We start from the raw sequence: 230,686 nt of genomic DNA on the forward strand, positions 1-230,686 counted from the left end.
CTGCTGTTCGGCTTGCTGATGGGCAGCAACCAGGCACTGGCCTATTGCTGGGACGAAATGGCCCGGCGACACGATCTGGAACCTGAGTTGTTGCAGGCCATCGCTGCGGTAGAGTCGGGTTACCGCTCCCAGGCCATGAACTACACCAACCGCAACGGCACGCGTGATATCGGCCTGATGCAGATCAACAGCATCCACCTGCCGCGTTTGCTCAAGCAGGGCATTACCGAAGAGCGTCTGCTGAACGAGCCCTGCCTGTCAGTGGAGGTCGGTGCCTCGATCCTGGCTGAGTTTATCCAGCGTTTCGGATATAACTGGACGGCGGTGGGTGCCTACAACGTCGGGCCGGGTTCAGGCCCGCAGCGTGAGGCACTACGCCTGCGGTACGCGGAAAGGATCTGGGTGCGTTATGAAGCGCTGGTTTCGCAGCGTCAATGAGATCAGCGCGGCGCGCCTCGCATGCGGCCCGCCACCCCGGCTATAATCGGCGCCACCTTTTGCCGCCATCCGAGTCTAGCCCGCCCATGTATACCTTGGCCCGCCAGCTGTTGTTCAAACTCTCCCCGGAAACCTCCCACGATCTGTCCCTGGACCTGATCGGTGCCGGTGGCCGCCTGGGACTCAATGGCCTGGTATGCAAGGCGCCGGCGAAAATGCCGGTGTCGGTGATGGGGCTGGATTTCCCTAACCCGGTCGGCCTGGCAGCCGGCCTGGACAAGAACGGCGCGGCCATCGATGGGTTCGCGCAGCTGGGGTTCGGCTTTGTCGAAATCGGCACCGTGACCCCGCGGCCACAACCGGGCAATCCCAAACCACGCATTTTCCGCTTGCCGGAAGCCGAGGCGATCATCAATCGCATGGGTTTCAACAATCTGGGCGTCGACCATCTGCTGGCGCGGGTCCAGGCGGCGAAGTACACAGGCATCCTTGGTATCAACATTGGCAAGAACTTCGATACGCCGGTTGAGCGCGCGGTGGATGACTACCTGATCTGCCTGGACAAGGTCTATGCCCACGCCAGCTATGTCACCGTCAACGTCAGCTCGCCGAATACGCCGGGCCTGCGCAGCCTGCAATTTGGTGACTCCCTCAAGCAACTGCTCGAAGCCTTGCGCCAACGCCAGGAAGATCTGGCCGTGCGCCACGGCAAGCGCGTGCCTTTGGCGATCAAGATCGCGCCGGACATGAGCGATGAAGAAACCGTGCTGGTGGCCCAGGCCCTGGTGGAGTCGGGGATGGACGCAGTGATTGCAACCAACACTACCCTCAGCCGCGTGGGCGTCGAAGGCCTGGCTCATGGTGACGAGGCGGGCGGCCTGTCGGGCGCGCCGGTGCGGGACAAGAGCACCCATATCGTCAAGGTGCTGGCGGCCGAGTTGGCTGGGCGTTTGCCGATCATCGCGGTGGGCGGTATCACCGAAGGCAAGCACGCTGCCGAAAAGATCGCGGCTGGCGCGAGCCTGGTGCAGTTGTATTCAGGGTTTATCTACAAGGGGCCGGCGCTGATACGCCAGTCGGTGGATGCCATCGCTGCCTTGCGCTGATGCAAACGCTAATCGGCAGGTAATAAAAAGGGCTCCATAAAGGAGCCCTGGGCCGAAGCCCGCCGCCCGGATGGGGCGCGCGTGGTTAAGTCGTTACATATTCAGAGGTGTGTGTCGGAATTTAAGTGCCCTGATTAGCCGACGGCGTGAAGTTCGTTGAGTCTGTGGATGCCCGCAGTGCCAGTCATACCGTCCCAGTTGTCGCCGCGTCCTTCTCGCCAGCCGTTGATCCAGGCTTGGCGTACCGACGGTAGAGTAAATGGGCAAAGCTCACGGGATTTTCCATGAACACCATATTGATATCCGCGTAAAAATGCTCTTTCCAACGGATCACGCTTAAGTCTTCTCATAGGGTGTTTCCCTCACTTGTTGACTGTCTAGATATCCTTCGGCCTTGTCCAAGGCCGGGCAGAGTTTTTCTGCCGTTGGTGGGCTCGCTGCCGGCGTGGCGAGCCGATGTGTCGGCGTCGTACGGCGCCAACCTGTGTTGAGTTCTAACCAATAGGTCACATGGATTCAATGATCGTTTTGTCATAAGCACGTAACGATAACGATGCTATAGCCATAAGCTGGAATGGCTTTTCGTCCCTTTTATTGGGCAAAGCCAGCTATGATGTGCCCTGCAAAGAGAAAGGGTTTAATTCTTTAGTGAGAATTTCCGCCTGTTGCAGTCGGTTATTATTCGACGAAGGGTCAGAATATTTCGTTTTGTTGCGGATGTAATCGCTAAAAAGTTCTCTCTGCCCCGTCAATAAAGGCCCGAGGGCCCGTCAGACGGGGTGGGACGGCACATTCGTGCCACGCGAGCACTCTTCAAGAAAAGTGCTTGATTGAAAACCGAGCCGGCGATGCGTCGCCCGTTCATTTATTGCTGAAAAGCCTGGAATGCCCCATGTCGGACCGTTTTGAACTCTTCCTCACTTGCCCCAAGGGCCTCGAAGGCCTGCTGATCGAGGAAGCCGTCGGGCTTGGCCTTGAGGAAGCCCGCGAGCACACCTCAGCTGTGCGCGGCATGGCCGACATGGAAACCGCCTATCGCCTGTGCCTGTGGTCACGCCTGGCCAACCGTGTGCTGCTGGTGCTCAAGCGCTTCCCGATGAAGGACGCCGAAGACCTCTACCATGGTGTGCTGGATATCGAATGGGCCGACCACATGGTGCCCGATGGCAGCCTGGCGGTGGAGTTCAGCGGTCATGGCTCGGGCATCGACAACACCCACTTCGGCGCGCTGAAGGTCAAGGATGCGATTGTCGACAAGCTGCGCACCCCGACCGGCGAACGTCCGTCCATCGACAAAATCAACCCGGACCTGCGCATTCACCTGCGCCTGGACCGTGGCGAAGCGATCCTGTCCCTGGATCTGTCCGGCCACAGCCTGCACCAGCGCGGCTACCGCCTGCAGCAGGGCGCGGCACCGTTGAAGGAGAACCTGGCGGCAGCGATTTTGATCCGCGCCGGCTGGCCACGCATTGCCGCCGAAGGCGGCGCGCTGACTGACCCGATGTGCGGCGTCGGCACCTTCCTGGTCGAAGGCGCGATGATCGCCGCCGACATGGCCCCCAACCTCAACCGCGAACTGTGGGGCTTCACCACCTGGCTGGGCCACGTCCCGGCGCTGTGGAAGAAGCTGCACAGCGAGGCCACCGAACGCGCGGCCATCGGCATGAACAAACCGCCGTTGTGGGTACGCGGCTACGAAGCTGACCCACGCCTGATCCAGCCGGCACGCAACAACATCGAGCGCGCTGGCCTGAGCCATTGGATCAAGGTGTACCAGGGCGAAGTCGGCACCTTCGAGCCGCGCCCGGACCAGAACCAGAAAGGCCTGGTGATCTGCAACCCGCCCTACGGCGAGCGCCTGGGTGACGAAGCCAGCCTGTTGTACCTCTACCAGAACCTCGGCGAGCGCCTGCGCCAGGCCTGCATGGGCTGGGAAGCGGCGGTGTTCACCGGCGCGCCGGACCTGGGCAAGCGCATGGGCATCCGCAGTCACAAGCAGTATTCCTTCTGGAACGGCGCATTGCCGTGCAAATTGCTGCTGATCAAGGTCAACCCGGATCAGTTCGTCACCGGCGAGCGCCGTACCCCGGAACAGCGCCAGGCCGAGCGTGAGCAAGCGGCTTACGACCAGGCCCCGACCGAGCCGGTAGAGCGCCAGTACAACAAGAACGGCAACCCGATCAAGCCGGCCCCGGCGCCTGTGGTAGAACAGGCGCGCTTGAGCGAAGGCGGGCAGATGTTTGCCAACCGCCTGCAAAAGAACCTCAAGCTCTTGGGCAAATGGGCCAAGCGTGAAGGCGTGGATTGCTACCGTGTGTATGACGCTGACATGCCTGAATACTCCATGGCTATCGACCTGTACCACGATTGGGTGCACGTGCAGGAGTACGCCGCGCCGAAATCCATCGACCCGGAAAAAGCCTCGGCCCGCATGTTCGATGCCCTGGCAGCGATTCCCCAGGCACTCAACGTCGACAAGAGCCGCGTGGTGGTCAAGCGTCGTGAGCGCCAGAGCGGTACCAAGCAATACGAACGCCAGAGCGCCCAGGGCAAGTTTACCGAAGTCAGTGAAGGCGGCGTGAAGTTGCTGGTCAACCTCACCGACTACCTGGATACCGGCCTGTTCCTCGATCACCGCCCGATGCGCATGCGTATCCAGAAGGAAGCGGCGGGCAAGCGCTTCCTCAACCTGTACTGCTACACCGCCACCGCCAGTGTGCACGCCGCCAAGGGAGGTGCGCGCAGCACCACCAGCGTAGACCTGTCCAAGACCTACCTGGACTGGGCGCGTCGCAACTTCTCGCTCAACGGTTTCTCCGACAAAAACCGGCTGGAGCAGGGTGACGTCATGGCATGGCTGGAGGCCAGCCGCGATGAGTTCGATATGATTTTCATCGACCCGCCGACCTTCTCCAACTCCAAGCGCATGGAAGGCATCTTCGACGTGCAGCGTGACCACGTGCAATTGCTCGACCTGGCCATGGCCCGCCTGGCACCGGGTGGCGTGTTGTACTTCTCCAACAACTTCCGCAAGTTCCAGCTGGAAGACAACCTCAGTGAACGCTATGCGGTCGAGGAGATCAGCGACAAGACCATCGACCCGGATTTTGCGCGCAATGCGAAGATCCACCGGGCCTGGAAAATCACCGCACGCTGATTAAACATCAGGCGTTCTGAATGCGCTGAGTATCCAGTGTGGGAGGGGGCTCGCTCCCGATAGCAGAGTGTCAGTCACTCGATGTATTGACTGATACACCTCTATCGGGAGCAAACCCTCTCCACATCAAGCGCCCGCAGTTTTTACGCTGGTCAAACCCTGGGCCAATGGCTATAACTGAAAGCCTAGCCATAGTGACGCCCCCGCACGCTGGCGTTGCGAGTGTTGCCCATGCCGATGCAAGCCGGTCGCCCGAAAATCCTTGGTTTTATCAGTGAGCAGGCGTCGGCCTGGCTGGTGGCGTTGGTCGTACTGTCGGTCGGTAGCGCGTTGACGGTGGTTGTCGCGTGGGCGGCGGCCGACCTGTATCAGCAGCAGGTGCACCAGCGTTTCCAATTGTTGGTCAACGAACGCTTCACTCGTATCCAGGAACGTTTCGAAGACCAGGAACAACGCCTGGGTAGCTTGCAGCGTTTCTTCGCCAATTCCGCTGATGTGTCCCGTAGCGAGTTCGACGGTTTTGCCCAGCCGCTGCTGCTGCATGCCCGTGCCTATTCCTGGGCGCCGCGGGTATTTCGCGAGCAGCGCAGCCAGTTTGAACAACAAATCTCCCGCCAGCGCGACGTACCTTTTGCGATCCGTGAACTGAATGCCTTGGGCGAGTTGGTGCCGGCCACCGAGCGCGATGAATACGTCCCGGTACTCTACAGCCAGACGCAAAGCCTGCTGGGCGCCCCCTTGGGTTTTGACCTGCTGGCCCAGCCCTTGCGCCGCTCAGCCCTGGAACGTGCGCAACAAAGCGGCAAGCCTGCGGTGTCACAACCCATGCAATTGGTGGGTGTCGAGCCTGCCTATGCGGCCGGGGTGTTGCTGGTAGCGCCGGTCATCAAAGCTGGCGATACCGAGCCCTACGGGTTTGTCATGGCGGTGATCAGCATGCGCCAGCTGGTGACCGACGGTTTACCCAAGCCGAACCGCGACAACCTGGTGATGCAGATTGTCGATACTTCCGATAGCCAGCAGCGGGAGTTATATGCGTCGAGCAATGCACTGGGCAGCAGTGACCTGTCGTCTACGCGCCGTCTTGCCCTCGGTGACCATGTCTACGCCCTGAGCGTGCGTGCGAGCCAGGTGTTCGACATGGCGAATCACTCGTCGATGAACACCGTCCTGGCCATGGGCGTGCTGCTCAGTGCCTTGCTCAGTGCCTTGCTCTACGTGTTGGTCAGCCAGCGCCAGCGCGCGTTGAAACTGGTGGAGCAGCGTACCGTGCAGTTGCGCTTGCGAGAGCAGGAGTTACGTGGGGCTCATGGTCAGCTGCGCAGTGTGCTGAACGCGGCGACCCAAGTGGCGATCATCGCTACCGACTTGCGCGGTGTGATCAACACCTTCAACGCTGGCGCCGAACGCATGCTGGGGCTCAAGAGCGAAGAGGTGCTGGGCCGCCTGAAGTTGGAAAGCCTGCACCTGGCCTCGGAACTTGAAGCACGCGCTGTGCCCTTGAGTGCGGCGTTGGGCAAGCGCATCCCGCCGAGTCAGGCGATGCTGGTGGAAACCCCCGACAGTCAACATGAAGCCCGCGAATGGACGCTGCAGCGCAAGGACGGCAGCCAACTGACCGTCAACATGCTGGTAACGGTACTGCTGGACGACTACGGCCTATGGGTCGGGCATTTGGCGATTTACCTGGACATCACCGCGCAGAAGGGCGCCTACGAAGCCCTTGCCGCGCGGGACCGCTTGCTGAAAAAGCTCAGCAGTCATGTGCCTGGCGGAATCTTCCAGTTCACCCTGGAACCCCAGGACAACTGGCGTTTCATCTACGCCAGCCAAGGCATGCGCGATATCTATGAAATTGAACTCGGCGTGTTGCAACAGGATGCGCGCACGGTGTTCGAGCGCATTCACCCGTTGGACGCCGAGCGTGTGCGGGCCTCGATTCGTTTGTCGGCCCTGCAATTGAGTCACTGGCGCGAAGAGTACCGCGTGCAATTGCCGCAACGGGGTCTGCGCTGGATTCGCGGCGAGGCGACGCCGGAGGAATTACCGGGAGGCGGTACGCTTTGGCACGGCTATGTCTCGGACATTTCCGATCTGAAGCGGGTCGAGGAAGAGCTGCGTGCGCTGTCCATCACCGATTCATTGACGGGCATTTATAACCGCCGTTATTTCCAGGATCGCCTCAAGGTCGAGATGCTCCGCCTTAACCGCAGCGCCGGTACTCTGTCGTTGATCATGCTCGATATCGATCACTTCAAGCGAATCAACGACCAGCACGGCCACGCCATGGGCGACCGGGTATTGCAGGAGTTGTGCAAGCGCATTGGCCAGCGTTTGCGGCGTACCGATGTATTCTGCCGGCTGGGCGGCGAAGAGTTCGCGGTGCTGTGCCCCGGCACCGATGGCGTCCAGGCTTATAGCCTGGCGACGCAGTTGTGGCAGTCGTTGCGCAATACGTCGATGGAACCGGTGGGTATCGTCACCGCCAGCTTTGGCGTGGCCAGTTGGCGGGCCGATGAGGATATAGATGGGTTGCTGCTGCGTGCGGATTCGGCGGTGTATGTGGCCAAGCAGGCGGGCAGGGACCGGGTCGAGGCGTGTGGGAGTGGGCAAGCCCTAATGCCTGTAGGAGCGAGCTTGCTCGCGAAAAAGCCATAGACGCCGCGTTTATTCAGGAAACACGCGTTAACGTTGACGATTTTCGCGAGCAAGCTCGCTCCTACAGGGTGATGTGATGCTTTAGAGAACCGGCGCGGCCGCCACCGCCTTCGGCTGGCGATACAGGTCCAGCAACACCTGGTCCAGCACCGACGAGGCACCCCATGGTTTGTTGTCATTGAGGATCGCTACCACCGCCCAGGTATTGCCGTTGTTGTCGCGGCTGAACCCGGCGATGGCACGCACGGTATTCAATGTGCCGGTCTTCACATGGGCTTCGCCGCGCATGGCGGTGGTCTTCAAACGTTTACGCATGGTGCCGTCAGTACCGGCGATCGGCATCGAGCTGATGTATTCCGCCGCATAGGGGCTTCTCCAGGCCGCTTGCAGCATGGCCGCCATCTCGCGGGCGCTGACTCGTTCGGCGCGGGACAGGCCTGAGCCGTTCTCCATCACCAGGTGCGGCGCGGTGATGCCTTTCTTCACCAGCCACTGGCGCACGACGCGTTGCGCGGCCTTGGCATCGTCCCCATCGGCATCGTTGCGAAACTGCGCGCCCAGGCTCAGGAACAACTGCTGGGCCATGGTGTTGTTGCTGTACTTGTTGATGTCGCGGATGATTTCCGCCAGGTCCGGCGAGAACGCACGGGCCAGGACCTTGGCATCCTTGGGCACCGGCGCCTGGATATCACGGCCCTGGATGGTGCCGCCCAACTCCTTCCAGATTGCACGCACGGCACCGGCGGTGTAGGTGGCGTGGTCAAGCAGTGACAGGTAGGTCTGCGAGCTGCAGCCATCCGCCAGTTGGCCGCTGACAGTCACGGTCACACTGCCGTCAGCGGCAGTCACGGGGCTGTAGCGCACGTCACCGGTGCACTGCTTGGCGTTGGTGGCTTTCACTTGGTTGTCGATGCGAATGCTGGCAATCGGCGGTTCGACCGACACGATGACCCTTCCCGAATCATTGCGGGTCACGAAGCGCAGGGCCTTGAGGTTGACCAGCAAGGCGTCGGGCTTGACCAGGAACGGCTTGTTTTCGTCGTTGCCATCGTCGTTGAACTCAGGCAATTGCGGCTGGTTGAAGAAGTTGCGGTCCAGTACCAGGTCGCCAGTGACTTGCTGCACGCCATTGGCGCGCAGGTCGCGCATCAGCAACCAGAGTTTTTCCATGTTCAGCTTGGGGTCGCCACCGCCCTTGAGGTACAGGTTGCCGCGCAACACGCCGCCGCTGAGGGTACCGTCGGTGTAGAACTCGGTCTTCCACTGGTGGTTGGGGCCGAGCATTTCCAGGGCCGCGTAGGTGGTGACCAGCTTCATGGTGGAGGCCGGGTTCACTGAGACATCGGCGTTGAACACAGTGGGGGTGCCGGGGCCGTTCAGCGGCAGCATCACCAGGGACAGCGCGGTGTTTTGCAGCTTGGCTTTCTGCAGGGCCTGGGCAACGCTGGGCGGCAGGGTGGTATTAATCGGGGCAGCAGTGGCGCAGAAGGCCAGTGGCAAGAGAAAACCGGCGAATAACACTGAACGTAAAGATTTGATCATAAGAGGTAAAACCCTACTGCTGAGGAGGGTGAAAAGGCGAGGGGGTATGAAAGAAAATCCCTCAATGGTCACGAAAGTGTCGGCATTATGCCCCAAGCTGGAACCACTTGTAGCTCAACGATAGCTGCTAATTGTGGTTTTTTTGTCGGCTTTTGCCCGCCCGTCCCAGAGAGTCGGGCAATTGCCGCCTTAAACTGCTAAAGTGCCGCCCGTTATTACTTATGAGGATTGTTCCAATGGCGACTAACCGTTCCCAGCGTCTGCGCAAAAAACTGTGCGTTGATGAATTTCAAGAGCTGGGTTTCGAACTGAACCTGGACTTCAAAGAAGGCCTGAGTGAAGAAGCTATCGACGCTTTCCTCGAAGCATTCATCAAAGAAGCCATGGAAGCCAACGGTCTGGGCTATGTCGGCGGCGACGACTACGGTCTGGTTTGCCTGCAGAAGCGTGGCTCGGTTTCCGAAGAGCAGCGCGCTGCTGTTGAGGCCTGGCTGAAAACCCGTTCCGAGCTGACCAAGGCTGAAGTCAGCCCGCTGCTGGACGTGTGGTATCCGGAAAAGCCGATCAACGCGGCCAAGTGATACTAAATAAAACGGCGACCTGCTGAGGGTCGCCGTTTTTTTATGCCTTGCGCCAATTCAGAATCAGCAGCGTCAACACCCCCGCCACAATCCCCCAGAACGCCGAACCGATGGAAAACAACGTCAAGCCTGACGCCGTGACCATAAAGGTGATCAGCGCCGCTTCCCGTTCCTTCGGCTCATTCATGGCAATGCTCAGCCCATTGATGATCGAGCCAAACAGCGCCAGGGCTGCAATCGACAGTACCAATTCCTTTGGCAGCGCTGCGAACAGTGCCGCCAACGTGGCGCCGAATACTCCGGCAATCCCGTAGAACACCCCGCACCACACCGCTGCGGTATAGCGCTTGTTGCGGTCTTCATGGGCATGGGGCCCGGTGCAGATCGCCGCGCTGATCGCCGCCAGGTTGATTCCGTGGGAGCCGAACGGAGCCAGCACCAGCGAGGCCAGGCCGGTGGTGGTGATCAGCGGCGACGCCGGCACGTTGTAGCCGTCGGCCCGCAGTACGGCAACACCGGGCATGTTCTGCGAGGTCATGGCCACCACGAACAGCGGGATGCCGATGCTGATGGTCGCCGCCAATGAGAAGTGCGGCGTAGTCCACACCGGCGTCGCCACTTCCAGGTGAAAGCCGCTGAAATCCAGCAACCCCATCAGCCCTGACAGCAGGGTGCCGATTACCAACGCAGCGAGCACGGCGTATCGCGGTGAAAGTCGCTTGATGACCAGGTAGGTGAAAAACATTCCCAGCACCAGTGCGGTGCGATGCTGCGCGGCGACGAAAATTTCGCTGCCGATCTTGAACAGGATCCCCGCCAGCAGCGCCGCCGCCAGCGACGCCGGGATCCGCTTGACCAGCTTTTCAAAGCTGCCGGTCAGCCCGCAGAGCGTCACCAGCACCGCGCAGGTGATGTAGGCGCCGATGGCCTCGCCATAACTCACGCCGCCTAAGCTTGTGATCAACAGCGCCGCGCCGGGTGTGGACCAGGCGATGGTGATAGGCGTGCGATAGCGCAGGGACAGGCCAATGCTGCACACCGCCATGCCGATGGAAATCGCCCAGATCCACGAGGAAATCTGCGCGGTGGTCAAGCCGGCGGCCTGGCCGGCCTGAAACATCAGCACCAGGGAGCTGGTATAGCCGGTCATCATGGCGATAAAGCCGGCGACGATGGCCGAGGCGGAAGTGTCGGCCAGCGGGCGCAAGGGCGCTTGGGTGGCATCGGTCATGGAGGGGTATTCCTTTTACCTGGGATTTGCCGGTGGTGGCGCGGATTCAAGCCTAAACTCAAACGTAACGAGTCATTGCAATACAGCCGGGGCCGCAAACAGCCGTACAGTGTGTTGGCGCATCGGGTTGTGTACAATGTGCACTGTTTTTAGGTGATACTTGCCAGCGTAGCGTCGTTGCCGTATTACCGTTATTTCGCCGCCGTTCTCCAAACCCGAGTGCCCATGAACGAACAGTTGCAACCTCTCAAGAAACAACCGCGAGCCGGCAAGGCCGGTCGCAGCGGGACCCAGGACGATATCGTCTACGCGCATATCTTCGAGGCGATCCTTGAACAACGCCTGGCGCCCGGAACCAAATTGAGTGAAGAGGCACTGGGCGAGATCTTCGGCGTGAGCCGCACCATCATCCGCCGTGCGCTGTCGCGCCTGGCCCATGAGGGCGTGGTGCTGCTGCGGCCCAATCGCGGCGCGGTAGTTGCCAGCCCAAGCGTGGAAGAAGCACGGCAGGTGTTCATGGCCCGGCGTCTGGTGGAGCGAGCGATCACCGAGTTGGCGGTGCAGCACGCTACCGCTGAGCAATTGGCTGAGTTGCGCCAGATGGTCAATGACGAGCGCGACAGCTTCTCCCGCGGTGATCGCGGTGCGGGTATCCGTCTTTCGGGCGAATTCCACTTGAAACTGGCCGAGGCAGCAAAGAACGCGCCGCTGATCAGCTTCCAGCGCAGCCTGGTGTCCCAGACCTCATTGATCATCGCCCAGTACGAAAGCGGCAACCGCTCGCACTGCTCCTATGATGAACACACCCAGTTGATCGACGCGATCGAAGCCCGTGATGCGGTGCTGGCGGTGAACTTGATGATGCATCACATGGACCACATCGACAGCAAGCTCAACCTCGATGAAGAGAGCGCGTCGGATGATTTGCATGCGGTGTTCTCGCATTTATTGCAGACCAAAAAGCCCGGGCGCTCGTCGGTAAAACTGTAATCTCCCTGATTCACTGGGGGATAAAAATGTGGGAGGGGGCTTGCTCCCGATAGCAGAGTGTCAGTAGCAGATAGGCTGACTGACACACCGCTATCGGGAGCAAGCCCCCTCCCACATTGGTTTTGTGTTGTGGCTGGGTTCAGCGTTGATGCACCAACTGTCCGGCTGCATAGGTCTGCAACACCGCTCGATCATCCCCCAGTGTCATCAGCACAAACAACGTCTCGGCAATGGTATTGGCCTGCTTCAAGCGATAGCTCAGCAGCGGCGTGGCGTTGTAGTCCAGCACCAGAAAGTCCGCATCCGTGCCCGGCTGCAACGTGCCGATCTTGTCTTCCAGGCGCAACGCCCGCGCACCCCCCAGGGTCGCCAGGTACAGCGACTTGAACGGGCTCAACCGTGCCCCCTGCAACTGCATGACCTTGTAGGCTTCATTCAGTGTTTGCAGGAGCGAGAAGCTGGTACCGCCACCCACGTCGGTGCCCAGGCCCACGTTCAGTTTGTGTTTCTCCGCCATCGGCAGGTTGAACAAACCACTGCCGAGAAAGAGGTTCGACGTCGGGCAGAATGCGACCGCCGAGCCGGCCTCTGCCAAGCGTGCGCACTCGTCATCGCAAAGGTGCACGCCATGGGCAAATACCGAGCGCTCGCCCAGCAGTTTGTAATGGTCATACACATCCAGGTAGCCGCTGCGTTCCGGGAACAGTTCCTTCACCCACTCGACTTCCTGCTTGTTCTCACTGATGTGGGTCTGCATGTACAGGTCCGGGTATTCCCCCAGCAGTTTCCCGGCCAGCGTCAATTGCTCTGGTGTGCTGGTGGGGGCAAAGCGTGGCGTCACCGCGTAATGCAGGCGGCCTTTGCCGTGCCAGCGTTCGATCAGCGCCTTGCTTTCCTGATAGCCGGATTCGGGCGTGTCAGTCAGATAGTCCGGCGCATTGCGGTCCATCATCACCTTGCCGGCAATCATGCGCAGATCGAGCTTCTCGGCCGCTTCAAAGAATGCATTCACCGATTGCGGGTGCACGCTGCCGAACACCAGCGCGGTGGTGGTGCCATTGCGCAGCAGTTCCTTGATGAAGATATCCGCGACTTCCTCGGCGTGGGCCTTGTCGGCGAACTGGCTTTCACACGGGAAGGTGTAGGTGTTGAGCCAGTCCAGCAACTGTTCGCCATAGGCGCCGACCATGCCGGTCTGCGGCAGGTGGATATGGGTGTCGATCAGGCCGGGGGTGATCAGTGCGTCCTGGTAGTGGGTGATGTCGATATCGGCAGGCAGGCTCGGCAGCAGATCGCTGGCGTGACCGAGCGCGCTGATCTGACCGTTATCGATCACCAGCAGGCCGTCTTCGAAATACTCGTAGGAGGCTTCGATGCCAACGACGGCAGGGTCGTCGATGCTATGCAGGATGGCGGCACGGTAGGCTTTGCGAGTCAAAGGCATGGTTATCTCAATTTAGATAGCTTGGCTGCGGCGCGAAGCCGGCAACAATTTGGCAATGGGTTCGGCGCCGGCAGTGTGCTGGCCGAAATTGGCGTTATAGGTGGCGATGATTTCGCCGGCGATGGAAATGGCGATCTCCACGGGCAACTTGCCCTTCACCTCGGTGAGGCCCATGGGGCAGCGCATGCGTTGCAACTGCGCGGTGTCGAAGCCACGATCACGCAGACGGTGTTCGAATTTCACGCGCTTGGTCTTCGAACCGATCAGGCCGAAGTAGGCGAAGTCATTGCGCTTGAGCAGGGCGGCAGTGAGTTCCAGGTCCAGCGCATGATTGTGGGTCATGACGATGCAGTAACTGCCTGCTGGCAGGTCGGCAATTTCATCGACCGGCTCTTCGCTGATGATTTTACGCACGCCTTGGGGGATGTGCTGCGGGAACTCCTGATCGCGGGAGTCGATCCAGCGCACTCGGCACGGCAGGCTCGCCAGTAACGGCACCAGCGCACGACCGACGTGGCCGGCACCGAATACCGCAATCTGCGCCTGCACCTGTCCCATGGGCTCGAACAGCAGCACAGTCACGCCACCGCAGCACTGGCCGAGGCTGGCACCGAGGCTGAAGCGTTCCAGGTGGGTGGTCTGCTGGCCGCGGGCGAGCATGTCGCGGGCGAGCTGCATCGCCTTGTATTCCAGGTGCCCACCGCCGATGGTGTCGAAGGTATGGGCGGCGCTGATTACCATCTTGGAGCCGGCATTGCGCGGCGTGGAGCCGAGCTCTTCGATGATGGTCACCAGGACGCAGGGTTCGCCCTGGTCTTGCAGGGTGGCGAGGGCGCTGATCCAGTTGTTCATGTTCACCTCAACATTACTGTTGTCAGTTCGGCCGATGGCAGCGCCTCGGTCTAGAGCGAAGCCATCTCAGTTTCAGCCTCAATGGCCTTCACCGCCTGCACCTGCCGCATCTGCTCACACCCCCACAACACCCGCTCCGGCGTCGCCGGCGCATCGATCTTCGGCTGCTGGCGATAGTCAGCCAAACTCGCCACCGCATCCTTGATCGCGCACCACGAAGCAATCCCGAGCATGAACGGCGGCTCACCCACGGCCTTGGAATGAAACACCGTGTCTTCCGGGTTCTTGCGGTTTTCCACCAGCTTGACCCGCAGGTCCAGCGGCATGTCTGCTACGGCGGGGATCTTGTAGCTGGCCGGGCCGTTAGTCATGAGCTTGCCCTTGTCGTTCCACACCAGCTCTTCCATGGTCAGCCAGCCCATGCCCTGGATAAAGCCGCCTTCGACCTGGCCGATGTCGATGGCCGGGTTCAGCGAGGCGCCCACGTCGTGGAGGATGTCGGTGCGCAGCATCTTGTATTCGCCGGTCAGGGTGTCGACGATCACTTCGCAGCAGGCGGCGCCGAAGGCGAAGTAGTAGAACGGCCGGCCACGCGCCTGGCTGCGGTCGTAGAAGATTTTCGGGGTCTTGTAGAAGCCGGTGCTCGACAGCGAGACCTGGGCGAAATACGCCTGCTGGATCAACGTTTCGAACGTCAGGATTTGTTCGCGAACACGCACATGACCGTTGCGGAACTGCACGTCCGCTTCGCTGACGTCGTACTTGCGCGCGGCGAATTCCACCAGGCGCTGCTTGATGGTCTCGGCGGCATTCTGCGCGGCCTTGCCGTTCAGGTCCGCACCGCTGGAAGCGGCAGTGGGCGAGGTGTTGGGCACCTTGTCGGTGTTGGTGGCAGTGATCTGTACGCGGTCGATGTCCACCTGGAACACTTCAGCCACCACCTGGGCGACCTTGGTGTTCAAGCCCTGGCCCATCTCGGTGCCGCCGTGGTTCAGGTGGATGCTGCCGTCGGTGTAGATGTGGATCAACGCACCGGCCTGGTTAAGGAAGCTGGCGGTAAAGGAAATGCCGAATTTCACCGGGGTCAGCGCCAGGCCCTTTTTCAGGATCGGGCTGTGGGCGTTGTACAGGCGAATCGCTTCGCGGCGCTCGGCGTACTGGCTGCTGGCTTCGAGCTCGGCGGTCATCTCTTGGAGCATGTTGTGTTCGACGGTCTGGTAGTAATGGGTGACGTTGCGCTCGGTCTTGCCGTAGTAATTGGCCTTGCGCACCGCCAACGGATCGAGGGCCAGATGGCGAGCGATGGCGTCCATCACTTCCTCGATGGCGACCATGCCCTGGGGGCCGCCGAAGCCGCGGTAGGCGGTGTTGGACGCGGTGTTGGTCTTGCAGCGATGGCCGTTGACGGTGGCGTCGCCCAGGTAATAGGAATTGTCCGCGTGGAACATGGCGCGGTCGACAATCGAGTTGGACAGGTCCGGCGAGCAGCCGCAGTTACCCGCCAGTTCCAGGTTGATGCCGTGCAGGCGGCCGCTGTCGTCGAAGCCCACGTCGTATTCGATATAGAAAGGGTGGCGCTTGCCGGTCATGAGCATGTCTTCGACCCGTGGCAGGCGCATCTTGGTCGGCTGGCCGGTAAGGCGCGCCACCGCCGCGCACAGGCAGGCCGGGCTGGCGGCCTGGGTTTCCTTGCCGCCAAAACCACCGCCCATGCGGCGCATGTCGACCACGATCTTGTTCATCGACACGTCGAGTACTTCGGCCACCAGCTTCTGCACTTCGGTAGGGTTTTGCGTGGAACAGTAGACGATCATGCCGCCGTCTTCGGTGGGCATCACCGAGGAAATCTGGGTTTCCAGATAGAAGTGTTCCTGGCCGCCGATGTGCAGGGTGCCCTGGATACGGTGCTTGGCGCTCGCCAGCGCCGCGGCCGAATCGCCGCGTTGGTGGGTGTGGCTGTCGAGCACGAAATGCTTGTTGCGAAAGGCCTCGACTACATCCAGCACCGGCTCCAGGTCTTCATATACGATCACCGCCGCCATCGCCGCCTTGCGCGCAATCTCCAAGTCGCGGGCCGCCACGGCCAGCACCACCTGGCCGACGAACTGCACGGTGTCGATGGCCAGCAACGGGTCGCCGGGCATCAATGGGCCGATGTCTTTCAGGCCCGGTACGTCTTCATGGGTGATGACAATGCGCACGCCATCAAAGGCGTAGCAGGGCGCAGTGTCGATGCTGAGGATGCGGGCGTGGGCACGGTCGGACAGGCGCGCATACAGGTGCAACTGGTTGGGAAATTCCAGGCGGTCATCGATGTACTGCGCTTCGCCGCTGACGTGCTTGGCGGCGCTGTCATGCTTGACGCTGCGGCCGACCCCGGAGGTCAAGTTCTGGGCAAACAGCTCGGCCAGTTCGGCCTGGGTCTTTACGACGGCGTGATGGTTAGACATATGCGGTCACCCGAGTCTCGATGTGCGGCGTTTGCAGCTCGATGAAGTATTTGCGCAGCAGGTTCTGCGCGCTGAGCAGGCGGTATTCCTTGCTGGCGCGGAAGTCCGACAGCGGCGTGAAATCCTCGGCCAGGGCGACGCAGGCTTTTTCCACGGTGGCGCTATTCCAGGTAGCGCCCACCAACACGGCTTCGCAGCTTTTTGCGCGTTTTGGCGTGGCGGCCATGCCGCCGAAGGCAATACGGGCTTGGCTGATTACCCCATTGTCGATCTTCAAGTTGAAGGCGGCGCAGACTGCGGAAATATCATCGTCCAGGCGCTTGGACACCTTATAGGCACGAAACAGTGCATGGCCCTTGGGTACGATGATCTTCTCGATGAACTCGCTGTCCTGGCGGGCGGTGACGCGGTAATCGATGAAATAGTCTTCCAGTGCCAGGGTGCGACGGGTGTTGCCTTTGCACAGGACGATCTGCGCACCCAGGGCAATCAGCAGCGGTGGCGAATCACCAATCGGCGAGGCGTTGCCGATATTGCCGCCCAGGGTGCCCTGGTTGCGGATCTGCAGGGAAGCGAAGCGGTGCAACAGTTCGCCGAAGTCCGGGTATTCATGGTGCAGCGCGGCGTAGCAGTCTGAGAGGGCAGTGGCCGCGCCGATTTCCAGGCGGTCGTCGAAGTCCTCGATGCGCTTCATTTCTTCAATATTGCCAACGTAGATCATCACCGGCAGGGTGCGGTGGAACTGGGTGACTTCCAGCGCCAGGTCGGTACCGCCGGCCAGCAGGCGGGCTTGGGGGTAGGCATCGTAGAGGTCCGCCAGGTCGGCGACGGTCAGCGGCACCAGGCAGCGTTTGTCGCCGCTATTGAGTTCGCCGGTCTGGGTCGGTGCGATGCTTTTGAGACGGGCGATGGTGTCGGCCTGGCGACTGTCGAACTGGTCCAGGGGCTTGTTGCAGCAGGCTTGTTCGGCGGCGGCGAGGATCGGGCGATAACCGGTGCAGCGACACAGGTTGCCGGCCAGGGCTTCATGGGCTTTCTGGCTGTCGGGGGTGTCGCTGTTCTTTTGCAGGGCAAACAGTGACATCACAAAGCCCGGGGTGCAAAAGCCGCACTGCGAACCGTGGCACTCGACCATCGCCTGTTGCACGCTGTGCAACTGGCCCTGGTGCTTGAGGTCTTCGACGCTGATCAGTTGCTTGCCATGCAACGACGAGACAAAGGTCAGGCAGGAATTGAGGCTGCGATAACGAATCTGCTCGGCACCCTGATCGTTGGTGTGCAATTCGCCGACCACCACGGTGCACGCACCGCAGTCGCCGCTGGCGCAGCCTTCCTTGGTACCGGGCTTGCCCACATGCTCACGCAGATAGTTGAGCACGGTCAGGTTGGGGTCCAGGGCGTGCTCGCTACGGAGTTCCTGGTTGAGTAAAAACTGGATCACGGAAGGCCTCGCAGACTCATTATTGTTGTTAACCGCTTTGCGCCGAATCTAGTCACGTCTGACTTTTCGGTCAATGTTTTTCTGACTTAAGGGTCAAGAAAATGCGATCGCAACACTTTCAATTATGGTCCAGTCTTCTGGAACCGGCGTTTTGGGCGGCGTGCAGGCTTTCATCGTTGCTTATTTCATGCCAAATTCGCCACGGTGGGCGTAGCGCCATCAGCGGGCCAATGCGCTACACTGCCGCGCTTGTACCGATAGAAGATTTTGAAGGGAAAACATGACGTTCAAGGCGCCGGACAGTCTCGCCGAGCAAATTGCTCACCACCTCGCCGAACGTATCATTCGCGGCGATCTCAAGCCTGGGGAGCGGATCCAGGAACAGAAGGTCACGCTGGCGCTCAACGTCAGCCGTGGTTCCGTGCGTGAAGCCTTGCTGATCCTCGAGCGCCGCCACCTGATCGCGATCCTGCCGCGTCGGGGTGCCCATGTCACCGAGCTCACCGCGCACAAGGTGCAGAGCCTGTGCACCTTGATGGGCGAGATGTACATCCTGCTCGGCAATGCGGTAGCCGAAGGCTGGCAGACCCAGGCCGACATGGCGCCGTTCCTGCAGATCCAGCAACGCCTGCAAGCCAGTTACGAGCGCGAGGATATCCGCGCCTTCGTCGAAGAAAGCTTCAATGTGATGCGCGCCGCCTACCCCTTCGCCAACAATCCGTATCTGCAGGAAACCGTCGAGAACCTGCAACCGGCGATGAACCGCGCTTATTACCTGGCCCTGGACCAACGCAAGGCGTCCATGAGCGAATACCTGGCGCTGTTCGAGCAATTACTGGCCGCCGTACTGGCCCGTGACCTGGTGCAAATTCGCCTGGTGCTGTCGGCTTACTGCCAGCGCAGCAGCTCGCTGGTGATCGCTGCGTTGGCGGACGCCTAGACGTGCGGCTCAAGTGCATCAAATTGGCGGGGTTCAAATCCTTCGTCGACCCCACCACGGTGAACTTCCCCAGCAACATGGCGGCAGTGGTGGGGCCCAATGGCTGCGGCAAGTCGAATATCATCGACGCCGTACGCTGGGTGATGGGCGAGAGCTCGGCAAAAAACCTGCGCGGCGAGTCGATGACCGACGTCATCTTCAATGGCTCCACCAGCCGCAAGCCGGTGAGCCAGGCCAGCATCGAGCTGGTGTTCGATAACTCCGACGGCACTCTGGTCGGTGAGTACGCGGCCTATGCGGAAATCTCGATCCGCCGCAAAGTCACCCGCGACAGCCAGAACAGCTACTTCCTCAACGGCACCAAGTGCCGTCGTCGCGACATCACCGACATCTTCCTCGGCACAGGCCTGGGCCCGCGCAGTTATTCGATCATCGAACAGGGCATGATCTCCAAGCTGATCGAAGCCAAGCCCGAAGACCTGCGCAATTTTATCGAAGAAGCGGCGGGTATCTCCAAGTACAAGGAGCGTCGTCGCGAGACCGAAAACCGTATCCGCCGCACCCATGAAAACCTCGCCCGCCTGACTGACCTGCGCGAAGAGCTGGAGCGCCAGTTGGAGCGCCTGCACCGTCAGGCCCAGGCCGCCGAGAAGTATCAGGAATACAAGGGCGAAGAACGCCAGCTCAAGGCACAACTCTCGGCCCTGCGCTGGCAGGCGCTGAATGACCAGGTGGGCCAGCGCGAAGCGATCATTGGCACCCAGGAAATCAGCTTCGAAGCGCTGGTGGCCGAGCAGCGCAACGCCGACGCCAGCATCGAGCGCCTGCGTGACGGCCACCATGAACTCTCCGAACGCTTCAATCTGGTGCAGGGCCGTTTCTATTCAGTGGGCGGCGATATCGCCCGGGTCGAGCAGAGCATCCAGCACGGCCAGCAGCGCCTGCGCCAGTTGCAGGATGACCTGAAGGAAGCCGAACGCGCGCGCCTGGAAACCGAATCGCACCTGGGCCATGACCGCACCTTGCTGCTGACCCTCGGCGAAGAGCTGGACATGCTCACCCCCGAGCAGGAAATCACCAGCGCTGCCGCCGAAGAAGCCGCCGCCGCCCTGGAAGAAGCCGAAACCACCATGCACGGCTGGCAGGAGCAGTGGGACGCCTTCAACCTGAAATCGGCCGAGCCACGCCGCCAGGCCGAGGTGCAGCAGTCGCGCATCCAGCAGCTGGAAACCAGCATGGAACGCCTGGCCGAACGCCAGCGCCGTCTGCAGGAAGAGCGCGTATTGCTCGCCGCCGACCCGGAAGACGCGGCGATCATGCAGTTGAGCGAGCAACTGGCCGAAAGCGAAATGACCCTCGAGGAGCTGGAGGCCAGCGAAGAACAGCAAGTGGAGCGCTTGGAGCAACTGCGTCAGCAATTGCACACGGCAACCCAGGCGCAGCAGCAGGCCCAGGGGGATTTGCAGCGTCTCAATGGTCGCCTGGCATCCCTTGAAGCGCTCCAGCAAGCGGCGTTGGACCCTGGCACCGGCACGGCCGAATGGCTGCGCGATCAGCAGTTGGCCGAGCGCCCGCGCCTGGCCGAAGGCTTGAAGGTAGAGGCCGGTTGGGAGCTGGCGGTGGAAACCGTTTTGGGCGCCGATTTGCAAGCCGTGCTGGTGGACGATTTTGGCGGCTTCGACCTGGCCGGCTTTGCCCAGGGCGACTTGCGCCTGCTCAGCCCTGCGGCCGATGGCACGCGGGTGCCGGGCAGCTTGCTGGACAAGGTTGAAGCGGCGATTGACTTGTCGCCGTGGCTGGGCCAGGTCAAGCCGGTTGAGTCACTTGAGCAGGCCCTGGCCCAGCGCGGCCAGTTGGCGGCCGGCGAAAGCCTGATCAGCCGCGACGGTTATTGGATCGGCCGCCACTTCCTGCGGGTACGCCGTGCCAGTGAAGCCGAAAGCGGCGTATTGGCCCGTGGCCAGGAAATCGTCAATTTGACCGCCGAGCGTGAAGAGCGCGAAGCCACCCTCGAAAGCCTGGAAACCGAACTGCAAACCCTGCGCGCCACCCAGCGCCAGCAGGAGACCGGTCGCGAACACCTGCGCCGGCTGTTGCAGGACGAAGCGCGCCAGCAGGGCGAATTGAAAGCGCAACTGTCGGCGAGCAAGGCCAAGGTCGAACAACTGACCCTGCGCCGCACCCGCCTCGATGAAGAAGTGGCCGAGATGGGCGAGCAGCGCGCCCTGGAACACGAACAGATCGGCGAAGCCCGCCTGCAATTGCAGGAAGCCCTCGACAGCATGGCCCTGGACACCGAGCAGCGCGAGTTGCTGCTGGCCCAGCGCGACAGCCTGCGCGAACGCCTCGACCGCGTGCGCCAGGAAGCGCGCCAGCACAAGGATCATGCCCACCAGCTAGCGGTGCGCCTCGGCTCGTTGCGCGCCCAGCACGACTCCACGCGTCAGGCCCTCGAGCGCCTGGAGATGCAGTCCGAACGCCTGACCGAAAAGCGCGAGCAACTGAGCCTGAACCTGGAGGAGGGCGAGGCGCCATTGGAAGAGCTGCGCCTCAAGCTCGAAGAGTTGCTCGATAAGCGCATGACCGTCGACGAAGAACTCAAGACCGCGCAGATCGCCCTCGAGGATGCCGACCGCGAGCTGCGCGATGCTGAAAAACGCCGCACCATGGCTGAGCAGCAATCCCAGTTGATCCGCGGCCAGCTCGAACAGCAACGCATGGAATGGCAAGCCTTGACTGTGCGGCGCAAGACCTTGCAAGACCAGTTGCTTGAAGATGGCTATGACTTGCACGGCGTGCTCAACACCCTGACCGCCCAGGCCAACGAGAAGGACGCCGAAGAAGAACTTGAACGGATTGCCGCACGCATTCAACGCCTGGGCGCGATCAACCTCGCGGCCATCGATGAGTACCAGCAGCAGTCCGAGCGCAAACGTTATCTGGATGCCCAGGACGCCGATCTGGTGGAAGCCCTGGATACCCTGGAAAACGTGATCCGCAAGATCGACAAGGAAACCCGCAACCGCTTCAAAGATACCTTTGATCAGATTAATGGCGGTTTACAGGCGTTATTCCCAAAAGTTTTCGGTGGTGGCAGCGCTTACTTGGAACTGACGGGCGAAGATCTACTCGATACAGGGGTAACGATCATGGCGCGGCCTCCGGGCAAGAAGAACAGCACCATCCATTTGTTGTCCGGCGGCGAAAAGGCCCTGACCGCATTGGCCCTGGTATTTGCCATCTTCAAGTTGAACCCGGCGCCGTTCTGCATGCTCGACGAAGTTGACGCACCGCTGGATGACGCTAACGTGGGACGCTACGCTCGGTTGGTCAAAGAGATGTCCCAGACCGTGCAGTTCATCTATATCACCCACAACAAGATCGCCATGGAAATGGCCGATCAGTTGATGGGGGTCACGATGCACGAGCCGGGTTGTTCGCGATTGGTCGCGGTGGATGTGGAAGAAGCGATGGCGATGGTGGAATCCTGAGTCCAGCCAAGAGAGAGGATTTACGGCACGACGTAGGGTGGTTTACCGGTCTGGCGAAAGTGGCAAATGGACATATTTGTTCAAGGCATTTTGACAGACGGTGTAAAGTTGTCTTTGGTCGTGCTAGTTTAATGTCAATTTTTCGTGTGCGTGGGCAAAACGTCAGCCAGAACATAGAGTTGGCGCCACGTTTTAAAGCGGTTTGCACGGTGCTAAACCCCTTATTTTTCAGCATTTTTTATAGAGGCACGGGATTACATGGAAATCGGTCTGCGCGAGTGGCTGATCGTCATCGGCATTATTGTCATTGCCGGTATTCTTTTTGATGGCTGGCGCCGTATGCGCGGTGGCAAGGGTAAGCTCAAGTTCCGCTTGGACCGAAACCTGTCCAACCTGCCCGACGACGACGGCAGCGCCGAGCTGCTGGGGCCGCCCCGTGTGCTGGATACCCATAAAGAGCCGCAACTGGACGAGCACGACTTGCCGTCGATGAGCGCGCCGGTGCGTGAAGCTCGCGAGCCGTCGTCCAAGCGCGGCAAGCGTGGCAGTGCAGCGGTAGCCGAACCGCACCAGGGCGACCTGAACCTCGACGTCGATGATGGCCCGAGCTTCAGCAGCCGCGACAACGATTTCCCCGACGAGACCCCGACCAAAAGCGCAGCGCGCCAATCGGTGAACGATCAGCCGGCCGCCGAAGAAGTCTTGGTGATCAGCGTGATCTGCCGCGATGCCGGTGGTTTCAAAGGCCCGGCACTGTTGCAGAACATCCTTGAAAGCGGCCTGCGTTTTGGCGAGATGGATATCTTCCACCGCCACGAAAGCATGGCCGGCAATGGCGAAGTGCTGTTCTCCATGGCCAACGCGGTCAAGCCGGGCACCTTCGACCTGGACGATATCGACCTGTTCAGCACCCCGGCGGTGAGTTTCTTCCTCGGCCTGCCGGGCCCGCGTCACCCGAAACAAGCGTTCGACGTGATGGTGGCGGCGGCCCGCAAGCTGTCCCAGGAACTCAACGGCGAGCTCAAGGACGACCAACGCAGCGTCCTGACCGCCCAGACCATCGAACACTACCGTCAGCGCATCGTCGAGTTCGAGCGTCGCGCCCTGACACAGAAACGCTGAGGTTCGATCATAAGCGTTGTCTGTAGAATCCATGCACTAACATATTGAGCAGCTTCGGCTGCTCTTTTGCTTTATGAGAGAACACCCATGACCGCCGCCCATACCCGCATTCTCGAACTGCGCGCTGAACTGGATCAGCACAACTATCGCTACCACGTGCTCGACGAGCCGAGCATTCCGGACGCCGAGTACGACCGCCTGTTCCACGAGCTCAAGGCCCTGGAAGCCGAGCACCCGGAACTGGTGACGCGCGATTCTCCGACGCAGCGGGTCGGCAGTGCAGCGCTCTCGGCGTTCACCCAGGTCAAGCACGAGATCCCGATGCTCAGTCTGGGCAACGCCTTTGATGAAACCACCATGCTCGAATTTGATCGCCGGGTCACCGAGGGCCTCGACCTGCCGGTGGGCGATCTGTTCGGTGCTGGCGCGGCGGTGGAGTACAGCTGCGAACCAAAGCTGGATGGCCTGGCGGTCAGCCTGCTGTACCAGGATGGCGAGCTGGTGCGCGGCGCTACCCGTGGTGATGGCACCACGGGCGAAGACATCAGCGTCAATGTGCGCACCGTGCGCAATATCCCCTTGAAGCTGCACGGCAGTGGCTGGCCGGCCACCCTGGAAGTGCGTGGCGAAGTGTTTATGTCCAAGGCCGGTTTCGAGCGCCTGAACGCCTCGCAACTGGAAGTCGGCGGCAAGACTTTCGCCAACCCGCGCAATGCTGCGGCCGGCAGCCTGCGCCAGCTGGATTCAAAGATCACCGCCAGCCGCCCACTGGAATTCTGCTGCTATGGCATCGGCCAGGTGACCGCAGATATCAGTGATACCCATATCGGTAATCTCAAGCAGTTGCAAAAGTGGGGCATGCCGATCAGCCACGAGCTGAAGCTGGCCAAGGGCATCCAGGAATGCCTGGACTACTACCGCGATATTGGCGAGCGGCGTAATGCGCTGGGCTATGAGATCGACGGGGTGGTGTTCAAGGTCAACAGCATCGCCGCCCAGCGTGAGCTGGGGTTCCGCGCCCGTGAACCGCGCTGGGCCATCGCGCATAAATTCCCGGCGATGGAAGAGTTGACCGAGTTGCTCGACGTGGAATTCCAGGTCGGCCGTACCGGCGCCGTGACTCCAGTGGCGCGCTTGAAACCGGTCAAGGTGGCCGGTGTGACCGTGGCCAACGCTACCTTGCACAACATGGACGAAGTGGCACGCCTGGGACTGATGATCGGTGACACGGTGATCATCCGCCGCGCCGGTGATGTGATCCCACAAGTGGTCTCGGTAGTCACCGAGCGTCGCCCGGAACACGCCCGTGCGGTGCAGATCCCCGAGAGCTGCCCGGTGTGCGGCTCCCATGTCGAGCGCACGCAGTTGGTCAAGCGTAGCAAGGGCAAGGAAACCGTCAGTGAAGGCGCGGTGTACCGTTGCGTCGGGCGCCTGGCTTGTGGCGCGCAGCTCAAGCAGGCGATCATCCATTTCGTCTCGCGTCGTGCCATGGATATCGACGGCCTGGGTGACAAGACTATCGAGCAACTGGTGGATGAAAAACTCATCGGCTCGCCAGCGGATCTCTACAAGCTCAAGTATGAACAGATCATTGACCTGGAAGGCTTCGCCGACATCTCCAGCAAGAAGCTGATCAGCGCCATCGAAAACAGCAAGGCGCCAACCCTGGCGCGCTTTATCTATGCCCTCGGCATTCCCGATGTGGGCGAGGAGACCGCCAAGGTGCTGGCGCGCTCCCTGGCTTCGCTGGAGCGTGTGCAGAAGGCTTTACCGGAAGTGCTGACGTACTTGCCGGATGTGGGATTGGAAGTGGCCCATGAGATCCATAGTTTCTTTGAAGACGACCACAACCAGGAAGTAATCGGTGCGCTGTTGGCAGCGGACGAATGCGGCCTGCAATTGCAGGACCAGGGCGACCTGAGCGCCGAATTCGCTGCCAGCACCACCTTGGGCGGCTTGCTCGACAAGCTGCACGTGCCTTCCGTAGGGCCGGGCGCCGCGCAGAAACTCGCGGACAAGTTCGGCACCCTTGAAGGTGTGATCAAGGCTGACTGGCTCGACATGCGCCAGGCGCTGCCCGAGAAGCAGGCCAAGGCCGTGCGCGACTTTTTCGACAATGCCGACAACGCCCATCGCGCCCTGGCCATCGAGCAACAGCTCAAGGACTTCGGCATGCACTGGCAGAGCGAGAAGAAGGTGGTCGAAGGCTTGCCGGAAGCCGGGCACACCTGGGTGCTTACCGGCTCCCTGGAGCTGATGAGCCGCGATGTGGCCAAGGACAAGCTCGAAAGCCTCGGCGCCAAGGTGGCCGGTTCCGTCTCGGCGAAAACCCACTGCGTGGTGGCCGGGCCGGGCGCTGGATCGAAATTGGCCAAGGCCAGTGAGCTGGGCATCAAAGTGCTGGACGAAGAAGCCTTCGTGGCCTTCCTGGCCAAGCACAACATCAGCGTCTGAAACGCGCTGACTGATCGTTCCCACGCTCCGCGTGGGAATGCATCCGGTGACGCTTCGCGTCACGACTCAAGCGCGCCCAAGCCGTCGTTCCCACTCAAAGTGTGGGAACGTTCTCTCACGGAAAATGATCTAGTCTTGGTCACCCCAGGGAGAGCCCGCCATGTTCCGCTACTTCGAGCAACTCAGTTCGCGCATCGCAGCGCCGTTCATGGCCCAACCCTCGCGCAACAGCAAGGTGTGGCAATGCCGTTGCGGCCAGTCTTTATTCTTCCGTAACAGCCAATGTCTGGCCTGCCAGGCGGTGTTGGGTTACCTGCCGCAGCAAAGCCGCCTGTCCTCCCTGCAACCTGGCCCTGTGATTGGCACTTGGCTGGCGGACGATCATCTCGATGCCGGTGCTTTTCGACGCTGCGCCAACCTGGATACCCCGGCTGCGTGCAACTGGCTGATCCCCGCCCACAGCACCGCCAAGCTGTGCGTAGCCTGCAGCCTGAACCGCACCATTCCCGATCTGTCGATTGCGCAAAACCCCGAACGCTGGCGCAAGGTCGAAACCGCCAAGCGCCGGCTGGTGGCACAGCTGATCAGCCTGGGCCTGCAAGTGGTGCCCAAGCGCGTCGATGAAGACACTGGCCTGGCCTTCGACTTCATCGGCATCGACCTGCAAGGCAACGCGCCCACCACTGGTCATGCCAACGGCCTGATCACCCTGGACATCAAGGAAGCCGACGACGCCCACCGAGAAAAAGTCCGCGTACAGATGCACGAGCCGTACCGCACCTTGCTTGGCCATTTTCGCCATGAAGTCGGCCACTATTACTGGGATCGCCTGATCGCCCACAGCCACTGGCTTGAACCTTTTCGCGCCCTGTTCGGCGACGAGCGTGCCAGTTATGCCGACGCCCTCGACCAGCACTACCAGAACGGCCCGCGCCCGGACTGGCAACAAAACTGCGTCAGTGCCTACGCCACCATGCACCCATGGGAAGACTGGGCCGAAACCTGGGCCCACTACCTGCACATGATGGATGCGGTGGACACTGCCCTGGGCTTTGGCATGAGCGCCCGCGAGATGGACCTGGATTACCAGCCGTTCGCCCTGGCGACGCTGTACGATCCCGGGCATCCTGGCGGCCCGGCATTCCTCAGCTTCGTCAACGCCTGGATTGAGCTGGCCGGCATGCTCAACGAACTGTCCCGCGCCATGGGCCAGCCGGATTTCTACCCCTTCGTGCTGCCCTCTGCGGTGATCGCCAAGTTGCACTTTATTCACCTGGTCATCCAGGAAGAGGGCGGCAGGGCCGATGCGGTCCTGCAGGCACAATGATTAACCCCTGTGGGAAGGGGGCAAGCCTCCACATTAAATAGCGCAATTGTTGAACGCCATGGCAAGTACTTGAAGCTTCTCATTTTTTACGGTTGTAACTTCCGATGAGAACGGTACAATGGCGCGGCTTGCCGAGAGGCCAGCGTCGTTATGGTGACCCCATCGGTCCCCCCGCAACGATTACCCGTGAACCTGGTCAGAGCCGGAAGGCAGCAGCCACAGCGGGAACATTGTGTGCCGGGGTGTGGCTGGTGGGGTTGCCTCCATAACGCTCCCTCCTGCGATCCCTTCTTCGACTCCAATTCATATTTGCTGCCCTGCCAGTCATCTGTGACGCCGGTTGCACAGCGCATGACGGTCATCTCTCGACCAGTGGCATACTCCCAAGCGTCTCTTTCCCCTGGCTACGAGGCTATATGCACTCGGAACATTTTGATTTATCCAGCCCTGTGTTCTTGCCGATCACCGATGAAACCTGTGCGGGTTTGTTGGCTGGCGACGGTGCAGGGGCGCTCGTCGCCCTGAGTGAGCCGGAGCTGGCGGCCGTGCTGGTTATCCAGAATCTGGCGCAGGTGCCGGAAAGCGACCTGAGCGCCAGTGGCGCTGAAAAAGTGTTGGCCAAGCTCATTGACTGGGCGGTAGAGGCCAGCCATTCGACGAGCGTGTCCCTGTTGTCGGAAGCACAGCGGCTGTTCGACCAAAGGAAGCTGTACTTCGGTCTTAATGTGGTCAAAAGCCTCAAGCTGCGCTTTCTGCTGGCGGAGGAGGTACAGGCGCGAGACTACCTGCTGCCCAGCGGCAAATGGGACGTCGAATATAAAGTGCGCCACCTCAAGGCAAATGACCCGTTCAGCAAACAGATGGTCACGCCCCGGCACCACGAACGCTGGTTGAGCGCCGAGCAAGACAAGCTGGTCAGGACCTTCCGCGCCAACTTGAACGAAGACCTGCATGTCCAAGGCTACGCGGGCATCGGTAAGAGTCATCTGCTGGTGGCCTTGATGGAGCACCTGCGTCCGGAAAAAACCTTGTTGCTGGCGCGTACCCCGGCAAAACTGGAAACCCTGCGTGCGCGCATGGTGGGCGTTCGCGAGCGAAAGGCCGGGCAGACCTTCTACGCCTTTGCGCATACCTTGTTGCATGGCCCAAGGCCCAAGCCGCTGGATACCCAAGCAAGGGCGCCGAGCAAGCAGGCACTGGCCCAGGAGCTGAATATCTTCGGTTTCCGGCGTTTGGAGGGGCAAGCGGTGGTGGATGTCTGTCTCAAAGTGCTTGAAGCCTACTGCCGCTCCTGGGAATACAGCCTGTCGGCGAAGCATTTGCCGCATTTCAAGCAGCCGCTGTCCGTCGTCGACTCGCGGGCACTGCTCGAATACGCCAGCCGGTTGTGGAGCTACCTTGAGGCGAATCCGGCCTGGGGCAGCCAGACCGGATTTGAAGCCTTGTTGATGATCAAGCGCGCCAGCCTTGCCGGCTGTGTGGTGCCCGAGCGCTATACCCACGTGCTCATCGACGAGAGCCAGGACATTCCGGCGCCGCTGCTGCAGATGATCGAGCGCGGCCGCCAGGTGCTGGTCACCCTGGGCGACGAGTACCAGCAGGCCAGTGGTGGGGTGGTCAAACGTGCCCGTGAGGTTCGCCACACGGACATTTGCTACTCCGTGCGTTCCGGACGCAACGTCGAGCGCCTGGTCAACCCTTTGATCAGCCAGCATTCGGATAAAAGCAAAGTGCTCTTTGAGGGCGCGCGGGACGCCGACGTCGGTATTGAGTTTTATCCGCAGGGTTTCGTGCCGCCGCAAGGTTGCGTGGTGCTGACCGCATCCTATTGGGACACCATGAAGTGGGCCATGCAACTAAGTGACGCCCGTTGTGCATTCGGCCTGGCGAGTAAAGAGGCGCAGCAGTCACTCAAGTATTTCATGGACACGGTCATCGCGTTGTTCAAGCCAGATTTCTATAGCAACGAGTTCAATGACAGTGGCCCTCATCCTTTTTTCAGCGATATGGCCGATTGGCAGCAAGTGCGCGAGGCATGTCAGTTCGATGAGGCGTTTCTTTGGGTTGAGGCCGAGTTGGAAAAAGGCTTTAACCTGGCTGACGTTACACGTTTGAACCGGCTAAGCGGCCATCCGCACGAGCGCTGCCTGCTGATGCTGGCGCAAGATGCGGGCGGGCTGGAGTTCGAACGGGTGCTGCTTACCCCCGAGTTGTTGACCAATGTGAAGTTCCAGGACGCCTATGCGTTCGACCAGCGACTGTGTGCGGTGTATATCGCGATTTCCCGAGCGACTCAGCAATTGTATCTGCCCTACGATGTGGTTGAATGGATCGACTACCACAAGTATCAGAAAACCCGAGAGTTGCACGGTTACTGACGGATTTAACCGGGCCATTTCACAACTTTCAAAACGCCCTCTGGACAATTCGCATACCGCCTTGCTAGCTTGCGCCAGCCACTTGTTTCAGAGTATGACAAGGGCACGGATTTGATATTGAAGTGCTATCACTTCTTTCACTCACAAGGATGTCTGTCATGAAGAGCCTGCAAGGGTTGCCTCGTCTTATCAGTGCTTCAGTAGGCGCTCCCGGTAAAGCCCGCAACTTGCCCGCCGATGTTCAGTGCATCCAGTACCTATTTAACTTGATCATTCCCAAGATGGGCTTTGCCTTGCAGGAAAACGGCAAGTGCGACGGCCAGTTGGTGCAGTGCATCAGTCAGTATCAGTTCCGCCATCTCAAATACGCCCATCCAGATGGTGTGATCGACCCCACGGGGCGCACGTTCAACAGTCTGATCGAAGAGGCGGTAAAGGTACCGGTGAAGGCCTTCCCGACCATGCGCATTCCGACTTTTATCAATGTGTTTGGCAATAACAACGTCGATGCGGTGCAGGCCACGGTGAACGTCTATCTGGACCGTGTGCGTGCGATGATCGAAGCCGAGCGGCGTAACCGCCAGTTGATGCTCCAGGCCACCTGCGACGGCGGTACCACGCTCAGCGATACGGATTTCCAAAATGCCGCCAAACAACTTGGCAACGGCATCTCGGTGAATGTGGTCAAGGCTTTCGCTACCGTGGAGTCCGGTGGGAAGGTGGGATTCGGGCCCGCCAAGTTGCCGATCATCGCCTTCGAAGGCCACCACTTTCGCAAGTACACCAAGCACATCTACGACCAGTCGCACCCGCTGCTGTCGTACATCTACAAGAAAAAAGCCGGGCCGCAGTGGCAGACCAACAACAAGGACCAGGTCAAGGCCTGGGAAACCATGGCTACCGCATTCGCCCTGGACCAGGAGGCGGCATTGATGTCGGCGTCCTGGGGCATGTTTCAGGTCATGGGATTCAACTTCGCATCCTGCGGTTTCAAGACGGTGTTTGAGTTAGTCGCAGCGTTGAAAGTGAACGCCGGTAATCAACTCAAGGCCTACATCAGCTTTTGCAGCAAGAGCACGGCGTTGATGAGTGCGATGAAAAACAAGGATTTCACGGCCATGGCCCGCAACTATAACGGCGATGACTACGGCAACTATGACGTGTTGATGAAACAAGCCTACGAAGCCTTTGAAGGGAAGAAATAAGATGATTCGTTTTCTGGCGATGGGCGTGTTGTCGTTATGCACGGTGGCGTCGGCACTGGCTGGCTCGCCAACCTTGCATTCGGGCAAGTACGAAGGGTTGATGCTGGCGGTAACGCCTGGGCATCAGGTCGAGGGTTTCTACGCCGAGGCGATGGGCGAGGGCGTGAGTCGCCGTTGCAGCTTCTACCTGCAAGGCAAGCCTGAGGCGCTGACCACCTGGCTGGACGCCGCCTACCCTGGCAGTGTGGCTGTGGCGTCCGACGGCGTGATCCTGACGGTGGAGCAGGGCCGTCAACACCCCGGCTGTATCAACGTGCTGATGCCGGAAATCGCCACCGGCCTGGACCTGACCCGGACCGCCAGCAAAAAGTGGATCGGCCTGGTGACCGTATCCGCCGACAAGGCTTACCTGCTGAAAACCCCGGGGGCGAAGGTCGCCAAGCGTCCCTACATCGTCAAGGATGATGTGGTGGGTGTGCTGGCGTTCAAGGATGGCTGGGCGCAGGTGGAGTTTATCAATGCTGACGAGCGCTCCTTTACGGGGTGGATCAGCCAGGGCCAGTACGCACGGTTGGTTGCGCCGAAGCTCTGAGAAGCTCTGAAATGTGGGAGGGGGCTTGCTCCCGATGAGGAAGGGTCAGCTAGCACCTTTATTGATTGACCCACCGCTATCGGGAGCAAGCCCCCTCCCACATTTAGGAATGTGTCAGCCAAAGGTCTCGCGCAGTAGCCCGGCGAATGCATCCCGTGCCAGGTGTCGCTGGGTGTCCTTGTGCCAGAACAGCAGGTTGTCCACCGCCGCCAGTTCGTCAAACCGATAGGACGCCAGCTGATTGGCCTGCTCATAGCGCGCCAGAATACCCTCGGGCGCCAATGCCACGCCAATCCCCGCGCTGACGCAGCCGATGATCGTGCCCCAACTGGCGTAGCTGGCAATCGCCGGCTTGAAGTCATGGGGCTTGAGCCAGTTTTCCAGGGCGGCGCGATAGGGGCAGCCTGGCGGCCATACCAGCAGCGTGCGGCCGGCCAGGTCCTCGGCGCTGTCGATAGGTGCACTGGAGGCGCTGGCAATCAACACCAGGCGCTCGCTGTAGACCACACTCTGCTCCAGCTTTGTACGTTTGCCACCGGCGGCCACCAGGGCCACATCCAGGCGATGGTGTTGCAGGTCGTCCAGCAATTGCGCCCAGGCGCCGGTGACCAGTTCCAGGCTGACCTCGGGGTAACGTCGGTGATATTCCGCCAGCAGCGGTGGCAGGCGACCGCTGGCGCTGGATTCCACCGCACCGATGCGCAAGGTGCCACGGGGAATGGCGTTGGCATCCACCGCACGTTTGGACTCATCCACCAGCGCCAGAATGCGTTCACAGTAATCCAGGAAGATCTCACCCGCAGCACTGATCGCCAACCCGCGGCCGGCGCGGATAAACAGCGGCGTGCCCAACTCGTTTTCCAGCTGCTTGATGCGCGTGGTGATGTTGGACGGCACACAGTGCAACTGCAAGGCAGCCTGGGCCACGCTGCCGGTTTGTGCCACGGCGCGCACCATTTTCAGTTGGGCCAGTTCCATTGCTCAGTTCCCGTGATTTCAGAAGTCAGAAACACTTAATTGTCCTACGCCCGGCCTGGGCCAAGACTGACGGCATGCCTTCTCAATACGTGGATGCCGTCGATGAATACCCCGTCACCTCTAAAGCTTACGCTAGTCATTGCCTGCGTCATCCTCTGTTGGGCCTATTCGCCCATCGGCGTGCACATGGGGCTGCACAGCTACAGCCCCGGTCAATTGGCGTTGCTGCGGTTCCTGATTGCATCGGTATTCATGGGGGGCGTGGCGCTGGTGGTCGGTATCGGCCGCCCGCAGGTGCGCGATCTTCCCTGGCTGCTGGTCTTGGGTTTCTTCGGGGTGTTCCTGCACCACACCAGCATCAATAGCGGTCAGCAATGGGTGACGGCGGCGGCGTCCAGCGTGTTGGCACAGTCGGCGCCGTTGTTCAGTGTGTTGATCGCGTTTTTCTGCTTGAAGGAACGGGTCAGTGCCTGGCGCTGGGCCTGTGTGCTATTGGGCCTGGCCGGCGTGCTGGTGGTGATCTGGGGCGACCACGGCGTGGGCGACATCGACCCTCGGGGCTTGCTGATCCTGCTGGCGGCGTGCTCGTGGAGTGTGTATTTCGCCATCGCGCGGCATTACGCCCATCGCTACAGCCCGCTGACCCTGGCGTGCTACATGGTGTGGTCCGGCACCTTGATGCTCTGCGTGAACCTGCCGGGCCTGCCCGCCGCCATCGTACAGGCACCGTTACCGGAGAACTTCGCGGTGCTGGTGCTGGGCATTTTCCCCAGCGGCTTGGCATACCTGGCCTGGGGGTATGTGTTGAAGCATGTCGAGGTCAGCCGTGCTTCGGTGGCGATGTACCTGATCCCACCGGTTGCCATGGTGATGGCCGCAATGCTGCTCGGCGAGCATGTGGCCCTGCAGGTGATGCTGGGCGCGGTGATCGTGCTGGCCAGCGTGGCTGCTATCAGTCTGGAGGGCCGCTGGCGTTCAATCGTTCATGCAGGACGTGCGCAAAAGCCCGCTGTGGGGCCAATCGGGCCAGCTTCGTCAGATTAGACGAGCGTGCCGGATGCAATTTCCCCCTTGCTCCGCTAGCATTACCGGCTTCCGCTTCCCAGTTGCGACGGTTTTCGATGAGTTATCAGGTTCTTGCACGTAAATGGCGCCCGCGCTCGTTCCGCGAAATGGTCGGCCAGACCCATGTGCTCAAGGCTCTGATCAATGCCTTGGACAGCCAACGGCTGCACCACGCCTACCTGTTCACCGGTACCCGCGGGGTGGGCAAGACCACGATTGCGCGCATCATCGCCAAGTGCCTGAATTGTGAAACCGGTATCACTTCAACGCCTTGCGGCACCTGTTCGGTATGCCGCGAGATCGACGAGGGGCGTTTTGTCGACCTGATCGAGATCGATGCCGCGAGCCGCACCAAGGTCGAAGACACCCGCGAGCTGCTCGACAACGTGCAGTACGCGCCGAGCCGTGGCCGCTTCAAGGTCTACCTGATCGACGAAGTGCACATGCTGTCCAGCCACTCCTTCAACGCCCTGTTGAAAACCCTGGAAGAGCCGCCGCCCTACGTTAAGTTCATCCTGGCCACCACCGACCCGCAGAAACTTCCTGCAACGATTTTGTCGCGGTGCCTGCAGTTCTCCCTGAAAAACATGACCCCCGAGCGGGTGGTCGAGCATTTGACCCATGTGCTGGGCGTCGAGAACGTACCGTTCGAAGACGACGCGCTGTGGTTGTTGGGCCGCGCCGCCGACGGTTCGATGCGTGACGCCATGAGCCTCACCGACCAGGCCATCGCGTTCGGCGAAGGCAAGGTCATGGCTGCCGATGTGCGCGCCATGCTCGGCACCCTGGACCACGGCCAGGTGTTCGATGTGCTTCATGCGCTGATCGAAGGCGACGCCAAGGCGCTGCTCGAAGCGGTGCGCCATCTCTCGGAGCAAGGCCCGGATTGGAACGGCGTGCTCTCGGAGATCCTCAATGTGCTGCACCGCGTCGCCATTGCCCAGGCCCTGCCGGAAGGCGTCGACAACGGCCATGGCGACCGCGATCGCGTATTGGCCCTGGCCCAGGCCTTGCCAGCCGAGGATGTGCAGTTCTACTACCAGATGGGCCTGATTGGCCGCCGGGACCTGCCCCTGGCGCCGGACCCGCGCGGTGGCTTTGAAATGGTGCTGCTGCGCATGCTGGCGTTCCGGCCGGCGGACTCGGCAGACGCACCGAGACAGCCGCTAAAGCCAGTGGGGATCAGCCAGGCCACAGTTGATTCCGCCAAACCAGTGGCTGGCGCGGCAGCTGTCGCGCCAGTAGTCGCTGCGCCCGTACCGGTTGCGCCGACGCCTGAGCCTGAACCTGTGCCGGTTGCAGCAGCGCCTGTGGTTGAACCTGCGCCGGTTGTCGAACCGCAGCCTGTGGTCGACCTGCCCTGGAATGACCCGGTCGAAGCCGAGCCAGAGCCTGAGCAACAACCCGCCGTGGAGCCCGTGCTGGAAACCTCCGGCGAGCAACCCGAGCTGACGCCGATGCCGGCGCAGACCCCTGACAGCGTGGTGCCGGATGCCCCTGAATGGGTGTCGGCGCCGGTCCCCGAGCCGACCGTCGCCCAGGTTGAGGCTGCAACCCCAGGCATTGACCTGGACGACGAACCGCCGCTGGATGAAGACTACATCGAGCCGGACATGGACTCGGCCTACAGCTACCTGGACGAATTGGCCAGCGAGCACACCGCCGAGCCAGCGCCCGAGCCCGAGGCAGAACCGGCTGCGGCCCCGGCCACCGGCCTGGCCCTGCAATGGCTGGAATTGTTTCCGAAATTGCCGATCTCCGGCATGACCGGCAGTATCGCTGCCAACTGCACCCTGATTTCCATCGAGGGCGACCACTGGCTGTTGCACCTGGACCCGGCCCATAGCGCCTTGTTCAATGCCACCCAGCAGCGTCGGCTCAACGACGCGCTCAACCAGTACCATGGGCGCACGCTGACTATCGCCATCGAGCTGATCAAGCCCGAGCAGGAAACTCCGGCCCAGGCGGCGACCCGTCGGCGCCTTAACCGTCAACGCGAGGCCGAGGATTCGATCCACGCTGATCCGCTGATCCAACAAATGATGCAACAGTTCGGTGCGGTCGTCCGTCACGATACTATTGAACCTGTCGAAGCCCCGGTGTCCCAGGCGTCATGACTCCGGGCTACTAACTTGATCCACGTACTTTTGAGGTGATTCCCATGATGAAAGGTGGCATGGCCGGCCTGATGAAGCAGGCGCAGCAGATGCAGGAAAAGATGGCCAAGATGCAGGAAGAACTGGCCAACGCCGAAGTCACCGGTAAAGCCGGTGGCGATATGGTCAGCGTGGTGATGACCGGTCGTCACGACATCAAGCGCGTGAGCATCGACCCGAGCCTGCTGGAAGGCGTCAGCGACGACGACCGCGAAGTGCTCGAAGACTTGTTCGCCGCGGCCGTCAACGATGCCGTGCGCAAGATCGAAGCCAACAGCCAGGACAAAATGTCCGGCGTGACTGCTGGCATGCAATTGCCACCGGGCATGAAGCTGCCGTTCTGATACACATTTTGGCTAGACTCAAATGCCGGGCATTGCGCCTGGCATTTTTTTTGGGCCGACGAAACATCGAACCCCAACCCGTTACCCATGGTCTGCACCCTATACCGTTGAATTCTCATCGATAACAGGAGCCCCGCTGATGCCTCAAGAAATGACGCTCAACCAACGCATCGTCCTGGTCTCACGCCCTCAAGGTGCCCCCACGCCGGAGAACTTTCGCCTGGAACGTGTGAGCCTGCCGGAGCTGGCAGACGGTCAGGTGTTGTTGAAGACGCTGTATCTGTCGCTGGACCCCTACATGCGTGGGCGCATGAGCGACGCACCGTCCTACGCCGCGCCCGTGGAAATCGACGAGGTAATGACCGGTGGTGCTGTCAGCCGTGTCGAGCAATCGCGTCACCCGAAATTTGAGGTAGGCGACTTGGTCGTGGGCGCAACCGGCTGGCAGAGCCACTGCATTTCCGATGGGAGCAACCTCATGCCAGTGCCCAAGGGCCTGGCGAGTCCGTCGATGGCGCTGGGTGTGCTGGGCATGCCGGGCATGACCGCCTACATGGGCCTGATGGACATCGGCCAGCCCAAGGCCGGGGAAACCCTGGTGGTGGCCGCTGCGTCCGGCGCGGTGGGCTCGGTGGTGGGCCAGGTGGCCAAGCTCAAGGGCTTGCGTGTGGTGGGCATCGCCGGTGGTGCGGACAAGTGCCGCTATGTGGTGGATGAGCTGGGCTTTGATGCCTGTATCGACCACAAGAGCGCGGACTTTGCCAACGAACTGGCCATGGCGTGTTTCAAGGGTGTAGACATCTACTTCGAAAACGTCGGCGGTAAAGTCTTCGATGCGGTGCTGCCTCTGCTCAACCCCAAGGCACGCGTGCCGCTGTGCGGGTTGATTGCCGGTTATAACGCCCACGAAGCGCCCAGCGGCCCTGATCGCCTGCCGGCACTGCAGCGTACCTTGCTGACCAAGCGCGTGCGTATCCAGGGTTTTATCGTGTTCGACGACTATGGCGACCGCCAGCCGGAGTTCCTCAGCGCCATGGCGCCGTGGGTGCGCGATGGCAAGATCAAGTTCCGCGAGGACGTGGTCGATGGCCTGGAGCAGGCGCCCGAAGCCTTTATCGGCTTGCTCGAGGGGCGCAACTTCGGCAAGTTGGTGGTGCGCGTCGCGCAGGATTGAGTATTTGACGCTAATCCGGGGCGCGGGTATAAACCGCGTCTCGTTGTTTTGTCGGACCCTTCGCCCATGAGCTTCAGCCCCCTGATTCGCCAACTGATCGACGCCTTGCGCACGCTGCCCGGTGTCGGCCAGAAAACTGCCCAGCGCATGGCCCTGCAACTGCTGGAGCGTGATCGCAGCGGCGGCACCCGCCTGGCCCAGGCCCTGAGCCAGGCCATGGAAGGCGTGGGCCACTGCCGTCAGTGCCGCACCCTCACCGAAGAAGAGCTCTGCCCGCAATGCGCCGACCCACGCCGCGACGACACCTTGCTGTGCGTGGTGGAAGGGCCGATGGATGTGTATGCGGTGGAGCAGACCGGTTATCGCGGACGCTACTTCGTGCTCAAGGGCCATCTTTCGCCGCTGGACGGGCTGGGGCCGGAGGCTATCGGTATTCCGCAACTGGTTGCACGAATTGAAGCGCAGGGCACTTTTACCGAAGTGATCCTGGCGACCAACCCGACCGTGGAAGGTGAGGCCACGGCGCATTACATTGCCCAGTTGTTGACCAATAAAGGCTTGATCACCTCGCGTATTGCCCATGGTGTACCGTTGGGCGGCGAGTTGGAGCTGGTCGATGGTGGCACCTTGGCGCACTCGTTCGCGGGTCGTAAGCCGATCGTGCTCTAACATCCGCAACAGGATCAAATGTGGGAGGGGGCTTGCTCCCGATTGCTGTGTGTCAGTCGACAGAGTTATTGGCTGATCCACCGCTATCGGGAGCAAGCCCCCTCCCACAGTAGTTTTAGGGTGTCAGTGATAACTGTGTATGGCTTGATAACCAAGCAAGCGCTTGGTAAGTTCGCTCCATCTCGCCATGGAGCTTGCCGATGTCTGCCTATCAGGAATACTTCGATCCCAGCCACCAATTGGTCCGCGACAGCGTGCGCCGTTTTGTCGAGCGCGAGATGTTGCCCGGCGTCGAGCAATGGGAGGAAGCCGGCAGCTTTCCCCGTGAGCTCTATCGCAAGGCCGGTGCGGCGGGCATCCTCGGGATCGGTTATCCCGATGCCCTTGGAGGTAGCCATGAAGGCGATCTGTTCGCCAAGGTGGCCGCCAGCGAAGAATTGATGCGCTGCGGTTCCGGTGGTGTGGTGGCGGGGCTTGGCTCCCTGGATATCGGCCTGCCGCCCATCGTCAAATGGGCCAGGCCCGAAGTACGTGAGCGCGTGGCGCCCCAGGTGCTGAGCGGCGAGAAAATCATTGCGCTGGCCGTCACCGAACCCAGCGGCGGCTCGGATGTGGCCAACTTGCAGACCCGTGCCGTACGCGAGGGCGAAGATTATCGCGTGAGCGGCGCCAAGACCTTTATCACCAGTGGCATCCGTGCCGATTTTTATACCGTGGCGGTGCGCACCGGCGGCCCGGGCTTTGGCGGCATCAGCCTGCTGATGATTGAGAAAGACACGCCCGGGTTCACTGTCGGCCAGCCGCTGAAAAAGATGGGCTGGTGGGCGTCGGACACCGCTGAACTGTTCTTCGACGATTGCCGCGTGCCCGCCGGCAATCTTATCGGCGCTGAAAACATGGGCTTTGCCTGCATCATGGGTAATTTCCAGAGCGAACGCCTGGCCCTGGCCTTGATGGCCAACATGACCGCGCAACTGGCCCTGGAGGAGAGCCTCAAGTGGGCCGCCCAGCGCGAGGCATTCGGCAAGCCCATCGGCAAGTTCCAGGTGCTCAAGCATCGGCTGGCGGAAATGGCCACCGCCGTGGAAGTCTCCCGGGAGTTCACCTATCGCCAGGCCGCCAGGATGGCCGCTGGCAAGAGTGTCATCAAGGAGATTTCCATGGCCAAGAACCTGGCGACCGATACCGCTGATCGAGTGACTTATGATGCGGTGCAGATACTAGGGGGGCAGGGGTATATGCGTGGCAGCCTGGTGGAGCGGCTTTATCGCGATAACCGGATTCTGTCGATTGGTGGCGGGACGCGGGAGGTGATGAACGAAATCATCAGCAAGCAGATGGGGTTGTGATCTGTGTTGGTCTTCCGGGCCTCATCGGGGGCAAGCCCCCTCCCACCTTTGCTCTGTGAACGCAGTCAAATGTGGGAGGGGGCTTGCCCCCGATGGGGTCAGTCCTGACAAAGACTATCTTTCAGTCAACCCAAACTGCGTCAGGCAAAACGTCGGTATTCCCATGTCTTCCAACCGCTGCGACCCACCCAGCTCCGGCAAATCAATAATCGCCGCGGCTTCAAAGATCTTCGCGCCCATGCGCCGCACCAGATTCGCTGCGGCAATCAGGGTCCCGCCGGTGGCGATCAGGTCATCGAACATCAGCACCGAATCCCCTTCGCACAGGCTGTCAGCGTGCACTTCCAGGAAGGCTTCGCCGTATTCGGTCTGGTATCCCTCGGCCAGCACGTCCGCCGGCAGCTTGCCCTGCTTGCGAAACAGGATCAGCGGCTTGTTGAGCTGGTAGGCGATGATCGAACCAATCAGGAAACCACGCGCATCCATTGCGCCAATATGGCTGAAGTCGGCCTCGACGTAACGCTGGGCAAAGCTGTCGGCGACCAGGCGCAGGGCGCGGGGCGATTGGAACAGGGGAGTGATGTCACGAAAGATAACCCCAGGCTTGGGGAAGTCGATGACGGGGCGAATCAGGGATTTGATGTCGAACGAATCGAAAATCATCGTCGCAGAGTCCTGGGCGGAAAACGGACTCGAAGTATACCTGCGGCCTTGCCGATTGGCGCGGCCGCAGTCTGGATCAGACCTCCAGTGAACCGCCGGCCAGTGCGCACAGCTGGATCGGATCAAGGATATGCACTTCCTTGCCCTCGGCGGCAATCAGCTGGTTCTGCTGGAAGCGGGTAAACACGCGGGACACGGTCTCTACGGCCAGCCCCAGGTAATTGCCGATTTCATTGCGCGACATGCTCAGGCGGAACTGGTTGGCCGAGAAACCGCGGGCGCGAAAGCGCGCCGACAGGTTGACCAGGAATGTAGCGATGCGCTCGTCGGCGGTTTTCTTCGACAGCAGCAGCATCATTTGCTGGTCGTCACGAATCTCGCGGCTCATCACGCGCATCAGCTGGCGACGCAACTGCGGCAATTGCAGGGCCAATTCATCGAGGCGTTCGAAAGGGATTTCGCACACCGAAGTCGTCTCCAGCGCTTGGGCCGACACCGGGTGAACCTCGGTGTCCATCCCCGACAGCCCGACCAACTCGCTGGGCAAGTGGAAGCCAGTGATTTGTTCTTCACCGCCATCGCTTAGGCTGAATGTCTTCAACGCGCCCGAACGTACTGCATAGACCGAATCGAACTTGTCGCCCTGGCGAAACAGGAACTCGCCTTTTTTTAGCGGGCGCCCGCGTTTCACGATGTCGTCCAGCGCATCCATGTCTTCCAGATTCAGCGAAAGTGGCAGGCAGAGGGGAGCCAGGCTGCAATCCTTGCAGTGAACCTGGCTGTGAGCGCGCAGTTTGGCTGGCTCAGACATTTCTTAAATCCTTGTGGGAAAACACACATAAGACGTAAGGGTAACGCACTGGGGGGCACCGAAGCCAGCATGTACAAAAAACCTGGCGGAATATAAAGATTTGTCCGAGGCGGCCGATAGCACTGCCATCGAATATGAACGCGGGTGGCTCAAACCATGTTATCCCTCAGTACTCAACTCGCCTCGCGCACCCAGGTCCAGGCACTGCCCGAAGCCAAGAAGGCGGTAGACTCCGATGTTGCCGCGATCCCGTCGACGGATGCAGCCAAGCCTGCCGTTTCAGTGACCATTTCTGGTGCCGCGATGAAAGCTGCAGCGGCGGAGAAAACCTCAAACAGTGATATCGATGACAGTGGCCTGGCGGACAACGTCAAGAACCTGCTGAAGATGATTCGCGAGATCAAGAAACAGATTGCCGAGAAACAGGCTGAGATGGCAGCGGTGATGGCTGATAAAAACCTCTCGCCGGAACAGGCACGTGCCCGGCTTTCGGGCCTGCAATCGGCGTTGAGCGCACTGCAGGCCGGGTTGACCAGCGCTCAGGCGTCGCTGGCCAAAGCCATGAAAGACATGAGCGGCGCCGATGCGATCAAGACTGCCGGGCTGGCGATGAAGTAACCACCGTCAGATGACCCGCGAAAATCGCTGCCTGTTCTGGTGCTCCAGATAGGCATCGAACACCATGCACACCGAGCGCACCAACAAGCGCCCGGCCGGCAGCACACGAATGCCCAGGGCATCCAGCTCGATCAAGCCATCGGTCGCCATCGTCTCCAGTTGCGGCCATAGCTCGGTGAAATAACCGCGAAAATCGATGTTGTAGGTCTGTTCGATCCCTTCGAATACCAGGCTGAAATTGCAGATCAACTGCTGGATCACGTCCCGGCGCAGACGATCGTCCGTGGTACAGACCAGTCCACGGCTGGTCGCCAGCTGAGCGCCCGCCAAGGCATTCTGGTACTGGTTCAGATCACTGCTGTTTTGACAGTACAGGTCGCCGACCTGGCTGATCGCCGACACTCCAAGCCCAATCAGATCGCAATGCCCGTGGGTGGTGTAACCCTGGAAGTTACGCTGCAGCCTGCCTTCTTCCTGGGCAATGGCCAATTCGTCGTCTGGCAAGGCAAAGTGGTCCATGCCGATATAGCGGTAGCCGGCCTGGGTCAATTGCTCGATGGTGGTTTGCAGCATCAGCAGTTTCTCCGCCGGCGAGGGCAGGTCGTCGGTGTTGATCCGCCGTTGCGGCATGAAGCGTTCTGGCAGGTGCGCGTAGTTGAATACGGACAGGCGGTCCGGCTGCAAACGGATGACTTCCTCCACGGTGCGCGCAAAATTCAGCGGAGACTGCTTGGGCAAGCCGTAGATCAGGTCGATATTGATCGAGCGAAATTGCAGGGTGCGTGCCGCATCGATCACCGCGCGGGTTTCTTCCAGGCTTTGCAGGCGATTGACCGCCCGTTGTACGTCGGGGTCGAGGTCTTGCAGGCCGATGCTTACGCGGTTGAAGCCCAGCTCGCGCAGCAGGCCCATGGTGGCCCAGTCGGCTTCGCGTGGATCGATTTCGATACCGTAGTCGCCTGAATCGTCATCCAGCAAATTGAAGTGCTGGCGCAGGCAGGCCATCACCTGGCGAAGTTCATCGTGACTGAGAAAAGTGGGCGTACCGCCGCCCAGATGCAGCTGCTCAACCGTTTGCTTGGGGTCGAGGTGACAGGCCACCAGCTGGATTTCCTGCTCCAGGCGTTGCAGGTAGGCCTGGGCGCGTCCGCGGTCCTTGGTGATGACCTTGTTGCAGGCGCAGTAGTAGCAAATGTTGGCGCAGAACGGCACGTGCACATATAGCGACAATGGCCGCACGGCCTTGCGGCTGTCACGCAGCGCGTGGAGCAAGTCGAAGGTGCCGACCTGGCTGTCAAATTGTACGGCGGTGGGGTAGGACGTGTAGCGCGGCCCCGCCAAGTCGTAGCGGTGAATCAGATCTGTGTCCCAACGAATGGCGTCGAGCATGCGGGCGGTCCCCGGGAATGGCTAGTGGGCCGAGTCTAGGGGCAGGGCTGGGCAGGCATCTTGATTTGCATCAACGGGGAGCGGCGCTATGCCACATGGGCCTTTAATGCCCCATTAGCCAGTGCTGATGCGGGCCCGGCAGCGTCCAGATGCCGAAGATCATTACCAGCACGCCCCCGGCGACACGCACGCTGCGCTTGCGCAATAACGCGGTCACGCGTTCGGCCGCCAGCCCGGTGGCGAGCAGCACCGGCCAGGTGCCCAGCCCGAAGGCCAGCATCAGCAATGCACTGTCCAGCGCATTGCCTTGGCTCGCCGCCCAGAGCAGGGTGCTGTAGACCAACCCGCACGGCAACCAGCCCCACAGCGCGCCCAGCAGCAAGGCGCGAGGCAGGCTGGACACCGGCAGCAAACGGTTGGCAACAGGCTGTATATGCCGCCACAGGCCGCGCCCGAGGCTTTCGATACGGGTCAGGCCGCTCCACCAGCCGGCCAGGTACAGGCCCATGCAAACCAGCAGCAGCCCGGCGAGCACGCGCATGAACATCGCCGCCGGGCTGTTGGCCACTGCCCAGCCGGCCAGGCCAATCAATAACCCCGCCGAGGCATAGCTGAGGATGCGCCCCAGGTTGTACGCCAGCAGCAAGCGAAAGCGGCGGCTGCGTTGCTCCTTGGGGATCGCCAGGGTCAGCGCGCCCATCAGCCCGCCGCACATGCCCAGGCAATGGCCGCCGCCGAGCAGGCCAAGGATCAGCGCCGAGACCAGCAGGGGCGCCAGCTCAAGCATGGGGTGGGGCTTTGGGCGGTTGCTCGGGGCCGTTGGCTTCGTCGACGGCGGCCAGGTGATTCGGATCCTGATCGTCGAACAACACGCTGTGGGCCGGGCCATCGAGATCCTCGTACTGACCGCTGTCCACGGCCCAGAAGAAGATGTAGATCGCCACACCCACTAAAAGCAGCGCCGCCGGTATCATCACGTATAGAGCTGGCATCTGCACTCCATGCCCACGCGGCTCAGGCCGGCAGCGGGCGGGTTATCAAGGTGGTGCCGGTGGCTGGCGCGCTCGGCAGGCGAGTCAGGCGCAAGGCGTTGAGCACCACGGTCAATGAGCTGAGGGACATGCCGATCGCCGCCCAGATCGGGGTGATCCAGCCCAGGGCGGCAAACGGCAGCATAAGGCCATTGTACAGCCCGGCCCACAGCAGGTTCTCAATGATTACCCGACGAGTGCGTCGCGCCAGGCTGAAGGCCTGCACCAAGGCATCCAGGCGGTTGGACAACAGCACCGCGTCGGCACTGGTTTTCGCCAAGTCCGTGGCCGAGCCCATGGCTACGCTGATATCGGCGGCGGCCAGTACCGGCACATCGTTGACACCATCACCCAACATCAGCACCTTACGGCCTTCCTTGTGCAGGTTTTGCAGTACCCGCAGCTTGTCGTCAGGGCGCAGGCCACCGTGGGCTTCGTCGATGCCCAGCTCAAGGGCGACACTGGCGACCATCGGCGAACTGTCCCCCGAGAGCAACAGCGTACGCCAGCCGCGCGCCTTGCAGGCGGCCAACAAGGCCGGTGCATCGCTGCGCAGGCGGTCGTCCAGCACGAACCAGGCGAGTGCGCCGTTACGATCGCCCAGCAGCAGCCATTGCCCGGCTTCATCCGGCGCCACCGGCATCGCGCAACCACTGAGCGCGCAGACAAACGCCGGTTGGCCGATACGCAGGTGCCGCTCACCCACGCGACCTTCCAAGCCTAGGCCGGGGGAACTGAGCACTTCGTCGGCGGCCAGCGGCGCACGCCCAAAGGCGCGGGCGATCGGGTGTTCCGAGCGGTTCTCCAGGGCGGCCGCGAGGCTCAGGCATTGGTCGCTGTCCAGCGCGCCCAGGGGCCGGATGGCGCGCAACGCCAGGCGCCCTTCGGTGAGGGTGCCGGTCTTGTCGAAAATCACCGTATCGATCTGGTTCAGGCCCTCAAGCACATGGCCACGAGTCAATAGCAACCCAAGAGTGTGCAAGGTGCCGGTGGCAGCAGTGAGGGCGGTCGGCGTGGCCAGGGATAGCGCGCACGGGCACGTGGCCACCAGCATCGCCAATACAATCCAGAACGCCCGGGATGGGTCCAGTTCCCACCACAGCAGGCCGATCAGCGCGGCGGCTATCAACGAGCACAGCAGGAACCACTGCGCGGCGCGGTCGGCGATCTGCGCCAGGCGGGGCTTCTCAGCCTGGGCGCGCTCCAGCAGGCGCACGATGGCGGACAACCGTGTGTCATGGCCCAGGGCGCGCACTTCGACGCTCAGCGCGCCTTCGACATTCAGGGTGCCGGCGGTGACGCTGTCACCAATCCCCCGGGGTTGCGGCAGGTACTCGCCGGTCAGCAGGGATTCATCGATGCTGGATTGGCCGTCGAGAATCACGCCATCCGCCGGCAGCACCGCACCGGGGTGCACCAGCACGCGATCACCCAGCGCCAACTCACTGAGCAGGATGCGTTCGCTCTGGCCATCATTTTTCAGGCGCAGGCAGGAGGCAGGCAACAGGTTGACCAACTGAGCGGTGGCCGCTGCGGTGCGCTCCCGGGCGCGACGCTCAAGGTAACGCCCAGCCAGCAGGAACAGCGCAAACATGCCCACCGCATCGAAATATAATTCGCCCACACCGGTGATCGCCGTCCAGATGCCCGCCACGTAGGCGCCGCCAATCGCCAGGGACACCGACACGTCCATGGTCAGGTGGCGCGTGCGCAAGTCGCGCAGGGCGCCCTTGAAGAAGGGTGCGCAGCTGTAGAACACGATGGGCGTGGTCAGAAACATCGCGACCCAGCGCAGGATCACATGCAGCTCCGGGCTCAGGTCGATATTGAATTCCGGCCAGGTGGCCATGGTTGCCATCATCGCCTGGAACCACAGCAAGCCGGCGACGCCCAGTTGGCGCAGGGCCAGGCGGTTCTCGCTGGCCAATTGCTCGGCGGCGCGGTCGGCGTGGTAAGGGTGGGCGGCGTAGCCGATATGGCGCAGTTCGCTGAGCAGTTGGCTCAACGGCAATTGCCCATCGGCCCAGCGTACCTGCAGGCGGTGGTTGGACAGGTTCAGCCGGGCCTCGGCCACGGCGGGCAGGCTGCGCAGGTGCTTCTCGATCAACCAGCCGCAGGCGGCGCAGCTGATGCCTTCCATCAACAGGGTGGCTTCGGCAAGGTCGCCTTCGTGGCGCACAAAGGGTTTTTGCACATCGGCGCGGTCGTACAACGCCAGCTCATCGATCAGTTGCACCGGTAATGCCTCAGGGTTGGCCGAGGCTTCGCTGCGGTGCTGGTAATAGCTTTCCAACCCACCGGCAACAATGGCTTCGGCGACCGCCTGGCAGCCCGGGCAGCACAGTTCGCGGCGCTCGCCGAGGATCTGGGCGGTAAACCGGCTGCCGGCGGGGACGGGCAGGGCGCAGTGGTAGCAGGGGGTGGTCATGGTTCAAGGTCTTTGGTGGCTGGGAGGGCCTCATCGCGGGCAAGCCCGGCTCCCACATTCGATTGCGTTCTCCTGTGGGAGCGGGCTTGCCCGCGATGCGCGTAGCGCGGCTTTTTTACTGCTTCAGGTCTTCGGCACCCTGCAACGGCTCGTCACCCAGAAGCAAGTCCTTGTCATGGCTGACCTCTTCTTCTTCGAACATCCGCCAGGTCTGGTCACCTTCCACGCCGAGCAATTCCACGAAGCGCCGGCCTTCGACCTTGTCAGCGACCTGGCCGATATAGCGGCCCTGCCCAGTGTCACTGCGGGCCAGGACGATCTTGCGATCCTTCTCCGGCTGGGTTGGGGAAATCAGGTTCAGTTCCAGGGTCGTCGGGCCGCTGTTGCCGGTCAGTTGCAGTTCGACTTCGCCGGTCAGTTCATCCAGGTGCAGCCTGGCGCGCAATTGCAGGGTCTGCGCCAGGCGTTCGCGGTCCAGGGAGCGGTTGATGCCTTTGCCGGCCTCGTAGTAGTTGTCGTTGACCAGGTTGTCCGGGTTGTTCACCGCGATGGTCACCATGGACAAGGTCAGGGTCACCGAGCAGGCCAGGATCGCAATGATGATCCAGGGCCAGAGGTGCTTGTACCAAGGGCTTGCGGCAGTGGCTGAGGACATTGGTTCTATTCCCTGTTAACGGACTTGTGGGCCGATGAATCGGCTCTTGGCTTCAATATGAACGCTGGTGTCATCGGCGTCCTTGAGGATGAACGTCACCTCGTTGGTGCTCGACGGCAACTGCTCCGGCGCACTCGACAGCTCTACCGGCATGCTGACGATATCGCCGGCAGCTACCTTGATTTCGCGTCGGCCTTGCAGCTTGAGGTCCGGCAGGCCGGCGGCGTCGAGCACGTAGGTGTGGTCGCGCTGGTCCTTGTTCATGATCTTCAGGCTGTAGACGTTCTCGATGCGCCCTTCGGCGTTTTCGCGATACAGCACGCGGTCCTTGCTGACATCGAAGCCGACCAGCGAGCGCATGAAAAATGCGCCGACCAGCAGGCTGATCATTGCCAGCAGCACCAGCGCGTAGCCGATCAACCGTGGGCGCAGCTTATTCGTCTTCTGCCCGGACAGGTTGTGCTCGGTGGTGTAGCTGATCAACCCGCGGGGGTATTCCATCTTGTCCATGATGGTGTCGCAGGCATCGATACAGGCGGCGCAACCAATGCACTCGATTTGCAGGCCGTCGCGGATATCGATACCGGTCGGGCACACCTGTACGCACATGGTGCAGTCGATGCAATCGCCCAGACCCTGGGCCTTGTAGTCGACGCCTTTTTTGCGCGGGCCGCGTACTTCGCCACGGCGTGGGTCGTAGGAAACGATCAAGGTGTCTTTGTCGAACATCACGCTCTGGAAGCGCGCATACGGGCACATGTAGATGCACACCTGTTCGCGCAGCCAGCCCGCGTTGCCGTAGGTGGCGAGGGTGAAGAAGCCCACCCAGAAATACGACCAGCCGTCGGCCTGGCCAGTGAAGAAGTCGAACACCAGCTCGCGGATCGGCGAAAAATAGCCGACGAAGGTCATGCCAGTGGCAAAGCCGATCAACAGCCACAGCGTGTGCTTGCTGAACTTGCGCAGGAATTTGTTGGCGCCCATGGGCGCCTTGTCCAGCTTGATGCGCTGGTTGCGGTCGCCTTCGGTGACCTTTTCGCACCACATGAAGATCCAGGTCCACACGCTTTGCGGGCAGGTATAGCCACACCACACACGCCCGGCGTACACGGTGATAAAGAACAGCCCGAAGGCCGCAACGATCAGGATGCCCGAGAGCAGGATGAAATCCTGGGGCCAGAAGGTCGCGCCAAAAATGAAGAACTTACGCTCCGGCAGGTTCCACCACACAGCCTGGTGGCCGCCCCAATTCAGCCACACCGTGCCGAAGTAGAGCAGGAACAAACCGGCGCCACCGAGCATGCGCAAATTACGGAACAGCCCGGTGAAGGCGCGGGTGTAGATTTTCTCTCGCGAGGCGTAGAGGTCGACGCTGTTGCTCGCGTTTTTGGCAGGCGGGGTAACGTCATGTACCGGTATCTGGTTGCTCATCATTGCATCCCACGGCGGTGGAGATTTGCCTCGGCCAGTACGTGCCAGCCGGGGTCAAATTGGGGGGTGTTGCAGTAGCCTGATGATACGCCCCCGAGGGTATGTAAGGGGTGCGACCTTTGGTCGCGTTGGGAGAAATCAATTGATGGTGTACGTGATCTGGATCAATTGACTTGGCAAGTATGGATGGTTTTTGCAGGTAAGGCGGTCATTCGTCCCATGGATTGATCAGAGGCACGCCTCTGGACCCGATGTAGTGACTACTTGGTGGATGCGCGGGGCAAGACAGGGGGCTGCGAGTGGTGGCGTGTTTCTCCCTGGAAAGATCGCGGCAGGCAAGCAACAAAGCCTCGCCCGTTTTTACTACTGGCGGACCTAACGGATGGTGTACTGCAATGGTGCAAGGCTGGCAGGTATGTGCAGGAACTGAGCGGCGAAAATCAACACTCAGGTTTCACCCCAACGACCATGGTGGGGGATTACATACCAATGAGGTGACCACGTGATTATTGTTCCAAATCCGCCGACGTATAACGTTCCAGGCCCTGCGCCGCTGCCTGCTAACGTGACGCGTGCAACGCTGCATGAGATGTCCAGTCTTTACGCCAGCCTCGACCGCTATGAGTTAGCGAAGACCTTGAGGGACAACTTTGATCGGTTTGTGGATCCTGACAACCCGGGTTTTTTGACGCTGGATTATTTGCAATACATAGCCCTGGGGCTGGCCGGCAATCAATTTACCTTGGCGGACCAGGTGCTGGTTTTTGAAGTCCTCAACCGCGCTGGCTTCGCGGCTTCCCTGGACTTGGACGAAAAAGGTGAGAGTGACCGCAAGTTTGATCGGCAGGATATCCATAATTACCAGGATGCGCTGTTCACTGAGCATGAGGAAAGAACTGCCGGCCCGGACGCTCGATAAAGGCCGCTGCTTAGCATTAACAGGTAGTTGTAACAGCCATCTACAAAAAAGCCCCGCCAGTTTTCACTGCGCGGGGCTTTGTTGTTTTCGGGTTTTACTGTTCTTCAGCCTTCTTATCCCCATGGGACAAGCTGTACACATAAGCCGCCAGCAAATGCACCTTGTCGTTCCCTTGCAGTTGCTCCTGCGCCGGCATCTGGCCTTGGCGACCATAGCGAATGGTCTGCTGCAGCTGGGCAAAGCTCGAACCGTAGATAAACGCCCCCGGATGAGTCAGGTCCGGCGCGCCCATTGCAGGCGTGCCTTTACCGGCCGGACCGTGGCAGGCCACGCAGTTGGCGGCGAAGAGTTTCTCACCGTTGGCTACGTCGGCCTTGGCGCCTTCCGGAAGCTTGCGGCCGTCGAGGTTGGTCACCACAAAGCCCGCGACGTCAGCCACCCCTTGCTCGCCGATGACTTCGGCCCAGCCTGGCATCACCGCGTGGCGGCCTTGCATGATGGTTTGCTTGATGGTCTCCGGCTCGCCGCCCCAGCGCCAGTCGGCGTCGGTCAGGTTGGGGAAGCCGTACGCGCCCTTGGCGTCGGAGCCGTGGCACACTGAGCAGTTGGAGGCGAACAGGCGGCCGCCCATCTTCAAGGCTTGCGGGTCCTTGGCAACTTCTTCAATGGGCATCGAGGCAAATTTGGCAAAGATCGGCCCGAACTTGGCGTCCGACCTGGCCATTTCTTTTTCCCACTCATGCACACCGGTCCAGCCGGTCTGGCCGTTGGCGAAAGCGGTTTGCTTGTCGTTATCGAGGTAGTTGTAACCCGGCAGCAAGCCCTTCCAGTTGCCCAGGCCGGGGTACAGCACCAGGTAGCCAAGAGCAAAGACGATGGTGCCGACAAACAGCATGAACCACCATTTGGGCAGTGGGTTGTCGTACTCCTCGATGCCATCGAACGAGTGGCCGACGGTCTCGTCCGTTTGCTCGGTGCGCTGGCCCTTGCGGGTCGACAGCAGCAGCCAGGTCAGGGCGAAGATGGTACCCAGACTGAGGACTGTGACGTACAGACTCCAGAACGTAGTCATTCTTTGTTACTCCTAGAAGCTTGCTCGACGTGCTTGATGGCTTCGGGGTCATCCGCAAAGGGCAGCATGGTCGCGTCGTCAAACTCCGACTTGCGCCGCGGGCTGAACACCCACAACGCCAGGCCGACAAAGGCCACCATCACCACAACGGTGCCCAGGCCACGAATCATCCCGATATCCATGTAGGTCACCGTTTGCTTTTGATGATGGTGCCAAGGCCTTGCAGGTAGGCCACCAATGCGTCCATTTCGGTCTTGCCCTTCACGGCGGCGGCTGCACCGGCGATATCTTCGTCGGTGTAGGGCACGCCCAGGGTGCGCAAGACTTCCATCTTCTTCGCGGTGTCCTTGCCGTCGAGCTTGTTTTCCACGAGGAACGGGTACGCCGGCATTTTCGACTCAGGCACCACGTTGCGCGGGTTGTACAAGTGCGCGCGCTGCCAGTCATCGGAGTAACGCCCGCCAACACGGGCCAGGTCCGGGCCGGTGCGCTTGGACCCCCACAGGAACGGGTGGTCCCACACGCTTTCACCGGCGACCGAATAGTGGCCGTAGCGTTCGGTTTCGGCGCGGAATGGGCGGATCATCTGCGAATGGCAGCCCACGCAACCGTTGGCGATGTAGACGTCGCGGCCTTCCAGTTCAAGGGCGGTGCGTGGCTTCATGCCTTCGACCGGCTTGTTGGTCACGTCCTGGAAAAACAGCGGAACGATCTGGGTCAGGCCGCCGATACTCACGGCGATGACCATGAAGAAGGCCAGCAGGCCGATATTCTTCTCGACTACTTCATGCTTCATCAGTGGGCTCCCACAACGGCGATCTTGGCGGCGGCTTCGGCTTCTACAGGGTCAGAGGCACGCACGGTGCGCCAGACGTTGTAGGCCATCAACAGCATGCCGCTGGCAAAGAACGCTCCGCCCAGGGCCCGCACGATAAAGCCCGGGTGGCTGGCCTGCAGCGCTTCGACGAAGGAGTAGGTGAGGGTGCCGTCATCGTTGATCGCACGCCACATCAGGCCCTGGGTGATGCCGTTGACCCACATCGAGGCGATGTAGAGCACGGTACCGATGGTGGCCAGCCAGAAGTGCGCATTGATCAGCCCGACGCTGTGCATCTGCACGCGGCCGAACAGTTTGGGGATCATGTGGTACAGCGCGCCGATGGAAATCATCGCCACCCAGCCCAGTGCACCGGCGTGTACGTGGCCGATGGTCCAGTCGGTGTAGTGGGACAGCGAGTTGACCGTCTTGATGGCCATCATCGGCCCTTCGAAGGTCGACATGCCGTAGAACGCCAGGGACACTACCAGGAAACGTAGGATCGGGTCGGTGCGCAGCTTATGCCAGGCGCCCGAGAGGGTCATCATGCCGTTGATCATGCCGCCCCAGCTTGGGGCCAGCAGGATGATCGACATCGCCATGCCCAACGATTGTGCCCAGTCCGGCAGCGCGGTGTAGTGCAGGTGGTGAGGACCGGCCCAGATATACAGGGTGATCAGCGCCCAGAAGTGCACGATGGACAGGCGATAGGAGTAGATCGGGCGCTCGGCCTGTTTCGGCACGAAGTAGTACATCATGCCGAGGAAACCGGTGGTGAGGAAGAAGCCTACGGCGTTATGGCCGTACCACCATTGAATCATCGCATCCGTCGCACCCGAGTAGGCCGAGTAGGACTTGAACAGGCTGACCGGCAAGGACGCGTGGTTGACGATGTGCAGCATCGCCGTGACCAGGATGAATGCCCCGTAGAACCAGTTGCCCACGTAAATGTGCTTGGTCTTGCGCTTGACGATGGTGCCGAAGAACACCACTGCGTAGGTCACCCAGACAATTGCGAGCAAAATCGCAATCGGCCATTCCAGCTCGGCGTATTCCTTGGTGGTGGTGTAGCCCAGGGGCAGGCTGATGATGGCGCCGATGATGACCGCCTGCCAGCCCCAGAAGGTGAAGGCAGCCAGGCTGTCGGAGATCAGGCGGGTCTGGCAGGTACGCTGCACGACATAGTAGGACGTGGCAAACAACGCACATCCACCGAAGGCAAAGATCACCAGGTTGGTGTGCAGCGGGCGCAGGCGACCGAAGGTCGTCCATGGCAGGTCGAAATTCAATTGCGGCCAGACCAGTTGCGAGGCGATGAACACCCCGAGCCCCATGCCAAGGATCCCCCAGACCACCGTCATGATGGCGAACTGGCGGACTACCTTATAGTTATAAGCAGTCGGACTGATTGCTGTGCTCATTCTAAGGTTCCACGGTTTAGGTTTTTTTATAGGTAAAATCGGTCGCAAGTATGTAGAAAGCGAGGGGCCATTGCAACGCAATGGCTGACCTGTATCAATGCGTCCCACGCCAGATTCTGCGCCCTTTCCATGTTTGGCGTAAGGATTAAATCCGAAATATAAAGCTGATCAAATGGACAGGAATTTTAGGGGGCGCAACGGATACCGTCGCCTACGCCAGAATTGCTCCACTGTGGGAACAAGCGTAGACCCGAATATGAGGGGGGGAAAGCTGGGTGTTGCGAGGGTGCGACACTTGGTCGCGACTTGAACATGTGACGAGAGAGCTTGCTCCCTCGCCACAGATAGAGCGCTTACTGAGGTTGGCTGTCTGGCGTTGCACCATCAGCGTTATGGGACAGGCTATACACGTACGCCGCCAGCAGATGCACCTTGTCATTGCCCTGCAGCACTTCCTGGGCCGGCATCTGGCCCTGGCGACCATGGCGGATGGTCTGCTGCAACTGCGCCAGGCTGGTGCCGTAGATAAACCCGCTTGGCTCGGTCAGGTTCGGCGCGCCCATGGCTTCCACGCCATGGCCTTGTGGGCCGTGACAGGCCACGCACGTGGTGCTGAATGCGGCTTGGCCGGCGGCCAGGTCGGCGGTGTTGTCCGCTGGCAAGGGCAGCTTGGCCAGGTCGTGGCGCACATAGGCAGCGACGTTCTTCACGCCGTCCTCACCCAGCACTTCACCCCAGGCCGGCATGGCTGCATGGCGACCGGCCATGATGGTGGCCTTGATCGCTTCGGCCGAACCGCCCCAGCGCCAGTTGCTGTCTGCCAGGTTCGGGAAACCATAGGCTCCCTTGGCATCCGAGCCGTGGCACACCGCGCAGTTGGAGGCGAACAGGCGGCCGCCCATCTTCAACGCTTGCGGGTCCTTGGCGACTTCCTCCACGGGCATCGCCGCGAATTTGGCGAAGATCGGCCCGAACTTGGCGTCGGCCTTGGCCATTTCCTTGTCCCATTCCTTGGTCTGGGTCCAGCCGTCCTCATAACCCGGCAGCACGCCTTTCCAGTTGCCCAGGCCCGGGTAGAGGATCAGGTAGCCGACGGCAAACACCAGGGTGCCGGCGAACAGCATGAACCACCACTGAGGCAGCGGGTTGTCGTATTCCTCGATACCGTCGAAAGCGTGGCCCATGGTCTGGTCGACGCTGCCCTTGGTTTCGCCCTTGCGGGTGCCGACCAAGAGCCAGGTCAGGCCAATCAGGCTGCCGAGGGTCAGAACGCAGATCCATGTACTCCAGAAGGTGGTCATGGCCGAGTGCTCCTTGTTGCTGGCTCTGCTTGAGCGTCGGTTGGGGAGGGTTCATCGGCAAACGGCAGCATGGTCGCATCGTCAAACTCCGACTTGCGCCGTGGGCTGAACACCCACAGCGACAGGCCGATAAAGGCGATAGCGACCACCAGCGTGCCTAGGCCGCGGATGGTGCCTGCATCGAATTCAAATCCCATGGCTCACCTCTTGCTCTTGATGGCAGTGCCGAGCACTTGCAGGTAGGAAACCAGCGCGTCCATCTCGGTCTTGCCCTTGAGGCTGGCGACCGCGCCATTGATGTCGTCGTCGGTGTAGGGCACGCCGAGGGTGCGCATCACCTTCAACTTGGTCTCGGTATGGCTGCTGTCGACGGCGGCGGTTACCAGCCATGGATAGGCCGGCATCTTCGACTCCGGTACTACGTTGCGCGGGTTGTACAAGTGCGCGCGGTGCCAGTCGTCCGAGTAGCGCCCGCCGACGCGGGCCAGGTCAGGCCCGGTGCGCTTGGAGCCCCACAGGAACGGGTGGTCCCACACGCTTTCGCCTGCCACCGAGTAGTGACCGTAGCGTTCGGTCTCGGCGCGGAACGGGCGGATCATCTGCGAGTGGCACTGCACGCACCCTTCGCGGATGTAGATGTCGCGGCCTTCCAATTGCAATGCGGTGTAGGGCTTCATGCCTTCCACCGGTTTGTTGGTCACGTCCTGGAAGAACAGCGGGACGATCTGGGTCAGGCCGCCGATGCTCACGGCGAGCACCATCAGCAGCATCAGCAGGCCGACGTTCTTTTCAATCGTTTCGTGTTTCATCATCGACTCCTCAGGCCATCTGCGCTGCGGCGGTGACTTCGGCAGGTTGCGCCGAACGCACGGTGCGCCACGTGTTGTAAGCCATCAGCAACATGCCGGTGAGGAAGATCGCACCGCCCACCAGCCGCACGATGAAGCCTGGGTGGCTGGCCACCAGGGTTTCGACGAAGGAGTAGGTCAAGGTGCCGTCTTCGTTGACTGCACGCCACATCAGGCCCTGGGCGATGCCGTTGACCCACATCGAGGCGATGTAGAGCACGGTGCCGATGGTGGCCAGCCAGAAGTGCGCGTTGATCAGGCCGAGGCTGTACATCTGCTCGCGACCGAAGACTTTCGGGATCATGTGGTACAGCGCGCCGATGGAGATCATCGCTACCCAGCCCAGTGCACCGGCGTGTACGTGGCCGATGGTCCAGTCGGTGTAGTGGGAGAGGGCGTTGACGGTCTTGATCGCCATCATCGGGCCTTCAAAGGTCGACATGCCGTAGAACGCCAGGGACACCACCAGGAAGCGCAGGATCGGGTCGCTGCGCAACTTATGCCAGGCGCCCGAGAGGGTCATCATGCCGTTGATCATGCCGCCCCAGCTAGGGGCCAGCAGCACCAGCGACATCACCATGCCCAGGGACTGCGCCCAATCCGGCAGCGCGGTGTAGTGCAAGTGGTGGGGACCCGCCCAGATGTACAGGGTGATCAGCGCCCAGAAGTGCACGATGGACAAGCGATAGGAATACACCGGACGTTCGGCCTGTTTCGGCACGAAGTAGTACATCATCCCCAGGAAGCCCGCGGTGAGGAAAAAGCCCACAGCGTTATGCCCATACCACCACTGCACCATGGCATCCGTCGCACCGCCGTACAGCGAGTAGGACTTGGTCAGGCTGACCGGGATTTCCAGGTTGTTGACGATGTGCAGGATCGCCACGGTGAGGATAAACCCGCCGAAGAACCAGTTACCCACATAGATATGCTTGGTGTTGCGCTTGGCCACGGTGCCGAAGAACACAATGGCGTAGGCGACCCAGACGATGGTGATGAGGATGTCGATCGGCCATTCCAGCTCGGCGTATTCCTTGGAGCTGGTGTAGCCCAGCGGTAAGCTGATCGCAGCCAGCAGGATCACCAGCTGCCAGCCCCAGAAGCAGAACGCTGCCAGTTTTGGCGCGAACAGCTGGGTCTGGCAGGTGCGCTGCACCGAGTAGAACGAGCTGGCAAACAGCGCGCAGCCCCCAAAGGCAAAGATCACCGCGTTGGTGTGCAACGGGCGCAGTCTTCCAAAGCTGGTCCAAGGTAAATCGAAATTGAGCGCAGGCCAAACCAATTGGGCGGCGAGAAAAACCCCGAGCCCCATGCCGACGATGCCCCACACCACCGTCATAATGGCGAATTGGCGGACCACCTTGTAGTTATAGGCGGTACTTAAAGTAGTGTTCATGGTTCCCCATCCACGGTTCAACCCAAGCAGATGCGGCACTTGGGCTGGAGTTATAGGCAGACTAAAAAGCGAGGCAAGCATGGGCAAAGAGCACAAGGCCAGTATTGACGGGGATCAATGGGCGCAGTGTGTGCGCGAACGCGGCTGGCTGTGGGATGTCGCCACGGGCACGGCTTCGGGCGAGCCGGTTACCCTGATCCTGGCCCATGGCGCCGGCGCGCCGATGGACTCGGCGTTCATGGATGACATGGCTACACGCCTTGCCGGGCATGGCGTGAACGTATTGCGCTTCGAGTTTCCGTACATGGCCCAGCGCCGTGTGGACGGCGGCAAGCGCCCGCCGAACCCGGCGCCGAAACTGTTGGAGTGCTGGCGCGAGGTGTATGGCGAGGTGCGACGTCATGTCGCTGGGAAGCTGGCGATTGGCGGCAAGTCCATGGGCGGGCGCATGGCGAGTTTAGTCGCCGACGAGTTGGGGGCCGATGGCTTGGTGTGCCTGGGTTATCCGTTTTATGCAGTGGGTAAACCGCAGAAGCCACGGGTTGAGCATCTGGCGGAGTTGAAGACACCGACATTGATTGTGCAGGGCGAGCGCGATGCGCTGGGCAATCGGGCGGCGGTGGAGGGTTATGACTTGTCGCCGGGCATCGAGGTGATGTGGCTGATGGCAGGGGATCATGACTTGAAGCCGTTGAAGGCTTCAGGGTTCAGTCATGAGCAGCATCTGGAGGTTGCGGCACTCAAGGTTGTTGAATATCTGCGGCGTTGATTTTCAGGTGGGGCAAGTTTGGCGGTGCTCGCTGAGTTACATCGCTCGACGAGCACCTGTGCAATAAAAGCTGTTTGCTGCTGTTACTCTGCTTCTACGGTTATACATAGCCAACAGGATTGATCCAGTGGGTTGATAACTTCAAAGCCGGTTTGGTACATCATCTCTGATCATATTGAAGCTTCCTTCGGGTTCAAGAGGAAGGCCGTCTACTATGAAACGTGCGGAGAAGGTTCCTTCAGTCGTACCGGCACGCGGATCAAGCTTGATATGGACCTCGGCCCGCTCGGCTTGGATGACGCGAACACCGTCCCAGCCATCGACCGGAGGGATGCTGTGAGCATGGGAAAACAACAAGCCATTTGCAAGTGTGTAAGTCCGATCTATCGGGTCTTCATTTATATAAGGAATCCGAAATGAAAAAGAATAATAGTTTTGTTTATCGGTTCTTCCGATTATTCCCGACAATAGCCAGCGGTGGGTTGGCGTATCTTTGCTCAAGCCAAATTCCAAGCGCTCCGCCTCCGTCTCAGGATTGTTGCCAATTTTCCATTTAAAATACTCATCGCTCTGGCGATGAGTGGCTGGTGGGATGTAGATGTCATATGTGCTCATGATGAACTCCTTCTCAGTCAAACGATAAAGACCCATTGGGGGTCAAGTTTGTTTGTTGAAAACTACTCCCCGAACCAGACTTCATCTACTGTCAAAAGTGACAGTTGACGGCAGCCATGCTTGGGTGTGGCAAATGCTGACCTTGATGCTGGAGGCAAAAAAAATCCCCGATGCTTATCGAGGATTTTTTCTTGGTAGCCATATTCAGCGATTAAATCGCTCCACCAGTGAATACTGCGTATTCGCCGTATGAGTCAGCTCTTCACTCAACTGCGCCGAGCTCATCGCCTGTTCCGAAGTCTGATCCGCCAACAGCGCAATGGTGCTGATATTACGGCTGATCTCCTCGGCCACTGAGCTTTGCTCTTCGGTAGCCGCAGCAATCTGGGTGGTCATGTCGGTGATATTCGCCACCGCTTCGCTGATACCCACCAACGCCTGGTCCGCTTCCATCACCCGCGCCACACCTTCTTCAGCCTGGCGATGCCCGGCGTCCATGGTTTGCACGGCCGCAGCCGCGGTGTTTTGCAGCTTGGCGATCAGGGTATGAATCTGTCCGGTGGACTCCGCAGTCCGCTGGGCCAACTGACGCACTTCGTCAGCCACGACGGCAAAGCCACGGCCCATCTCACCGGCACGCGCCGCTTCGATGGCGGCGTTGAGGGCCAGCAGGTTGGTCTGGTCGGCGATGCCTTTGATCACATCGACCACGCCGCCGATCTCATCGCTGTCCTTGGCCAATTGGGTGACGGTTACGCCGGTCTCGCCCACGGCCACCGAAAGCCGCTGGATCGCCTCGCGGGTTTCCCCGGCGATATCGCGACCGCGACCGGTCAGGCGGTTGGCTTCCTGGGTAGCATCGGCGGTGCGCTGCACGTGGCTGGCAACTTCCTGGGTGGTCGCTGCCATCTGGTTGACCGCAGTGGCTACCTGTTCGGTCTCCACACGCTGGCGTTCCAGGCCACTGGAACTGTTGTGCGCCAGGGTGTTGGAGCGTGCCGCCTGGTCGTTGAGGTGCTCGGCGGTGTCCTGCAAGCGTGTAAGACAGGTCTTCAGACGCGCTTCCTGGCTGAGGATCGACATCTCCAGGCGCGCCTGGGCGCCACGGCTGTCGGTGTACATCTGCGCGATCAACGGGTCGGAGGTGGTCTGCTCGGCCAGGCGCAGCAAACGCTTGAGGCCGCGCTGCTGCCAGCTCAGGCCCAGCAGGCCCAACGGCACCGACAGCGCCGCCGCCAAGGCGAAGCCCCATTGGGACGTAAGGGTGGCGCCGATCATGAAGCTCAATTGGCTGACCAGGATAAATGGCAGCCAGTCCTGCAGCACCGGCAGCCACTTGTCCCGCTGGGGAATGGCCGACTTGCCTTGGTTGATACGTTGATAGAGCGCTTCGGCCCGGCGGATCTGCTCGGCGGTGGGCTTGATGCGCACCGATTCGTAACCTACCACCTGGTTGCCGTCGAAGACCGGTGTCACGTAGGCGTTAACCCAATAATGGTCACCGGTCTTGCAGCGATTCTTGACAATGCCCATCCATGGCAAGCCTTGTTTGAGCGTTGACCACATATGCGCGAACACCGCCGGCGGCACATCCGGGTGACGCACCAGGTTGTGCGGGGCCCGGGTCAGTTCGTCGCGGGTGAACCCACTGATTTCGACAAACGCGTCGTTGCAGTAGGTAATGACACCCTTGGCATCTGTGGTGGAGATCAACCGTTGCTGAGCGGGGAAGGTACGTTCGCGCTGGGTAACGGGTTGGTTATTACGCATGATTGTTCAATCCGCAAGGCTTTCAGGGGTTATCGGTCATGGCGGGCATTTATTTAACTTATTTTTGCAACAATCCGGACGAGCGGGTTAACGCTCAGCCGGCCAGCATCGGATACGTGAACAGCCCGAAGTGAAGCAGGTTCAAGCCAAAGTGCGTGGCAATCGCCGCGCCCAGTCCGCCGAAGCGATACGCCAGGCCGTAACCGACGCCGGCAATACTCGCCAGCAGCACCCACTGCCAACCTGCGCCGAGGTGCACCAGCCCGAATAACAGCGAGGCCAGCAGCAGCGCGAGGTTCTCGCCGTAGGGCAGGTGCTTGAAGCGCTGGCCCAGGCCACCCTGAATATAGCCACGGAACAGCGCCTCTTCGACCAGCGTCACCAGCAGCAGGTTATTCAATACCCACAGCCACGCCTGGTCCGGCCACTTCGGCGCCCAGCTGATCATGCCCATCAGGGCAGCGCCACCCAGGGCGGCGATGGCGGTCAGGGCCAGGGCCAGCGCAGTGACGCAGATCGACAGGCGCAATGACCGCCGCGCCACAATCCATGGGCAGGCCAATAGCAGCCAGAAGCCGATCAGCGGTTTGTCTTGGTTCAGGTACATCGAGAAGGGCACGGCGTCAGGGGTAAAACGCTGGGGGGCGATGCCCCGGCCGTTGTAGAAACCCGGTAGCCAGTGCATCGCCAGGCCCAGGGCCAGGACGATGAACAAGCCGTGGCCCAGGTAGCGGGCCCAGGGGGTGCGTTGCTGGCGTACGGCGTAACCGGCCACCAGCAGCAGCGCCACGGACACTGCTGCCAACAGGCCCAGTTGGCCGTAGAGCAAGGCCACGACATAGCCAATGGAAAGCAGCGTGAGGTACAGCCAGGGCAGGGCAATCATGTGAAATCCTTCGAAAAAACTGGGCGGCATTATAGCGAGCGGCCTGGTTCGGCGGCATGAAAACTCCTCCACGCAAAAAGGCTGTAGGGAAAGGATTGCCAAGTAAGTTTGCGGGTGGTTATAGTCGACGCGTCTTTATCCCTTCAAAAAGATCAGCACATGCCAGCTTCCCAGCGCATAGCGGTAGTCGATTCAGCGGTCAACGCTGGGGTCGTGCCGTGCGGCGCCAAGCAGCCTGCGCAGATCAGTCACTACCCGCCACCTGTCAGTAGCACGCCGGTGTACGCAGTCGTATCACCGCCGGGTGTTGGCATTTCGGGCTGACCAGCTGTTCGCTGTAGCCCTGTGCCTACCTGAAAAAACCTACTGAAATTCGGTATTTACCGAGTCGGCTTTTTTGCCTGAACACAGGTGGTAACTCATGTCTGTTATTTCGAAACAATCCGTGGCCGCGGCGGCCTCGACGAGCCTGTTTGTCCTGCTGTGGAGCAGCGGGGCGATTTTCTCCAAGCTGGGCCTGGCTCATGCTTCACCCTTTGCCTTTCTGCTGATCCGATTTGCCATCGCCCTGGCCGGGCTGGTGGTGCTGGTGCCAATCCTCAAGTTGCAGCTGCCACGTCCCGGCAAGCCCATGCTGTATGCGGTGTCGACGGGCCTGGTGCTGCTGGGGGCCTATCAGATTTTTTATCTGCTGGCCCTGGACCTCAAAGTCACCCCTGGGGTGATGGCCACCATCATGGGCGTACAGCCGATCCTCACCGTGGTGCTGATGGAGCGCCAGCGCTCCGGGCGCCGGTTGTTCGGCCTGGGGTTGGGCTTGGCCGGGTTGATCATGGTGGTGTACCAGGGTATCGGGCTGGCAGGCATGTCCCTGGCCGGGATGCTGTTCGGGCTGCTGGCGCTGGCGAGCATGACGTTTGGCTCGATCATGCAAAAGCGCATCACCGACAATCCGTTGGGCACGTTGCCGCTGCAATACCTGGCCGGGCTGTTGTTGTGCGTGGTTTTCGTGCCGTTCCAACCCTTCCATTTCGAGCACAATGCGAGCTTTTACCTGCCGGTGCTGTGGATGGGGTTGGTGGTGTCGGTGCTGGCAACGCTGCTGTTGTATCGCCTGATCGCCCGGGGCAACCTGGTGAATGTCACCAGTCTCTTCTACCTGGTGCCGGCGGTGACGGCGGTGATGGACTACCTGATCTTCGGCAACCGGCTGGCGCTGTTGAGCCTGCTGGGGATGCTGTTGATCATCGTCGGTTTGGTCTTTGTATTCCGTAAAAACTGAAACCCACCCCTGTAGGAGCGAGTCAGCTCGCTCCTACCCTTTTTGCGGGCGCAGCACCAACCACAACGCCCCGGCAATCAACACCCCGCCATACAGGTGGGCCATGGACAACGGCTCATCCAGCAGCAACGCGCCCCACAACACACCGAATGGCGGAATCATGAAGGTCACGGTCATCGACTTGACCGGGCCAATGGACGATAGCAAGCGGAAATACAGGATGTAGGCGAATGCCGTGCACACCAGCCCCAACCCCAGCAACGACGCCCATACCTGCCAGCCGCCCCAGCTCGCCGGTGGCTGGCTGATGGCGCTGTAGGCAAAAAACGGCAGCAAGAACAATGTAGCGCCCAGCATGCTGCCCAGGGCCGACAGGCGACTGTCCAACCCGCCGCGCTGATCCAGCCAGCGCCGCGCCAGGAAACCGGCAAAGCCATAGCAGGTGGTCGCCAGCAGGCACGCCAGTGCGCCCATCAACAATTGCAGATCAAAGGCCACCGGCCCCGCACGCGTGAGCACGGCTACGCCAAGCAGCCCCAGGGCTACCCCCGCGACTTTCGACGGTGTCAGGCGTTCGCTGAAGAACAGCCCGCCAATCAGCACGCCCATCAACGGCGTGGTGGCATTGAAGATCGCCGAATAACCCGCCGGCAATACCTGGGCCGCCACCGAGTACATGGTCGCCGGGATTCCTGAGTTGATTACGCCCAGCAGCAGTACCGTCTTGAACTTGCCCTGGAAATCCCAGCTCACGCGCATCATCGCCAGGATCACCAACAACCCCACGGCGGCAATCGACACGCGGAAAAACGCAGTCGGCACGGTGCCGATTTCCGGCGCGATGATGCGCATGAACAGGAAACTCGCGCCCCAGATGGCCGCCAGTCCCAGCAAGTAGAGGGTATCAACAGGTCTCACGGAAAACTCCTACGCCAATCAGGCGGGGAGTGTTGCCCAGCGTCTTGGTCGACACAATCTCTAAGTACCGCGGCCCATGAAAAATCTTCCTTCTCCTGCCACCGTTCACTGGCTAAGCTCTGGGCTTCCAGCTACCCGCTCGAGGTTTCCCGCATGTTGCAGCCCGCCCTCGTTATCGCCCGGATGATCCTCGACGGCTTTGATGATTACCGTGAGCACTTTCGCCTGATCACCGATGGTGCCCGCGAACGATTCGAGAAGGCGCAGTGGCAGCAGGGGCAGGCCGCCTCGGCGGCGCGTATCAACCTCTATGAAGAGAAAGTCGCCGAGGTCACCGCGCGCCTGCGAGCCAGCTGCGAAGCGGCCGCGCTGTTGGACATCGACCTGTGGCCCCAGGTGAAAAGCGCCTATATCGACCTGATCGACCTGCGCTTTGACGATGAACTGTCCGAGACCTGGTACAACTCGATCTTCTGCGGCCTGTTCAGCCATGACCTGATCAGCGACCGCTGCATGTTCATCCACACCACTCGGCCAAGCCAGCGCCGTGCAAGGGCGGCGCAAACCCGGATCTACACGCCAACCGGTAATATTGCTCAGATGCTCGCGCAGGTGTTTGCTGACTACAGTTTCAGCGAGCCCTACGCCGACCTGCCGGCAGACCTGCAACGCCTGGAAGCCCAATTGCGGGAAAACCTGCCGGATTGGGTATGTAAAGACCCGGACCTCAACGTCGAGTTGTTTTCCTCGGTGCTCTACCGCAACAAAGGTGCCTACTTGGTAGGGCGCATCTACACGCGTGACGAACAATGGCCCCTGGTCATTCCGCTGCTGCACCGCGAAGGCCGTGGCATCCAGATCGATGCGTTGATCACCGACGAAGCCGACGTGTCGATCATTTTCTCGTTCACCCGTTCCTATTTCATGGTCGATGTGCCGGTGCCCGCCGAATTCATCGGCTTTCTCAAGCGCATCCTGCCGGGCAAGCACATTGCCGAGCTATACACCTCGATCGGCTTCTACAAACACGGCAAATCCGAGTTCTACCGTGCGCTGATCAACCACCTGGCCACCACCGATGACCAGTTCATCATGGCCCCCGGCGTGCGCGGCATGGTCATGAGCGTGTTTACGCTGCCGGGCTTCAACACCGTGTTCAAGATCATCAAGGACCGTTTTTCGCCGTCGAAAAACGTCAACCGCGCCACGGTGATCGAGAAATATCGCCTGGTTAAGAGTGTCGACCGGGTCGGGCGCATGGCCGACACCCAGGAGTTCGCCGACTTTCGCTTCCCCCTGGGCAAGTTCGAGCCCAAATGCCTGGCCGAGCTGCTGGTGGTTGCTGCCGGCACGGTCCAGGTCGAAGGCGACACGGTCCTTATCCGCCACTGCTGGACCGAGCGGCGCATGACCCCGCTCAACCTCTACCTCGACAACGCCAACCCCGCCCAGGTACGCGAAGCCCTGGAAGACTACGGCCTGGCGATCAAGCAACTGGCAGCGGCGAATATCTTCCCCGGCGACATGCTGCTGAAAAACTTCGGCGTCACCCGTCACGGCCGCGTGGTGTTCTACGACTATGACGAGATTTGTTTCCTTACCGAAGCCAACTTCCGGCATATCCCGGCACCGCGCACCCCGGAGGATGAAATGGCCTCCGAGCCCTGGTACTCCATCGGCCCGCTGGACGTGTTTCCCGAGGAATTCCCACCGTTCCTGTTTGCCGACGCCGGCCAGCGCAAGCTGTTCGACGAGCTGCATGGTGAGTTGTACAACGCCGATTACTGGAAGGGCCTGCAGGATGCGATTCGCGCCGGCAAGGTCATCGATGTGTTCCCCTATCGCAGAAAGGACCCGCTATAACGCATCCCGGTGTGGGAGGGGGCTTGCTCCCGATGGCGGTGAATCAGTCAACACTTTCATTAACTGACCCACCGTCGTCGGGAGCAAGCCCCCTCTTATCAAACTTCAAGTGAGCTACTGATTTTAAATAGTTAAAATTTAGTCTTAACGCCGGATATTTTGGAGGCGGCCCAGGTTCTGCGCGACGGCGCCATGTCGACGATGTGACCGGGTTGTTGGGTTGTTGGGGCGAGTACATATCCGTTGCTTAGGTAACGGCCGCTTTTGCAAAGTGAGCCGCTGTAAGAGCGGAACCTATAGTGGCCGTTACCTAAACAACGGATATGTACCCAGGACGAAAACCAACATCCTCGGCTGTCAGGCCGCCACGGGAGCAAGCTCCCTGGTTTGCTGCGCGACAGCGTCACATCGAAGATGTGGTGGGGACTCCCACATGTTTGACCTGCCAGATGAGTCGCTTTTCTGCCACACTTGCCGGCCGCGCATAACATAGATGACCGTCGAAGTAGCTGATGACTGACCAAGCACCCACCATCGACCAACTGCTCAAAACCCTCGATCACGCCATGCTCGCCGACCGCCACCGCTTGCGCCGGCAGTTGCTCGAGCTGCGCAAGAAGCCCGATGAGGACAAGCTGGCGCAGTGGGTGGCGCGCATGCAAGCGTCCTGTGCCCAGGTCACGGCACGGCGCGCCAGCTTGCCGGTGATTCGCTATGACGACAGCCTGCCGATTGCCGCCAAGCGCGATGAGATCAAGGACGCGCTGCTCAAGCACCAGGTACTGATCATTGCCGGCGAGACCGGCTCGGGCAAGACCACCCAGTTGCCGAAGATCTGCCTGGAAATCGGCCGCGGTCAATACGGCCTGATTGGCCACACCCAGCCGCGCCGGATTGCGGCGCGCAGTGTCGCCAGCCGTGTGGCAGAAGAGTTGGCCACGCCATTGGGCGCGTTGGTCGGCTATCAGGTGCGCTTCGAAGACCAGAGCGATACCAACACCCTGGTGAAGCTGATGACCGACGGCATCCTCTTGGCCGAAACCCAGAATGATCGTTACCTGGAACGCTACGACACGATCATCGTCGACGAAGCCCACGAACGCAGCCTGAACATCGACTTCCTGCTCGGCTACCTCAAGACCCTGTTGCCGCGTCGCCCTGACCTGAAAGTCATCATCACCTCGGCGACCATCGACCTGGAGCGCTTTTCCAAGCACTTCGACGACGCGCCGATTGTCGAGGTGTCGGGCCGCACCTTCCCGGTGGACACCTGGTATCGCCCGCTGACCCTGGAGCAGGACGAAGAGGGCAACCGTGTCGAGGACGACCTGACCGTCGACCAGGCGATCCTCGCCACCCTCGATGAAATCGCTGCCTATGAGCGCAGCGAGCGACGCAGCCCCGGCGACGTGCTGGTGTTTTTGCCGGGCGAGCGTGAGATCCGCGACGCCGCCGACATGCTGCGCAAGGCCCAGCTCAAGCACACTGAGATCCTGCCGCTGTATGCGCGCCTGTCGCCGGCCGAGCAGCAGCGCATTTTCCAATCCCATCCGGGCCGGCGCGTGGTGTTGGCGACCAACGTCGCGGAAACCTCGCTGACGGTGCCGGGCATTCGCTATGTGATCGACAGCGGCACGGCGCGCATCAGCCGCTACAGCTACCGCGCCAAGGTGCAGCGCCTGCCGATCGAGGCGATCTCCCAGGCCAGCGCCAACCAGCGTAAAGGCCGTTGCGGCCGGGTTGAGCCGGGCATTTGCATTCGCTTGTACAGCGAAGAAGATTTTATCGGCCGCCCGGAATTTACCGACCCGGAAATCCTGCGCACCAACCTGGCCGCCGTGATCCTGCAGATGCTGCACCTGCGCCTGGGCGAGATCACCGATTTCCCGTTTATCGAACCGCCGGATGGCAAGGCGATCAGCGACGGTTTCAACCTGCTGCAGGAACTCTCGGCGGTGGACCGTAACAGCCAACTCACGCCGTTGGGTCGCCAGCTTGCACGCTTGCCGGTGGACCCGCGCATGGGCCGCATGTTGCTCGAAGCGGCCAAGCTGGGCAGCTTGCAGGAAGTACTGATCGTCGCGAGCGCCATGTCGATCCAGGACCCGCGCGAGCGCCCACCGGAGCGTCAACAGGCCGCCGACCAGGCCCACGCTCAGTGGAAGGATCCGGATTCGGACTTCGCCGGGCTGGTCAACCTGTGGCGTGGCTTTGAAGAGCAGCGCCAGGAACTGACCGCCAGCCCGCTGCGCAACTGGTGTCGCAAGAACTTCCTCAACTACTTGCGCCTGCGCGAGTGGCGCGACTCCCATCGCCAGTTGAGCCTGATCTGCCGCGACATGCAGCTGAGCGTCAATAAAGAGCCGGCGGATTTCCCCAAGCTGCACAAGGCAGTGTTGTCCGGCCTGCTCAGCCAGATCGGCCAGAAAACCGAAGACGGCGATTACCTCGGTGCGCGGCAGCGGCGTTTCTGGATCCACCCCTCGTCCGGCATCGGCAAGAAGCGCCCGCAATGGCTGATGACTGCCGAGCTGGTGGAAACCACCAAGCTCTATGCGCGCATGGTGGCGAAGATTGACGCCGACTGGATCGAGCCGCTGGCCGGGCACCTGATTAAGAAAAATCACTTCGAGCCCCATTGGGAGAAGAAGCGCGGCCAGGTGGTGGCATTTGAGCAGATCACGCTGTTCGGGTTGATCATAGTCGGACGTCGGCCGGTGCATTACGGGCCGATTGACCCGGTGGTGTCCCGCGAGTTGTTTATCCGGGAAGGCCTGGTACGCGGTGAGATTCAGTCCCGCGCCAAGTGCCTGACAGCTAACCAGCGCCTGCTGGAGCAACTCGACGAATTGGAAGCCAAGGCCCGCCGTCGCGACATCCTCGCCGACGAAGAAACCCTCTACGCCTTCTACGACGCACGCTTGCCGGCGGAGATCCACCAGACGGCCACCTTTGACAGCTGGTACAAGGTCAACAGCCAGAAAGACCCGCAATTGCTGATCATGCGCGAAGAAGACGTGCTGGCCCGTGAGGCCAGTGAAGTCACCGCCGCGCATTATCCGGACACCTTGCACCTGGGCGACCTGGCCCTGGCCTTGAGTTACCACTTCGAACCCAATCACCCCCGCGACGGCGTCACCCTGCGCGTGCCGGCGCCATTGCTGCCGGCCTTGCCCGCCGAGCGCCTGGAGTGGCTGGTGCCAGGCGTGATCGAAGCCAAGTGCATCGCCCTGGTACGTAACTTGCCCAAGGCGCTGCGCAAGAACTTCGTGCCGGTGCCGGACTTCGTCAAGGCGGCGCTGCAACGCATCGAGTTCGGCCAGGGCTCGCTGCCCCAGGCGCTGGGGCGCGAACTGCTGCGCATGACCGGTGCGCGGGTCAGCGATGAAGCCTGGGCCGAAGCGGCACAACAGGTGGAAAGCCATCTGAAGATGAACCTGGAAGTGGTCGACGGCCAGGGCAAGTTCCTTGGCGAAGGCCGCGACCTCGCCGAGCTGACCGCACGGTTTGCCGAAGCCAGTCAGGCCGCCCTGGCCGTGCCGCAGACCGCCAAAAGCCAGCAGCCGGTGGAGGCCAAGGTGTTCGCGGCAGTGGCCGAAAAGACCCAGCAAAACATCGCCGGCCTGTCGATGACGGTGTACCCGGCGCTGGTAGAAGAAAACGGTACGGTCAAGGAAGGCCGTTTCTCGACCGCCGCCGAGGCTGAGTTCCAGCATCGCCGCGCATTGCAGCGTCTGCTGATGCAGCAACTGGCCGAGCCGGCGAAATTCCTGCGCGGCAAATTGCCGGGCCTGACCGAGTTGGGTTTGATGTACCGCGAGCTGGGGCGTATCGACGCGCTGGTGGAAGACATCCTGCTGGCCAGCCTCGACACCTGCGTACTGGAGGGCGAAGCCAGCCTGCCTCGTGATGGCGCCGGCCTGGCGGCTTTGGCGGAACGCAAGCGTGGCAGCTGGACCGAACACGCCGAACGCCTGGCGCGCCTGACCCTGGACGTGCTGAAGCTGTGGCACGGCCTGCAAAAGCGCTTCAAGGGCAAGATCGACCTGGCCCAGGCGGTAGCCTTGAACGATATCAAGCAGCAACTGGGCAATCTGGTGTACCCGGGTTTTGTACGGGAAACCCCGGCGCAATGGTTCAAGGAACTGCCGCGTTTCCTCAAGGCCATCGAGCTGCGCCTGGAAAAACTGCCTGGCCAGGTGCAGAAAGACCGGGTGTGGAGCACCGAACTGGGCGGCCTGTGGGCGCAATACCAGAACCGCCTGAACAAACACACCCAGGAAGGCAAGCGCGATCCGCAGCTGGAGCTGTACCGCTGGTGGCTGGAAGAATACCGTGTCTCGTTGTTTGCCCAGCAGTTGGGCACCAAGGTGCCGATTTCCGATAAGCGCTTGAGCAAGCAGTGGAGCCAGGTAGAACCCTGAATTTCACCCAGTTTCCCGAACTGGGCAGGTCCCAAATGTGGGAGGGGGCTTGCTCCCGATAGCGGTGTGTCTGATACAAATCCAGCGGCTGGTACACCGTAATCGGGAGCAAGCCCCCTCCCACATTCAAGGTGTTTGTGTGGCCTATAGCGCCAAGTCCCCGGCATTGTGGCAAACTTCGCGGTCACAAGATTGAATAACGAATTGCCAGTTTGATGCCCGCCTGATGGACTCAAACGACTTACAGTTTGGTACGACGGTACCAATATCTTCTGCCTGACAGATCTAGAGGAACGACCGTGCATAACGTCGTCATCAGCGGCACCGGCCTGTATACCCCGGCCAACAGCATCTCCAACGAAGAACTGGTGCAGTCTTTCAATGCCTACGTACAACAGTTCAATGCTGACAACGCTGCCGCCATCGAGCGTGGCGATGTGCAAGCGCTGACGGAGTCGAGCGCGGCATTCATCGAGAAAGCGTCCGGTATCAAGAGCCGTTTTGTGATGGACAAGGACGGCATCCTCGACCCTCAGCGCATGGCCCCACGCTTGCCCGAGCGCAGCAACGACGAATGGTCGGTGCTCTGCCAGATGGCCGTCGGCGCCGCCGAACAGGCTCTGCAACGCGCCGGCAAGACTGCCGCGGATATCGACGGCGTGATCGTCGCCTGCTCCAACCTGCAGCGCGCCTACCCGGCGATTGCTATCGAAGTCCAGGAAGCCTTGGGTATCCAGGGCTTCGGTTTCGACATGAACGTGGCGTGCTCCTCGGCCACCTTTGGCATCCAGAATGCAACCAACAGCATCCAGTTGGGCCAGGCCCGGGCGATCCTGATGGTCAACCCGGAAGTCTGCACCGGCCACCTGAACTTCCGTGACCGCGACAGTCACTTCATCTTTGGTGATGCGGCCACCGCGGTGGTCCTGGAGCGCGCTGATTTGGCGACGTCCGAGCACCAGTTCGAGGTGGTGAGCACCAAGCTGCTGACCAAGTTCTCCAACAACATCCGCAACAATTTCGGCTTCCTCAACCGCACCGCGGAAGAGGGCATCGGCGCCCCTGACAAGCTGTTCGTGCAGGAAGGCCGCAAGGTCTTCCGCGATGTCTGCCCGATGGTGGCCGAGTTGATTGGTGCACACCTGGCGGAAAACCAGCTGGACGTCACCGATGTGAAGCGCTTCTGGCTGCACCAGGCCAACCTGAGCATGAACCACCTGATCGTGAAAAAGCTGCTGGGGCGCGACGCGTCGGTGGAAGAAGCGCCGGTGATCCTCGATACGTATGCCAATACCAGCTCCGCCGGTTCGGTGATTGCGTTTCACACCTATCAGGACGACTTGCCCAAGGGCACCGTGGCGGTGCTTAGCTCGTTCGGCGCCGGGTATTCGATTGGCAGCGTGATCCTGCGCAAGCGCTGAGTGTGTGGGAGCTGGCTTGCCTGCGATGGCATCACTGTGGTGTGACTGATACACCGAGGTGTCTGCATCGCAGGCAAGCCAGCTCCCACAGGACCGGGTGTGCACTTTTAAATAGAGGTTTGAATGGCAGCAGCGGACGACGCGCACCTGCTTGAACGCTTGCTCAAGGGAGAGCAGCGGGCCTACAAGGAATTGGTCAGCACTTACCAGAACGCAATGCGTGCGGTGGCCTATGCCATTGTCGGCCAGCGCCACGCCGACGAGGTGGTGCAAGACGCCTGGCTCTCGGTGGTGCGCAACCTGGCCAGGTTCGAAGGACGCTCCAGCCTCAAGACCTGGCTGCTGACCATCACCGCCAACTCCGCCAAAGGGCGTTATAAACAGAATCGCCGGGAAGTGCTGCTCGACGATTTGCCTTCGCCCCATGGCACCATTGGTGATGAGCGATTCAGCCCGGATGACGGCCACTGGGCAGTCGCGCCGTATGCCTGGCACCAGGACACCCCGGAAGCGCTGCTGACCGAGGATGAATTGCGCGAATGCCTGGAGCACACGATTCTGAGCTTGTCCCAATTGCAGGGCAGTGTGCTGGTGCTCCGTGAACGCCAGGGATTGGAGTTGGAAGAAATCTGTAATCTTCTGAGCCTTTCACTTTCCAATGTACGTGTGCTGTTGCATCGAGCGCGGCTTAAAGTCTTCGCCACGGTGGAGCATTTTGAGGAAACGGGAGAATGTTGACCTGTAAGGAACAAGTCGCTCGCTCCAGTGATTATCTCGATGGGCAATTGACCTTTCGCGAGCGTCTGCTCGTGCGTCATCACTTGATGTTTTGCCCGAACTGCCGACGCTTTATCCGTCAGATGCGCCTGATGCAGGCGACGCTGAAGATCCTGCCGCAGGAGCCGGTAAAGGATGTCGATGCGCTGGCTGAACGATTGGCAGCCGAACGGCTGAAAGATTTGTAGGAGCGAGCAAGCCCGCTCCTACAACGGGGGGGTTAGAACTTGGCTTCAGCATCCAACTGCAAGGTGTTGGTATTGGCATCACGCTGCGTGCGGCTGGCGTAGTCAGCCTTGGTCAGGAAGTACGTGGCGCCGAGGGCAAAGTTCTTGTCGATGTCGTAGCTGACCTTCATCTTATGGCCGCGCGAACCGGTGGTACCGTTGGCGAAGTCCGAATCGGTGAAGGCGCCTACGACGGCATTACGTTGAACGTCGCGGTAGTTGTAGTCCAGGTTGAAACCGAACACCTTGGACTTGGCACCCAGCAACCACGCGGTGTCCTGATCGGTCACAGCATCGTTGTTCTTCACGTACTGGCCGTAGAACGCCAGGGGCACTGCCAGGCCGCCGATATCTGCCTGGGCAAAACCTTCATACAGGCGGAATTCGTTGTTGGCCGAGTTGCCGTTGACCGCCAGCGCGCAAGGCGTGGTGGTGGTTGTGCAGCGGCTGTCCTCGTCATTTTTGTAGGCGTAGACGCTGCCGCCCAAGGTCATTTTCAGGTTGTCGGTAACCGAGAAACGCGTGCCCAACTGGCCGGACGTCAGGCGCAGGTCGTGGCGGAACTGCACGCCGTCGCCGTCGACGTTGTCCTTGAGGTTGTAGTTGCCCAAGCTGCCGAACAGTTCGGCGCTGCTGCCAAGAGGGTATTTGTAGGTGACGGCCAGGCCTTCCGGGTTGATGTCGCTATCCCAAATCACATCGCCCATGTTTACCCATGGCTGGAGCATCTTGCCGCCGATCACGTGCAGGTTCTTGATCTGGTCCGGGTGGTAATCGATGTAGCCCAGGTCCAGCCAGATCGATTTCTTATCGAAGTAGCCGTCTTGGTCCTGGTTGGTAGACCGTGCGTCATCGCCGCCACCCGTGGCGATGCGGATGCCGGTGTCCACCTGCGGGTTGATCTCGGTGTAGGCACCCAGGCGGGCACGGATACGTTGACGGTCCTTGTCACGCCCGCCGTTGTTGGGCTCGCCATCGATCTTGATGGTTTCCTGGCGGAAGCGTACGTCACCCTTGAACTGGGTCTTGGCGGCCCAGGCCAGCTTCTGGTCGAAGCTGCTCAGCTCGTTGGTTTTTTTCGCAGTGGCCGCGATCTGCTCGTTGGTCTCTTGTTGAGCTTGCCGTGCGATCTGCTGTTCTTTCTGGTCCCTGGCCAGCTCTGCTTGCAGTTCGCTGTACTGCGCCGCAGTGATCTGGCCGTTGGCCTTGAGCATGTCGAGCAATTTAGCGTCGACTGCAGCGCTGGCCGGTAGACTCAGGGCCAGCAACAGGCCGCCACACAGGACCGCCGCAGTTTTAGTGGAAGCAAGACGCATATCAATCTCCGAAAGTGAGGAGGGATGGCAAACCATCCAGGACACAACCGACCCATGACGGACGGAAAAAATGTTACCCGGTAGACCCAGGCGCTCTAAAAACTGGCGTCAGTATCGCGACCGTTTATGACGGAGTAGTGGCTAAGTGATTTCATCTAGATGACAAATGGGCTGAGGTTGGAACTATTTATTTCCAAGTCTGTCAGCGTGTTTTCAAGGTGTGCACGGGGTTGCGATAAGCGATACTCGCCAGGCTTTAACGCCAAGAATCAGTGAGGATGCCGATGCCGTTGCAACGCCTGGACAGCCTGTCCGAAATCGCCCCTGAGGTCTGGGACGCCCTGGTGCCGCAGGCGCAGCCGTTTGTACGGCATGGGTTCTTGAGCGCGCTGGAGGACAGCGCCAGCCTGGGGCCGCAATCGGGCTGGCAGCCGGAGCATCTGCTGCACTGGGAAGGGCAGCGCCTGGTAGCGGCATTGCCCAGCTACCGCAAATGGCATTCCTATGGCGAGTATGTGTTCGACCATGGCTGGGCCGATGCCTGTGAGCGCGCCGGTATCGACTACTACCCCAAGCTGCTGACGGCGGTGCCGTTCAGTCCCGTCAGTGGCCCACGTGTTTTGGGCGCCAATGCCGAGGACGGCTTCGAGTTGCTCAAGAGTCTGCCGGGCTACCTGGAGATCGAAGGGCTCTCCAGCGCCCATATCAATTTCACTGACGCCTTGGCCGATGAGGCCTTGGCCCTGCAGCCGGGCTGGATGCAACGCCTGGGCTGCCAGTTTCATTGGCAGAACCGCGGCTACCGCGACTTCCAGGATTTTCTCGATGCCTTGAGTTCACGCAAGCGTAAGCAGATGCGCAAGGAGCGCGAACAAGTGGCGGGGCAGGGCATTGAGTTCGAGTGGCTGCAAGGCCATGAACTGAGCGAAGCTCAATGGGATTTTGTCTATGCCTGCTACGCCAACACCTATGCAGTCCGCCGCCAATCGCCCTACCTGACCCGTGCGTTTTTCAGCCTGCTGGCCGAACGCATGCCCGAAGCGATCCGCGTGGTGCTGGCCAAACAAGGCTCGCGCCCGGTAGCCATGGCTTTCAGCCTGATCGGTGGCGACAGCTTCTACGGCCGCTACTGGGGCTGCCTGGCGGAATTCGACCGACTGCACTTCGAAACCTGTTTTTACCAGGGCATGGACTACGCCATCGCCCACGGCCTGCAACGCTTCGACGCCGGTGCCCAGGGCGAGCACAAATTGATTCGCGGGTTTGAGCCGGTGATTACGCGATCATGGCACTACCTGCGTCATCCGGGGCTCAAGAGTGCCGTGGCGGACTTTCTTGAGCGTGAACGGGTGGGCATTCTGGCGTATGCCGAAGAGGCGAGGTCAGCCCTGCCTTATCGGCAGGGCTGACCCGTTTGCCTTAAGCCCCTTCATCCTTGCCCAGCCATCGATAGGTCACGCCACCGATCACCGCGCCGAGGATCGGTGCGAGCCAGAACAACCACAACTGCTGGAGTGCCCAGCCGCCGACAATCAACGCCGGCCCCGTGCTACGGGCCGGGTTGACCGACGTGTTGGTGACCGGGATCGAGATCAGGTGGATCAGCGTCAGCGCCAGGCCAATGGCAATAGGCGCGAGGCCCGCCGGGGCACGGCGGTCGGTGGCGCCAAGAATGATCAGCACGAACATCGCTGTCATCACCAGCTCGCAGACAAAGCCTGCCGCCATTGAATAACCACCGGGTGAATGCTCGCCATAACCATTGCTTGCCAGCCCGGAGGCCAGTTCGAACCCGGGTTTGCCACTGGCGATGAAGTACAGCAGTGCGGCGGCGATGGCGCCACCGATCACTTGGGACACTATATAGGCTGGCAATTCCTTGGCCGGGAATCTGCCGCCCACCACCAGCCCCACCGAGACGGCCGGGTTAAGGTGGCAACCGCTGATATGCCCAATGGCAAATGCCATGGTCAGCACTGTGAGCCCAAAGGCCAGGGACACGCCGAGCAGGCCGATGCCTACGTTGGGGAACGCTGCGGCCAACACCGCACTCCCGCAGCCACCTAACACCAGCCAAAACGTACCCAGTCCTTCCGTTACGGAACGTTTGAACAGTGACATGAACACTTCCTTAGATTGCTCTATCTGATTAACGGTCTGTGTGGCTTCCCTGCCGCCTTAAATCAGGGCCCTCCTGGGGCCTGATTGCAGTACAGCAGGATTGTGTCGCACGACCAGCCAGATAGAGAAAGCTGTCAGAATTGTTCGGAATTGAACGGCGGTTTACCCAATAAAATCAGTCTATACCGACAAACCCTCCGGTTTGATGCTGCCATAACCGCGAATAAAGTCCGCCATGTGCCAGCAATTCGGAATGGCTGCCGCTTTCGGCGATCTGGCCTTTCTCCAGCACGACCAGGCGATCCATGCGCGCAATGGTCGACAACCGGTGTGCAATCGCAATCACCGTCTTGCCCTGCATCAGGGTTTCCAGGCTTTCCTGGATCGCGGCTTCCACTTCCGAGTCCAGCGCCGAGGTGGCTTCGTCCATGATCAGGATCGGCGCGTTCTTGAGCAGCACGCGCGCGATGGCGATACGTTGGCGCTGACCGCCGGAGAGTTTGACCCCGCGCTCACCCACATGGGCGTCCAGCCCGGTGCGGCCTTCGGAGTCCGACAGCAGTGGGATGAACTCATCGGCGCGGGCCTTGTGCACCGCGGCCCAGAGCTCTTCGTCCGTGGCGTCGGGCTTGCCGTACAGCAGGTTGTCGCGGATCGAACGGTGCAGCAACGAAGTGTCCTGGGTGATCATGCCGATCTGTTCGCGCAGGCTTTCCTGGGCGACTTCGGCGATATTCTGGCCATCGATCAGGATGCGTCCGCCCTGCAGGTCGTAGAGGCGCAGCAGCAGGTTGACCAGGGTCGATTTGCCCGCTCCGGACGGGCCGATCAGGCCGATCTTCTCCCCGGCCTTGATCTCCAGGTTCAGGCCACCAATGATTCCGCTCTTCTTGCCGTAGTGGAAATCCACCTGTTCGAAGCGCACTTCACCCTGGGGCACGCTCAGGCGTGGGGCGTTGTCGCGGTCGATCACGGCCAGCGGCTGGGCAATGGTTTTCAGGCCGTCCTGCACCATGCCGATGTTCTCGAAGATGCCGTTGACCACCCACATGATCCAGCCGGACATGTTGACGATACGGATCACCAGGCCGGTGGCCAGGGCAATCGCGCCCACCGAGATCAGCGAGTGGGTCCACAACCACAGGGCCAGGCCGGTGGTTGTGACGATCAGCAGGCCGTTCATGGTGGTAATCGCGATGTCCATGCTGGTCACCACGCGGCTGGCCAACTGGGTTTTTTCGGTCTGTTCAATGATTGCTTCCTTGGCGTACTGCTGCTCGTATTGGGTATGGGCGAACAGTTTCAAGGTGGTGATGTTGGTGTAGCCGTCGACAATGCGGCCCATCAATTTGGAGCGTGCTTCGGAGGAAATCACCGAGCGTTCCTTCACACGCGGCACGAAGTAACGCAGTGCCAGGCTGTAGCAGATGATCCAGCTCACCAGCGGGATCATCAGGCGCCAGTCGGCCTCGGCGAACAGCACCAGGGCGCTGATGGCGTAGATCGCCACGTGCCAGATCGCATCCACCGCCGCCACGGCGGAATCGCGCAGTGAGTTACCGGTTTGCATGATGCGCTGGGCAATGCGCCCGGCGAAGTCGTTCTGGAAGAAATTAAGACTCTGCTTGAGCACGTAGCTGTGGTTCTGCCAGCGAATCAGGCTGGTCATGCCGGGGCTGATGGTCTGGTGTACCAGCAGGTCGTGCAGGGCGCCGAAAATCGGGCGCAAGAGCAGGGCGACCACGGCCATCCAGATCAGCTCGGTGCTGTGGATCTGGAAGAAATCGGCGGGCGGCGTGCCCTGGGCCAGGTCGATGATGCGGCTCAAATAGCTGAACAACGCGACTTCGATCAGCGCGCCAATCAGGCCCACCACCAGCAAGGCGGCGAAATGCGGCCACACCTGGCGCAGGTAGTAGAGATAGAAGGGCAGGACTTTATCGGGAGGCGCGGAGCTGGGCGCGTCGCGGAAAATATCGATCAGTTGTTCAAAACGACGATAGAGCATTAGGCTTGACGCCCGCCGTGCGGGCTCTCCTTTCAAATGCGCGCGCTGCCTTGTGGGCTGCGCGCGAAGCTTGCTGCTGACCTCAGTCGATGCGCTTGGCCGACTTGATCAGGACAGGATCGATTGGCACGTTCTGCATGCCTTGCTTGGTGGTGGTCTGGGAGTTGACGATGATGTCGACCACATCCATGCCCTTGACCACTTTGGCGAACACGGCGTAACCGGCATCGCGGCCCGGATCCAGGAAGGCATTGTCGGCGACGTTGATGAAGAACTGGCTGGTGGCCGAGTTCGGGTCATTGGTGCGCGCCATCGACAAGGTCCCCCGCACGTTATGCAGGCCATTGCTGGCTTCGTTCTTGATCGGCGCTTCGGTCGGTTTTTGCGACATTTGTGCAGTGAACCCGCCGCCCTGGACCATGAAGCCCGGGATCACGCGGTGGAAGATCGTATTGGTATAGAAACCCTTGTCGACATAGGCAAGGAAGTTCTTGGTGCTGATGGGGGCCTTGACCGGGTCCAGTTCGATTTCGATGTCACCGTTGGTGGTGGAGATCAATACGTGGGGCGCCTTGGCAGGTTCGGCGGCCATCAGGTTGGCAGCGAACAGAACGGAACCGGCAAAGAAGGCGATTTTTTTCAGCATGGGTCAGTGATCCTGGGTAGTGGTTTCGACGGTCTTTAGAAAATCGAGCAAGGTCGCGTTAAAGACTTCGGGTTGATCCAAGGGCGTGGCATGGCGGGAATCTTCAATAACGACCAGCCGCGCATCGGGCAGCAGTTTTACATAGATTTCTTTCTGCGCCACGGGGGTGTAGTCGTGGTCGGCGCTGATGACCAGGGTTGGACAGGTAATCTTCGAAAGTTGTTCCTGCACGCCCCAGCCCACAATCGCGTCGAAGCTGGCGAGATAAGCACGTTTGTCGTTCTTTGCCCAGCGTTCGGCCATCTTGCGCCGCAGGTCGGCTTGCGCAGGTTTGGGAAACAGCCGCTCGCCCAGGGCCTTGCCGATGGTGCTCAGGCTGAGCACGCGGGCCAGGGTCCGGCGCTTGGCCCACTGCCAATAGTCACCTGCGCTGCGCACCTTGACCTCGGGCGCGCTGTTGACGATGCACAGGCTCTTGACCCGCGTGGGTTCATCTACGGCCAGTTGGAAGGCAATCATGCCGCCCATGGATAACCCCACTACATGGGCCGCAGGCAGGCCCATGTGGTCGATCAGGGCAATCAGATCGAAGGTGAACCCCTGGATGCTGTAGCGCTCGCGGGGGCTGTCGGAGCGGCCATGGCCGCGCACGTCGACCACGATCAGGCGATAGTGCCGGGCGAGTACCGGCACTTGCAGCTCCCAATCCTGGCTGCTTGAGCCCAGGCCATGGATCAGGATCAGTGGGTTGCCGTGGCCGTATTCCTCGTAATGCAGGCTGCAGCCTTCATGCTCGAACCAGGCCATGGATGAACTCCGTTTCAGGCTTGCAGGGGCGCGGCAAAGGGCGCGTCCAGGGGAGCGGTGTCAAAGGTGCGCAGCAGTTCCACGAGGATCTGCGTCGCCGGCCCCAGGGGTTTATCTTTGTTTGAATACAGGTAGAACGTCGGGTGGCGGCTGCCGCCCTGTGCCAAAGGCAGCTGCTTGAGCACGCCTTCGTTCAGTTCGCGCTCGACCATGTGCCGGGGCAGCCAGGCAAAACCCAGGCCGCTGCTGACGAAGGCTGCGGCGGTGGCCAGGCTGCCGACGGTCCAGCGCTGTTCGGCGCCGAGCCAGCCGACATCCCGCGGTTGCTGGCGGCCGGAGTCGCGGATCACCACTTGCATCTGGCTTTCCAGGTCCTGGAAGCTGAGTTCGCGGCCCATGCGGTGCAAGGCGTGTTCGGGATGGGCGACGGCAATGAATTCTACCGCGCTCATTTCCGTGCCCAGGTAACCGGGGATACTGAAGCCGCAAATCGCCAAGTCGGCCACACCTTCCATGAGCAGCTCTTCAACCCCCGACAGTACTTCTTCGCGCAGGCGCACGCGGCAACCGCGGCTTTGGGGCATAAACGCGGTGAGGGCGCGCACCAGGCGCGCATTGGGATAGGCAGCGTCCACCACCAGGCGCACTTCAGCTTCCCAGCCCTGTTCCATATGGTGGGCGAGATCTTCCAACTGGCTGGCGTTCTTCACCAACTGGCGGGAACGGCGCAGCAGCACTTCGCCGGCCTCGGTAAGCACCGCCTTGCGCCCGTCGATGCGCAGCAGCGGCACACCCAGTTGGTCCTGCATACGGGCCACGGTGTAGCTCACCGAGGACTGTGAACGGTGCAGCGCTTCTGCGGCCTGGGCGAAGCCGCCGTGGTCGACCACGGCTTGCAACGTGCGCCATTGATCGAGGGTAACGCGGGGCGCTTTCAAGATGAGCTCCTCTTGTCCTAAGCTGGCGGTCCTTATTGGAGACTGCCGAATGAGAAAATTCTGTTGTGTGTTGCTGGCGCTGCTGCCGATGAGCGCGTTTGCCTACCCCATCGACGTGACTAAAAAGATCAACGGCGTAAGCGTGGACTACACCGCATCCGATGTGGACGCCGACATCAGTTCGATCCAGTTGAGTAACTACGGCACCAACGATGCGTTGTGTTCGGTAATCTTCACCAACGGCCCGGAATCGCCGCGCCGTCGCACTGTGACCGTACCCGCCGGCAAAAGCACCAACACCACGGCCAAGTTCAACCGCGCGATTATCAAAATGCGTATTGCCTTGGACTGCGCTCCAAAATAAAGCAGCGGAGCATGCCAGACAGGAATACTCCGCCTAACAACAAATTTCTAGATGGGTTATAGCAGTTTTTTGCGCTTTTTTATCGAATAGGCCCTGGTTAACCTTCGCTCCATCGACTTACAGCAATTACCGATGGAGCCTACCAAGCCATGTCCAATGTCCTGATCATCGAAACCAGTGCACGCCAGCAGGATTCAATCTCCCGCCAGCTCACCCAACAGTTCATCGGCCAATGGCAAGCAGCCCATCCGGCGGATCGCATCACCCTGCGTGACGTGGCGCGCAATCCCGTTCCCCACTTGGACGCCAACCTGCTGGGTGGGTGGATGAAACCCGCCGAGCAGCGCAACGACGATGAACAGGTGTCCCTGGACCGTTCCAATGAATTGACTGACGAGCTGCTGGCTGCCGATGTATTGGTGATGGCTGCGCCGATGTACAACTTTTCCATCCCCAGCACCCTTAAAGCCTGGCTGGATCATGTGTTGCGGGCCGGTGTGACTTTCAAGTACACCGCCACCGGGCCACAGGGTTTGTTGACCGGCAAGCGTGCCATCGTACTCACTGCTCGTGGCGGCATTCACGCCGGCGCCACCTCGGATCACCAGGAGCCGTACCTGCGCCAGGTCATGGCTTTTATCGGCATCCACGACGTGACCTTCATTCACGCCGAAGGGGTGAACCTGGGGGCGGGCTTCCAGGAGAAGGGCGTCAATCAGGCTAAAGCACTGTTGGCGCAGGTTGCTTGAAGCGTTAATCGCCAGATAATCCCGCGCTGTTTATATAGCCCCACGCAAACCCTTCAAGTACGCGTATCGAACCTCCCTTTGCACTTGTAGCTCCTGAGTGCTCCTGCCCGACTGCCGCTTCAGCGAGGTCGGGTTTTTTTTGCGCCGAGTTTCTTCAAACCGCGAAAAGCTTTAATGTCGCGACCATTCGAAATGAGGCGCGCATGGGCTATCTACTGGTTGTCACCCTGATTCAGGCATTTTCCTTCAGCTTGATCGGCGAATACCTCGCCGGTCACGTCGACAGCTACTTTGCGGTGCTGGTGCGCGTGCTGCTGGCGGGGCTGATTTTTATCCCGCTGACCCGCTGGCGCTCGGTGGAGCCGGCGTTCATGCGCGGCATGCTGGTGATCGGTGCATTGCAGTTCGGTGTGACCTATGTGTGCCTGTACCTGAGCTTTCGCGTGCTGACGGTGCCCGAAGTGCTGCTGTTCACCATCCTCACTCCGTTGCACGTGACCCTGATCGAAGACGCGCTTAATCGCCGTTTCAACCCTTGGGCGCTGGTCGCAGCCTTGGTGGCGGTGAGCGGTGCGGCAGTGATTCGTTTTGATCAGATCACGCCCCACTTCCTGATGGGGTTCTTGCTGTTGCAGCTGGCCAACTTCACCTATGCGGCCGGGCAAGTCATGTACAAGCACCTGGTGGCGCGTTATCCGAGTGACCAACCGCATTTCCGGCGTTTCGGTTATTTCTACCTGGGCGCCCTGCTGGTGGTGTTGCCCGCATTCCTGCTGTTCGGCAAGGCTGATTTCCTGCCGCAAGCGTCGCTGCAATGGGGCGTGCTGGTGTTCCTGGGAGTGGTCAGCACCGCGCTGGGAATGTACTGGTGGAACAAGGGCGCCTGCCTGGTCAATGGCGGCACCCTGGCGGTGATGAACAACTTGCATGTGCCGGTGGGGCTGCTGCTGAACCTGCTGATCTGGAACCAGCACGAGCCGCTGGGTCGTTTGGCCTTGGGCGGCCTGGTGATTCTGGCGGCGGTGTGGATCAGCCGGCTGGGTGTGCGTCAGGCGGTATCGTCTCCTTTATCGTGATCACGACTTTGCCTTTGGCCCGGCCTTGTTCGACATAACTCAAGGCCTCGGCCGTCGACTCGAAAGGGAAGGTACGGTCGATCACCGGCTTGATAATGCCGGACTCAACCAGCGCGGTGAGTTCATCCAGTTGGGCACCGCTGGCGCGCATGAAGACGAAGTCATAACGGACGTTTTTTCTGCGCGCTTTGCGGCGAATGCCACTGCTCAAGACACCCATGACCAAGCCCAATCCCCACGACAGGTTTTGCTCGCGAGCGAATGCCGGCGTCGGTGGCCCTGAGATGGAGATGAGCTGGCCGCCCGGCTTGAGAATGTCGAGTGACTTTGCCAGCGCATCCGGGCCGAGGCTGTTCATGACCACGTCGTAGTCTTTGAGTACGGTTTCGAAGTCTTGCTGCTTGTAGTCGATCACCACATCCGCGCCCAGCGCCTTGACCCACTCGACGTTGGCGGTACTGGTGGTCGTGGCGACAAAAGCGCCCAAATGCCTGGCGAGCTGGATGGCGATACTGCCGACACCACCGGAGCCGGCGTGAATGAAGACCTTCTGGCCTTTTTTCAGCCTCGCCGTTTCAACCAACACCTGCCACGCCGTCAGCGCGACCAGGGGCAGGGAGGCGGCTTGCTCCATCGTGATGTTTGCAGGTTTGCGTGCCACTGCGTCTTCGCATGCCGCAATCAGCTCGGCGAACGTGCCGATGCGCTGCTGGGGAGGGCGGGCATAGACTTCGTCACCTGGCTTGAAGCGTCGTACCGCCGACCCCACGCTGAGCACCACACCGGCCAAGTCATTGCCCAGTGTCAACGGCAACGCATACGGCAGGATCAGTTTGAATTCGCCTTTGGCGATTTTTGCATCCAGCACATTGACGCTGCTGGCATGCACTTGAACCAGCACGTCATGTTCACCCACCGCAGGTGCCGGGACTTCGGTGATGCGGCCTGTGTGCTTGCCGTAACGCTCGATTGAAAATGCCTTCATGGTTCAACGCTCATGGCTTGGACGGGAAGGGCAGGCGCCTATGCATCGCAGTAGCACAGCACGCCTGCAAAAGGGTTGATCAGGCTTTGACCAAGTAGCGTTCGGCTACCTCGGACTGCTTGATCTGCGCCAGCAAGCCTTGTCGCGCTGCCTGCAAGGCATCCCAGCGTGCGCCATCCTGCAACGGCGGGATAGTCACGGGCTCGCGCTGGTCAAAGCCGATCAGCGCCGCATCGACCAGGTCACCTACCTCCATCACGTCTGTGAGGGTATTGATGTCAATGCCAGCCCGCTCCCAGATCTCGGTACGCGTGGCCGCCGGCAGCACGGCTTGTACGTAGACGCCTTTGGGAGCCAGCTCAAGGCTCATACCCTGGGACAGGAACAGTACGAACGCCTTGGTGGCGCCATACACCGTCATGCCGAACTCCGGCGCCAGGCCCACTACCGAGCCTATGTTGATGATAGCGCCGTCACCTGCTGCCGCCAGGCGCGGGGCAATGGCACTGGCAAGTCGCACCAGCGCCGTGGTGTTGAGCGCAACCAACTGAGCGACGCTGTCGCTGGACTGTTCAATAAAGCTGCCGGACTGCGCGGCCCCGGCATTATTCACCAGCGTGCCAATGCTGGCGTCCTCGCGCAGGCGCGCTTCAACCGCTGCCAGGTCAGCGCTTTGAGTCAGGTCGGCGGGGAGGATGTCAATGGTGATGGCGTGCTGTTGGCGCAGGCGGGCGGCGAGCGCTTCCAGGCGCTGGATGTCACGGGCGACCAATACAAGATTGTGGCCGCGCTGGGCAAAACGCTCGGCGTAGGCGGCGCCAATGCCGGTCGAGGCGCCAGTGATGAGAACGGTAGTGGAAGTGCTCATGGTGTGATGCTCTGTGGATGCGATGAGGTTTTATGATGTCGATCATAATCAAAGCTGTCAACGGTTTTGATTACGATCAACATCATAGTAAGATGTTTGTATCGCAAGGCAGCAGGAGCGCAAAAAATGAAGATCACCAAGACGCAATCACAGAGCAATCGAGCGCATATCGTCGCGACGGCTTCCGAGCTGTTTCGTGAACGCGGTTTCGATGGTGTGGGTGTGGCCGAACTGATGGCTGCCGCCGGTTTCACCCAGGGCGGCTTCTACAAGCATTTCGGCTCCAAGGCGGATTTGATGGCGGAAGCGGCCGCCAACAGCCTGGCGCAGTCGCTTGCCGACAGCGCACACCTGGAGGTGGAGCAGTTTTTCGAGGTGTACCTGTCCAGGCAGCACCGCGACCACCGCGGCGGCGGATGCACCTTGGCGGCGTTGTGTGCAGATGCTGCGCGTCAATCGGACACGCTCAAGGAGACCTTCGCCAACGGGTTGGAAAACACGCTGCAGGCCCTGGAGGCAAAGTACAACGCGGCGCAGGACGAACCACAGGAAGACGTGCGCGCGAAAATGCTCAACAGGATGGCCCACGCCATCGGTGCCATCATGTTGTCGCGGGCGTGCCCGGATGATTCCGCCCTGGCCGATGAAGTGCTTGAGGTGTGCCGCAAGGAGATTACGGCATCACTGCCGTAATCTCGTTCGGGTCACATTACGCCGTTTCGACGTTGGACACCTGGGTGGCTCCGGCCAAGGCGGGCAATACGCCTGCGCGCAGGTCATTGCCGCTCGGTTGCTGATACAGGCTCAACCCGAACTCCGGCAACACCGCCAACAGATAATCAAAGATATCCCCCTGGATCCGCTCGTAATCGCCCCACGCGGTGGTACGGGTAAAGCAGTAGATCTCCAGCGGCACGCCCTGGGCGGTGGTCTGCATCTGGCGCACCATGCAGGTCATGTTCGGCTGGATGTCCGGATGGCTTTGCAGGTAGGCCAAGGCATAGGCGCGGAAGGTGCCGAGGTTGGTCATGCGCCGGCGGTTGGCCGAGAGTTGCGCGCTGTGGCCCTGGGCTTCGTTCCAGGCCTTGAGCTCGGCCTGCTTGCGCCCGATGTAGCCGGTGAGCAGGTGCACCTGGGTCATGCGCACTTCTTCGTCATCGCGTAAAAAGCGTACGCCGCTGGCGTCGATATACAGGCTGCGCTTGATGCGCCGCCCACCAGAAGCCTGCATGCCTCGCCAGTTCTTGAACGACTCGGACATCAGGCGCCAGGTGGGGATGGAGACGATGGTCTTGTCGAAATTCTGCACCTTGACCGTGTGCAGGGTGATATCCACTACATCACCGTCGGCGCCGACCTGGGGCATTTCGATCCAGTCGCCGACCCGCAGCATGTCGTTGCTGGTCAACTGCACACTGGCGACGAACGACAGCAGAGTGTCCTTGTACACCAACAGGATCACCGCCGACATGGCACCCAGGCCTGACAGCAACAGCAGCGGCGAACGGTCGATCAGGGTGGCGACGATGATGATCGCGCCAAACACGAACAACACCATCTTCGCCAATTGCACATAGCCCTTGATCGAGCGGGTGCGCGCGTGTTCGGTGCGGGCGTAGATGTCCAGCAGGGCATTGAGCAGCGCGCTCATGGCCAGCACCAGGAACAGAATGGTGATCGCCAGGGACACATTGCCGATAAACAGGATGGCGGTCTTGCTCAGGCCAGGCACCAGGTACAGGCCGAACTGAATCACCAGGGACGGCGTCATCTGCGCCAGGCGATGGAAGACCTTGTTGTGCAGCAGGTCGTTGAGCCAGTGCAGGGCTGGCTGCCGACCCAGTAACTTGATGGCGTGGATGATCAGGTAGCGCGCTACCCGTCCGAGCAGCAGGGCCACCACCAGCAACACCAGCAAGCCGAGGCCGGCGTGCAGCAGCGGATGTTCATCGAGGGTGCCCCAGAGGTCCTGGGCGTTGAGCCAGAGCTGTTTGATATCCATGAATGAAACCGATTCTTCTGTAAGGCGAGACGGGGGGATTAGAGCATTTAAGTGCAACAAAGTTGACGTTCTAGACAAATGCGCTGACAAAAAAGCAGCTGATTAGCACCGTTCGCGTAAAGAAACTCGGTTTGGACGCGCGAAACCGGTAACCTATGCCGCTGATATTTTGTATTTCTTCGAGGTAGCACCCGTGTTTTCCCAATTCGCCCTGCACGAACGCCTGCTCAAAGCCGTGGCCGAGCTTAAATTTGTCGAGCCTACGCCTGTGCAAGCAGCGGCCATCCCGCTCGCGCTCCAGGGGCGTGACCTGCGGGTGACGGCTCAAACCGGCAGCGGCAAGACCGCTGCTTTTGTCTTGCCGATCCTGCACCGCCTGATCGGCCCGGCCAAAGTCCGTGTGAGCATCAAGACCTTGATCCTGCTGCCGACCCGCGAGTTGGCCCAGCAGACCTTGAAGGAAGTGGAGCGTTTCTCGCAGTTCACCTTCATCAAGTCCGGCCTGATCACCGGTGGCGAAGACTTCAAGGTCCAGGCCGCCATGCTGCGCAAGGTGCCGGACATCCTGATCGGCACTCCGGGGCGCATGATCGAGCAACTCAATGCCGGTAACCTTGATCTCAAGGAAGTCGAAGTGCTGGTGCTCGACGAAGCCGACCGCATGCTCGACATGGGCTTCGCCGATGACGTGCAGCGCCTGGTGGCCGAGTGCGTCAATCGCCAGCAGACCATGCTGTTCTCTGCCACCACTGGCGGTTCGACCCTGCGCGACATGGTCGCCAAGGTCCTGAACAACCCTGAGCACCTGCAGGTCAACAACGTCAGCGATCTCAACGCGACCACGCGCCAGCAGATCGTCACCGCCGACCACAACGTGCACAAAGAGCAGATCCTCAACTGGCTGTTGGCCAACGAGACCTACCAGAAGGCCATCGTGTTTACCAACACCCGGGCCGCGGCTGACCGCATCTACGGTCGCCTGGTGGCGCAGGACTACAAGGCGTTCGTGCTGCACGGCGAGAAAGACCAGAAGGACCGCAAGTTGGCCATCGACCGCCTCAAGGCTGGCGGCGTGAAGATTCTGGTGGCCACCGACGTCGCCGCCCGCGGCCTGGACGTGGACGGCCTGGACATGGTGATCAACTTCGACATGCCCCGCAGCGGCGACGAATACGTACACCGTATTGGCCGAACCGGACGTGCCGGCAACGACGGCCTGGCGATCTCGCTGATCTGCCACGGCGACTGGAACCTGATGTCGAGCATCGAGCGCTACCTCAAGCAGTCGTTCGAGCGCCGCACCATCAAGGAAGTCAAAGGCACCTACACCGGGCCGAAGAAGGTCAAGGCGTCGGGCAAGGCCGTTGGCGTGAAGAAGAAAAAGACCGATGCCAAGGGTGACAAGAAAAAGGCCGGCGCCAAATCGCCGACCAAGCGCAAGATCGCCAACCGGCCGAAGACCGACAACCTGTCGCTGGTCAGCAAGGACGGCATGGCGCCGCTCAAGCGCCGCAAGCCAGAAGCACCGGCTGCCGAATAAGCAGTTGGGCAAAAAAACCGGACAATGTCCGGTTTTTTTATGCCTCGATCGCTCCCGCCCTCTGCGTGGGAATGCCGCCTGGGACGCGCTACGTCCCGCTTTACTCAGCTTTTGGCCTTGGCGGCAGCTTCTTTCAGTTCCTTGAGACGGGCATCAATCAACTGGCACTTGTCGGGAAACTCCGCGCTCTCAGTATCCAGATCCATTTTCTGCAACTCGTCATTCATCTCCTTGGCCTTGGTTGGGTTCTGCTCGGTGAGCTTGGTCACTTCCTTGGCCAGCTCTTCGCGCTTGGCCGTGGCCTCGTCGAGCGTACAAGCCCAAGCGGGCAGGGCGGCAAGCAACGTAGCGGCGATGGCCAGGTTTCTAAGGGTTTTCATGGTCGGACCTCCTTGGCGGTATAGGCAGTTGAGGCGGCGAACGTCTGGAAAGTTCAGAGAAATGACGCCCGTCTATCCGGGTGAACGGCCAGTGCCCGCACGTGTCACTACCTATGACGGGCTAATTTTCCATCGGCCTGCAGGAGGAATCAGGATGACGACTTACAACTGGGATCTGATCGAACGTCTGCTGCATGAAGTGCAGAACGGCGAGGGCAGCTTTGCCCCGCGTAAATACGCCGAGCAGGAAGCCGCTGATAAAGCGACGGCTGGCGAGGACACCGGGAATCTGGATGCGCTGAAAAAGACTGCTGCGGACTACGAGGCGCTGCTGTTCAAGCGCGGGTTCATTGAGTCGCGCCCCGAAGAGGAGGGCGGCAACGGTGAGAACTTCATCTTGACCCCGCGGGGTGCAAGCCTGCTGGCGTTGATCGACAGTTCGATTCCTGGCAATGAGCATCCCCGGCACGTAATGGACGAGCAGGAGGACGCGCTGGATGAGGCGACCTTTGAGCGGGTCGCTTCCGAGGCTGCGATTGCCGGCGGCGCTATATAGTCCCTGAATCAAATGTGGGCGGGAGCCATGCTCCCATCCCTATTGATTTGCACCGGCCTTGAGGCATTTGAGGGCTTTGAAATCGCTCCGTACGCCGTCGATTTTTTGCTTCAGCTTCTGCCGCTGTTGCACCGTGCTCTCAGCCATCAGGTCCACGATCAGGCTGCGCGCTGCCGCTTCGGTCTGAGCATAGGCAGCACGGTATTCAGGCGTCCATAGGCTCTCCCTGTCCACCAGCAAACGTTGCATCTTCTGCGGAAAGTCGGCGTCGTGGCGGTGCTCGACGGCCTCGATAAACTGCGCCTGCCAATGGGCGCGGTTGCCGATCCACGCCTGGTTCTGTTCACCCAGGGCGATGGACCAGGCCGTTACGCGGTGTTGCTGGCTGGCGCTCAGCGGACCAATCCAGGCGTCCAGGCGCTTGCTCATACGCTTGGCGCGCTCCTTGATCTGCTGGGCCAGCGGTGGCTTGAGGTATTCGTCCTGGCGTTTGCGCAGATCCTTGGCAAGGGCGCCGCTCATGTCCTTGACCTGTTGATCATCCAGACCCTGCAGCAACTGCACGGCGGACGGGGTTACCTCCCGTGCGATCTCGGCAATCGCCTGCTTGGCTTCGACGGTTCGGGTTTGCAGCGCGGCGTCAGTGATTTGGTTGCTGTCGACCATTTGCTGCAGGCGGTCCAGCCAGTCCAGGTAACCCGGCAATTGTGTGGTGCAATGCCAGGCCAAGTGTTCCTTGAGGGTGTCGTTGAACCAGCTCTTTTGCCCGGCGTTCATGTCCAGGTAGTCGTTGAGGGTCCAAGGGATGATCACGTCGAGATTACGGTAAGCCAGGCCCACGCGATTGCACCCGGCGAGCACCAGGCTCATGGTCAGCAGTACCATCAGGAGTTTGAGCCGGCGCAACATGGGCGAGTCCTTGCACGGATGGGGTTGATGCATGTGAACCTGCGCGGGGTGCGACAGTTCAGCCCATCAATAAAACGGCCGGACAGCCTTCAAGGTCAACAGGCCGTCACATTGCGAATTGTGTCCGGAGTAGGCCGAGCAGTCACCGCCGCTGAGGCTGGAATCGCTGTAGATCAGGTCCAGGTCAATGCCTTTCCACGCCCGGGAAAATTGCACCGACCAATCGCTGAAACTGCTGATGGCGCCGTTTTCCACCGAGACCGGTGTGCCCAATTGGTGGGTGGTGTATTTCATGCTGACGCCGATACCGAAAGGCTGGGTGCCGCCGAGGTCGGCAAACAGGGTGCTGTCCTGGCGGTCGGGGTCGTTGCTGAAAGACACGCCAAAGCGGTTACCCAACAGATTCAGGCCGCCGTAGACCTCCTGGCTGTCGAGGGGGCTGACCTTGGGGTAGCTATAGTGAATCAAGCCCACTTCATAGCCCAGGGTCTGGTCGAAAGGGCGTTTGAAACCCAGGTAGGAGTCGACTTCTAGATTGTTGGCTGAGGAAAGGCCCATGTTCGGTGAAAACTGGCCGAAATACAGGCCGCTGTCGTGGCTCAAGTCCAGGCCGCCGTGGAACGAGTCGCTACCAGGGGAGGTCGGCTTGACCAGGCCCTGGGCCATGCTCCGGCTGGGGGTGGTGCCCAATTTCAGGTCGAAGTCACCCAGTTCGCGCTGGAAAATCTGCGCTTCGGCCAATGGGCTGGCGACCAGGATACTGACCAGGAAAATACAGCGTTTAAGCATGCTTCACTCCATGAAAAGCGAGGAGCAGTGACGGATGGGTTCGAGCAGATGCCCGTGCTAGACGTGTGCAAGGATACCGGCGAATGCCAGGTGTAGAGACCCGTTCGTCGATTAGCTTGATATTGGATGCGGTGCGGGGGTGTTTCAAACTCTAGTCCTAGCGCCTTGAGGGCAAGACGCTTAGGGACCAGATGCAGTGCGCAGGTATTACTTCTTGCCCAGGCTGATCTGCTTGGACGGGCCGAAAGTCTGGCCGCTCACGCCCTTGGCAATCTGCTGGATTTCGCCACCGGACTTGAGGAACGCAGCAATCTGGCTGTTGATCGATTCGCTGGTTTCAACGGCGGGAGCTGGCTTTGCTTTGCTGTTGGATGCTTTTACGCGCATGGCGGCCACTAACCTGTAGAAAATTAACTTGGCCAGGCATCGTACAGGAAATACTTGACAATTGCTTGGCAAATATCCCCGGAGAATAAGTGCTGAGATCCGAAATAATCTCAGTTAATCGATGAAATAAAGCGCTAACTTGCTGTTTTAGCTCGAAACCATTGGGCGGGCCGGGGTTGATGACAGGGCAAAACTCAACCGATTGATCAGACGAGTGGAGTGTTGCCAGTGAAACGCCATGCCAGCTTGTGATTTTTCAGGCCTGCGCGCGTGCAAGGCGCAACTCGGGTAGAATGCCGCCCACGCAATGAGGGTATTGGAAATGGCTTTAGTCGGGCGCTACAACAGCTTGCAAGTGGTCAAGCACACTAACTTCGGTTTGTACCTCGATGGTGCGCAAGATGGTGAAATCCTCTTGCCTAATCGGTATATCCCTAAAGATATTCCCAGTGAAGATGAAGACTGGCTTAACGTTTTCATTTATCTGGACAGCGATGACAAACTTATCGCCACCACCGAAAAACCCAAAGTTCAAGTCGGCGAATTTGCCAGTTTGAAAGTTGTGGAGGTCAACAGCATCGGTGTATTCCTCGATTGGGGGTTGCCAAAGGATCTGCTGCTGCCCTATTCGGAAGAAAAACGCCAATTGACCGCGGGTGAGTATTGCGTGGTGCATGTCTACCTCGACAAGCACACCAAGCGCATCACCGCCACCGCACGTCTTGACCGCTACCTGGACAAGACGCCAGCCAACTACCAAGTGGGCCAGGAAGTCGATCTGCTGGTGGCCGAAGCCACCGACATGGGCTTCAAGGCAATCATCAACAACAAGCACTGGGGCCTGATCCACAAGAACGAAGTGTTCAAGTTCCTGCGCCCGGGCAAGGAAGAAAAAGGTTTTATCAAGGAGATCCGCGCCGATGGCAACATCAGCCTGAGCCTGCAACCGGTCGGCCAGGAAGCGGCCTCCAGCCTGAACTCCAAGATCCTCGCCAAGTTGCGCGACAACAATGGCACGCTGCCGGTCAGCGATAAAAGCGATCCGGCCGTGATCAGCAACTTGTTCGGCGTGAGCAAGGGCAACTTCAAGAAGGCTATTGGTGCGCTCTACAAGCAGGGCCAGATTGTGATTCATGCCGATCGCATTGAACTAAGCTGAGTGTGCCTGGCTCTTTGTAGGAGCGAGCTTGCTCGCGAAAATATTCCAGGCGCAGCGTGGCGTCGGATGTACGTTTTTCGCGAGCAAGCTCGCTCCTGCAAAGGCTTGTGTCATGTCCAAGAGAACGCTCTTCGCCTACCTCGGCACCCTGCTCGCCTTTCTCATCCTTGACGGCCTATGGCTCGGCGTCCTGATGGGTCCCACCTACAAATCCCTGCTCGGCCCGCTGATGCTTGATCAGCCGCGTCTGTTGCCTGCGGTATTGTTCTATCTCCTGTATGTGCTCGGTTGTGTGGTGCTGGTGATCTTGCCCAGCGCAAGCTGGCAACGCGCTGCGCGTTTGGGCGCCTTGCTTGGCCTGGTGGCCTATGGCACTTATGACCTGAGCAACTGGGCCACGCTTGAAGGCTGGTCAGCCGGGCTGGCAGTGATGGACATGGCGTGGGGCACCTGCCTAACCGCGATGTGCTGCACCGTCGGCCATCTGTGTGCACATCGGCTGCGTCGGTAATCGACGGTTGATCAAGACTGAGCCCGCCAATAACAAACCGACACCGGCGATGACCAGCGCCGGTTGCAGGCCACCACTGAGGTGGCTGCTCACCGACGCCAGCAATGGCCCGCTCAGTTGACCGATGGCAAAGCTGGCGGTCAACAGTCCGGTGCTGCGTTGGTAGCCGTGGGGCGCGACTTCCCGCAAGCGTGCCATCACCAATTGCATGCAGGCCAGGAATGGCGCGCCGCACAGCAATACACCGAGCGCCAGGCCCCAACTATTGCCGAGCAGGCAGGCAAACACGCCTACTGCTTGCAGCCAAAAGGTCGCTATCAGCCAGTGGCGTGTGGTGTGCGGGGCCTTGCGGCGCAAGCTTGCCACCCCCACACCCAGCGCGGCCGCCAGGCCAAAGCAGGGCCAGAACAGATCGGCCTGCCAGGCGCCTTTGAACTGTGCGCTGGCCATCTGTGAGAGAAAGGTCGCCGGGATGATGTAGCCCAGGCCGAATAAAAAGTAGATCCAGCACAGGTGCGCGATGCTGCCGTTATTACCAGTGCTGTTGGCCTGTGCAGGTGCGAGGGTCGGCTTTGGTAAAAACGGCAGGATCGCCAACAGCATCAGCAACGCCACCACGCCGTAGATCAACCACAGCGTGGCAGAACTTTGCCCCGTCAGGTTCGAGCCCAGCGCCAGCAAACCTGTCAGTAAGATCCCCAGCCCAGGCCCTGCAAAGATCAACGCGCCCAGGCGTGGTCTTCCGGCGGCAATCGCCAGCGGTTGGCTCAAACTGGTGATCATCACCAACACCCAGGCGCTTGCCACGCCGGTGCCGAAGCGCAACAGCAAGTGTGGCCAGAACCCGTTGGCCCAGTACGACGCCAGGGTCAGCAATACGCAGAGCCATAGCCCGCCGTAGAGGCGCCCGCGTATATGCTGATGGCTGCGGGCAAAGATCGAGTCCACCGCGCCCACGAAGTAGCCCAAGTAGTTGGCCGCTGCGATCAGTCCGGCGCCGGTCAGGTCGATCTGACCTTCGCTGAGCAAATGTGGCATTTGTGGGGTAAGGGCGAAGCGGCCAATACCCATGGCCATCATCAGTGCGATGAAACTGGCGAGTAAACGAATCAGCGGTGACATGCTCAGGGTTCCTGCAAAAAAGCGAATGACTTGCAGGCTAAGACGGATTGACTTTCTGTAAAAATGAATAATAGTGAGTAACTTGTTCAGTTTTGGAGAAAGGTATGGAGTTCAGTCAATTGCGGATTTTCCAGGCCGTGGCCGAAGAGGGCTCCATTACCCGTGCGGCTGAGCGTCTGCACCGCGTGCCTTCGAATCTCTCGACCCGGCTCAAGCAGATGGAGGAACAGCTCGGCGTCGAGCTGTTCGTTCGCGAACGCCAGCGTTTGCAGCTTTCTCCTGCGGGCAAGGTGCTGTTGGACTACAGCACTCGGCTGCTGGCGCTGCATGACGAAGCCCACGGCGCCGTACAAGGCGGGCAACCGGCCGGTGACTTTGTGTTGGGCAGCATGTACAGCACCGCGGCAGTCCACTTGCCGAAACTGCTGGCGCGTTACCACAAGACTTATCCCATGGTGAACCTGCAAGTGCAGTCGGCGCCCAGCGGGGAATTGCTGGAAGGTTTGATCACTGGTCGTCTGGACGCAGCCTTTGTAGACGGTCCGCTGACGATCGCCAGCTTGGATGGTGTGCCGCTGTGCGAAGAGCGCCTGGTGCTGATTTGCGAGGCTGATCACCCGCCGGTGCGCGGCCCACAGGATGTGGCTGGCCGTTCGGTGTTCACTTTTCGACGCAGCTGCGCCTACCGTACCCGCCTGGAAACCTGGTTTTCCCACGATCGCGTCGCCATGGGGCGGGCGATCGAGATCGAGTCCTACCAAGGCATGCTCGCTTGCGTGATCGCCGGTTCCGGCGTGGCGTTGATGTCCGAATCCATGCTCGACAGCCTGCCAGGCAAGGACAGCGTGTCCGTTCATCCGCTGACTGGGCCTTTTGCCACTGCAACCACCTGGCTGATGTGGCGAAAGGGTATGCTCGGATCTAACCTCAATGCATGGATCGACCTGCAGCAGAAGGGAAGGGCCGAGTTTTTGCCAGATACCCGTGCGATTGCTTGAACGATCCGTCAGGATTCGGATCAATCCAGTAATAGTTCGTTGTGGTTTCGTTCAAGCAATACCTAGGACTTAGGGCTACTATCACTGTAGGAAACGGCGACAGAACTCACGCCGACCAGCACTACCCTCAAAGGGGGCAACCATGAAAGAGAAAATCCAGAACTGGCTCCATGACCTTGGCGTTGCGCTGGGCTTGATCGAGCCACCGCTGCAACCGGTGCCGATCCGTACGGATGATGAGCAGCGTCGGCCACGTCGCCGCTAATTACTCGCTCTCGCACTTGTTTGTTCAAGGCGAAAAAAACGGGCGCGACCTCCGACGTCGCGCCCGCTGAAGAAACTCGCTAAATCCTTTTATAGCTCAAACCGTCCGAGCCGCCACTGTATCCGGTCGGCGCGACACTAAGCTCACCAGCACAAAACTCACCAGCGCGACCGCCAGGCTGTAGTAAATCGGCGTGTTTGCGTCCAGCCCATCCTTGAACATAAACACCAACGCGGTCACAAAGCCCAGGGTCATGGACGTTATCGCCCCGGAGGTCGTTGCACGTTTCCAGAAAATCGCGCCAATCAATGGCACTAACATACCGCCTACCAGCAGGTTATAGGCCAGGGTCAGGGCGCTGATCACATCGTTCACCACCAGGGCGATACCCAATACGGCAACTCCGGTCAGCAGGGTGAACAAGCGGTTGATGCGCAAGCTCGATTGCTTGCCACCGCGCAGCCGTGGCAGCAGGTCTTCGGTCAGTACGGTGGAGGCGGCGAGCAAGCCGGCGCTGGCGGTGGACATCATCGCGGCCAGTGCGGCGGCGATAACCAGGCCACGGATGCCATCCGGCAACGAAGCTTTGACGATGGCGGCGAAGGCATTGTTGACGTTGTCCAGGTCTGGTATCAGCACATGGGCGGCCATGCCGATCAGCGCGCAGGCCAGGCCGTAGAGGATGCAGTAGAAACCTGCGAACGTGCCGGCGTACTGGGCGACCTTTTCATCACGGGCAGTGAACACCCGCTGCCAGATATCCTGGCCGATCAGGATGCCGAAGAAGTAGATCATGAAGTAGGTGATGATCGTGTCCCAGCCAATGGCGGTGAAGCTGAAGTTCGACGCTGGCAGCTTGGCCACCAGTTCGTCCCAGCCGCCGACGCGGTACAGGCAGATCGGCAGCAGGATGAACATCAGGCCGACGGTCTTGATCACGAATTGCACGATATCGGTGAGGGTCAGCGACCACATGCCGCCGATGGTCGAATACACCACCACCACACCGCCGCCTACCAGTACCGACACCCAGAACGGCAGGTCGAACAGCACTTGCAGCACAGTGCCGATGGCCAGGATAGAAGTCACCCCGATCATCAGTGCGTAGGCCAGCATGATCACCGCACTGGCCTGGCGCGCCATGGGGTTGTAGCGTTTTTCCAGGACCTGGGTGACGGTGAATATCTTCAACTTCAACAGCGGCTTGGCCAGGAACAGGTTCAGCGCAATGATCCCCGCACCCAGCGCGGCGCACAGCCAGAAACCGGAAATGCCGTGCACATAGCCCAGGCGCACGGTGCCGACGGTGGATGCACCACCGAGAACTGTGGCGGCCATGGTACCCATGTACAGCGACGGGCCGAGGTTACGGCCGGCCACCAGGTAGTCTTCGTGGGTCTTGGCGCGGCGCATGCCGTAGTAGCCGAGCACGAGCATGCCGGCGGCGTAGAGGAGTACGACGAATAAATCCAAAGCCATGGCGGTGATTCTCCGATTATATTTTTTATGGTCGATCAGGCGGCAGCCGGCTCCGTAAACACGCGAGCAAAAGTCAGGTATATCGAGGAGGGGGCTCTACGACCCCCTTGGTTGTCAGTGTGTAAAGACGGTTCTTGTTATTTTCATACCTCGCGTGCGCTCATCAGCGATGCGCCACGCCAGGCAGTACGCAAAGCATCTCGTACAGCAGGTTGGCGCCGAGCAGCGAGGTGTTGCCGGTGGTGTCGTAGGGCGGCGAAACTTCTACCAGGTCGCAACCAATCAGGTCGAGGCCCTGGCAACCGCGGATGATCTCGATGGCCTGGATGGTGGTTAGCCCACCGATTTCCGGGGTGCCGGTGCCGGGCGCCCAGGCGGGGTCGATGCCGTCGATGTCGAAGCTCAGGTACACCGGGCCGCCGCCGACTTTCTCGCGTACTTCGGCCATCAACGGCGCGAGGGAGTGGTGCCAGCATTCTTCGGCCTGTACTACTCGAAAGCCCTGTTTGCGGCTCCAGTTGAAGTCTTCGGCGGTGTAGCCCTGGGCACGCAGGCCGATCTGCACCACGCGGTCGCAATCGAGCAAGCCTTCTTCCACGGCACGGCGGAACGTGGTGCCGTGGGCGATTTTCTCGCCGAACATATGGTCGTTGACGTCGGCGTGGGCGTCGATGTGCACCAGCCCGACCTTGCCGTGTTTCTTGTGGATCGCCCGCAGGATCGGCAGGGTGATGGTGTGGTCGCCGCCCAGGGTCAGGGGGATCACATCGTGCTCAAGGATTTCATCGTAGGCCTCTTCGATGATGCGCACGGCGTCGAGCAGGTTGAAGGTGTTGATCGCCACGTCGCCGATATCGGCCACCGACAGCGAGTCGAACGGTGCAGCGCCGGTGGCCATGTTGTACGGACGGATCATCACCGACTCGGCACGGATCTCCCGTGGGCCGAAACGCGTACCGGCGCGCAATGAGGTGCCGATATCCAGGGGCACGCCAATAAAGGCGGCGTCCAGGCCCTTGGCCGTTTGCAGGTGAGGAAGACGCATCATGGTGGCGATGCCGGCGAAGCGCGGCATTTCGTTGCCGCCCAGTGGTTGGTGGAAAATCTTGTCCACGGGATTGCCTCATCGTTGTTTTGTTTATTAGTGGCCGATTCTGCGAAAAGCCTGGCGTAGGAAGAATCGGCTGGGGCAAATACTTAGTTCAGATTTTTCTAAACTAATGCGCACAGGTAGACTTCCATTTTCCCTCCACGCCTGGAGCCGACCATGGCCAACGCCTTGCCCGACCTGAAACTGCTGCGCATCTTCGTCAGCGTCGTGCGCCATCAGGGTTTCGCCAATGCACAGCACGAACTCAACCTGTCCACATCGGCCATCAGCACCTATATGAGCCAGCTGGAATCAGCCTTGGGCCTGGTGCTGTGCCATCGTGGTCGTGGTGGTTTCAGCCTGACCAGCAAGGGCGAGCTGTTTCATCAGGAAACCCTGCGCCTGCTGGGCGAACTGGAAGGCTTCGAACAATACGCCGCGGCGTTGAAAGGCGAGCTGCGCGGTACCCTCAAGCTCGGCGTGCTCGACTCCACCGTCAGCGACAAGGCCTTGCCCTTCGCCGAGGTGATCGGCGCCTACAGCCTGGAGCACCCGGCAGTGCACCTGCACCTGTCGGTGATGAGCCCCTATGAACTGCAACTGGGTGTACAGGACAACCGGCTGGACCTGGCCATCGGCGCGTTTTCCAATCGCATGAGCGGGCTGGTCTACATGCCGCTGTACCGCGAACAGCACTGGCTGTATTGCAGCACCCGGCATCCGCTGTTCAATGAGCGGCGTATCCCTGAACAAGTGATCACCCAGCAGCGCATGGTCGGCCGTGGCTATTGGAGCCAGGCCGAGCTGGCGCGTCACGGCTTCAAGCACAGTGCCGCGACGGTGGAAAGTATGGAGGCTCAACTGATCCTGGTGCTGTCCGGCGCGTACATCGGCTACCTGCCCGAGCACTATGCCCAGGCGTGGGCCGACAAGGGCGACCTGCGTGTATTGCTGCCCGCCACGTTTGGCTACCAGGCACCGTTTTCGATGATCATGCGCCGTGGTCGCAGCCGTGAACCGCTGATCCAGACTTTCCGCGACTTGCTCAAGACCCAGCTCAACCAGGCCTGAAAACACATGTCCAGACCCCAATGCCCGCGCTGCCTGCGGCCGACCACTCACTGCCTCTGTGCGCTGATCCCCCACCTCGACAGCCGTACCCGCGTGTTGCTGCTGCAGCATCCGAGCGAGGTCAACCATGCGCTCAATACCGCACGGTTGGCGGCGTTGGGCTTGAATAATGCGCAGTTGCTGGTGGGCGAGGTGTTTGATGACCTGGCGACGTTATTGAGTGCGCCTGGGTATCAGGCGCGGCTGTTGTTTCCTGCCGATGATGCCCAGCCGTTGCAAGCCTATGCGCCCGATGACCAGCCGCTGTTGCTGGTGGTGCCCGATGGGACCTGGCGCAAGGCGCGCAAACTGCTGCATCTCAACCCGTTGCTGGCGGCGTTGCCGCGGGTGACATTGGCCAACGGCGGCGTCTCCCGGTATCGCTTGCGCAAGGCGCCGGGGCCTGGGGCCTTGTCGACGGTGGAAGCGATCGTGCAAGCGCTGCAGGTACTGGAAGTGCCGGTATCGTTCGAGCCGCTGCTCAAACCCTTTGAAGCGCTGATCGAAGGGCAGATTGCGGCGATGGGGGAAGAGGTTTTCTGGAGAAATCATTGCGGCGGACGGCAGGAGTAGCAGGTTTATCGACTTGCTCCCGATGGCGTCCGAACAGTCGCCACTTTATTCGCTTATTCCTATAAGCCATAAGCACCACACTTTGCGTGATATGGCCCGCCGGCCTTTCCCGGTATGATGTTCGCCCCCGCAGTCTGGATTGCGAATACGCCATGACCTTGCAGTACCCAACAATCGCCGATTGCGTCGGCAATACGCCCCTGGTCCGCTTGCAACGCATGGCGGGTGAAACCAGCAATACCCTGTTGCTCAAGCTTGAAGGGAACAACCCGGCCGGCTCGGTCAAGGACCGCCCGGCGTTGTCGATGATCGCCCGCGCCGAGTTGCGTGGGCAGATCAAGCCCGGCGACACCCTGATTGAAGCCACCTCCGGTAACACCGGGATCGCCCTGGCCATGGCCGCCGCGATCAAGGGCTACAAGATGGTGCTGATCATGCCCGACAACGGCAGTGCCGAGCGCAAGGCAGCGATGACCGCGTACGGTGCCCAGCTTATTCTGGTGAGCCAGGAAGAGGGCATGGAAGGCGCCCGTGACCTCGCCGAGCGCATGGCCGCCGAAGGCCGTGGCGTAGTGCTGGACCAGTTCGCCAACGGTGATAACCCCGAGGCGCACTACACCAGCACCGGTCCGGAAATCTGGCGCCAGACCCAGGGCACCATCACTCACTTCGTCAGCTCCATGGGCACCACCGGTACCATCATGGGCAACTCGCGCTACCTCAAGGAGCAGAACCCGGCGATCCAGATCGTTGGCCTGCAACCGATGGAAGGCGCGGCCATCCCGGGCATCCGCCGCTGGCCCGAAGAATATTTGCCGAAGATCTACAACGCCACGCGGGTAGACCGCATTATCGACATGGCCCAGCGTGAAGCCGAAGACACCACACGCCGCCTGGCCCGTGAAGAGGGCATCTTCTGTGGCGTGTCCTCCGGTGGCGCCGTGGCCGGTATGTTGCGCTTGTCCAAAGAGGTGGAAAACGCGGTGATCGTCGCGATCATCTGTGACCGAGGCGACCGCTACCTGTCGACCGGCATTTTCGACGAACCCAACTGATGGCCAAGCACGAGAGAGGCCTGCGCTTCCAGCCGACGGGCGGCAGCCGGGCCCCACAGATTCCCGTAGGCAAGAAGCAGCGCTTGACCATCGAGCGCCTGGCCAACGATGGCCGGGGCATTGTGTTCCTTGAAGGCCGTACCTGGTTCGTGAATGGTGCGCTGGCCGGCGAAGAAGTTGAAGCGCGGGTGTTGGGCACCCACGGCAAAGTGGTCGAAGCCCGCACCGAGCGGGTGTTCAAGGCCAGCGAACTGCGTCGCCCTGCACCTTGCATCCATGTTGGTCGTTGTGGTGGCTGCAGCGTGCAGCACCTGCCGCACGATGAGCAGCTTGCCCTGAAACAGCGCATGCTCGCAGAGCAACTGTCGCGGGTGGCCGGTGTCGAACCGCAAGAATGGGCGCCGCCATTGAGCGGGCCTGAGTTCGGTTATCGGCGTCGCGCCCGTGTGGCGGTGCGTTGGGACGCCAAGGCAAAGCAACTCGAAGTGGGTTTTCGCGCCGTGGCCAGCCAAGACATCGTCGCCATCGATCAGTGCCCGGTGCTGGTACAGGCTTTGCAACCGATCATGCAGCGTCTGCCGAACATGCTGCGTCGTTTGAGCAAGCCGCAGGCGCTGGGGCATGTGGAGCTGTTCAGCGGTTCGTCGATCGCCGTATTGCTGCGGCATATGGCGCCGTTATCGGAAGCAGACCTGCTGATCCTGAAAGAATTCTGCAGCTTTCATGACGCCCAATTGTGGCTGCAGGGTGAAGGGCAACCGGAACCCGTCGAACCCGACCGGGCCCTGGGTTTCCGACTGGACGCCTGGGATCTGGAGCTGGCTTACCGGCCTGGAGACTTCGTGCAAGTCAACGCCGGGGTCAACCAGGCGATGGTTGCCCAGGCCCTGGAATGGCTGGCGCCACAGTCCGACGAACGGGTGCTCGATCTGTTTTGCGGCCTGGGCAACTTTGCCTTGCCATTGGCTCGCCAAGCACGCGAGGTGGTGGCGGTGGAGGGCGTGCAGGCCATGGTGGACCGCGCCGCACTCAACGCTGCAAGCAACAATGTGCATAACGCACAGTTTTATCAGGCGGATTTGTCCCAGCCTTTGACGGACGCGGAATGGGCCAAACAGGGCTTTTCTGCGGTACTCTTGGACCCACCCCGCGATGGAGCCCTGGAGGTTGTGCGCAAGCTCGCCACCCTGGGGGCCAAGCGCCTGGTGTATGTGTCCTGCAACCCGGCCACGCTGGCGCGGGACACGGTTGAGTTAGTCAAGCAAGGCTACCGGCTAAAGCGTGCCGGGATCCTCGACATGTTTCCGCAGACCGCGCATGTCGAGGCCATGGCGTTATTTGAAGCGGGCTAGGATGCCCGTTTAATCCGACTGGCCTGCATTCTCCAAGGCCCTGATCCGCCAGGGAGTTTGCTGCAAAAGGTCAGCGATGATTCATTGGCGCACTGAAGGTGCGTCGTAGGGAAGGTAAGCAAGATGGTACAGGTGAGAGCACACCAGCCGATCAACACCGACGGCAGTATCAATCTCGAGGCATGGCTGGATCATGCCGTCAGTGTCGACCCGGCACTGGACCGTGAAGCCTTGAAGGCAGCCTGCGAGTTCGCTCGTGAGTCTGAGCAGCAAGACAATGCGGCCAAGAACCTGTGGGCCGAAGGCACTTCAAGCTTTCGCACCGGGTTGGAAATCGCCGAGATCCTGGCCGATCTCAAGCTGGACCAGGATTCGCTGATCGCCGCCGTGCTCTATCGCGGTGTGCGTGAAGGGCATATTCCGTTGGCAACCGTTGGCCAGCGTTTCGGCGCGGTGGTGGCCAAGCTGATCGACGGCGTGCTGCGCATGGCGGCCATCAGTGCCAGCCTCAGCCCGCGCCAGTCGATGGTGCTGGGCACCCAGGGCCAGGTGGAAAACCTGCGCAAGATGCTGGTGGCGATGGTCGACGACGTGCGCGTCGCCCTGATCAAGCTGGCCGAGCGTACCTGCGCGATCCGAGCGGTAAAAACTGCCGACGACGAGAAGCGCAACCGCGTTGCCCGTGAAGTCTTCGACATCTATGCACCGCTGGCCCACCGCCTGGGGATCGGCCATATCAAGTGGGAGCTGGAGGACCTGTCCTTCCGCTACCTGGAACCCGACCAATACAAACAGATTGCCACGCTGCTGCACGAGCGGCGCCTGGACCGCGAGCGCTTTATCAGCGACGTGATGGGCCAGCTGCGTTCCGAGTTGCAGGCCACCGGCGTGGATGCCGACATCAGCGGCCGCGCCAAGCACATCTATTCCATCTGGCGCAAAATGCAGCGCAAGGGCCTGGCCTTCAGCCAGATCTACGACGTGCGTGCCGTGCGCGTGCTGGTGCCGGAAATGCGCGATTGCTACACCGCGCTGGGTATCGTCCACACCCTGTGGCGGCACATCCCCAAAGAATTCGACGACTACATCGCCAACCCCAAGGAAAACGGCTATCGCTCGCTGCACACCGCGGTGATCGGCCCCGAGGGCAAGGTGCTGGAAGTGCAGATCCGTACCCACGCCATGCACGAAGAGGCCGAGCTGGGCGTGTGCGCGCACTGGCGCTACAAGGGCACCGACGTCAAGGCCGGGTCCAACCAGTACGAAGAGAAAATCTCCTGGCTGCGCCAGGTGCTGGAATGGCACGAAGAACTTGGCGACATCGGCGGCCTGGCCGATCAACTGCGCGTGGATATCGAGCCGGACCGGGTCTATATCTTTACCCCTGACGGCCATGCCATCGACTTGCCCAAGGGCGCCACGCCGCTGGACTTCGCCTACCGCGTGCACACCGAAATCGGCCATAACTGCCGCGGCGCCAAGATCAACGGGCGCATCGTACCGCTCAACTACAGCCTGCAAACCGGTGAACAGGTCGAGATCATCACCAGCAAGCACGGCACGCCGAGCCGCGACTGGCTGAACCCGAACCTGGGCTACATCACCACCTCGCGGGCGCGGGCGAAAATCGTCCACTGGTTCAAGCTGCAGGCACGCGACCAGAACGTCGCTGCCGGCAAGACCCTGCTCGAACGCGAGCTGGCGCGCCTGGGCCTGCCTCAGGTGGACTTCGACAAGCTGGCCGAAAAGGCCAACATGAAGATCGCCGAAGACATGTTCGCCGCCCTCGGCGCCGGCGACCTGCGCCTGGCGCAACTGGTCAACTTAGCCCAGCAACTGGTCGAGCCGGAGCGCGGCAACGAACAGCTGGAACTCATCCCACGCAAGGCCACCGGCTACAAGCCGGGCAAGCGTGGCGATATCCAGATCCAGGGCGTGGGCAACCTGATGACGCAAATGGCCGGTTGCTGCCAGCCGCTGCCGGGCGACGCCATCGTCGGCTACATCACCCAGGGCCGTGGCGTGAGCATTCACCGCCAGGATTGCGCCTCGGTGCTGCAACTGGGCGGGCGCGAGCCGGAGCGGATCATCCAGGTCAGCTGGGGCCCGGTGCCGGTGCTCACCTACCCGGTGGACATCATCATTCGTGCCTACGACCGTTCCGGTTTGCTGCGGGACGTCTCGCAAGTGCTGCTTAACGAGCGGATCAACGTGCTGGCGGTCAATACCCGTTCGAATAAGGAGGACAACACTGCGTTGATGTCCCTGACCATCGAGATTCCTGGGTTGGACGCACTGGGACGGTTGCTGGGGAGGATTTCCCAGTTGCCGAACATCATCGAAACCCGGCGTAACCGTACCCCATGAGTAACTGGGTGAACGCCGTTTAAAATGTGGGAGGGGGCTTGCTCCCGATAGCTGCCTATCAGTTGATACATCTGGTGACTGAAACACCGCTATCGGGAGCAAGCCCCCTCCCACATTGGATCTTCAGTGGAAAGAGATTGATGTATTCACTAGATGACCTGCTGCACCTGATGAACCGCCTGCGCGACCCGCAATACGGCTGCCCGTGGGACATCAAGCAAACCTACGCGACGATCGTCCCGCATACTCTTGAAGAAGCCTACGAAGTGGCCGACGCCATCGAGCGTGGCGATTTCGATCACCTGCAAGGCGAGTTGGGCGATCTGTTATTCCAAGTGGTGTATTACAGCCAGTTGGCGCGTGAAGAAGGGCGCTTCGAATTTGCCGGGGTGATCGACAGCATCACGCGCAAGCTGATCCGGCGCCATCCTCACGTGTTCCCAACCGGCGACCTGTATGCGCCGCTGGATATCCCGCAATTGAGCGAAGAACAGGTCAAGGAACGCTGGGAGCAGATCAAGGCCGAGGAGCGCGCGGAAAAATCCGACGCTCCGGAGCAGCTTTCCCTGCTCGATGATGTGCCAACCGCCTTGCCGTCCTTGTCCCGGGCCGCCAAATTGCAAAAACGCGCCAGCCAGGTCGGTTTCGACTGGCCGGACGCCTTGCCGGTGGTGGATAACGTGCGCGAAGAGTTGGACGAAGTGCTGCAAGCCATGGCCGATAATGATCCGCAGGCCATTGCCGATGAAGTCGGTGACCTGCTGTTTGCCGCGGTCAACCTGGCTCGTCACCTCAAGGTCGACCCGGAAACTGCGTTGCGCGGCGCCAATGCCAAGTTCGAGCGACGTTTCCGTTTTATCGAACAGGCATTGCGCGATACGCACCAACCCATAGAAGATTGCACCCTCGAAGCGTTGGACGCCCTGTGGGGCGAAGCAAAACGCCAGGAAAAGAATGTGTCCAACTGCGGTTGAGCAGTTGCCTAAGTGAGTAAGCACCATGAGCCTTTCCCTTCGCGACCAGTTGCTCAAAGCAGGTCTGGTCAACCAAAAGCAGGCCAAGCAGGTCGGCAAAGAGAAACAGAAGCAGCAGCGCCTGGTCCACAAGGGCCAGGCCGAAGTCGACGACACCCAGGCACGCCTGGCCGCCGAGGCCCACGCCGAGAAGGTCAAGCGGGACCAGGAGCTGAACCGTCAGCAACAGGAAAAAGCTGAGGCCAAGGCCCGTACTGCGCAGGTCAAGCAACTGATCGAGACCTCGCGCCTGCCCAAGCTGACCACCGAGGACTACTACAACTTCGTGGATGACAAGAAGGTCAAGCGCCTGTCGGTCAACACGTTGATGCGCAACAAGCTGAGCAACGGCTCCCTGGCCATCGTGCACCACGGTGGCGGCTACGAGGTGATCCCACGGGAAGCGGCGCTGAAAATCCAGGAGCGCGCGCCTGAGCGTATCGTGCAGCTCAATATCCTGACTGAAAGCCAGGTGCCGGATGAGGATGATCCGTACGCCGCCTACCAGATTCCGGATGACCTGATGTGGTAAACCTTTAGATATGAAAAACCCCGCTCGAAAAGGCGGGGTTTTTGTTTGCAGGCACTCCAACTGCGTGGGGCTGGGGTGGCTGTCGGATGTCAGGGTTTCAGGAACTTTGTGCCTGGCGTTGCAGTTCAAGAGTTTCAAGCTCGTTTTTATAATTATGAGCGTCGCTCTCGTTGTGAAACATGCCGACCAGCAAATCTTGTTGGTGTACATCCCAGATGTGAATCCCATGGCCCAGTGCTTCGTGGGACATATGTGCATCGTCGCGTTCAGTTACTTTTACAGTCATCTGCTTGCTCCAATCTCTGGTTGATCTGCGGCAAGTCGTCGCAGGCCTTTGTTATATGTTTTGTTAGCTTGCTAAGTAAACGACTTTTGCGCGCAACAATTCTTTGCAGGAAACGCAACAATCCCGCAGGCCGCGTAAACCGTGACATTCGGTCGCAGGCTCATGAGTTTTATGACAAAAGTTTCATGTTTGAGTCTGACAATAAGCCTTTTATCGGCTCTGCCGTCGCTATCGGGAGCGGCCCCCTCCCACAGTGGAATGCATTTCAGGAGGGGGCTTGCCCCCGATAGCGTCAGAAGCTTCACAACAAACTTTCCAGGCAAAAAAAAGCCCCGCATTCAGCGAGGCTCTTTTCCAGCACATCAGCAATCAGCTGCCCTTGACGGCCTGGCCATCAACAGTGCCATCCTGCAGCATGATGTTGTATTCCTTGCCATCGGTCTCAACCTGACGCAGGGCTACCAGGATGCCGCCCTGGTCCTTGGCAAACCACATCTGGGTAATGCGCTTGCTCTGCGACGGGTCACGCACGCGCTCGACCTTGATCGCCTCGATCGAGCCTACCTTGGTTTGGACTTTTTCCGGGCCAATCACGCGGAAGTCGTAGGTGTCGGTATCAGTGCCTTCAACCACACGGTAGCTCATGCTTTTCTTGCCGGCGGCCACGTCGCGTTGCAGGGCGAGCTGGTAGGTGGACTTGTCGAGCATGCCACTTTCAAGGGTGACATTGACCGGGTCTTTGTTTTCAAAGCCGGTGACTTTCTTGGCGCTCTGGTCGAAATCCAGGTTGACCTTCTTCGCCTTGCCCAGCCCGCCACGCTCGAAGCTGTAGCTCTTGGGCTGCAGAGTGTCCTTGTCGAACAGGATCACGCTGGTTTCGGTCAGGCTGGCAATCATCATCGAGGCCTTGAAGTTCAAGGTCCAGGTGCCGTCGCCATTCTTGACCAGGCTGCGTTCAGCCGAACCACTCATGGGCAGCTGTTTCCAGTCGGCGGTGTAGCTGACGGAGAACGGGTGAAGGTCTGCCGCTTGTACGGCAGGCAAAGCGAACAGCGCAAAAGCGAAGAGCAGGGCGCGACGCATAAAATCTCCTAGGTTCGAATCAAGTGGCCGCTGGCCGCGAGTAACTGACCGTCCAATAATGCACCTTGGTGACCGAGAATCAACCGCCCCTCGGCAAACCAGCGAACAGCCAGCGGGTAAATCCTGTGTTCCTGGGTATGAACCCGTTGCGCAAGCGTCTGCGCTGAGTCGCCTGACTCTACCGGAACCACTGCCTGTACGACCAGAGGCCCGCCATCGAGTTCCTCGGTGACAAAGTGCACGCTGCAGCCATGCTCGCTGTCGCCAGCCTCAAGGGCGCGCTGATGGGTGTGCATGCCTTTGTACTTGGGCAGCAGGGAAGGGTGGATATTGAGCAGGCGTCCTTCGTAATGCCGCACGAAATCAGCGCTGAGGATGCGCATGAAGCCGGCCAGCACCACCAGTTTGGGTTCAAAGGCGTCAATCAGTTCGATCAAGGCGCGGTCGAAGGCTTCGCGACCATCGAACGCCTTGTGATCAAGGGAGCGGGTTTCGATACCCGCATTCCTGGCGCGTTGCAGGCCGTAGGCGTCGCTGCGGTTGGAAATCACCGCAGCGATGCGCACCGGGCTATCGCCGGTGCGCGTGCTGTCGATCAGGGCCTGCAAGTTACTGCCGGTGCCGGAAAGCAGCACCACGACATCACAGGTCTGAGGCATCAGTGAGCCTTGAGGTTCTTCAGTTCGACCTGGGCTGCGCCTTCTGGAGCAGTGGCGATCTGGCCGATGACCCAAGGTTGCTCGCCGGCTTCACGCAACACGTTCAGCGCGCTTTCAACGTGCTCTTGCGCCACGCAGATGACCATGCCCACGCCGCAGTTCAGCACGCGGTGCATCTCGGTTTCGTTGACGTTGCCCTTCTCCTGCAGCCAATCGAAGACTGCCGGGCGCTGCCAGCTGGCCACGTCGACAATTGCCTGGGCGCCTTTTGGCAATACGCGCGGAATGTTGTCCAGCAGGCCGCCACCGGTGATGTGGGCCATGGCCTTGACTGCGCCAGTGTCCTTGATCAGCTTGAGCAGCGGCTTGACGTAGATGCGGGTCGGGGCCATCAGCAGGTCGGTCAGCGGCTTGCCGTCGAGCTGGATGTTCTCGATGTCGGCGCCGGACACTTCGATGATCTTGCGGATCAGCGAGTAGCCGTTGGAGTGCGGGCCGGACGATGGCAGGGCGAGCAGGGCGTCGCCGGCAGCCACTTTGGAGCCGTCGATGATCTCGGCCTTTTCCACTACGCCGACGCAGAAGCCGGCCAGGTCGTAGTCTTCGCCTTCGTACATGCCTGGCATTTCAGCGGTTTCGCCGCCTACCAGGGAGCAACCCGACAGTTCGCAGCCCGCGCCGATGCCGGTCACGACCTGGGTCGCGGTCTCGACATTGAGCTTGCCGGTGGCGTAGTAGTCGAGGAAGAACAACGGTTCGGCGCCGCACACCACCAGATCGTTGACGCACATGGCAACCAGGTCGATGCCGATGCTGTCGTGCTTGTTCAGGTTCAGCGCCAGGCGCAGCTTGGTGCCCACGCCGTCGGTGCCGGACACCAGTACAGGCTGCTTGTAGCCGGCCGGGATTTCGCAGAGGGCGCCAAAACCGCCCAGGCCGCCCATGACTTCGGGGCGCGCAGTGCGCTTGGCGACGCTCTTGATGCGTTCGACCAATGCTTCACCGGCGTCGATGTCTACACCGGCGTCCTTGTAGCTCAGGGAGGGTTGCTTGCTCATGATCCAGGCCTTTAGGGGGGATTTCTGGGTAACGACCGAGCGGGCAGGCGCTTTTGGTAAAAGGCCCAGCCGTTGACGGTCTGCGAAGGCGCGCGATTTTATCAGGCTTGAGGGGCAGCGGCCATCCTCGGGCCGACGGGCAGGGCCATATAGGTAGAAAACCGCTGAAAAAATGCTGATCGGCTCTGCCTGGGTGGCTGTTAAGGTATAGCCTTGGATCCGCAATCGTTATGACAGCACCAAAACTTATCGAGGCCTCTGTGAATGTTTTGCTGGCTGGCGTGGTCACAGCCTGGCTAAACCGATTCACGCGGTCTGTTCCAGCCGCTAAATTTGTCGTTCGGGAATCTTCCATGCGTCTGTGTAAATTCTTCTTTGTAGGCTGCTTGTCGTTGGTCTGCCTGGCGAGCCATGCCGAAACCCTCAATGGCCTCTATCAAGTACTCGAGCCCGTCAGCAGCCAGTCGCCCCAAGAGCGCGACCAGGCCACCCAGCGTGCCGTGCAGACCCTGGTGATCCGCCTGACCGGCGACGCCAAGGCTGCCGACGGCCCTGGGCTGTCGGCGATCCGCAAGGACCCGCAACAAATCATCAGTCAGTACGGCTACGACGCCGGCCCACCGGAAAGCCTGCAAGTGGACTTCGACCCGGTCAGCACTGATCGCGCCTTGCGTGACGCGGGCCTGTCGATCTGGGGCAGCAATCGGCCGTCGATCCTCGGTTGGTGGCTGAACGATTCCACCGAAGGCAGCAGCCTGGTCGGCGATGGCCAGGCGGTTGCCCAGGCGCTGCGCCGGGCCGCGCAACACCGTGGCTTGCCGCTGCGTCTGCCACTGGGCGATCTGGATGAGCAGGTGGTTGCCACTGCGCCAAACCTGGAAAGTGCCGACGCCACACCCTTGCGCGCAGCCTCCGAGCGCTACGGCGCCGACGCTTTGCTCGCTGTGCACGCGCGCCAGGAAGGCAATCAGTGGCAGGCCAAATGGCGCCTGTGGCTGGGCGACAAGGCCGAGCAGGGCACTGCCCAGGGCGCTGACACTGCCGCACTAGCCGATGCTGTATTGCTGGCGGTCAGCCAAACGCTGGCGCCGCGCTTTGCGGTCAAGCCGGGGGTGAGCAGCGAGCAGCTGCTTGAAGTGCAAGGCATGAACCTGGAGCGCTACGCCGCACTGGGCCGCTTGCTGGAGCCCTTTGGTGGTCAACCGCAATTAGTGGACGGCAATCGCATCGTGTATCGCGTCAATGGCAGCGCCGAGCAGCTGCGTACTCAATTGAGCCTGGCCAAGTTGCAGGAAATTCCCGCAGGTGAAGTCCCGGTTCAACAACCGGTGGTGGATGGCACGCAACCGGCGGCTGCACCTGAGCCCCAGGCGCAACTGCGTTTTCGTTGGTAAATGATGTTCTTCCTTCTATATAGAAGGAGGGCGTAGATGGATAACAGATGGAGTGGTTTATGGCGGATACGCGTCGTTGGGTGTGGCTTGGCGGGATTGTCCTGCTGTGCGGTTTTGTATTCTTGCTGCATTCGATCCTGACGCCGTTTCTGGTGGCGCTGCTGCTCGCGTATCTGTTCGATCCCGTGGTGGATCGCCTGGAAAAAGCCGGTATGTCGCGCACCTGGGGTGTGGTTACGGTATTTGCGCTGTTCACGCTGATTATCACGGCGCTGGTGCTGATACTGGTGCCGATGTTGGCCAAGCAGCTGTTTCGCCTCTATGAACTGGCGCCGCAGATGCTCGACTGGTTGCAGCACACGGCAATGCCGTGGGCGCAGTCCAAGTTTGGGCTGGCGGATGGTTTCTGGAAGTTCGACAAGGTCAAGGCGGCCATCAGCGAACACATGGACAAGACCACCGACATCGTCAGTGTGGTGCTCAGCCAGGCGACCGCTTCAAGCCTGGCGTTGATCGGCTGGTTGACCAACCTGGTGTTGATCCCGGTGGTGGCTTTCTACCTGCTGCGGGACTGGGACATCATGATGGCCAAGATCCGCAGCCTGCTGCCCCGTGACCGTGAAGAACGCATCGTCTCGCTGGCGGGCGAATGCCATGAGGTGCTCGGTGCATTTGTCCGCGGCCAATTGCTGGTGATGTTGGCCTTGGGGGTTATCTACGCTGCCGGTCTGATGGCGATCGGCCTGGAGCTGGGGCTGTTGATCGGACTGATCGCGGGCCTGGCGGCTATCGTGCCGTACATGGGCTTTGTGATTGGCATCGGTGCGGCGCTGGTGGCGGGCTTGTTCCAGTTTGGCGGCGACCTTTACCCGATGCTGGGGATTGTCGCGGTATTCATGGTCGGCCAGGCCTTGGAAGGCATGGTGCTGACGCCGCTGCTGGTGGGTGATCGGATTGGCCTGCACCCGGTAGCGGTGATCTTTGCGATCCTGGCCGGTGGCGAGTTGTTCGGCTTTACCGGCATCCTGCTCGCGCTGCCGGTGGCGGCGGTGATCATGGTGCTGGTACGGCATGTACACGACTTGTATAAGGATTCGGACGTGTACACGGGCATTGATGAGCCTGATTTGTAATCGTGATGTCACAAACCCGGCTCAGGCCGGGTTTGTCGTTTATGGCGGCGGGTGCGTCAAACAATCCGCGTAAATTCACCAGGTTAACGCAAACCTTTGATTTTGCTTGTGGTCTGCTGCATTGTGCGCCCGGCGTCACGGGTATAAACTTTGCAAACTTTAGATAGAGGCCACTAACGGTTCCATGGGAGCCGTTCAGTCAGCATGAAACCGATTCAGCTGCCCCTAGGTGTGCGTCTGCGTGATGACGCTACCTTTATCAACTACTACCCAGGCGCCAATGCCGCTGCACTCGGCTATGTCGAGCGGCTCTGCGAAGCCGACGCCGGGTGGACTGAAAGCCTGATCTACCTGTGGGGCAAGCATGGCGTGGGGCGTACCCACCTGCTGCAGGCCGCATGCCTGCGTTTCGAGCAGATGGGGGAGCCGGCGGTGTACTTGCCCCTGGCTGAGTTGATGGATCGCGGCATCGGCATCTTCGACAACCTTGAGCAGTACGAGCTGGTGTGTCTCGACGACTTGCAGGCAGTGGCTGGCAAAGCGGAATGGGAAGAAGCGCTGTTTCATCTGTTCAACCGCCTGCGCGACAGCGGCCGGCGCCTGCTGATCGCCGCATCGACTTCACCGCGCGAGCTGCCGGTGAAGCTGGCTGACCTCAAGTCTCGCCTGACCCTGGCGCTGATCTTCCAAATGCGCCCGTTGTCCGATGAGGACAAGTTACGTGCCCTGCAACTGCGTGCGTCCCGTCGCGGCCTGCACCTGACCGACGAAGTCGGGCACTTCATCCTTACCCGTGGCACCCGCAGCATGAGCGCGTTATTCGATTTGCTCGAACAGCTCGACCAGGCGTCGTTGCAGGCGCAAAGGAAATTGACGATCCCTTTCCTGAAAGAAACCTTGGGTTGGTAAGTGGTTGATTTGCCATGGTTCGGCACTTTTCAGGCGCCAGAAAAACTGCGCTTGAGCCCAGCAGGCCACGCAGTAGCAGCGATAAATGGAATTACGGCTTAGATGTCATGGTCGAAACCAGAAGTCACATAGATCACGATTGAATTTGCAAATCGATGTGATAGAGGGCATAGTCTCGGCTTCTTTACACATCAGCCACGGTCGTGCCCATGCTAAATCGCTTCGCACCCCTCGTGCCTCTCGCACTCGTTACCCTGTTGTTTGGTTGCGCCTCCCACCCTCAGCAGGTGGTAGAGCAGCAGAAGCCACAACCACAGACTCAACAAAAATTCGTCGCCGCACAGTCTTCCACTGTTTATGAGGAAGAGTTGACCACTGAAAAGGAACTGGCCGATTTCTCCGGCAGCAAGCCTTACCAGCTGCCTTTGCTGGCCGACAGCATCCTTGAGCGCGGCAAGTCCCTGATCGGTACACGTTACCGTTTTGGCGGTACCTCGGAAGCTGGTTTCGACTGCAGCGGCTTCATCGGCTACCTGTTTCGTGAAGAAGCCGGCATGAATCTGCCTCGCTCGACGCGCGAAATGATCAACGTGGATGCACCGTTGGTCGCACGCAACAACCTCAAGCCGGGCGATCTGCTTTTCTTTAGTACCAGTGGTCGTGGGCGTGTCAGCCACGCCGGTATCTATTTGGGCGATAACCAGTTTATTCACTCCAGCAGCCGCCGCAGTGGTGGTGTCCGGGTCGATAACCTGGGTGACAGCTACTGGAGCAAAACCTTCATCGAAGCCAAGCGCGCACTTGCAATGGCCCCGACTACGGTTACCGCCAGTAAGTAAAGTTAAAGTGATACTTGAAGTTTGACGTGTAAGCGCTAGAATCCCTGGACATTGTTGTCATCCGTTCGCGCGAGCTTTGCTTGCGCGTTCTGGTTTTCAACGTTCGGCAGCGAAAGCCGCATCCAGACCAGGATTGTTCTGCACATGTCGACCTCGGCCCGCCTGATTCTTATTGTTTGCGCCGCGTTGCTCAGCGCCTGCGCGAGCCGCCCACCGCCGCCCGCGCCTGTAGCGGTCAAGCCCAAGCCGGTGTTCAACTACGCCACCCAGAATTTCTCGCCTGCTGCCGAAGATGTGCTCTTCCGCGCCTTGGGCCTGGTTGGCACGCCCTACCGCTGGGGCGGCAACACGCCGGACTCGGGGTTTGATTGCAGCGGCCTGATTGGCTTTGTATTCCGCGACGCCGCCGGTATCTCCCTGCCGCGCACTACCCGCGAACTGATCGTGATGCGTGCCCAGGACGTCAGCGAGCAGAACCTGCAAACCGGTGATCTGCTGTTCTTCGCCACAGGTGGTGGTTCGCGGGTCAGTCATGCAGGGATTTATGTCGGGGAAGGGCGCTTTGTGCATGCGCCGCAAACCGGCGGTACGGTGAAGCTCGATACGCTATCCAAAGCGTATTGGCAGAATGCCTATCTGAGCGCAAAGCGAGTGCTGCCCGGGAATCTGGCACGCAACCCTTAAGTCGTACATAGATCCAAATGTGGGAGGGGGCTTGCTCCCGATAGCGGTGTAACCGTCAGCACATACTCAGCTGACAGGCCGCTATCGGGAGCAAGTCGAATCGTCGCACCGCCCCTCCCACATTGGTTTTATAGTGCTCCTGAGATGGGTTACTTGGCTGCCGACACCCGCCAAACCTTATTCCCCACATCATCAGCCACCAGCAAATTCCCTTGCTGGTCGATCACCACGCCGACCGGCCGACCCATGGCTTTCTCATCGCTGTTGAGAAACCCCGTCAGCACATCCACCGGCTGTCCTTTTGGCTGGCCCCCTTCAAACGGCACGAAAATCACCTTGTAGCCACTGTGCGGCTTGCGATTCCATGAGCCATGTTGGCCGATAAACGCACCGTTGCTGAACTGCGCGGGCAGTTTATTGCCCTCGGCGAATGTCAGCCCCAGTGAGGCGGTATGAGGGCCTACCGCGTAGTCCGGCGCGATGGCCTTGGCGACCAGATCAGGGTTTTGCGGCGTGACACGCACATCCACATGCTGGCCGTAATAGCTGAAGGGCCAGCCATAAAACCCGCCATCCTTGACTGAGGTGATGTAGTCGGGCACCAGGTCACTGCCGATTTCATCGCGTTCATTGACTGCCGTCCACAGCTTGCCACTCTGCGGTTCCCAGGCCATGCCGTTAGGGTTGCGCAGCCCGGAGGCGAAAATGCGGTGCTTGCCGGTGGCGCGGTCGACTTCCCAGATCGCGGCGCGTCCCTGCTCTGCCTCCAGGCCGTTTTCGGCGACGTTGCTGTTGGAGCCGACGCTCACATACAGCTTGCTGCCATCCTTGCTGGCCACCACGTTTTTCGTCCAGTGGTGGTTCAAAGGCCCGCCCGGTAAGTCCACGACCCTAGTGCCCTGGGCTTTGATCGCGGTTTCACCCGGCTGATAGGGGAAGCGCAGCAACTTATCCGAGTCCGCCACATACAGGTCGTTGCCGACCAGTGTCATGCCAAAGGGCGAATTGAGATTCTCCAGGAACACCGTGCGGGTTTCGGCCACGCCATCGTGATCGGCATCGCGCAGCAACGTAATGCGGTTCGGGCTCGGCACGCCGGCACCGGCACGGCCCATGACTTTTTCCATTACCCAGCCACGCACCCCTTTGGAATCGTCCGGCTTGGGTGGTGCATTGGTCTCGGCCACCAGCACGTCGCCGTTGGGCAGCACGTAGAGCCAGCGCGGGTGATCCAGGCCCTCGGCGAACGCGGCAACCTGAGTGCCGGCAGCGGCGGTGGGTTTGGCGCCCTCCGGCCAGCCAATGGCCGGGGCGATATTGACGGTGGGGACCAGGGTCTTGTTCGGCTCCGGCAGCTTGGGCGCAGGCCCGGTGCCGTCGGAGACCTGCAAGGTAGAGCTTTCACCGCAGGCGGTGAGGCCACCGGCGAGCATGATCAGTAAGGCGAGTCGGGTTTTATGCATGGTTTTCTCCTTGATACCTGTAAGGGTAGAGAAGCAGGGTGTACGGATGGTTCAAGTACCAGGCCAGCTTTAATTGACGCTCCACCCCCAACCCACTAACCTTCGCGGCTTGTTCCAGGTGCTCTGTGGCGTGCGCGTCGGCAGAGTGAAACAGGGAAGCCGGTGAGTGAGCGCACTTGTACACAGTGTTGCCGCGATTCCGGCGCTGCCCCCGCAACGGTAAATGAGTCAAGACGGTGCTGTTTGCCACTGTATCGCCCGCGATATGGGAAGGCGCGCCCTCGGCTGCTTCGATAAGACGCGCCACTCATGAGTCCGGAGACCGGCCTTGAACATTCAACAGCATCACGGTGGGCGATGCTTGGCTGTCTGTTTTTTTTTTTCCTGCCCGCCGTTTTTTGTCCAGCCCCAACGGAGAGCTGCCATGACCGATTCCCCCGACCGCGACGAACGCCACTTGGCGCGCATGCTGCGCAAAAAAGCCGTGATCGACGAGCGCATCGCCAATTCACCGAATGAGTGCGGCCTGTTGCTGGTATTGACCGGCAATGGCAAAGGCAAGAGCAGCTCGGCCTTCGGCATGCTGGCCCGCGCCATGGGCCATGGCATGCAGTGCGGTGTGGTGCAGTTCATCAAAGGCCGCAACAGCACCGGCGAAGAGCTGTTCTTCCGACGCTTTCCCGAGCAGGTGCGCTTCCATGTGATGGGCGAAGGCTTCACTTGGGAAACCCAGGACCGCCAGCGCGACATTGCCGCCGCCGAGGCGGCCTGGGCCGTGTCCCGTGCGATGTTGCAAGACGCCTCTATCGGCCTGGTGGTGCTGGACGAGCTGAACATTGCCCTCAAGCACGGCTATCTGGACCTGGACCAGGTACTCAGCGACCTGCAATCGCGCCCGCCGATGCAGCATGTGGTGGTCACGGGCCGCGGCGCCAAGCCCGAACTGATTGAAATGGCCGACACCGTCACCGAAATGGGCATGCTCAAGCACGCGTTCCAGGCCGGTATCAAGGCCCAGAAAGGCGTCGAACTTTGAATCAGCCTCGTCATTGCCCGGCCGTATTGATCGCCGCTCCGGCGTCCGGCCAGGGCAAAACCACCGTCACCGCCGCGCTGGCGCGTTTGCATCGCAACCTGGGACGCAAGGTACGCGTGTTCAAATGCGGGCCGGACTTTCTCGACCCGATGATCCACGAGCGCGCCAGCGGTGCGCCGGTGTATCAACTGGACATGTGGATGGTCGGTGAGCAGGAAAGTCGCCGTCTGCTCTGGGAGGCGGCAGGGGAGGCCGACCTGATCCTGATTGAAGGCGTGATGGGCTTGTTCGACGGCACGCCCTCCAGCGCCGACCTGGCGCGGCACTTCGGCGTGCCGGTACTGGGCGTGATCGATGGCACCGCCATGGCCCAGACCTTTGGCGCCCTGGCCCTGGGCCTGGCACGTTATCAACCCGACCTGCCGTTTGCTGGCGTGCTGGCCAACCGCGTCGGTACTTTGCGTCATGCCCAGTTGCTCGAAGGCAGCCTCACCGAGGGCTTGCGCTGGTACGGCGCGTTGTCCCGAGAGACCGGCATCGAATTGCCCAGCCGCCACCTGGGCCTGGTGCAAGCCAGTGAATTGAATGACCTCGATGTGCGCCTGGACGCCGCCGCCCAGGCCTTGGGCAGCAGTTGTGAAGTGGCCCTGCCGCCGCCCGTGACCTTTGCCGCGCCCGCAGTGATCGAGGCCGAGCCGTTGCTCGCCGGCGTGCGCATCGCCGTGGCCCGTGACGAAGCCTTTGCCTTTACCTACGGCGCCAGCCTTGACCTGTTACGGGTGATGGGCGCTGAGCTGAGCTTTTTCTCACCGATCCATGATCGCCAACTGCCGGAAGCTGACAGTCTGTATCTGCCCGGCGGGTATCCGGAATTGCACCACCAGGCCCTGTCGGCCAATGTCCCGATGCTGGAGGCCATCCGTGCGCATCACGCCGCCGGTAAACCGCTGCTTGCTGAATGTGGCGGCATGCTCTACCTGCTCGATTCGCTCACCGATGTGCACGGTTCTCGTGCCGAACTGGTGGGCCTGCTGCAGGGCGATGCGGTGATGCAAAAGAAACTTGCAGCCCTGGCTCTGCAAAGCGTCGAACTGCCGGAAGGTGTCCTGCGTGGCCACACCTACCACCATTCCCTGACCAACACCGAATGGGCGCCGATTGCCCGCGGCCTGAGCCCCAACGGTGGGCGCGGTGCCGAAGCGGTGTACCGCCAAGGGCGGATGACCGCGTCCTACGTGCACTTTTATTTCCCGTCGAATCCTGGCGCGGTGGCCGCGTTGTTCGCGCCAGACCTTGAGACCGTTATCGCAGGCAAGCCAGCTCCCACAGTTGACCGAGTTGAAACCCAATCCAATGTGGGAGGGGGCTTGCCCCCGATGAGGCCATGACTGACAACGCCTTCCCCAAGGCCGACCGCGACGCTGTCTACCGCGCCATCGCCGAACGCCGCGACATGCGCCACTTCACCGGCGGCAGCGTCGCCCCGGAACTGCTGCAGCGCCTGCTCCAGGCCGCGCACCAGGCGCCCAGCGTCGGCCTGATGCAGCCTTGGCGTTTTATCCGCATCAGCGACCGACCTTTGCGTGGGCAGATTCAACAACTGGTGGAAGAAGAGCGCGTGCGCACCGCCGAGGCCTTGGGCGAGCGCTCCGATGCGTTCATGAAGCTCAAGGTCGAAGGTATCAGCGACTGTGCCGAAGTGTTGGTGGCTGCCCTGATGGACGACCGCGAGCGCCACATTTTCGGGCGCCGTACCTTGCCGGAAATGGACATGGCGTCGTTATCCTGTGCCATCCAGAACCTATGGCTGGCGGCGCGCGTGGAAGGCTTGGGCATGGGCTGGGTCTCGCTGTTCGAACCCCAGGCCCTGGCCGAGCTGCTGGGCTTGCCGCCCGGTGCCAAGCCCCTGGCGGTGTTATGCCTGGGACCGGTGGCGCAATTCTATCCGGCACCGATGTTGCAGCTTGAAGGCTGGACCGAGCCGCGACCGCTGAGTGACATGCTGTATGAAAACAAGTGGGGAGTGAGTCAATGAGTGTGGCCTTGCTGTGTGTCGCTGCGGTGGCGCTGGATGCGCTGCTGGGTGAGCCCAGGCGCTGGCATCCGCTGGTGGCGTTCGGCAATTTCGCCGGGCGTATCGAGCAGCGTTTCAATACCGGTGGACGCGGCTGGCGCAGCCATGGCGTGACCGCGTGGTTTATCGCGGTGGTGCCGCTGACCCTGCTGGCCACGGCTTTGTCCTGGGCGCCGTTGATTGGCTGGCTCGTGGAAATCCTGGCGTTGTACTGCGCCCTTGGCATGCGCAGCCTGGGCGAGCATGTGATCCCGGTGGCCCAGGCTCTGCGCAGGGATGACTTGGACGAGGCGCGCAAACGCGTGAGCTACCTGGTCAGCCGCCAGACCAGCGAACTGGACCGCACTGAAGTCGCCCGCGCCGCCACTGAGTCGGTGCTGGAAAATGGCAGCGACGCGATATTCGCCGCGCTGTTCTGGTTCGTGGTGGCCGGTGTGCCAGGGGTGGTGCTCTATCGCCTGAGCAACACCCTGGATGCCATGTGGGGCTATCGCAACGAACGCTTCGAACGCTTTGGCTGGGCGGCCGCCAAGATAGACGATGTGCTCAACTATATTCCTGCGCGCCTGGTGGCTTTGACCTACGCGTTATTGGGCAAAACCCGCTTGGCCCTCAAATGCTGGCGCGTCCAGGGCCCGACCTGGGACAGCCCCAACGCCGGGCCGGTGATGGCCGCCGGTGCCGGTGCACTGGGGGTCGAGCTGGGCGGTGCGGCGATTTATCACGGCGAGGTACATCAGCGCCCGCCGTTGGGTGAAGGTCCACCGGCCGATGCCGATTCCATTGATCGCGGCTGGCAACTGGTGCAACGCGGCGTATGGTTGTGGTTGTTGGTCCTGTGCATAGGGGCACACATCTATGCTTGAACACGGTGGTCGGCTGCGAAAGGCCGCGATTGAGTATGGGATTGCCGAGGCGGATTGGCTCGACCTGTCCAGTGGCCTGGCGCCTTGGCCGTGGCCGATCCCCGAGATCCCGTTGCGTGCCTGGGCGCGCCTGCCGGAAAGCGACGACGGCCTGGAGCAGGCCGCCAGCGACTATTACGGTACCGCCCAGTTGTTGCCGGTGCCGGGCTCCCAGGCCGCGATCCAGTTGCTGCCGCGCCTGCGGCGTTCCGGCAAGGTCGGCGTGCTTTCGCCCTGTTATGCCGAGCACGCCGAAGCCTGGCGTCGCGCCGGCTACGTGGTGCGCGAAGTGCAGGAGCAGGAGGTCGATTTCTATCTTGACGGCCTCGACGTGCTGGTGGTGGTCAACCCCAACAATCCCACGGGCCTGAGCCTGCCACCGCAGCGCCTGCTGGACTGGCATGCACGGCTGGCCCAGCGCGGTGGCTGGCTGATAGTGGACGAGGCCTTCATGGACGTTACCCCAGAGTTGAGCCTGGCCAGCCATACCCATGAGGTCGGTTTGATCGTGCTGCGTTCATTCGGCAAGTTCTTCGGCCTTGCCGGTGTGCGCCTGGGTTTTGTGCTGGCCGAACGCAAGTTGCTCAAGTTGCTCGCCGAACAGGTCGGGCCCTGGGCCGTCAGCGGGCCGACACGGGTGCTGGGCCAAGTGTGCCTGCGCGATACCGCCGGGCACACCCGCCAGCGCAAGCGCTGCATCGAAGCCGGCCAGCGCTTGTTCGAACTGCTTGAAAGCCGGGGCTTTGAGCCCCACGGCGGTTGCGCGTTGTTCCAGTGGTTGATTACGCCGCACGCCGAACGCCTGCACGAGTTCATGGCCCAGCGCGGCATTCTGCTGCGCCTGTTTGTGCATGATAGCAGCGTGCGTTTCGGCCTGCCCGATACCGACGCCGATTGGCTGCGACTCGACCAGGCCCTGGCCGCCTACAAGGACGCCACATGAGCACCTTGATGGTGCAGGGCACCACCTCCGATGCCGGCAAGAGCACCCTGGTGACTGCGCTGTGTCGCTGGCTGGTGCGCCAGGGCGTGGCGGTGGTGCCGTTCAAACCGCAGAACATGGCGCTCAACAGCGCCGTCACTGCCGAAGGCGGCGAAATCGGCCGTGCCCAGGCGGTCCAGGCCCAGGCCGCCAACCTGGCGCCCCACACCGATATGAACCCGGTGTTGCTCAAGCCCAACAGCGATACCGGCTCCCAAGTGATCATCCATGGCCGCGCTGTGACCAGCATGAACGCCGTGGCCTATCACGCCTACAAGGCTATCGCGATGCAAGCGGTACTGGCTTCCCACGCGCGTTTGAGCCAAGCCTACCCGGTGGTGATGGTCGAGGGCGCGGGTTCCCCGGCCGAGATCAACCTGCGTGCCAACGACATTGCCAACATGGGCTTCGCCGAAGCAGTGGATTGCCCGGTGCTGTTGATCGCCGATATCAACCGTGGCGGTGTGTTCGCCCATCTGGTCGGCACGTTGGAACTGCTGTCGCCCAGTGAGCAGGCGCGGGTCAAGGGTTTCATCATCAACCGTTTTCGCGGTGATATCGCGCTGCTGCAGCCTGGGCTGGATTGGCTGGAGGCGCGCACCGGCAAGCCGGTGGTGGGGGTGTTGCCCTATGTGATGGACCTGCATCTGGAGGCCGAAGACGGTATCGATCAGCGCCAGGTCAACAAGGCCGCCCAGGTGCTCAAGGTGGTGGTGCCGGTGTTGCCGCGTATCAGCAACCATACGGATTTCGACCCGTTGCGCCTGCACCCCCAGGTGGATTTGCAGTTTGTCGGGCCGGGCCAGGCGATTCCTGCGGCTGACTTGATCATCCTGCCGGGGTCGAAGAGCGTGCGCAGCGATTTGGCGTTCTTGCGTGCCAATGGTTGGGATACGGCCGTGGCGCGGCATTTGCGTTATGGCGGCAAGGTGCTGGGGATCTGCGGTGGGTTGCAGATGCTGGGTGAGCAGGTGCATGACCCGCTTGGGCTGGAGGGTGTGGCCGGGTCGAGTGCTGGTCTTGGGCTGCTGGCGTTTGCTACGACGCTGGAGGAGGAGAAGCAACTGCGTAATGTACGCGGGCGCTTGGTGCTCGAGGAGGCGGAGGTCAGTGGGTATGAGATTCATGCAGGGGTGACGTCGGGTGAGGCCCTATTGAGCGCGGCCGTGGTGCTGGACGATGGGCGCAGCGATGGGGCGCTGAGCGCTGATGGGCAGATTCTTGGTACCTATCTGCATGGGCTGTTTGAGGCGCCGGCGGCGTGCAGTGCGTTGTTGCGTTGGGCTGGGTTGCAGGATGTGCAGGAGGTGGATTATCACGGGTTGCGTGAGCGTGATATCGAGCGGCTGGCGGACTTGGTTGAGCACCATTTGGACACCGATTTGTTGCGCAATCTATGCGGGATCTGACGATGTGTACGCGGGCTAAATGTGGGAGGGGCGGTGCGACGTTTCGACTTGCCCCCGATGGCGGCCTGTCGGTGTACATATCCATTGCTGCGGTAACGGTCGCTTATGGTTCCGCTCTTACAGCGGGTCACTTTTGAAAAGCGCAAAAGTAACTAAAACGCTCTTGCCCCACCACTCGGCACCTCGCCCAGGCTCGGTGTGCCCTCACTCCGGCTTGAATCCGTGGGCCGCCGTCATGGGCCATCCCTGGCCCAGGACGGCTAACCCGGCGTCCTGCCGGGTTGCCCACGGATTCAAGCCTGCGTTCGGCCAGCGTGGTTTAACGGGGCGCCTAAGATCAAAAGCAAGATCAAGAGCGGCTCGCTACGCATCGTGGTTACGGTTGGCGGCGGGCTTTTGCTTTTCTGTGGGAGGGGGCTTGCCGGCGAAAGAACTGAGAGCGCCGCGTTCATTCGTGAGCGTGATATCGAGCGGATGGCGGGCTTGGTTGAGCGCCATTTGGGCACCGATTTGTTGCGCAACCTATGTGGGATTTGACAGTGTGTACGCGATCCGAATGTGGGAGGGGGCTTGCCCCCGATGGCGGCCTGTCGGTGTACATATCCATTGCTGCGGTAACGGACACTTATGGTTCTGCTCTTACAGCGGGTCACTTTTGAAAAGCGCAAAAGTAACTAAAACGCTCTTGCCCCACCACTCGGCACCTCGCCCAGGCTCGGTGTGCCCTCACTCCGGCTTGAATCCGTGGGCCGCCGTCATGGGCCATCCCTGGCCCAGCACGGCTAACCCGGCGTCCTGCCGGGTTACCCACGGATCCAAGCCTGCGTTCGGCCAGCGTGGTTTAACGGGGCGCCTAAGATCAAAAGCAAGATCAAGAGCGGCTCGCTGCGCATCGTGGTTACGGTTGGCGGCGGGCTTTTGCTTTTCTGTGGGAGGGGGCTTGCCGGCGAAAGAACTGAGAGCGCCTCGTTCATTCTGGCTTCCGGCTCCATCCATGACTTTTACAGGGCTTATTCCATGCTCCAACTGATCTTGGGCGGCGCACGCTCTGGCAAGAGTCGCCTTGCTGAAAAGCTCGCCAGCGACAGCGGTTTATCCGTCACGTATATCGCCACCAGCCGGCCGCTGGACGGTGAAATGAATCAGCGGATTGCCTTGCATCGTGGGCGTCGTCCGGGCCATTGGGGGTTGATTGAAGAACCCCTTGAGCTGGCGCGGGTACTGGGTGAAAACGCCGCTGCCGACCATTGCCTGTTGGTGGACTGCCTGACGTTATGGCTCACCAATCTTCTGATGCTCGAAGACGCCGATCGCATGGCGTTCGAGCGTGATCAACTGCTGCAAACCCTGGCGTCGCTGCCGGGTGAAATTATTTTTGTCAGCAACGAGACCGGTCTGGGTGTCGTGCCGCTGGGCGAATTGACCCGCCGTTATGTGGATGAAGCCGGTTGGCTGCATCAAGCCTTGGCCGAGCGGTGTCAGCGTGTTGTGTTGACGGTCGCCGGTCTGCCCCTGACTTTGAAAGGTACTGCGTTATGACGGATTCCTGGTGGCTCAAGCCCTGCAAGGCCATCGATGCCTCTGCTTACGAACAGGCGCTGGCGCGCCAGCAGCAGTTGACCAAGCCCGCTGGTTCCCTCGGCCAGTTGGAGGCGCTGGCGGTGCAGTTGGCGGGCTTGCAGGGCCAGGTCAAACCGTCGGTAGATCGACTGTGGATCGCGATTTTTGCGGGCGATCATGGCGTGGTGGCCGAAGGCGTGTCGGCATTTCCCCAGGAGGTGACGGGGCAGATGCTGCATAACTTTGTCACCGGTGGTGCGGCGATCAGTGTATTGGCGCGGCGGTTGGATGCGCAGTTGGAAGTGGTCGACCTCGGTACCGTCACGCCGTCGCTGGATTTGCCCGGCGTGCGTCACCTGAATATCGGCGCGGGCACGGCCAATTTCGTCGATGGCCCGGCGATGACTCAGGCCCAGGGGCAACTGGCCCTGCAAGCCGGACGAGACAGCGTGAGCCGCGCCCTGGACAGCGGCGCGCAGTTGTTTATCGGCGGCGAGATGGGCATCGGTAATACCACTGCGGCCAGCGCCTTGGCCTGTGCCTTGCTGGATTGCCCGGTGAGTGACCTGACAGGCCCGGGCACGGGTTTGAATGCCGCGGGTGTCAGCCACAAGATCGCGGTCATCGAGCGGGCATTGGCGCTGCATGCCGCTCAGCGTGGTGATGCGTTGCAAACGCTGTTCAACCTCGGCGGCTTTGAAATGGCGGCGCTGGTCGGCGCTTATCTGGCCTGTGCCCAAGAAGGTATTGCGGTGCTGGTGGATGGCTTTATCTGCAGCGTTGCCGCCCTGGTGGCGGTGCGCTTGAACCCGGCGTGCCGCCAATGGCTGTTGTTCGGCCATCGGGGCGCCGAGCCGGGCCATCGCCATGTGCTGCACAGCCTGGATGCCCGACCTTTACTGGAGCTGGGCCTGCGCCTGGGCGAGGGCAGTGGCGCGGCGCTGGCGGTGCCGTTGTTGCGCCTGGCGTGTGCACTGCATGGGCAGATGGCAACGTTTGCCGAAGCGGCCGTGGCGGATCGCCCCGCATGACCTTGCACCTGGACCTGCTGCGCCACGGCGAAACCGAGCTGGGCGGCGGCCTGCGTGGCAGCCTGGACGATGCATTGACCGCCAGGGGCTGGGCACAGATGCGCGCCGCAGTGGTTGAGCAGGGGCCGTGGGATCGGCTGATCAGCTCGCCGCTGCAACGCTGTGCCTTGTTTGCCCAAGAGTTGGGGGCACAGCTCGACCTGCCAGTGAGTCTTGAGCCTGATGTGCAAGAACTCCACTTTGGCGCCTGGGAAGGCCAAAGCGCAGCCGCACTGATGGAAACCGACGCCGAAGGGCTGGGGTTGTTCTGGGCTGATCCCTACGCGTTCACGCCGCCGCAAGGCGAGCCGGTCATTGGGTTTTCCGAGCGGGTGCTCGGCGCTGTCTCACGACTGCATCGGGCTTATGCTGGCCAGCGCGTGCTATTGATCAGCCACGGCGGCGTGATGCGCCTGCTATTGGCCCGCGCACGCGGTTTGCCCCGTGAGCAATTGCTGAATGTCGAAGTCGGCCACGGCGCGTTGTTCAGCCTGCGGGTTGGCGCCGACAGCGTCTTGAAGGAAGGAACCTGATGATGCTGGCGTTCTGGATCGCCCTGCAATTTCTCAGTAGCCTGCCGATCCGCTTGCCGGGCATGCCACAGCCCCAGGAGTTGGGCCGCTCGTTGCTGTTTTATCCGCTGGTGGGGCTGCTGTTCGGCGTGTTGCTGTGGGGCCTGAACCTGATGTTGATGGGCGCGCCCTTGTTGCTGCATGCCGCACTGCTATTGGTGGCCTGGGTGCTGCTCAGTGGTGGCCTGCACCTGGATGGCCTGGCGGACAGTGCCGATGCATGGCTGGGTGGCTTTGGTGACCGCGAGCGCACCCTCAGCATCATGAAAGACCCGCGCAGCGGGCCGATTGCGGTGGTCACCCTGGGCCTGGTGTTGCTGCTCAAGTTCAGCGCGTTGGTGGCCCTGATCGAACAGCACAATGGCGCTGCCTTGATCCTGGCGCCGCTGATCGGGCGGGCTTCGATGTTGGCGCTGTTTCTCACCACGCGCTACGTACGTGCAGGAGGATTGGGCCAGGCATTGTCCGATCATTTACCGCGGATTGTCGGCCAACAGGTGCTGATCCTCAGCGGCCTGGCGTGCATCCTGATTGGCGGTTTCAACGGCGGCATCGCGGTGTTGCTGGCGGCGCTGTGCTTCGTGTGGCTGCGTCACTTGATGGTCAAGCGTCTGGGCGGTACCACGGGCGATACGGCTGGCGCGCTCTTGGAGTTGCTCGAAGTCGCTGTACTGGTCGGGCTGGCCCTGTAACCCTTTCTTGCATTTCCTTAACTCCGGGTATATACACGCTCTATGCTTGCCTCCCAATGTTTATGCACCAACCTGCGACGCGCCGCCCGTGGCGTCAGCAGGCATTACGACGGCGCTCTCGACGGCTTCGGGATCAACGTTGCCCAGTATTCTCTGCTGTGTAACTTGCAGCGCCTTGACCAACCGAGCATTTCCAGCCTGGCCGAGGCCATGGGCCTGGACCGTAGCACCTTGGGGCGTAATCTGCGCGTGTTGGAAGGCGAAGGGCTGGTGCAGTTGGTCGAGGGTGACGATCTGCGCAACCGCCTGGTGGTCTTGACCGAAACGGGGCAGGAGCGACTGGCCGCGGCCTTGCCGGCCTGGGAAGCGGCGCAACAGAAACTGATTGATAAGTTGGGCGCCGAAAAGCGCGAAACGTTGTTGGCCTTGCTGGACGAACTCGCCTGAAGCGCGGTTTGTTCGACTATAAGCGGGTATATACCCGCGAGCGGAGAATAAGAAATGACCTCGATGTGGCGCACCAGTGGTTGGATCCTTGTGGGGAGTGCGCTGATCCTCGCGTTGTCCCTGGGCGTACGGCATGGCTTCGGCCTGTTCCTGTCGCCCATGAGCAGCGAATTTGGCTGGGGGCGTGAAACCTTTGCCTTCGCCATTGCCTTGCAGAACCTGATCTGGGGCCTGGCCCAACCGTTTACCGGGGCCTTGGCCGACCGATTCGGCGCGACCAAGGCAGTGTTTTTCGGCGGCGTGTTGTATGCCGCGGGCCTGGTGCTGATGGGCATGTCCGACTCTGCGTGGTCGCTGTCCCTGAGCGCAGGCTTGCTGATTGGTATCGGCCTGTCCGGTACTTCGTTCTCGGTGATTCTTGGTGTGGTCGGCCGCGCCGTAGCCCCGGAAAAACGCAGCATGGCCATGGGCATCGCCAGCGCCGCCGGTTCCTTCGGCCAATTCGCCATGGTCCCCGGCACCCTCGGCTTGATTGGTTGGTTGGGCTGGTCTGCGGCACTGCTGGCGTTGGGCTTGATGGTGGCGTTGATCCTGCCGCTGGTCGCGATGCTCAAGGATCGCCCGCTGCCGGTCACGGTCGGCCAGCAAACCCTGGGCGAAGCTCTCAAGGAAGCCTGCTCTCACTCAGGGTTCTGGCTGTTGTCCTTCGGTTTTTTTGTCTGTGGTTTCCAAGTGGTATTTATCGGTGTGCATTTGCCGGCGTACCTGGTTGACCAGCACCTGCCGGCCACGGTGGGCACCACGGTGCTGGCCTTGATCGGCCTGTTCAACGTGTTCGGCACTTACACGGCCGGGTGGCTGGGCGGGCGCATGTCCAAGCCGCGCTTGCTCACCGGACTGTACCTGTTGCGGGCCGTGGTGATCGTATTGTTCCTGTGGGCGCCGGTCACCGAAGCCACTGCGTATCTGTTTGGCATGGCGATGGGGTTCCTGTGGTTGTCCACCGTCCCCCTGACCAACGGCACCGTCGCGACCTTGTTTGGTGTACGCAACCTCTCAATGCTCGGTGGGATCGTGTTCCTGTTCCACCAACTCGGCTCATTCCTCGGTGGTTGGCTGGGCGGGGTGGTCTATGATCGTACCGGAAGCTACGATTTGATCTGGCAGGTGGCGATTCTGCTCAGCCTGCTCGCTGCGGCCCTGAACTGGCCGGTGCGTGAGCGACCGGTGGCGCGTGTGCAGGCGCAGATGGAGGCGGCATGAGGGTAGCGGTGCGCTTGATGGTGATGGCGGCAGGGTTGCTCCTGTTGCTACTGGCCTGGTGGGGCTGGCAGCAAGGCGGCCTGGCGTTGATGCAACTGGGCATGGCGATCTGTTAACTTCAATGCCTGAACTGACTCAAGGAATGTCGACATGCTGATGCGCTGGCTCGCTGTACCCGTCCTCATGGCTGTTGGCAGCTTGGCCATGGCTGCCGACTGCCCGCCGCTCTTGGAGGGCCAACTGCCCAAGCTGCGGGCCAAGGAGTCCATTGACCTGTGCCAGCGCTTTGCCGGCAAGCCCCTCGTTATCGTAAATACGGCGAGTTTTTGCGGGTTCGCACCGCAATTCAAAGGCCTTGAAGCGTTATACCAGCGCTACAAGGACCAAGGTCTGGAAGTGATTGGCGTGCCGTCCGATGACTTCAAGCAGGAAGCCAAGACCGGGGAGGAGACTGCCAAGGTCTGCTACGTGAACTACGGCGTGACCTTCACCATGACCGAGCCGCAGAAAGTCAGGGGGCCGGATGCAGTGCACCTGTTCAAGCTGCTGGCGCAGCAGAGCAGTGCGCCGAAGTGGAATTTCTATAAATACGTGGTGGATCGCCAGGGCAAGGTGATTGCCAACTTTTCCAGTGTGACCAAGCCGGACAGCCCGGACCTGATCAAGGCGGTGGAAGAGGCATTGGCGTCCAAACCCTGAACCGCGACCAATGAAAAGCCCCGCCTCCTGTGCAGGAGAGCGGGGCTTTTTTATACCGCCGAGAATCAGAAGCGGTAGGTCATGCCCAGGCCGAAACCGTTGGCACTGTTTTCATACTTGGCGTTGTAGCTGGCCAATGCGTTGGAACGCGAAACCTTGACGTCTTCTTCCTTCAGGTAGGAGTAGGCCAGGTCGACGGTCATGTTCGGCATGACCTCGTAGCCCAGGCCCAGGCTGAAGATCGTACGGTCGCCGGTCGGGATACGTGGCGAACGATCCGTATTGTTGGTCGGCGATTGGTCGAAGGTCAGGCCGGTACGCAGCACCACTTGTTTGGTGAGCTGGTACGACGTACCCACGGCATAAGCCCAGGTATCGTGCCAGTTCTGGTCTTCCTTGATGGTGCCGACCAGGGTAGGGGCGAGTATGCCGCCGGAAGCACCGCCGACGACCCCCTCGTTCTTGACGGTGATGTCTTTCAAGCGGCTCCAGCGTGTCCAGGTTGCACCCGCATAGAGTTTCCAGGCGTCGGTCAGGTCTTGAGTGACCGACAGGTCGTAGGACTCAGGCGTATCGATCTTCAGCGAGGCATCGTAGCGGTTGCTGCGCAGGGCGCCAGCGGTCGCAGCCGGGCCACTGACTTCGGTGTGGCCGTCCAGCTTGTAGCTGACCTTGGAGTGATAGGTCAGGCCGACGCGGGTGGTATCAGTGGCTTGTACCAGCACGCCGATATTGAAGCCCAACGCTGTGTCGTCGCCCTTGATCTTGATGTTGGTGTCTGGCGCACGAGCGTTCAGCGTCAGGTCCGATTCCAGGGTGCCGGCGATGCGGTTGATGGTCGGGCCAAAACCGACGGAAACGCGGTCGTTGAAGGCGTAGCTGACCGTCGGCTGGAAGGTGATGACTTTTACTTCGCTTTTGCTGCCAAAGCCGCGGCCTTGGAAACCGCTTTCGTAATCAGTCACCAACCCGAACGGTGCATAGACGCCGAAACCGACGGACCATTGATCATTGAGTTTATTGGTGTAGAAACCGAAAGGGACGGCTGTGAAAGGCACCATGTCGCCTTTGTTGCTGCCGCGGGAGCGGCCGCTGACGTCGCTGATATCAGTGGAGGCATCAATGGCTGCAACACCGCCGGTGATCTGTTGACCTTCCAGGCGTGCCATACCGGCAGGGTTACCGAACACAGTGCTTGCATCATCGGCAGAGGACGAGCGACCTGCGAAACCGGTACCCATCCCGCTGACGCTCTGTTCGTTCAGGGCAAAGCCGCTGGCGAACAGTTGGGAGGATGCCATGGCAACGGCGAGGCTAAGTGTGGTCTTGAGCATTACTTTTTTCATTATTAGAACTCCGTGGTGATCACCGCTGCGGAAAGTATCAATAAATTTCGCATCGCGCTATAGGCTGTAATGCGGGAGATAGAGCGGTTTTGTAGGACAATCCGACCAGAATTCAGGGTTTTTGGCGAATCTTGCATTTTGCCCGGTCAGCACGCCACCTGTTTTATGGGGCAGGCGCAGGTTTGCCACGCTTGAGTGAAATCCCGCAGTCGACCTTGCGGATGAAAAATTTCTTTCCAGATACGCGCCATGGCCAGCACATCGCCGGGCGCAGGCAGGGTGTAGCGACGCTGTTCCACCAACAGCCAAGCGATGGCCGTGGCGTAGCGCAGATTTACCGTCAGTTCCAACTGAGGTGCACTGAGGAAGGCATGTTGGCTGGCTAGTCCGCGTACCAGGCTCGCCCGCTCGGGGTCCAGTGCAAGATAATCATCCCAGAGGGCGCGGTGGCGCGGTTCGGTGATGCTGTAGAGGCCATGGCCGCGTCGATCATGCAAGGCCGAGCCCAGTTCCGATTGACTGGCAGCAATGCCCAGTAGCAGGGATTCGGCTGCAGGGTCATGGCGGCCGAGGTACATCAACGTCGGCCTGATCACATAACGACACAATTCGCTGGCGGCAATACCCATACAAGCCTCAGTCCAATAAAAGGGTGGACGAGCCTGAGAAGGGAGGGCTTGGCAGCGGTGAATCGGATCTCAGGCCCGTCGCAAGCGGATCATGCCGCTCGAGTTGAAGTGTAGTGTCATATTCATGATGTAAAAGACTGTTTTTAAAACATCTTCTTCATTTAGTTATAAGGTTTATATCTGTTCGGACTTAATACGAAGGCTGCCAAGTCGAATTTCGGGCAATAAAAAACCCTGTGTTTCAAACAGGGTTTTTTGTGTTTCAGCGACTCGGGTCGATCAGGCAGTCAGTGCCTGACGGGTACGCTCGATCACGGCCTGCAGCGGTTCTGCGCTGGAGTATTGATCGGGGTACAGGCGTTCGCTGTGACGTGCGATGCCGTGCTCGTTGACCAGGGTGAAGCTGAAGCAGCCTTTGCGAGCGGCCATGATCAGGCAGTTCATTGGGGCAAAAGCGTTAGTGAGGGTGCGAATGGCATCCTGAGTGTGGATTTGAGCGTTCATATTATTGGTGTTCCTACAAATGACACGGATAAGAACCGTGCAACGTTAAAACGTTCCAGTAACGCTGATCACCATTGATCGAGCGAAGAACCTGACTGGAACAAAGCAGCCAGTTTGAAGCGCTGATAAATTAGGCGCGCTTGGGCTGGCAGGTAGGTACTTAGGAGGGCAGGCAACACAACAGGGGCAAAGGTTCTGGGCCCAGGGTGAAGATCCTGATCAATTTGCAGGTTGGTTCGGTCAGAGTATTGAGACTTCGCGACACCCTTTGCTTGTTCAAAGGCTGTGTCGTCGCAAGGAATACCTGGAAACCATCGAGGTGGTCGATCCCGTGTTTTGCAAGGGACTGGTCGACCAGAATTGACTTTCAGCTTGGTACTAACGCCGCGGATAGTAACGGGTTGAACCAGGGAAGGCAAGCGCGTCAGCAAAAAACTTCAATCAGCCGCCAAGCAGCCAGCGATAGATCAATACCGTCGCCGATGCGGCGAGGGCGCAACCGAGTCCATAGGCGGCGAGGGTCAAGCGCAAGGATCGGCCAGCCTCGAACACCTGAGGCAGTGTGGCGAGCCGCAAGAGATTTGAAAAGTCCTGGTTGCGTCACGCCAGTAACATGTTTAAGGCGTGTTGAATCAAAAAATGCCGACGATATAACCAGCAAGCAGCTACTTGTGCACATGGGTTGCCGGATGTGTAACCCTGCTGTCACTTGCCCGGAAACGCGCCCATTTGCCTGCATTCAAAATTTAAGTCAATGAAAAATCTCGCTTTTTTTTATTGGTGAAAAAATCGTCAGTTTGACTGCGGCCCCCATTCCGTGGGCCTTTGCGCCCGTTCAAGGGGGGTTGTCCACTGAGTTATCCACAGCTTCTGTGGATTGTCCCGAGCGCTTGCTCTAGAACGGGCGTGCCGGGTTTTTTCAGCTTTACCTGTACGAAAAAAAGAGTAGAGTGGCGCGCCTTCCGTTCTGTCCCACAGTGCTTTATGAAGTTTCGCTCAGTATCACCTTCTGTTACCGACACTCCTCAAACTGTTACCGCTCCCAAGCGTTTCTCCTTGAAGGTCGCTTTGTGGCTGCTCGATAGCCCTCGCCTGGGGCAAAGTACCAACATCAAACACTTCGCTGGACGCTTGCTCAAACAGCCCGCCCGGGAAGGGGTAGTGGCCGCGCAGAGCCGGCTGGGCCAACTGATGTGTCGGGAATGCGGGAACGCCCGCGACCGCCGTATAGGCTACGACCTGCTGCGCTCGGCCGCCCGCGCCGGCGACCGGCGCGCCCAGCGCGAACTGGGGCAGGTCGAAGACTGAGCTGTCCTCCAGCCCTGCGCTTGGTTACCCTTGTTTTTTTTCGGTGATGGCAGAAATGGCTATGGTTGTTGACTGGACCAGTATCGCCTTGGGACTTGTTGGCGCAGCAGTACCTTTGTTGGCGCTGTGCTGGCAACTCCAGCGACGTCTGAGCGCACGGGCCACCGGCTGGGAACTGCTGGAAGAGCGCCTGGCGACCGCGCAACTGGCCCAGGAGGGGCTCGCTGCCCAGTTGGACGCCAGTCGCGATGAGATCAGTGACCTGAGCCATGCCAATGCCGCCAAGCAGGCCGACCTGGCTGCCTTGCGCCGCGAAGTCGAGCTGTTGCAGATCGACCGTGATAACGCCCGCGATGCCGCCCACGCCTGGAACCTCGACCGCAGTGCCAAGGAAACCGAGCTGCGGCGTCTCGACGCGCTAGCCGCGGCCCTGAGCGCGGAACTGCGCGAGCAACAAGACAGCCATCAACAACGCCTCACTGACCTGCAAGGCTCACGGGATGAGCTGCGTGCGCAGTTCGCCGAGCTGGCCGGCAAAATCTTCGATGAGCGTGAGCAGCGCTTTGCCGAAACCAGCCAGGAACGCCTGGGCCAACTGCTCGATCCGCTCAAGGAGCGCATCCAGTCGTTCGAGAAGCGAGTCGAAGAAAGCTACCAGAACGAAGCCCGCGAGCGTTTTTCCCTGGCCAAGGAGCTGGAGCGCTTGCAGCAACTGAACTTGCGCCTGTCGGATGAAGCCACCAACCTGACCCGGGCCCTCAAGGGCCAGAAAACCCAGGGCAACTGGGGTGAGCTGATCCTTGAGCGGGTGCTGGAGCACGCGGGCCTGGAGAAAGGCCGTGAATACCAGACCCAGGTCAGCCTCAAAGGCCCGGATGGCGAGCGTTTCCAGCCGGACGTACTGATCATGTTGCCGGGCGACAAGCAGGTGGTGGTCGACTCCAAGGTCAGCTTGACCGCCTATCAACAATACGTCGCGGCGGATGACGATGTAATCGGCCAGGCGGCCTTGAAGCAACATGTACTGTCCCTGCGCAATCACGTCAAAGGTTTGGCCGGCAAGGATTACAAGCGCCTCGAAGGTTTGCACAGCCTGGACTTTGTCCTGCTGTTCGTGCCGATCGAAGCGGCTTTTTCCGCGGCATTGCAGGCCGAGCCCAACCTGTTCCAGGAGGCCTTTGACCGCCATATCGTGATTGTCAGCCCGACCACCTTGCTCGCCACCCTGCGGGTGATCGACAGCCTGTGGAAACAGGAGCGCCAGAGCCAGAATGCCCGTGAAATTGCCGAGCGTGCCGGGTGGCTGTACGACAAGTTCGTGCTGTTTATCCAGGATCTGGACGAGGTGGGCAATCGGTTGCAACAGTTGGACAAGGCTTACAGCGCGGCGCGAAACAAACTGACAGATGGACGCGGGAATCTGGTCAGTCGTACCGAGCAACTAAGGCTGCTCGGTGCCCGTGCCAGTAAGAGCCTGCCGGCGGATCTGCTGGAACGGGCGATGACAGATTCGGATGGCGTAGCGCATCTCCCCGAATAAACACAGGGCCAAATGTGGGAGGGGGCAAGCCCCCGATAGCAGAGTATCAGTCACCCAATGTGTTGGCTGATACACCGCTATCGGGGCATGGGTATCTACACAACTTTGGTACGCCGCTGCTCCTCTGCAAGGGAGCTTGCTGCCTGGCAACTTATAGCTATCTAACTGATGCACCGCGATCCAAATGTGGGAGGGGGCTTGCCCCCGATGGCGGCCTGACAGCCGACCAGAATGTTGGATCAGACCGAGTACATATCCATTGCTGCGGTAACGACCACTATTGGTTCCGCTTTTACAGCGGGTCACTTTTGAAAAGCGCAAAAGTAACCCAAACGCTCTTGCCCCACCACTCGGCACCTCGCCCAGGCTCGGTGTGCCCGTAATCCGCCATGGATTTGGGGGCCGCCGCCACGCGCCCTCCCTGGCGCGGGGCGGCTAAACCGGCATCCCTGCCGGTTTACCCCCCAAATCCCTGTCGAATTCCGGCCAGCGTGGTTTAACGGGGCGCCTAAGATCAAGAGCGGCTCGCTGCGCATCGTGGTTACCGGCGGTCGCTACATCAAAGATGTGTTGATACCCATGGCTATCGGGGGCAAGCCCCCTCCCACATTTTGACCGAGTACAAGCCATTTACAGAGGCAGATGCCTACTCAACAGAGCCCGCAACGCCGCCGGCTTCACCGGCTTGGCCAGGTAATCCAACCCCGCACCATGCACCTCGGCGACCATCTCCGGGCGCCCGTCGGCGCTGATCACCACACCGGGAATCGGCTCGGCCAATTGCGCCCGTAGCCAGCCCATCAGCTCGGTGCCGGTTTCGCCATGGTCCAGGTGGTAATCCACCAGTGCCAGTTGCGGGCGCATGCCGTCGGCCAGCAGTGCCGCACATTGGGCCTGATTGGCTGCGGTCCAGACTTCGCAGCCCCAGCGCGTGAGCAGGCTGCGCATGCCGATCAGGATACTCTCCTCGTTATCCACACACAGCACCCGGGCGCCGCTCAAAGGCAGCCCGTTTTCCGCCGGCGCCTTGGGTTGCGGGCTGGCCTGGTTGCGCGCCAGCGGCACGCACACGCTGAAGACGCTGCCTTTGCCTGGCCAGGAGCGCACGCTCAGGCGGTGGCCCAGCACGCGGCACAAGCCGTCGGCAATCGCCAGGCCCAGGCCAAGGCCCTTTTCGGCGCGGGTCTGGTGGCTGTCCAGGCGCTTGAACTCTTCAAAGATCACCTTTTGTTTATCCAACGGAATACCCGGGCCGCGATCCCAGACTTCCAGGCACAGTTCGCCTTGGCGTCGACGTACGCCAAGTAACACTGGGCCGTCGGCATAACGGAAGGCATTGGTCAGGAAGTTCTGCAGGATCCGCCGTAGCAACTTGATGTCGCTGTCTACCCGCAAGCGACTGCCGCGCCAACGGAAGCGCAAGCCTTGCTCATGGGCCAGCGCCTTGAACTCAGCGCCCAGGGTGTCGAACAGCTCATTGAGTACAAAGGGCTGGCGTTGTGGATTGATCTTGCCGTTTTCCAGGCGGGAGATATCCAACAGGTCGCTGATCAGGTCTTCGGCCGAGCGCAACGAGCTGTCCAGGTGCTGCACCAGCTGCCGTGCCTCGCTGGACAGGCCGTCGTGCTGATGGGAGAGGGCGGCGGAGAACAGCCGTGCGGCGTTCAGCGGTTGCATCAGATCGTGGCTCACCGCCGCCAGGAATCGCGTCTTCGATTGGCTGGCGGACTCGGCCACGCCCTTGGCGTCGGTGAGGGCCACGTTGAGCTGCGACAGTTCATGGGTGCGTTCGGTGACCCGCTGCTCCAGGCCCTCGTTGGCCTCGGTCAGCGCTTGTTCGGCTTCGCGAAACGCGGTGATGTCGGTGAAACTCATGACAAAGCCGCCGCCGGGCATCGGGTTGCCGATCAGCTCGATTACCCGACCATTGGGAAACAGGCGCTCGGATGTGTGCGCACGGCCCTGGCGCATCCAATGCAGGCGGCGCGCCACGTGCACCTCTGCCTCGCCAGGCCCGCACAAGCCGCGCTCGGCGTTGTAGCGAATAATGTCGGCAATCGGCCGGCCGACGCTGATCAGGCCGTCCGGGTAGTTGAACAGCTCCAGGTAGCGCCGGTTCCAGGCCACCAGTTTGAGGGACTGGTCCACCACGCTGATGCCCTGGGTGATGTTCTCGATGGCGCCTTGCAGCAGGGCACGGTTGAACTGCAGCACCTCGGAGGCCTCGTCGGCGATTCGTACGACGTCCTCCAGCTGCATTTCCCGCCCTTCAATCGCCGCTTTCACCACGGCTCGCGTCGAAGAGGCACCCAGTACACCCGCCAGCAAGCGTTCGGTGTGGGCAATCCAATCGTTATCGGCATTCTGGTTGGGGTTGAAGCCTTTGCCCTGGCGATAGGCAAAGCGAATAAAGCTCTGCTGGGCACGTTCTTCGCCGACAAAGCGTGCCGCCAGGCTGAGCAGGTCGCTGATCTGCACCGACAACATGGACCGGGCATTGGCGCGCTGGCTGATTTCCTGGCCGATAAAACGCCCGGCCTGCCAGTGCTCGGACACCCGTGTGCGTGACAGCATTGACACCCACACGAACAAGGTGAAGTTACCCGCCAGGGAAAATACGGTGCCTAAGGTCAGCGATGTCACCGACAGCCCGAACGGGTGGGAATGCATCCAGGTCAGGCCGGGGAAAAGGCTGAGCGACCAACCCAGGCTTTTCGCGGTAACTGGCAGGACCAAGGTGTAGAACCACAGGAATGTACCCACGGCCAAGCCGGCAAAGACGCCCCGGCGGTTGGCCTGCTTCCAGTAGAGTGCGCCGAGCATTGCCGGGGCCAGTTGGGTCACGGCGGCAAAGGCGATCTGGCCGATGGTAGCCAGGCTGGCGGTAGAACCCAGCAGGCGGTAGCTCACATACGCCAGCAACAGGATAATCACAATGCTCACCCGGCGTACCGAGAGCATCCAGTGGCGGAATACTTCAAATGGCCGCTCGGCGCTGGAGCGCCGTAACAGCCAGGGCAGCAGCATGTCGTTGGAAACCATGGTCGACAAGGCGATGCTGGCCACGATCACCATGCCGGTGGCGGCCGAGGCACCGCCAATGAACGCCAGCACAGCGAGAGCTGGATGGGCCTGGGCCATTGGCAGGCTGATCACATAGGAGTCTGGCAGCACCGAGCCAGGCAGCAGCATCTTGCCACCGAGGGCGATAGGCACCACGAACAGTGCAGCCAGGATCAAGTAGGCCGGGAACACCCATTTGGCCAGGCGCAGATCCTGGGGGTCGATGTTTTCAACCACGGTCACATGGAATTGCCGTGGCAGACAGATAATCGCCATCATGGCGACGCCGGTCTGTACCACCATAGAGGGCCAATTGATGGTCTCTTTCCAGTATTCCTCCAGGCGTGGCGCGAGCATCGCCTGGCTGAACAGGTCGCCGAAACCGTCGTACAAGCCGTAGGTGACAAACGCACCGACGGCAAGAAAAGCAAACAGCTTGACCAGGGACTCAAACGCAATCGCCAGCACCATGCCGCGATGGTGTTCGGTGGCGTCGAGGTTGCGCGTACCAAACACAATGGTAAACAGCGCCAACACCAGGGACACGATCAAAGCCGTGTCCTGGGCCCGGGTGCCGGTGGTGTCGGGGCCGGCGCCGATCAATAGGTTCACCCCGAGTACGATGCCTTTGAGTTGCAACGCGATATAGGGCAGCACGCCGACCAGGCAGATCAACGCCACCACCACCGCCAGGGACTGGGATTTGCCGTAGCGGGCGGCGATAAAGTCGGCAATCGAGGTGATGTTTTCCTGCTTGCTGATCAGGATCATCTTCTGCAGCACCCAGGGTGCCAACACCAGCAGCAGCACCGGTCCCAGATAGATCGGTAAAAATGCCCACAACTGTTCGGCGGCCTGGCCTACAGCGCCAAAGAAAGTCCAGCTGGTGCAGTACACGGCCAGCGACAAACTGTAGACCCACGCACGCACACGCGGTGGCAGCGGCGCATGGCGGCGGTCACCGTAAAAGGCAATGGCAAACATAATGGCCATATAGGCCAGGGCAACGGCGGCAATCAGCCCGCTGGACAGCGTCATGGTAACTCCGAGCATAAGAACACCCAGGCACTCCAGGCCCGGTTGGACAGTCTCGCATGATGCCTGGGGTTAGTCAGTGTCGACCAAGGTCGTGTGGGATCTAATGTCGCAGGTGCGTCAGCGCGGTGGCAGGGTTTTCTGGCGCAGGATGTAGATCGTCACCAGTACCGCACTGGTCAGCATGAAACCGCGTGCCCAGGGCAGGGGTACCAGGTAGCAGGAGATCGCGATGCTCAACCACATCAAGCCGATGGCGTAGGCCTTGCCTTTGAGCGGGATGCCATTGCCGTCCAGGTAGTCACGGATCCAGGGGCCCAGGCGCGGGTGCTCCACCAGCCAGCGGTAGAAACGCGGGGAGCTTCGAGCGAAGCAGGCGGCGGCGAGCAGGAGGAAGGGCGTGGTCGGCAACACCGGTAGGAAAATGCCTATCACTCCCAGCGCTACGCTGAGCCAGCCAATGGCCAGCAGCGTATAGCGCAGGAGCAGCGAGCGGTTGCCCATGGGTGCCACGGGCAAGCGACTCAGTGGTGACGTGGCTTGAGGATCGCCGGTTTTTCGTCAGGCGCGTTGCACAGCAGGTACAGCGCGGTGAGGGCTTCCGGGATCTGTACGATCATGTCGTCCATCAGGTTGGCGTCGGCGGCGATGTCGGCGAACTCCGGCTGGTCGTCGAACAGGCCGGAACCGACCATGATCGGCAGCAGCATTTCGCTGACTTCTTCCTCGGCGGTTTCGAACCAGGCGGCTTCGCGCAGGAACACGCCTTCCATGAAACCGATGCACCAGCCGCGCAGGTCGGAGTCGTCCGGCTCTTCACCCAGGTCCAGGTCGCATGGCAGCTCGAATTCCTCATCGGAGGCCAGCTGGCGGCCGATGTGGGCCTTGAGGGCCAGCAGGGTCGCTTCGATTTCTTCGCGCTGGGCGGCGTCGGCGTAGTGAGGCTCTTCGGCGAACAAGGCGTCGATCCACTCACGGTCCGGCACGACGTCAGAAGAGATCGACAGGGCGGTCAGGTAGCCGTGGGCGGCCACGTAGTCCAGCGCCTCGTCATGCAGCTCATCGGCGTCGAGGAAGGCTTGCAGGCGGGTTAGTTGCTCAGCGAAGGACATTGAAGGGCTACCTTGGGAATAAACGATGCTGAATTCTAGGCTTTCTTGAGCGCCCAGGCCAGCCGCACCGCACATTTGCCCGGTTTTAGCGTGGGCGTCTATTCGTCAGGCGCGCCCTTTGGCGGATGATGCTCGGGTATACTGCCGCGTTTTGTGATGCCCCTGCAGGCCCAGCGCCAATCCGGGAAAACTTCGCTTACGGATTATTTACCGTGGCAGCGCATTTTTTCGGCCAGCCTGTACAGAGGGATTTCGGCACCATTTTGGAGTTTTACATGCTCGAGCAGGCTCAACGCGTCCTCAAGGACATCTTCGGCTACGACAGTTTTCGTGGCCGCCAGGGTGCGATCATTGAGCGCGTGGCCAATGGCGGCGATGCCCTGGTGCTGATGCCTACCGGTGGCGGCAAATCCTTGTGCTTCCAGGTGCCGGCACTGTTGCGCAATGGCCTGGCCGTGGTGGTATCACCGTTGATTGCGTTGATGGACGATCAGGTCGCCACCCTTGAAGAGCTTGGTGTCGCCGCTGCGTCTTTGAACTCCACCCTCAGCGCCGAACAGCAGCGCGACCTGGCCGCCCGCATCAAGCGTGGCGAGGTGAAGATGTTGTACCTGGCACCCGAGCGCCTGGTGCAGCCGCGCATGCTGTCCTTCCTGCAGAGCCTGGACATTGCCCTGTTCGCGATTGACGAAGCCCACTGTGTATCGCAATGGGGGCACGATTTCCGCCGCGAATACCTGCAGCTTGGCCAGCTGGCGGAACTGTTCCCCGACGTGCCGCGCATCGCCCTGACCGCCACCGCCGACAAACGTACCCGCGAAGAGATCGTCGAGCGCCTGCATCTGCAGAACGCCGAGCGTTTCCTGTCGAGCTTTGACCGGCCCAATATTTTCTACCGCATCGTACCCAAGGAGCAGCCGCGCAAACAGTTGCTGGCGTTCCTGTCCGAGCGGCGCAGCGATGCGGGTATTGTCTATTGCCTGTCGCGCAAGAAGGTCGACGAAGTCGCCGCGTTCCTTTGCGAACAGGGCTATCCGGCGTTGCCTTACCACGCCGGCCTGCCGAACGATCTGCGTGCCTATCACCAGAAGCGCTTCCTCAACGAGGAAGGCTTGATCATGGTGGCGACCATCGCCTTCGGCATGGGTATCGACAAATCCAACGTGCGTTTCGTCGCGCACATGGACCTGCCCAAGTCCCTGGAGGCCTATTACCAGGAAACCGGGCGCGCCGGCCGTGATGGCCTGCCGGCAGATGCCTGGATGGTGTACGGCCTGCAAGACGTGGTGATGCTCAAGCAGATGCTGCAGAACTCAGAAGGCGACGAACGTCATAAGCGCCTGGAGCAGCACAAGCTCGATGCCATGTTGTCGTTGTGTGAAGAGACCCGCTGCCGGCGCCAGACGCTGCTGGCCTATTTCGACGAAGACATGCCGCAGCCCTGCGGCCACTGTGATAACTGCATCGACGGTGTGCAGACCTGGGACGCCACCGAGCCGGCGCGCCAGGCGTTGTCGACGATCTACCGCACCGGCCAGCGCTATGGCGTGGGGCACCTGGTGGATGTGTTGCTGGGCAAGGACAACGAAAAAATCCGCAGCTTCGGCCACGAGAAACTCTCGGTCTACGGTGTCGGCAAGGCCCGCGCCGAAGGCGAGTGGCGCTCGCTGTTCCGGCAGATGGTTGCCCGTGGCCTGGTCGACATCGATATCGAGGGCTACGGCGGGCTGCGGCTGAATGACAGTTGCCGGCCGTTGCTCAAGGGGGAAGTGAGCCTGGAGCTGCGCCGTGACCTCAAGCCCCAGACCACTGCCAAGAGCAGCAGCACCAGCCAGGCCAGCCAGCTTGTACGGGGCGAGGAGCGCGAACAGTGGGAAGCCCTGCGCACCTTGCGGCGCAAACTGGCACAGGAACACAGCGTGCCGCCCTACGTTATCTTCCCCGACTCTACCTTGCTGGAAATGCTTCGCGAACAACCCACCACCATGGCCGAAATGGCCCGGGTCAGCGGTGTGGGTGCGCGCAAGCTGGAGCGTTACGGCCAGGCGTTCCTCGAAGTGCTCGGTGGCCAGGCCGAAGCACCGAAGGAAGTGGCCGATATTCGCCACGAACTGATCAGCCTGGCCCGCGCCGGAATGACCCCGATCCAGATCGCCGGTCAGCTGCAATGCTCGGAAAAAAATGTATATACCTTGCTCGCCGAAGCCATCGGCAAGCAGCAATTGTCGTTGGAGCAGGCCCTTGATTTGCCTGAGGATTTGCTCGGTGAAATCCAGGATGCATTCCTCGACGGAGAAGGCGAATTGCCACCTGTCGTGGAGATCGCTCCATTGTTCACTGGGCGTGTTCCTGAGGGAGTTTTGTACTGCGTACGCGCTGCTTTGCAGTCGGAATTCGAAATTTAGTGTGCCAATTACGACAATGTAACGAATCAGTACATACGGGGCCTTGCCTACTGACATGGCTCATGCTTAGCTGACTAATAATTAGCCACACTTTATTTTCAGTCTTAAACATGAGTTTTTTATGCCGTTAACCGATCAACACCGTTTTGGCATGCAGTTGGCGCAAATGTCCCGAGGTTGGCGCGCCGAGCTGGACCGCCGCCTGGCGGGGCTGGGCTTGTCCCAGGCGCGATGGCTGGTGCTGTTGCATTTAGCCCGTTTTGCACAAGCCCCTACCCAGCGTGAATTGGCACAAAGTGTCGGCGTGGAAGGGCCGACCCTTGCGCGTCTGCTCGACAGCCTGGAAGGTCAGGGCCTGGTGCAACGCCAGGCCGTGGTGGAAGACCGCCGCGCCAAACGCATCCTGCTGTGTGATACCGCTCAACCGCTGATCGACCAGATCGAGACCATTGCCACGGCGTTGCGTCATGAATTGTTCGTAGGGGTGAATGAAGAGGATTTGCGCGTGTGCATGCGTGTGCATGAGCACATCCTGGCGAACCTGGAAAAGTCCTGATCGCCCATTCACTGGGGATCAAAATGTGGGAGGGGGCTTGCTCCCGATTGCGGTGGGCCAGCTACAGAATTGTTGACTGATACCCCGCCATCGGGAGCAAGCCCCCTCCCACATTAGTTCGGTGCTGTGTCAGAAGGTCTGGCCGAGGTTCAGGTACACCGCCTTCTGGTTATCATCATTGAACCCATAGCTGAAATTCAGCGGCCCCAGAGGCGTATCAAACCCGAGGAAGATACTCGCGGCGTTGATATAGCCGCTATCGAATTCATTATCGTTGTTCCACGCCCGGCCCCGTTCCAGTGAGGCGCCCAGGTACAACGGGAAGTCCAGCGGCAGGTACGAACGCGGGGTCAGTCGGCGGAAGTACACCGCGCGCATCAGGCTGACGTTCTGCCCCGAGATCGCATCCTGGCGAAAGCCCGACAGTTGCCGCGCTCCGCCCAGCTGGAAGCTGGAAATCACCACATCCGAATCATCCAGGGTGCGCCCGTAACGACCGCCCAGTATCAATGTGTCCGGGCCATAGCTCATGGCCTTGTCCAGCTTGAACTCCCATTGGCGGTAACGCTGGTCCGAGCCCAGTCCCGGTTCGAATTCACGATAGGCCAGGCCGATGTCCTCGCCGCTATGGGGGAAGTACACGTTGTCAAAGGAGTCGAATGAATATTTAAGTTCATAGAAGCCTTCGCTGAAGCTCACGCTCGGCAGGTCGCGGTCGCCAATACGTACGTCGGCCTTGCCCCAGGCTTCTCCAACGCCGAAGCGGATCTCGCCGCTGTTGCCGATCTGCCGGCCCACGTTCAAGCCGAAACCGTAGCGTTCCAGGCGATATTCGGAAATGGGGTCGTTGTCCAGGACCAGTTCCACGTTCTGCGCCTCGGCTCTGATATACGGCGCGACAAAGTAACGTGAGCCGGTGTCCATCGGCTGGTAGAACTCGCTGTACAGCTCTTGCCGATCACCGATCTGCACCCGCGTCAGCCATTCGGCGCCGAGGCGGTTGATACCGTTGACGCGATAGCTGGCGCCGAGATTGAAGGCGCTGTCGCCGCGCATATCATCCGACAGGTTCAAGCCCAGGCGCAGGTAATCGGTGCCGCTGCGTTTGCCGCGCGCGCTGATCACCAGGGTATTGTCCTGACCTGTTTTCACCACGCGGTATTGCACCTGCTCGAAGTAATCCAGGCCGTACAAGGTGCCCATGTCCGATTGCAGGCGGCCCAGGTTCAGTGGCTCGCCCAGCCCCTGGCGGATGTAGTAGCGGATGACGTCGTCACTGACTTTGGAGTCGTTTTCCACCTGTATCGCGGTGATCACCGGGGTGCGCTCGCCCGGCGTGCGAGCAGCCACCAGCTCAGGGTCGATGGGCTCGGCGGGGCGCAGGTGCGCCAGGCGTACATCAAGGGCGCGGGTGGCGCGGTAGCCGGCGTCGATCATGTCCTTGGCGCGGCCGAAATCCGTCACGCCAAAGGCGGCCAGGGGCGGCTGGATCAGCACATCCTTGGGGTTCAGGGCCTTGAGTTGTTCTTCGGAGTTGCGCCGGGTCATCAAGGTGATGGACTGGTTGAGCACGTCCACCACGGTCGCCAGTTGCTTGCGCGAGCGCAGCGGGGTGCCGATATCGACCACGATGGCGATGTCGACGCCCATCTCCCGCGCCACATCCAACGGAATATTGTCGGTCATGCCGCCGTCCACCAGCAGGCGCCCGTCGAGCTCCACCGGGGCGAACACCGCAGGGATCGACATGCTGGCGCGTATCACCTGGGGCAGGTGGCCCTTGCTGAACACGACTTTTTCGCCGGTGGTGATGTCGGTGGCCACGGCGCGGAACGGGATCGGCAGCTTGTCGAAGTTACGGGTGTTGCTGCTATGGGCAAACATGCTTTCCAGCAGCAGTGCCAGGTTCTGACCCTGGATCACGCCCAGCGGCAGGCCGAGGCTGCCGTCGTCGCGGAAACTGAGTTTCTGCTTGACCAGGAAATCCCGGTCGTCCTGTTTGCGTCGAAACGGTACGTCTTCCCGCGGTGGGGCGTCTGACAGGGCCTGCTGCCAGTCGATACCCAGCGCGAGCTTCTCCAGTTCATCGATCTTGTAGCCCGACGCGTACAGCCCACCAATCACCGCGCCCATGCTGGTGCCGGCAATTGCGTCGATATGGATCCCCTGTTCCTCGAGGGCCTTGAGCACGCCGATATGCGCCAGGCCGCGGGCGGCACCGCCGGACAGCACCAGGCCGATTTTGGGGCGTGATGTTTCCAAGGCGTCGGCAAGCAGGGGGACAAGGCACAGGAACAGGCAGGACAACAGGCGGCGCATCATCAATCTCGAGGCTGGGCGATAAAGGCCGCTATTATAGCCACCCGATTCGCCGGGCCCGTCATGTCAGGAGCCGCTTAAATTATGTCTGCAAGCAAACCCGAGATCGTTATCACTTATTGCACCCAGTGCCAGTGGCTGTTGCGCGCTGCCTGGCTGGCCCAGGAGCTGCTCAGTACATTTGCCGATGACCTGGGGCGCGTAGCGTTGGAACCGGCCACCGGCGGCACCTTTCGCATCACCTGTGATGGGGTGCAGATTTGGGAACGCAAGGCCGACGGCGGCTTTCCCGAAGCCAAGGTGCTTAAACAGCGGGTGCGCGATCAGATCGACCCGCAGCGCGACCTGGGCCATAACGATCGTACTCAATGAAGGTCACCGCCACAGAGGGGCGGTGACCCTATCGCTATTTGGCGGCAAGCTTTTGCTTGATAAAACCAACCACCCACGTCAACACCAAGCCACCGACGCCACCGCCGACAATATTGCTGCCGACCGCAGCCACATCCAGCGCTTCGCCATGGGTGGTGCCTGTGAGTGCAGCGACAATCTGGCCCAACACCAGGCCGCCGACCCCGCCGAGAAAGGTATTGAGCCCTGTCCCCAGGCTCTGCCTGGTCATGCCGGCGATGTTGCCGCCGACGGCACCGCTGATGATCTGGACCAGCAAGCTGATGAGCATTTCCATAATGAAGCTCCTGCATCGCATTGAGGGATGACCACTCGCTTGCAGCAACTTCAGAAAACACCATGGCTGTCGTCGAGGAGTCTTTATCCGTTGAACGACTACAGACTGTTGCGGACGCTTGAAGTATAGATCAGGCCGTTGCCGTCGGCTGTTTAGCCTGGCTGGCGCTGCCCATCAGGCCGGAAAGCACGATGGCGACGATGATCAAGGCGCCGCCCAGCAGCATGCGCAAGGTCGGCGTTTCGGCGAACAGCAGCCAGGCCACGGTGATGCCGTAGACAGGCTCCATGGCAAACACCACCGAGGCGGTGCGCGCCTTGATCACCGCGAGGCTGGCGACAAACAGGCTATGGGCAAGGCCAGTACAAAACACGCCCAGCAGCCCGATCCACAGCCAGTCAATGGCGCGCACGTCCGCCAGCCCCGGGGCGGCCACCGGCAGCAGACAGGCTGCGACCACGACGTTCTGGCACAGCGCTGCCTGTACCGCAGGAATGCGTCCGGAACTGGCGCGATTGTTCAACGACAACAAGGAGAACAACAACCCCGAGGCGATCCCCCACAGCAACCCGCCCGTGGCCTCGCTGGCAAGGTTGAAATCCGGGGTGACCAGCACCAGGCCAACGGTGACCAGGGTCACCAGCAGCACTTCATTGGCACGAATGCGCTCGCGGAAGATCAACCCTTCAAGGATCACGGTAAAGGCCGGGAAGGCCGTGAATCCCAGGGTCGCCACGGCTACACCGGCGACTTTGACGGCAATGAAGAACGTCACCCAATGGGCAGCCAGCAGCACACCGCTGACCAGCAAGCGGCGCCAGTCGCGCATCTCCAGTTTCTTCCAGGGCGCGTTGCTGGCAAAGCGGGCAAACACCGCCAGGGCAAGCACGGCAAACGCGGCACGCCCAAATACGATGATGGCAGGGGACGCCGCTGCCAGCTTGCCGAATACGCCAGTGAGGCCAAACATCAGTGCGCCGATATGCAGGGCGCCAAGTGCTGAGCGGGGAGTCATTGCGATCCTTGAACCAACGGGGAAACAGCCTCGCAGTCTAGAGGGTTGGTTCGCGGGCGTCTGTCGCCGGCCTCGCGTTTTTTAGCGTGGGACTCTCGTCAGTCGCCCCGGCGCAGGGCGCTAGGGGAGGCGCCAAACTCGCGAAGCATGGCTGCACTGAATGCGCTTTGCGAGGCATAGCCAACGCGCTCGGCAATCTCACCAATGGCCACCGGTGTGCTGCGCAAAAGCTCCAGGGCCATATGCAGGCGACGACTGCGTAGATAATCCATCGGTGTTTGCCCGCGTTCGGCCATGAAGCGTGCATGCAGGCGCGCCACGGAGAGCCCGGCGATACGCGCAAGGTCAGCCACCTGCAATGGGTGCGCAGCGTGGCGCTGGATATGGGCATTGAACGCCGCATAAGGCAAGCGTCGACCTGGCAGCGCTTGGGCCTGGGGATGATTGAGAGTGGCCAGTAACAGCACCGCACCTTGCTGGACGATCAGCGGGTCGTGCACCGGGCCGTGCGCCAGCCACTGCACCAGTTGGCTTTGCCGCGGATTCAGCGTCAGTCGCGACGGTTGCCCCAGCAAGCGACGACTGGCATCGGCATGCTCACCCAAAGATTGCACCACCCAATGCTCGTTTGGCACATCCAGCACCAGGCAGCGACTACCGTCGCGGCTGCCACAGGCGTGGTGGGTGGAGAAGGGCAGCACCATCACACTGCTTTCGCGTACCTGGCTGCCACGGCCATCGACTTCCAGGTCCAGGTGCCCGGACAGACCGAACACCAACTGCGCATGATCATGGCTGTGTGCGATGGGCGCTTCGAGGTAATGGCGTAGCGTGAGGCTCGGACTCATCGCGGTCTCCAGGGCGGCAAGGCGCCAGTCTACAACGCTTGGGGGCATGAGCGCTGTCATCAGACTGACGCGTAGCTGTCATGGGCTATTAATCGCCAAGGCGCAAGCTCGCGAAAACAGCGTCGAGGGATGCCCATGAGCCATGCCGAGTTCACCAAGCCCAGCCGCAAGCAACGGGTGCGAACCCTGTGGATTTCCGACGTGCATCTGGGCACCCGGGATTGCCAGGCCGAACATCTGTCACAGTTTCTCAAGGGCTACCACGCCGACAAGGTCTACCTGGTGGGCGACATTATCGACGGTTGGAAAATGCGCGGCGGCATGTATTGGCCCCAGGCGCACACCAACGTGATCCGCCGCCTGCTGACCATGGCCAAGCGCGGCACCGAGGTAATCTACGTCACCGGCAATCATGATGAGTTTTTAAGGCGCTATTCCAAGCTGATCCTCGGCAATATCCAACTGGTGGACGAAGCGGTGCATGTGACCGCTGATGGCCGGCATCTGTTGGTAATCCATGGCGACCAGTTCGATGTGATCACCCGTTATCACCGTTGGCTGGCGTTCCTCGGTGACTCGGCCTACGAATTGACCCTCACCCTCAACCGCTGGCTCAATCATTGGCGTGCACGCTATGGCTACGGCTACTGGTCACTGTCGGCGTACCTGAAGCACAAGGTGAAAACCGCGGTGAGCTTTATCAGCGATTTCGAAGAAGCGATTGCCCACGAAGTCACCAAGCGCGAGCTGCATGGCGTTGTGTGCGGGCATATCCACCATGCCGAGATTCGCAAGGTGGGAGAGGTGGATTACCTCAATTGCGGAGATTGGGTGGAGTCATGCACGGCGTTGATCGAGCACTGGGATGGGCATATCGAGTTGTATCGGTTGGCGGATGCCCAGGCCAGGGAGGCGCAGCTCAAGGCTGAAATGGTCACGGGCTAAAAACCAACTCGGTTAAAAATGTGGGAGGGGGCTTGCCCCGATAGCAGTGGATCAGCCAGCAAATATTCAGCTGACACACCGCAATCGGGGGCAAGCCCCCTCCCACATTTAGTCCCAGTGTCTTCAGTTGGAAACGTCGGCGATGGCTTGGGCCAGCAGTGTCAAACGTGTCGCATCCACCCCGGCCACGTTGGCCCGGCCTGAACTGACCATATACACACTGTGCTTCTCGCGCAGTTGCTTGACCTGATCGGCACTCAAACCGGTATAGGAAAACATTCCGCGCTGTGCGCCGATATGGGCAAACTTCTCGGCCAAGCCATGGGGCGCCAAGGCTTCCACCAACCCGGAACGCAAGTGCGCGATCCGCGAACGCATGGCCTCGACTTCCTCGCTCCAGAGTTTTTTCAGCTCGGCATCACCAAGAATGGTCGCTACCACGGCAGCGCCGTGATCCGGCGGTGTCGACCACAGGTTGCGGGCGATATTCGCCAGTTGGCTGCGCACATCGGTGAGTTTTTCCGCATCCGCTGCACATACGATCAGCGCGCCCACACGATCGCGATACAAACCAAAATTCTTCGAGCAGGAACTGGTGACCAGCACTTCCGGCAGTTCAGCTGCGAACAATCGCACCGCCCAAGCGTCCTGCTCCAGGCCATCGCCAAAGCCCTGGTAGGCAAAGTCGATCAGCGGCAGCAAATGGCGTTCACGCACAATCTGCAACACCTGGCGCCAGTCATCCTGGGACAGGTCGAAGCCGGTCGGGTTGTGGCAGCAGGCGTGCAATAGCACCACATCGCCCTCGGGCACCGTCGCCAGGGTTGCCAGCATCGCCGCCACATCCAGGCGGTTATCACTGCCCACGTAAGGGTAATGACTGACCTTGAGGCCAGCCTTGGCGAAGATGGTTTCGTGGATCGGCCAGGTCGGGTTGCTCAGCCACACGCCACGGCCAGGCAGGCTCTGGGCGATAAAATCGGCGCTCAAGCGCAGGGCACCGGTGCCGCCCGGGGTTTGGGTGGCGCCGGCACGGCGCTCACGAAGCAAGGCCGAATCGGCACCGAGCACCAGCTCGCTGATCAGGGTGCCAAAAGCTGCGTCGCCATGGCCGCCGATGTAGGTCTTGGTCACCTGGGTATCGACCAGGCGCTGCTCCGCAAGCTTCACCGAGTGGGGAATCGGCGTCAGGCCCTGGTCGTCCTTATAGACGCCCACGCCCAGGTCGAATTTGTTCGGGTTGGCGTCCTGGGCATACAGGTCCATCAGCCCGAGGATCGGGTCGCCGGGCACGCGGCCAATGGCGTCGAAGTGCATTACTTGCGGCCCTCGGCAGTCTTGGCCACTTCGTCGGTGCGTGCGGCCATGATGAAGTCGTTGCGGTGCAGGCCCTTGATGGAGTGGCTCCACCAGGTCACGGTGACTTTGCCCCATTCAGTGAGCAGGCCAGGGTGATGGCCTTCGGCTTCGGAGATTTCACCCATGGCGTTGGTGAAGGCCAGGGCGAACTTGAAGTTCTTGAACAGGAAAACCTTTTCCAACTGCATGACGCCGTCGCGCACTTCGATGTTCCAGTCGGGGATCTGCTTGAGCAGCACTGGCAGTTCTTCATCGCTGACTTGCGGGGCATCGGCGCGGCAGGCTTCGCAGTGGGCTTGGTTCAAGGTGGTCATGGGAGGTGTCCTGAATTCGAATGTTTGAAGGTCAGTGGCGTTACCCTAAAGCAACGCGGGGCCAGGGAACAGACTCACCTGGCCTGAAAAGGCACAGCTCAAGCCGCTTTGGGCTTGGGAGGGAACTTCGGTGCGTGCAGCCCCAATTCCATACCGCGCTCGACCATGCCCATGATGTCTTCCTGCGCCACGTCGAACAGGCGCTTGAGTTCGGGCAATACGAAGTACAGCGGTTGCAGGATGTCGATGCGATATGGGGTGCGCATCGCTTCCAGCGGGTCGAAGGCTTGGTGCTCGGGCTCGTCCGACAGGCAATACACGCTTTCTTTAGGCGACGACAGAATGCCGCCACCGTAGATGCGCCGCCCTTGGGGCGTGTCCACCAGGCCAAACTCGATGGTCATCCAGTACAGGCGCGCCAGGTACACCCTTTGCTCCTTGGTCGCCGCCAGGCCGAGCTTGCCGTAGGTGTGGGTGAATTCGGCGAACCAGGGGTTGGTCAGCAAAGGGCAGTGGCCAAAGATCTCGTGGAAAATATCCGGCTCTTGCAGGTAGTCCAATTCTTCGCGGGTGCGAATGAACGTCGCCACCGGAAACTGCTTGCTGGCGAGGAGTTCGAAGAAGGTCTGGAAGGGAATCAGCGCCGGCACGCGGGCCACTTGCCAGCCGGTAGTTTCGGCCAGCACCTTGTTGATTTCGCCCAACTGGGGGATACGATCCAGGGGCAGGTCGAGCTTGTCGATGCCGTCCAGGTATTCCTGGCAGGCGCGACCCTCGATCACCTTGAGTTGACGAGTGATCAGGGTATTCCACACCGCGTGTTCTTCCGGCGGGTAGTGGATAAAACCTTGCGCATCGGGCTCGCGGGCCACGTAGTGCGTCTGCTTCATACGGCTCTCCTGCTAGGCATTCGTTCTTGTTATGTCCTGCGATGCACTATTGATAACCCGGCGGGCGCAGGATTCCATCTACGTTGCCCCTGGGTATGTAGGAAAAATTACCGTTTTTCGTAAAGTATTCGTTACGGATGGATGACTTATCCGGGCTATGGGCTGGGAAACGCCTACGCTCTGTCACATAATCTTGACGACTATCTGCGCTCGGCGACAAAAAGACGCGGCGCCTACCTACTTTTCGAGCCTTTTCATGCGTATCAAAGTGCATTGCCAGAACCGCATCGGCATCCTGCGGGACATCCTCAACCTGCTGGTGGAGTACGGCGTCAACGTCGCCAAGGGCGAGGTCGGCGGCGAGCATGGCAATGCCATCTACCTGTTCTGTCCGAACCTGGTGAATATGCAGTTCCAGGCGCTACGCCCGCAGTTCGAAGCGATTGGCGGCGTGTTCGGCGTCAAGCGAGTGGGGCTGATGCCCAGCGAGCGGCGGCATATGGAACTCAATGCGCTGCTCGGCGCCCTGGAGTTTCCAGTGCTGTCCATCGATATGGGTGGCTCCATCGTGGCCGCCAACCGTGCGGCGGCGCAGTTGCTCGGCGTGCGTGTGGACGAAGTGCCGGGCATTCCGTTGTCGCGCTACGCTGAGGATTTTGACTTGCCGGAGTTGGTACGCGCCAGCAAATCGCGCATCAATGGGCTGCGGGTCAAGGTCAAGGGGGACGTGTTCCTGGCGGATATCGCGCCGCTGCAATCCTCCGAACACGATGACAGCGAAGCCATGGCCGGCGCGGTGCTCACCCTGCATCGCGCAGACCGCGTCGGTGAGCGTATCTATAACGTGCGCAAGCAGGAGCTGCGCGGGTTCGACAGCATTTTCCAAAGCTCCAAGGTCATGGCCGCGGTGGTCCGCGAAGCGCGGCGCATGGCGCCACTGGATGCGCCTCTATTAATAGAAGGTGAAACCGGCACCGGTAAAGAGTTGCTGGCCCGTGCCTGCCACTTGGCCAGCCCCCGTGGGCAATCACCGCTGATGGCGCTCAACTGCGCAGGGTTGCCCGAGTCGATGGCCGAGACCGAACTGTTCGGCTACGGCCCCGGCGCTTTTGAAGGCGCGCGGGCGGAAGGCAAGCTCGGGCTGCTGGAATTGACGGCGGGCGGCACCTTGTTTCTCGATGGGGTGGGGGAAATGAGTGCGCGTCTGCAGGTGAAGTTGTTGCGCTTCCTGCAGGACGGCTGCTTTCGCCGGGTCGGCAGTGACGAAGAGGTGTACCTGGATGTGCGCGTGATCTGCTCCACTCAGGTGGACTTGTCGGAACTCTGCGTCCGAGGTGAGTTTCGCCAGGATCTTTATCACCGGCTCAATGTGCTGTCATTGCATATCCCGCCGTTGCGCGAATGCCTTGACGGCCTGGTGCCACTGGTTGAGCACTTCCTCGACCAGGCCAGCCGACAGATTGGCTGCCCTTTACCCAAGCTTGCGCCCGCGGCGATGGATCGCTTGAGTCACTACCACTGGCCAGGCAACGTAAGACAGCTGGAAAACGTGCTGTTCCAGGCCGTGTCGCTGTGCGACGGTGGGGTGGTCAAGGCCGAGCATATCCGCTTGCCGGACTACGGGGTGCGCCAGCCTCTTGGCGACTTTTCCCTGGAGGGCGGGTTAGAGGAGATTGTTGGACGGTTCGAGAAGGCCGTGCTGGAAAGCCTTTATGCCGAGTATTCCAGCAGCCGGCAGCTTGGCAAACGCTTGGGCGTGTCGCACACCACCATCGCCAATAAGCTGCGCGACTACGAAATCCTCAAGGCCGATAAATAATTCGCTGACACTAAGCGGTCAAAAATGTGGGAGGGGGCTTGCTCCCGATGGCGGTGTGTCAGCTACAGGTGAGCTGGCTGACACACCGCCATCGGGAGCAAGCCCCCTCCCACATTTGATCTTCGTCGTTTTCCAGGCCGGTGATTGCCGCAGGCGGCAGTAGTCCGCCGTTTTTTCGACTCGCTCTCAAGCCTCAAATCATCCTGCTTCGCCGCAACCCCCCGCCGCGCCTGGACTTTAGCCTCTTTTTAAAAGTTGGTTCGCAAATTGCTTAAGCCTCATTAGTACAGCGGTGGACGGCAAGCGTCCGTCAGAAAGAGGATAGAGCGTGGACAAATACCTTTATGTGGCAATGACCGGCGCCAGTCAGAACGCACTGGCGCAGAAGGCCCATGCCAACAATCTGGCGAACATTTCCACCAACGGCTTCCAGCGTGACCTGGAGCAGGCGCGTTCGATGCCGGTGTTCGGTGACAGCTTTCCGGCGCGGGCGTTTGCCATGACCGAGCGGCCGGCCACTGATTTCTCTCCGGGGGCGATGATCGAAACCGGTCGTGACCTGGATGTAGCCGTCAGCGGCGACGGCTGGATGGCCGTGCAAACCCCGGATGGCGGCGAAGCCTACGTGCGCAGCGCCAGCATGAATGTGGATGCCCTGGGCGTGCTGCGTGCCGGCAACGGTATGCCGATCATGGGCAACGGCGGCCCGATTGCCGTGCCACCCCAGCAGAAAATCGAAGTGGGTGCAGACGGCACCATCAGCATCCGTGCCATGGGCGAAGGCCCACGGGTGATGGCGGAAGTGGACCGCATCAAGTTGGTCCAGCCCGACCTTAAGAACATGACCAAGGGCCTGGACGGCACCATCCACACCAGGGATGGCCAGCCGGCCCAGGCCGACGCCAACGTCACCCTGACCTCGGGCTTCCTGCAGGCGAGCAACGTCAACGCGGTAGAGGAAATGACCGCAGTGCTGGCGCTTTCCAAGCAGTTCGAGCTGCACATCAAAATGATGAACAGCGCTAAAGAAGACGACCAGGCCATGACTCGCGTCATGCAGATGAGCTAAGCCCCTAATTTATTTCGTCGCACGGCGCCAACAAACAGGCGCACGAAGGAGAACAGCATGCTTCCGGCTCTATGGGTTGCCAAGACAGGCCTGTCCGCCCAGGACACCAACCTGACCACCATTTCCAACAACCTGGCGAACGTCTCGACCACGGGTTTCAAACGTGATCGCGCCGAGTTCCAGGACCTGCTCTATCAGATCAAGAAGCAGCCAGGTGCCCAGTCGACTCAGGACAGCGAATTGCCGTCGGGCCTGCAACTGGGTACTGGTGTGCAGATCGTCGGCACCCAGAAAAACTTCAGCGCCGGTAACCTGCAGCAAACCGGACAACCGCTGGACATGGCCATCAACGGCCGTGGCTTCTTCCAGGTGCTGCAACCGGATGGCACCACCTCCTATACCCGTGACGGTACTTTCCACCTGGACTCCAATGGCCAGATCGTCACCGCCAACGGTTTCGCCTTGGAACCTGCCGTGGTGGTACCGCCGGATGCCAAGACCTTTACCGTGGGCAACGACGGCACCGTGTCGATCACCGTGGCCGGCAACCCGGCGTCGCAAGTGATCGGCAACCTGCAAACCGCTGACTTCATCAACCCGGCCGGCTTGCAGGCGATGGGCAACAACCTGTTCCTGGAAACCGCCTCCAGCGGCGCGCCGCAAATCGGCACCCCTGGCCTGAACGGTTTCGGCACCACCCTGCAAAGCACCCTGGAAACCTCCAACGTCAGCACCGTTGAGGAGATGGTCAACATGATCACCACCCAGCGCGCCTACGAGATGAACTCCAAGGTGATTTCCACCGCCGACCAGATGCTTTCGTTCGTTACGCAGAATCTGTAATCCAGTCTGGGGCGCCCTTGAAGGCGCCTGCAACACCATGAGGTAAGGGTCATGAATCGCTATGTTTCCGTTTTGGCATTGAGTGGGATCGCCGTGCTCGCGGGGTGTGTTGCCCCGACGCCAAAGCCCAATGACCCGTACTACGCGCCGGTGTTGCCGCGCACGCCATTGCCGGCGGCAGCCAACAATGGCTCGATCTACCAGGCCGGTTTCGAACAGAACCTGTACAGCGACCGCAAGGCGTTTCGGGTTGGTGACATCATCACCATCACCCTCAACGAGAAGACCCAGGCCAGCAAGAACGCCAACTCGCAGATCGGCAAGAACAGCAAGGCGAGCATCGGCCTGACCTCGTTGTTCGGGGGTGGCCTCAGCACCAACAACCCCCTGGGCGGCGGTGACCTGAGCCTGGATGCCGGCTACAGCGGCGACCGCTCCACCAACGGCAAGAGTGCGGCAGGCCAGGGCAACAGCCTGACCGGTTCGATCACCGTGACCGTGGCCGATGTATTGCCCAACGGCATCATTGCCATACGCGGTGAGAAGTGGATGACCCTTAACACCGGCGATGAGCTGGTGCGCATTGCCGGGATGGTCCGCGCCGATGACATTTCCACCGACAACACGGTGCCTTCGACACGCATTGCCGATGCACGCATCACCTACTCGGGTACGGGTTCGTTTGCTGATGCCAGTCAGCCGGGCTGGTTCGACCGGTTCTTCCTTAGCCCGCTGTTCCCTTTCTAGGTGGCCACTTTGAACTTCAAACAGCTGATGGCGACGGCACTCTTGCTGGCCTTAAGCGCTGTGGCCCAGGCCGAACGCCTGAAGGACATCGCCAGTATTTCCGGCGTGCGTTCCAACCAGTTGATCGGCTATGGCCTGGTGGTGGGGCTCAACGGCACGGGTGACCAGACCACCCAGACGCCGTTCACCCTGCAGACCTTCAACAACATGCTCTCGCAGTTCGGCATCAAGGTGCCGCCAGGCTCGGGCAACGTCCAGTTGAAGAACGTTGCCGCCGTGTCGATCAGTGCCGATCTGCCAGCGTTCGCCAAGCCGGGCCAGGTGGTGGATATCACGGTTTCGTCCATGGGTAACTCGAAAAGCCTGCGCGGCGGCACCCTGCTGATGACTCCGCTTAAAGGTATCGACGGCAACGTCTACGCCATCGCCCAGGGCAACCTGGTGGTGGGCGGGTTTGACGCTGAAGGCCGCGACGGCTCGAAGATCACCGTCAACGTGCCGTCGGCCGGTCGCATTCCCGGTGGCGCCACGGTTGAACGCACCGTGCCGAGCGGTTTCAACCAGGGCAACAGCCTGACCCTGAACCTCAACCGTTCCGACTTCACTACCGCCAAGCGCGTGGTCGACAAGATCAACGACATGCTCGGCCCGGGCGTGGCCCAGGCCATCGACGGCGGCTCGATCCGCGTCACCGCGCCGCTGGACCCAAGCCAGCGCGTGGACTACCTGTCGATCCTGGAAAACCTTGAGGTCGACCCTGGCCAGGCCGTGGCAAAAGTCATTATCAACTCGCGTACAGGTACTATCGTGATCGGCCAGAACGTCAAGGTTTCGCCGGCAGCGGTGACCCACGGCAGCCTGACGGTGACCATCACCGAAGACCCGATTGTCAGCCAGCCGGGGCCGCTGTCCAACGGCCAGACCGCCGTGGTCCCGCGCTCGCGGGTCAATGCCCAGCAAGAAGCCAAGCCGATGTTCAAGTTCGGCCCCGGCACCACCCTGGACGAGATTGTCCGCGCGGTGAACCAGGTGGGCGCAGCGCCCGGCGACTTGATGGCGATCCTTGAAGCTTTGAAACAGGCCGGCGCCTTGCAAGCCGACCTCATTGTGATCTGAGGCCATGGCCATGGATATGCGCAAAAGCGGCATCAGCAGCACGGCGGACTCGGGGTCTTACTCCGACTTGAACCGACTTAACCAGCTCAAGGTCGGCGCCGACAAGAACAGCGACGGCAATATGCGCAAGGTGGCGCAGGAGTTCGAGTCGCTGTTCCTCAACGAGATGCTCAAGTCCATGCGCTCGGCCACCGACGCCCTGGGCAAGGACAACCCGCTGAACACCCCGGCGGCCAAGCAGTATCAGGAAATGTACGACCAGCAGTTGGCGGTCTCGATGTCCCGCGAGGGCGGCGGTATCGGCCTGGCCGACGTGCTGATGCGCCAGATGCAGAAGAACAAGCCGGTGCAGGCCCAGGCCGCCACCTTGCAAGGTCCGGCCGCAGATGTGCCGGTGAAGAAAGTCGATGTGCCGACCGAGATTGGCGCCGGTACCCAGGCCGACGGGCCGCTGGGCCGCTCCAATGGCCAGCGGCCTTTGTGGGCGTATCGCGTGGCGGTTCCTGAGGGCACCAGTGCGCACACCAACGACATGGAGCTGATGAACCAGCGCCGTATCGCCTTGCCAAGCAAACTGGCCGACCGTCTGCTGGCTGGCATCGTGCCGAGTGCCCCGGTCGCCGCCGAAGCCAAAAGCGCGCCCCTGCGCAACAGCGCCGCCGATGACAATGTAGTCAGCAGCGCCGCCCGCAGCTTTGCCGTGCCAAGCGGAAAGATGCAGGTCTATGGCCGCGCCATTGCCCAGCCACCGCTGGCACCGGCGAAAAAAGCCTTCAGCTCCCAGGATGAATTCGTCGCCACCATGTTGCCGATGGCCAAGGCGGCCGCCGCGCGTATCGGTATCGACCCCAAGTACCTGGTGGCCCAGGCCGCGCTGGAAACCGGCTGGGGCAAATCGGTGATGCGCGCCGAGGACGGCAGCAGCAGCCACAACCTGTTCGGCATCAAGGCCGGCCAGAGTTGGCAGGGCGGCCAGGCCCGGGCGATCACCAGCGAGTTCCGCGATGGCGCGATGGTCAAGGAAACGGCGCAGTTCCGTTCCTATAGCTCCTACCAGGACAGCTTCCACGACCTTGTGACTCTGCTGCAAAGCCATGATCGCTATAAAGAAGTTGTGAAATCAGCCGATAACCCGGAACAGTTTGTACGCGAGTTGCAAAAAGCCGGTTATGCAACCGACCCGGCTTACGCCAGCAAGATTTCGCAGATCGCAAAAAATATGAACAGTTACCAGAACTACGCTGCCGCTGGCGCAACCACACATTTATAAGGTCTGAACCATGAGTTTGCTCAGTATCGGGATGTCAGGGCTCAACGCCGCTCAAGGATCGCTGTCGGTCTTGAGTAATAACATCGCCAACGTTAATACCCCAGGGTACTCGCGGCAGCAGACCACGCAGAATACCAACGCGTCGAACCCGTTCGGCGGTGTGTTCATCGGCACCGGTACCACCCTGGCTGACGTGCGCCGGGTGTACAACGAATACCTCGACACCGCCTACCAGAACAGCACGGCCCTGAACAACGATGCCAAGGCGTATCTGGATCAGGTCGGTGCCGTCGACAAAGTGTTGTCGGACAAGACCACCGGTTTGTCCTCGGTGCTCAGTTCGTTCTTCGCCACCCTGCAGACCGCGGCGTCCAACCCCAATGATCTGTCTGCGCGGCAGCTGCTGGTGACCAACGCTCAGACCCTGAGCAGTCGTTTCAACTCGATTTCGACGCAGTTGACCCAGCAGAAAGAGACCATCAACAACCAACTGAGCAGCATGAGTGAGCAGGTCAATCAATTGACCGCCTCGATTGCCTCGCTCAACAAGCAGATCACCCAGGTGCAAGGCGCGTCGGGCAATGCGCCGGCCAACCTGCTGGACTCGCGTAACGAGGCGGTACGCTCGCTCAATGAATTGATCGGCGTAACGGCCACCGAGAAGAACGGCCAGTTCAGCGTGACCACCGGCACCGGCCAGTCCCTGGTAGAAGGCGGGATCTCCAATACGATTTCCGCAGTGCCGAGCAAAACCGATAACAGCCAGTACACCATTCAGTTGGACAACAACGGCACCCCCATGGACCTGGGTGGCGTGATCAGTGGCGGCAGCATCGGCGGCCTGTTGCGTTATCGCAGTGATGCCTTGATGCCGGCTATCAACGACCTGGGCCGTATCGCCATAGCGACCGCAGACACCATCAACAACCAACTCGGCCAAGGCCTGGACCTCAATGGTGACTTCGGCGTTTCGTTGTTCAAAGACATCAACAGCGCCGTCGCCATTGCGTCGCGCAGCCAGGGGGCAGCGGGCAACAGTGCCGGGGCAAGCAACCTGAATGTAACGATCAAGGACAGCAGCAAGTTGTCCGCGTTTGACTACACCGTGAGCTTCAACGACAAGACCGACCCCAACAAGGTCACGGTACTGCGCTCGGACGGCAAGGCCATGGGCACCTTTGATATGTCCGCCACGCCGCCGCCGACCATGGATGGCTTTACCCTGGCGCTGGATGGCAAGGGCACGATGGCCTATGGCGACAGCTTCAAGGTCAGCCCGACTGCCACCGGGGCCAGCAGTATTGGCGTGGCGCTCACCGATGCGAACAAGCTGGCGTTTGCCGGCCCGTTGGCGGGTACCAGCAGCAACACCAACAGTGGCACGGGCACGTTCACCCAGCCGTCCCTGACAGTACCGCTGGATATTAATGGCGGCGCCGACACCGCGCAGTTGCGCGCCGGTATTGAAAACTCGATGCCGGTGAAAATGGTCTTTGCCAAACCGGCCGCCGATGGCACGCAGTCCTACACGATCAGCGATTCCAAGGGCAACCCGATCAGCACCGGCTCGATTATTCCGGGGCAGGGCAACAAGATCACCGTGGACGTGCCGATGCGCGACGCCAGCGGTGCAGCGATCCCTGGCAAGAGCTTCAAGTTCGACACCACCGTCAACGGCTCACCGGCACAAGGCGACAGCACCACCTTCGCCTTCAACAGTGGCGGTAAGTCCGACGGCCGCAACGCCCAGGAACTGCTGAACCTGCAAACCAAGGCCACTGTCGGCATGGGCGATGGCAACGGCGGCACCAGCCTGGTGGGAGCCAACAGCAAACTGGTTTCGCAAGTGGGGGCCAAGGCCAGCCAGGCCGGGGTCGACACCGCCGCCACCGGCGCCTTGCTGAGCGCCAACAAGGAAGCGCGCAACTCGGTATCCGGGGTCAACCTGGATGATGAAGCGGGTGACATGATCAAGTTCCAGCAGTACTACACCGCGTCGTCGCAGATCATCAAGGCTGCGCAGGAAACCTTCACCACACTGATGAATGCTCTTTAAGGGAGGCTGGGACGATGCGTATTTCTACACAGCAGTATTTCGAGACCAGTTCCGCCAAGTACCAGAGCAACTATTCCAGTGTGGTCAAGGCCCAGGACCAGGCCACCACCGGTATACGCGTGCAAACCGCCGCGGATGATCCGGTGGCGGCGGCGCGCTTGCTGATGCTGCAACAGCAGAAAGACATGCTGGGGCAGTTCAATGGCAACATCGACACCCTGAAAAACTCGCTGACCACCCAGGACAGCGTGCTGGAAAATATCAATATCGCGATTCAGAGGGCCAGTGAGTTGGCGCTCAAAGCGGGCAACGTCGGCATCAGTGACGCTGACCGCAAATCGACCGCCGCGGAGATCGGCGCCATTGAAGACCAGGTCCTGGGCTTGCTCAATACCAAGGACTCCAGTGGTAATTACATGTTCTCCGGGAGCAAGACCGACACGCCTCCTTACTCGCGTAACAATGACGGCACCTACAGCTACCAGGGCGATGACACGCCGTTGAGCTTGAAGGTTGCGGAAAATCTGTCGGTAGCCATGGGCAATACCGCCAAAAGCATGCTGGAAAGCTCGGCGAACACTGGCCGTACGCAAACAGCACCTATCCTCGTGCCGCCAGCGGTCGACGATGGAAAGGTCACGGTGTCGGCCGGCCTGATTGCGGCTAACTCCAACTACAACAGCAGCTTTTCGGATGGCCAGCCGTATAAGCTGACGTTCACCAGCAGCACCCAATATGTAGTAACCGACAATGCTGGCAAGGACATTACCTCGGAGATTCCGGGCAATGGCACCTTCGATGCCACCAAGGAAGGCGGATCGAGTATCAAGCTGCGTGGGGTCAAGTTCGACATTGGCTTGAATCTGGGCAAGGACGCGCTGGGCAAGGACATACTGCCCGGCGCGCCAGCGGACGCCATTGTCAAGGATCGGGAGTTCAGCCTCTCGGTCAAGCCGGACACCTTCAGCGTATCGCGCACCCCGAGCAATCCGTCCACGGCACAACTGAGTGGCAGCACGGTGAGCGATCCGGCGGCTTACGCCAGCACCTTTCCCAACTCCGGTGTCATCGTCAAGTTCGGTGCGGCCGGCGCCTATGACCTGTACGCGCAGCCTTATACGGCAGACAGCCAGTCCATCGCCAGCGGTACCCTGGCGGCCGGTGCAACCTCGATCACGGCGGCAGGGGTGACCTTCGATGTCACCACCGCACCGGCTCCAGCCGCCGGCGACCAATTTTCGATCGGCGCCACCAGCAACAAGAACGAAAACGTCCTCGACACCCTGAGCCATTTACGCAAAATCCTGGAAACGCCGTCAGACGGCAATCCGGCGGCGCAGAAGGAGCTCAAGGACGTGGTGGCCAAGTCCATCGGCAATCTGACCAATGCCTACGGTCAGATCGACCAGGCGCGTGGCTCCCTGGGCGCGCGCCTCAATGGCCTGGACATTCAGTCCAAGGAAAACGTCAGCCTGGACCTGGCCAATAGCACCACCATGAGCGCCTTGGGCAACGTCGACTTCGCCGAAGCCGCCATCAACCTGAGCTTGCAGCAGACCATGCTGCAGGCCTCGCAGCTGGCCTTTGTGAAAATCTCGCAGTTGAGCCTGTTCAACAAGATGTAAATGGCGTTTCGTCAAGCGGCCCACTCTGGCAACAGGGCGGGCCGTTGTCGTTTATGGGGTTTAATTGTTGAAAGGTTTTGCACAAAGCACACAAAATTGAGTGACCTGTGAGTCATAAAGCGCATCTTCACTGTATCGTGTGAAAAGGATAAGTCGTCGCAGGGTCCTTGCGCGGTGGCTTTCAGCGAGATTTTCATGGGGTTATCCCCTTTATTGTCAGCACTCCCGGCGTAGCCCGAGGGGTGTTCTCCAGCTATTTAGTATTGGGAAGCCATAATGATTGGCATAAAAAGCATCGCCAGTTACGTGCCGGCAGACGGGATCGATAACTACGCCCAGGGTGCCAAATTCGCCAAGGATGAAGAGTTCATCATCGGCAAGATCGGTTCGGCGTTCCTGCCGCGCAAGGAAGCGGCACAGGAGACGTCCGACCTGTGTGTCGAAGCGGTCAACGCTTTATTTGCCAACAACCCGGCGTTGAAGCGCGAGTCTATCGACGCGCTGATCGTCGTCACCCAGAACGGCGATGAAGAGGGCTTGCCTCACACCGCAGCCATCGTCCAGGACAAACTGGGTCTGCCTACCCACGTGGCAGCCTTCGATATCTCCCTGGGCTGTTCCGGCTACGTCTATGGCATTTATGCGATGAAGGGCTTCATGGAAGCCGCCGGCCTGAAAAACGGCCTGCTGATCACCGCCGACCCCTATTCGAAGATCGTCGACCCCGAAGACCGCAACACCACCATGCTGTTCGGCGATGCCGCCACCGCCACCTGGATGGGCGAAGATGCACCCTGGTTGCTGGGCAAATCCAAGTTCGGCACCGACGGCTCCGGCGCGCCGCACCTGAAGGTCAGCGACGGCGTGTTCTTTATGAATGGCCGCCAGGTGTTCAACTTCGCCTTGCTCAAGGTGCCGGCGCACTTGCACGAGTTGCTCGCCGAGTCGGACCTCAAGGCCGATGACATCGACGCCTTTTGCATTCACCAGGGCAGTGCGGCCATCGTCGATGCCGTGGCACGCCGCTTTGAAGAAGCGCCGGTGGACAAATTCATCAAGGACATGGTCGAGACCGGTAACACCGTGTCGTCGAGCATTCCGCTGCTGCTGGAAAAGCACGTGATGGACGCCACCTGGAAGCGTGTGGCGATCAGTGGTTTTGGTGTGGGCCTGTCGTGGGGCTCGGCGATTCTCTATCGCCCATAATGTTTTAGCGGCTGTACAAAAAAACGCCGATGATCCTTCGATCATCGGCGTTTTTTTATTGGCGCCAGAAAAGCCAATGAAACCGGGGTTTTGTGCCGGTCTAAGCCCTTGAAATACAAGGGCTGGCACAGGGCTACTAAAAAAAATCAAAAAAATCCTCAAGCAACCGGCTACCACGACGATAACTATTACGTAGGTTCTCTAGGCCACACCCGGCGGTCGCCAGGGCCGGAAGCCGCAGTATCCAACCAACGAGGATTTCGTCATGGCAATGTCCGTAAACACCAACATCACCTCCCTGGGCGTCCAGAAGAACCTGAACAAAGCGTCCGATGCTTTGAGCCAGTCGATGAACCGCCTGTCGTCCGGCCTGAAAATCAACAGCGCCAAAGACGACGCTGCCGGCATGCAGATCGCCAACCGTCTGAACAACCAGGTCAAAGGCCTGAACGTTGCCATCGCCAACGCCAACAACGGCGTTTCGATTGCCCAGACCGCTGAAGGCGCGATGCAAGAATCCACCAACACCCTGCAGCGTCTGCGTGAACTCGCCCTGCAAGCGGCCAACGGTGATAAAAGCGACGCTGACCGTGTTTCCCTGCAGCAGGAATTCACCGCTAAAGTGGGCGAGCTGAACCGTATCGCCAGCACCACCACCTTCGGTGGTCGTAACCTGCTGGACGGCTCGTTCAGCAACGTAGCCTTCCAGATCGGTGCCAACGCTAACGAGACTATCTCGTTCGGCATGACTGATATCAGCTCGACTGCGCTGAAGGGTAACTACAAAGAAGCTGCAGTAGATGGCGCAGCGATGACAGGTTTGGCTGCTACTGCTACTGGTACCAACATCGGCGGTACGAAAGCTACCGTAACCGGTACGCCTACGGCGGCGGGTACTGCAAACACCGATAAGATCAGCATTAACGGTGTAGTAATTTCGCTGACTGCTACGGCTGCCACGGCTTTAGCCGCGGGTACAGCTGCTGCAACAGAGATCAACAAGCAAACTGCTCTCACAGGCGTTACAGCTAAGGCTGATGCGACTAGTGGTGAATTGACCCTTACTTCGAAGTCCGCCATCACCGTTGAGGATGCGGTCGCGGGCAGCGCCGCTAAGCTTGGTTTGACCAGTTCCGCAACGCCTGTTGCAGCAGTAGCGATTACCGGCTCCACTGTACTGGGCTCCGCCGGCGCTATTACCGTCAATGGTAATGCTGTGGCTTGGACTGATGCGAATACAATTGACGAAGTTCTGAACTTGGTTAAAGCAGAGGCTGGCGCTGGTGCCAAAGCAGAATTCAAGGAAGGCCGTGTAATTTTGACCTCCGGTGAAGGTAAGGACATCAAACTTGCGAACACCAATAGCGGTTCGCTGTCGCAACTTGGTCTCTCTGCGGGTACCTCCCAAGCTAAGCTGACCGCTGACACCTCCATCGATGTGAACGGCGTTGAAGTCAAGTTCAAGAAGGGTGACACCGCTGACGCGATCGTTTCTTCGATCAACAGCGCCAGCACTGGTGTTCAAGCCAGCAAAAACGCTGACGGCACCCTGAACCTGTTCGCTGACAAAGACATCACCATCAAAGACGGCAGCGCCGGTACCGGCCTGGCTGCACTGGGTCTGACTACCGTTGCTGGCGCCGGTACTAAAGCCGCCGTTACCATGGAAACCAGCGTTTCCGACCTGAGCATCCTGACTGCCGCTTCTTCGCAGCAGGCCATCCAGGCCCTGGACGACGCCATGCAGCAGATCGACAGCCAGCGTTCGCAGCTGGGTGCCGTACAAAACCGCTTCGCCAGCACCGTGGCCAACCTGCAGAGCATTTCGCAGAACTCCTCCGCTGCCAAAGGCCGCGTAGAAGACGCTGACTTCGCTTCTGAAGCCGCTGAACTGACCAAGCAACAAACCCTGCAACAGGCTTCCACTGCGATCCTGTCCCAGGCCAACCAACTGCCATCCGCTGTACTGAAGCTGCTTCAGTAATAGCGCTAGCGGTTAAATAACGGGAGGGTGCGTTTAACGACGTGCCCTTCCGTTTTTTCAGTTTGGAGGTGGTGACATGGACATGAGCATCAAGCTGAACCCGTCTTACCCCGCAAGCACGGCACAGGCCAGTCTTGGCGCAGTAATGACCCAGGTAAAGCCTGCGGCCAGCAGTGAGCCGGCCAAGGTCGAAGAGCCGCAGCGCGTGGCGCTGGAAAAGGCCGTTACTGATATACGTGAGTTTGTGCAGGCTTCCCAGCGCAACCTGGATTTTTCCATCGATGACTCCACCGGCAGAGTGGTGGTCAAGGTGATCGCCACCGACAGTGGTGAAGTGATTCGACAGATTCCATCGGAGACCGCGCTGAAATTGGCGCAGAACCTGAGCGATGCCGGCAGCCTGCTGTTTGATAGCAAGGCTTGAGTTGGCACGAAACATGTTTCTGATTGCGGTCTAAGCGTTTAAGCGCCAAAAAACGGCCGCCCCAGGACAAGGAGAATGACAAATGGCTAGTTCAACGATTTCCGGCCCTGGTTCGGGCTACGACACCCAGGCTATCGTCAAGGCGTTGGTCGGTGCCGAGCAGGCACCCAAGCAGGCTCAGATCACCAACGAGCAGAAAAAAGCCACCGTGCAGTTGTCGGCTGTCGGTTCGGTCAAGACGGCGTTGGAAGCCTACCAGGCGGCGATCACCAAGTTGAACAATGCCTCGGCTTTCAATGGGCTGGCAGCGACTTCTTCGGAAGAAAAAAACGCCAAGGTTACCCTCGGTGACGGCGCATCCAGCGGCAAGTACGTGTTGAAAGTCACTAATCTGGCGACCGCCTCGAAAGTCACCACTGCGGTGAATGTTGACGGCGCAACCGGCAAGGCTAACAGCACGGACGAAGACCAGACGCTGACCATCAATCAGTCGGGCAAAAGCTACGACGTGGTGATCCCCGGCGGCGCGACCCTGCAGCAGGTGCGCGAATCGATCAATACCCAGCTCTCGTCCCAAGGCATCAGCGCCAACGTGCTGAGCGACTCCAATGGCGCGCGGTTGGTATTGACGTCGACTAATATGGGCGAAGGTACCGACATCACCCTCAGCGGCGACTCGCAGCTGGCCACCGGGTATGACAAGGGCAAGGCGCCGACCAACGCCAAGTACTCCATTGATGACATTGAAATGTCATCCAGCAGCAACAAGATCACCTCGGCAATCAGCGGCGTGACCCTCGACCTGTTGGACACGGTTGATACCACCAAGCCGACCACCATTACCGTGGCCAGCAACACGGACACCCTGAAAACCTCGGTGCAGTCCTTCGTCAGCGCCTACAACACGCTGATGACGGCGATCAACACCCAGACCAAAGTCACCGCCACCGGTGATGCCTCTACCACCACGGCGGGTGCGTTGACTGGCGATGCTTCGATGCGTCAACTGGTCAACAGCCTGCGCTCCGAGTTGGTCAATGGCTCCGGCGCGGGCACCATGACCAGCCTGGCACAGATGGGCATCACCACTGACCAGAAAACCGGTCTGTTGAGCCTGGATGACAAGACGTGGGACAAGGCTGTGGTCAAGGGCGCCGGTGATATCGCCAAGCTGTTCACCGGCGACACGGGTTTGATCACCCGCATGAACAAGGCGACCAGCAGCTACGTCGGCACCACTGGCACCCTGGCCACCCGTGCCACCGATCTCAATAACAAGTTGACTGACTTGAACAAGGAGACGGACGACCTGACGCGGCGCATGGATGCCTTGCAGAAGTCCCTGAGCGCCAAATACACCGCCATGGACACCATGATCGCGCAGATCAACGCCAGCAGCTCCAGCATCATGACCACCCTCAACTCGCTGAACAATCCGAAGTCGAATTGATGGACGGCGCGCCTGCAAGCCCTGTTTGAGGGCCCTGGCGCAGGGTTCTGGATTAAAGTTTTCGTCGCCACGGTCGAAAAACTGGTTAAGCAAACCGATTCGATTGTCGCCAGTTACGAGGTAGCAACATGAACCCAATGAGAGCCCTTCGTCAGTACCAGAAGGTCAACGCCCATGCGCAGGTCTCCGAAGCCAGCCCGCACCGCCTGGTGCAGATGTTGATGGAGGGCGGCCTTGATCGCATGGCGCAGGCCAAGGGTGCGTTGAGTCGCGGGGATATCGCGCAAAAAGGCCTGATGCTGGGCAAGGCGATCGAAATCATCTCAGGCCTGCGCGATGGCCTGGAGCCGGAGAAGGCCGAAGACCCGGCAGCGATCCAGCGTCTGGATGCCTTGTACAACTACATGGGCAACCGCTTGGTCGAGGCCAACCAAGTCAATGATGTCGAGATGATCGACGAAGTCGCCCGCCTGCTGATCACCGTCAAGACCGGCTGGGATGCCATCGCTCCACAATAAGGCCGATCGCCTTGAGGTACACATCATGAGCCATGCACTGCAACGCATCGACGAAACCCGCGAAGCCCTTCTCGGCGCGCTGGCTGAGCGTAATTGGGAAGCTGTCGGCGAGTTGGACCTGGGTTGCCGTGCGGTGATTGATGAGGTGCTCAGCGAAGTGCCGGTGGACGAGGGCGCATTGCGCGAAAAATTGGAGAGCCTGCTGGTGGTGTATCAGCAGTTGCTGGAAGTCACGACCGGCGAGCGCCAGGCGATTTTCGAAGAGATGTCGCAGATCAACCAAGCTAAAAATGCGTCAAAGGTTTACCATCTGTTCGGATGAATGGGCTCAGTTGGTCCGAACGGTGCGTCATATATTTGACTGTGCCAGCATTTTTGACTTAACTAGTGCTGTTTTCAGATTTCAGACGTCTAGTAAGTAAGAAATCTTACAAGCGTCTTGATTGCCCTCATTCCGGGGCAGGAAGTTTTACTAGGGAAGTTGCTATTGCATGTGGCGTGAAACCAAAATTCTGCTGATCGATGACGATAGCGTCCGCCGCCGCGATTTAGCGGTGATTTTAAATTTTCTCGGTGAAGAAAATTTGCCCTGCGGCAGCCACGATTGGCAGCAGGCGGTCAGCTCGTTGGCGTCGAGCCGTGAAGTCATCTGTGTATTGATCGGGACGGTAAACGCTCCTGGCGCAGTTCTGGGCTTGTTAAAGACACTGTCAACCTGGGATGAGTTCCTTCCGGTGTTGCTGATGGGCGATATTTCTTCCGTGGACCTGCCGGAAGACCAGCGCCGTCGTGTGCTTTCCAATCTGGAAATGCCGCCCAGCTACAGCAAACTGCTCGATTCCCTGCACCGCGCCCAGGTCTATCGCGAGATGTACGACCAGGCCCGCGAGCGCGGCCGTCACCGTGAACCCAACCTGTTCCGCAGCCTCGTCGGCACCAGCCGGGCGATCCAGCACGTGCGCCAGATGATGCAGCAAGTGGCCGATACCGACGCCAGTGTGCTGATCCTCGGCGAGTCGGGCACCGGCAAGGAAGTGGTCGCACGTAACCTGCACTATCACTCCAAGCGCCGCGACGGGCCTTTCGTGCCGGTCAACTGCGGGGCGATCCCGGCAGAGCTGCTCGAAAGCGAACTGTTCGGCCACGAGAAGGGCGCCTTTACCGGGGCGATCACCAGCCGTGCCGGGCGTTTCGAGCTGGCCAATGGCGGCACCCTGTTCCTCGACGAAATCGGCGACATGCCACTGCCGATGCAGGTCAAGCTGCTGCGCGTGCTGCAGGAACGTACCTTCGAGCGCGTGGGCAGCAACAAGACCCAGAGCGTCGACGTGCGCATCATTGCCGCCACCCACAAGAACCTCGAAAGCATGATCGAGGTCGGCAGCTTCCGCGAAGACCTGTACTACCGCCTCAATGTATTCCCCATCGAGATGGCCCCGCTGCGTGAGCGCGTGGAAGACATCCCGTTGCTGATGAACGAGCTGATCTCGCGCATGGAGCATGAGAAACGCGGTTCGATTCGCTTCAACTCCGCCGCGATCATGTCCCTGTGCCGCCACGGCTGGCCGGGCAACGTCCGCGAGCTGGCCAACCTGGTGGAGCGCATGGCGATCATGCACCCCTATGGGGTGATCGGCGTGGTCGAGTTGCCGAAGAAATTTCGCTACGTCGACGATGAAGACGAGCAACTGGACAGCCTGCGCAGTGACATGGAAGAGCGCGTGGCGATCAACGGCCATACTCCGGACTTCGGCGCCACCGCGCTGTTGCCGCCCGAAGGCCTGGACCTGAAAGACTACCTCGGCAACCTGGAACAAGGGCTGATCCAACAGGCCCTGGACGACGCCCATGGCATCGTCGCCCGCGCCGCCGAGCGTTTGCGTATCCGTCGAACCACCCTGGTGGAGAAGATGCGCAAGTATGGTATGAGCCGCAAAGAAGGTGATGAACAGGCGGATGATTGACGCCTGTTTTTCAACACATTGATTTAGGGTGCCCGACCTCACCAATACTGTTCAGTTTATGACGGTGCCTGTTGCCGTCATACTGCGTTGCCGCTCCTCCCCATAGCGAGCTATGAGTCGTCGCGGCGCCTTGTCTGACAGCAACAGTCACTCGTCAAAACGGAACTGTATTGGCGAGGTCGGACACCGGCGATTTTTCCGGCACGGGTATTGCTACAACCCTCGCAACGTTCCGTTTAACTGACGGTCAGCCAAGCGAGAGAGCATCATGCCCCACGCCGCACAACTAGCTACGGCCCCTGCCATCCAGGGGCTGGTTTCGCCTGTAGAACCGCCGACCCGCCAGGGCCTGGAGCAAGCGTTCTCACAGTTCAGCCAGATGTCGAGCCAACTGACCGACTCCTACAGTCTGCTGGAAGCCCGGGTGTCCGAGCTTAAAGGCGAACTGGCGGTGGTCAGCGCCCAGCGCATGCAAGAGCTGGCCGAGAAAGAGCGCCTGGCCAACCGTCTGCAAAACCTGCTGGACCTGCTGCCCGGTGGCGTGATCGTCATTGACGACCAGGGCCGCGTGCGCGAAGCCAACCCGGCCGCCTGCGACCTGCTCGGCCTGCCGCTTGAAGGCGAGCTGTGGCGTGAAGTCATCACCCGCTGCTTTGCGCCGCGTGAAGACGACGGCCATGAAGTCTCCCTCAAGGACGGGCGTCGCCTCTCTATCGCGACCCGCTCCTTGGACGCCGAGCCGGGCCAATTGGTGCTGCTCAACGACCTGACAGAAACCCGTCACCTGCAAGACCAGTTGGCCCGCCACGAACGCTTGTCGTCGCTGGGGCGAATGGTCGCGTCCTTGGCCCATCAGATCCGCACGCCGTTGTCGGCGGCGTTGATCTACGCCAGTCATTTGACTGATGAGCAATTGCCGGCCGCCACCCACCAACGCTTTGCCGGGCGCCTCAAGGAGCGCCTGCATGAATTGGAGCATCAGGTGCGCGACATGCTGGTGTTTGCCCGCGGCGAATTGCCGCTGACCGACCGCGTCACGCCTGCCGGCCTGATGCAGTCGCTGCAAGCGGCGGCGGCCACCCACGTCCAGGACGCCAACCTGCGTTGGCAGTGTGACAGCCACCAGGGCGAGTTGCTGTGCAACCGCGACACCCTGGTCGGCGCGCTGCTCAACCTGATCGAAAATGCCACCCAGGCCAGCGGCCCGGGCGCACGCCTGAAAGTGCACCTCTATACCCGTGAACAAACCCTGCGCCTGTGTATCAGTGACAGCGGCAGCGGCATCGAGCCGCAGGTGTTGCAACGCCTGGGCGAACCGTTTTTTACCACCAAGACCAACGGTACTGGCCTGGGCCTGACCGTGGTCAAGGCGGTGGCCCGGGCCCATCAGGGACAATTGCAGCTGCGTTCCCGCCTGGGGCGTGGCACCTGTGCATTGATGACCTTGCCGCTGTTTTCCAGTGCGGCAAGCGCGGAGTAAAAGGATTATGGCTATCAAGGTTTTATTGGTGGAAGACGATCGCGCCCTGCGTGAAGCATTGGCTGACACGCTGCTGTTGGCGGGCCATGACTACCGTGCGGTCGGCTCTGCCGAGGAAGCCTTGGAGGCGGTCGAGCAGGAAGCCTTCAGCCTGGTGGTCAGCGACGTCAACATGCCCGGCATGGACGGTCACCAGTTGCTCGGCCTGCTGCGCGCACGCCAGCCGCAGCTGCCGGTGCTGCTGATGACCGCCCACGGTGCCGTCGAGCGGGCGGTGGACGCCATGCGCCAGGGCGCGGCGGATTACCTGGTCAAGCCGTTCGAACCCAAGGCATTGATCGAGCTTGTGGCCCGACACGCCCTGGGTGTGATTTCAGCGGGTGAGGGCGATGGGCCGATTGCCTTTGAACCGGCCAGCGCGCAATTGCTGGAATTGGCGGCGCGGGTCGCGCGCAGTGATTCCACCGTGCTGATTTCCGGCGAGTCCGGCACCGGTAAAGAAGTGCTGGCGCGTTACATTCACCAGCAATCCAGCCGTGCCAAGCAACCCTTCATTGCGATCAACTGCGCGGCGATCCCTGACAACATGCTTGAGGCCACCTTGTTCGGCCATGAAAAGGGCTCGTTCACCGGCGCCATCGCGGCCCAGGCCGGCAAGTTCGAACAGGCCGACGGTGGCACCATCCTGCTCGACGAGATCTCGGAAATGCCCCTGGGCCTGCAAGCCAAGTTGCTGCGCGTGTTGCAGGAGCGCGAAGTGGAGCGCGTGGGCGCACGCAAGCCGATTCAGCTGGATATCCGCGTGGTCGCCACCACTAACCGCGACCTGGCTGGCGAGGTAGCGGCGGGGCGCTTCCGTGAAGACCTGTTTTACCGGCTATCGGTGTTTCCGCTGGCCTGGCGCCCGTTGCGCGAACGCCCGGCGGATATCCTCCCGCTGGCCGAGCGCCTGCTGAACAACCACGTCAAAAAAATGAAGCACGCCCAGGCGCGGCTGTCGGCCGAGGCCCAGGCCTGCCTGGTCAGCTACCCATGGCCGGGTAACGTGCGCGAGCTGGACAACGCAATCCAGCGTGCGTTGATTTTGCAACAGGGCGGCCTGATCCAGCCCCAGGACTTCTGCCTGGCCATGGGCAATGGCGCGGCGCCGTTGCCGAGCCTGGCGCCGGTGGTTGCCGAGGCGGAATCGGCCGGTGCCCTGGGCGATGACCTGCGTCGTCGCGAATTCCAGATGATCATCGACACCCTGCGCGCCGAACGCGGCCGCCGCAAAGAAGCGGCCGAGCGCCTGGGCATCAGCCCGCGCACCTTGCGCTACAAGCTGGCGCAGATGCGCGACGCCGGAATGGACGTGGAAGCCTACCTTTTCGCCACCTGAAAAATGCTTCGGCTGACATGGTTTGTCGCCTTTTCTTACGAGTCGCCACGGACCTGGCACCCTTGTTGCTACCTCCCCTGTAAGAGCGGCGTAGCGTCAAAAAAATGCGGGTTGTCGGAGAGAGAAGTTCATGAGCCAGGGTATTGAGTTCAATCGGTTGATGTTGGATATGCGCGCCATGCAAATGGACGCCATGGCTCAGCCGAAATCCGTCGTGCCAGCACCGGAATTGGGCCAAAGCAGTTTTGCCGACATGCTCGGCCAGGCAATCAATAAAGTCAGTGATACCCAGCAGGCGTCCAGCCAGCTGGCCACTGCGTTCGAGATCGGTAAAAGCGGCGTGGACCTCACCGATGTGATGGTCGCCTCGCAGAAGGCCAGTGTGTCTTTCCAGGCCCTGACTCAAGTGCGTAACAAGCTGGTTCAGGCTTACCAAGACATCATGCAGATGCCGGTTTAAGGACGAGATTTAAGTCATGGCAGAAGCACTCTCCGACAACCTCCCCGCCAAGACAGACGGCAAACCGCCGCTGTTTGGCCTGTCGTTCCTGGAAAACCTCTCGGAAATGACCATGCTGCGTCAGGTAGGCCTGATGGTCGGCCTGGCGGCCAGCGTGGCGATCGGTTTTGCCGTGGTGTTGTGGTCGCAACAACCTGATTACCGCCCGCTGTACGGCAGCCTGGCGGGCATGGATTCCAAGCAGATCATGGAAACCCTCGCCGCCGCCGACATCGCCTACACCGTGGAGCCCAACTCCGGGGCGCTGCTGGTCAAGGCCGATGATGTGGCCCGTGCGCGGATGAAATTGGCTGCCGCTGGGGTGACACCGTCCGACAGCAATATCGGTTTTGAAATCCTCGACAAGGACCAGGGCCTGGGTACCAGCCAGTTCATGGAAGCCACCCGCTACCGTCGTGGCCTGGAAGGCGAACTGGCGCGCACCATCTCCAGCCTGAATAACGTCAAGGGTGCCCGTGTGCATCTGGCGATTCCGAAAAGCTCGGTGTTCGTGCGTGACGAACGCAAGCCCAGCGCCTCGGTACTGGTCGAACTGTTCTCCGGCCGCTCCCTGGAGCCTGGCCAGGTGCTGGCGATCGTCAACCTGGTGGCCACCAGCGTGCCCGAATTGAGCAAGTCGCAAATTACCGTGGTCGACCAGAAGGGCAACCTGCTCTCCGACATGGCGGAAAACTCGGCGCTGACCCAGGCCGGCAAGCAATTCGATTACAGCCGCCGCATGGAAAGCATGCTCACCCAGCGCGTGCACAACATCCTGCAACCGGTGCTGGGCAACGACCGCTACAAGGCGGAAGTGTCTGCCGACGTGGACTTCAGCGCCGTTGAGTCCACCTCCGAGCAGTTCAACCCTGACCAGCCGGCGCTGCGCAGCGAGCAGTCCACCAGCGAGCAGCGCACCGCCGCCAATGGCCCGCAAGGTGTGCCTGGGGCCTTGAGCAACCAGCCACCGTCGGCCGCCTCGGCACCGCAGACTACCGGTGGCGCCGCTGCCACTGCTGGCGCGATCCAGCCCGGCCAGCCGCTGCTGGATGCCAACGGCCAGCAGATCATGGACCCGGCCACCGGCCAGCCGATGCTTGCGCCATACCCGGCGGACAAGCGTAACCAGTCCACCAAGAACTTCGAACTCGACCGTTCCATCAGCCACACCAAGCAGCAGCAGGGCAAGATCAATCGCCTGTCGGTGTCGGTGGTGGTCGATGACCAGGTCAAGGTCAACGCCGCTGACGGTGCCGTCACCCGTGCACCCTGGACCGCCGACGAATTGGCGCGCTTCACGCGCCTGGTGCAGGACGCCGTCGGTTTCGACGCCAGCCGTGGTGACAGCGTCAGCGTGATCAACATGCCGTTCTCCGCCGAACGCAGTGAAGTGATCGCCGACCCTGCGTTCTACACCCAGCCGTGGTTCTGGGACATCGTCAAGCAAGTGCTGGGGGTGTTGTTCATCCTGGTGCTGGTGTTCGGCGTGCTGCGCCCGGTGCTCAACAACATCACCGGTGGGGGCAAGAAACAACTGGCGCCTTTTGCTGGAGGTGATGTCGAGTTGGGTGGCATGGGCGGCCTGGACGGCGAACTGGGCAACGACCGGGTCAGCCTCGGCGGCCCGCAAAGCATCCTGTTGCCAAGCCCGAGCGAAGGCTATGACGCTCAGTTGAACGCAATCAAGAGTCTGGTAGCAGAAGCCCCGGGCCGTGTGGCTCAGGTCGTGAAAGAGTGGATTAACGCAGATGAATGATCGAGCCGCTGTGGCCAAGCTCTCCCGGGTCGACAAAGCCGCAGTCCTGCTGCTGTCCCTGGGTGAAACCGACGCCGCCCAAGTGCTGCGCCACATGGGCCCTAAAGAGGTCCAGCGTGTAGGCGTGGCCATGGCGCAGATGCGCAATGTGCACCGCGAGCAAGTCGAGCAGGTGATGAGTGAGTTCGTCGAGATCGTCGGCGACCAGACCAGCCTGGGCGTCGGCTCCGACAGCTACATCCGCAAGATGCTCACCTCGGCCCTGGGCGAAGACAAGGCCAACGGCCTGATCGACCGCATCCTGCTGGGTGGCAACACCAGTGGCCTGGACAGCCTCAAATGGATGGAGCCGCGTGCGGTGGCTGACGTGATCCGCTACGAGCACCCGCAGATCCAGGCGATTGTGGTGGCTTACCTGGACCCGGACCAGGCCGGTGAAGTGCTCGGCCACTTCGACCATAAAGTGCGCCTGGACATCATTCTGCGCGTGTCGTCGCTGAACACCGTGCAGCCGGCGGCGCTGAAAGAACTCAATACGATTCTCGAGAAGCAATTCTCGGGTAACTCGAATGCCTCGCGCACCACCCTGGGTGGCATCAAGCGCGCGGCCGACATCATGAACTTCCTCGACAGCTCGGTCGAAGGCCAGTTGATGGACTCGATCCGCGAGATCGACGACACCCTGTCCGGCCAGATCGAAGACCTGATGTTCGTGTTCAACAACCTTGCCGATGTCGACGACCGTGGCATCCAGGCGTTGCTGCGCGAAGTGTCATCCGACGTGCTGGTGCTGGCCCTCAAGGGTTCGGACGAAAACGTCAAGGAGAAGATCTTCAAGAACATGTCCAAGCGGGCCTCGGAACTGTTGCGCGACGACCTGGAAGCCAAAGGCCCGGTGCGCGTCAGCGACGTGGAAACCGCCCAGAAGGAAATCCTCACCATTGCCCGCCGTATGGCCGAAGCCGGAGAAATCGTTCTCGGCGGGAAGGGCGGCGAAGAAATGATCTAAGGCGCCTCCCATGTCGAACAAAGATGAGACGCCCAGCGATCTGATTCGCGCGCGGGATGTCGGTGGGTTCGACATCTGGTCGCTGCCCAGCTTCGATCCCCATGTGCCGCAGCCTGAGCCTGAACCGGTCGTAGAAACGCCGGTGGAGATGGAAGAGGTGCCGCTGGATGAAGTCCAGCCACTGACCCTGGACGAGTTGGAGGCCATCCGCCAGGAGGCCTACAACGAAGGCTTTGCCGCGGGCGAAAAAGACGGTTTTCGTAGCACCACTCTCAAGGTCCGCCAGGAAGCCGAGGCGGCGCTGGCCACCCAAGTGGCCAGCCTGGAACGCCTGATGGCCAACCTGTTCGACCCCATTGCCGAACAGGACACGCAGCTGGAAAAGTCCATGGTCGGCCTGGTGCAGCACATCACCCGCCAGGTGATCCAGCGCGAGTTGGTGCTGGATTCCAGCCAGATCGAAAGCGTGATGCGCGAAGCCCTCAAGCTGCTGCCCCTGGGTGTCGGCAATGTGCGGTTGTACATCAACCCGCAGGATTTCGAGCAGGTCAAAGCCCTGCGCGAGCGCCATGAAGAAACCTGGCGCATCGTCGAGGATGCCGCGTTGTTGCCCGGTGGTTGCCGCGTCGAGACCGAACACAGCCGCATCGATGCCACGGTGGAAACCCGCATCAGCCAGATCATGGCCAAATTATTGGACCAACTGCATGAGCAAGCCCTGCACCCGGCAGAGCCAGACTTGAGCGTTGACCTGGATGCCTCCGATGCGCCTTGATCGCACCAGTTTCGCCAAGCGCCTGGGCAGCTACGCCGAGGCGACCGAGTTGCCCGGCCAGCCGATCCTCGAAGGGCGCCTGTTGCGCATGGTCGGCCTGACCCTCGAAGCCGAGGGGTTGCGCGCCGCCATGGGCAGTCGCTGCATGGTGATCAACGACGACAGTTACCACCCGGTGCAGGTCGAAGCTGAAGTAATGGGCTTTTCCGGCAGCAAGATTTTCCTCATGCCGGTGGGCAGCCTCGCCGGCATCGCCCCCGGCGCCCGCGTGGTGCCCCTGGCCGATACCGGCCGCCTGCCCATGGGCATGGGCATGCTCGGCCGCGTACTTGACGGTGCCGGGCGCGCGCTGGATGGCAAGGGCGGCATGAAAGCCGAAGACTGGGTGCCCATGGACGGCCCCACCATCAACCCGCTCAAGCGCAACCCCATCAGCGTGCCGCTCGACGTGGGCATTCGCAGCATCAACGGTTTATTGACGGTCGGTCGCGGCCAGCGCCTGGGCCTGTTCGCCGGTACCGGCGTGGGTAAGTCGGTGTTGCTGGGCATGATGACGCGCTTTACCGAGGCCGACATCATTGTGGTGGGCTTGATCGGTGAGCGGGGGCGTGAGGTCAAGGAGTTCATCGAGCACAGTCTCGGTGAGGAAGGACTCAAGCGTTCGGTGGTAGTGGCCTCGCCTGCGGATGATGCGCCGCTGATGCGCCTGCGCGCCGCGATGTACTGCACCCGCATCGCTGAATATTTTCGCGACAAGGGCAAGAATGTCCTGTTGCTGATGGACTCGCTGACGCGTTTCGCCCAGGCCCAGCGGGAAATCGCCCTGGCCATCGGTGAACCGCCCGCTACCAAGGGCTACCCGCCGTCGGTATTCGCCAAGTTGCCCAAACTGGTGGAACGCGCTGGTAATGCCGAGGCCGGCGGTGGCTCGATCACGGCGTTCTATACGGTATTGTCTGAAGGCGACGACCAGCAGGACCCAATTGCTGACTCGGCGCGGGGCGTGCTCGACGGGCATATCGTGCTGTCGCGGCGGTTGGCGGAAGAAGGGCACTACCCGGCCATCGACATCGAAGCGTCCATCAGCCGGGTCATGCCGTCGGTGGTCACGCCCGAGCATATGGCCCGTGCCCAGCAATTCAAGCAGCTGTGGTCGCGCTACCAGCAGAGCCGCGACCTGATCAGCGTCGGTGCCTATGTGGCCGGTGGCGACCGCGACACCGACCTGGCCATCGCCTTGCAGCCGCAACTGGTGACCTACCTGCGCCAGGGCCTTAACGACAAGATCAGCATGGCCGAAAGCCAGGCGCATCTGCAGTCCATCTTCGCCCCCGCGCCGGGCGGCTAAGCCATGGCCAACAGCCGCGCCGCACGCCTGGCCCCAGTGGTGGACATGGCCGAAAAGGCTGAGAAAGCCGCTGTGCAGCGCCTGGGTTATTTCCAGGGCCAGGTGCGCCTGGCGGAGAGCAAGCTGGGCGACCTGGAGCGCTTTCGCGTCGAATACCAGCAGCAATGGATCGATCGCGGCAGCAAAGGCGTGTCGGGCCAGTGGCTGATGGGTTACCAGGGCTTTCTCAACCAGCTTGAGACGGCTGTCGGCCAACAGCGCCAGAGCCTGGCCTGGCACCAGAACAACCTCGACAAGGCCCGCGAGGCCTGGCAAGCGGCGTTCGCCCGTGTGGAAGGGTTGCGCAAGCTGGTGCAGCGTTATATCGACGAAGCGCGGGCGATTGAAGACAAACGCGAGCAAAAGCTGCTCGATGAACTGTCCCAGCGCCTGCCCCGCCACGAACAGTTCTAGCTAACGACGCAGGGTAAATGTGGGAGGGGGCTTGCTCCCGATAGCGGTGTGTCAGCCAGCAAATCCATTGCTGACACATCGCTATCGGGAGCAAGCCCCCTCCCACATTTGATTCGATGTGTTGCTTGGATCCGGTTCGCCTGCTACACCTTGTTGCACAGTGCCCACGACAAGGAAGCAGTCACATGTCAATCGAGTCAGAAGTATCCCTGGATGGGAAGAAGTTGACGATCGCAATCAAGGGCCGGTTCGATTTCGGCAGCCATCAGGCGTTTCGGGAGGCCTACGAGCGGTTCTACAAGGTGCCCGAGACCTATATTGTCGATCTCAAGGAGACCACCTATATGGACAGTTCTGCCTTGGGCATGCTCCTGCTGCTACGTGATCATGCGGGCGGAGATGACGCCGAGGTTCGTGTGCTCAACAGCAACTCCGACGTGCGCAAGATCCTCGCCATCTCCAACTTCGACAAGTTGTTCGACATCAGTTGAGCGCCCTGGCCCCGGTCCTTGAGGCGCTGACCATCCTGATCGCCGAAGACAGCGCCGCCGACCGTCTGTTGCTGTCGACCATCATTCGTCGTCAGGGCCACCAGGTGTTGACTGCCAGTAATGGTGTCGAGGCGGTCGAGATCTTTGCCCTCGAGCGCCCGCAGCTGGTGTTGATGGACGCGCTGATGCCGGTGATGGATGGCTTCGAAGCCGCCCGGCAGATTAAGCAACTGGCGGGGGAGGCGCTGGTGCCGATCATCTTCCTTACCTCATTGCGTGAAAGCGAAGCCCTGGCCCAGTGCCTGGATGCCGGTGGCGACGACTTCCTGCCCAAACCCTACAACCCACTGATCCTGGCGGCGAAGATCAACGCCATGGACCGCCTGCGGCGCCTGCAGGCCATGGTCCTGCAACAGCGTGACCTGATCGCCAGGCACCACGAACACCTGCTGCATGAGCAGCGGGCGGCCAAGGCGGTGTTCGACAAGGTTGCCCATTCCGGTTGTATCAACGCCGCACCGAATATCCGCTACCTGCAATCGCCCTATGCGCTGTTCAACGGTGACTTGCTGCTGGCGGCCTACACACCGTCCGGTGACATGCATGTGTTGCTCGGCGACTTCACCGGCCATGGGCTGCCTGCTGCCATCGGCGCCATGCCCCTGGCCGAGGTGTTCTATGGCATGACCGCCAAGGGTTATGGCTTGACCCAGACGTTGCGAGAGATGAACGCCAAGCTCAAGCGTATCCTGCCGGTGGACATGTTCTGCTGCGCCACCTTGCTGTGCCTGAGCGCCCAGCGGCGGGCGGTGGAGGTGTGGAACGGCGGCATGCCCGAAGGCTATGTGCATGAAGTCGCCACCGGCCGGCGCACGCCGTTGATATCGCGACATCTGCCCTTGGGTGTGTTGTCGGCGGAGGCGTTCGATGACAGCACTGAGGTCTGGCCCATGGCCTTGGGCGACCGGGTGTTCCTGCTCTCCGATGGCGTGCTGGATACCGCTGACGCCAACGACCAGTTGTTCGGTGCCGCCCGCTTGCAACAGGTGTTCGCCGCCAACCGCGAGCCCGACCGCCTGTTCGAGGATATCGAACAGGCCCTGGCAGCATTTCGCGGCCAGACGCGGGACGATGTGAGCATGGTCGAGATCACTTTGCTGTCTGCTCCGCCGCTGCGTATGGCTGAGCCAATGTATGCCGACAGCGGCCAGTCGAGCCCGCTGGACTGGTCGGTGAGTTTCGAGTTTCGCGCCCAGACTCTCAAAAACTACAACCCGCTGCCGTACTTGCTGCAACTGCTGCTGGAGGTCCACGGCCTGCGCGAGCAGAGCGGGGCGCTCTACAGCGTGATGGCCGAGTTGTATTCCAATGCCCTGGAGCATGGCGTGCTGGGCCTGGATTCAGCGCTCAAGCGCGATGCGCAGGGTTTTGCGCAGTATTATCGCCAGCGCAATGAGCGGCTGGCGCAATTGAATAGTGGCTATGTGCGCGTGCATGTACAGGTGGCGCCGACCGACCAGGGTGGCACTATGACCTTGCGGGTTGAAGACAGCGGGTCGGGTTTTGACGTAGACAGGGAATTGGCGCGGCCGGTGGACGTCGACCGTCTGTCTGGCCGGGGCTTGAGTCTGGTGCGTCAATTGAGCAGCGCCGTACGCTGGTCCGATGGCGGGCGCAGCGTCTGCGTGGAATTTTGTTGGGAGGCTCTGGCATAATCCGCCGATTCTTGATCAAGGAGCGAGCAAGTGGCTGAGATTCATTTGGATCCCGACGTGTTGTCGGGTTTGCAGGACGTCATGGAGGGGGAGTATCCCAAACTGCTCGACACCTTCCTCGATGACTCGCAAAAGCGCATCGAAGCGCTGCGCAACGCGCGCGACGATGCCAAGGCGTTGGGACGGATTGCGCACAGTTTCAAAGGCAGCAGTGGCAACCTCGGGGCGGTGCGGCTGGCGCAGTTGTGTCAGCGGCTGGAGACGGAGTCCGTCAAGCCATCATCGGATCTGGGCGAATTGGTTGACCAGATCGATCATGAGTTCGCGTTGGTCCGGCCGCTGTATGAATCGGAGCGCCAACGCTTCAGTTTCTGAATCATCGCGCCAAACCTGGCCCGACTCTTGCTCTATCTCCAAGAACTGCATCCCCGACCTTCATGCAGTGGAGACCCTTACTTATGCCAGTCGCTCCCAATTCGCTTCTACAGGCTGCCCCCGCGGCCAAGCCTCAAGCGCCTGTCGCCACCCCGGCGGTAGCGGTTGCGGCCCCGCGTGACAAGGGTGCTGGCTTTGCTCAAGTGTTTGCCAACCAAGGTCCCAAGCCGGCGCCGAAGGCCGGCGACAGCCCAGGCAAAGTCACACGTGACAAGCCTGCTGATACCAACGCCAAACCGGCTGCCGATAGCGATGCCCCTGCCGCCAGCAAACCAGCGGTTGCCGATAGCGGCAATTCCTTGCCTGCCAAGCCGCCGGCCAAGGCCGACGACGGCGCTGGCAGCGACGGCGACAAAGCCACCGACCCGTCCCAGGCGCAACAGCCCCCGGTTGACCCGGTGGTCGATCCAGCGGTGATCGCTGCAATGACGCCGGTGCCTGTGCCCGTGCAAGCCTCGGCTCCCGCCGTGGCTGCCGAGGACGCGGCCCTGCCCGTCGCCGTGACCGATGAAGCCAAGCCGACGGCCTTCGACCCGGAGGCTGACCCCCTGGATGCGATGCCAGCTGTGCGTCTGGCGATGGAGCAGGGCGGCCACGTGTCGGCCAGCAGCCAGGCGGCGCAGAAAACTGCGATCCAGGACCAACCGACCGCCGCGCAGAGCTTTGCCGCCGGCCTGGCCACTATGGTCGACCAGCAAGCCACCAAGGACAGCACCGACCAGGGTGGCGACAATGCTTTCAGCGGGCTGATTGATGACGGCCTCAAGGACCTCAAGAACGCCAACAGCGACACCCGCGTGGATGATTTCGCCAACCGCCTGGCTGCGCTGACCCAGGCCGCCACGCCGAAAACCGCGAATGCCTTGCCGCCGGTCAACAATGCGCCACTGGCCATGCACCAGAGCGGCTGGACCGAAGAAGTGGTCAACCGCGTGATGTACCTCTCCAGCGCCAACCTCAAGTCGGCGGAGATCCAGTTGCAGCCGGCCGAGCTGGGGCGCCTGGATATCAAGGTCAACATGACCGCAGACCAGCAGGCCCAGGTCAGCTTCATGAGCGGCCATGCGGTGGTGCGTGAAGCCCTGGAAAGCCAGTCCGGACGCTTGCGCGAAATGTTCGCCCAGCAGGGTATGGGGCAGGTGGATGTGAATGTGTCTGACCAGTCCCGTGGACAGGAGCAGCAGCAACAGCAGGCCCAAACCCGTGGTGTGAGCGCTGGCGGCGGGCGCGGTGGCGACAGCGGCGGCCAGGTGGAGGTAGCTGAAGCCGTGGCGCCGGTGACCCAGACTGTCATCGGCTCCAGCGCCGTCGACTACTACGCCTGATTCAAGCCCTGTGAAGGTCAAAATGTGGGAGGGGGCTTGCCCCCGATAGCGGTGTGTCAGCAATGGATTTGTTGACTGACACACTGCTATCGGGGGCAAGCCCCCTCCCACATTTGATTTGGGTTGCCTTCGCGCTAGACAACTCTGGCATAACACTTGCTCTTGTCTTCCCGTAGATCTATGAATCCCCGAATAGTGACGGATTATTGGCATGGCGAAGAGCGACGACGCAGCAACTCCCCCCGCAGCAGGCAAAGGCAAGCTCAAGCTGATCCTGTTGATTGTGCTGGGCCTGCTCCTGGCCATCGGTGCCTCGATTGGCGGCACCTGGTACATCATGCACAGCAGTGCAAGCAAGCCGGTGCCCGCCGCTGAAACCGCCACTAACGTCAAGCAACCGGCAATCTTCGAACAGATGCTTCCGGCGTTTGTTGCCAATTACAACGTCAACGGTCGTCAGCGCTACCTGCAGGTGAGCATTACCTTGCTGGCGCGCAACCAGGCGGACCTGGACGCCCTCAAGGTGCATATGCCGGTGATCCGTAACAATCTGGTGATGCTGTTCTCCGGGCAGGCCTTCGACAGCCTCGCCACCCCGGTCGGCCAGGAAATGCTGCGTCAGAAGGTCACTGCCAGCGTGCAGGAAGTGGCCCAGAAAGAACTCGGCAAAGTCGTGGTCGAGCAGGCGCTCTTCACTAACTTCGTATTGCAGTAGGATCACGACATGGCCGTGCAGGACCTGCTGTCCCAGGATGAAATCGACGCGCTGTTGCACGGCGTGGACGATGGTCTGGTACAGACCGAAATGTCTGCCGAACCCGGCAGCGTCAAAAGCTACGACCTGACCAGCCAGGATCGCATCGTCCGTGGACGCATGCCGACCCTGGAAATGATCAACGAACGCTTTGCCCGCTATACCCGCATCAGCATGTTCAACATGTTGCGCCGCTCGGCGGACGTGGCGGTGGGCGGCGTGCAGGTGATGAAGTTCGGTGAATACGTGCACTCGCTGTACGTGCCCACCAGCCTCAACCTGGTCAAGATCAAGCCGTTGCGCGGCACCGCGCTGTTCATCCTCGACGCCAAGCTGGTGTTCAAGCTGGTGGACAACTTCTTCGGTGGCGACGGCCGCCACGCCAAGATCGAAGGGCGTGAGTTCACCCCCACCGAACTGCGTGTAGTGCGCATGGTGCTGGAACAGGCCTTCATCGACTTGAAGGAAGCCTGGCAGGCGATCATGGAAGTCAATTTCGAGTACATCAACTCGGAAGTGAACCCGGCCATGGCTAACATCGTCGGCCCCAGCGAGGCGATTGTAGTGTCGACCTTCCACATCGAGCTCGATGGCGGTGGCGGTGACCTGCACGTGACCATGCCGTACTCGATGATCGAACCGGTGCGCGAGATGCTCGACGCCGGCTTCCAGTCCGACCTCGACGACCAGGACGAGCGCTGGGTCAAGGCCCTGCGCGAAGACCTGCTGGACGTCGACGTGCCCCTGAGCGCCACCGTGGCTCGTCGCCAGTTGCGCCTGCGGGATATTTTGCACATGCAACCGGGGGACATCATCCCCGTCGAACTGCCGGAAGAACTGATCATGCGCGCCAACGGCGTGCCGTCGTTCAAGGTCAAGCTCGGTTCCCACAAGGGAAACCTGGCGCTGCAGGTGGTCGAGCCGATCACCCGCCGCTGATGCACCCCTATTTATGAATGTTTGCTTCGCCGAGGACATGTAATGGCTACCGAACACGAAAACACTTCCGCCGAAGACCAGGCCCTGGCTGACGAGTGGGCTGCGGCCCTGGAAGAAACCGGCGATGTCGGCCAGGACGACATCGACGCGCTGCTGGCCGCCGACGCCGCCACCGCACCGGCTGGCAATCGCCTGGCGATGGAAGAATTCGGCAGCGTGCCGAAGAACAACGAGCCGGTGACCCTCGATGGCCCGAACCTGGATGTGATCCTCGACATCCCGGTATCGATCTCCATGGAAGTGGGCAGCACCGAAATCAACATCCGCAACCTGCTGCAACTCAACCAGGGCTCGGTGATCGAGCTCGACCGCCTGGCCGGTGAGCCTCTGGACGTGCTGGTCAACGGCACCCTGATCGCCCACGGCGAGGTGGTGGTGGTCAACGAGAAGTTCGGCATTCGCCTGACGGACGTGATCAGCCCGAGCGAACGCATCAAGAAGTTGCGCTGAGATGAAGTATTCGATGGCGGGACTGTTGCTGGCGCTGCCATTGAGCGCCCTGGCGGCGGAGCCGGTTGCCCAGGCGGCTGCGGCGCCGGTGGTCGGCAGTGGTGTCGGCGGGCAATTGACCCAGCTGGTGCTGGGCCTGTTGCTGGTGGTCGGCTTGATATTCGTGCTGGCCTGGCTGATGCGCCGCGTACAGGGCATCGGCCCGGGCAATGCCCAGGTCATCGAGCTGGTTGGCTCGCGCGCTCTCGGCCCACGGGATCGCCTGGTGCTGGTGCAGGTTGGCGAGGAGCAGATCCTGCTCGGTATCACTCCCGGCCGTATTACCCCGCTGCATGTACTCAAGACACCGGTGAACGTGGATCAGTCCCAGCCGGCCACGCCAGAATTCGCCCAGCGCCTGATGGAGTTGCTGGGCAAGGATCAGAAGGATAAGAAGTAATGCGCGTTTTCTTGACGCTCATGCTGTTGCTGGCCGCGCCGATGGCCCTGGGGGCCGACCCGTTGTCGATCCCGGCGATCACCCTGGGTACCAGCGCGGCCGGTGCCCAGGAGTATTCGGTCAGCCTGCAGATCCTGCTGATCATGACCGCGCTGAGCTTTATCCCGGCGTTTGTCATGCTGATGACCAGCTTCACGCGGATCATCATCGTCTTCTCGATCCTGCGCCAGGCCCTGGGCCTGCAGCAGACGCCGTCGAACCAGATCCTCACCGGTATGGCCTTGTTCCTGACGCTGTTCATCATGGCGCCGGTGTTCGACAAGGTGAACCAGCAAGCCCTGCAACCTTACCTCGCGGAAAAGCTCAACGCCCAGGACGCCATCGACAAGGCCCAGGGCCCGATCAAGGACTTCATGCTGTCGCAAACCCGCTCCAGCGACCTTGAGCTGTTCATGCGCCTGTCCAAGCGCACCGACATCGCCACCCCGGACCAGGCGCCGCTGACCATCCTGGTGCCGGCGTTCGTCACGTCTGAATTGAAGACTGCGTTCCAGATAGGTTTCATGATCTTTATCCCGTTCCTGATCATCGACCTGGTGGTGGCGAGCGTGCTGATGGCCATGGGGATGATGATGCTGTCGCCGTTGATCATCTCGCTGCCGTTCAAGATCATGCTGTTTGTGCTGGTGGACGGCTGGGCGCTGATTATCGGCACCCTGGCCGGCAGTTTCGGAGGCGTGTGATTTGTTAGGTGAAGCAGCATGACCCCAGAAGTCGCCGTCGACCTGTTCCGTGAAGCGCTATGGCTGACCACCATGATGGTCGCCGTGCTGGTGGTGCCGAGCCTGTTGGTAGGCCTGTTGGTGGCGATGTTCCAGGCAGCCACCCAGATCAACGAACAGACCCTGAGCTTCCTGCCGCGCCTGCTGGTGATGCTGGTCACCCTGATCGTCGCCGGCCCGTGGCTGGTGCAAACCTTTATGGAATACATCCTGCAGCTGTACGGCAGTATTCCGCAGTTGATCGGCTGACCTGATGCAGTCGTTGCTGGCCCTCACCGACACCCAGATCAGCACCTGGGTGGCCTCGTTCATCCTGCCGCTGTTTCGCGTGGCGGCGGTGCTGATGAGCATGCCGGTGTTCGGTACTACCCTGGTGCCGCAGCGTGTGCGGCTGTATTTCGCCGTGGCGATCACAGTGGTGATCGTTCCTGGCCTGCCGCCGATGCCGCCGGTCAACGCCCTGGACCTCAGTGCCTTGATGCTGATTGCCGAACAGATCCTGATCGGCGCGCTGCTGGGGTTCTCCCTGCAACTGTTCTTCCAGGCGTTCGTGATCGCCGGGCAGATCATCTCGATCCAGATGGGCATGGGCTTCGCCTCGATGGTCGACCCCACCAACGGTGTGTCGGTGGCGGTGATCGGGCAATTCCTGACCATGCTGGTGACCTTGCTGTTCCTGGCCATGAACGGCCATCTGGTGGCATTCGAAGTGCTCACCGAGAGCTTCACCACCTTGCCGGTGGGCTCGGGGCTGGTAGTCAATCATTTCTGGGAGTTGGTGGGACGCCTCAGCTGGGTGCTGGGCGCCTCGCTGCTGCTGGTGCTGCCGGCGATCACCGCACTGTTGGTGGTCAACATTGCGTTCGGCGTGATGACCCGTGCGGCGCCGCAACTGAACATCTTCTCGATCGGTTTCCCCTTGACCCTGGTGTTGGGCATGGGGATTTTCTGGGTCGGCCTGGCTGACATTCTCAATCAGTATCAACCGCTGGCCACCGACGCCTTGCAGTTCTTACGTGATCTGGCACGGGCGCGCTGAGCCATGGCCGAGAGCGAGAGTGGTCAGGACAAGACAGAAGACCCCACGGAGAAACGTAAAAAGGACTCCAGGGAAAAGGGCGAGATTGCACGCTCCAAAGAGCTGAATACCTTCGCCACCATGATGGCCGGCGCCGGTGCTTTGCTGATCTACGGCGGTGGCCTGGCGCTGGACCTGATGGAGCTGATGAAGCACAACTTCAGCCTGCCCCGCGAGGTGCTGCTCAGCCCCGGCGCCATGGGCCAATACCTGCTGCATTCGGGCCAGATCGCGATCCTGGCGGTGCAACCGATCCTGATCACCCTGTTGCTCGCCGCGCTGATCGGCCCGGTGGCACTCGGCGGCTGGTTGTTCGCCGCTGGCAGCATGGCGCCCAAATTCAGCCGCATGAACCCCGGCGCCGGGCTCAAGCGCATGTTTTCCGCCAAGGCCCTGGTGGAGCTGCTCAAGGCCCTGGCCAAGTTCATCCTGATTCTGTTCGTGGCCCTGGCCGTACTGTCGTCCGACATCGATGACTTGCAGCGCATCGCCCATGAGCCGCTCGAATCCGCGATCATCCATAGCGTGCAAGTGGTGGGCTGGAGTTCCCTGTGGATGGCCCTGGGGCTGATCCTCATTGCCGCGGTGGATGCGCCGATCCAGCTGTGGGAAAGCCACAAGAAACTGCTGATGACCAAGCAGGAAGTGCGCGACGAACACAAGGACCAGGAAGGCCGCCCCGAGGTCAAGCAACGCATCCGCCAACTGCAGCGCGAGATGTCCCAGCGCAAGATGATGGCCTCGGTGCCCGACGCCGACGTGATCATCACCAACCCGACCCACTACGCCGTGGCCCTCAAGTACGACCCCGAGAAGGGTGGTGCGCCAATGTTGCTGGCCAAGGGCAGCGACTTTACCGCGCTGAAAATCCGCGAAATCGCCGTGGCCAACGACATCCTGCTGCTGGAATCCCCGGCGCTGGCGCGGTCGATCTTCTACTCCACCGACCTCGACCAGGAAATCCCGGCCGGGTTGTACCTGGCGGTGGCCCAGGTGCTGGCGTACGTCTACCAGATCCGCCAATACCGCGCCGGCAAGGGCAAGCGCCCGGACCCGCTCAAAGACCTGCCGATCCCGCCGGATTTACGTCGCGACACTTGATGCCTCTCTGACCTGTCAACTTTGACAGTAGCCATGACGCCGCCTTCACTGTTTGATACAGCGATGAGGCGCGCAGCCATGCGCGCCTCGGGAGGCGCAGATGGATAAGGGCACGGTCAGGTGGTTCGACGCGGTCAAGGGCATTGGCTTTATTGCCCGAGACCGTGATGGCAATGAGGTTGCTGTTGAGCCCAAAGGCGCTAAGAACGCTGAAGTTCCGCCCGCCGCGCCCAAGCGACGAAAACCCCGCAAGCGGAAAAAACCACTGGATACATGATTCGACGGTTCTAGCACCCATCGGCTGCTTGCGTCTACCTGTCAACTTTGACAGTAGCCAAAGGGCGCGTGCCGTTGTTTAGTACAGATCAGGCACTTCGCGCATGTAGTAAACCGGATGCAGGGGAGAGCGGTATTGAAGCTGGCTACAGGTACTGTCAAATCCTATGAGTTGGCCCGGGGAGAGTGGTTGATTGCGTTGGATGATGAGGAAGAATGCGTATTCGTCGATTGGAGCGATTGGCATTGGGCTGCGCTATCGATTGGTGAGCAGATAATGTTTCAGATGATCAATAAACCTAAGGGCGTTTATGCGCTTCCTGTCGGCGCAAGCGTGCAGGGCGGGTCTATAGGTGTAAGGAGAAGGGCAATGGCAACGGGTACTGTGAAGTGGTTTAACGTGGAGAAGGGCTTTGGTTTTATTACCCTGGATGATGGAGGGGCGGATGTTTTTGCCCATTACTCGGCAATTCAGTCGAATGGATACAAAAGTCTGGAAGAAAACCAAAGAGTTGAGTTTGATATAGCACAAGGACCAAAAGGTCTGCAGGCCGAGAATATACGGCCTCTTTGAAGGCTCAAATGTGGGAGGGGGTAAGCCCCCTCCCACATGTGGAACGTGTTATCCGCTGCTGGCCGCGCTCGTCAGTGCTGCGCCAGCGTGCACACGATCAGCCAGTAATTGCGCCAGTTCGATCAACTGCGCAACGCCGAGCAACTCCTCTCGTTTAGGGCCTTCCAGGTCAAATGCCAGGTCGCAGCTCAGGGCATTGGCCGAAGCGAGTGTTTCACTGAGGTTGACCAGCAGGTCTTCGGTGCTGATGCCGTCGGCTACGGTAAACAGCCGGATGGGGGGATTTGGGGTGGGTTTGATCATTTTGACGTTCCTAGAAAAGTGGAGCCGCCACTGATCGCCGCGACGCGATGGAGGGTGGCAGCTGTACGCAGGTTCGCGGACCGGTCTAGGAACAACCCGGCATACCCGAAGGTATCCCGCGCACAGCCGCCATAGCGCCGCACAGTAGACGATAAAAAACCGCTTACTGAAAGGGAGATGGTGCTTTTGTTCCGTAGTAAACCGGGCCGCGACGCCCGACCGCTGCGTTTGCAGCGGTGTACGGAGACTAGAGAGCCGGTTTCCTAGGGGCAACCCCAAATCCTTGTCAGAAATTTCCTCGGTAGCCCCGGCTGTACACAGATCAAATGTGGGAGGGGGCTTGCTCCCGATAGCGGTGAATCAGCCAAACATCAGTGCCTGATACACCGCTATCGGGAGCAAGCCCCCTCCCACATTTGGATTGATTTACACCCGGTGGCCCGGGGTGTTTGCGAGGTTCTCCGGGCCCAAAAGCAAAGTTGGAAGGCTTCTTGCAATACCGCCTTCAAGTCGCCCTTCAGCGTCAAAACTTTGCTTCAAGGACACGAGGAATACCGGTGGTAGATCGCTCTCAAATGCTCAACACGGCCCGTGGCACCCTGACTGATCTGTCGCGGGGCAATCTGGGTGTGCCGTTGTTGTTGCTGGTAATGCTGGCAATGATGATGTTGCCGATGCCACCGTTCCTGCTCGACGTGTTCTTCACTTTCAACATTGCCCTGTCTGTCGTGGTCCTGCTGGTCTGCGTGTACGCGCTGCGGCCGCTGGATTTCGCGGTATTCCCCACCATCCTGCTGATTGCGACCCTGCTGCGCCTGGCGCTGAACGTGGCGTCGACGCGGGTGGTGATGCTCCACGGCCAGGACGGCCACGCCGCCGCCGGTAAGGTGATCCAGGCCTTCGGTGAGGTGGTGATCGGCGGTAACTACGTGGTCGGTATCGTGGTGTTCGCAATCCTGATGATCATCAACTTCGTGGTGGTGACCAAGGGCGCCGGGCGGATTTCCGAGGTAAGCGCGCGCTTTACCCTCGATGCGATGCCCGGCAAGCAGATGGCCATCGACGCCGACCTCAATGCCGGCCTGATCGACCAGAACCAGGCCAAGACCCGCCGCCTGGAAGTGGCCCAGGAGGCCGAGTTCTACGGCTCCATGGACGGTGCCAGTAAGTTCGTGCGCGGTGACGCCATCGCCGGCCTGTTGATTCTGTTTATCAACCTGATCGGCGGCATGGCGGTCGGCATCTTCCAGCACGGCATGACCTTCGGCGATGCCGGCAAGGTCTACGCCTTGCTGACCATCGGTGACGGTTTAGTGGCGCAATTGCCATCACTGTTGTTATCCACAGCGGCGGCCATCATGGTGACCCGTGCTTCGGGCTCCGAAGACATGGGCAAGCAGATCAGCCGGCAGATGTTCGCGTCGCCCAAGGCCTTGGCCGTGGCGGCGGGCATCATGGCGATCATGGGCATCGTGCCGGGCATGCCCCACGTGTCGTTCCTGACCATGGCCGCCTTGGCCGGTGGCGGTGCCTACCTGTTCTGGAAAAAACAGAACCAGGTCAAGGTCCAGGCCCTGCAGGAGGTTGCACGCCAACAGGAACTGCTGCCATCCCCAGCCCGCGCCCAGGAAACCAAGGAGTTGGGTTGGGACGACGTGACCCCGATCGACATGATCGGCCTGGAAGTCGGCTACCGCCTGATCCCGCTGGTGGATCGCAACCAAGGCGGGCAATTGCTGGCGCGGATCAAGGGCGTGCGCAAGAAGCTGTCCCAGGACCTGGGCTTTTTGATGCCCACCGTGCATATCCGCGACAACCTCGACCTGGCCCCCAGTGCCTACCGCCTGACCCTGATGGGTGTGATCCTCGCCGAAGCCGAGATCTACCCGGACCGCGAACTGGCGATCAACCCCGGCCAGGTGTTCGGTACCCTCAACGGCATCACCGCCAAAGATCCGGCTTTTGGCCTGGAAGCGGTGTGGATCGAAGTCAGCCAGCGCAGCCAGGCGCAGTCCCTGGGTTACACCGTGGTCGATGCCAGTACGGTGGTCGCCACCCACCTCAACCAGATTCTCTACAAACACTCCCACGAGCTGATCGGCCATGAGGAAGTCCAGCAATTGATGGGCCTGCTGGCCAAGTCGTCGCCGAAACTGGCCGAAGAGCTGGTGCCGGGCGTGCTGACGCTGTCGCAATTGCTCAAGGTGTTGCAGGCGCTGCTGGCCGAACAGGTGCCGGTGCGCGACATTCGCAGCATTGCCGAGGCCATCGCCAACAATGCCGCCAAGAGTCAAGATACTGCCGCGCTGGTGGCGGCGGTGCGCGTCGGATTGTCCCGTGCAATCGTGCAAAGCATTGTAGGCATTGAGTCTGAGCTGCCTGTTATCACCTTGGAGCCAAGGTTGGAACAAATATTGCTCAATAGTATTCAGAAGGCCGGTCAGGGCCAGGAAGAAGGTGTTTTGCTGGAGCCAAGCATGGCTGAAAAGCTGCAGCGTTCGTTGATCGATGCCGCGCAGCGCCAGGAAATGCAGGGCAACCCGGTCATTCTTTTGGTGGCCGGTCCGGTTCGGGCGATGTTGTCGCGGTTTGGACGCTTGGCTGTACCGAATTTGCACGTGTTGGCTTACCAGGAAATTCCTGACAATAAGCAAGTGACTATCGTCGCGACAGTAGGGCCCAATGGCTGAGGTAGTGGGTTATGCAAGTTAAGCGTTTTTTCGCCGCCGATATGCGTCAGGCCATGAAACTGGTCCGTGATGAGCTGGGCGCCGACGCCGCGATTATCGGTAACCGTCGGATTGCCGGCGGTGTCGAGCTGACGGCTGCGCTGGATTACACGCCCCAGGCCCTGGCCCCGCGTGTGCCGAACATGGAACTCGAAGACGAGTTGCGCAAGACTGCCTCGCGCATTGTGTCGGCCCAGGCTGAACTGAGCATGCGTGGCGACAGCGACGCCAGCACCAATCGCCAATTGTTCGCCGGCCTGCCGTTGACGGCTGCCGAGCCGCTGGTAGAACCGACGTTCGTCGAGCCACCGCGTCCAGCTGCGCCAGCCCCGGCCGCCGCTGTCGACCAACGTGTGTTCGACTCGATGCGCTTTGAACTCAACGGCCTGCGCGAATTGCTCGAAGTGCAGCTGGGCTCGCTGGCCTGGACGCAACTGCAAGGCAGCAAGCCGCAACAGGCCAACCTCTGGCGTCGCCTGCAACGCATCGGCCTGTCCGGCCCGTTGTCCCGCGATTTGCTGGCCTTGACCGCCGAAGTCGAAGAACCCCGCCAGGCCTGGCGCATGCTGCTGGCGCACTTGGCACGCATGATCGCTACGCCGGAAATCGAACCTCTGGAAGAGGGCGGTGTGATTGCCATGGTCGGCCCCGCCGGCATGGGCAAGACCACCACCCTGGCCAAGCTGGCCGCCCGTTATGTGCTCAAGTACGGCGCACAGAATATCGCTCTGGTGAGCATGGACAGCTACCGCATCGGCGCCCAGGAGCAGCTCAAGACCCTGGGGCGCATCCTCAATGTGCCGGTGACCCACGTCGACCCGGGCCAGTCCCTGGCCAATGCCCTCGACCCGCTGCTGCGCAAGCGCGTGGTGCTGATCGATACCGCCGGCCTGCAAGCCAGCGATCCGGCGCTGCGCATGCAACTCGAAAGCCTGGCCGGGCGTGGCATCAAGTCGAAAAATTACCTGGTGCTTGCAACCACCAGCCAGAAACAGGTTCTTACCGCTGCTTACCACAGTTACAAGCGTTGCGGCCTGGCCGGTTGCATCCTCACCAAACTCGATGAAACTGCGAGCCTGGGCGAAGTGTTGAGCCTGGCCATCAGCCATGAATTACCGGTCGCCTACCTGACCGACGGGCCGCGGATCCCGGATGATCTGCATCTGCCGCGCCGTCATCAGTTGGTCAGCCGTGCCGTAAGTGTGCAAATGCAAGAAGAGCCTAGCGAGGAAGCGATGGCCGATATGTTCGCCGACCTTTACCACCACCCGGCTAAACGGGTCGGTTAAGGCAGGATGAACACCGTGAAATGTACCTACATCGATGGTCTGCAAGCGATTCACGCGGCCAAGCCATGTAGCCTGCGTCTAAGCAAGACAAGGTAAAGAAATAAAATGGGCAGCATGCATCCCGTACAGGTGATCGCGGTGACCGGCGGCAAAGGTGGCGTCGGCAAAACTAACGTGTCAGTGAATTTGTCCCTGGCCCTGGCAGAGCTTGGCCGTCGCGTCATGCTGCTGGATGCTGACCTGGGCTTGGCGAACGTGGACGTTCTGCTGGGGCTGACACCCAAACATACCCTTGCCGATGTGATCGAGGGCCGCTGTGAGCTGCGCGATGTGCTGCTCCAGGGTCCCGGTGGCATCCGCATCGTGCCGGCTGCCTCGGGCACCCAGAGCATGGTGCACCTGAGCCCCGCGCAGCATGCCGGGCTGATCCAGGCGTTCAGCGATATCGGCGACAACCTCGATGTGCTGGTGATCGACACTGCCGCCGGGATCGGCGAGTCGGTGGTCAGCTTCGTGCGCGCAGCGCAAGAAGTGCTGCTGGTGGTGTGCGACGAGCCCACTTCGATCACCGATGCCTACGCGTTGATCAAACTGCTTAACCGCGACTACGGCATGAACCGCTTCCGCGTGCTGGCCAACATGGCCCAAAGCCCGCAGGAAGGGCGCAACCTGTTCGCCAAGTTGACCAAGGTCACGGACCGCTTCCTCGATGTGGCTTTACAATACGTTGGCGCAGTTCCTTACGACGAGTGTGTGCGCAAGGCCGTGCAAAAGCAGCGTGCGGTCTACGAAGCGTTCCCTCGTTCCAAGTGCGCACTGGCGTTCAAGGCCATTGCCCAGAAGGTCGATACCTGGCCGTTGCCCGCCAACCCCCGGGGGCATCTGGAATTTTTCGTCGAGCGTTTGGTGCATCAGACGAGCGCAGGACCGGTGCTATGACATCCAGCGGCTACAACCTTTACAAAAAGTCGGCACGTGACAGCCAGGGCGAATTGATCGAGCGTTACGCGCCCCTGGTCAAGCGCATTGCCTATCACCTGTTGGCGCGCCTGCCGGCCAGTGTGCAGGTCGAGGACTTGATCCAGGCCGGCATGATCGGCCTGCTCGAAGTGTCGACCAAATACGACGCGAGCAAGGGTGCGAGTTTCGAGACGTATGCGGGCATCCGTATCCGTGGCGCGATGCTCGATGAAGTGCGTAAAGGGGATTGGGCGCCGCGTTCGGTACACCGCAATACGCGCATGGTCAGTGATGCAATTCGTGCAATTGAAGCAAAAACCGGTCGTGACGCTAAAGATCATGAAGTTGCGGCCGAACTCCAATTGAGTCTCGACGATTATTACGGGATTTTGAACGATACCTTGGGCAGCCGCCTGTTCAGTTTCGACGACCTGCTGCAGGACGGCGAACACGAAGGGCTGCACGAGGACGGCGCGAGTGCACATCTCGAACCGTCTCGCGACCTGGAAGACGAACGTTTCCAGAGCGCGTTGGCGGACGCGATTGCCAATTTGCCGGAGCGTGAGCGCCTGGTACTGGCGCTGTACTACGACGAAGAGCTGAACCTCAAGGAAATCGGTGAGGTGCTGGGGGTCAGCGAATCGCGTGTCAGCCAGTTGCATAGCCAGTGCGCGGCCCGCTTGCGGGGGCGATTGGGAGAGTGGCGCGCGCGCTGACAGGCAGTGTGGGGACACTGCAGACGCTACCGTGAAGCCGCAAGGTTCGCGGGCTCGTACCGTGGTGCCCTGGGCAGTCCTTTTTGTGTAACGCCTGTTGATTGAAATGGCGCGTCCAGGTGCTGGGCGCGTTTAAGACTGCTTGGAGGTCGAATTGGACAAGAACATGAAAATCCTCATCGTTGATGACTTCTCAACGATGCGGCGGATCATAAAAAACCTGTTGCGTGACCTTGGGTTCACCAACACGGTCGAGGCGGATGATGGCATCACGGCGATTCCGATCCTCAACAGCGGAAGCATCGATTTTCTGGTAACCGACTGGAACATGCCGGGCATGACCGGTATCGATCTGCTGCGCCATGTACGTGCCGATGAAAAACTGCGCAGCCTGCCTGTGCTGATGGTGACCGCTGAAGCCAAGCGTGAACAGATCATCGAAGCCGCCCAAGCCGGGGTCAACGGCTACGTGGTCAAGCCATTCACTGCACTGGCCTTGAAAGAGAAGATTGAAAAAATCTTCGAACGCATCGGTCATTGATGCTGCCACGGGGGAGCTATGGAGCATAACGAATCATCGCAGGCCGACTTCGAGTCGACCCTGAAAAAACATGCTCACCGCTTGGTCGACAGCCTGGAAAAAGGCCAGTTCGCCGATGCGGTGCAGTTGATCCATGAGCTTAACCAGACCCGTGATCGCGGCCTGTACCAGGAAGTGGGCAAGCTCACACGCGAGCTGCACAGTGCGATCGTCAATTTTCAGATTGACCCGCGCATGCCCCAGGCCGAAGAGATTTCGCAAATCACCGACGCTACCGAACGCCTGTCCTATGTGGTCAGGCTGACCGAGGCGGCGGCCAACCGCACCATGGACCTGGTGGAAAACGCCACGCCGCTGGTCAACGGCATGACCAGCGAAGCCCAGGCCTTGAGCGTTGACTGGGGCCGCTTCATGCGCCGCGAAGTGGGGGCTGAAGAGTTTCGGGAATTGGCCCGTCGGGTCGAGGGTTTCCTGTCGCGCAGCGAACAGGAAAACCGCACGGTGGCCAGCAACCTCAACGACATCCTGCTGGCCCAGGATTACCAGGACCTCACCGGCCAGGTGATCAAGCGCGTGACCCAGTTGGTCACCGAAGTGGAAAGCAACTTGCTCAAATTGGTGCTGATGGCCGGCCAGGTCGACCGTTTTGCCGGCATCGAGCATGACCGCGAAGCGATCCTCTCGGAAAAAGATCCACAAAAACATCTCGCCAAGGGTGAAGGTCCGCAGATTCATGCCGATAAACGTGAAGACGTTATGTCAGGTCAGGATGACGTAGATGACCTGTTATCCAGTTTAGGCTTCTAAGGAGCACACCCATGAGCTTCGGCGCCGATGAAGAAATCCTTCAGGATTTCCTTGTAGAGGCCGGCGAAATTTTAGAGCAACTGTCCGAGCAACTGGTCGAGCTGGAAAGCCGACCGGATGATGCGAACCTGCTCAATGCAATTTTTCGCGGTTTTCACACTGTAAAAGGGGGCGCCGGCTTCCTCCAGCTCCATGAGCTGGTGGAGTGCTGTCACATCGCCGAGAACGTGTTCGACATCCTGCGCAAGGGTGAGCGGCAGGTCGACTCGGAACTGATGGACGTGATTCTAGAAGCACTGGATGCGGTCAACGGCATGTTCAGTGAAGTGCGCGAACGTGCGCCGATCACGGCGGCCACTCCGGAACTGTTGGCGGCCCTGGCGCGCCTGGCGGAACCGGCCGCGGCTGCGCCGGTAGCACAAGCTGAGCCGGAACCAGTGGTGGAGGCCGAGGCGGATGTGACCGACAGCGAGTTCGAACAGCTGCTCGATTCGCTCAATGCGGTCAAGGCCGAAGCCGAAGCCCCGGCGGCGCCTGTCGCCACGCCGACCAGCGAAGACATTACCGACGCAGAGTTTGAATCCCTGCTTGACCAGTTGCATGGCAAGGGTCAGTTCGCGGCCGATGCCGTGGCACCCGCTGCGCCAGAAGCACCGGCTGCCAGCGCCAGCACCGACATTACCGATGATGAATTCGAGGCACTGCTCGACCAGCTGCATGGTAAAGGCACGTTTGTAGCCGAAGCCCTGCCGGAAGTCGCCGCCACTGCTGCCACTGCCACTGCCGCCGCAGCTCCAGCGGCTCCAGCGGCCAGCAGCGCCGCACCGGCCGGCGACGGACTGATCTCCGATCACGAGTTCGAAGCCTTGCTGGACGAGTTGCATGGCAAAGGCAAGTTCACCGAGGTAGCCCCGGCTGCCGCGGCTGCGGTCGCCGCCGCACCGGTTGCCGCCAAAGCTGCCGCGCCGGTCGCCAAGCCAGCCCCAGCCGCTGCCCCGGCACCTGCGCGTGCAGCGGCGCCGGCGGTGGCGGAAAAGCCCGCCAGTGAAGCCGAAACCACCGTGCGCGTCGACACCGCGCGCCTGGACGACATCATGAACATGGTCGGCGAGCTGGTGCTGGTGCGTAACCGCCTGGTGCGCCTGGGCCTGAACAGCGGCGACGAAGCCATGCAGAAGGCCGTGTCGAACCTCGATGTGGTCACCGCTGACTTGCAGACCGCCGTGATGAAAACACGGATGCAGCCGATCAAGAAAGTCTTCGGCCGTTTCCCGCGCCTGGTCCGCGACCTGGCACGCCAGCTCAAGAAAGAAATCAACCTGGAACTGGTGGGCGAAGAAACCGACCTCGACAAGAACCTGGTCGAGGCCTTGGCCGACCCGCTGGTCCACTTGGTGCGCAACGCCGTCGACCATGGCATCGAAACCCCGGAAGAACGCGAAGCCTCGGGCAAGTCCCGCAACGGCAAAGTGATCCTGGCGGCGGAGCAGGAAGGCGACCATATCTTGCTGTCGATCACCGATGACGGCAAAGGCATGGACCCGAACATTCTGCGGGGCATCGCCGTCAAGCGCGGCGTGATGGACAAGGACGCCGCCGACCGCCTGACCGACACCGAGTGCTACAACCTGATCTTCGCCCCGGGCTTCTCGACCAAGACCGAGATCTCCGACGTGTCCGGCCGTGGCGTGGGCATGGACGTGGTGAAGACCAAGATCAGCCAGCTCAACGGCTCGATCAATATCTACTCGACCAAGGGCCAAGGCTCCAAGATCGTCATCAAGGTGCCGTTGACCCTGGCGATCATGCCGACCCTGATGGTGATGCTGGGCAACCAGGCGTTCGCCTTCCCGCTGGTCAACGTCAACGAGATCTTCCACCTCGACCTGTCGCGCACCAACGTGGTGGACGGCCAGGAAGTGGTGATCGTGCGCGACAAGGCGTTGCCGCTGTTCTACCTCAAGCGCTGGCTGGTGGCTTCGGCTGCCCATGAAGAACAGCGCGAAGGCCATGTGGTGATTCTGTCCGTGGGCACCCAGCGCATCGGCTTTGTGGTCGACCAACTGGTGGGCCAGGAAGAAGTGGTGATCAAGCCTTTGGGCAAGATGCTGCAGGGAACCCCGGGCATGTCGGGCGCCACCATCACCGGTGACGGTCGCATTGCGCTGATTCTCGATGTTCCGAGCATGCTCAAGCGTTACGCCGCACGGCGTATTTGATTCTGGTGGGGCAGGGCGGTCATGCCCGCCCCGCCTAACGGAGTGTTTATGGCAGTCAAGGTCCTGGTGGTGGACGATTCGGGTTTCTTCCGCCGCCGCGTCTCGGAAATTCTTTCCGCTGATCCAACGATCCAGGTGGTCGGTACGGCCACCAACGGCAAAGAGGCGATCGATCAAGCCATCGCCTTGAAGCCGGACGTGATCACCATGGACTACGAGATGCCGATGATGGATGGCATCACTGCCGTACGTCATATCATGCAGCGCTGCCCCACCCCGGTATTGATGTTTTCCTCGCTGACTCACGAAGGCGCGCGAGTAACCCTCGACGCACTGGATGCCGGCGCGGTGGACTTCCTGCCGAAGAATTTCGAAGACATCTCGCGCAACCCCGAGAAGGTCAAGCAGATGCTCTGCGAGAAGGTGCACAGCATTTCCCGCAGTAACCGTCGCAGCCTGTTCAGCGCACCTGCGCCGGCAGCGGCACCTGCGCCCGCAGCGCCTGCGCCGAGTTCGTCGTTTGCACGCCCGGCGCCTGCGCCCGTGGCTCGGCCTGCGGTGGCGCCGGTACGTACCGCAGCGGCACCGAGCGCTCATTCGCCAGCGCCCAAGCGCAAGGCTTACAAGCTGGTTGCCATCGGCACCTCCACCGGCGGCCCGGTGGCCTTGCAGCGGGTGTTGACGCAATTGCCGGCCAACTTCCCGGCGCCGATCGTACTGGTTCAGCACATGCCCGCCGCGTTCACCAAGGCATTCGCCGAACGTTTGGACAAGCTGTGCCGCATCACCGTCAAGGAAGCCGAGGATGGCGACATCCTGCGCCCTGGCCTGGCGCTGCTGGCCCCGGGTGGCAAGCAGATGATGGTGGATGGCCGTGGCGCGATCAAAATCCTGCCGGGCGACGAGCGCCTGAACTACAAACCGTGCGTGGATATCACCTTTGGTTCGGCGGCCAAGTCCTACGGTGACAAAGTTCTGGCGGTGGTGCTTACCGGCATGGGCGCCGACGGCCGTGAAGGCGCACGCCTGCTCAAGCAGGGTGGCAGCACCATCTGGGCCCAGGACGAGGCCAGTTGCGTGATCTATGGCATGCCCATGGCCATCGTCAAGGCTGACCTGGCCGACGCGGTCTATAGCCTGGACGACATCGGCAAGCATCTGGTGGAGGCCTGCCTCTGATGGATGTCTTGAGCCTGATCGGCATCACCATGGCGTTTGTCGCCATCATTGGCGGCAACTACCTGGAAGGCGGCCACCTTGGCGCCTTGGCCAATGGCCCGGCGGCGCTGATCGTGATCGGCGGCACCGTGGGCGCGGCACTCTTGCAGTCGCCGCTGAGCTCGTTCAAGCGTGCCATGCAGATTCTGGTGTGGATCATTTTCCCGCCACGGGTCGACCTGCCAGGCGGCATCGACCGCGTGGTCAATTGGAGCCTCACCGCACGCAAGGAAGGCCTGTTGGGCCTGGAAGGCGTGGCCGATGCCGAGCCCGACAACTACGCACGCAAAGGCCTGCAATTGCTGGTGGACGGCGCTGAGCCGGAAGCGATCCGCAGTATTCTCGAGGTGGATTTCTACACTCAGGAAAGCCGTGATATCAACGCCGCCAAAGTCTTTGAAAGCATGGGCGGCTACGCGCCGACCATCGGTATCATCGGTGCGGTAATGGGGCTGATCCACGTGATGGGCAACCTGGCCGACCCCTCGCAGCTGGGCAGCGGCATCGCCGTGGCGTTTGTCGCCACCATCTACGGCGTGGCCAGTGCCAACCTGGTGCTGCTGCCGGTGGCCAGCAAGCTCAAGTCGATTGCCACGCGCCAGTCGCGTTATCGCGAGATGCTGCTTGAAGGCATCCTGTCGATTGCCGAGGGCGAGAACCCGCGCTCCATCGAATTGAAGCTCCAGGGCTTCATGGATTGATGGGAAGGAGCTGCCTGTGAGCCGTCGCCGCCGCGAGCCCGAGGAACACGTCAACCATGAACGCTGGCTGGTGTCCTACGCGGACTTCATCACCTTGCTGTTCGCGTTTTTCGTGGTGATGTACTCCATCTCGTCGGTCAACGAAGGCAAATACAAAATCATTTCCCAGGCGCTGGTGGGCGTGTTCAACGATACCGAACGTGCCCTCAAGCCGATTCCCATTGGCGACGAGCGGCCCAAGACCGTGACCCCGGCCAAGCCGCTGGTCAACGACAGCGATGAAACCGCTGCCGGCGTGGGTGGCACCAGCGACCCGCTGAAAAGCATCGCCGATGATATCAGCGCCGCGTTTGGCGACTTGATCAGCTCCAACCAGATGACCGTGCGCGGCAACGAGCTGTGGGTGGAGATCGAGCTGAACTCCAGCCTGTTGTTCGCCAGCGCCGATGCCATGCCCAGCGACCAGGCGTTCACCATCATCGACAAGGTGGCGTCGATTCTCAAACCATTTGAAAACCCGATTCACGTTGAAGGCTTCACCGACAATTTTCCCATCAGCACCGCGCAGTACCCGACCAACTGGGAACTGTCATCGGCCCGCGCCGCCAGTATCGTGCGCATGTTGGCGATGCAGGGTGTGAACCCCCAGCGCCTGGCATCGGTGGGCTATGGTGAATTCCAGCCGGTGGCCAATAACGCCACGGTGGAAGGCCGTGCACGCAATCGCCGGGTAGTGCTGGTGGTGTCGCGCAACCTGGATGTACGCCGCAGCCTGACCGGCACCGGCACCGCCAATGCAACCCCGGATGCGGCGTTGAAGCGTGCTGGCACACAAACTGCACCGCCCGTAGTCAAGTCGCCGGTCAGATCGAGTAACGTCAATTCTCCGTCACCGGCTCAATAACCTTATGCAATGTCTCGGTCGCGCCTATGCCCACCGGGAGGAACCAACCGAATGAGAGTCTGGGCAGTTGCCAATCAAAAGGGTGGGGTCGGCAAGACCACCACTTCCATCGCCTTAGCCGGCTTGCTGGCCGAGGCGGGCAAGCGTGTGGTCGTGGTCGACCTGGACCCCCACGGTTCCATGACCAGCTATTTCGGCTATGACCCGGATGCGCTGGAACACAGCTGCTATGACCTGTTCCTGCACAAGGGCAGCGTGGCGGCGGATTTGCCTGGACAACTGTTGCTGCCCACCAGCAACGACAACATTTCGCTGTTGCCGTCGAGCACCGCGCTGGCCACCCTCGAGCGCCAGTCGCCGGGGCAAAGTGGCCTGGGCCTGGTGATCGCCAAGACCCTGGCGCAGCTGTGGCAGGAGTTCGACTACGCGATCATCGACAGCCCACCGTTGCTTGGTGTGCTGATGGTCAATGCCTTGGCGGCCAGCCAGCAACTGGTGATTCCGGTGCAGACCGAACACCTGGCGGTCAAGGGCCTGGAACGCATGGTGAGCACCCTGGCGATGATCAACCGCTCGCGCAAGCAGGCGCTGCCATTCAGCATTGTGCCCACGTTGTTCGACCGTCGTACCCAGGCGTCCCTCGGCACCCTGCGGGTATTGCGCGACGCCTATCCGGATACCATCTGGAATGGCTACATTCCGGTGGATACACGCCTGCGTGACGCCAGCCGCGCTGGGCTCACGCCATCGCAGTTCGACGGCAAGAGCCGTGGCGTGCTGGCGTACCGTGCGTTGCTCAAGCATCTGCTGTCGCAGCAGCTTGTGGCGCAGGTGGCGTGATGAACCGACCCGTCGACCTCAAGACCCGGCCGCAACTGGCACTGCAATCCTACCTGGATGCCTTGCTGCAGGACGCGACCGAGGAAGAGCTGCCGGAACCGATCCTGGTGCTGGAGCCTGCTGTCGAACCCCCCGGCACGCTGGATGAGTTCCAGCTGGCGGTGCTCGAGGAGCAGGCACGCGATGCACTTGCCGAGGCTGCGCCTGTGGTGCCGGTCACGCCAGACCCGGTCGCGCCCGTGGTAGTCGAGCCATTGGTTGAAGTGCACTTGCCGCCGAGCATCACGCCGCCGCCAGTGTCCGGCGATGGCCGCCCTTCATGGGCTGCCGAGCCGTTCGAGTGCCTGCTGTTCGACGTCGCCGGGCTGACCCTGGCGGTGCCGCTGGTGTGCCTGGGCTCGATCTATTCGTTGGAAGGCCACGAGCTGACGCCGCTGTTTGGCCAGCCGGAGTGGTTCCTCGGCATCCTGCCCAGCCAGGCCGGCAACCTCAAGGTGCTGGATACCGCGCGCTGGGTCATGCCCGACCGCTACCGCGACGACTTCCGCCAGGGTTTGCAATACGTGATCTCGGTGCAGGGCTACGAGTGGGGGCTGGCAGTGCATCAAGTCAGCCGCTCGTTGCGCCTGGACCCGAATGAAATCAAATGGCGCAGCCATCGCGGCCAGCGTCCATGGTTGGCGGGCACCGTGATCGAACACATGTGCGCCTTGCTGGATGTCGCCGAACTGGCCGAGTTGATCGCCAGCGGGGCGGTCAAGGCGATGCCGCAGAACAAACGCAGTTGATTGAACAATAAGGTCCGTGCGCGAGTGCGGTCAGAGCAGCCTATACGCCGTGTCGAACGGCACTTGAAGGGGTCAGAGAGATGAACAAGTCAGCGTCCGCACAAGGTTTGGATGATCCGATCCTGCAATGGGTTACCTTCAAACTGGATAACGAAACCTACGGCATCAACGTCATGCGTGTGCAGGAAGTGTTGCGCTATACCGAAATCGCGCCAGTGCCGGGTGCGCCAAGCTACGTGCTGGGCATCATCAACCTGCGCGGCAACGTGGTAACCGTGATCGACACCCGCCAGCGCTTCGGCCTGGACACGGTCGAAGTCAGCGACAACACGCGCATCGTGATCATCGAAGCCGACAAGCAGGTGGTCGGGATCATGGTCGACAGCGTGGCCGAAGTGGTCTACCTGCGCCAATCGGAAGTGGAAACCGCGCCGAACGTCGGTAACGAAGAATCGGCCAAGTTCATCCAGGGCGTGTGCAACAAGAACAACGAGCTGTTGATTCTGGTTGAGCTGGACAAGATGATGAGCGAAGAAGAATGGTCGGAACTGGAGAGCATCTGATTGTTCCTTGAGGCAGCGGTGATTGTCCTGGCCCTGTTGTGGGCCGGGACCTTGGCGTTTGTGCTGCGCTATGTACGCCAGCAACGGGAGTTGGCCCTGCAACAGGCCGAACGCGATGCGGTGCGCGACCGGCGCATCCTGGAGCTGGTCAAGCGCGTCGACCACTTCCAGCAAAGTGCCGTGCGGGTTGGGGATGAAGTGCATGAACTGCGCGCGATTCTTGCGCCATTGCCGGATAAGTTGGTGCAGTTGGAGCAGCGCGATCCTTCGAACCTGTCGTTTGCCCAGGCCGCCAAGCTGGTGGGCATGGGCGCAACCGTGGATGAGCTGACGCAGTCCTGCGGGTTGACCCAGGCTGAGGCGCAGTTGATGAGTAAGTTGCACAAGAACTGATGGGGGCTGGGCTTGCTTGCCCCGATAGCGGCCTGGCAGCCGACCTCTATCTACCTGACACCCCGCAGTCCAAATGTGGGAGCTGGCTTGCCTGCGATGGCGGCCTGATAGCCGCCGCTGTTATACCGAGTACATATCTGCGGTAACGGCCACTTAGGGTTCCGCTCTGACAGCGGGTCACTTTTGGAAGGACCCAAAAGTAACCAAAAGGTCCTCGCCCCACCACTCGGCACCTCGCCTAGGCTCGGTGTGCCCGTAATCCGCCAGCGTGGTTTAACGGGGCGCCTGAAATCAAAAAGCAGATCAAGAGCAAGATCAAGAGCGGCTCGCTTCGCATCGTGGTTACCTTTGGGCGGCACCTTCGACATCTTTGTCGATTGAACCGCCGCCATCGCAGGCAAGCCGGCTCCCACTTTTTGATCTGTGTACTTTAATCAATTTTCTCCAGCCACAGACTTTTCCTGTTCCCCAAGGGTCAACATCCTTCAAGCACCCTGACCCAGGAGATACCCCCAAATGACCACCCCCAAAGCCCTGTTGATCCTCCATGGCAAACAAGCCCTGAACGAGGACGTGCGTGCCGCCGTGCTGGCCCGACGTGAGCAGGGTTGGGAACTGGCGGTGCGAGTGACCTGGGAGGGCGGGGATGCCCAGCGCCTGGTCAACGAAGCATTGGATGGCGGGTATACCCATATCATCGCCGGTGGCGGCGACGGCACCCTGCGCGATGTGGCCGAGGCCATGGCGTTGGCCAAGACCGATGCCAGCCTGGTGCTGATGCCCCTGGGCACCGCCAATGACTTCGCCAAGGCCGCCGGCGTGCCGTTGGAACCGGCTGGCGCCCTGGCGTTGCTGGACGTTCAACCCAGGGCTATCGATCTTGGCCAGGTGGGCGGGCAGATCTTCCTGAACATGGCCACCGGCGGTTTCGGCAGCCAGGTCACGGCCAACACTTCCGAAGACCTGAAGAAAGTCCTCGGCGGCGCCGCCTACCTGTTCACCGGTTTATCGCGCTTCAGTGAATTGAAGGCCGCGTACGGGGAGCTGGAAGGCCCGGATTTCCACTGGAAGGGTGAGCTGCTCGCGCTGGGTATCGGCAACGGTCGCCAGGCTGGTGGCGGGCATGTTCTGTGCCCCGGCGCATTGGCCGATGATGGATTGCTCGACGTCAGCATCCTGCCGGCCCCCCAGGAGGTGGTCGGCACCCTGCGTGAATTGATGAACAATGGCTGGGGCCTGGATACCATGTTCGTTCGCGCACGCCTGCCATGGGTCAATATCAAGGTCGCGCAAGGCCTGTACATCAACCTCGATGGGGAGCCGCTGGAAGACGATGACCTGCATTTCGAGGTATTGCCCAAGGCCCTGCGCGTGCACCTGCCGCTGGGGTCGCCGTTAGTCGTCCAGGCTGATGATCTGCTCGCGCACGGCGAATAGCACCAGGCCCGCCACGTCGAAAATCTGCAGGCGCTTCATGATCTGCGAGCGATGGGCTTCCACGGTCTTGATGCTCAGGCCCAGGCCGTGGGCGATTTCCCGGGTGGACTTGCCGCGTACGATCAACCGCAGGATTTCCAACTGCCGCGCCGTCAGGTTGTGGCTGTGGGTGACGGGAGCGCTCGGGCCATGGCTGCGGATCAGCGCCTGGTTGATCACCGTGTGGGCAATGGCGGGGCTCAGGTAGCGTTCGTTGTTACGCAGGGCCAGCAGGGCGTGCTCCAGCTCGTTGGCGGTGGTGTCCTTGAGCAGGTAGCCGTGGGCGCCAGCCTCCAGCGCACGCATGATCAGCTCGGGATCGGTGTGCATCGACAGGATCAGCACCTTGCACGTGGGGTAGGCGCTTTTGAGTTGCTGCAAGGCATCCAGGCCGCCGGTGTGTTTCATTGACAGGTCGAGCAACACGATGTCCGGCTGCAGGGCACTGAATTGCTCCAGCAATTGCGCACCATCACTGGCCTCGCCGGTTACGCTGTAGCCGGGGAGATCCTGGATCAGTGCACGCACGCCGGCGCGAATCAGCGCGTGGTCATCGACCAGGAGTAAGGTGCAGGTCACTCGAGAACCTTAGGGGGGCTGGCCCGTTTGAGGGCGCGGGGCGCCCAGGGGAAAAGTGCGTTGATGCGTGTGCCTTTGCCTGGCTGGCTGCTGACGGTCAGGGTGCCCCCCAGCTGATCGGCTCGCTCCGTCATGCCGGCCATGCCCCGTTGGCCTTCCCGGCCGGGGTCGGCGGCAGGCGAGAAACCCAGGCCGTCATCGCAGATCACCAGTGACAGGCCTTCGGGCAGGCGTTGCAGGCGCACCAGCAGATTGTGCGCCTGGGCATGGCGAAGCATGTTGGTGACGGCTTCCTGGGTGATGCGAAAGGCCGCCACGGCCATTTCCTCGGGGATGCCGGTCAGTCGTTGCTGGCACTCCAGGCTCCAGCATACCTGAGTGTTCTCCAAGGTCTTGAGCAGGTGCGCGCGCAGGCTGGCTTCCAGGCCCAGGCTTGCCAGCTGGCGAGGGTTGAGGATCGCGGACACGTCGCGCACCTTAGCCAGGGTTTCGTTGAGCGTGTTGCACAGCACCGAGCAATGGTTTTGCAGGTTCTGGGGCAGGCGACGTTGCAGCCATTCGCCTTGCAGTTTGGCGGCGGTCAGCAGTTGGCCAATGTCGTCGTGCAGTTCGCGGCTGAGACGGTGGCGTTCGTTTTCCTGGACTTGCAGCAGGCGGTCGGCCAGTTCCTGGGGCTGGAACTTGATGGCTTTGCGCGAGCACCACTGGTACAGGGCCACCACCACCAGCGTGGCGAAGTTGAGCAGCAGGATCAATAACGGCAGCGACGTGCCATGCAGGTAGGCCCATAGACTGGCCAGCGTTGCGCACAGGCACAGGGCAAGGACTATGCGAGGTGCATGACTGCGGGACACGGACCTTGCGATGAGTGACTTGAGACTGGCGTACATAGCAGATGGAGCCAATGAGGGTTCGCTGCGGGAAGACCGGTCACGGCGGTTGACTGGGCTCTGTTGGGAGTGCGGTGCCGAATCGTGGTTATCCATGATGAAGTTGAGTCACTTCGAGCGGGGCATAGTACCACCACTATTACCGTTGGTCGCCTGGCACTTTCCGTGTTGGATGTATTGGCCACGTCAACGCCCTGAGCAATAGTCCCAGAGTTCAAAGATAGCCAGTTGTATTAATTAGAGTAGTTTGTACAACTATTGAATGAAAGGCTAAGTGGGTTTCATCTTTTGAGCAAAAGCGGTCGTTTTCAGATAGCCCGGCTATCAAATACGACCTTTGCGGTTCAAGATCCCTGCTGCAAGCGAGACTGCAGGTCAGGTGCATAATCTTTTTGCGGGATCTGCGAGGTCACCGTTGCAATCAGCGATGTCTGTTCACTGTCATCCAGGCTCAACTCGCCGGTACGCATGTCGATCAGCTCCAGCTGCCAGGCCAGCAGCGTCAGGCAGTCATGCAACGCATCCAGTGCCTGGTCATGCAATTGCACGGGGCTCACGGCATTGGCGATCAGGTACTGGATATGTCGAGAGAACTCGCTGATCGCCTGCAAGGCCAGGCCGTCGGCTTTTTCAGCCAGTTTAGCCAGGCTTGCCTTCATGCAGTCGATGGCATCGCTGTCGTTGCGGATCAAATGCAGGTGGTTCAGGCATTCTTCAGACTTGGCCAGCAGCATTTCCGCTTCCAGCAGAAAATCGGGAAGTGCTGTTTGCCATTCGTTTGCGCTATTCATCATGCAAGTCTCCACAACTTTAGGTCGGGTGATGAGATGTCGCACCGGGCGAATAGCTTAAAACTAGCGCTGAAATTTGAAGGGAATCTGTAGGTCGCTTCTGATGTTTCGGTAGGACGTTTATTGAAATGCCGACAAAGGCCGTGCATCGTCCTCGTTATCCGGACCGCTTGCACACCTTGAGTAGCCGACAAGTAAGTGCCTGGAAGGCCGGTGGGCCGAGGGCTTGGGATGGCAAACAAAAGCCTGACTCCATTCATGCAATGAGAATGGCGTCACATTAATGGCTATTAGATATCGCGAATATCAGGTTAGGCCCGATTGTGCCTAGGGGAATCCCTTATATAGCGGAACCTCGCGTCGATTTGGGTGTCGCGCAAGGTCATCTTCCGTGCCTATGCAGGAGTCATTGCAGTAAAGCATGATGTCAGTGTGACATCAATGAATTTAGATGGCATTTTACTCAGGTCAAGGTCTGGCGTTTGCCGCCGATAACCCACTACAGGCGCGAGTTTGCTCGCAACAACCTCGAGAGCGCGCCACGCTCGCATCAGTGGCACATTCCCTCAGCACACCAGGAGCTTTCAATGGCTGGCATTCTCGACACGGTAGATCAACGCACGCAATTGGTGGGTGAGAATCGCCTGGAGATTCTCATGTTCCGCCTGGCCGGGCGGCAATTGTTTGCCATCAACGTGTTCAAGGTGCAGGAAGTGCTGCAGCTGCCCAAGCTGACCCTGATGCCCCAGCGCCACCCCTTCGTGTGCGGGGTGGTCAACCTGCGTGGCCAGACCTTGCCGGTGATCGACCTGTCCCAGGCCATCGGCATGCGCCCTCTGGTGCCAGGGCCCAACAGCACCATCATCGTCACCGAATACAACCGTTCGGTGCAGGCGTTCCTGGTAGGCGGGGTCGACCGCATCGTCAACATGAACTGGGAAGCCATCCTGCCGCCGCCGACCAGCGCCGGGCGCCAGCATTACCTCACCGCCATCAGCAAGGTAGATGATCAGTTGGTGGAGATCATCGACGTGGAAAAAGTCCTCGCCGAGATCGTGCCCTACAACGCCAAGGTCTCCCGGGAAAAACTTGAAGACCCGATCCTGGAGCGTGCCCGTGGCCGCGAAGTGCTGCTGGTGGACGACTCCAACGTGGCCCTGTCGCAGTTGCGTGACACCCTCGGCCAGTTGGGCGTGAAGATGCACATCGCCAGTGACGGCCTCAAGGCCCTGAACATGCTCAAGGCCTGGGCTGACACGGGCCAGGTGATGACCGACAAGCTGCTGATGATCTTCACCGATGCCGAAATGCCCGAGATGGACGGCTACCGCCTCACCACCGAAATCCGCAACGATCCGCGCCTGCGTGGGCTCTACGTGGTGCTGCACACCTCACTGTCGGGCAGCTTCAACGAATCGATGGTGAAGAAGGTCGGCTGCGACAATTTCCTCTCCAAATTCCAACCGGACAAGCTGGTAGATGTGGTGCGCCAACGACTGATGTTGGACGAAGTGCCTGCCTGAGGTTAGGATGACACTTTGTGTCCTAGGAATGCAGGCCCATGCTTCGTCTCAGTGCGTTGTACCGTTTCCCGTTGAAATCCGGCAAGGGCGAACCTTTGCAGCAGATCGGCCTGGATAAACTCGGGTTGCAGGGGGATCGACGCTGGATGCTGGTGGACGAAGCCAGCGGGCGGTTCCTGACGCAGCGGGCGGTGGCGAAGATGAGCCAACTGTCGGCGCTGTGGAACAGCATGGGCGGCCTGACCCTCAGTTCGCCCGGTCATGCGCCGCTGGAGGTGGCGTTGCCCGGCGACGAGGACTTACGCGGTGTCACCATCTGGCGCGACACCCTGCGCGTACCGGATGCGGGCGATGCAGCGGCGGCCTGGGTCAGTGCGTTCATCGGCAAACCCACGCGCCTGGTGCATATGCCTCTGGAGCGTGCGCGTTCTACCGACTCCGGTTATGGCCAGGATCACGATCAGGTGGGGTTCGCCGACGGTTACCCCTTGCTGTTGATCGGGCAGGCTTCCCTGGACGACCTGTGTGCGCATATCGGCCGGCCGATGGAAATGCTGCGCTTTCGGCCCAACCTGGTGATCGAGGGCGCCGAAGCCTTCGCCGAAGATGGCTGGAAACGCTTGCGCATCGGCGACGTGGAGTTTCGGGTGGTCAAGCCGTGCTCGCGCTGCATCCTCACCACCATTGACCCGCAGACCGGCGAGCGCAGCCCCGACCGTGAGCCTTTCGCCACGCTGGAGACCTATCGCAAGACCGAGAAGGGCGCGATGTTTGGCCAGAACCTGGTCAACGACGGCATCGGGCGCCTGGAAGTCGGCATGCCGGTGACGGTGCTGGAATAAAAAATGCCCGTCTCGCTGGAGACGGGCATTTTTGTTTGCCGGTGATGCTTAGCCGCGGTATTCACACAGGTAAGCGGTGTCCACGGCAACCTTCAACTGGAACTTGCTGTTGGCCGGTACGTTGAACTGGCTGCCGGCGGCGAAGGTTTCCCACTCGCAGCTGTCGGGCAGCTTGACGGTCAGGGCGCCGGAAACCACGTGCATGATTTCACGCTGGGCGGTACCGAATTCGTATTCACCCGGGGCCATCACGCCGATGGTCGCCGGCCCTTCTGCGGTGCCGAAAGCGATCGACTTGACGGTGCCGTCGAAGTACTCGTTGACTTTGAACATGGGTGAATCCTCAGAAAAGGGTCTGGAAAGGCCGGCCAGTATGCCCAAGCCTGTGGGAGCTGCCTAGACCGGCAAAATCAACGGCAACAGGCGTGCGGTATTGCGTGCATCTTCCAACGCGCGATGCTGCTGGCCGTGGAACTGCATCCCCGCCAATTGCAGGGCGCCGTTGAGCCCCAGCGGCTTGTCCAGGCGCCGGGCCTTGGCGAAGCGTTGCTTGAGGTTCACATGGGGCGTTTGGCCCAGCGCGCTGGCCAGGTCATGGCGTTGCCATTCCAGCTCAAGCTGTACGCGATCGTAATCCCCCCAGCTGGCCCAGCCTTCCAGGCGTGCCTGATGCTGGCCCAGCCAGCGCTCGAACAGCGGCCACACCTCGGTGATCGGTGTGGCTGCGTCGATATTGGCCTGGGTGATGTGGGTCAGTTTGCGGCAAAAGGGCGTCAGCAATGGCCGTCGCAGTGGCCGCACAAAGCGCTGGAAGTGATCCAGTTCGCGGCCCTGGCGGTTGACCAGGCTGGCGCCAATCTCGATGACTTCCATCTCCGTCACGGGCCAACCGCCGTCATCCGTTGTGGCTTCAAGGTCAATAATCAGCCAATGAGGCATGGTGCAGGTTCCCGTACTCGTCCCTTCCTGTTGGGGATAGAGCGTAGCCCGGCCTTGTAGTTCCGCCCAGCGCCGTTATTCGATCTCCAGCAAAACCTGGCGATTGCGCACCTGATCGCCCGTCACGACCTGCACGCCCTTGATGATGCCATCGATGCCGGCCTTCAGCGGGTGCTCCATTTTCATCGCTTCGAGCACCAGCAACAGTTGACCTTTGCTGACCCGCTCACCGACGCTGACGCGTATGTCGACGATGGCGCCGTCCATGGGGGCCTTGACCGTGCCACTGCTGGCGTCGGCCTGGCGACTGGCGACTTGCTGGGTGCGGTTGATCACCTTCATGCCGGGCAGCCACAGCTGGGTGTCGTCGAGGTGGTAGGCGACACGCCGGCGGATACCATTGAGTACCTGTGTGGCCCAACGCCCGTCGGTGGTGAGTTGCAGGGCGTCGGCACTCACGGTGTGGATTTCGCCATTGGCCTCAAGGCGATAGGTGCACGCGACATTGGCATTGTTGCGCCATCCTGCCAGACCTTGGGGATGCTGGTCGGCGCTGTGTCTATAAAACAGCGCTGCTGCCAAGGTGAGCTGTTCGTTTGATAGCACCCGGGGCGGTATTTCGCCGAAGTGTTCTGCGATAAATGCGGTGCTCAAATCGCCGGCGATAAAACCCGGATGCTTGAGCAAATCAGCCAATAGCTGCTGATTCGTGGTGACGCCGAGTAACACCGTGTCTTCCACCGCCCGCAGCAACTTACGTCGGGCCTCTTCACGGTTAGCACCGTGGACGATGATCTTGCCCAGCATCGGGTCATAGAACGGGCTGACTTGGTCTCCTTCACACAAACCATGGTCAATACGCACGCCGGGGGCGGGCTCCCAACGCAACACTTCACCGGTTTGCGGCAGGAAACCCTGGGCCGGGTCTTCGGCGTACAGGCGCACCTCCATGGCATGGCCATTGAGGGCCACATCGGCCTGTGCCAATGGAAGGGGCTGGCCGGCGGCGATGTGCAGTTGCCAGGCCACCAGGTCGAGGCCGGTGATCAGTTCGGTCACCGGGTGTTCGACTTGCAGGCGTGTATTCATTTCCAGGAAATAGAACCGGCCGTTACGGTCGAGCAGAAACTCCACGGTGCCGGCGCCGACGTAATTCACCGCCCGTCCAGCCTTGAGCGCGGCTTCGCCCATGGCCTGGCGCAACTCGACGGTCATCACCGGGCAAGGGGCTTCTTCGATGATTTTCTGATGGCGGCGCTGGATCGAACAGTCGCGCTCGCCGAGGTAGATCAGGTTGCCGTGGCTGTCGCCGAACAGTTGCACTTCAACGTGGCGTGGGTAGACCAGCGCCTGTTCGAGGATCAGCTCGTCGTTGCCGAAGGCGTTCATGGCTTCCGAGCGTGCGGTGCGCAGTTGCTCCTGCAACTGTTCGGGCCGGTGCACCAGGCGCATGCCACGCCCACCGCCACCGGCGCTGGCCTTGATCATCAGCGGGAAGCCGATGCGCTGGGCTTCTTGTTGCAGCGTGGCATCGTCCTGGGCGCTGCCTTGGTAGCCGGCGATACAAGGTACGCCGGCATCGAGCATGGCGAGCTTGGACAGGCGCTTGCTGCCCATCAGTTCGATGGCTTCGACGCCGGGGCCGATGAAGGTGATATTGGCGTTCTGGCAAGCACGGGCGAAGTCGGGGTTTTCGGAGAGGAAGCCGTAGCCAGGGTGGATGGCGTCGGCGCCGGTGCGTTGGGCGGCGTCGAGGATGGCGGCTATGTTCAGGTATGACTGATGTACAGGGGCGGGGCCGATGTTCACGGCTTCGTCGGCCATCTGCACGTGCAGGGCGTGGCTGTCGGCGTCGCTGTACACGGCGACGGTGCGGTAACCCAATGCCTGGGCAGTGCGTTGGATGCGGCAGGCGATTTCGCCGCGGTTGGCGATCAGGATTTTGCTGAAGGCGGGCATTGGTCTATTCCTTGAAGGATGGATTGGCTGTTCTGGCCTCATCGGGAGCAAGCCCCCTCCCACATTTGAAATGCATTCCAACCTGTGGGAGCGGGCTTGCTCGCGAAGGCGTCATTCGCACCACCGTGGCTTGCGCTTGTGCACAAACGCCTGTGTGCCCTCAATCCCTTCCTCGCTCGCGACTGCCTCGGCAAACCACTGCGCCCCGCGGTCCAGCACTGCATCAAGCGGCTCATCCACACTGGCCAACAACAACGCCTTGGTCCGCGCATTCGCCCCCGGCGCGCACTGCAACACCTGCCCCAGCACTTCGTCCAGGCGCTGCGCCAGTGCTTGGGCATCGTGCTCGACAAAATGCACCACCCCCAGCCGCTCGGCTTCAACCCCATCGAACCGCGCCGCCGTCAGCGCCAGTCGGCGTGCCTGGGTCAGCCCAATACGCTTGACCACAAAGGGTGCAATCTGCGCCGGCAGCAACCCCAGGCGGGTCTCGGGCAAGCCGAACTGGGCCTGGTGGTCGGCGATCGCAATATCACTCACGCACGCCAAGCCAAAGCCGCCGCCCAGCACCGCGCCTTGCAACAATACAATCACCGCCTGCGGCAGCGCCTCTACCTCTTGCAGCAAGGTGCCAAAGGCCCGGTTCAACGCTTGCAACTGACCGCCTGCGCCGATCAGGTCCTTTACATCGGCCCCCGCGCAAAAGTGCCCGCCCGCACCACTGATCACCACGGCGCGCACCTGGCTGTCCAACTGTGCCAATACCGCACGCAGTTCCTTGACCATTGCCAGGCTCATCGCATTGCGACATTCGGGCCGGTTGAGGGTGATATGCAGCACGCCGTTATGGGCTTCGAGCAGCAACGTGTTCATGGCTTTTTACCGGGCAGGGTGCCCATCAGTTTGCAGATGATGCCCAGCATGATTTCGTCGGCGCCGCCGCCAATCGACACCAGGCGCACATCGCGATAGGCGCGGGCTACCGGGTTGTCCCACATGAAACCCATGCCGCCCCAATATTGCAGGCAACTGTCGCTGACCTCGCGGCCAAGGCGTCCGGCCTTGAGCTTGGCCATCGACGCCAGGCGAGTGACGTCCTGGCCCTTGATGTATTGCTCGGTGGCCTGGTAGACCAAGGCGCGCAGGCATTCGATTTCAGTGGCAAGTTCGGCCAGGCGGAAATGGATCACCTGGTTGTCGATCAACGCCTTGCCGAAGGTCTGGCGCTCCTTGCAGTACGCGATGGTGCTGTCGATGCAGTACTCCAGGCCCTTGATCATATTGGCCGCGCCAAACAGGCGTTCTTCCTGGAATTGCAGCATCTGCATCATGAAGCCCGCGCCTTCCTGGCCGATGCGGTTGCGCTGCGGCACGCGCACGCTGTCGAAGAACACCTGGGCGGTCTCGGAGCTGTGCATGCCGAGCTTTTCCAGGGGCGGGCTGACGCTGATGCCCGGGGTGTTCATCGGCACCATGATCAGGGATTTGTTGATGTGCGGCTTGTCATCGGAGGTGTTGGCCAGCAGGCAGATAAAGTCGGCGCTGGGCGAGTTGGTGATCCACATCTTGCTGCCGTTGATCACGTAGTCGTCGCCGTCCTTGCGCGCATGGGTCTTGAGCCCGGCCACGTCGGAGCCGGCGCCGGTTTCCGAAACACCGATGCAACCGACCTGTTCGCCGCTGATGGCCGGGCGCAGGAATTCGTCGCGCAGCTCATCGGAACCGAAACGGGCCAGGGCCGGGGTGCACATGTCGGTCTGCACACCGATGGACATGGGGATGCCGCCACAGCCAATGGTGCCAAATTCTTCGGCGGCCACGATGGAGTAGCTGTAGTCCAGGCCCATGCCGCCGAACTGCTCCGGCTTGGAAATGCCCAGCAGACCGAGGTCGCCGGCCTTACGGAAGATTTCATGGATGGGAAAACGCCCGGCTTTTTCCCATTCATCCACATGGGGGTTGATCTCGCGGTCGACGAAAGCGCGCACGGTGCGGCGCAGTTCCTGATGTTCCTGGGTGAAGATCATTTTTATGGTTCTCCTGGCCGTCGTTAGAAACGCGCTACACCAAAGCTGTTCGGTTGCAGTTGTCGCCGTTCGGCTTCATCACAGATATCCAATAGAAACCCGAGCAAGATACGGCTATCCCGTGGATCGATCAGCCCGTCGTCCCACAGGCTGGCGCTGCCGTAGAGTGCGGTGGATTGACTGTCGAGCTTCTGCGCGGTGACCTGTTCGAGCATGTCCAGCACCTTGGGATCGGGCACCAGGCCGTCCTTCAACTGCTTGGCTTCGGTGACGATGCGCAGCACCTTGCCGGCCTGCGCGCCGCCCATCACCGCCGTGCGGCTGTTGGGCCAGGCAAAGATAAAGCGTGGGTCCAGGCCGCGGCCACACATCGCATAGTTGCCGGCACCGTAGGAACCGCCGACCACAAGGGTGAGCTTCGGCACGCGGGCATTGGCCACCGCCTGGATCATCTTCGCGCCGTGCTTGATCACCCCTTGCTGTTCGGACTCGGTGCCGACCATGAAACCGGTGGTGTTATGCAGGAACAGCAGCGGCGTGCGGCTCTGGTCGCACAGCTGGATAAACTGCGCGGCCTTGCTCGCGCCCTTGGGCGTGATGGGGCCGTTGTTGCCGATCACGCCCACGACGCGCCCCTGGATCTGCAGGTGGCCGCAGACGGTGTGGGCGTCGAACTCGCCCTTGAATTCAAGGAAGTGCGAGCCGTCTGCCAGGCGTGCGAGGATCTCGCGCACGTCGTAGGGTTTTTTCGGGTCATCGGGGATCAGCCCCAGCAGCTCTTCAATGGGATATAGCGGCTCTGCGTAGGCACGTTTGGGCGCGAGGGGCAGACGCTGATTCCACGCCAGCAAGCCGACAATTTCACGCACGATGCGCACGCCGTCGGCATCGTTTTCCGCCAGGTACTCAGCGGTGCCGGCGGTTTGCGCGTGCATCTCGGCGCCGCCCAGTGCCTCGTCGCTGGCGACTTCGCCGGTAGCGGCCTTGAGCAACGGTGGCCCGGCGAGGAACAGCTTGGCCTTGCCGCGCACCACCACCACGTAATCCGACAACCCCGGCTGGTAGGCGCCGCCTGCGGTAGCCGAGCCATGCACCACGGTGATCTGCGGCAGGCCCATGGCCGACATCCGCGCCTGATTGGCAAAGCTGCGCGCGCCTTCGACGAAAATCTCGGCGGCATAGTTGAGGTTGGCGCCGCCGCTTTCGGCCAGGGTCAACACCGGCAGTTTGTTTTCCATGGCGATCTGTTGCAGGCGCAAGGATTTTTTCAGGCCGGAGGGGGAAATGGTGCCGCCCTTGATCGCGCTGTTGTTGGCCACCACCAGCATGCGCACGCCGCTGACATAGCCGATGCCGGCGATCAACCCGCCACCGGCCGCGCTGCCATCCTTGTCGTCATGGAGTTTGTAGCCGGCAAGGCTTGCCAGCTCGAGGAACGGCGCGCCGGGGTCGAGCAGCAGGTCGAGGCGCTCGCGGGGCAGCAGTTGGCCGCGCTTGTCGAACTTGGGCTTGGCTTCCTGGGCCTTGGCAAGCAGGGTGTGTTCCAGCTCGCGCAACTGGGCGATGGCGGCGAGCATGACTTCGCGGTTTTGCGCGAACTGCGGGCTGTGGGCGTCGATCAGGCTTTCAATTATCGGCATGGGGTTATTGTTCCGCCTTGAGCACATCCGGCAGGTAAGCGCGGTGGAAACCATTGAAGGCTTCACTCGGCGCCTGCGCCTTGTGCAGCGGCCACGCCCGGCTGCCCAGGCTGGCGGCGCCGTCGATGCGCAGGGTGCTGCCGCTGACGAAGGCCGCGGCCGGGCTGAGCAGAAACACGATGGCGGCGCTGACTTCCGACTCGGTGCCGATACGCTTGAGCGGTACATACTCGCGCAGGGTAGGGATCACCGCCTTGAACGCGCCTTCATAGGTGTCCATGCCGCTGGAGGCGATCCAACCGGGGGCCACGGCATTCACACGCACCCCGGCATAACCCCATTCAAACGCAGCGGTCTTGGTGAAGTTGTCCATGCCCGAGCGCGCCGCGCCGGAGTGGCCCATGCCGGGCATGCCGCCCCACATGTCGGCGAGCATGTTGACGATGGCGCCGCCGTGTTGGCTCATTGACTGGTTGAACACTTCCCGCGCCATCAGGAAACCGCCCACCAGGTTGGTGCGCAGTACGGTTTCAAAGCCTTTTTGATTGATCGCGGCCAGAGGCGACGGATATTGGCCACCCGCATTATTGACCAGGCCATGGATCGGGCCGTGATCGTGCATGACCTGGGTGACTAACGTCTTTACCGCCTCTTCATCGCGGATATCGCAGGCCAGCCAATGGGCGATGCCGCCGTCTTCGGCAATTTCCGCCGCGACCTTCTGCAGCTTCTCCGGCTTGCGCCCCACCAGGATGACACGGGCGCCAAGGGCCGCCAGTTCATGGGCGGTGCAGCGCCCAATGCCACTGCCGCCACCGGTGACAATCACGGTTTGCCCCTGGAACAGGTCGGCTTTAAAGATCGAGTTGAAGGCCACGGCGACGGTCCTTTAGCTGAGTTGATCGGCAATGTGCTGCGGCACGGCGATGGGGATTTCCAGCAACTGCTGGGCGAAGGCTTTGCCTTGCGGGTCGATGCGCAGGCTGGCGATGCCGCCACCGCCCAAGGCATTTTCCAGCAGGAAATTCATGCTGTGGCTGCCGGGCAAATACCAGCGTTCGACACGGCCACAGATCGGGTCGAGCACATGGCCCATCCAGTCGACGATCACTTCCGGGGTCAGCGTTTCGGCGATCCACGGCAGGTAGTCGGGATGGCGGGCGATCACGCCGATATTGCTGTGGTTGCCCTTGTCACCGGAGCGCGCCACGGCGAGTTTCACCAGCGGCACACTGGCGTCGGCGCGGCCCTGGGGTTTGGCGGGCTCAATGGGTGCGGCCGGGGTGAGCATGGCGGCAGAGGCGGGCAGTTCGACAGCATGGCGTTGGCCTTGGTAGTCGATGACCACTTCGCAGCACGACTTGTCGATCAGGAACGAAAACAGCCGTATCAGCGGATACACCCTGGGCCGCCCGCCGACGATGCCGGTCAAGCCTGGCGCCATGCCAGTAGCGGCCTGGGCGATCTCGCGGGCGAAGAGCACCAGCGCCTGCTTGCTCGGGTGCCGTACGGCGAGCTTGACCACCACCTCACGGCAATCTTCACGCCGAGCATGGGCGCCGTAGGTGGCTTCACTGCCGAGCAGTTCGATGTTGACTTCGGTGTAGGGCGCCCAGCCGCGTTGGCTGAACAGTTCCGAGGTCTTGTTGATGATTGCCTGGCTGACCCGCTCGGCCTTGGCTACCGCGTCAATGCCTGCAAGCAGGCAACTGGCGGTACAGCGAAAGCCATCGGGGTAGGTGGCGCTGACCTTGTACTGATCGGTGGGTGGCAGTCCTCTGGCGCCATGCAGGCGTACAGAGTGTTTGCCCTGTTGCTGCAATTTGACTTGGCTCAAATCGCAGATCACGTCCGGCAGCAGGTAGGCACGCGGGTCGCCAATTTCATACAGCAGCTGTTCGGCCACGCTGAGTTCGCTGATCAGCCCGCCGCTGCCCTCGACCTTGTTTACAGTGAAATGGCCGTCGGCGCTGACTTCGACGATGGGGAAACCGATGTGCTCATAGTCGGGTACATCGCGCCAATCGGTGAAGTTGCCGCCGGTGCACTGTGCGCCGCATTCGATGATATGCCCGGCCAGGGCGGCCTGGGCGAGGTGATCGTAGTCTTGCCATGACCAGTTGAATTCGTGCACCAGTGCTGCGCTGACCACTGCACTGTCGACCACCCGGCCGGTGATAACGACATCGGCGCCCAACCCCAGGGCCTGGGCAATGCCTGGTGCGCCGAGATAGGCATTGGCGGACACACACACCGGTGGCAGTGGGGCACCGGTGAACATGTCGGTGACCGTGGGCAGGTGTTTGAGTTGGGAGTGCAGGTCATCGCCGAGCAACACGGCGATTTTCAGGCCGATGCCAGCCTGGTCGCAGGCCGCTTGCAGGGCGGCGGCGCATGCCTGGGGGTTGATGCCGCCGGCATTGCTGATCACCCGGATGCCCTGTTGCTGGATATCCCCCAGCAAGGGCGTGAGCACCTCGACAAAATCCGTGGCGTAGCCGGCCTTGGGGTCTTTCATGCGCGCACCGGCCAGGATCGACATCGTGACTTCGGCCAAGTAGTCGAATACCAGGTAATCCAAGGCGCCGCCGTGCACCAGTTGGGCGGCAGCGGTGCAGGTGTCACCCCAGAAGGCGCTGGCGCAGCCGATACGAACCGTCTTGCTCATGAGAAATCCTTGCTCCAATGGCTGGCGTCGAGACTACCAAGCAAGCGCTTGGTTTGTAAACTGTCGAAACAAGTTTTACCCAAGCGCTTGCTTGGGTGGCAGCTACGGCCTAAATTGCCGCCCAAGACGTCAGCAGAAGTGAAGGAGAGTAGCGTGGATGAGCACAAAGCCCTGGGGGTGATGCGCACCATGGTTGACGGTGGCCAATTGACCGACCCGGAAAGTGCGCGGGGCAAATTGCTGCAAACCGCAGCTCACCTATTCCGCAACAAGGGCTTTGAACGCACGACCGTGCGGGATTTGGCCAGCGCCGTGGGCATCCAGTCGGGCAGCATCTTTCATCATTTCAAGAGCAAGGACGAGATCCTGCGGGCAGTGATGGAGGAAACCATCCATTACAACACCGCGATGATGCGTGCTTCGCTGGAGGAGGCGAATAACGTGCGCGAGCGTGTGCTGGCGCTGATTCGCTGCGAGTTGCAGTCGATCATGGGCGGCAGTGGCGAGGCCATGGCGGTGCTGGTCTACGAATGGCGCTCGTTGTCGGCCGAAGGTCAGGCCCAGGTGCTCGCCCTGCGCGACGTGTACGAACAGATCTGGCTGCAGGTATTGGGCGAGGCCAAGGCCGCTGGTTATATCAAGGGCGACGTGTTTATCACCCGGCGCTTCCTCACCGGCGCGCTGTCCTGGACCACCACCTGGTTCCGCGCCCAGGGCAGCCTGACCCTTGAGCAATTGGCTGAAGAGGCGTTGCTGATGGTGCTTAAGTCAGACTGAGGCGCAACTTATTAAATTTGATGGCGAAAGTTGTCTCTCCAGATAAAAACGCCTAGCTTATCGCCATCAAAGAATTCAACGGTGTGTGCCTCAATGTTTTCGCCATGGCGGCTGGCTGCAGGACTTACATTATGGGCACTGGGCAGCGCCGCGTGGACGCAGGCGGGCGCTGCGCAATTGGTGAGGGTCGGTGCGGCGCACTTTCCGCCCTACACCGTGCGTCCCGAGCAAGGGGCAGACACCGGTTTGCTGCCGCAATTGCTCGAGGCGCTGAACGCTGAGCAAAGCGACTATCAGTTTGTACTGGTACCCACCTCTATCCCCCGGCGTTTTCGCGACTTCGAGCAAGGTCGGGTCGATATGGCGATCTTCGAAAACCCGTCGTGGGGCTGGCAGGAGATTGCCCATACCAGCGTCGACATGGGCCTGGAGGACGCAGAAATCTTCGTCGCTCAACGCCAGGCCGGGCGCGACCAGAGTTACTTCGCCGATCTCACTGGCAAACGCCTGGCGGTATTCAGCGGCTATCACTACGCCTTCGCCAACTTCAACCCCGACCCCAAAAACATGGCCGAACACTTCAACGCCACGTTGACCTATTCCCATGACAGCAACTTGCTGATGGTGGCCCGTGGGCGTGCGGATATCGCGCTGGTCACCCGTTCTTACCTGAGTGATTTCATGGTGCGCAACGTGAGCATGGCCAGGCAGTTCCTGGTGTCGGAGCGCATTGACCAGGTGTATCACCATTACGCATTGCTGCGTCCCAAGGCACCGATCACGGGTGATGCGTTTTCCGCGTTGCTCAAGGGCCTTCGGGACAATGGCCAGATGCTGAAGATCTTTGAGCCTTATCGCATTGATGTAACACCGCTGCCCTGAGATCTCAGGGCAAAATGTGGGAGGGGGCTTGCTCCCGATAGCGGCGGGTCAGCCAACGTCAATGTTTGCTGGGCTGACGTCTTCGGGGGCAAGCCCCCTCCCACATTGATCGAGTTCGACATCTACTATCAGAGACCAGTCGAATCCCCCCGCCGCTCCTTCCACACTTGTTTACACCGCGTTCAAACCCTGCGCGCAAACGTATCACTATGGCTGCCCGAGACCTTGCGGCAATGCACCAACGCATCGCGAATCATGAAATTCACCAACGTCGGCGAAACCCCGAGTTCCTTGGCGATATCCTTTTGCGGCACGCCATGCAGGCGGTACATCTCGAACGCGTAGCGGGTGCGCTGGGGCAGTTGCGTCAGGGCGTCGGCGATGTTTTCCAGAGTGTTGAAATTGATGTGGGAGGTTTCCGGTGAAGCGCCGTGAATAATCACATTCAAGCCTTCCTCTTCGGTCCCGGAGTATTTGAGCTCCAGGGCCTGCTTGCGGTAGTGATCGATGGCCAGGTTGCGCACGATCTGGAACAGGTAGCTCAGCTGGGCCTTGAACGATGAAGTGATCGTCGGCGCAGACTGCAATCGGAAGTAGGCGTCTTGAACCACATCTTCGGCGCGGGAGCGGCAACCGGTGATACGTGCCGCGATCTTCACCAGCATGAGCCGGTTGTCGACAAAAGCCTGGAGAAGGGGTGAATCGCACCTGCCTGTGGATACTTGTTCCGTCATGGAAATCACCTTACTGCTATTAGGTTAGGGGAGGGCGTCCCTGCTGAGGCCTCCTACACATCGGGCAACAAATTATGCTGAATGATAATGATTGTCAAATGAGAAGGCGAACTAATCTTATGCCTTTGTAGAAGGTGTGAACCACGTCTCGCTCGTCCCCGACGACTAATTATTTACCTCTGCCGTCCGTTCTTCTGGGTGACAGGCCTGTTAGTACAACGGCCAAGGATCAGTACCCGCAGGAGGACCAGATGGGTTTTTATCGTGCAATCGGCATGTTGCAGTTTGGAGTCCTCGCCTCATGAGTGCGCCACCCCGGCTGCGCCTGTTTTGCCTGCCGCATTCAGGCGCCAGTGCCTCGGTCTACGCCCGCTGGCGTCGCGCCCTGCCGGATTGGCTGCAGGTGTGCCCGCTGGAATTGCCCGGGCGCGGCCTGCGCATGGACGAGCCGTTGCAGCGCGATATCAAGGCCCTGGCGGCGCAGTTGGCCGAGGAAATCAGCGATGAACTCGACGGCCCCTATGCCCTGTTTGGCCACAGCCTTGGCGGGTTACTGGCCTTTGAATTGGCCCATGCCTTGAGTGCGCGCGATGTGCCGGCGCCGCTGGCGCTGTTCGCTTCCGGCACCGCCGGACCGGCGCGACGCGATGTCAGTGAATACGCCGTCGAAAAAAACGATGCCGAACTGATCGCCCGCTTGCGCCAATTGCAGGGCACCGCCGAAGAAGCCCTGGCCAACCCCGAGTTGATGCAGTTGATGCTGCCGATTTTGCGCGCTGACTTCCTGTTGTGCGGCAGCTTCACCTATGGCGAGCGCAAGCCCCTGGGCCTGCCGATCCATGTGTTCGGCGGCAAGCAGGACAGCGTGCGCGCCGACCAGTTGCTCGACTGGCAGCTCGACACCGCCAGCGGTTTTTCCCTGGACATGTTTGACGGCCACCACTTCTTCCTCGTGCAGCACGAAAGCGCCGTGCTGCGTTGCGTGCGCCGCTATACCGAGGAACACCTGGCGCGCTGGCGCACCGATGCGGCGCGGCAACGGCTTGCCGTCTGATCGCTCGCCACTGTTGATTTTCAAGTAAGCCGAATTTCCCGTAAGCCGATTTCAGGCAGGAACCCCATGATGGACGCCTTCGAACTCCCCCGCACTTTGGTCCAGTCCCTTCAACGCCGTGCTGCGCAGACACCGGACCAGGTGGCTCTGCGATTCCTGGCCGAGTCGGCCGAGCAGAGCATGGTGCTCAGCTACCGTGACCTGGACCTGCGCGCCCGCACCATCGCCGCCGCCTTGCAAGCCAAGGCCGGCCCGGGCGAGCGTGCGGTGCTGTTGTTCCCCAGCGGCCCGGACTACGTCGCGGCGTTTTTTGGTTGCCTGTACGCCGGGGTGATCGCGGTGCCGGCTTATCCGCCGGAGTCCACGCGCCGTCATCACCAGGAGCGTTTGCTGTCGATCATCCAAGACGCCGAACCGCGCCTGCTATTGACCATTGCCAGCCTCAGCGAAGGCCTGGCGCAGATCGAAAACGCACCGCCGGTATTGAGCGTCGACAGCCTGGACGCACAGCAGGCCGAGCACTGGCTCGAGCCCGGGCTGCAAGCTGACGACATCGCTTTCCTGCAATACACCTCCGGCTCTACCGCCTTGCCCAAGGGCGTGCAGGTCAGCCATGGCAACCTGGTCGCCAACGAAGTATTGATCCGACGTGGTTTCGGCATCGACCTCAACCCTGATGACGTGATCGTCAGCTGGCTGCCGCTCTACCACGACATGGGCCTGATCGGCGGCCTGCTGCAACCCATTTTCAGTGGCGTGCCCTGCGTGTTGATGTCGCCGGCCTACTTCCTCGGCCGTCCATCACGCTGGCTGGAAGCGATCAGCGAATACGGCGGCACCATCAGCGGCGGCCCGGATTTCGCCTACCGCCTGTGCAGCGAACGGGTCAGTGAATCGGCCCTGGAGCGTCTGGACTTGAGTCGCTGGCGCGTGGCCTATTCCGGCTCAGAGCCGATTCGCCTCGACACCCTGGAACGCTTCGCGGAAAAATTCGCCCCTTGCGGTTTCACCTCGAACAGTTTCTTTGCCTCCTACGGCCTGGCCGAAGCGACCCTGTTTGTTGCCGGCGGCATCCGTGGCCGCGGCATCCCCGCGATGCGCATGGACGAACAGGCCCTGGCCGCCAACCGCGCGGAACCCGGGCAGGGCAGTGCGATCATGAGTTGTGGCACCAGCCAGCCGGACCACGCCGTGCTGATCGCCGATCCCCACAGCCTCATGGAGCTTGCCGACAACAGCATCGGTGAACTCTGGGCCACGGGCCCGAGCATCGCCCACGGCTACTGGCGCAACCCCGAAGCCAGCGCCAGGACCTTCGTCCAGCACGCCGGCCGCACCTGGCTGCGTACCGGTGACCTGGGGTTTATCCGCGACGGCGAGGTGTACATCACTGGTCGCCTCAAAGACCTGCTGATTGTGCGTGGTCACAACCTCTACCCCCAGGACATCGAACAGACCATCGAGCGCGAGGTGGAAGTGGTGCGCAAGGGCCGGGTCGCCGCCTTTGCGGTGAATGACCTGGGTGTGGAAGGCATCGGTATCGCGGCGGAAATCAGCCGCAGCGTGCAGAAAATCCTGCCACCCGAAGCGCTGATCAAGGCGATCCGCCAAGCCGTGGCCGAGGCTTATCAAGAAGCCCCGAGCGTAGTGGTGTTGCTCAACCCTGGTGCCTTGCCGAAGACCTCCAGCGGCAAGGTGCAGCGCTCGGCGTGCGCGATTCGCCACGCCGATGGCAGCCTCGACAGCTACGCGCAATTCCCCGGCTTGCCAACGCAGGCGAGCGAGGTGGCGCTGGAGTCTGACCTGCACAACCAGATCGCGGCGATCTGGTGTGAGCAACTGCAACTGACCAGCGTGGCCGCCGAGGATCACTTCTTCCTGCTTGGCGGCAACTCCATCACCGCCACCCAGGTGGTCGCCCGCCTGCGCGAAACCCTGGGCCTGGAGCTGAACCTGCGCCTGCTGTTCGAAGCCCCCACGTTGTCAGCGTTTGCCGCCGGCGTGGCGCAACTGCAACAGGACGGCGGCGTTGCCCAGGGCGCGATCCATGCGCTGTCGCGCCACGAAGACCTGCCCCAATCCCTGGCCCAGAACCGCCTGTGGATCACCTGGCAACTGGACCCACACAGCAGCGCCTACACCATTCCCGGCGCCTTGCACCTGCGCGGCGAACTGGATGAAGACGCGCTGCGCACAAGCTTCCAGCACTTGATCCAGCGCCACGAAGCGCTGCGTACGCGTTTTTACGAACGTGATGGGCAAGCCTTCCAGCGTGTAGAACCGCAGGTGGATTTCGCGCTGCAAGTCATCGACCTCAGCGACCTGCCCCACGCCGAGCGCGACGCCCGTGCGCAACAGATCCGCGAAGACGAGGCGCGTACCCAGTTCGACCTGGAAAAAGGCCCGCTGCTGTGGGTCACCCTGGTGCGCCTGGACGATGAAGACCACCAACTGCTGGTGACGCTGCACCACATCATCGCTGACGGCTGGTCGCTGAATATCCTGATCGACGAATTCTCACGGCTGTACGCCGCAGCCGTCCAAGGCCAGAGCCTGGAGCTTGCGCCGTTGACCTTGCACTACGCCGACTACGGCAGTTGGCAGCGCCAATGGTTGGCCGAAGGCGAGGGCCAGCGACAACTGGCGTATTGGAAAACACAGTTGGGTGAAGAGCATCCCGCCCTGAGCCTGGCCACTGATCACCCGCGTTCTGCCCAGCATCGGCACAGTGCTTCGCGCCATAGCGTGCGCCTGGATGCACGCCTCAGCGCCGCGATTCGCCAGACCGCCCAGGCCCACGAGTCGACGCCGTTCATGCTGTTGTTGGCGGCGTTCCAGACTTTGCTATATCGCTACAGCGGGCAGCACGATATCCGTATCGGCGTGCCCAATGCCAACCGCCCGCGGCAGGAAACCCAGGGCCTGATCGGGTTCTTTATCAACACCCTGGTGCTGCGTGCCGAACTGGATGGGCGCCTGCCGTTCAACCAGCTGTTGGCGACCACCCGCGAGACGGCAATGGCCGCCCAGGCCCATCAGGACCTGCCTTTCGAACAACTGCTGGAAGCCTTCCCCCAGGCCCGCGAACAGGGCCTGTTCCAGGTGATGTTCAACCACCAGCAACGTGACCTCAGCGCCTTGCGCCGCCTGCCGGGCCTGCTCGCCGATGAACTGCCATGGCACAGCCGCGAAGCCAAGTTCGACCTGCAATTGCACAGCGAAGAAGACCGCAGCGGGCGCTTGAGCCTGTCGTTCGACTACGCCGACGAGCTGTTCGAGGCCGCGACCATCCAGCGCCTGGCCGAGCATTTCATCCACCTGCTGCAAGCCGTGTGCGCGCAACCCCAGCAAGCCCTCGGCGACCTGCCGTTGATGCTGGCCGACAAACAGCACGCCTGGAGCGCAGCACCTTGTGAGCCGGCCCGGCAATGGTTGCCCGAGCTGCTCAACCAACAGGTCTCGAATGCCACCGCACTGGTCTGGCAGGATGGCAGCCTGACCTTTGCCCAGCTGCATACCCAGGCCAATCGCCTGGCCCATTACTTGCGCGACAAGGGCGTCGGCCCGGACGTGTGCGTGGCCATCGCCGCCGAGCGTTCGCCGCAACTGCTGGTCGGCCTGCTGGCCATCATCAAGGCCGGTGGCGCCTATGTGCCGCTGGACCCGGATTACCCCGCCGAGCGCCTGGCCTACATGCTCAAGGACAGCGGCGTGCACCTGCTGCTGACCCAGACAGCGTTGCTGGCGCAGTTGCCGACTGCCGAAGGCGTGTGCGTGATCGCCATGGACAGTCTGCACCTCGACAGCTGGCCAACCCAGGCACCGGGCCTGCACCTGCACGGCGATAACCTTGCCTACGTGATCTATACCTCCGGTTCCACCGGCCAACCCAAGGGCGTGGGCAACACCCATGGCGCGCTGGCCGAACGTTTGCAGTGGATGCAGGCCACTTACCAATTGAATGAAACCGATGTGCTGATGCAAAAGGCGCCGATCAGTTTCGACGTGTCGGTGTGGGAGTGCTTCTGGCCGCTGATCACCGGTTGCCGCCTGGTGCTGGCGGAGCCGGGTGAGCATCGCGACCCGCACCGCATCGCGCAGTTGGTGCAGGAACATGGCGTGACCACGCTGCACTTCGTGCCGCCGCTGTTGCAGGTGTTTATCGACGAGCCGCTGGTGGCCGAATGCACCAGCCTGCGCCGCCTGTTCTCCGGTGGCGAAGCCTTGCCCGCCGAGTTGCGTAATCGCGTCCTGGCCCAGCTGCCTGCGGTGCAATTGCACAACCGTTATGGCCCCACCGAGACTGCGATCAACGTCACCCATTGGCATTGCACCGTCGCCGATGGCGAGCGTTCGCCGATTGGCCGGCCCTTGGGCAATGTGATCTGCCGCGTGCTCGACGAGCAGCTCAACCCGTTGCCGGCCGGTGTGCCGGGCGAGTTGTGCATCGGCGGCATCGGCCTGGCCCGCGGTTACCTTGGCCGTGCCGGCTTGACCGCTGAACGCTTTGTCGCGGACCCCTTGGGCGCGGCGGGCACACGCCTGTATCGCACCGGTGACCGTGCGCGCTGGAATGCCGATGGCGTACTCGAATACCTCGGGCGTCTGGATCAGCAGGTCAAACTGCGTGGTTTCCGTGTGGAGCCAGAAGAAATCGAAGCGCGGCTGCTGGCCCTCGATGGCATCGCCCAAGCTGTGGTGCTGGTACGCGATGCGCAGTTGATCGGTTACTACACTGCCCACAACGAACTGGACGAACAGCAAGTCAGGACCACCCTGGCCGCCGAGTTGCCGGAGTACATGGTGCCGGCGCTGCTGATGCGCCTGGACGCCATGCCGCTGAGCCCGAGCGGCAAGCTTGACCGCCGCGCCTTGCCGGAGCCGGCCTGGCAAACCCGCGAGCACGTCGAACCGCACACAGCGTTGCAGCTGCAAATCGCCGCGATCTGGCGCGAAGTGCTTGGCCTGCCACGTATCGGCCTGGGCGATGACTTCTTCGCCTTGGGCGGGCACTCGTTGCTGGCCACGCAAATCATCTCGCGCACCCGCCAGGCGTGTGACGTCGAGCCGCCGTTGCGCACCCTGTTCGAAGCCAGCGAGTTGGGCGCTTTTGTCGAGCAGGTGGAGTTGATCCAGGCGGCGGGCCAACGCAACCAACAGACGGCAATCGCCAAGGTCGACCGCGGCGCGCCGGTGCCGTTGTCCTATTCTCAGCAGCGCATGTGGTTCCTCTGGCAGATGGAGCCCGACAGCCCGGCCTACAACGTCGGCGGCATGGCGCGCCTGCGCGGCGTGCTGGATGTGCAACGTTTTGAGGCGGCGTTGCAGGCATTGATCATGCGGCACGAGACCCTGCGTACCACCTTCCCGAGCGTCGACGGCGTGGCATACCAGAAGGTTTCGCCGCAGACCGCTGTACGCATGGACTGGCAGGACTTCTCGGCGTTGAACGAAACCGAGCGCCAACAGCGTTTGCAGCAACTGGCGGATCAAGAAGCCCACACGCCGTTCAACCTGGAAACCGGGCCGCTGTTGCGGGCCTGCCTGGTCAAGGCCGGCGAGCAGGAACACTACCTGGTGCTGACCCTGCACCATATTGTCACCGAAGGCTGGGCCATGGACATCTTTGCCCGTGAACTCAGCGCCTTGTACGAAGCTTTTATCGACGAGCGCGACTCGCCGCTGGCACCTTTGCCGGTGCAGTATCTCGACTACAGCGTGTGGCAGCGCAAGTGGCTGGAGTCCGGCGAGCGCCAACGCCAGCTGGATTACTGGACCGCGCAACTGGGCACTGAACACCCGTTGCTGGAGCTGCCCGGCGACCGCCCAAGGCCAGCGGTACAAAGCCACCAGGGCGAGCTGTATCGCTTCGACCTGAGTGATGAGTTGGCCGCCCGTGTACGCGCCTTCAATGCCGAACGCGGCCTGACCCTATTCATGACCATGACCGCGACCCTGGCCGTGTTGCTCTACCGCTACAGCGGCCAGACCGACCTGCGCATCGGCGCCCCGGTGGCGAATCGCATTCGCCCGGAAAGCGAAGGGCTGATCGGCGCGTTCCTCAATACCCAGGTGCTGCGTTGCCAGCTCAATGGGCAGATGAGTGTCGCCGAACTGTTCGAGCAAGTGCGCCATACCGTGATCGAGGGCCAGTCCCATCAGGACCTGCCGTTCGACCATCTGGTCGAAGCCCTGCAACCGCCGCGCAGCGCGGCGTACAACCCGTTGTTCCAGGTGATGTGCAACGTGCAGCGCTGGGAGTTCCAGCAGCGCCGCCAACTGGCGGGCATGAGCGTCGAGTACCTGGCCAACGATGCGCGGGCGACCAAGTTCGACCTCAACCTGGAAGTCACCGACCTCGACCACCGCCTGGGTTGTTGCCTGACCTACAGCACCGACCTGTTCGACGAGCCACGCATTGCGCGCATGGCCGAGCATTGGCGCAACTTGTTGCAAGCCTTGATCGCCAACCCGCAGCAGCGTCTGAGCGAATTGCCGTTGCTGAGCGCAGATGAACAGCGCGCATTGCAAGACAGCCTGGGCGTGGAGAAGGGCGAACATCGCCTCGACCAGTGCATCCATCAGTTGTTCAGCCAGCAGGCCAGCCAGCGGGCCGATGCGCCAGCGCTGACCTTTGCCGGGGTGACTCTGAGTTACGCTGAACTGGACGCCCGCGCCAACCGCCTGGCCTGGATGCTGCGCGAACGCGGCGTGGGCCCGCAGGTGCGTGTCGGCCTGGCGCTGCCGCGCTCGCTGGAAATGGTCATTGGCCTGCTGGCGATCCTCAAGGCTGGTGGCGCCTATGTGCCACTGGATCCGGAATACCCGCTGGACCGCCTGCACTACATGATCGAGGACAGCGGCATCGGCCTGCTGCTCAGTGATGCGGCGATGTTCGAAGCCCTCGGCGAATTGCCGGCGACGGTGGCGTGCTGGTGCCTGGAAGATGACCTGCCGGTGCTGGCGAATTACCCGGCCGACGCGCTGCCCTTTGTCAGCCTGCCACAACATCAGGCGTACCTGATCTACACCTCGGGCTCCACCGGCAAGCCCAAGGGCGTGGTGGTATCCCACGGTGAAATCGCCATGCATTGCCAGGCGGTGATCGAGCGGTTTGGCATGCGTGCCGATGACTGCGAACTGCACTTCTATTCAATCAACTTCGATGCCGCCACCGAGCGTTTGCTGGTGCCGCTGCTCAGTGGTGCACAGGTGGTGCTGCGCGCCCAGGGGCAGTGGGATGCCGAAGAGATCTGCGCATTGATTCGCACCCATCGCATCACTATCCTCGGCTTCACTCCCAGCTACGGCAGCCAGTTGGCCCAGTGGCTGGCGACTCAGCGACAGACCTTGCCGGTGCGCATGTGCATCACCGGTGGCGAGGCATTGACCGGGGAGCACCTGCAGCGCATCCGGGCGGCGTTCATGCCCGAGGTGTTTTTCAACGCCTATGGCCCGACCGAAACGGTGGTGATGCCCTTGGCCAGCCTGGCGCCGCAGCAGTTGGAGGAGGGCGCCGGCAGCGTGCCGATTGGCAGCATCATCGGTGCGCGCGTGGCCTACATTCTCGACGCCGACCTGGCGCTGGTGCCCCAAGGCGCCAGCGGTGAGTTGTATATCGGCGGCGCCGGCCTGGCCCAGGGTTATCACCGCCGCCCGGGCATGACGGCGGAGCGTTTTGTCGCCGACCCGTTTGCCGCCAATGGCGGGCGTCTTTACCGCACCGGCGACCTGGTGCGCCAACGCGCCGATGGCTTGGTGGAATACCTGGGGCGCATCGACCATCAGGTGAAGATCCGCGGTTTCCGCATCGAGCTGGGCGAGATCGAAACGCGCCTGCTGGAACATCCCGCCGTGCGCGAGGCGGTAGTGCTGGCGCTGGATGCGCCAAGTGGCAAGCAACTGGTGGCCTACCTGGCCAGCGACGCCGAACACGACGCGCTGCGCGAAGCGCTGAAGGCCCACCTCAAGGCGCAACTGCCGGACTATATGGTGCCGGCGCATTTGATCGTGCTGGACAGCATGCCGCTGACCGCCAACGGCAAGCTCGACCGCCGCGCCTTGCCTGAGCCGGATCCGCAGGCCAATCGTCAACACTACGTGGCACCACGCAACGCGCTTGAAAGCACCCTGGCGGCGATCTGGTGCGCGGTGTTGAACGTGCAGCAAGTCGGCCTCGACGATAACTTCTTTGAGCTGGGCGGCGACTCGATCCTGTCGATCCAGGTGGTCAGCCGTGCGCGCCAGGCCGGCATTCACTTCAGCCCCCGCGACCTGTTCCAGCACCAGACCGTACAGACCCTGGCGGCCGTCGCCACCCGTTCGGAGCAGGTCACCGCCGAGCAGGGTGTATTGACCGGCAGCTCCGGGCTTACGCCGATCCAGCACTGGTTTTTCGACACTGACATACCGGTACGCCAGCACTGGAACCAGGCGTTGGTGCTCAAGCCGCTGCAACTGCTCGACCCCCATCGCCTGGAGCAAGCCGTGCTGGCGGTGCTGGAACATCACGACGCGCTGCGCCTGAGCTTCAGCCAGCGCGACGCGCAGTGGCACGCCGAACATCTGGCCGTGCCGGAAGGTGGCGTGCTGATGCAGGCCCAGGTGCGCGATATACAGCAGTGCACCGCGCTGTTCACCGACACCCAGCGCAGCCTCCACTTGGAGCGCGGGCCGCTGTTGCGCGCCTTGCTGGTGGACGGTCCACAAGGTCAGCAGCGCTTGCTGATCGCGATTCATCACTTGGTGGTGGACGGCGTGTCGTGGCGTGTGTTGCTTGAAGACCTGCAAAACGTCTATCGCCAACTCAGTGAAGGCCAGTCTGTCAGCCTGCCGGCCAAGACCAGCGCGTTGCGCGATTGGGCGGCGCGCTTGCAGGCCTATGCCCATAGCGAGTCCCTGCGCGAAGAGTTGAGCGTATGGCAGGCGCAGTTGGCCGGCCCGGCCGTGGCCTTGCCGGTGCAGCGTCCGCATGGAGCATTACGCAATTGCGTTGCCGAAACCGTCAGCGTGCGCCTGGATGCCGAACACACCCGCCAGTTGCTGCAACAGGCACCGAGCGCCTATCGCACCCAGGTCAACGACCTGCTGTTGACCGCCCTGGCCCGCGTGCTCTGCCGCTGGAGCGGGCACGACTCGGCATTGATCCAGCTGGAAGGCCATGGTCGCGAGGCCTTGTTCGATGACATCGACCTGACCCGCAGCGTTGGCTGGTTCACCAGTGCCTATCCGTTGCGCCTGACACCGCAGGCCGGGCAGGGCGACTCGATCAAGGCGATCAAGGAGCAACTGCGCGCCCTGCCGCACAAAGGCTTGGGCTATGGCGTGCTGCGCTACCTGGCCGATGACCTGTGCAAACAGAGCATGGCCGCACTGCCGAGCGCGTCGATTACGTTCAACTATCTTGGCCAGTTCGACCAGAGCTTTGGCTCCGACGCACTGTTCCACCCGCTGGAGGAGTCCGCCGGCCTGGCCCATGATCCGGATGCGCCGCTGCCCAATGAGTTGAGCGTCGACGGCCAGGTGTTCGGCGGTGAGCTGGTGCTGCGTTGGACCTTCAGCCGTGAGCGTCATGATCAACAAGTAATTCGCGATCTGGCCGAGGCTTACCTGGCCGAATTGCATAGCCTGATCGCCCATTGCCTGCGGGATGATGCCGGCGGCCTCACGCCGTCGGACTTCCCCCTGGCGCGCCTGACCCAGGCGCAACTGGATGCCTTGCCGGTGCCGGCCAGCGCCATCGAAGATGTCTACCCGCTGACCCCGATGCAGGAGGGCCTGCTGCTGCACACCCTGCTGGAACCGGGCACCGGCCTGTATTACATGCAGGACCGCTACCGCATCAACAGCGCCCTGGACCCCGAGCGTTTTGCCCAGGCCTGGCAAGCGGTGATCGCCCGGCATGAAGCCTTGCGCGCATCGTTCTGCTGGAACGTCGGCGAAGACATGCTGCAGGTGATCCACAAACCCGGCAGCACGCCGATTGAGTACCTGGACTGGAGCGCCGCCCCCGAGGCCGAGCAGGAGCCGCGCCTGCAAGCGCTGCTCAAGGCCGAGCGCGAAGCCGGTTTCGACCTGCTCAACCAGGCGCCTTTCCACCTGCGCCTGATCCGTGTGGGCGAGGCGCGCTACTGGTTCATGATGAGCAACCACCACATCCTGATCGATGCCTGGTGCCGTTCGCTGCTGATGAATGACTTCTTCGATATCTACATGGCCCTGGGCGAGGGCCGCGACGCGCAACTGGCCACGCCGCCGCGCTACCGCGACTACATTGCCTGGCTGCAACGCCAGGACCTCGATGAAGCGCGCCAGTGGTGGCAGCGCAACCTGCAAGGTTTCGAGCGCACCACCCCGATCCCCAGCGACCGCCCGTTCCTGCGCGAACATGCCGGTGGCAGCGGCGGCATGGTGGTGGGTGATTGCTACACCCGTCTTGATGCCTGTGACGGTGCGCAATTGCGTGAATTGGCCCAGGCCCACCAGCTCACCGTCAACACCTTCGCCCAGGCGGCCTGGGCCTTGGTGCTGCGGCGTTTGAGCGGCGAGCGTGACGTGCTGTTCGGCGTCACCGTGGCCGGGCGCCCGGTAGACATGCCGCAGATGCAACGCACCGTCGGCCTGTTTATCAACAGCATCGCGTTGCGGGTGAAGCTGCCTGAGGATGACCAGCGTTGCAGCGTGCGCCAGTGGTTGAGCGGCTTGCTCGACAGTAATATGCAGCTGCGCGAGTACGAATACCTGCCGCTGGTGACTATCCAGGAGCACAGCGAATTGCCCAAGGGCCAGCCGCTGTTCGACAGCCTGTTTGTGTTCGAGAACGCCCCGGTGGAAGTCTCGGTGCTGGACCGGGCCCAAAGCCTGAACGCCACCTCGGATTCCGGCCGCACCCACACCAACTTCCCGCTGACTGCCGTGTGTTATCCAGGCGATGACCTCGGCTTGCACCTGTCCTACGACCAGCGTTACTTCGACGAAAGCACCGTGCAAGGCATGCTCGGCGAGTTCAAGCGCCTGCTGCTGGCGCTGGTGCAGGGCTTCCATGGCGACATGGCCGAGCTGCCGCTGATTGGCGAGCAGGAGCGTGAATTCCTGGTGGACGGCTGCAACCAGAGCGAGCGTAGCTATCCGCTGGAACGCAGCTACGTTGAGTTGTTCGAAGAACAGGTGGCGCAACATCCGCAGCGTATCGCCGCCAACTGCCTCGGCCAGCAATGGAGCTACGACGAGCTGAACCGCCGCAGTAACGGCCTGGGCCACGCGCTGATCGCGGCGGGTGTCGGCCTGGATCAACCGGTGGCGTTGCTGGCTGAACGTAACCTCGACCTGTTGGGCATGATCATCGGCAGCTTCAAGGCCGGTGCCGGCTATTTGCCGCTGGATCCGGGTCTGCCAAGCCAGCGTTTGAGCCGCATCATTGACCTGAGTCGCACGCCGTTGCTGGTCTGTACCCAGGCGTGCCGCGAACAGGCCATCGAGTTGCTCGAAGGTGTCGATTGCCAGTTGCTGGTGTGGGAGGAAGTGCCTGCCCGTGGTGAGAACCCAGGTGTCTACAGCGGTCCGGACAACCTCGCCTACGTGATCTACACCTCGGGCTCTACCGGTTTGCCCAAGGGCGTGATGGTCGAACAGCGCGGCATGCTCAATAACCAGTTGAGCAAGGTGCCGTACCTGGATCTGA

The 230,686-nt window shown here is 61.0% G+C and carries 205 protein-coding genes, 1 other RNA gene and 1 riboswitch (2 of these 207 running past the window's edge); of the genes, 130 read left to right on the forward strand and 76 right to left on the reverse strand.

The genetic code is table 11. The annotated features are described in order from the left end of the window. Positions 1 to 438 carry the 3' portion of a transglycosylase SLT domain-containing protein gene (locus BLU48_RS03300; RefSeq protein ID WP_057023127.1) on the forward strand. Its footprint begins 24 nt before the window's first position, so the window shows 438 of its 462 coding nt (coding positions 25-462); its start codon lies beyond the left edge, outside the window; its stop codon occupies positions 436 to 438. A gap of 86 nt (positions 439 to 524) precedes the next feature. Further along, positions 525 to 1,544, forward strand: a complete 1,020-nt coding sequence (locus BLU48_RS03305) for a quinone-dependent dihydroorotate dehydrogenase (RefSeq protein ID WP_043047068.1) — start codon at positions 525 to 527, stop codon at positions 1,542 to 1,544. Positions 1,545 to 1,678: 134 nt separating this feature from the next. Here the strand turns inward: BLU48_RS03305 and rmf are convergent, their stop codons facing one another. Next, entirely contained in the window at positions 1,679 to 1,894 is a 216-nt protein-coding gene (rmf, locus tag BLU48_RS03310; protein ID WP_002553055.1) for a ribosome modulation factor, read from the reverse strand. Between the two features lie 542 nt (positions 1,895 to 2,436). Between rmf and rlmKL the strand changes: the two genes are divergently transcribed. Next, on the forward strand, positions 2,437 to 4,701 hold the full coding sequence (gene rlmKL, locus BLU48_RS03315; protein WP_057023126.1) for a bifunctional 23S rRNA (guanine(2069)-N(7))-methyltransferase RlmK/23S rRNA (guanine(2445)-N(2))-methyltransferase RlmL: 2,265 nt from the start codon (positions 2,437 to 2,439) through the stop codon (positions 4,699 to 4,701). A 231-nt stretch (positions 4,702 to 4,932) separates the two neighbouring features. Next, positions 4,933 to 7,359, forward strand: coding sequence for a sensor domain-containing diguanylate cyclase (locus BLU48_RS03320; protein WP_057023164.1), 2,427 nt, complete (start codon positions 4,933 to 4,935; stop codon positions 7,357 to 7,359). A gap of 81 nt (positions 7,360 to 7,440) precedes the next feature. Here BLU48_RS03320 and dacB read toward each other — a convergent pair whose 3' ends face one another. After that, a complete protein-coding gene (gene dacB / locus BLU48_RS03325; protein ID WP_057023125.1) occupies positions 7,441 to 8,901 on the reverse strand; it encodes a D-alanyl-D-alanine carboxypeptidase/D-alanyl-D-alanine endopeptidase in 1,461 nt (486 codons plus the stop codon). A gap of 236 nt (positions 8,902 to 9,137) precedes the next feature. Here dacB and BLU48_RS03330 point away from each other — a divergent pair, with 236 nt between their 5' ends. Further along, a complete protein-coding gene (locus BLU48_RS03330; protein ID WP_010208515.1) occupies positions 9,138 to 9,482 on the forward strand; it encodes a YggL family protein in 345 nt (114 codons plus the stop codon). Positions 9,483 to 9,522: 40 nt separating this feature from the next. Here the strand turns inward: BLU48_RS03330 and BLU48_RS03335 are convergent, their stop codons facing one another. Then, complete coding sequence (locus BLU48_RS03335) at positions 9,523 to 10,713, reverse strand: benzoate/H(+) symporter BenE family transporter (protein ID WP_057023124.1); 1,191 nt, start codon at positions 10,711 to 10,713, stop codon at positions 9,523 to 9,525. A gap of 225 nt (positions 10,714 to 10,938) precedes the next feature. On the opposite strand from BLU48_RS03335, the gene BLU48_RS03340 reads away from it, so the two are divergent. Then, positions 10,939 to 11,703 carry a GntR family transcriptional regulator gene (locus BLU48_RS03340; RefSeq protein ID WP_057023123.1) on the forward strand — a complete coding sequence of 255 codons (765 nt, stop codon included), beginning with the start codon at positions 10,939 to 10,941 and terminating at the stop codon, positions 11,701 to 11,703. Between the two features lie 139 nt (positions 11,704 to 11,842). Here BLU48_RS03340 and guaD read toward each other — a convergent pair whose 3' ends face one another. The 4 genes from guaD to xdhA are packed head-to-tail and all read right to left on the reverse strand — an operon-like array spanning position 11,843 to position 17,890. Next, complete coding sequence (gene guaD, locus BLU48_RS03345) at positions 11,843 to 13,147, reverse strand: guanine deaminase (RefSeq protein ID WP_057023122.1); 1,305 nt, start codon at positions 13,145 to 13,147, stop codon at positions 11,843 to 11,845. A 12-nt stretch (positions 13,148 to 13,159) separates the two neighbouring features. Beyond that, positions 13,160 to 13,999, reverse strand: a complete 840-nt coding sequence (gene xdhC, locus BLU48_RS03350; protein WP_057023121.1) for a xanthine dehydrogenase accessory protein XdhC — start codon at positions 13,997 to 13,999, stop codon at positions 13,160 to 13,162. Positions 14,000 to 14,049: 50 nt separating this feature from the next. Continuing rightward, a complete protein-coding gene (xdhB, locus tag BLU48_RS03355) occupies positions 14,050 to 16,449 on the reverse strand; it encodes a xanthine dehydrogenase molybdopterin binding subunit (RefSeq protein ID WP_057023120.1) in 2,400 nt (799 codons plus the stop codon). After that, positions 16,442 to 17,890 carry a xanthine dehydrogenase small subunit gene (gene xdhA / locus BLU48_RS03360; RefSeq protein ID WP_057023119.1) on the reverse strand — a complete coding sequence of 483 codons (1,449 nt, stop codon included), beginning with the start codon at positions 17,888 to 17,890 and terminating at the stop codon, positions 16,442 to 16,444. The genes xdhB and xdhA overlap by 8 nt, the downstream gene beginning before the upstream one ends. A gap of 280 nt (positions 17,891 to 18,170) precedes the next feature. Here xdhA and BLU48_RS03365 point away from each other — a divergent pair, with 280 nt between their 5' ends. The 9 genes from BLU48_RS03365 (at position 18,171) to BLU48_RS03405 (ending at position 31,399) form a co-directional block, all read left to right on the forward strand. Next, positions 18,171 to 18,830, forward strand: coding sequence for a GntR family transcriptional regulator (locus tag BLU48_RS03365; protein WP_046071681.1), 660 nt, complete (start codon positions 18,171 to 18,173; stop codon positions 18,828 to 18,830). 2 nt (positions 18,831 to 18,832) lie between these two features. Beyond that, complete coding sequence (gene smc, locus BLU48_RS03370; RefSeq protein ID WP_057023118.1) at positions 18,833 to 22,321, forward strand: chromosome segregation protein SMC; 3,489 nt, start codon at positions 18,833 to 18,835, stop codon at positions 22,319 to 22,321. A 258-nt stretch (positions 22,322 to 22,579) separates the two neighbouring features. Beyond that, positions 22,580 to 23,443 (forward strand): cell division protein ZipA, encoded by an 864-nt coding sequence (gene zipA / locus BLU48_RS03375; protein WP_046071683.1) that lies wholly within the window; start codon positions 22,580 to 22,582, stop codon positions 23,441 to 23,443. Between the two features lie 87 nt (positions 23,444 to 23,530). Further along, positions 23,531 to 25,897 carry an NAD-dependent DNA ligase LigA gene (gene ligA, locus BLU48_RS03380; protein ID WP_057023117.1) on the forward strand — a complete coding sequence of 789 codons (2,367 nt, stop codon included), beginning with the start codon at positions 23,531 to 23,533 and terminating at the stop codon, positions 25,895 to 25,897. Between the two features lie 160 nt (positions 25,898 to 26,057). Continuing rightward, positions 26,058 to 27,224: a zinc-binding metallopeptidase family protein gene (locus BLU48_RS03385; protein ID WP_057023116.1), complete on the forward strand. Its 1,167-nt coding sequence runs from the start codon at positions 26,058 to 26,060 to the stop codon at positions 27,222 to 27,224. 160 nt (positions 27,225 to 27,384) lie between these two features. After that, positions 27,385 to 27,481, forward strand: an RNA gene (gene ffs, locus BLU48_RS03390) — signal recognition particle sRNA small type. 159 nt (positions 27,482 to 27,640) lie between these two features. Continuing rightward, the gene (locus BLU48_RS03395) at positions 27,641 to 29,602 is read left to right on the forward strand and encodes a hypothetical protein (protein ID WP_057023115.1); all 1,962 of its coding nucleotides are present in this window, start codon (positions 27,641 to 27,643) and stop codon (positions 29,600 to 29,602) included. 158 nt (positions 29,603 to 29,760) lie between these two features. Next, positions 29,761 to 30,807, forward strand: a complete 1,047-nt coding sequence (locus BLU48_RS03400; RefSeq protein WP_057023114.1) for an N-acetylmuramidase family protein — start codon at positions 29,761 to 29,763, stop codon at positions 30,805 to 30,807. Position 30,808: 1 nt separating this feature from the next. After that, the gene (locus BLU48_RS03405) at positions 30,809 to 31,399 is read left to right on the forward strand and encodes a hypothetical protein (protein ID WP_057023113.1); all 591 of its coding nucleotides are present in this window, start codon (positions 30,809 to 30,811) and stop codon (positions 31,397 to 31,399) included. Positions 31,400 to 31,513: 114 nt separating this feature from the next. Here BLU48_RS03405 and BLU48_RS03410 read toward each other — a convergent pair whose 3' ends face one another. Then, the gene (locus tag BLU48_RS03410) at positions 31,514 to 32,377 is read right to left on the reverse strand and encodes a LysR family transcriptional regulator (RefSeq protein ID WP_057023112.1); all 864 of its coding nucleotides are present in this window, start codon (positions 32,375 to 32,377) and stop codon (positions 31,514 to 31,516) included. A 102-nt stretch (positions 32,378 to 32,479) separates the two neighbouring features. Between BLU48_RS03410 and BLU48_RS03415 the strand changes: the two genes are divergently transcribed. The 6 genes from BLU48_RS03415 to BLU48_RS03440 all read left to right on the forward strand — a co-directional run bounded on the left by BLU48_RS03415 (position 32,480) and on the right by BLU48_RS03440 (position 39,134). Then, positions 32,480 to 33,421, forward strand: coding sequence for a DMT family transporter (locus tag BLU48_RS03415; protein ID WP_057023111.1), 942 nt, complete (start codon positions 32,480 to 32,482; stop codon positions 33,419 to 33,421). Between the two features lie 77 nt (positions 33,422 to 33,498). After that, positions 33,499 to 35,559 carry a DNA polymerase III subunit gamma/tau gene (gene dnaX / locus BLU48_RS03420; RefSeq protein ID WP_057023110.1) on the forward strand — a complete coding sequence of 687 codons (2,061 nt, stop codon included), beginning with the start codon at positions 33,499 to 33,501 and terminating at the stop codon, positions 35,557 to 35,559. A gap of 44 nt (positions 35,560 to 35,603) precedes the next feature. Beyond that, complete coding sequence (locus BLU48_RS03425; RefSeq protein WP_017527493.1) at positions 35,604 to 35,942, forward strand: YbaB/EbfC family nucleoid-associated protein; 339 nt, start codon at positions 35,604 to 35,606, stop codon at positions 35,940 to 35,942. Positions 35,943 to 36,081: 139 nt separating this feature from the next. Continuing rightward, positions 36,082 to 37,116, forward strand: coding sequence for an NADP-dependent oxidoreductase (locus BLU48_RS03430; RefSeq protein ID WP_057023109.1), 1,035 nt, complete (start codon positions 36,082 to 36,084; stop codon positions 37,114 to 37,116). A gap of 66 nt (positions 37,117 to 37,182) precedes the next feature. After that, a complete protein-coding gene (gene recR / locus BLU48_RS03435; protein ID WP_057023108.1) occupies positions 37,183 to 37,785 on the forward strand; it encodes a recombination mediator RecR in 603 nt (200 codons plus the stop codon). Positions 37,786 to 37,985: 200 nt separating this feature from the next. Next, positions 37,986 to 39,134, forward strand: a complete 1,149-nt coding sequence (locus BLU48_RS03440; protein WP_057023107.1) for an acyl-CoA dehydrogenase family protein — start codon at positions 37,986 to 37,988, stop codon at positions 39,132 to 39,134. A gap of 114 nt (positions 39,135 to 39,248) precedes the next feature. Here the strand turns inward: BLU48_RS03440 and BLU48_RS03445 are convergent, their stop codons facing one another. Beyond that, positions 39,249 to 39,797 carry an adenine phosphoribosyltransferase gene (locus BLU48_RS03445; RefSeq protein WP_057023106.1) on the reverse strand — a complete coding sequence of 183 codons (549 nt, stop codon included), beginning with the start codon at positions 39,795 to 39,797 and terminating at the stop codon, positions 39,249 to 39,251. 76 nt (positions 39,798 to 39,873) lie between these two features. Further along, the gene (gene fnr, locus BLU48_RS03450; protein WP_046071695.1) at positions 39,874 to 40,608 is read right to left on the reverse strand and encodes a fumarate/nitrate reduction transcriptional regulator Fnr; all 735 of its coding nucleotides are present in this window, start codon (positions 40,606 to 40,608) and stop codon (positions 39,874 to 39,876) included. 156 nt (positions 40,609 to 40,764) lie between these two features. Between fnr and BLU48_RS03455 the strand changes: the two genes are divergently transcribed. Then, positions 40,765 to 41,226 (forward strand): VCBS domain-containing protein, encoded by a 462-nt coding sequence (locus tag BLU48_RS03455; RefSeq protein WP_056845634.1) that lies wholly within the window; start codon positions 40,765 to 40,767, stop codon positions 41,224 to 41,226. 6 nt (positions 41,227 to 41,232) lie between these two features. Here BLU48_RS03455 and hemN read toward each other — a convergent pair whose 3' ends face one another. From hemN to ccoG, 6 genes are all read right to left on the reverse strand, one after another. After that, positions 41,233 to 42,615, reverse strand: a complete 1,383-nt coding sequence (gene hemN, locus BLU48_RS03460) for an oxygen-independent coproporphyrinogen III oxidase (RefSeq protein ID WP_057023105.1) — start codon at positions 42,613 to 42,615, stop codon at positions 41,233 to 41,235. Between the two features lie 103 nt (positions 42,616 to 42,718). Beyond that, the gene (locus tag BLU48_RS03465) at positions 42,719 to 43,402 is read right to left on the reverse strand and encodes a sulfite exporter TauE/SafE family protein (protein WP_057023104.1); all 684 of its coding nucleotides are present in this window, start codon (positions 43,400 to 43,402) and stop codon (positions 42,719 to 42,721) included. Continuing rightward, positions 43,395 to 43,607 (reverse strand): cbb3-type cytochrome oxidase assembly protein CcoS, encoded by a 213-nt coding sequence (gene ccoS, locus BLU48_RS03470; protein WP_056845632.1) that lies wholly within the window; start codon positions 43,605 to 43,607, stop codon positions 43,395 to 43,397. The genes BLU48_RS03465 and ccoS overlap by 8 nt, the downstream gene beginning before the upstream one ends. A 22-nt stretch (positions 43,608 to 43,629) precedes the next feature. Next, positions 43,630 to 46,074: a heavy metal translocating P-type ATPase gene (locus BLU48_RS03475; protein WP_057023103.1), complete on the reverse strand. Its 2,445-nt coding sequence runs from the start codon at positions 46,072 to 46,074 to the stop codon at positions 43,630 to 43,632. Between the two features lie 115 nt (positions 46,075 to 46,189). Next, positions 46,190 to 46,729 carry a FixH family protein gene (locus BLU48_RS03480; protein WP_057023102.1) on the reverse strand — a complete coding sequence of 180 codons (540 nt, stop codon included), beginning with the start codon at positions 46,727 to 46,729 and terminating at the stop codon, positions 46,190 to 46,192. A 15-nt stretch (positions 46,730 to 46,744) separates the two neighbouring features. Then, the gene (gene ccoG, locus BLU48_RS03485) at positions 46,745 to 48,160 is read right to left on the reverse strand and encodes a cytochrome c oxidase accessory protein CcoG (protein ID WP_046071701.1); all 1,416 of its coding nucleotides are present in this window, start codon (positions 48,158 to 48,160) and stop codon (positions 46,745 to 46,747) included. A gap of 502 nt (positions 48,161 to 48,662) precedes the next feature. On the opposite strand from ccoG, the gene BLU48_RS03490 reads away from it, so the two are divergent. After that, a complete protein-coding gene (locus BLU48_RS03490) occupies positions 48,663 to 49,079 on the forward strand; it encodes a hypothetical protein (RefSeq protein ID WP_124356231.1) in 417 nt (138 codons plus the stop codon). A gap of 94 nt (positions 49,080 to 49,173) precedes the next feature. On the opposite strand, the gene ccoP (BLU48_RS03495) is transcribed toward BLU48_RS03490, so the two are convergent. The 8 genes from ccoP (BLU48_RS03495) to ccoN (BLU48_RS03530) all read right to left on the reverse strand — a co-directional run bounded on the left by ccoP (BLU48_RS03495) (position 49,174) and on the right by ccoN (BLU48_RS03530) (position 55,934). After that, positions 49,174 to 50,151: a cytochrome-c oxidase, cbb3-type subunit III gene (ccoP, locus tag BLU48_RS03495; protein ID WP_046071704.1), complete on the reverse strand. Its 978-nt coding sequence runs from the start codon at positions 50,149 to 50,151 to the stop codon at positions 49,174 to 49,176. Then, entirely contained in the window at positions 50,148 to 50,333 is a 186-nt protein-coding gene (locus BLU48_RS03500) for a CcoQ/FixQ family Cbb3-type cytochrome c oxidase assembly chaperone (RefSeq protein ID WP_005790274.1), read from the reverse strand. Before BLU48_RS03500 ends, ccoP (BLU48_RS03495) begins: the two co-directional genes overlap by 4 nt. A 5-nt stretch (positions 50,334 to 50,338) precedes the next feature. After that, a complete protein-coding gene (gene ccoO, locus BLU48_RS03505; protein WP_003193167.1) occupies positions 50,339 to 50,947 on the reverse strand; it encodes a cytochrome-c oxidase, cbb3-type subunit II in 609 nt (202 codons plus the stop codon). After that, positions 50,947 to 52,389, reverse strand: coding sequence for a cytochrome-c oxidase, cbb3-type subunit I (gene ccoN / locus BLU48_RS03510; RefSeq protein WP_046071705.1), 1,443 nt, complete (start codon positions 52,387 to 52,389; stop codon positions 50,947 to 50,949). The genes ccoO (BLU48_RS03505) and ccoN (BLU48_RS03510) overlap by 1 nt, the downstream gene beginning before the upstream one ends. A gap of 353 nt (positions 52,390 to 52,742) precedes the next feature. Next, positions 52,743 to 53,690: a cytochrome-c oxidase, cbb3-type subunit III gene (gene ccoP, locus BLU48_RS03515; protein WP_057023100.1), complete on the reverse strand. Its 948-nt coding sequence runs from the start codon at positions 53,688 to 53,690 to the stop codon at positions 52,743 to 52,745. Further along, positions 53,687 to 53,887: a CcoQ/FixQ family Cbb3-type cytochrome c oxidase assembly chaperone gene (locus BLU48_RS03520; RefSeq protein ID WP_043048991.1), complete on the reverse strand. Its 201-nt coding sequence runs from the start codon at positions 53,885 to 53,887 to the stop codon at positions 53,687 to 53,689. Before BLU48_RS03520 ends, ccoP (BLU48_RS03515) begins: the two co-directional genes overlap by 4 nt. Before the next feature lie 3 nt (positions 53,888 to 53,890). After that, a complete protein-coding gene (gene ccoO / locus BLU48_RS03525) occupies positions 53,891 to 54,499 on the reverse strand; it encodes a cytochrome-c oxidase, cbb3-type subunit II (RefSeq protein WP_057023099.1) in 609 nt (202 codons plus the stop codon). Between the two features lie 10 nt (positions 54,500 to 54,509). Next, a complete protein-coding gene (gene ccoN / locus BLU48_RS03530) occupies positions 54,510 to 55,934 on the reverse strand; it encodes a cytochrome-c oxidase, cbb3-type subunit I (protein WP_046071707.1) in 1,425 nt (474 codons plus the stop codon). 79 nt (positions 55,935 to 56,013) lie between these two features. On the opposite strand from ccoN (BLU48_RS03530), the gene BLU48_RS03535 reads away from it, so the two are divergent. Further along, on the forward strand, positions 56,014 to 56,703 hold the full coding sequence (locus BLU48_RS03535; RefSeq protein ID WP_057023098.1) for an alpha/beta family hydrolase: 690 nt from the start codon (positions 56,014 to 56,016) through the stop codon (positions 56,701 to 56,703). Positions 56,704 to 56,844: 141 nt separating this feature from the next. Here BLU48_RS03535 and BLU48_RS03540 read toward each other — a convergent pair whose 3' ends face one another. The 3 genes from BLU48_RS03540 to BLU48_RS03550 all read right to left on the reverse strand — a co-directional run bounded on the left by BLU48_RS03540 (position 56,845) and on the right by BLU48_RS03550 (position 59,974). Further along, positions 56,845 to 57,318 carry a hypothetical protein gene (locus BLU48_RS03540; RefSeq protein ID WP_083348189.1) on the reverse strand — a complete coding sequence of 158 codons (474 nt, stop codon included), beginning with the start codon at positions 57,316 to 57,318 and terminating at the stop codon, positions 56,845 to 56,847. Positions 57,319 to 57,522: 204 nt separating this feature from the next. After that, a complete protein-coding gene (locus BLU48_RS03545) occupies positions 57,523 to 59,088 on the reverse strand; it encodes a methyl-accepting chemotaxis protein (protein WP_057023096.1) in 1,566 nt (521 codons plus the stop codon). Positions 59,089 to 59,182: 94 nt separating this feature from the next. Further along, positions 59,183 to 59,974: a CPBP family intramembrane glutamic endopeptidase gene (locus BLU48_RS03550; RefSeq protein ID WP_057023095.1), complete on the reverse strand. Its 792-nt coding sequence runs from the start codon at positions 59,972 to 59,974 to the stop codon at positions 59,183 to 59,185. Positions 59,975 to 60,395: 421 nt separating this feature from the next. Between BLU48_RS03550 and BLU48_RS03555 the strand changes: the two genes are divergently transcribed. Next, positions 60,396 to 61,256 (forward strand): DMT family transporter, encoded by an 861-nt coding sequence (locus tag BLU48_RS03555; RefSeq protein ID WP_057023094.1) that lies wholly within the window; start codon positions 60,396 to 60,398, stop codon positions 61,254 to 61,256. Between the two features lie 33 nt (positions 61,257 to 61,289). Here the strand turns inward: BLU48_RS03555 and BLU48_RS03560 are convergent, their stop codons facing one another. Then, entirely contained in the window at positions 61,290 to 62,174 is an 885-nt protein-coding gene (locus tag BLU48_RS03560) for a DMT family transporter (RefSeq protein WP_057023093.1), read from the reverse strand. Positions 62,175 to 62,327: 153 nt separating this feature from the next. Between BLU48_RS03560 and aceK the strand changes: the two genes are divergently transcribed. From aceK to BLU48_RS03585, 5 genes are all read left to right on the forward strand, one after another. Beyond that, complete coding sequence (aceK, locus tag BLU48_RS03565; protein ID WP_057023092.1) at positions 62,328 to 64,037, forward strand: bifunctional isocitrate dehydrogenase kinase/phosphatase; 1,710 nt, start codon at positions 62,328 to 62,330, stop codon at positions 64,035 to 64,037. Between the two features lie 512 nt (positions 64,038 to 64,549). Next, positions 64,550 to 68,461, forward strand: a complete 3,912-nt coding sequence (hrpA, locus tag BLU48_RS03570) for an ATP-dependent RNA helicase HrpA (RefSeq protein ID WP_057023091.1) — start codon at positions 64,550 to 64,552, stop codon at positions 68,459 to 68,461. A 299-nt stretch (positions 68,462 to 68,760) separates the two neighbouring features. Further along, positions 68,761 to 69,882 carry a beta-ketoacyl-ACP synthase III gene (locus BLU48_RS03575; protein ID WP_057023090.1) on the forward strand — a complete coding sequence of 374 codons (1,122 nt, stop codon included), beginning with the start codon at positions 68,761 to 68,763 and terminating at the stop codon, positions 69,880 to 69,882. A 123-nt stretch (positions 69,883 to 70,005) separates the two neighbouring features. Continuing rightward, positions 70,006 to 70,620: an RNA polymerase sigma factor gene (locus BLU48_RS03580; protein ID WP_057023089.1), complete on the forward strand. Its 615-nt coding sequence runs from the start codon at positions 70,006 to 70,008 to the stop codon at positions 70,618 to 70,620. Further along, positions 70,614 to 70,847, forward strand: a complete 234-nt coding sequence (locus BLU48_RS03585; protein WP_046071717.1) for an anti-sigma factor family protein — start codon at positions 70,614 to 70,616, stop codon at positions 70,845 to 70,847. Before BLU48_RS03580 ends, BLU48_RS03585 begins: the two co-directional genes overlap by 7 nt. A 32-nt stretch (positions 70,848 to 70,879) precedes the next feature. Here the strand turns inward: BLU48_RS03585 and BLU48_RS03590 are convergent, their stop codons facing one another. Next, on the reverse strand, positions 70,880 to 72,202 hold the full coding sequence (locus BLU48_RS03590) for a putative porin (RefSeq protein ID WP_057023088.1): 1,323 nt from the start codon (positions 72,200 to 72,202) through the stop codon (positions 70,880 to 70,882). A gap of 284 nt (positions 72,203 to 72,486) precedes the next feature. Between BLU48_RS03590 and BLU48_RS03595 the strand changes: the two genes are divergently transcribed. Next, on the forward strand, positions 72,487 to 73,611 hold the full coding sequence (locus tag BLU48_RS03595) for a GNAT family N-acetyltransferase (RefSeq protein ID WP_057023163.1): 1,125 nt from the start codon (positions 72,487 to 72,489) through the stop codon (positions 73,609 to 73,611). 10 nt (positions 73,612 to 73,621) lie between these two features. On the opposite strand, the gene aqpZ is transcribed toward BLU48_RS03595, so the two are convergent. The 5 genes from aqpZ to BLU48_RS03620 all read right to left on the reverse strand — a co-directional run bounded on the left by aqpZ (position 73,622) and on the right by BLU48_RS03620 (position 78,722). Next, positions 73,622 to 74,323 (reverse strand): aquaporin Z, encoded by a 702-nt coding sequence (gene aqpZ / locus BLU48_RS03600; protein WP_057023087.1) that lies wholly within the window; start codon positions 74,321 to 74,323, stop codon positions 73,622 to 73,624. A 175-nt stretch (positions 74,324 to 74,498) separates the two neighbouring features. After that, positions 74,499 to 76,331, reverse strand: coding sequence for an ABC transporter ATP-binding protein (locus BLU48_RS03605; protein WP_057023086.1), 1,833 nt, complete (start codon positions 76,329 to 76,331; stop codon positions 74,499 to 74,501). Between the two features lie 82 nt (positions 76,332 to 76,413). Further along, entirely contained in the window at positions 76,414 to 76,977 is a 564-nt protein-coding gene (locus tag BLU48_RS03610) for a peptidylprolyl isomerase (RefSeq protein WP_057011856.1), read from the reverse strand. A gap of 3 nt (positions 76,978 to 76,980) precedes the next feature. Then, positions 76,981 to 77,784, reverse strand: a complete 804-nt coding sequence (locus BLU48_RS03615) for an alpha/beta fold hydrolase (RefSeq protein ID WP_057023085.1) — start codon at positions 77,782 to 77,784, stop codon at positions 76,981 to 76,983. A 14-nt stretch (positions 77,785 to 77,798) separates the two neighbouring features. After that, a complete protein-coding gene (locus BLU48_RS03620) occupies positions 77,799 to 78,722 on the reverse strand; it encodes a LysR family transcriptional regulator (RefSeq protein WP_046071723.1) in 924 nt (307 codons plus the stop codon). 49 nt (positions 78,723 to 78,771) lie between these two features. Here BLU48_RS03620 and BLU48_RS03625 point away from each other — a divergent pair, with 49 nt between their 5' ends. The 3 genes from BLU48_RS03625 to BLU48_RS03635 all read left to right on the forward strand — a co-directional run bounded on the left by BLU48_RS03625 (position 78,772) and on the right by BLU48_RS03635 (position 80,911). Beyond that, entirely contained in the window at positions 78,772 to 79,086 is a 315-nt protein-coding gene (locus BLU48_RS03625; RefSeq protein WP_046071724.1) for a hypothetical protein, read from the forward strand. A gap of 149 nt (positions 79,087 to 79,235) precedes the next feature. Further along, entirely contained in the window at positions 79,236 to 79,835 is a 600-nt protein-coding gene (locus BLU48_RS03630; protein ID WP_057023084.1) for an FMN-dependent NADH-azoreductase, read from the forward strand. Positions 79,836 to 80,038: 203 nt separating this feature from the next. Next, positions 80,039 to 80,911, forward strand: a complete 873-nt coding sequence (locus BLU48_RS03635) for a carboxylate/amino acid/amine transporter (RefSeq protein WP_057023083.1) — start codon at positions 80,039 to 80,041, stop codon at positions 80,909 to 80,911. Here the strand turns inward: BLU48_RS03635 and BLU48_RS03640 are convergent. Then, positions 80,865 to 81,896 (reverse strand): NADP-dependent oxidoreductase, encoded by a 1,032-nt coding sequence (locus tag BLU48_RS03640; protein ID WP_057023082.1) that lies wholly within the window; start codon positions 81,894 to 81,896, stop codon positions 80,865 to 80,867. The two genes, BLU48_RS03635 and BLU48_RS03640, sit on opposite strands and share 47 nt — an antisense overlap. Positions 81,897 to 81,975: 79 nt before the next feature. After that, positions 81,976 to 82,764, reverse strand: a complete 789-nt coding sequence (locus BLU48_RS03645; RefSeq protein ID WP_057023081.1) for an SDR family NAD(P)-dependent oxidoreductase — start codon at positions 82,762 to 82,764, stop codon at positions 81,976 to 81,978. Positions 82,765 to 82,890: 126 nt separating this feature from the next. Between BLU48_RS03645 and BLU48_RS03650 the strand changes: the two genes are divergently transcribed. After that, a complete protein-coding gene (locus BLU48_RS03650) occupies positions 82,891 to 83,457 on the forward strand; it encodes a TetR/AcrR family transcriptional regulator (protein WP_057023080.1) in 567 nt (188 codons plus the stop codon). 16 nt (positions 83,458 to 83,473) lie between these two features. Here the strand turns inward: BLU48_RS03650 and BLU48_RS03655 are convergent, their stop codons facing one another. Beyond that, on the reverse strand, positions 83,474 to 84,766 hold the full coding sequence (locus BLU48_RS03655; protein ID WP_057023079.1) for a mechanosensitive ion channel family protein: 1,293 nt from the start codon (positions 84,764 to 84,766) through the stop codon (positions 83,474 to 83,476). A gap of 193 nt (positions 84,767 to 84,959) precedes the next feature. On the opposite strand from BLU48_RS03655, the gene BLU48_RS03660 reads away from it, so the two are divergent. Continuing rightward, positions 84,960 to 86,306 carry a DEAD/DEAH box helicase gene (locus tag BLU48_RS03660; RefSeq protein WP_034117156.1) on the forward strand — a complete coding sequence of 449 codons (1,347 nt, stop codon included), beginning with the start codon at positions 84,960 to 84,962 and terminating at the stop codon, positions 86,304 to 86,306. 104 nt (positions 86,307 to 86,410) lie between these two features. On the opposite strand, the gene BLU48_RS03665 is transcribed toward BLU48_RS03660, so the two are convergent. Then, positions 86,411 to 86,686 carry a hypothetical protein gene (locus BLU48_RS03665; RefSeq protein WP_043048952.1) on the reverse strand — a complete coding sequence of 92 codons (276 nt, stop codon included), beginning with the start codon at positions 86,684 to 86,686 and terminating at the stop codon, positions 86,411 to 86,413. A 154-nt stretch (positions 86,687 to 86,840) separates the two neighbouring features. On the opposite strand from BLU48_RS03665, the gene BLU48_RS03670 reads away from it, so the two are divergent. Further along, positions 86,841 to 87,242: a hypothetical protein gene (locus BLU48_RS03670; protein ID WP_057011844.1), complete on the forward strand. Its 402-nt coding sequence runs from the start codon at positions 86,841 to 86,843 to the stop codon at positions 87,240 to 87,242. Between the two features lie 39 nt (positions 87,243 to 87,281). Here BLU48_RS03670 and BLU48_RS03675 read toward each other — a convergent pair whose 3' ends face one another. From BLU48_RS03675 to BLU48_RS03685, 3 genes are all read right to left on the reverse strand, one after another. Beyond that, complete coding sequence (locus BLU48_RS03675; protein WP_057023078.1) at positions 87,282 to 88,151, reverse strand: DUF6279 family lipoprotein; 870 nt, start codon at positions 88,149 to 88,151, stop codon at positions 87,282 to 87,284. Positions 88,152 to 88,217: 66 nt separating this feature from the next. Continuing rightward, a complete protein-coding gene (locus BLU48_RS03680; RefSeq protein ID WP_057023077.1) occupies positions 88,218 to 88,940 on the reverse strand; it encodes a TorF family putative porin in 723 nt (240 codons plus the stop codon). Positions 88,941 to 89,147: 207 nt separating this feature from the next. Then, positions 89,148 to 89,327: a hypothetical protein gene (locus BLU48_RS03685; RefSeq protein WP_003193095.1), complete on the reverse strand. Its 180-nt coding sequence runs from the start codon at positions 89,325 to 89,327 to the stop codon at positions 89,148 to 89,150. 322 nt (positions 89,328 to 89,649) lie between these two features. On the opposite strand from BLU48_RS03685, the gene BLU48_RS03690 reads away from it, so the two are divergent. After that, a complete protein-coding gene (locus BLU48_RS03690) occupies positions 89,650 to 90,486 on the forward strand; it encodes a CvfB family protein (protein WP_019820451.1) in 837 nt (278 codons plus the stop codon). A 112-nt stretch (positions 90,487 to 90,598) separates the two neighbouring features. Continuing rightward, on the forward strand, positions 90,599 to 90,997 hold the full coding sequence (locus BLU48_RS03695; RefSeq protein WP_043048946.1) for a DUF2177 family protein: 399 nt from the start codon (positions 90,599 to 90,601) through the stop codon (positions 90,995 to 90,997). Here BLU48_RS03695 and BLU48_RS03700 read toward each other — a convergent pair. Then, positions 90,941 to 92,119 carry an MFS transporter gene (locus BLU48_RS03700; protein WP_057023076.1) on the reverse strand — a complete coding sequence of 393 codons (1,179 nt, stop codon included), beginning with the start codon at positions 92,117 to 92,119 and terminating at the stop codon, positions 90,941 to 90,943. The genes BLU48_RS03695 and BLU48_RS03700 overlap by 57 nt on opposite strands. Before the next feature lie 104 nt (positions 92,120 to 92,223). Between BLU48_RS03700 and ptrR the strand changes: the two genes are divergently transcribed. Then, on the forward strand, positions 92,224 to 93,117 hold the full coding sequence (gene ptrR, locus BLU48_RS03705) for a putrescine utilization regulator PtrR (protein WP_057023075.1): 894 nt from the start codon (positions 92,224 to 92,226) through the stop codon (positions 93,115 to 93,117). 142 nt (positions 93,118 to 93,259) lie between these two features. Further along, the gene (locus BLU48_RS32485; RefSeq protein ID WP_003193089.1) at positions 93,260 to 93,382 is read left to right on the forward strand and encodes a PA1414 family protein; all 123 of its coding nucleotides are present in this window, start codon (positions 93,260 to 93,262) and stop codon (positions 93,380 to 93,382) included. Between the two features lie 96 nt (positions 93,383 to 93,478). Here BLU48_RS32485 and BLU48_RS03710 read toward each other — a convergent pair whose 3' ends face one another. Both BLU48_RS03710 and speB read right to left on the reverse strand, forming a co-directional pair. Then, positions 93,479 to 94,861 carry a sodium:solute symporter family protein gene (locus tag BLU48_RS03710; protein ID WP_057023074.1) on the reverse strand — a complete coding sequence of 461 codons (1,383 nt, stop codon included), beginning with the start codon at positions 94,859 to 94,861 and terminating at the stop codon, positions 93,479 to 93,481. Between the two features lie 163 nt (positions 94,862 to 95,024). Continuing rightward, entirely contained in the window at positions 95,025 to 95,975 is a 951-nt protein-coding gene (gene speB / locus BLU48_RS03715; RefSeq protein ID WP_021490873.1) for an agmatinase, read from the reverse strand. A 153-nt stretch (positions 95,976 to 96,128) separates the two neighbouring features. Between speB and BLU48_RS03720 the strand changes: the two genes are divergently transcribed. From BLU48_RS03720 to BLU48_RS03750, 7 genes are all read left to right on the forward strand, one after another. After that, a complete protein-coding gene (locus tag BLU48_RS03720) occupies positions 96,129 to 97,022 on the forward strand; it encodes a LysR family transcriptional regulator (RefSeq protein ID WP_032895879.1) in 894 nt (297 codons plus the stop codon). 6 nt (positions 97,023 to 97,028) lie between these two features. Next, positions 97,029 to 97,634, forward strand: coding sequence for a tRNA-uridine aminocarboxypropyltransferase (locus BLU48_RS03725; protein ID WP_057023073.1), 606 nt, complete (start codon positions 97,029 to 97,031; stop codon positions 97,632 to 97,634). 152 nt (positions 97,635 to 97,786) lie between these two features. Further along, a complete protein-coding gene (gene cysM / locus BLU48_RS03730; protein WP_005790197.1) occupies positions 97,787 to 98,689 on the forward strand; it encodes a cysteine synthase CysM in 903 nt (300 codons plus the stop codon). Beyond that, positions 98,689 to 100,041 carry a 23S rRNA (uracil(1939)-C(5))-methyltransferase RlmD gene (gene rlmD, locus BLU48_RS03735; protein WP_057023072.1) on the forward strand — a complete coding sequence of 451 codons (1,353 nt, stop codon included), beginning with the start codon at positions 98,689 to 98,691 and terminating at the stop codon, positions 100,039 to 100,041. The genes cysM and rlmD overlap by 1 nt, the downstream gene beginning before the upstream one ends. Before the next feature lie 123 nt (positions 100,042 to 100,164). Then, positions 100,165 to 102,408 (forward strand): GTP diphosphokinase, encoded by a 2,244-nt coding sequence (relA, locus tag BLU48_RS03740; RefSeq protein ID WP_046071741.1) that lies wholly within the window; start codon positions 100,165 to 100,167, stop codon positions 102,406 to 102,408. Positions 102,409 to 102,548: 140 nt separating this feature from the next. After that, complete coding sequence (gene mazG / locus BLU48_RS03745) at positions 102,549 to 103,382, forward strand: nucleoside triphosphate pyrophosphohydrolase (RefSeq protein ID WP_056845601.1); 834 nt, start codon at positions 102,549 to 102,551, stop codon at positions 103,380 to 103,382. A 25-nt stretch (positions 103,383 to 103,407) separates the two neighbouring features. Further along, positions 103,408 to 103,953, forward strand: coding sequence for a DUF2058 domain-containing protein (locus BLU48_RS03750; RefSeq protein WP_014719402.1), 546 nt, complete (start codon positions 103,408 to 103,410; stop codon positions 103,951 to 103,953). Positions 103,954 to 104,050: 97 nt separating this feature from the next. On the opposite strand, the gene BLU48_RS03755 is transcribed toward BLU48_RS03750, so the two are convergent. The 4 genes from BLU48_RS03755 to purM form a co-directional block, all read right to left on the reverse strand. Continuing rightward, the gene (locus BLU48_RS03755) at positions 104,051 to 104,239 is read right to left on the reverse strand and encodes a hypothetical protein (protein WP_043048934.1); all 189 of its coding nucleotides are present in this window, start codon (positions 104,237 to 104,239) and stop codon (positions 104,051 to 104,053) included. A gap of 369 nt (positions 104,240 to 104,608) precedes the next feature. Continuing rightward, positions 104,609 to 105,322 carry a DUF3108 domain-containing protein gene (locus BLU48_RS03765; protein WP_057023070.1) on the reverse strand — a complete coding sequence of 238 codons (714 nt, stop codon included), beginning with the start codon at positions 105,320 to 105,322 and terminating at the stop codon, positions 104,609 to 104,611. Positions 105,323 to 105,330: 8 nt separating this feature from the next. Further along, positions 105,331 to 105,981 (reverse strand): phosphoribosylglycinamide formyltransferase, encoded by a 651-nt coding sequence (gene purN, locus BLU48_RS03770; RefSeq protein WP_057023069.1) that lies wholly within the window; start codon positions 105,979 to 105,981, stop codon positions 105,331 to 105,333. Beyond that, a complete protein-coding gene (gene purM, locus BLU48_RS03775) occupies positions 105,981 to 107,039 on the reverse strand; it encodes a phosphoribosylformylglycinamidine cyclo-ligase (RefSeq protein ID WP_057023068.1) in 1,059 nt (352 codons plus the stop codon). Before purM ends, purN begins: the two co-directional genes overlap by 1 nt. Positions 107,040 to 107,392: 353 nt before the next feature. On the opposite strand from purM, the gene BLU48_RS03780 reads away from it, so the two are divergent. From BLU48_RS03780 to BLU48_RS03800, 5 genes are all read left to right on the forward strand, one after another. Continuing rightward, the gene (locus BLU48_RS03780) at positions 107,393 to 108,433 is read left to right on the forward strand and encodes a DUF2066 domain-containing protein (RefSeq protein WP_057023067.1); all 1,041 of its coding nucleotides are present in this window, start codon (positions 107,393 to 107,395) and stop codon (positions 108,431 to 108,433) included. Positions 108,434 to 108,492: 59 nt separating this feature from the next. Next, a complete protein-coding gene (locus BLU48_RS03785; protein ID WP_043048930.1) occupies positions 108,493 to 109,566 on the forward strand; it encodes an AI-2E family transporter in 1,074 nt (357 codons plus the stop codon). Positions 109,567 to 109,770: 204 nt separating this feature from the next. Continuing rightward, entirely contained in the window at positions 109,771 to 110,475 is a 705-nt protein-coding gene (gene hda, locus BLU48_RS03790; RefSeq protein WP_003193052.1) for a DnaA regulatory inactivator Hda, read from the forward strand. A 209-nt stretch (positions 110,476 to 110,684) separates the two neighbouring features. Then, entirely contained in the window at positions 110,685 to 111,314 is a 630-nt protein-coding gene (locus BLU48_RS03795) for a C40 family peptidase (RefSeq protein ID WP_057023066.1), read from the forward strand. A 144-nt stretch (positions 111,315 to 111,458) separates the two neighbouring features. Next, positions 111,459 to 111,998: a C40 family peptidase gene (locus tag BLU48_RS03800; RefSeq protein ID WP_034117134.1), complete on the forward strand. Its 540-nt coding sequence runs from the start codon at positions 111,459 to 111,461 to the stop codon at positions 111,996 to 111,998. Between the two features lie 149 nt (positions 111,999 to 112,147). Here the strand turns inward: BLU48_RS03800 and BLU48_RS03805 are convergent, their stop codons facing one another. Beyond that, positions 112,148 to 113,461, reverse strand: a complete 1,314-nt coding sequence (locus BLU48_RS03805) for a PQQ-dependent sugar dehydrogenase (protein ID WP_057023065.1) — start codon at positions 113,459 to 113,461, stop codon at positions 112,148 to 112,150. Between the two features lie 99 nt (positions 113,462 to 113,560). Continuing rightward, a riboswitch (cobalamin riboswitch) is annotated at positions 113,561 to 113,806 on the forward strand. 79 nt (positions 113,807 to 113,885) lie between these two features. On the opposite strand from BLU48_RS03805, the gene cobO reads away from it, so the two are divergent. The 13 genes from cobO to BLU48_RS03880 all read left to right on the forward strand — a co-directional run bounded on the left by cobO (position 113,886) and on the right by BLU48_RS03880 (position 126,170). Continuing rightward, positions 113,886 to 114,497: a cob(I)yrinic acid a,c-diamide adenosyltransferase gene (cobO, locus tag BLU48_RS03810; RefSeq protein WP_057023064.1), complete on the forward strand. Its 612-nt coding sequence runs from the start codon at positions 113,886 to 113,888 to the stop codon at positions 114,495 to 114,497. Continuing rightward, positions 114,494 to 115,885, forward strand: coding sequence for a cobyrinate a,c-diamide synthase (locus BLU48_RS03815; RefSeq protein WP_057023063.1), 1,392 nt, complete (start codon positions 114,494 to 114,496; stop codon positions 115,883 to 115,885). Before cobO ends, BLU48_RS03815 begins: the two co-directional genes overlap by 4 nt. After that, positions 115,882 to 116,532, forward strand: coding sequence for a 5,6-dimethylbenzimidazole synthase (bluB, locus tag BLU48_RS03820; protein ID WP_056845596.1), 651 nt, complete (start codon positions 115,882 to 115,884; stop codon positions 116,530 to 116,532). The genes BLU48_RS03815 and bluB overlap by 4 nt, the downstream gene beginning before the upstream one ends. After that, entirely contained in the window at positions 116,529 to 117,437 is a 909-nt protein-coding gene (gene cbiB, locus BLU48_RS03825) for an adenosylcobinamide-phosphate synthase CbiB (protein ID WP_057023062.1), read from the forward strand. Before bluB ends, cbiB begins: the two co-directional genes overlap by 4 nt. Next, positions 117,430 to 118,419 carry a threonine-phosphate decarboxylase CobD gene (cobD, locus tag BLU48_RS03830; protein ID WP_057023061.1) on the forward strand — a complete coding sequence of 330 codons (990 nt, stop codon included), beginning with the start codon at positions 117,430 to 117,432 and terminating at the stop codon, positions 118,417 to 118,419. The genes cbiB and cobD overlap by 8 nt, the downstream gene beginning before the upstream one ends. After that, the gene (locus tag BLU48_RS03835) at positions 118,416 to 119,867 is read left to right on the forward strand and encodes a cobyric acid synthase (protein ID WP_057023060.1); all 1,452 of its coding nucleotides are present in this window, start codon (positions 118,416 to 118,418) and stop codon (positions 119,865 to 119,867) included. Before cobD ends, BLU48_RS03835 begins: the two co-directional genes overlap by 4 nt. A 1,017-nt stretch (positions 119,868 to 120,884) precedes the next feature. Further along, on the forward strand, positions 120,885 to 121,406 hold the full coding sequence (cobU, locus tag BLU48_RS03850; RefSeq protein WP_057023058.1) for a bifunctional adenosylcobinamide kinase/adenosylcobinamide-phosphate guanylyltransferase: 522 nt from the start codon (positions 120,885 to 120,887) through the stop codon (positions 121,404 to 121,406). Continuing rightward, positions 121,403 to 122,458: a nicotinate-nucleotide--dimethylbenzimidazole phosphoribosyltransferase gene (cobT, locus tag BLU48_RS03855; RefSeq protein ID WP_057023057.1), complete on the forward strand. Its 1,056-nt coding sequence runs from the start codon at positions 121,403 to 121,405 to the stop codon at positions 122,456 to 122,458. Before cobU ends, cobT begins: the two co-directional genes overlap by 4 nt. Further along, positions 122,455 to 123,030: an alpha-ribazole phosphatase family protein gene (gene cobC / locus BLU48_RS03860; RefSeq protein WP_057023056.1), complete on the forward strand. Its 576-nt coding sequence runs from the start codon at positions 122,455 to 122,457 to the stop codon at positions 123,028 to 123,030. Before cobT ends, cobC begins: the two co-directional genes overlap by 4 nt. 2 nt (positions 123,031 to 123,032) lie before the next feature. After that, positions 123,033 to 123,761, forward strand: a complete 729-nt coding sequence (locus BLU48_RS03865) for an adenosylcobinamide-GDP ribazoletransferase (protein ID WP_057023162.1) — start codon at positions 123,033 to 123,035, stop codon at positions 123,759 to 123,761. A gap of 42 nt (positions 123,762 to 123,803) precedes the next feature. After that, positions 123,804 to 124,208: a MarR family winged helix-turn-helix transcriptional regulator gene (locus BLU48_RS03870; RefSeq protein WP_046071758.1), complete on the forward strand. Its 405-nt coding sequence runs from the start codon at positions 123,804 to 123,806 to the stop codon at positions 124,206 to 124,208. A gap of 63 nt (positions 124,209 to 124,271) precedes the next feature. Continuing rightward, positions 124,272 to 125,471, forward strand: a complete 1,200-nt coding sequence (locus BLU48_RS03875; protein WP_164484856.1) for an MFS transporter — start codon at positions 124,272 to 124,274, stop codon at positions 125,469 to 125,471. A gap of 150 nt (positions 125,472 to 125,621) precedes the next feature. Further along, the gene (locus BLU48_RS03880; RefSeq protein ID WP_046071760.1) at positions 125,622 to 126,170 is read left to right on the forward strand and encodes a glutathione peroxidase; all 549 of its coding nucleotides are present in this window, start codon (positions 125,622 to 125,624) and stop codon (positions 126,168 to 126,170) included. A gap of 65 nt (positions 126,171 to 126,235) precedes the next feature. Here the strand turns inward: BLU48_RS03880 and BLU48_RS03885 are convergent, their stop codons facing one another. From BLU48_RS03885 to BLU48_RS32490, 4 genes are all read right to left on the reverse strand, one after another. Then, complete coding sequence (locus BLU48_RS03885; RefSeq protein ID WP_057023054.1) at positions 126,236 to 127,516, reverse strand: OmpP1/FadL family transporter; 1,281 nt, start codon at positions 127,514 to 127,516, stop codon at positions 126,236 to 126,238. Positions 127,517 to 127,662: 146 nt separating this feature from the next. Next, positions 127,663 to 128,145, reverse strand: coding sequence for a hypothetical protein (locus tag BLU48_RS03890; RefSeq protein ID WP_057023053.1), 483 nt, complete (start codon positions 128,143 to 128,145; stop codon positions 127,663 to 127,665). Positions 128,146 to 128,424: 279 nt separating this feature from the next. Continuing rightward, a complete protein-coding gene (locus BLU48_RS03895) occupies positions 128,425 to 128,649 on the reverse strand; it encodes a hypothetical protein (RefSeq protein ID WP_005790139.1) in 225 nt (74 codons plus the stop codon). A gap of 441 nt (positions 128,650 to 129,090) precedes the next feature. Continuing rightward, positions 129,091 to 129,225, reverse strand: a complete 135-nt coding sequence (locus tag BLU48_RS32490) for a hypothetical protein (protein WP_255320398.1) — start codon at positions 129,223 to 129,225, stop codon at positions 129,091 to 129,093. Positions 129,226 to 129,633: 408 nt separating this feature from the next. Here BLU48_RS32490 and BLU48_RS03905 point away from each other — a divergent pair, with 408 nt between their 5' ends. Both BLU48_RS03905 and BLU48_RS03910 read left to right on the forward strand, forming a co-directional pair. Next, positions 129,634 to 129,957: an SEL1-like repeat protein gene (locus BLU48_RS03905; RefSeq protein ID WP_057023052.1), complete on the forward strand. Its 324-nt coding sequence runs from the start codon at positions 129,634 to 129,636 to the stop codon at positions 129,955 to 129,957. A 175-nt stretch (positions 129,958 to 130,132) separates the two neighbouring features. Then, positions 130,133 to 131,497 carry a DNA recombination protein RmuC gene (locus tag BLU48_RS03910; RefSeq protein WP_172833439.1) on the forward strand — a complete coding sequence of 455 codons (1,365 nt, stop codon included), beginning with the start codon at positions 130,133 to 130,135 and terminating at the stop codon, positions 131,495 to 131,497. A gap of 630 nt (positions 131,498 to 132,127) precedes the next feature. On the opposite strand, the gene BLU48_RS03915 is transcribed toward BLU48_RS03910, so the two are convergent. The 3 genes from BLU48_RS03915 to BLU48_RS03925 form a co-directional block, all read right to left on the reverse strand. Beyond that, positions 132,128 to 135,598 (reverse strand): hybrid sensor histidine kinase/response regulator, encoded by a 3,471-nt coding sequence (locus BLU48_RS03915; RefSeq protein ID WP_057023051.1) that lies wholly within the window; start codon positions 135,596 to 135,598, stop codon positions 132,128 to 132,130. A gap of 117 nt (positions 135,599 to 135,715) precedes the next feature. Further along, positions 135,716 to 136,099: a YbaN family protein gene (locus BLU48_RS03920; protein WP_057023050.1), complete on the reverse strand. Its 384-nt coding sequence runs from the start codon at positions 136,097 to 136,099 to the stop codon at positions 135,716 to 135,718. A gap of 20 nt (positions 136,100 to 136,119) precedes the next feature. Then, entirely contained in the window at positions 136,120 to 136,707 is a 588-nt protein-coding gene (locus tag BLU48_RS03925) for a UPF0149 family protein (protein ID WP_043049657.1), read from the reverse strand. A 275-nt stretch (positions 136,708 to 136,982) separates the two neighbouring features. Here BLU48_RS03925 and recQ point away from each other — a divergent pair, with 275 nt between their 5' ends. Further along, the gene (recQ, locus tag BLU48_RS03930) at positions 136,983 to 139,112 is read left to right on the forward strand and encodes a DNA helicase RecQ (protein ID WP_057023049.1); all 2,130 of its coding nucleotides are present in this window, start codon (positions 136,983 to 136,985) and stop codon (positions 139,110 to 139,112) included. A gap of 121 nt (positions 139,113 to 139,233) precedes the next feature. Then, the gene (locus tag BLU48_RS03935; RefSeq protein WP_046071769.1) at positions 139,234 to 139,668 is read left to right on the forward strand and encodes a MarR family transcriptional regulator; all 435 of its coding nucleotides are present in this window, start codon (positions 139,234 to 139,236) and stop codon (positions 139,666 to 139,668) included. A gap of 129 nt (positions 139,669 to 139,797) precedes the next feature. Here the strand turns inward: BLU48_RS03935 and BLU48_RS03940 are convergent, their stop codons facing one another. Continuing rightward, positions 139,798 to 141,987, reverse strand: a complete 2,190-nt coding sequence (locus BLU48_RS03940) for a patatin-like phospholipase family protein (RefSeq protein WP_057023048.1) — start codon at positions 141,985 to 141,987, stop codon at positions 139,798 to 139,800. 84 nt (positions 141,988 to 142,071) lie between these two features. Here BLU48_RS03940 and BLU48_RS03945 point away from each other — a divergent pair, with 84 nt between their 5' ends. Beyond that, positions 142,072 to 142,359 carry an Rdx family protein gene (locus tag BLU48_RS03945; RefSeq protein ID WP_046071771.1) on the forward strand — a complete coding sequence of 96 codons (288 nt, stop codon included), beginning with the start codon at positions 142,072 to 142,074 and terminating at the stop codon, positions 142,357 to 142,359. Positions 142,360 to 142,393: 34 nt separating this feature from the next. On the opposite strand, the gene BLU48_RS03950 is transcribed toward BLU48_RS03945, so the two are convergent. From BLU48_RS03950 to BLU48_RS03960, 3 genes are all read right to left on the reverse strand, one after another. Then, on the reverse strand, positions 142,394 to 142,675 hold the full coding sequence (locus tag BLU48_RS03950; protein ID WP_056847910.1) for a hypothetical protein: 282 nt from the start codon (positions 142,673 to 142,675) through the stop codon (positions 142,394 to 142,396). 130 nt (positions 142,676 to 142,805) lie between these two features. After that, positions 142,806 to 143,690: a DMT family transporter gene (locus BLU48_RS03955; protein ID WP_057023047.1), complete on the reverse strand. Its 885-nt coding sequence runs from the start codon at positions 143,688 to 143,690 to the stop codon at positions 142,806 to 142,808. 98 nt (positions 143,691 to 143,788) lie between these two features. After that, positions 143,789 to 144,538 carry an AraC family transcriptional regulator gene (locus BLU48_RS03960; RefSeq protein ID WP_057023046.1) on the reverse strand — a complete coding sequence of 250 codons (750 nt, stop codon included), beginning with the start codon at positions 144,536 to 144,538 and terminating at the stop codon, positions 143,789 to 143,791. A gap of 135 nt (positions 144,539 to 144,673) precedes the next feature. On the opposite strand from BLU48_RS03960, the gene BLU48_RS03965 reads away from it, so the two are divergent. Further along, the gene (locus BLU48_RS03965; protein ID WP_057023045.1) at positions 144,674 to 145,483 is read left to right on the forward strand and encodes a UDP-2,3-diacylglucosamine diphosphatase; all 810 of its coding nucleotides are present in this window, start codon (positions 144,674 to 144,676) and stop codon (positions 145,481 to 145,483) included. Between the two features lie 123 nt (positions 145,484 to 145,606). Here the strand turns inward: BLU48_RS03965 and BLU48_RS03970 are convergent, their stop codons facing one another. From BLU48_RS03970 to phhA, 3 genes are all read right to left on the reverse strand, one after another. Next, positions 145,607 to 146,800: an amino acid aminotransferase gene (locus tag BLU48_RS03970; protein WP_057023044.1), complete on the reverse strand. Its 1,194-nt coding sequence runs from the start codon at positions 146,798 to 146,800 to the stop codon at positions 145,607 to 145,609. After that, entirely contained in the window at positions 146,800 to 147,156 is a 357-nt protein-coding gene (locus BLU48_RS03975) for a 4a-hydroxytetrahydrobiopterin dehydratase (RefSeq protein ID WP_005790113.1), read from the reverse strand. The genes BLU48_RS03970 and BLU48_RS03975 overlap by 1 nt, the downstream gene beginning before the upstream one ends. Before the next feature lie 98 nt (positions 147,157 to 147,254). Further along, positions 147,255 to 148,046: a phenylalanine 4-monooxygenase gene (phhA, locus tag BLU48_RS03980; RefSeq protein WP_057023043.1), complete on the reverse strand. Its 792-nt coding sequence runs from the start codon at positions 148,044 to 148,046 to the stop codon at positions 147,255 to 147,257. Positions 148,047 to 148,302: 256 nt separating this feature from the next. Here phhA and BLU48_RS03985 point away from each other — a divergent pair, with 256 nt between their 5' ends. From BLU48_RS03985 to BLU48_RS04160, 37 genes are all read left to right on the forward strand, one after another. Then, positions 148,303 to 149,865 carry a sigma-54-dependent transcriptional regulator gene (locus tag BLU48_RS03985; RefSeq protein ID WP_057023042.1) on the forward strand — a complete coding sequence of 521 codons (1,563 nt, stop codon included), beginning with the start codon at positions 148,303 to 148,305 and terminating at the stop codon, positions 149,863 to 149,865. Between the two features lie 328 nt (positions 149,866 to 150,193). Then, positions 150,194 to 150,934: a flagellar basal body rod protein FlgF gene (locus BLU48_RS03990; protein WP_046071778.1), complete on the forward strand. Its 741-nt coding sequence runs from the start codon at positions 150,194 to 150,196 to the stop codon at positions 150,932 to 150,934. 57 nt (positions 150,935 to 150,991) lie between these two features. Beyond that, entirely contained in the window at positions 150,992 to 151,777 is a 786-nt protein-coding gene (gene flgG, locus BLU48_RS03995; RefSeq protein WP_003192986.1) for a flagellar basal-body rod protein FlgG, read from the forward strand. Between the two features lie 51 nt (positions 151,778 to 151,828). Next, positions 151,829 to 152,524: a flagellar basal body L-ring protein FlgH gene (gene flgH / locus BLU48_RS04000; RefSeq protein WP_057023041.1), complete on the forward strand. Its 696-nt coding sequence runs from the start codon at positions 151,829 to 151,831 to the stop codon at positions 152,522 to 152,524. A 27-nt stretch (positions 152,525 to 152,551) separates the two neighbouring features. Further along, positions 152,552 to 153,640, forward strand: coding sequence for a flagellar basal body P-ring protein FlgI (locus BLU48_RS04005; protein ID WP_164484855.1), 1,089 nt, complete (start codon positions 152,552 to 152,554; stop codon positions 153,638 to 153,640). Positions 153,641 to 153,644: 4 nt separating this feature from the next. Then, a complete protein-coding gene (gene flgJ, locus BLU48_RS04010; RefSeq protein ID WP_057023039.1) occupies positions 153,645 to 154,910 on the forward strand; it encodes a flagellar assembly peptidoglycan hydrolase FlgJ in 1,266 nt (421 codons plus the stop codon). Positions 154,911 to 154,920: 10 nt separating this feature from the next. Next, positions 154,921 to 156,966: a flagellar hook-associated protein FlgK gene (gene flgK, locus BLU48_RS04015; protein WP_057023038.1), complete on the forward strand. Its 2,046-nt coding sequence runs from the start codon at positions 154,921 to 154,923 to the stop codon at positions 156,964 to 156,966. Between the two features lie 14 nt (positions 156,967 to 156,980). Then, positions 156,981 to 158,591, forward strand: coding sequence for a flagellar hook-associated protein 3 (locus BLU48_RS04020; RefSeq protein WP_057023037.1), 1,611 nt, complete (start codon positions 156,981 to 156,983; stop codon positions 158,589 to 158,591). A 276-nt stretch (positions 158,592 to 158,867) separates the two neighbouring features. Next, complete coding sequence (locus tag BLU48_RS04025; RefSeq protein ID WP_046071783.1) at positions 158,868 to 159,797, forward strand: ketoacyl-ACP synthase III; 930 nt, start codon at positions 158,868 to 158,870, stop codon at positions 159,795 to 159,797. Positions 159,798 to 160,062: 265 nt separating this feature from the next. Then, positions 160,063 to 161,781: a flagellin N-terminal helical domain-containing protein gene (locus BLU48_RS04030; protein ID WP_057023036.1), complete on the forward strand. Its 1,719-nt coding sequence runs from the start codon at positions 160,063 to 160,065 to the stop codon at positions 161,779 to 161,781. A 76-nt stretch (positions 161,782 to 161,857) separates the two neighbouring features. After that, positions 161,858 to 162,205: a flagellar protein FlaG gene (locus BLU48_RS04035; protein ID WP_057023035.1), complete on the forward strand. Its 348-nt coding sequence runs from the start codon at positions 161,858 to 161,860 to the stop codon at positions 162,203 to 162,205. An 82-nt stretch (positions 162,206 to 162,287) separates the two neighbouring features. Beyond that, positions 162,288 to 163,655, forward strand: a complete 1,368-nt coding sequence (fliD, locus tag BLU48_RS04040) for a flagellar filament capping protein FliD (protein WP_057023034.1) — start codon at positions 162,288 to 162,290, stop codon at positions 163,653 to 163,655. Between the two features lie 128 nt (positions 163,656 to 163,783). After that, a complete protein-coding gene (gene fliS / locus BLU48_RS04045; protein WP_057023033.1) occupies positions 163,784 to 164,173 on the forward strand; it encodes a flagellar export chaperone FliS in 390 nt (129 codons plus the stop codon). A 25-nt stretch (positions 164,174 to 164,198) separates the two neighbouring features. Continuing rightward, positions 164,199 to 164,495, forward strand: a complete 297-nt coding sequence (locus tag BLU48_RS04050; protein ID WP_005790088.1) for a hypothetical protein — start codon at positions 164,199 to 164,201, stop codon at positions 164,493 to 164,495. A 169-nt stretch (positions 164,496 to 164,664) separates the two neighbouring features. After that, positions 164,665 to 166,137, forward strand: coding sequence for a sigma-54 dependent transcriptional regulator (locus BLU48_RS04055; RefSeq protein ID WP_043049678.1), 1,473 nt, complete (start codon positions 164,665 to 164,667; stop codon positions 166,135 to 166,137). Positions 166,138 to 166,405: 268 nt separating this feature from the next. Beyond that, positions 166,406 to 167,617, forward strand: coding sequence for a sensor histidine kinase (locus BLU48_RS04060; RefSeq protein ID WP_057023032.1), 1,212 nt, complete (start codon positions 166,406 to 166,408; stop codon positions 167,615 to 167,617). Between the two features lie 7 nt (positions 167,618 to 167,624). Continuing rightward, positions 167,625 to 168,995, forward strand: coding sequence for a sigma-54-dependent transcriptional regulator (locus BLU48_RS04065; RefSeq protein WP_057023031.1), 1,371 nt, complete (start codon positions 167,625 to 167,627; stop codon positions 168,993 to 168,995). Between the two features lie 130 nt (positions 168,996 to 169,125). Further along, positions 169,126 to 169,455: a flagellar hook-basal body complex protein FliE gene (gene fliE, locus BLU48_RS04070; protein WP_046071789.1), complete on the forward strand. Its 330-nt coding sequence runs from the start codon at positions 169,126 to 169,128 to the stop codon at positions 169,453 to 169,455. Positions 169,456 to 169,471: 16 nt separating this feature from the next. Continuing rightward, complete coding sequence (fliF, locus tag BLU48_RS04075; protein ID WP_057023030.1) at positions 169,472 to 171,250, forward strand: flagellar basal-body MS-ring/collar protein FliF; 1,779 nt, start codon at positions 169,472 to 169,474, stop codon at positions 171,248 to 171,250. Continuing rightward, a complete protein-coding gene (fliG, locus tag BLU48_RS04080) occupies positions 171,243 to 172,259 on the forward strand; it encodes a flagellar motor switch protein FliG (RefSeq protein WP_003192957.1) in 1,017 nt (338 codons plus the stop codon). The genes fliF and fliG overlap by 8 nt, the downstream gene beginning before the upstream one ends. Positions 172,260 to 172,269: 10 nt before the next feature. Further along, positions 172,270 to 173,034 carry a flagellar assembly protein FliH gene (gene fliH, locus BLU48_RS04085; RefSeq protein WP_057023029.1) on the forward strand — a complete coding sequence of 255 codons (765 nt, stop codon included), beginning with the start codon at positions 172,270 to 172,272 and terminating at the stop codon, positions 173,032 to 173,034. Further along, positions 173,024 to 174,382 carry a flagellar protein export ATPase FliI gene (gene fliI / locus BLU48_RS04090; protein WP_043049683.1) on the forward strand — a complete coding sequence of 453 codons (1,359 nt, stop codon included), beginning with the start codon at positions 173,024 to 173,026 and terminating at the stop codon, positions 174,380 to 174,382. The genes fliH and fliI overlap by 11 nt, the downstream gene beginning before the upstream one ends. Positions 174,383 to 174,385: 3 nt before the next feature. Next, positions 174,386 to 174,835 (forward strand): flagellar export protein FliJ, encoded by a 450-nt coding sequence (fliJ, locus tag BLU48_RS04095; protein ID WP_057023028.1) that lies wholly within the window; start codon positions 174,386 to 174,388, stop codon positions 174,833 to 174,835. Positions 174,836 to 175,020: 185 nt separating this feature from the next. Continuing rightward, positions 175,021 to 175,326 carry an STAS domain-containing protein gene (locus BLU48_RS04100; RefSeq protein ID WP_046071792.1) on the forward strand — a complete coding sequence of 102 codons (306 nt, stop codon included), beginning with the start codon at positions 175,021 to 175,023 and terminating at the stop codon, positions 175,324 to 175,326. Beyond that, positions 175,323 to 177,041, forward strand: a complete 1,719-nt coding sequence (locus tag BLU48_RS04105) for a fused response regulator/phosphatase (RefSeq protein WP_057023027.1) — start codon at positions 175,323 to 175,325, stop codon at positions 177,039 to 177,041. Before BLU48_RS04100 ends, BLU48_RS04105 begins: the two co-directional genes overlap by 4 nt. Before the next feature lie 30 nt (positions 177,042 to 177,071). Further along, positions 177,072 to 177,416: an Hpt domain-containing protein gene (locus BLU48_RS04110; protein WP_046071794.1), complete on the forward strand. Its 345-nt coding sequence runs from the start codon at positions 177,072 to 177,074 to the stop codon at positions 177,414 to 177,416. An 83-nt stretch (positions 177,417 to 177,499) separates the two neighbouring features. Continuing rightward, a complete protein-coding gene (locus tag BLU48_RS04115) occupies positions 177,500 to 178,801 on the forward strand; it encodes a flagellar hook-length control protein FliK (protein WP_057023026.1) in 1,302 nt (433 codons plus the stop codon). A 211-nt stretch (positions 178,802 to 179,012) separates the two neighbouring features. Next, on the forward strand, positions 179,013 to 179,516 hold the full coding sequence (gene fliL, locus BLU48_RS04120; RefSeq protein ID WP_043049689.1) for a flagellar basal body-associated protein FliL: 504 nt from the start codon (positions 179,013 to 179,015) through the stop codon (positions 179,514 to 179,516). A 9-nt stretch (positions 179,517 to 179,525) separates the two neighbouring features. Further along, a complete protein-coding gene (gene fliM / locus BLU48_RS04125) occupies positions 179,526 to 180,494 on the forward strand; it encodes a flagellar motor switch protein FliM (RefSeq protein WP_057011782.1) in 969 nt (322 codons plus the stop codon). A 42-nt stretch (positions 180,495 to 180,536) separates the two neighbouring features. Continuing rightward, on the forward strand, positions 180,537 to 181,004 hold the full coding sequence (gene fliN / locus BLU48_RS04130; RefSeq protein ID WP_043049691.1) for a flagellar motor switch protein FliN: 468 nt from the start codon (positions 180,537 to 180,539) through the stop codon (positions 181,002 to 181,004). A gap of 1 nt (position 181,005) precedes the next feature. After that, positions 181,006 to 181,443 carry a flagellar biosynthetic protein FliO gene (gene fliO, locus BLU48_RS04135; protein ID WP_046071797.1) on the forward strand — a complete coding sequence of 146 codons (438 nt, stop codon included), beginning with the start codon at positions 181,006 to 181,008 and terminating at the stop codon, positions 181,441 to 181,443. Further along, positions 181,443 to 182,186, forward strand: coding sequence for a flagellar type III secretion system pore protein FliP (gene fliP, locus BLU48_RS04140; RefSeq protein ID WP_057023025.1), 744 nt, complete (start codon positions 181,443 to 181,445; stop codon positions 182,184 to 182,186). Before fliO ends, fliP begins: the two co-directional genes overlap by 1 nt. Positions 182,187 to 182,204: 18 nt before the next feature. Beyond that, entirely contained in the window at positions 182,205 to 182,474 is a 270-nt protein-coding gene (fliQ, locus tag BLU48_RS04145) for a flagellar biosynthesis protein FliQ (RefSeq protein WP_003175300.1), read from the forward strand. A 4-nt stretch (positions 182,475 to 182,478) separates the two neighbouring features. Further along, positions 182,479 to 183,264 (forward strand): flagellar biosynthetic protein FliR, encoded by a 786-nt coding sequence (gene fliR, locus BLU48_RS04150; RefSeq protein ID WP_046071799.1) that lies wholly within the window; start codon positions 182,479 to 182,481, stop codon positions 183,262 to 183,264. A 3-nt stretch (positions 183,265 to 183,267) separates the two neighbouring features. Beyond that, positions 183,268 to 184,404 (forward strand): flagellar biosynthesis protein FlhB, encoded by a 1,137-nt coding sequence (gene flhB, locus BLU48_RS04155; RefSeq protein ID WP_057011780.1) that lies wholly within the window; start codon positions 183,268 to 183,270, stop codon positions 184,402 to 184,404. Positions 184,405 to 184,504: 100 nt separating this feature from the next. After that, the gene (locus BLU48_RS31605) at positions 184,505 to 184,681 is read left to right on the forward strand and encodes a cold-shock protein (RefSeq protein ID WP_124356225.1); all 177 of its coding nucleotides are present in this window, start codon (positions 184,505 to 184,507) and stop codon (positions 184,679 to 184,681) included. A 369-nt stretch (positions 184,682 to 185,050) separates the two neighbouring features. Beyond that, positions 185,051 to 185,254: a cold-shock protein gene (locus BLU48_RS04160; RefSeq protein ID WP_057023161.1), complete on the forward strand. Its 204-nt coding sequence runs from the start codon at positions 185,051 to 185,053 to the stop codon at positions 185,252 to 185,254. Positions 185,255 to 185,302: 48 nt separating this feature from the next. On the opposite strand, the gene BLU48_RS04165 is transcribed toward BLU48_RS04160, so the two are convergent. Then, complete coding sequence (locus BLU48_RS04165; RefSeq protein ID WP_057023024.1) at positions 185,303 to 185,557, reverse strand: DUF6124 family protein; 255 nt, start codon at positions 185,555 to 185,557, stop codon at positions 185,303 to 185,305. Between the two features lie 575 nt (positions 185,558 to 186,132). Between BLU48_RS04165 and flhA the strand changes: the two genes are divergently transcribed. The 15 genes from flhA (at position 186,133) to yegS (ending at position 201,662) form a co-directional block, all read left to right on the forward strand. Next, positions 186,133 to 188,247 (forward strand): flagellar biosynthesis protein FlhA, encoded by a 2,115-nt coding sequence (gene flhA / locus BLU48_RS04170; protein WP_046071801.1) that lies wholly within the window; start codon positions 186,133 to 186,135, stop codon positions 188,245 to 188,247. Between the two features lie 11 nt (positions 188,248 to 188,258). Then, entirely contained in the window at positions 188,259 to 189,575 is a 1,317-nt protein-coding gene (flhF, locus tag BLU48_RS04175) for a flagellar biosynthesis protein FlhF (protein WP_005790047.1), read from the forward strand. 105 nt (positions 189,576 to 189,680) lie between these two features. Beyond that, a complete protein-coding gene (fleN, locus tag BLU48_RS04180; RefSeq protein WP_003192912.1) occupies positions 189,681 to 190,514 on the forward strand; it encodes a flagellar synthesis regulator FleN in 834 nt (277 codons plus the stop codon). Beyond that, positions 190,511 to 191,251, forward strand: a complete 741-nt coding sequence (gene fliA / locus BLU48_RS04185) for an RNA polymerase sigma factor FliA (protein WP_046071802.1) — start codon at positions 190,511 to 190,513, stop codon at positions 191,249 to 191,251. Before fleN ends, fliA begins: the two co-directional genes overlap by 4 nt. Positions 191,252 to 191,417: 166 nt before the next feature. Beyond that, complete coding sequence (locus BLU48_RS04190) at positions 191,418 to 191,792, forward strand: chemotaxis response regulator CheY (RefSeq protein ID WP_005790040.1); 375 nt, start codon at positions 191,418 to 191,420, stop codon at positions 191,790 to 191,792. An 18-nt stretch (positions 191,793 to 191,810) separates the two neighbouring features. Continuing rightward, positions 191,811 to 192,599 carry a protein phosphatase CheZ gene (locus BLU48_RS04195; RefSeq protein WP_057023023.1) on the forward strand — a complete coding sequence of 263 codons (789 nt, stop codon included), beginning with the start codon at positions 191,811 to 191,813 and terminating at the stop codon, positions 192,597 to 192,599. A gap of 11 nt (positions 192,600 to 192,610) precedes the next feature. Next, the gene (locus BLU48_RS04200) at positions 192,611 to 194,818 is read left to right on the forward strand and encodes a chemotaxis protein CheA (protein ID WP_057023022.1); all 2,208 of its coding nucleotides are present in this window, start codon (positions 192,611 to 192,613) and stop codon (positions 194,816 to 194,818) included. 48 nt (positions 194,819 to 194,866) lie between these two features. Then, complete coding sequence (locus BLU48_RS04205) at positions 194,867 to 195,997, forward strand: protein-glutamate methylesterase/protein-glutamine glutaminase (RefSeq protein ID WP_057011775.1); 1,131 nt, start codon at positions 194,867 to 194,869, stop codon at positions 195,995 to 195,997. Next, complete coding sequence (locus BLU48_RS04210; protein ID WP_057023021.1) at positions 195,997 to 196,737, forward strand: flagellar motor protein; 741 nt, start codon at positions 195,997 to 195,999, stop codon at positions 196,735 to 196,737. The genes BLU48_RS04205 and BLU48_RS04210 overlap by 1 nt, the downstream gene beginning before the upstream one ends. Before the next feature lie 16 nt (positions 196,738 to 196,753). Further along, the gene (motD, locus tag BLU48_RS04215; RefSeq protein ID WP_057023020.1) at positions 196,754 to 197,641 is read left to right on the forward strand and encodes a flagellar motor protein MotD; all 888 of its coding nucleotides are present in this window, start codon (positions 196,754 to 196,756) and stop codon (positions 197,639 to 197,641) included. Positions 197,642 to 197,692: 51 nt separating this feature from the next. Continuing rightward, a complete protein-coding gene (locus tag BLU48_RS04220) occupies positions 197,693 to 198,481 on the forward strand; it encodes a ParA family protein (RefSeq protein ID WP_057023019.1) in 789 nt (262 codons plus the stop codon). Beyond that, the gene (locus BLU48_RS04225) at positions 198,481 to 199,269 is read left to right on the forward strand and encodes a CheW domain-containing protein (protein WP_057023018.1); all 789 of its coding nucleotides are present in this window, start codon (positions 198,481 to 198,483) and stop codon (positions 199,267 to 199,269) included. The genes BLU48_RS04220 and BLU48_RS04225 overlap by 1 nt, the downstream gene beginning before the upstream one ends. Before the next feature lie 80 nt (positions 199,270 to 199,349). After that, on the forward strand, positions 199,350 to 199,832 hold the full coding sequence (locus tag BLU48_RS04230) for a chemotaxis protein CheW (RefSeq protein ID WP_005790025.1): 483 nt from the start codon (positions 199,350 to 199,352) through the stop codon (positions 199,830 to 199,832). Next, entirely contained in the window at positions 199,833 to 200,225 is a 393-nt protein-coding gene (locus BLU48_RS04235; protein WP_057023017.1) for a DUF2802 domain-containing protein, read from the forward strand. A gap of 516 nt (positions 200,226 to 200,741) precedes the next feature. Beyond that, positions 200,742 to 201,662 (forward strand): lipid kinase YegS, encoded by a 921-nt coding sequence (gene yegS / locus BLU48_RS04245; protein ID WP_057023016.1) that lies wholly within the window; start codon positions 200,742 to 200,744, stop codon positions 201,660 to 201,662. On the opposite strand, the gene BLU48_RS04250 is transcribed toward yegS, so the two are convergent. The 3 genes from BLU48_RS04250 to BLU48_RS04260 form a co-directional block, all read right to left on the reverse strand. After that, complete coding sequence (locus BLU48_RS04250) at positions 201,621 to 202,280, reverse strand: response regulator transcription factor (protein ID WP_057023015.1); 660 nt, start codon at positions 202,278 to 202,280, stop codon at positions 201,621 to 201,623. The genes yegS and BLU48_RS04250 overlap by 42 nt on opposite strands. Next, entirely contained in the window at positions 202,277 to 203,170 is an 894-nt protein-coding gene (locus tag BLU48_RS04255; protein ID WP_057023014.1) for a sensor histidine kinase, read from the reverse strand. Before BLU48_RS04255 ends, BLU48_RS04250 begins: the two co-directional genes overlap by 4 nt. A gap of 344 nt (positions 203,171 to 203,514) precedes the next feature. Beyond that, positions 203,515 to 203,964, reverse strand: coding sequence for a hypothetical protein (locus BLU48_RS04260; RefSeq protein WP_046071812.1), 450 nt, complete (start codon positions 203,962 to 203,964; stop codon positions 203,515 to 203,517). Between the two features lie 584 nt (positions 203,965 to 204,548). Here BLU48_RS04260 and BLU48_RS04265 point away from each other — a divergent pair. Next, positions 204,549 to 205,484 (forward strand): chemotaxis protein CheV, encoded by a 936-nt coding sequence (locus tag BLU48_RS04265; protein WP_046071813.1) that lies wholly within the window; start codon positions 204,549 to 204,551, stop codon positions 205,482 to 205,484. Positions 205,485 to 205,522: 38 nt separating this feature from the next. Then, positions 205,523 to 206,326, forward strand: a complete 804-nt coding sequence (locus BLU48_RS04270; RefSeq protein WP_057023013.1) for an MOSC domain-containing protein — start codon at positions 205,523 to 205,525, stop codon at positions 206,324 to 206,326. A gap of 48 nt (positions 206,327 to 206,374) precedes the next feature. On the opposite strand, the gene ppnP is transcribed toward BLU48_RS04270, so the two are convergent. From ppnP to BLU48_RS04310, 8 genes are all read right to left on the reverse strand, one after another. After that, positions 206,375 to 206,659: a pyrimidine/purine nucleoside phosphorylase gene (gene ppnP / locus BLU48_RS04275; protein WP_057023012.1), complete on the reverse strand. Its 285-nt coding sequence runs from the start codon at positions 206,657 to 206,659 to the stop codon at positions 206,375 to 206,377. A gap of 63 nt (positions 206,660 to 206,722) precedes the next feature. After that, the gene (locus BLU48_RS04280) at positions 206,723 to 207,265 is read right to left on the reverse strand and encodes a 3'-5' exonuclease (RefSeq protein ID WP_057023011.1); all 543 of its coding nucleotides are present in this window, start codon (positions 207,263 to 207,265) and stop codon (positions 206,723 to 206,725) included. Between the two features lie 75 nt (positions 207,266 to 207,340). Continuing rightward, positions 207,341 to 209,224 (reverse strand): acetyl/propionyl/methylcrotonyl-CoA carboxylase subunit alpha, encoded by a 1,884-nt coding sequence (locus BLU48_RS04285; RefSeq protein WP_057023010.1) that lies wholly within the window; start codon positions 209,222 to 209,224, stop codon positions 207,341 to 207,343. A 111-nt stretch (positions 209,225 to 209,335) separates the two neighbouring features. Next, positions 209,336 to 210,097 carry an enoyl-CoA hydratase/isomerase family protein gene (locus BLU48_RS04290; RefSeq protein ID WP_057023009.1) on the reverse strand — a complete coding sequence of 254 codons (762 nt, stop codon included), beginning with the start codon at positions 210,095 to 210,097 and terminating at the stop codon, positions 209,336 to 209,338. Then, on the reverse strand, positions 210,094 to 211,251 hold the full coding sequence (atuD, locus tag BLU48_RS04295) for a citronellyl-CoA dehydrogenase (RefSeq protein WP_057023008.1): 1,158 nt from the start codon (positions 211,249 to 211,251) through the stop codon (positions 210,094 to 210,096). Before atuD ends, BLU48_RS04290 begins: the two co-directional genes overlap by 4 nt. Before the next feature lie 23 nt (positions 211,252 to 211,274). After that, positions 211,275 to 212,891 (reverse strand): geranyl-CoA carboxylase subunit beta, encoded by a 1,617-nt coding sequence (atuC, locus tag BLU48_RS04300; protein ID WP_057023007.1) that lies wholly within the window; start codon positions 212,889 to 212,891, stop codon positions 211,275 to 211,277. A 4-nt stretch (positions 212,892 to 212,895) separates the two neighbouring features. Next, positions 212,896 to 213,768 (reverse strand): SDR family oxidoreductase, encoded by an 873-nt coding sequence (locus BLU48_RS04305; RefSeq protein WP_057023006.1) that lies wholly within the window; start codon positions 213,766 to 213,768, stop codon positions 212,896 to 212,898. Positions 213,769 to 213,780: 12 nt separating this feature from the next. Next, on the reverse strand, positions 213,781 to 215,559 hold the full coding sequence (locus BLU48_RS04310; RefSeq protein ID WP_057023005.1) for an acyclic terpene utilization AtuA family protein: 1,779 nt from the start codon (positions 215,557 to 215,559) through the stop codon (positions 213,781 to 213,783). Positions 215,560 to 215,712: 153 nt separating this feature from the next. Here BLU48_RS04310 and BLU48_RS04315 point away from each other — a divergent pair, with 153 nt between their 5' ends. Further along, complete coding sequence (locus BLU48_RS04315) at positions 215,713 to 216,336, forward strand: TetR/AcrR family transcriptional regulator (RefSeq protein WP_046071823.1); 624 nt, start codon at positions 215,713 to 215,715, stop codon at positions 216,334 to 216,336. A 93-nt stretch (positions 216,337 to 216,429) separates the two neighbouring features. Next, positions 216,430 to 217,218 carry a substrate-binding periplasmic protein gene (locus BLU48_RS04320; RefSeq protein ID WP_057023004.1) on the forward strand — a complete coding sequence of 263 codons (789 nt, stop codon included), beginning with the start codon at positions 216,430 to 216,432 and terminating at the stop codon, positions 217,216 to 217,218. A 182-nt stretch (positions 217,219 to 217,400) separates the two neighbouring features. Here the strand turns inward: BLU48_RS04320 and BLU48_RS04325 are convergent, their stop codons facing one another. Continuing rightward, the gene (locus tag BLU48_RS04325; RefSeq protein ID WP_057023003.1) at positions 217,401 to 217,952 is read right to left on the reverse strand and encodes an RNA polymerase factor sigma-70; all 552 of its coding nucleotides are present in this window, start codon (positions 217,950 to 217,952) and stop codon (positions 217,401 to 217,403) included. Positions 217,953 to 218,253: 301 nt separating this feature from the next. Here BLU48_RS04325 and BLU48_RS04330 point away from each other — a divergent pair, with 301 nt between their 5' ends. Both BLU48_RS04330 and BLU48_RS04335 read left to right on the forward strand, forming a co-directional pair. Then, positions 218,254 to 219,006, forward strand: a complete 753-nt coding sequence (locus BLU48_RS04330; RefSeq protein ID WP_057023002.1) for a thioesterase II family protein — start codon at positions 218,254 to 218,256, stop codon at positions 219,004 to 219,006. 66 nt (positions 219,007 to 219,072) lie between these two features. Further along, on the forward strand, positions 219,073 to 230,686 hold the 5' portion of the coding sequence (locus BLU48_RS04335) for a non-ribosomal peptide synthetase (RefSeq protein WP_057023001.1). Its footprint extends 1,283 nt past the window's final position; the window shows 11,614 of its 12,897 coding nt (coding positions 1-11,614); the start codon lies at positions 219,073 to 219,075; its stop codon lies off the right edge, out of view.

The organism is Pseudomonas synxantha (assembly GCF_900105675.1).
GTDB lineage: Bacteria > Pseudomonadota > Gammaproteobacteria > Pseudomonadales > Pseudomonadaceae > Aquipseudomonas > Aquipseudomonas synxantha.

Coding starts and splice junctions, on each gene's coding strand:
- BLU48_RS03945 (WP_046071771.1), top strand. CDS start 142,072: ATGTCTGCAAGCAAACCCGAGATCGTTATCACTTATTGCACCCAGTGC.
- atuC (WP_057023007.1), bottom strand. CDS start 212,891: ATGCCGATAATTGAAAGCCTGATCGACGCCCACAGCCCGCAGTTCGCG.
- BLU48_RS04025 (WP_046071783.1), top strand. CDS start 158,868: ATGATTGGCATAAAAAGCATCGCCAGTTACGTGCCGGCAGACGGGATC.
- fliF (WP_057023030.1), top strand. CDS start 169,472: ATGGCAGAAGCACTCTCCGACAACCTCCCCGCCAAGACAGACGGCAAA.
- xdhC (WP_057023121.1), bottom strand. CDS start 13,999: ATGAACAACTGGATCAGCGCCCTCGCCACCCTGCAAGACCAGGGCGAA.
- BLU48_RS03395 (WP_057023115.1), top strand. CDS start 27,641: ATGCACTCGGAACATTTTGATTTATCCAGCCCTGTGTTCTTGCCGATC.
- cobC (WP_057023056.1), top strand. CDS start 122,455: ATGACCTTGCACCTGGACCTGCTGCGCCACGGCGAAACCGAGCTGGGC.
- fliS (WP_057023033.1), top strand. CDS start 163,784: ATGAACCCAATGAGAGCCCTTCGTCAGTACCAGAAGGTCAACGCCCAT.
- BLU48_RS04285 (WP_057023010.1), bottom strand. CDS start 209,224: ATGCCCGCCTTCAGCAAAATCCTGATCGCCAACCGCGGCGAAATCGCC.
- BLU48_RS03965 (WP_057023045.1), top strand. CDS start 144,674: ATGAGCCATGCCGAGTTCACCAAGCCCAGCCGCAAGCAACGGGTGCGA.
- BLU48_RS04330 (WP_057023002.1), top strand. CDS start 218,254: ATGAGTGCGCCACCCCGGCTGCGCCTGTTTTGCCTGCCGCATTCAGGC.
- fliD (WP_057023034.1), top strand. CDS start 162,288: ATGGCTAGTTCAACGATTTCCGGCCCTGGTTCGGGCTACGACACCCAG.
- BLU48_RS03480 (WP_057023102.1), bottom strand. CDS start 46,729: ATGTCCTCAGCCACTGCCGCAAGCCCTTGGTACAAGCACCTCTGGCCC.
- BLU48_RS03605 (WP_057023086.1), bottom strand. CDS start 76,331: ATGCTCTATCGTCGTTTTGAACAACTGATCGATATTTTCCGCGACGCG.
- BLU48_RS04100 (WP_046071792.1), top strand. CDS start 175,021: ATGTCAATCGAGTCAGAAGTATCCCTGGATGGGAAGAAGTTGACGATC.
- BLU48_RS03785 (WP_043048930.1), top strand. CDS start 108,493: ATGGCGGATACGCGTCGTTGGGTGTGGCTTGGCGGGATTGTCCTGCTG.
- recQ (WP_057023049.1), top strand. CDS start 136,983: ATGCTCGAGCAGGCTCAACGCGTCCTCAAGGACATCTTCGGCTACGAC.
- BLU48_RS03970 (WP_057023044.1), bottom strand. CDS start 146,800: ATGCACTTCGACGCCATTGGCCGCGTGCCCGGCGACCCGATCCTCGGG.
- BLU48_RS03630 (WP_057023084.1), top strand. CDS start 79,236: ATGTCCAATGTCCTGATCATCGAAACCAGTGCACGCCAGCAGGATTCA.
- BLU48_RS03795 (WP_057023066.1), top strand. CDS start 110,685: ATGCTAAATCGCTTCGCACCCCTCGTGCCTCTCGCACTCGTTACCCTG.
- BLU48_RS03670 (WP_057011844.1), top strand. CDS start 86,841: ATGACGACTTACAACTGGGATCTGATCGAACGTCTGCTGCATGAAGTG.
- BLU48_RS04060 (WP_057023032.1), top strand. CDS start 166,406: ATGCCCCACGCCGCACAACTAGCTACGGCCCCTGCCATCCAGGGGCTG.
- BLU48_RS03335 (WP_057023124.1), bottom strand. CDS start 10,713: ATGACCGATGCCACCCAAGCGCCCTTGCGCCCGCTGGCCGACACTTCC.
- BLU48_RS03645 (WP_057023081.1), bottom strand. CDS start 82,764: ATGAGCACTTCCACTACCGTTCTCATCACTGGCGCCTCGACCGGCATT.
- BLU48_RS03550 (WP_057023095.1), bottom strand. CDS start 59,974: ATGATTGCCCTGCCCTGGCTGTACCTCACGCTGCTTTCCATTGGCTAT.
- BLU48_RS03555 (WP_057023094.1), top strand. CDS start 60,396: ATGTCTGTTATTTCGAAACAATCCGTGGCCGCGGCGGCCTCGACGAGC.
- purN (WP_057023069.1), bottom strand. CDS start 105,981: ATGCCTCAGACCTGTGATGTCGTGGTGCTGCTTTCCGGCACCGGCAGT.
- BLU48_RS03710 (WP_057023074.1), bottom strand. CDS start 94,861: ATGGCTTTGGATTTATTCGTCGTACTCCTCTACGCCGCCGGCATGCTC.
- flhB (WP_057011780.1), top strand. CDS start 183,268: ATGGCCGAGAGCGAGAGTGGTCAGGACAAGACAGAAGACCCCACGGAG.
- BLU48_RS04195 (WP_057023023.1), top strand. CDS start 191,811: ATGGAGCATAACGAATCATCGCAGGCCGACTTCGAGTCGACCCTGAAA.
- fliH (WP_057023029.1), top strand. CDS start 172,270: ATGTCGAACAAAGATGAGACGCCCAGCGATCTGATTCGCGCGCGGGAT.
- ccoN (WP_046071705.1), bottom strand. CDS start 52,389: ATGAGCACAGCAATCAGTCCGACTGCTTATAACTATAAGGTAGTCCGC.
- BLU48_RS04320 (WP_057023004.1), top strand. CDS start 216,430: ATGTTTTCGCCATGGCGGCTGGCTGCAGGACTTACATTATGGGCACTG.
- dacB (WP_057023125.1), bottom strand. CDS start 8,901: ATGATCAAATCTTTACGTTCAGTGTTATTCGCCGGTTTTCTCTTGCCA.
- BLU48_RS03955 (WP_057023047.1), bottom strand. CDS start 143,690: ATGACTCCCCGCTCAGCACTTGGCGCCCTGCATATCGGCGCACTGATG.
- fliG (WP_003192957.1), top strand. CDS start 171,243: ATGAATGATCGAGCCGCTGTGGCCAAGCTCTCCCGGGTCGACAAAGCC.
- BLU48_RS03865 (WP_057023162.1), top strand. CDS start 123,033: ATGCTGGCGTTCTGGATCGCCCTGCAATTTCTCAGTAGCCTGCCGATC.
- BLU48_RS03905 (WP_057023052.1), top strand. CDS start 129,634: ATGAAGTTTCGCTCAGTATCACCTTCTGTTACCGACACTCCTCAAACT.
- BLU48_RS03365 (WP_046071681.1), top strand. CDS start 18,171: ATGACGTTCAAGGCGCCGGACAGTCTCGCCGAGCAAATTGCTCACCAC.
- BLU48_RS03685 (WP_003193095.1), bottom strand. CDS start 89,327: ATGCGCGTAAAAGCATCCAACAGCAAAGCAAAGCCAGCTCCCGCCGTT.
- ptrR (WP_057023075.1), top strand. CDS start 92,224: ATGGAGTTCAGTCAATTGCGGATTTTCCAGGCCGTGGCCGAAGAGGGC.
- BLU48_RS03330 (WP_010208515.1), top strand. CDS start 9,138: ATGGCGACTAACCGTTCCCAGCGTCTGCGCAAAAAACTGTGCGTTGAT.
- BLU48_RS03875 (WP_164484856.1), top strand. CDS start 124,272: ATGTGGCGCACCAGTGGTTGGATCCTTGTGGGGAGTGCGCTGATCCTC.
- BLU48_RS03385 (WP_057023116.1), top strand. CDS start 26,058: ATGTTCCGCTACTTCGAGCAACTCAGTTCGCGCATCGCAGCGCCGTTC.
- BLU48_RS03885 (WP_057023054.1), bottom strand. CDS start 127,516: ATGAAAAAAGTAATGCTCAAGACCACACTTAGCCTCGCCGTTGCCATG.
- BLU48_RS04200 (WP_057023022.1), top strand. CDS start 192,611: ATGAGCTTCGGCGCCGATGAAGAAATCCTTCAGGATTTCCTTGTAGAG.
- aqpZ (WP_057023087.1), bottom strand. CDS start 74,323: ATGTCACTGTTCAAACGTTCCGTAACGGAAGGACTGGGTACGTTTTGG.
- BLU48_RS03455 (WP_056845634.1), top strand. CDS start 40,765: ATGTTATCCCTCAGTACTCAACTCGCCTCGCGCACCCAGGTCCAGGCA.
- cysM (WP_005790197.1), top strand. CDS start 97,787: ATGACCTTGCAGTACCCAACAATCGCCGATTGCGTCGGCAATACGCCC.
- ccoN (WP_046071707.1), bottom strand. CDS start 55,934: ATGAACACTACTTTAAGTACCGCCTATAACTACAAGGTGGTCCGCCAA.
- BLU48_RS04280 (WP_057023011.1), bottom strand. CDS start 207,265: ATGCCTCATTGGCTGATTATTGACCTTGAAGCCACAACGGATGACGGC.
- BLU48_RS03940 (WP_057023048.1), bottom strand. CDS start 141,987: ATGCGCCGCCTGTTGTCCTGCCTGTTCCTGTGCCTTGTCCCCCTGCTT.
- BLU48_RS04165 (WP_057023024.1), bottom strand. CDS start 185,557: ATGATCAAACCCACCCCAAATCCCCCCATCCGGCTGTTTACCGTAGCC.
- cobU (WP_057023058.1), top strand. CDS start 120,885: ATGCTCCAACTGATCTTGGGCGGCGCACGCTCTGGCAAGAGTCGCCTT.
- BLU48_RS03755 (WP_043048934.1), bottom strand. CDS start 104,239: ATGACTGTAAAAGTAACTGAACGCGACGATGCACATATGTCCCACGAA.
- BLU48_RS04005 (WP_164484855.1), top strand. CDS start 152,552: ATGGCGACGGCACTCTTGCTGGCCTTAAGCGCTGTGGCCCAGGCCGAA.
- BLU48_RS04065 (WP_057023031.1), top strand. CDS start 167,625: ATGGCTATCAAGGTTTTATTGGTGGAAGACGATCGCGCCCTGCGTGAA.
- BLU48_RS03935 (WP_046071769.1), top strand. CDS start 139,234: ATGCCGTTAACCGATCAACACCGTTTTGGCATGCAGTTGGCGCAAATG.
- BLU48_RS03665 (WP_043048952.1), bottom strand. CDS start 86,686: ATGAAAACCCTTAGAAACCTGGCCATCGCCGCTACGTTGCTTGCCGCC.
- BLU48_RS03890 (WP_057023053.1), bottom strand. CDS start 128,145: ATGGGTATTGCCGCCAGCGAATTGTGTCGTTATGTGATCAGGCCGACG.
- BLU48_RS04230 (WP_005790025.1), top strand. CDS start 199,350: ATGAACAAGTCAGCGTCCGCACAAGGTTTGGATGATCCGATCCTGCAA.
- BLU48_RS03585 (WP_046071717.1), top strand. CDS start 70,614: ATGTTGACCTGTAAGGAACAAGTCGCTCGCTCCAGTGATTATCTCGAT.
- BLU48_RS03520 (WP_043048991.1), bottom strand. CDS start 53,887: ATGGGATTTGAATTCGATGCAGGCACCATCCGCGGCCTAGGCACGCTG.
- fnr (WP_046071695.1), bottom strand. CDS start 40,608: ATGTCTGAGCCAGCCAAACTGCGCGCTCACAGCCAGGTTCACTGCAAG.
- rmf (WP_002553055.1), bottom strand. CDS start 1,894: ATGAGAAGACTTAAGCGTGATCCGTTGGAAAGAGCATTTTTACGCGGA.
- BLU48_RS03960 (WP_057023046.1), bottom strand. CDS start 144,538: ATGAGTCCGAGCCTCACGCTACGCCATTACCTCGAAGCGCCCATCGCA.
- hemN (WP_057023105.1), bottom strand. CDS start 42,615: ATGCTCGACGCCATTCGTTGGGACACAGATCTGATTCACCGCTACGAC.
- atuD (WP_057023008.1), bottom strand. CDS start 211,251: ATGATCTTCACCCAGGAACATCAGGAACTGCGCCGCACCGTGCGCGCT.
- BLU48_RS04205 (WP_057011775.1), top strand. CDS start 194,867: ATGGCAGTCAAGGTCCTGGTGGTGGACGATTCGGGTTTCTTCCGCCGC.
- BLU48_RS03835 (WP_057023060.1), top strand. CDS start 118,416: ATGAGCACCTTGATGGTGCAGGGCACCACCTCCGATGCCGGCAAGAGC.
- phhA (WP_057023043.1), bottom strand. CDS start 148,046: ATGAAGCAGACGCACTACGTGGCCCGCGAGCCCGATGCGCAAGGTTTT.
- BLU48_RS04225 (WP_057023018.1), top strand. CDS start 198,481: ATGAACCGACCCGTCGACCTCAAGACCCGGCCGCAACTGGCACTGCAA.
- ccoO (WP_057023099.1), bottom strand. CDS start 54,499: ATGAAACACGAAACGATTGAAAAGAACGTCGGCCTGCTGATGCTGCTG.
- BLU48_RS03985 (WP_057023042.1), top strand. CDS start 148,303: ATGCGTATCAAAGTGCATTGCCAGAACCGCATCGGCATCCTGCGGGAC.
- BLU48_RS03750 (WP_014719402.1), top strand. CDS start 103,408: ATGAGCCTTTCCCTTCGCGACCAGTTGCTCAAAGCAGGTCTGGTCAAC.
- BLU48_RS03535 (WP_057023098.1), top strand. CDS start 56,014: ATGGGCAAAGAGCACAAGGCCAGTATTGACGGGGATCAATGGGCGCAG.
- BLU48_RS03400 (WP_057023114.1), top strand. CDS start 29,761: ATGAAGAGCCTGCAAGGGTTGCCTCGTCTTATCAGTGCTTCAGTAGGC.
- fliQ (WP_003175300.1), top strand. CDS start 182,205: ATGACCCCAGAAGTCGCCGTCGACCTGTTCCGTGAAGCGCTATGGCTG.
- BLU48_RS03465 (WP_057023104.1), bottom strand. CDS start 43,402: ATGCTTGAGCTGGCGCCCCTGCTGGTCTCGGCGCTGATCCTTGGCCTG.
- cobD (WP_057023061.1), top strand. CDS start 117,430: ATGCTTGAACACGGTGGTCGGCTGCGAAAGGCCGCGATTGAGTATGGG.
- BLU48_RS03475 (WP_057023103.1), bottom strand. CDS start 46,074: ATGACCACCCCCTGCTACCACTGCGCCCTGCCCGTCCCCGCCGGCAGC.
- BLU48_RS03655 (WP_057023079.1), bottom strand. CDS start 84,766: ATGGATATCAAACAGCTCTGGCTCAACGCCCAGGACCTCTGGGGCACC.
- BLU48_RS03415 (WP_057023111.1), top strand. CDS start 32,480: ATGAATACCCCGTCACCTCTAAAGCTTACGCTAGTCATTGCCTGCGTC.
- hrpA (WP_057023091.1), top strand. CDS start 64,550: ATGACTGACCAAGCACCCACCATCGACCAACTGCTCAAAACCCTCGAT.
- BLU48_RS03625 (WP_046071724.1), top strand. CDS start 78,772: ATGAGAAAATTCTGTTGTGTGTTGCTGGCGCTGCTGCCGATGAGCGCG.
- BLU48_RS04270 (WP_057023013.1), top strand. CDS start 205,523: ATGCTTCGTCTCAGTGCGTTGTACCGTTTCCCGTTGAAATCCGGCAAG.
- BLU48_RS03700 (WP_057023076.1), bottom strand. CDS start 92,119: ATGTCACCGCTGATTCGTTTACTCGCCAGTTTCATCGCACTGATGATG.
- fliL (WP_043049689.1), top strand. CDS start 179,013: ATGGCGAAGAGCGACGACGCAGCAACTCCCCCCGCAGCAGGCAAAGGC.
- xdhB (WP_057023120.1), bottom strand. CDS start 16,449: ATGTCTAACCATCACGCCGTCGTAAAGACCCAGGCCGAACTGGCCGAG.
- fliE (WP_046071789.1), top strand. CDS start 169,126: ATGAGCCAGGGTATTGAGTTCAATCGGTTGATGTTGGATATGCGCGCC.
- fliM (WP_057011782.1), top strand. CDS start 179,526: ATGGCCGTGCAGGACCTGCTGTCCCAGGATGAAATCGACGCGCTGTTG.
- BLU48_RS03695 (WP_043048946.1), top strand. CDS start 90,599: ATGTCCAAGAGAACGCTCTTCGCCTACCTCGGCACCCTGCTCGCCTTT.
- BLU48_RS03800 (WP_034117134.1), top strand. CDS start 111,459: ATGTCGACCTCGGCCCGCCTGATTCTTATTGTTTGCGCCGCGTTGCTC.
- fliP (WP_057023025.1), top strand. CDS start 181,443: ATGCGCGTTTTCTTGACGCTCATGCTGTTGCTGGCCGCGCCGATGGCC.
- fliI (WP_043049683.1), top strand. CDS start 173,024: ATGCGCCTTGATCGCACCAGTTTCGCCAAGCGCCTGGGCAGCTACGCC.
- BLU48_RS03765 (WP_057023070.1), bottom strand. CDS start 105,322: ATGCGTCGCGCCCTGCTCTTCGCTTTTGCGCTGTTCGCTTTGCCTGCC.
- BLU48_RS04310 (WP_057023005.1), bottom strand. CDS start 215,559: ATGAGCAAGACGGTTCGTATCGGCTGCGCCAGCGCCTTCTGGGGTGAC.
- recR (WP_057023108.1), top strand. CDS start 37,183: ATGAGCTTCAGCCCCCTGATTCGCCAACTGATCGACGCCTTGCGCACG.
- BLU48_RS03340 (WP_057023123.1), top strand. CDS start 10,939: ATGAACGAACAGTTGCAACCTCTCAAGAAACAACCGCGAGCCGGCAAG.
- ccoP (WP_057023100.1), bottom strand. CDS start 53,690: ATGACCACCTTCTGGAGTACATGGATCTGCGTTCTGACCCTCGGCAGC.
- BLU48_RS03975 (WP_005790113.1), bottom strand. CDS start 147,156: ATGACCACCTTGAACCAAGCCCACTGCGAAGCCTGCCGCGCCGATGCC.
- BLU48_RS03690 (WP_019820451.1), top strand. CDS start 89,650: ATGGCTTTAGTCGGGCGCTACAACAGCTTGCAAGTGGTCAAGCACACT.
- BLU48_RS03540 (WP_083348189.1), bottom strand. CDS start 57,318: ATGAGCACATATGACATCTACATCCCACCAGCCACTCATCGCCAGAGC.
- yegS (WP_057023016.1), top strand. CDS start 200,742: ATGACCACCCCCAAAGCCCTGTTGATCCTCCATGGCAAACAAGCCCTG.
- flhF (WP_005790047.1), top strand. CDS start 188,259: ATGCAAGTTAAGCGTTTTTTCGCCGCCGATATGCGTCAGGCCATGAAA.
- zipA (WP_046071683.1), top strand. CDS start 22,580: ATGGAAATCGGTCTGCGCGAGTGGCTGATCGTCATCGGCATTATTGTC.
- BLU48_RS04035 (WP_057023035.1), top strand. CDS start 161,858: ATGGACATGAGCATCAAGCTGAACCCGTCTTACCCCGCAAGCACGGCA.
- relA (WP_046071741.1), top strand. CDS start 100,165: ATGGTACAGGTGAGAGCACACCAGCCGATCAACACCGACGGCAGTATC.
- guaD (WP_057023122.1), bottom strand. CDS start 13,147: ATGCCTTTGACTCGCAAAGCCTACCGTGCCGCCATCCTGCATAGCATC.
- fliA (WP_046071802.1), top strand. CDS start 190,511: ATGACATCCAGCGGCTACAACCTTTACAAAAAGTCGGCACGTGACAGC.
- BLU48_RS03725 (WP_057023073.1), top strand. CDS start 97,029: ATGTCCAGACCCCAATGCCCGCGCTGCCTGCGGCCGACCACTCACTGC.
- ccoO (WP_003193167.1), bottom strand. CDS start 50,947: ATGAAGCATGAAGTAGTCGAGAAGAATATCGGCCTGCTGGCCTTCTTC.
- BLU48_RS03950 (WP_056847910.1), bottom strand. CDS start 142,675: ATGGAAATGCTCATCAGCTTGCTGGTCCAGATCATCAGCGGTGCCGTC.
- fliR (WP_046071799.1), top strand. CDS start 182,479: ATGCAGTCGTTGCTGGCCCTCACCGACACCCAGATCAGCACCTGGGTG.
- ccoS (WP_056845632.1), bottom strand. CDS start 43,607: ATGCCAGCTCTATACGTGATGATACCGGCGGCGCTGCTTTTAGTGGGT.
- BLU48_RS03880 (WP_046071760.1), top strand. CDS start 125,622: ATGCTGATGCGCTGGCTCGCTGTACCCGTCCTCATGGCTGTTGGCAGC.
- BLU48_RS03675 (WP_057023078.1), bottom strand. CDS start 88,151: ATGTTGCGCCGGCTCAAACTCCTGATGGTACTGCTGACCATGAGCCTG.
- rlmKL (WP_057023126.1), top strand. CDS start 2,437: ATGTCGGACCGTTTTGAACTCTTCCTCACTTGCCCCAAGGGCCTCGAA.
- BLU48_RS04210 (WP_057023021.1), top strand. CDS start 195,997: ATGGATGTCTTGAGCCTGATCGGCATCACCATGGCGTTTGTCGCCATC.
- BLU48_RS03320 (WP_057023164.1), top strand. CDS start 4,933: ATGCCGATGCAAGCCGGTCGCCCGAAAATCCTTGGTTTTATCAGTGAG.
- BLU48_RS03595 (WP_057023163.1), top strand. CDS start 72,487: ATGCCGTTGCAACGCCTGGACAGCCTGTCCGAAATCGCCCCTGAGGTC.
- BLU48_RS03805 (WP_057023065.1), bottom strand. CDS start 113,461: ATGCATAAAACCCGACTCGCCTTACTGATCATGCTCGCCGGTGGCCTC.
- BLU48_RS32485 (WP_003193089.1), top strand. CDS start 93,260: ATGAAAGAGAAAATCCAGAACTGGCTCCATGACCTTGGCGTTGCGCTG.
- flgH (WP_057023041.1), top strand. CDS start 151,829: ATGAATCGCTATGTTTCCGTTTTGGCATTGAGTGGGATCGCCGTGCTC.
- cobT (WP_057023057.1), top strand. CDS start 121,403: ATGACGGATTCCTGGTGGCTCAAGCCCTGCAAGGCCATCGATGCCTCT.
- BLU48_RS04115 (WP_057023026.1), top strand. CDS start 177,500: ATGCCAGTCGCTCCCAATTCGCTTCTACAGGCTGCCCCCGCGGCCAAG.
- fliO (WP_046071797.1), top strand. CDS start 181,006: ATGAAGTATTCGATGGCGGGACTGTTGCTGGCGCTGCCATTGAGCGCC.
- BLU48_RS03780 (WP_057023067.1), top strand. CDS start 107,393: ATGCGTCTGTGTAAATTCTTCTTTGTAGGCTGCTTGTCGTTGGTCTGC.
- BLU48_RS03915 (WP_057023051.1), bottom strand. CDS start 135,598: ATGACGCTGTCCAGCGGGCTGATTGCCGCCGTTGCCCTGGCCTATATG.
- ccoP (WP_046071704.1), bottom strand. CDS start 50,151: ATGACTACGTTCTGGAGTCTGTACGTCACAGTCCTCAGTCTGGGTACC.
- BLU48_RS03405 (WP_057023113.1), top strand. CDS start 30,809: ATGATTCGTTTTCTGGCGATGGGCGTGTTGTCGTTATGCACGGTGGCG.
- BLU48_RS03580 (WP_057023089.1), top strand. CDS start 70,006: ATGGCAGCAGCGGACGACGCGCACCTGCTTGAACGCTTGCTCAAGGGA.
- purM (WP_057023068.1), bottom strand. CDS start 107,039: ATGAGCAAGCAACCCTCCCTGAGCTACAAGGACGCCGGTGTAGACATC.
- BLU48_RS03500 (WP_005790274.1), bottom strand. CDS start 50,333: ATGGATATCGGGATGATTCGTGGCCTGGGCACCGTTGTGGTGATGGTG.
- BLU48_RS04160 (WP_057023161.1), top strand. CDS start 185,051: ATGGCAACGGGTACTGTGAAGTGGTTTAACGTGGAGAAGGGCTTTGGT.
- rlmD (WP_057023072.1), top strand. CDS start 98,689: ATGGCCAAGCACGAGAGAGGCCTGCGCTTCCAGCCGACGGGCGGCAGC.
- mazG (WP_056845601.1), top strand. CDS start 102,549: ATGTATTCACTAGATGACCTGCTGCACCTGATGAACCGCCTGCGCGAC.
- fliN (WP_043049691.1), top strand. CDS start 180,537: ATGGCTACCGAACACGAAAACACTTCCGCCGAAGACCAGGCCCTGGCT.
- BLU48_RS31605 (WP_124356225.1), top strand. CDS start 184,505: ATGGATAAGGGCACGGTCAGGTGGTTCGACGCGGTCAAGGGCATTGGC.
- flgJ (WP_057023039.1), top strand. CDS start 153,645: ATGGCCATGGATATGCGCAAAAGCGGCATCAGCAGCACGGCGGACTCG.
- BLU48_RS04220 (WP_057023019.1), top strand. CDS start 197,693: ATGAGAGTCTGGGCAGTTGCCAATCAAAAGGGTGGGGTCGGCAAGACC.
- BLU48_RS04265 (WP_046071813.1), top strand. CDS start 204,549: ATGGCTGGCATTCTCGACACGGTAGATCAACGCACGCAATTGGTGGGT.
- BLU48_RS03430 (WP_057023109.1), top strand. CDS start 36,082: ATGCCTCAAGAAATGACGCTCAACCAACGCATCGTCCTGGTCTCACGC.
- dnaX (WP_057023110.1), top strand. CDS start 33,499: ATGAGTTATCAGGTTCTTGCACGTAAATGGCGCCCGCGCTCGTTCCGC.
- BLU48_RS04290 (WP_057023009.1), bottom strand. CDS start 210,097: ATGAACACGTTGCTGCTCGAAGCCCATAACGGCGTGCTGCATATCACC.
- flhA (WP_046071801.1), top strand. CDS start 186,133: ATGCTCAACACGGCCCGTGGCACCCTGACTGATCTGTCGCGGGGCAAT.
- BLU48_RS03615 (WP_057023085.1), bottom strand. CDS start 77,784: ATGGCCTGGTTCGAGCATGAAGGCTGCAGCCTGCATTACGAGGAATAC.
- BLU48_RS03720 (WP_032895879.1), top strand. CDS start 96,129: ATGGCCAACGCCTTGCCCGACCTGAAACTGCTGCGCATCTTCGTCAGC.
- ccoG (WP_046071701.1), bottom strand. CDS start 48,160: ATGAGCAACCAGATACCGGTACATGACGTTACCCCGCCTGCCAAAAAC.
- BLU48_RS03870 (WP_046071758.1), top strand. CDS start 123,804: ATGCTTGCCTCCCAATGTTTATGCACCAACCTGCGACGCGCCGCCCGT.
- BLU48_RS04325 (WP_057023003.1), bottom strand. CDS start 217,952: ATGACGGAACAAGTATCCACAGGCAGGTGCGATTCACCCCTTCTCCAG.
- BLU48_RS03635 (WP_057023083.1), top strand. CDS start 80,039: ATGGGCTATCTACTGGTTGTCACCCTGATTCAGGCATTTTCCTTCAGC.
- BLU48_RS03305 (WP_043047068.1), top strand. CDS start 525: ATGTATACCTTGGCCCGCCAGCTGTTGTTCAAACTCTCCCCGGAAACC.
- cobO (WP_057023064.1), top strand. CDS start 113,886: ATGACCGATTCCCCCGACCGCGACGAACGCCACTTGGCGCGCATGCTG.
- BLU48_RS03445 (WP_057023106.1), bottom strand. CDS start 39,797: ATGATTTTCGATTCGTTCGACATCAAATCCCTGATTCGCCCCGTCATC.
- fliJ (WP_057023028.1), top strand. CDS start 174,386: ATGGCCAACAGCCGCGCCGCACGCCTGGCCCCAGTGGTGGACATGGCC.
- BLU48_RS03920 (WP_057023050.1), bottom strand. CDS start 136,099: ATGGGCAACCGCTCGCTGCTCCTGCGCTATACGCTGCTGGCCATTGGC.
- ligA (WP_057023117.1), top strand. CDS start 23,531: ATGACCGCCGCCCATACCCGCATTCTCGAACTGCGCGCTGAACTGGAT.
- BLU48_RS03590 (WP_057023088.1), bottom strand. CDS start 72,202: ATGCGTCTTGCTTCCACTAAAACTGCGGCGGTCCTGTGTGGCGGCCTG.
- flgK (WP_057023038.1), top strand. CDS start 154,921: ATGAGTTTGCTCAGTATCGGGATGTCAGGGCTCAACGCCGCTCAAGGA.
- bluB (WP_056845596.1), top strand. CDS start 115,882: ATGACTGACAACGCCTTCCCCAAGGCCGACCGCGACGCTGTCTACCGC.
- ppnP (WP_057023012.1), bottom strand. CDS start 206,659: ATGTTCAAAGTCAACGAGTACTTCGACGGCACCGTCAAGTCGATCGCT.
- aceK (WP_057023092.1), top strand. CDS start 62,328: ATGTTGCAGCCCGCCCTCGTTATCGCCCGGATGATCCTCGACGGCTTT.
- BLU48_RS04260 (WP_046071812.1), bottom strand. CDS start 203,964: ATGATGAATAGCGCAAACGAATGGCAAACAGCACTTCCCGATTTTCTG.
- BLU48_RS03545 (WP_057023096.1), bottom strand. CDS start 59,088: ATGCGTAATAACCAACCCGTTACCCAGCGCGAACGTACCTTCCCCGCT.
- BLU48_RS03640 (WP_057023082.1), bottom strand. CDS start 81,896: ATGAAGGCATTTTCAATCGAGCGTTACGGCAAGCACACAGGCCGCATC.
- BLU48_RS04030 (WP_057023036.1), top strand. CDS start 160,063: ATGGCAATGTCCGTAAACACCAACATCACCTCCCTGGGCGTCCAGAAG.
- BLU48_RS03440 (WP_057023107.1), top strand. CDS start 37,986: ATGTCTGCCTATCAGGAATACTTCGATCCCAGCCACCAATTGGTCCGC.
- hda (WP_003193052.1), top strand. CDS start 109,771: ATGAAACCGATTCAGCTGCCCCTAGGTGTGCGTCTGCGTGATGACGCT.
- BLU48_RS03680 (WP_057023077.1), bottom strand. CDS start 88,940: ATGCTTAAACGCTGTATTTTCCTGGTCAGTATCCTGGTCGCCAGCCCA.
- BLU48_RS03425 (WP_017527493.1), top strand. CDS start 35,604: ATGATGAAAGGTGGCATGGCCGGCCTGATGAAGCAGGCGCAGCAGATG.
- BLU48_RS04055 (WP_043049678.1), top strand. CDS start 164,665: ATGTGGCGTGAAACCAAAATTCTGCTGATCGATGACGATAGCGTCCGC.
- BLU48_RS03410 (WP_057023112.1), bottom strand. CDS start 32,377: ATGGAACTGGCCCAACTGAAAATGGTGCGCGCCGTGGCACAAACCGGC.
- BLU48_RS03610 (WP_057011856.1), bottom strand. CDS start 76,977: ATGCTGAAAAAAATCGCCTTCTTTGCCGGTTCCGTTCTGTTCGCTGCC.
- BLU48_RS03895 (WP_005790139.1), bottom strand. CDS start 128,649: ATGAACGCTCAAATCCACACTCAGGATGCCATTCGCACCCTCACTAAC.
- BLU48_RS04050 (WP_005790088.1), top strand. CDS start 164,199: ATGAGCCATGCACTGCAACGCATCGACGAAACCCGCGAAGCCCTTCTC.
- fleN (WP_003192912.1), top strand. CDS start 189,681: ATGGGCAGCATGCATCCCGTACAGGTGATCGCGGTGACCGGCGGCAAA.
- BLU48_RS04255 (WP_057023014.1), bottom strand. CDS start 203,170: ATGTACGCCAGTCTCAAGTCACTCATCGCAAGGTCCGTGTCCCGCAGT.
- BLU48_RS03650 (WP_057023080.1), top strand. CDS start 82,891: ATGAAGATCACCAAGACGCAATCACAGAGCAATCGAGCGCATATCGTC.
- BLU48_RS04020 (WP_057023037.1), top strand. CDS start 156,981: ATGCGTATTTCTACACAGCAGTATTTCGAGACCAGTTCCGCCAAGTAC.
- cbiB (WP_057023062.1), top strand. CDS start 116,529: ATGAGTGTGGCCTTGCTGTGTGTCGCTGCGGTGGCGCTGGATGCGCTG.
- BLU48_RS04190 (WP_005790040.1), top strand. CDS start 191,418: ATGAAAATCCTCATCGTTGATGACTTCTCAACGATGCGGCGGATCATA.
- BLU48_RS03925 (WP_043049657.1), bottom strand. CDS start 136,707: ATGTCCTTCGCTGAGCAACTAACCCGCCTGCAAGCCTTCCTCGACGCC.
- flgG (WP_003192986.1), top strand. CDS start 150,992: ATGCTTCCGGCTCTATGGGTTGCCAAGACAGGCCTGTCCGCCCAGGAC.